The following is a 169,746-nucleotide window of genomic DNA, read 5'->3' as shown; positions in this document are numbered from 1 at the left end:
GTCACCGGGAAAACGGCGACCCCCGCCAGCGTCCTGCTGTGATTTTCAAAGGAACCCAACCGACAGGAACCACAGGCCCCTGTCGAGGGGGTATCAACTTCTGGCGTTGATTTTTGGCACGCTGTTGAGTTCTCAAGGAACGGACGCTTCCTTCGAGACCCTTTCACCGGTCTCTCCGGGCGCTTCCCTTCGTTGTGCTCCAGACTCTATCAGAGTCTTTCGCGCTTTGTCTTTCCGGGCGGTTGGCCGCCCGTTCCGACGAGTGAAACTTTAGCGGATCCTCGCCGCCCGGTTCAAATCGAGCCGGGATTCGCCGCTCATTCCGGAATTCAGGCACGGGAAAGCAAGCAGGTGCGCGACGGCGTCGTGCATCTGCTGGGTTCCAGCGAATGAATCTCGGAATGGTTGTCCGGGGACCGGCCGCGGAGACGCCGCGTCCGTTGCTCACGCCGAGACAACTCGAAGAACAGTACGCATCGCCGGGGGGCAAGTCAAGTGTCCAGGTGGGGCGGCTAGTCGAGGTCGCTGAGGCGGCCGCCGGCGTCCGGCTGGTCGGCCTCCACCCGGACCAGCATCCGGGTGAGCATGGCCGCGAGGGTGCCGCGCTCCTCGTTGGTGAGGTCCTGGACGACGTCGGCCTCGAAGACGGCGGCCATGCGCATCGCCTCCAGCCACTTGCCGCGGCCCTCGGCGGTCAGCTCGATGTTCACGCGCACGCGGTTGTTCTCGTCCCGGGCGCGGGTGACCAGGCCGTCGGCGACCATCCGGTCGACGCGGTGGGTCATGGCGGCGGGGGTGAGGCCCAGGCGCTTGGCGAGGTCGCCGGGGCCGAGGCGGTAGGGCCTGCCGACGAGGACCAGGGCCTTGAGGACCTCCCACTCGGCGTTGGTGATGCCGAGGGCGGTGAGCTGGCGGCCGTAGGCCACGTTCATGCGGCGGTTCAGGCGGGAGAGGGCGGAGACGATCGTCTCCACCTGGGGGTCCACCTCGGGGAACTCGCGCTGGTAGATGGCGACCTGCTCGTCGATGTCGGGCTCGGCCGGCACCACCGGACCTGTCGGGTCGGCGGAGGGTGAGGTCATGGGCGCGAGTATGCCACGGGACTCGTTCGAGCTTAAGTCTACGGGCGTGTAGAGTTTAGAGGTGAAGTTTAGGTCTGAAGTGTTTAGCTCTGTGGGAAGAGGTGGGGAGTGATCCGGCTGGAGGGGGCGCTGCGCCGTGTGCAGGTCGGCAACGCGCTGGGGGCGTTCGGCAACGGGTTCACCGTGCCGTTCCTGTTCGTCTACGTCTCCGATGTGCGGGGCATCGGGGCCGGCACCGCGGGGGCGGTGTTCTCGGCGGTGGCCGTCTCCGCGCTGGCGGTGCTGCCGTTCGTGGGGCGGGCCATCGACCGGCGGGGGCCGCGTCCGGTGCTGCTCGCGGGGGCGGTGGCGGCGGCGCTCGGCGCGTTCGGGTTCGGCATGGCGACGACCGCGCCGCTGGTGCTGCTCGCCGCCGTGCTGATCGGCGCCGGGATGGCGGTGATCCAGCCCGCGCTGGCCACGCTGATCGTGTGGTGCTCCACCAGCGCGACCCGCTCGCGGGCGTTCGCCACGCAGTTCTTCCTCAACAACCTGGGGCTCGGCGTCGGCGGGCTGCTGGGCGGGCTGATCGTGGACACCTCGCGGCCGGAGACGTTCACCCTGCTGTTCTCGATCGACGCGGCGATGTTCCTGGTGCTGGGCGCGGTCGCGGGGACGGTGCGGCTGCCGGGCGGGGCCCGGCTGAGCGGGCCCGCCCCCTCGGCCTCGCCCGGCGGGGGCTGGCGGGCGCTGGCCGGGGACCGGGCCATGGTGTGGGTGTGCGTGCTGGGCGCGGTGCTGTTCTTCACCTGCTACGGGCAGTTCGAGTCGGGGCTCGCGGCGTTCGCCACCGAGGTCACCCGGATCTCGCCGGCGATGCTGGGCGTGGCGCTGGCCGCGAACACCGCCGCGATCGTGGTGGCGCAGTTCCTGGTGCTGCGGCCGGTGGAGCGGGCCAGGCGCAGCCGGGTGATCGCCGCCGTCGGGGCCGTGTGGGCCGTGGCGTGGGTGCTGGCCGGGGTCTCCGGGCTGCTGCACGAGCGGCGCGAGGTGGCGACGCTGGCGCTGATCAGCACATACGCGCTGTTCGGGATCGGCGAGGCGCTGCTGTCGCCGACGCTGGGGCCGCTGGTCGCCGAGCTGGCGCCCGCCTCGATGCTGGGCCAGTACAACGCGGCGTTCGCGCTGGTGAAGCAACTGGCGCTGGCGGTGGGGCCCGCGGTGGGCGGGGCGCTGGCGGGTGCCGCGCTGTTCGGCCCCTACATCGTCGGGCTGGTGGGGTGCTCGGTGCTGGTGACGGTGCTCGGGCTCGGGCTCGCGCGGCGGCTCACGGCGCGGCAGGACAACGCGGCGCCGGTGGAGCCGGTGGACGTGGCCGCCGGGCGGGTGGCGGCCGCGGTGTGAGGGAGCGGCCCCGCCCCCGGGGAGGTGGGGCCGCCCGGCTCAGCGCTGGGGCAGGGCGAACTCGCACCAGACGGCCTTGCCGCCGTCCGGGGTGCGGCGGCAGCCCCAGTTCGAGGCGATGGTCGCCACGATGGAGATGCCGCGGCCCTTCTCGTCGGCCGGTTCCGCGCGGACCCGGCGGGGCAGGTGCTCGTCCCCGTCGGTGACCTCGATGATCAGCCGGCGGTCGGTGCGGCGCAGGCGCAGCCGCATCGGCGGGGTGCCGTGCTGGAGGGAGTTGGCGACCAGTTCGCTGGCGGCCAGGACGCCCAGGTCGCGCAGCTCGTCGGTGAACCGCCAGCTCGCCAGCACGCCGGAGGCGAAGGCGCGGGCGCGCGGGGCGGCCTCGACTCCGCCCAGCAGGTCGAGGGAGGCGTTGCGGAACAGCTCGGCGTCGGCGCCCTCGCGGGCGGGCAACTGGAGGACGAGCACCGCCACGTCGTCGTCGTGGTCGGCGCTGATGCCCAGCGCCCGCAGCAGGCGGTTGCAGATGACCTGGGGCGGCCCGGTGGCGCCGGCGAGCGCGTCGGTGAGGGCGCCGAGTCCGTCGTCCAGGTCCTGGCCGCGGCGCTCGACCAGGCCGTCGGTGTAGAGGACGGCGGTGGCGCCGGGGCCGAGGGCGATGGATCCCGAGGTGTGCTGCCAGCCGCCGGTGCCCAGGGGCGGGCCGGACTCCTCCAGGCCGCGGCGCGCCGTGCCGTCGGCGTCGCGGATGAGGACGGGCAGGTGCCCGGCGGAGGCGTAGACCAGGCGGGACTCGTTCGGGTCGTGGACGGCGTAGACGCAGGTGGCGATCTGGTTGGGGTCGATCTCGGCGGCGAGGCCGTCCAGCAGTTGCAGGACCTCGTGCGGCGGCAGGTCGAGGCGGGCGTAGGCGCGGACGGCGGTGCGCAACTGGCCCATGACGGCGGCGGCGCGCACCCCGCGGCCCATGACGTCGCCGATGACCAGGGCGGTGCGGCCGCCGCCGAGGGTGATGACGTCGTACCAGTCGCCGCCGACCGCGGTGTCGGCGCCGCCGGGCTGGTAGATGGCGGCGACGCGCAGGTCGTCGGGCTGCTCGAGCTCCTCCGGGAGCAGGCTGCGCTGGAGGGTGACGGCGGCCTCGCGGTGGCGGCGCTCGCTCTCCCGCAGCCGGTCGGCGGCCTGCACCTGGTCGGTGACGTCGGCTCCGAAGACCAGGACGCCGCGGACGTCGGCGGCGCGGCCCCCGGCGGGGCCCCGGCGGCGCAGCAGGCCGCGGCGGGCGGGCGGCTCGGCAGGCGGCTCGGCGGGCTCGGGCTCGGGCGCGTCGCCGTCGAGGGGGACGGGCGGCAGGGGGACGTCGGCGAGGGCGTCACCGGGGTGCTGGCCGGGGCGGATCGGGGTGCAGACGAAGGTGAAGTAGCCGTGGCGCGGCTCGGCCCCCTCCCGGTCGGGGCGCCTGCCGGGCTGGTCGGCGCCGGGGCCGCGGGGCGCGGCGTAGGTGACGCGGCGGGCCTTGACCGTGCGGGGCCTGCCGCTTCGGTAGACCTGGTCCATCAGCGGGAGCAGGCCGAGCTCCGCCAGCTCGGGGAGGGCGTCGCGGGCCGGGGCGCCGGTGCCGCGGGGGCCGAAGACCTCGGCGTACGCCCCGTTGACGTAGCCGACGCGGTGGGCGGGGCCGTAGGTGACCGCGATGAGGGCCGGGACCTGGCCCAGTACGTCGTGGACGGAGACGCCGTCGGCGGGGTGCGGCCCGCGGGCGCCCTGCTCGCCCCGGGCCGCCGGCACGCCGGACGGTGCCGTTCGCTGGTCGGTGCGGGACGCCGCGGCGCCGCGGCGCTGTGTTCCGGGGAGCCGGGCGCTCCAACGCGTGAGGTTCAAACGTCCGATTCCTCGCGATTGTCACTCTGTGCAGGTACGGGTGCGCGCATGGTCACGTACTCAGTGTGGCCGATCGCTCCGACACCCGGCACAACTGGGGTGTCGCGGGCGGGTCGGCCCGGCGGGGGTCGGTGTGGGGACGGTTCAGGGGGTCGAAGGGTTGTTCGGCGGTGGGGTGGGGGTGCCGCCCGCGGCGGTCTCGAACTCGGCGCGGGGGTGCTCCAGCGAGCCCAGCGACACGATCTCCCGCTTGAAGAGCCCGGCCAGGGTCCACTCGGCCAGGATGCGCGCCTTGCGGTTCCAGGTGGGCACCCGGCTCAGGTGGTACGTCCGGTGGGTGAACCAGGCCGGCCAGCCGGTGAACTTGCGGCCGTAGATGTGCGCCACGCCCTTGTGCAGGCCGAGAGTGGCCACCGAGCCCGCGTAGGAGTGACGGTACTCCCTGGGCGCCTCGCCGCGCAGACGGGCGATGACGTTGTCGCCCAGGACCCGCGCCTGGCGCACGGCGTGCTGCGCGTTGGGGGCGCAGAGCTCGCCGGGTCTGGTGAGGTCGGGCACGGCGGCGGCGTCGCCCGCGCCCCAGGCGTCCTCGACGCCCTCGACCTGGAGGGTGGCGGTGGATCTGAGCCGTCCGCGCCCGTCCAGCGGCAGCCCGGTGGCGGCGAGCACCGGGTGGGCCTTGACGCCCGCGGTCCACACCAGGGTGCGGCTGGTGAGGCGGTCGCCGTCGTCGAGGGCGACGACGCGGTTCTCGCAGGACGTCAGGCGGGTCTCCAGCCGCACGTCGACGCCGCGCCGCCGCAGCTCGCTGAGGGCGTAGCGGCCCATCTCGGTGCCCACCTCGGGCAGGATGCGGTCGCTGGCCTCGACCAGTACCCAGCGCATGTCCTCAGGGGAGACGTTGTGGTAGTACCGGGAGGCGTAGCGGGCCATGTCCTCCAGCTCGCCGAGGGCCTCCACGCCGGCGAAGCCGCCGCCGACGAAGACGAAGGTGAGCGCCGCGTCGCGCACGTCCGCGTCCCGGGTGGAGGAGGCGATGTCCATCTGCTCGAGCACGTGGTTGCGCAGCCCGATGGCCTCCTCGACCGTCTTGAAGCCGATGCCGTGCTCGGCGAGCCCGGGGACGGGCAGGGTGCGCGAGACGGAGCCGGGCGCGAGCACCAGCACGTCGTAGGGCACCTCCACGGGCCCCGAGCCGTCCTCCTCGCTGGCGAGCGTGGAGACGGTGGCCACCCGCCCGGCGTGGTCCACCCCGCGCACCTCGCCGATGATCAGCTCGCACCGGGGCAGGACGCGACGCAGGGGCACCACGACGTGCCGCGGGGAGATGGCCCCGGCGGCCGCCTCGGGGAGGAACGGCTGGTAGGTCATGTAGGGCTGCGGTTCGACCACCACGATGTGCGCCTCGCCGCGCCTGAGCTTCCGCTGGAGGCGCAACGCGGTGTACATCCCGACGTAGCCGCCGCCGACGACGAGGATGCGTGCGGGTTGTTCCACTGTTCCATGACGCCCTGCCAGACAGACGTTTGTCTACAGGTCTCGCGGAACTGCGGTCGGCGGCGGTGGCCGGCCCGGGGCGCTCCGGGCGGCGGAGCGGCAGGTCACGGGCGTGGTGGCGGCCGTGGCTGCGGTGCCGGGGCGGGCCCGTGTGGGTGTAGTCCGTTCGGGGGGCGTGGCGGAGCGCGCGGCCGTGGTGCCTGATTTCCCGCGCGCCCTTTGGGCACGTATATGCCCCGCCCTCTTCTTTCTCGTCCAGTGCTGAACTATGTTCGTACCCCGGTCGGTGGCGCGCCAAGAGCCCATCGACATACGGGGTGGGGAGTCTCCGGGGGGAGACTGCATTTTCGGGGGCAGTATGCGAATTTCGGACCCTCAATGGCAGACAGCAGTGGTGGCAGCTGCTTCGGTCGCGGGTGGCGGACAGGGGAGCGGGCGCGCGACGCCCCTCCGGGTGGATGCCCAACGCAATCTGGAGCACGTTCTGCGTGCCGCTAGAGAGGTCTTCGGCGAGCTGGGCTACGGCGCGCCGATGGAAGATGTGGCGCGAAGGGCGAGGGTCGGTGTGGGCACCGTCTACCGGCGCTTTCCCAGCAAGGACGTACTGGTACGGCGGATAGCCGAGGAGGAGACGGCGCGGCTGACCGAGCAGGCCCGCGCCGCGCTGGTGCAGGAGGAGGACCCGTGGGCGGCGCTCACGCGGTTCCTCAGGTACGCGGTGGGCTCGGGCGCGGGCAGGTTGCTGCCCCCGCAGGTGCTGCGTGCCGGTTCCGCGGGCGAGGTGGCGGCGGGTCCGCCGGCCTCCGCGGCCGCGGGGCTGATGCCGCAGCAGCGGCAGGACTCGCCCGGTGAGGTGCCGCAGGCGCCGCCCGAGCCGTCCTGCGGCGCGGCCGAGCTGCTCGACGTGGTCGGGCAGATGGTGGAGCGGGCCCGCGGTCAGGGCCTGCTGCGGCCGGACGTGACCGTCGCGGACGTCCTGCTGGTCATCGCGACGGCGGCGCCCTCGCTTCCGGACGCGGCGCAGCAGGCCGCGGCGTCGGCGCGGGTGCTGGAGATCCTGCTCGACGGGCTGCGGGCGCGGACGCACCGGGCGGACTCCGGTCCGCTGCTGGCGCAGTCGGTGACGTAGCGCGGCGAGCCGGGCGGTGAGCCCTCCCCCGGTCGGTGGCGCCACGGCGCCGCCGGCCGGGGGTTCGCCGTGCCGTCGGGCGGGTGCGCGGCGCCGGACGGCCGGTCAGGCGGCGTCGAGGGCGGCCAGGTCCCGTTCGGCCAGGGCGAGCGCCTCCCGCCGGTCCAGTGCCGCGCCCTCCGCGAGCGCCCGCTCCAGGGCGTCGCGGCCCAGCGCGGCCTCGGCGGCGGCCCGCACCGCTTCGGCGTCCCTGGCCTCGGGGGCCGGTCTGGGCAGCCCGGCGCGCAGCGCCGTCGCCGCGCCCAGCAGGCGGGCGCCGGTGCCGGGGCGGCCGGACGCGGCGCACGCCAGCGCCGCCCACTCCAGCACCGCGGCGTACAGGCGCTCGTCGCAGCGCTTGCGCTGGGCGACGCGCAGGCCCGCGCAGCACTCGGCCAAGCCCCGCGCCGGGTCGCCCTCGGCCACCCGGATCCGGCCCGACAGGCCGTGCGCGGCCACGTGGAAGATCGGTGGCGGGGTGCCGCGGCCCAGGTCCCGGCGGGCGGCGTCGGCGAGCCGCCGGGCCAGGGCGGTCTCGCCCCGGTACAGCGCCACACAGGCGCGCACCTGGCGGGCGTAGTTGCGCGGGTCCCAGGCCCCGCACCGCTCGGCGTACCCCTCGGCGAGCAGCGCGGTCTTCTCCGCGGCCGCCACGTCCCCGCGGCGCAGCGCCACGTCGGCGAGCCGGGCGGTGAGCAGGGCCCGCTCCTGGGCGGCGCCCAGCCGCTCGGCGATGCCGACGGCCTCCGTCAGGCTCTCCGCGGCCGCCGCCCAGTTCCCGCGCGCCGCGTCGATGTCGGCGCGCGCCCCGAGCAACTGGGCCCGGGACCACAGGTCGCCGACGCCTTCCAGCAGCGCCTCGGCCTCCGCCAGGTCGCGGGCGCCGCGCTCCAGGCCGCCGTGCCCGTCGGTGAGGATGGCGCACCGGAACATCACCGCCATGGCCAGCTCCCAGCGGCCGCCGTGGCGGCGGCAGTTGGCGACCAGGCGGTCCAGGGCCGCGATGTCGAAGCGCTCGGCGAGGAAGAACCCGGTGAACGGCCACACCAGGCCGGGCATCCGGGCGGACTGCGGGCCTGGCCGGTCGTAGGCCGCGACCAGGGTGCGGGCCAGCGCGCGCAGGGACAGGCCGGCGCGCTCCGCCTCGGTGGGCGCCTCCATGGCGGTGAACAGCAGGAACAGCCAGGCGTCCAGGCGCGGCCAGTACAGCGGGGCGTCCGGTTCCGCGGGCGGTGGGCCGGGGGCGTCCCGCGCGGCGGACAGGGCGGTGGTCTCCAGCAGCCAGGCCACGGCCTCGTCCCGGTAGCCGCGCAGCGTCCAGAACCACGCCATGCCGTTCACCAGCGTCAGCGCCGCCTCCTCGGCGCGGGCGTCCAGGCAGCGGCGCAGGGCCGCGCGCACGTTGTCGTGCTCCGCCTCCAGGCGGGCGATCCAGCGCAACTGGCCGGGGCCGCGCAGTCGCGGGTCGGCGGTGCGCACCAGGTCGAGGACGTGGGCGGTGTGGCGGCGCGCGGTGCGCTCGGCGTCGGCGCGGTCCTCGGCGGCGCGCTCGGCGGCGTAGCTGTGGATGGTCTCCAGCATCCGGTAGCGGACGCCGTCCTCGGGCACCTCGCGGGGCTGCTCGGCGACGAGCAGGGACTTGTCGACGAGCGCGCCGAGCAGGTCCAGGACGTCCGCGCGGTCGATGTCCTCGCCCGCGCAGACGGCCTCGGCCGCGGCGAGGTGGCAGCCGCCGGAGAAGACGGACAGGCGGCGAAGCAGGGTGCGCTCGGGCGCGGTGAGCAGGTCCCAGCTCCAGTCCACCACGGCGCGCAGGGTCTGCTGGCGGGGCAGGGCGGTGCGGTGGCCGCCGGTGAGCAGGCGGAACCGGTCGTCGAGGCGGTCGGCGATCTGGCGCGGGGTCAGCACCCGCAGCCGGGCCGCGGCGAGCTCGATGGCCAGCGGCAGGCCGTCCAGGCGGCGGCAGATCTCGGCGACGGCCGCCGTGTCCCGCTCGGGGTCGTGCGCGGGGCGCGCGGCGCGGGCGCGCTCGGTGAACAGGCGCCGCGCCGTGGCCTGGGGCAGCGGCTCGACAGGGCGCACGGCCTCGCCCGGCACGCCCAGGGGTTCGCGGCTGGTGGCCAGGACGGTGACGCCGGGGCAGGCGGCCAGCAGCGTCTCCACCAGGCGGGCGGCGGCCGCGACCAGGTGCTCGCAGTTGTCCACGACCAGCAGCAGGCGGCGGTTGGCGCAGTGCTCGACCAGGCGGGCGGTGGTGTCGGCGGCCTCGGCGGGGCGGGGCTCGCGCGGCGAGGAGGTGTACAGGGCGGTGGAGCGGCCGCCGAGGGCGCTCAGGACGGCGCCGGGCACGGCGGCCGGGTGGTCGAGGGGGGCCAGCTCGGCGATCCAGGCGCCGTCGGGAAAGCGTTCCGCGGCGGCGCGGGCGGCCTCCTCCGCGAGGCGGGTCTTGCCGGAGCCGCCGGCCCCGGTGAGGGTGACCAGGCGGGTGTGCGGGAGGTCGTCGGCGAGGGCGGCCAGTTCGGTTTCGCGGCCGACGAAGCTGGTCAGGCGGGCCCTGAGGTTGCCGGCGCGGGGGCGGGGCGGGTCGGGCGGCGAGGCGGTGGCGAGCAGGTCGCGGTGCAGGGCGCGCAGGTCCGGGCCGGGGTCGGCGCCGAGGCGCTCGGCGAGGGTGCGGCGGGCGTCCTCGTAGGCGGCCAGGGCGTCGGCGCCGCGGCCGCAGGCGTGCAGGGCGCGGATCAGCAGGGCACGCAGCGGCTCGTGCAGGGGGTGCTCGGCGACCAGCTCCTCCAGTCGGGGCAGCGCCTCGGTGTGCCGGCCCAGGGCCAGGGCTGCCTCGGCGCGGCGGTGCAGGGCGGTCAGGCGCAGCGCGTCGGGGCGGGCGGCGGCGCGGGCGCGGTCCGGGAGGTCGGCGAGGGCGGGGCCGCGCCACAGCTCGAGCGCCTCGTCGAGCAGCCGCAGCGCCGCGGCGGGGTCGCCGCCGGCCAGGGCGCGGCCGCCGTCGCGGGTGAGCCGCTCGAAGGCGTACAGGTCGACGTCGTCCGGCCGGGCGTGCAGCCGGTAGCCGCCGGGGTCCGCGGTGAGGGCGTCGGCGCCGAGGGCGCGGCGCAGCCGGGAGACCAGGGCCTGGAGGGCGCCGGCCGGGTCCCGCGGCGGGTCGTCGCCCCAGATGTCGTCGACGAGGGTGTCCGCGGGGACGGCGCGGCCGGGGCGCAGGGCGAGCGCGGTGAGCAGGGCGCGCAGGCGGGCGCCGCCGAGGGGGACGGCCGTGCCGTCGGCGGCGCGGGCCTGGGCCGCCCCGAGGATCAGATACCGCACCGGTCCATTGTGGGCGAGGCGGCGCGGCGGGGTGCGGGGGCGCTCACAGGGGTTGGCGGCGCACTCCCGCGACGGCGCGCTGCCTGGGGGCGTCGGCGCCGGTCCAGCAGGAGCCGCGGCGGGCCAGCAGGCGCTCCAGCCACACCTCGGTGGCGACGATCTGCGCGAGGCCGTCCAGCGGCAGCGGGGCGCCGTTCGCCGCCTGGGTGAGGGCGTCGCGCACGACGTGGGACTCGATCAGGCCCGCGTCGGCGAGCAGGGGCCGCTGGAACATGTCCATCAGGCCGTCCACGGCGGTGCGCAGGCCCGCGCGCTGGGCGGTGGCGGTGGAGGCGTGGTTGGTCGCGCCCCAGCCGTCGGGCAGCTCGCGTATGCCGGAGCCGGCGAGGACGGCGCGCAGGACGGCGGCGCGGGCGCCGGGCTGTACCCGCAGCGGCTCGGGCAGGTCGGCGCAGGCCCGCACCACCTGGTTGTCGAGGAACGGCGCGTGCAGCCGCTGGCCCTGGACCTCGGCGGCCTGCTCGAAGACGCGGTGGTCGGCGGCCTGCCGGTGCAGGGCGGCGCGGGCGCGGCGGGCGCCGGGGCGCTCGACCGGGCCGGGGCCGCGGGCCGCCTCGGACAGCCGCCCCGACACCTCCGCCAGGGCCTCGCCGGTGAGCCAGCGGGCGGCGGGCCCGGGGCGGCACCAACTGAGCGCCTCCAGGGACGCCTCCAGGGCGGGCCCGATCTCGCGGGGCTCGGCGAAGCCGCGTTCCAGCAGCCGCCGCGCGGCCTCGCGCACGCCGTCCTGGTAGGGGGTGCGGGCCAGGCGCCGGGCGGCGCGGTACACGGAGAACGGTATGAGGGCGGAGCGGGCCGAGCCGCCGTCGGCGCGGGCCAGCGCGGCGGCCGGGCGCAGCATGGAGCGGCGGCGCCGGTCGAGCAGCAGGTCGGCGAGGCGGGCCGGGTGGGCGTCGAGGACCTGCCGGGCGCCGTATCCGACGAGGTGGTCGGTGCCGCCCGCGGCCAGGCGGCGGCGGACGCGGCCGGTGATGACGAGGCACGGGCCCGGCTCGTCGGTGAGGGGCCCGTGGTCGAGGTCGGCGTACGGCAGCGCCTCGGCGCCGCCGGGCACCACGATGTGCCGCAGTCTGGGGTCGGCCGCCATGCGCCGGGCGCGCTCCAGTTCGGCCTCGCGGTCCTGGACGGCGCCGGTGGACATGTCGTTGAAGGTGACGGCGAGCAGCCGCTCGCCCGCGGCGGACAGCGCGCCGGGTATGCCGGGGGCGCCGGGCAGTCCCGCGGCGAGCAGGGCGAGCGTCGCGGAGGCGCTGCCGCCGGAGAGGTCGGCGCCGATGCCCGGGGTGGGGCCGAGGTCGGCCATGGGCACCGAGCGGGGGGCGCTGAGGCGGGCGCGCACCGACTCCACCAGGGCGTCCCTGATCGCCTCGACGGCCTCGTCGACCGAGCGCGGGGTGGAGCCGCCCGCGAGGGAGGCGGCGGGCTCGTACCCGGCGATCTGCGGCGCGCCCTCGCGCAGCACCAGGGCGCGGCCGGGGGGGACGCGGCGCACCCCGACGTACGGGGTGCCGTCCAGCAGGGCCTCGGGCGAGTCGGGGCAGGCAAGGAGGGCGGCGAGGTAGGTGACGTCGAGCCCGGCCTCGACCAGGTCCGCGAGCGGCAGGGCCGCCGTGGCGTACGCCGTCCCGCCCGACCACGGGGTGTGGAACACCGGGCGTGCGCCAGCCAGGTCGCCGAGGACGGTGATCCGGCGGCCCTGCTGGACGACGGCGGTGTAGCTGCCCGGCCAGGTGGTGAGATGCCGCAGCGCACCGCCCCTGGCGGTGTGCAGGCCGAGGCGGAGTTCGGAGTCGGTGGCGCGGCAGCGGCCGAGAATCGCAAGGCGTACGGGGGCGACCCGGCTCGCCTTGCGCGCGCCGTTGTGCGCCGGCTTGTGGGGTTCCGCCTCGATCACCCGGATCTCGTCGGGCCGCCAGTCCCCCACGGCCCACAGGGGGTCGGGCCCGTCCCACAGCAACTGCGCGCCGACCGGGCGGACCGAGTGGCCGGGGACCGGACCGAGGCTCGGGGCGGCCCCGCTCCACCCCACCAACCACCGCATGCCGCCTCCACAGGCCGTGGACAACCGGAGCCCGACCTGCCCGGACCGCCGGTGACGTCTTCGAACATGGTGCCAGAGGGCGGGCGCAAAGGGCGGTAGTTGGGCCGTGTGGTGGCACATGCCAAGTGGAGGACCGGCCTTCGAACGGGCCGTCCCCTGCGCGGCCCGGGGTCGTGCTCGCGGGCCGGCGAGCCTGCGCGGCCGGGTGGGGCCGCGCGGGGTGTCGATCGTGTGCGCTCCTTCGCGGAGGCGCGTCTTCCCGCTGGTGGAGAGGGACTTGACGGCCCGTGGGCCGCGTCCCGCCCGCTTCCGGCGGCGGTTGCGGGGGCCGGGCGCGCCGGGGTGCCGCCGCCCGGTGGCGCGCCGGTGCCGCGGCTCGCCGCCGCGCGGAGCGCCGCTCGACTCCGGCTCGGCCGGAGCCGGGCCGCCCGGCGTGGCGCCCGCCCGCCCGCGGGACGGCGGCGCACGGACCGCGTCCCCCGGGCGACTTCCTGGCAGAACTGTCTTGGCGCGGCGGTGAATTCGCGCCATCGTTGTCAAGGGACATGCCCGGCTTTTCAGGAGCGCAGCCGGGCGGGCCACAGTCCGGGGAGCGTCCGCACGCCCCCCGGACCGGTCCCGCCGCCCGCGGGGATTGTGACGGCGGTGTCCCCCGGCCCGCCGCGCCGCCCGCCAGGCGCGGACCTCACGGCAGGCCGACCCACGCGTACAGGGAAGCGCTCCCCGACGGGCCACGGCAGAGCGCACACACGGGCGCACGAGCACATGACGGGAGCACGCGCATGCGGCCAGCCTCGCCACGAGGCATGAGATCTCGCCATACGGAACACTGGCTCTTAACGGTCGGGATGTGGCGAACTACGCTGGGTGGAACCCGAGCACGGTTTTTCCCGGCACCCCGGTTCCGCGCTCTCGAGGACACCGGCCGCGCGGACCCGCGGCCGGCAGGGCGGGGCCGTCACGGGGCCGGGGCCAGCCGGGATGGCGGCATGGGCGCCGAGGGGGTGGCTGGGCAGATGGCTGGGCAGGGTGGATCCGCGTGCCACCGCCGCGGCTCGTTCACGTGCGCTGCCGGTGCTCGGCGCCGGAAGCGGTTCGAGGAGTCGTCATGAACAAAGGCGCGCGTGGGCCGAACGAGAAACTCGGGGCCATGCTGGCCCTGGCCGGAATCAGCAACGCCGGGCTCGCCCGCCGGGTCAACGACCTTGGCGCGCAAAGAGGCTTGACACTCCGCTACGACAAGACGTCGGTGGCCCGCTGGGTCACCAAGGGCATGATCCCGCAGGGCGCCGCCCCCCACCTGATCGCGGCGGCCATCGGCGCCAAGCTCGGCCGTCCCGTCCCGCTGCACGAGATCGGCCTGGCGGACGCCGACCCGGCGCCCGAGGTGGGCCTGGAGTTCCCGCGCGGCGTCGGGGAGGCGGTGCGCAGCGCCACCGACCTGTGGCGGCTGGACCTGGCCGGGCGGCGCGACTTCCTGGCGGGCTCGTTCGCGGTGACCGCGTACGCCATCCCGGCCTCCCGCTGGCTGATCAGCCCGGCCGACGGCTCCGTGGCCCGCCGCGGCGCGGACCAGGCCTCCCGGCGCGTGGGCCACAGCGACGTGCGCAAGCTGCGGGAGGCCGCCGAGGACGCGCGGCGCTGGGACAGCAAGTACGGCGGCGGCGACTGGCGTTCGGGCATGGTGCCCGAGTGCCTGCGGGTCGAGGCGGCGCCGCTGCTGCTCGGCTCGTACAGCGACGAGGTGGGGCGCTCGCTGTTCGGCGCCACCGCGGAGCTGACCCGGCTGGCCGGCTGGATGGCGTTCGACACCGGGCAGCAGGAGGCGGCGCAGCGGTACTACATCCAGGCGCTGCGGCTGTCGCGGGCGGCGGCCGACGTGCCGCTCGGCGGGTACGTGCTGGCGTCGATGAGCCTCCAGGCGACCTACCGGGGCTTCGCCGACGAGGGCATCGACCTGGCGCAGGCCGCGATCGAGCGCAACCGGGGCCTGGCCACCTCGCGGACCATGAGCTTCTTCCACCTGGTGGAGGCGCGGGCGCACGCCAAGGCCGGGGACGCGGCGGCCTGCGGCACGGCGATAGGCCGGGCCGAGACCCACCTGGAGCGCTCCCGCTCCGGCGACCAGGACCCGTCCTGGCTGGCGTTCTACTCCTACGACCGGCTCGCCGCCGACGCGGCCGAGTGCTACCGGGACCTGCGGATGCCCACGCAGGTGCGGCGGTTCACCGAGAAGGCGCTGGCCAACCCGACGGAGGAGTTCCGCCGCTCGCACGGCCTGCGCCTGGTGGTGTCCGCGGTGGCCGAACTGGAGTCCGGCAACCTGGACGCGGCCTGCGCGGTCGGCACCCGGGCGCTGGAGGTGGCGGGCCGGATCAGCTCCGCGCGCACCCAGGAGTACGTCCGCGACCTGCTGCACCGCCTGGAGCCGTACAGCAACGAGCCGCGGGTGATGGAGCTGCGGGAGCGGGCCAGGCCGCTGCTCGTGGCGGCGCCCGCCTGAGGGTTCCTCCCGCCCGCCCGGGTCCGCCGCCCGGGACCGCCTCCCCTCCCGGCACCGGGCCGGGGCCCGCCCGGCGCCGGGCGGGCCCCGGCCCGATGTCGGTGGTGGGCGTCAGGATGGGTAGGGAGAGTGCCGGGGGACGGGCGAGAAGTGGGGTGAGCCGGTGGGGTACGGCTACGACGTGCTGGTGGTCGGCGGCGGCATCGTCGGCCTGGCGACGGCCCATGCGATCACCAGGGCCGCGCCCGGCACCTCCGTCGCCGTGCTGGAGAAGGAGGACGCGCCCGCGCTCCACCAGACGGGGCGGAACAGCGGGGTGATCCACAGCGGGATCTACTACCGCCCCGGCTCGTTCAAGGCCCGGTTCGCGGTGCGGGGCGCGGCCCGGATGGTGGAGTTCTGCGCCGAGCACAACATCCCGCACCAGGTCACGGGCAAGCTGATCGTGGCCACCGAGCGGGCCGAGCTGCCCCGGCTGCACGCCCTGGTGCAGCGCGGCCGGGAGAACGGGATCCCGGTGCGGGAGCTGGGGCCCGCGCAGATCGCCGAGTACGAGCCGCATGTGCGTGGGCTCGCCGCGATCCACGTCGGCACCACGGGGATCTGCGACTTCGCGGCCGTCGCCCGGACGTTGGCCGCGCTCGCCGAGCTGGGCGGGGCCGAGCTGCGGTACGGGACGGAGGTGCGGGAGATCGCCCGCCTGGGGCAGGGCGTGGTGGTGCAGACGACCGCGGGCGAGCTGCGCGGGCGGGTGCTGGTGAACTGCGCGGGGCTGCACTGCGACCGGGTGGCGCGGATGGCGGGGGACGAGCCGGGGATGCGGGTGGTGCCGTTCCGCGGGGAGTACTGGGAGCTGGCCGAGCACGCCCGCCACCTGGTGCGGGGCCTGGTGTACCCGGTACCGGACCCGGCGTTCCCCTTCCTCGGGGTGCACCTGACCAGGGACGTGCACGGCGGGGTGCACGCCGGGCCGAACGCGGTGCCCGCGCTGTCCCGGGAGGGCTACACCCGGCTGCGGGCGAGTCCGCGGGACGTGGCCGACCTGCTGGCGTTCCCCGGGGCGTGGCGGATCGCCCGCCGGCACTGGCGGCACGAGGTGGGCGAGCTGCGCCGCTCGGTGTCGAAGCGGGCGTTCGTGGACGAGGTGCGGCGGCTGCTGCCCGAGGTGGGCCCGAATGACCTGGTGGCGGCGCCGGCCGGGGTGCGGGCGCAGGGGGTGCTGCCGGACGGCACGCTGGTGGACGACTTCCTGTTCGCGGGCTCGGGTCCGTTCGTGCACGTGCTGAACGCGCCGTCGCCCGCCGCCACGGCGTCGCTGCCCATCGGGGAGGAGGTGGCCCGCCGGGCGCTGGCCGCGCTGGCGGAGGCGCGGGTGGCTTGAGGGGGTGCTTTGCGGGGGTGGGTGTGTGACCTGGGGGGCGGTTGTGTGAGGTGAGGGGGCTGCGGTGACGGGGGGATTCGAACGGCGGGTACGGGTGCCGTGGTCGGAAGACCGGGGGCCGTGGGACGGAGGGCGTGGAGGCGGGGTCGTGAGGGCGGGGGTCCCGGGCGGGGCCGGGACGCCGGGAGCGGGCGGGGAGGGCCACCGTAAAATTGCCGCATCGTGACTTACTCCCCCGCACCCGAGTGCCCCTCCGCCCCCCAGCAGAGCCCCGCGACCGCGGAGGGCTCGGTTCCGGCCACCCCGGAGCGGCCCGCCGCCGGCGCCCCGGCCGTATCCGCGGGGCCCGGGCTGCCCGCGGAGCCCGCGGCCGGTCCCGGCGGGCTCGTCCCCGAGCAGCGGATCCGCAGCTTCCACCCGCGCCGGGGCCGGATCACCACCGCGCAGGCGGACGCGCGGGAGCGGCTGTGGCCGGTGTACGGGCTGGAGGCCGACGGGCGCCCGCTGGACCTGGGGGCGCTGTTCGGCGACCCGGGGCTCCCCGTGGTGCTGGAGATCGGCTTCGGCATGGGCGAGGCGACGGCGGCCATGGCGCAGGCGGACCCCGGGACGGGCATCCTGGGCTGCGACGTGCACACACCCGGGCAGGGCAACCTGCTGCACCTGGTGGAGAAGGCGGGCCTGCGCAACGTCCGGGTGGTGAACGGGGACGCCGTGGTGCTGCTGCGGGACATGCTGGCGCCGGGCCGGCTGGCGGGGCTGCGGGTGTTCTTCCCCGACCCGTGGCCGAAGAAGCGGCACCACAAGCGGCGCCTGATCCAGCCGGAGTTCGTGCGCCTGGCCGTCTCCCGGCTCGCTCCGGGCGCGGTGGTGCACTGCGCCACGGACTGGGAGCCGTACGCGGAGCAGATGCTCCAGGTGCTCGGCGCCGAGCCCGCGCTGCGGAACCTGCACGCCGATTACGCGCCCCGGCCCGCGTCCCGGCCGCTGACCAAGTTCGAGCGCCAGGGGTTGCGCAAGGGCCACGTGGTGCGCGACCTGCTGTTCGAGCGCCGCTGAACCGATCGGGACCGCGGCGGGCGGCCCGCGCCGGCCGCCGGCACGTTGTCCCGTACTCCCCGCGCCCGTGCCTCCGTTCCCCCTAAGGTCTTTGACGTGAACCCGCAACCGCTGGCACCGGACGAGGACGACGGTGGCGGGCAGCAGGGCCCGCCAGCGTCGCCGGAGGCCCGGCCGCCCGGCGGGGCGTCACCGACGTTTCCCCGGCCTCTGGCGTCACAGGAGACGCGCACGGCACTCCCGGGCCCGTCCGCCCCGGCCCCGGCGGCCCGCCCCCGCCGCTTCCGCCGGCCGGGTCCGGCGCTGCGCATGGGCGCGGTGACGGCCGTGCTCGCGCTGTGCGGCGTCGCCATCCTGGCGCTGGTGCAGCGGTCGGTGGGCACCGAGGGCTTTCTCGCCGGGATCGCGCTGTCGGTGCTGCCGGTGCCGCTGCTGGTGGGCGCGTTCCTGTGGGTGGACCGGGTGGAGCCGGAGCCTCGCCGCAACCTGCTGTTCGCGTTCGGCTGGGGCTCGTGCGCGGCCACCCTGATAGCCATCTTCGCCAACGGGTGGCTGACCGACTGGCTGGTCACCGTCAACCCCGGCGACTCCGAGACGCTGAGCCTGACGGTGGTGGCCCCCGTGGTGGAGGAGATCACCAAGGGGGTGGCGATCTGGCTGCTGTTCCTGTTCCGGCGGCAGGACTTCGACGGGATCGTGGACGGGGTGGTCATAGCCGGGCTCACGGCGACCGGCTTCGCGTTCACCGAGAACATCCTCTACCTGGGGACGGCGTTCGGCGAGGACATGGCGTTCGGCAACGAGACGCTGGGCGGCGCCACCGTCACCACGTTCTTCATGCGGGTGATCGTCTCCCCGTTCGCGCACCCCCTGTTCACCTGCATGACCGGCCTCGGGTTCGCGCTGGCGTCGCGCTCGCGCTCGCCGTGGCCGCGGCGGCTCGCCCCGGTCGGCGGGCTGCTGACCGCGATGCTGCTGCACGGGGTGTGGAACGGCTCGTCGGTGCTGGGCACCACCGGCTTCGTGCTCGTCTACGGCATGTTCATGGTGCCGGTGTTCGGGCTGATGGTGTGGCTGGCGGTGTGGTCCCGCAACAACGAGCTGAAGACGGTGGGGCGGCAGTTGCCGGTGTACGCCGCGGCGGGCTGGATATCCGCGGCCGAGCCGGCGGCCCTGGCCTCGATGAAGGGCCGCAAACTGGCCTGCGACCTGGCCCGGGCGGCGGGCGGCGAGGCCGCGGCGCGGGTGATGCGCGAGTACCTGGGCTTCGCGACGTCGCTGGCGTTCCTGCGGGCGCGGGCGGAGCGGCGCGGCACGTCGGCGGACTTCGGCGCCCGGGAGCGGGCGCTGCTCGACCAGTTGTGGCACCGCAGGGCGGCCGTGCAGCCCGCGCTGGCGCAGGCGGCGTTCACCGTCACCCGCCCGATACCCCCGCCGCCCGGGTGGGGCCCGCAGCCGGGGTGGGAGGCGCGGCACCCCCGGCCCGTCGCGCCCGGGTACGCCCACGGGGCCGGGTACGGGCACCCGGCCCACGGCTGGGCGCCCCCGGTCCAGGGCTGGGCGGCGCCCGCGCACCCCCCGCCGTGGCCCGCGCCCCCGGCCGGCCCGCTGCCCCACCCCCGCCCCGCGTGGGGCGGGCCCGCGGCGCGCGGCGGGGAACGGGGCGGGCGTCACCGCTGAGACGTCACCGCTAAGACACCACCGCCGAAACGCAACCGCTGAGACGCCACCGCCGAGGCGCCCCGTTCACGGCCCGCGCAGCCCCGTCATCTCCATGTCGTCAGGCGGCTCGGGCTCCGCCAGTCCGGGCAGCAGCCACTCGTGGAACGGCGCGAGCCCCGCCAGCACCAGGAACGCCACCCCCGTCACCCTGGCCACAACAGGCCCGTGCCGCCACAGCTTCTCCAGGAAGACGACCGCCGCGAGCCCCGCCATGGCGGCCACGTTCATCACCCCCAGCGGGACCAGCAGCACCATCAGCGCCCAGCAGCAGCCGACGCAGTACGCCCCGTGGTGCAGCCCCACCCGCGGATCCCGCGCCCGGGGCCGGAAGGCGGCGTACCGCAGCAGGTGCGTCATCGGCGACCGGCAGTGGCGCAGGCAGACGTTCTTCAGCGGGCCGAGCTGGTGCAGCCCGGCCAGCGCGAACACCGTGACGGCGATCCACCTCCCGGCGCCCGGGTGCTCGTCGACGAGTCCGCCGGTCAGGGCCAGCGCCGCGTAGGCGAGCAGCCCGAACGCCGTCCAGGCCAGCAGATAGCCGCCCAGGAATCCGGCGGTCCGCCCCGCCCGCGCGGCCCCGCGGGAGGTCCGTCTGATCGACCCGGCCCAGGTCACGGCCACGGGCGCCACCGAGGGCAGCATCATCGCCGCCGTCATCGTCACCCACAGCGCCAGGAACGGCGGCAGCCCGAGGCCCATCGTGCCGGGCCCGCCGCCCATGTCCCCCGCCTGCCGGGCCGTGGCCACCCAGGCGAGGGCGGCCAGCGCCACGGCGAGCGGCCAGCCCAGGACCAGGTCGCGGCGGAGCTCCCCGCCGCCGGTCCTGTGGTACGACGGCGCCCGGCCCCGCTCGGGTCCGCCGGCGGCCGTGGGTGCCCTCGGCCGCGTCCGCGGGGACGGCGGAACCGCCCTGGTCCGGCCGCCCCGCCGCGCTCCCGCGCCACGCCTGGCGGGTACGGCCGGCCCCGGGCGGTGACCGTGAACGCTCCACGTCATGGCTGCTCCCGTGCACGGCGGGCGCGAGCCCCGGGTCCTGGGGCGGGCGACGGGGCCCGCGGCGGGGGACGGGTGGGCGCGCGCGGCCGGAGGGGGAGCGCGGCGATGCGCCCCGGGCGCGGCCCGACCCGCCACACCCGGACACCGCCGCCCCCGCGCATGCCGGTGGCCGCGTCCCCCGCCCGCGCCGCGCGCGCCACCCCTCGTCCTTTTTGCTGCGGTTTTCGACGCTATGCCGCCAACTCCGGCCTGTAAAGACCCATCAGGGCCCGCCCTCGCGGCGGCGCCCGGCGGGCGCGGCTCACTCTCCGTCCGGCCCGCTCCAGTCGAACGGGAAGTGCTTGCTCGACCTGCCGCTGCGGTCCCAGGCGAACCCGAACGCGTCCGCGCGGTTCAGCGCCGCCCGCCCCCAGGTGGCGACCTGCCCGGGGCCGACCTCCGAGCCGGGCGCGTCGTGCACGCGCACCCGCGCGCCCCGCCGGGTGGTGGGGCCGGTCAGCGCCTCCACCCTGGCGGTGACGCGCCCCGGGATCTCCACGCTCCAGCTCTCCAGGTCCGCGCCGACCTCCACCGTGATCGGGGCCGTCTCCACCCCGCGCATCCGCGCCCCGAACATCTCGCCGAACCGCTGCGGCCAGCCGCCCGCCGCGCCGCCGAAGACCGCGCCCAGCGCGGCCCGCTGGGCGTCGTCGGCGCGCGCGTCCAGGAAGACGGCCGCGTACGCGTCGGAGTGCTCGCCCGCCCAGACGTTCCCGGTGAACGACGCGAGCATGACGACGTTCAGCCCGTCGAGCCGGACGTCTCCGTAGTGCCCCTCGCGGATGTGCCACACCAGCACGCCGTCGCAGTCACCCTCCGTCGGGGGCTGCGCGAACGTGCAGGGGCAGGGTATGGCGCACTTGCAGGCGTCGAACCAGTCGCCGACCAGGTGCCAGGGCGGAACGCGGGGCTGCTCCGCCGTCCCGGTGGCCTCGGTGACCTCGGTCATTCCTCTCGCCCTCCCTCGGCTCGCGGAAGTGGCGAGGTCGGCCCCGGGCCCGGCCTCGAACCCGAGGCGGCCTCCTCTCCACCCTGCGCCTCACCCGGTGCCGAAGGGAACCCCCCGATTCACCGCGGCCACCCAGCCCGGCAGCTCGGCGAGCCCGCTGAGGCACACGTCCGCGCCCCCGTCGTCCGCCGCGTTCACGAACGCCCACGGTCCCCGCCGCACCAGCGCCGTGCGCAGCCCGGCCGCCCTGGCCGGGACGACGTCCCGCTCCACCCGGTCCCCCACGTACAGGATCTCGCCGGCCGCGCAGGGCGCCTCCTCCACCACGCGGGCGAAGAACGCCGGATCCGGCTTGGACACCCCCCACTGCCCGCTGACGCCGACGAGGTCCACCGGCAGCCCGAAGGACGCCAGCTCACCGGCGGCCCACGGCGGCTGGTTGCCCGCGATCCCCACCCACAGCCCGGCCGCGCGCAGCGCCGCGAGGCACTCCCGCGCGTCCGGGTACAGGTCCCGCGCCTCGATCCGGTACCGCACCCCGGCCTCGGCCCGCCGCTGCTCCTCCACCGCCAGGTCGAACCCCGGCCGGAAGACCTCGAACGCCTGCTCGTAGCCCTGCCCGCGCGCGAGCGCCGCCCCGAACACCGCGGAGAAGGTGTGCCGGGGCACGCCGAGCCAGTCGGCCCAGGCCCCGAAGATCTCCGTCTCGTCGACGAGCGTCTCGCCCACGTCGAACACCACCGCTTCGATCATGCGTTCACCGTACGGATCGCTCGGGTCACCCTCACCCCATTTCCACCGGCTGTCCCGATGGCTCCGCGACCTCGCAGCTCCGTACGTTCGCCGCATGCCCACCACGACCCGTACGGCCGGCCTCGCCCTGGCCGCGTCCGCCCTCCTGCCCGCCCTGCTCGCCGCCCCCGCCGTCGCGGCCCCCACCCCGGGCGGGCACCTCACCTGGCGGCCCTGCCCCGCCGCCACCCACCCGGAGCTGCACGCCGCGGGCGCCCGGTGCACCCGGGTCACCGTCCCCCTGGACCACGCGGACCCCGGAGGCCGCACCATCCGGATCGCCGTCTCCCGCATCCCGGCGCAGGACCCCGCCCGCCGCCGCGGCATCCTGCTGGCCAACCCCGGCGGCCCGGGCGGGCCCGGCCTCGACCACCCCGGGACGCTGCGCCCCGCCCTCGGGGACGTCGCCGACCGCTACGACCTGATCGGCTTCGACCCGCGCTTCGTCGGCGAGAGCACCCCCGTGACCTGCGCCCCCGCGGGCACGCCCGCGCCGGTGCCGCCGACCACCACCCCGAGGGAGAGCTTCGAGCGCACCGTGGCCTCCGCCCGGGACACCGCCCGGCGCTGCTTCGGCCACGCGGACAACGCGTCCCTGCTGCCCCACGCCTCCACCCGCGACGTGGCCCGCGACATGGACGCGATCCGGGCCGCGCTGGGCGAGCGGAAGCTGTCGTACTACGGCGTGTCGTACGGCGCGGACCTGGGCGCCGTCTACACCCAGCTCTTCCCCCACCGCGCCGACCGCTTCGTCCTGGACAGCTCCACCGACCCGTCGGCCACCCAGTACGAGCTGTTCCGGCAGGCCGGACCGCACGCCGAGGCGGGCCTCGACGAGTGGGCGGCGTGGACCGCGCGGCACGCGGGGACGTACCGGCTCGGCACCACCGCCCGCCAGGTCCGCGAGGCCGTCGAACGCCTCGCCCGCCGCACCGACCACCGCCCCATCCGCCTCGGCGGGTACACGATCGACCGGACGGCCCTCACCCTCGTCCTGCGCCAGTTGGTCCAGCACGAGGAGAACGACGACGCCCTGGCCCGGGCCGTCCGCAACCTCACCGACGCGGCGGCCGGCGAACCCGTCCGGCCCGAACCCGAACTGGACGGCTTCCTCGCCCTGCTCCACTCCCCCGACGCCGACCGGTTCTTCGCCGTCCCGGCCTTCACCATGTGCGCCGACGGCGGCTGGCCCGCGGGCGGCTGGCCGGCCGACCCCGAGACCTACTGGCGCGCCATCCGGGCCGACCGCCGCACCCAGCCCGTCTTCGGCCCCCTCGCCGCCGCCATCTCCCCCTGCCCGTTCTGGCCGGCGCCCCCTCGGGAGCCCGGCACCGCCATCGGCAACGACGTCCCGCTGCTGATGCTCCAGGCACTCCGCGACAACAACACCCCGCACCCCGGCGGCCTGGCCCTCCACCACCGCCTGACCGGCTCCCGCCTGATCACCGCCGACATCCGCTCCCACGGCGTGTACGCCCGCGCCCTGGACGGCCACCGCCCGGTCCCGTGCGCCGACGAGGCGGTGAACCGGTGGCTGCGGGACGGGGTGCTGCCGGTGGGGGACTACACCGTTGGGGCTGCGTCTCCGAGCAGCGGGGCGACCTCGTCCAGCACGACGCGGTCCTGCGGGAGCCAGTCGACGTCGTCCAGTTCGTCCACCGCGAGCCACCGCAGTGCATCATGATCCTGAAGCGGGCGGGGCTCCCCGTCGGCCAGCTCCGCGACCCAGAATCGCAGCACCAGCCCTGCCCGCAGCACCGACTCCCCTCCGAGCCGCTTCCCCACCCTGACCCCGACCCCCAGTTCCTCCCGCAACTCCCTGGCCAGGGCGTCCTCCGGCCGCTCCCCGGGCTCCACCTTCCCGCCGGGAAACTCCCACCGCCCGGCCGTCTCGGGCGGCGCACTGCGCCGCGCGGCGAGCAGCCGCCCGTTCCTGATCACAGCACCACCCACGACGACCTGCGGCTCCGGCATGGCACCCACCCTAACCGGCCGGTCCGTTTGGCGTGCTGCCCACCGAGGTCGTCCCGGCCGCCGACGGTGAGCCGATCAGCCTGAACCTGGGCATGGCGGCCGTGGGGCCGCCCGGGTCGGACACTTTTCGCTGCCGGTGACGAAACCGTCTCTGCGACGTCTGTTGCATGCCCACCTCGGGGAAATCGTCGGGCTCGGTACACCGATATCCCGCGGTCAGCGAGCAGGCAGCATCTGCCGATCGGGACAAGCCCGAAAGCTCCGTCTTCGAAGGGCATCGGACGTCGTCCTGTCCACCGGTCGGTCCCGGTTTGCCCACGGCCGCGCCGCCGGCAGGTGCTGTACCTCGACTTCGGGAGTGATCACCGCAACTGGCAATGCCACCCGGTGGGCATCGAGAATGGCGCCGTGGAGCCATTGGACACAACACCCAAAGTGCGTGCTCGCATGAGCCGGCAGAAGTCTCGGGACACACAGGTGGAGCTTGCCTTGCGAAGCGCGCTTCACGCGGCCGGGCTGCGTTATCGGGTTCATCGGCGTCCGGTGAAGGGGGTGAGGCGCGAGGCCGACATCGTCTTCACGTCGGCTCGGGTCGCGGTCTTCGTGGACGGGTGCTTCTGGCACGGCTGCCCGGAGCACGCAACGTGGCCGCAGAACAATGCTGCGTTCTGGCGGACCAAGATCGAAGGCAATCGGACGCGGGATCGCGACACCGACGCCCGTTTCGCCGAGGCCGGATGGCTCGCCGTGCGGGTGTGGGAACACGAAGCGGTCGAGGCCGCCGCTGTTCGGATACGCGAGATCGTGGAGAGTCGGCGGGCAAAGAGATGACCAACCGCCTGAATACGGCGGTGGGCGAATCGTGTGCCTGATCCACACCACCGCCGTATCCGATCAAAGCACGAAGTATCCCGGCACCGCTCCCGTGGGGCTTCCGACGAGAAGAGCCCGGTCAAGGAAACAGTTGTTCCACTCGCAACTGGTCTCCGGGAGGAGGACGCAAGCGTGGCAGGCGGCCAGATTCACGCTGTCGACACCGCGGGCCTCGGATTCCGCGCACAGGGGGTCGTTCGAGCACCACGATGCACGAAGCAGCGCGGAGCGAAGTGTGTGGGCCAGGCGCTCGGGCTCTCCTTGGGCCACGATGCCGCCGAGGCTGCCCGCCGAGTCGCTGGTCGCCGTGTAGATCAGGACGCCCGCCATGTCGTCACCCGCGTAGAGGCGCTCCCTCAATGCCGCCGCCGGGTAGCCACCGTCCAGACTCCACTCATTGATCAGGACGTGGGCCAAGGCGTGGAGCAACAGGAACCGGGGGGAGACCGGGGAGGTCAACGGCGGGCCGTTGCGGGCCGCGTCCGTCTCGGTGCGCTCGCGGAGCAGTCGGAGGTGGTTGTTGCGGATGCGTTCGCTGCGTGCGATCACCTCCGGCCGGGACTCCCAGCCGCGCAACCTGTCCTCGTCGAGCCGGAGAAAGACCCCTTCGCCGATGACCTCGATCGCCGGCAGCCAGTCGATGTCGGGGGACGAAGTCAGGGCGGCGCGGCGCTTCTTCGAGTCGGCCTCCGTCGGCAGGGCTCCTCTGGAGAAGGAGGCGAGGGCGCGAACCTCGCGTAGCCGCTTCACCAGCATGCTGCTCCGGACACCGAGCTCTCGGACAGGGGTGAGGTCTCCGGCGGGTTCCTCGCAGACGAAGGGCTGCCATTCGGAGGTGTACTCCTCCGGATGTTCGCGCGTGAGGCTCGTGTACTCCTCGCGGCGAAGGGAGCTGTGTGTCCGGATCTCGGGAACGTCCTCCTCGGTTCGGGTGTCCGACTCCTCCACGGCACGGGCGAGCGCGATCACCTCGGCGACGGAGGCACCGAGGGTCTTCAGGTCCCTCGCCGGTCCGGGTTGACGTTGGAAGAACCAGCGAATGGTCTCCTCCGAGGCCCCGATGAGCCGGTGTTTCTCGAGCAGTTTGTGCAATCCTTCGCCCCAGGGCGGGATCGACAGGGCACTGGCCATGATCGGGTGCCAGGCGGAGGAAGAGCCTCGCTGCATCGCACGAGGATGTTGGGTGCAGGTCTCGTTGGGAGCGTTCTTCAACCAAGGACGGCGCCCTTCACAGCGGATGCCGAGGTTCCTGAGTGCCGTCGGCCGGAAGGCCCCCTCCATGGAGACCTCCGGAACGCCACAGCCACAGCTCACGATGACGGAGCGGAGCGACGCCGTGTTGCCGCTGGTCCGCAGCGACAGCTCCCCTCCACAGGGGCCGGAGGGACGGTCCTTGCCACGGTGGACCCACTTCCAGTAGGGGAAGTCATCGATATGACCGTTGTCGCATACGAGAACAAAGCGCGATGGGATGAGATCTTCTTCGCACTCCAGGCAACGGGCCTTGCCCGAGAGGGAGTTGAACTTGAAGAAAGGACGCAGAGCCTTGCAACCCGGGCACGAGTAGTACTCGGGGAAGCGTCGGACGCGCACGCCGTCGGTACCCCGGTCCGGGTCCGGAGCCGGTGGCGTCCGAAAGGACTTGACCCCCAGGAGGTGAGCGAGCCGCCGCTCGTGAATCTCGGACGCCTCACTGATGTCCCAGGAATCGAGGTCGGCGACCATGAACGACTCGTTGTCGACGGCGATCATGGCACCGACGCCGTAGGTGGTGACGAGCTGCGAACGACGCACCGCGCCGAGCTTGCGGGGGCGCGGCCGGATGGGAGCGCCGGCACCTCGGCGACGGCGCGGTGGCGGGGGAGGTGTCATGTCAGCGCTCCTGCCGAGTGTTGTCGAGGAAGAGAGTGGCCTGCGCGTCGACGTCACGCAGGCTCCAGAGCGTGTCCCAGCCCGCGGTGTCCTCGGACTCCTCGTCGAGGTCACCGAAGCCTCTGAGCAGAGCGGGCATGCGCGTGCCGCGCCTGGCCTCGTACACCAGTTGCGGGTGCACCTCCGCCTCCGCCCGCCACCACTCGATGATCTCGTCGATGCGGTGGGCGGTCGCTTTTCGCTCCGCGCTGTCGACGGATCCGACCCGGTCGAGGATGAGCGGACGCACGACGGAACGGATCTCGTCCGCGAAGCCCTCGACCTCGGCGGCAGCCCTGTTGTCGGTGGCAGCCGGTATCAGTAGCCGGGTGAGCGCGACGATCACCGCGTGGAGCCCGCGATCGCGGGCTCGCGCCGAGAACGGGGTGACGCTCGTCGACTCGACCTCACGGTAGAGGGCGGAGTGAAAGCGGAGGAAGTTCTCGTAATGGGAGCGGTCCCGGGACCGGGCCGCGTTGAACATCACGGCGACGAGACCGGGGTGGCGTCGACCGACACGGCTCGTGGCCTGGATGTACTCGGCGGTCGTCTGCGGCTGACCCATCACTGCCATGAGGCCGAGACGGTCGATGTCGACGCCCACGGAGATCATGTTCGTCGCCAGCAGGATGTCCAGCACATCCGGGTCGGGAAGCGCACGCTCGAGCTGCTTCAGGTGCCGGGGGATGTCGCTGGAGTCGGCCCGGCTGCTGAGCTCGATGTGAGCGATGGTCGTGCGGGTCGGCTTCGCGCCGGCGCGCTTCGCGAGCATCCCGAGCCGATCCTGGACGTCGTCGAGGACCTGGAGCTCGGCGGCGGACAACAGACGAAGACTGTTGAAGTACCCGACCAACGTCCAATAAGCGTCCCGCACCTGCGGGTCCGCCTCCGCTCGTGCGGCGGCGTCCAGCAGTGCCGCATATGTGCGGACGAGAAGCGTGGCCTGGCTCGTGCTCGGAGTGAGCAGGCCGACATAGCGGCGTGAGCCCTTGGTGTCGGGCGGGGCCTCCACGGCGAACCAGGAGTCCCGGGCATCGAGGCCGGCGGGCGGGAATTGGGCCACGCGTCGGTTGAACAATGCTCCGACCTGGTCGGACGCACGTCGGATGGTCGCCGTGGAGGCCACGACCTTGGGTCGGTCGGACAGGACGTCGACGGCCGTCTCGTACAGCCCTGTCAGGGTGCCGAGCGGTCCCGAGATCAGGTGCAGCTCGTCCTGCACGATCAGCTCGGGCGGTTTGACGCCATCACCCCGATCCAGGTTGAAAAGAGCGCCCGTCGCAGAACGCCACGGCAGAGAGGCGAACTTGTCGACGGTCGCGATGATCAGAGTCGGGTGCGCCTCGTACACCGCTTCGTCCACCAGGTGCACCGGAAGCCCGAGGTCCGTGCCGAAGGCGCACCCGGTGTTCGGGCAGCGCACGAGCATCCGGCACTCTTCCTCGCGGACCTCGTAGTCGCCCACGTTCAGCCCCTCGCCGCACCAGGGGCAGGTGTGAAGTTGGACCGGGTTCTCCTTGGTCAGGGATTTGGTGGGAGTCTTGCGCAGCTCGTCCAGACGCTCCCGGGCACGCTCCAGTCGGTTCGGGGTCGCAGACGTGCCGACCCACATGCCGATGGACACGGGGTCGGTCCCGAGTTCGCCGCTTCGTTCACGACGGATGCATTCCATGGCGCAGATCAGGGCCGTGGCACGTTCGAACTGCTGGAGGGTGAGCAGACGAAGGGTGTACCGCATGAGGACCGTGACACCGGCTCCGTTCTCCCCGTCCCGCAGCCGCCGGTGGAAGGCGGTGAACGCGATGAGCCCGAGGTACGCCTCGGTCTTGCCACCGCCGGTCGGAAACCACAGCAGGTCCGCGATGCCCCGGTCCTCGTGATCCGGGTCCACGATGCCTTCCAGGCAGAGCAACAAGAAGGCGATCTGAAAGGGGCGCCAACGACCACTCGTCGGGTCCGGGACGCCCTCGCGCCCGCCCTTGATCCAGGCTGTGCGGGCCCGTTGATCCGCCATCGCACGGTTCGCCAGGCGAAACGCCTCGAAGATCGCGGGTCGGTCGGTGTCCGCCAACAGGGCGACACCCCGCCGCATCCGGGCGAGTGCCGCCCGACACGACTCGATCTGTTGCCGGGCCACAGACTCGTGCTCGGTGCCGGCGAGCCCCGCGGCCTCGGCGGCGCGGGCGCCGATCCACTCCTCGTACCCGTCGAGCAGCCGACTCAGCACCTCCACGGCCTCGTGGCGCGACGCGCGCCAAAGGCCGTGCATACCCAGTGCCGCGTCGTCGATCTCCGGATTGGAGTCCGTCAACAGCACCTCGTGAGTGGGGAGGAACTCGGTGCGGACAGACGGGACCGAAGCCCGCTCGGGCATCGGGGAGCGGACGGGTGGTGCCTCCCAGTCCCAGGCGACGGAGCAACCGTGGCCGGTCGCGAAGTGCGGGGCGTGGCGGTACAGAAGTCTGTTCAGGGCCTGTTCGTCGTCGACCGTGCCCGGGCCGCCCACGCGCTCGACGAACGGACGCGCGCCCTCGGGGCCGGAGATCTCCAGCTCCGGCTGGAAGAAACAGTAGGCGTCCTGCAAGTCGTACTCACCGACGCGGAAGGTGTTGACCAAGGTCATGGTCACCGTCACGGTCCCGTCGTCGGCGGCGGGGCGGACCAGCACCCGTAGCTCGAGCCCCTTCCGCAACGTGTCCTTGTGGACGCCGGCGGAGGTGACGTCGATCGACACCGACTCACACGCGATCGGCACCCGGCGCCACCGCTCCTTCTGCTGCTCGGTGCTGCGAGCCTCGCCGCGCCTTGCCTCCACGGGACGGCCGTCCTCGTCCTCGGGAAGGTAGAGCGCGGCCCGTGCCGTCGCCCGGACGGTGTGCGCCACCCCTGGGTCGACCGCGAAGGTCAGTCCCATGGACGAAGGCTTGCGGCGGTTGGCCAGGGTCACACCCAGGTCGGTGGTGTCCTGCTCGATGTCGTCCCCGCTGACGACGTCGGGAGGTGTGTCCGCATCCGCGCCCTCCTCGTTGCCCGGACCGGCGAGCCCCTCCGACTGCGGGAAGAGGACACCGATGGGGTACGCGGTGACGGGTGCGTCGGTGGCGAGGATCTCCTCCTCCCCGCCCTGCGGACCCAGGAGGTCGGCTCGCAGGGTCGCACGCAGATCCCTGCGGAGCCTGTAGTGCGCGGTGTGTGGTGACACGGTCACGAGTGGGGGTGTCCTTCCGGGACGCTCTTTGCGTGGGACCAGTCGAAGCGGCCGAGCCCGCACAGGCGCGGGGCGAACCAGACCCCCCGATCACCCATGCCATGACGTTCGGTGAGGGTGGGGTCGCCGACGACGGCCTCCAACGTGTCCACGCGCAGACCGAGAATCCGGTAGGGCCACTGCTCGACTCGATAGGCCCGGGACTGCTGCAACAGCAGGTACAGGTCGCTGCGGAACCGCTTCGAGACAACACCGATCGGTCGGCCGTCATGGAAGATCCCGTACGGCGGGGTCTCATCCGAGCCGGGCAGGTCGTGAAGGCGCCGCAGTTCCACCTCGTCGCCGGAGCGGACGGACCCCAGCAGCAGCTTCTCGACCTCGATGGGGTCCGCCACCGACTCCCCCGCACCGGGAGGCGCCTCGTGGCAGACGTCCCACTCGGAGGCCTCCAGTCCCTTCCGCACCCACCGCTCACGACCGCCGACGTACCACCGACCCGTCGAGAGGAGGCGGCGATCGGCCTTGCGCAGCATCCAGGTCTCGGGACGGGTGAGGCGATAGATGTCATCGCGGGCACGGGTCATGGCCACATAGAGCAGCCGCGCCTCAGCGGGGGGATCCTCGGCCCGTCCGCGGCGAGCCGACAACGCCTCGGGCTCGACGATGAGCACCCGGTCGAACTCCAGGCCCTTGGCCCGGTGCACGGTGGACACGACGACCCGGTGCGCCGGGGGCACGGTCAGTTCGTCGGGCACCCCCGCCTCGGCGACGACCCGACGCAGCGCCTCCAGATCCAGTTGGTTGCGCGCGCCGGGGGCCACCCGCCGCAGGGCACGCCAGGCGCGGGCGGGCTCGGCGTCGACCGACATGGGCAGTTCCGAGACGACCTCGGCGAAGCGGTCCTCGGTCATTGCCGCGGCACCGGTCGCGCGCAGGAGTCCGCCGATCCACGCCGGTACGGGACGTGTCCGGAGCGAGCGCTGGATGTGGTGTGGCACCTCATGGCTGTGCAGCCGCTCGGACATCGCCAGTACTTGGCCGTTGTCACGACACAGGATCGCGGTGGTCCCCTCGTAGTGGCGGAGCGAATCGCTCACGAACGGCTCGCTCAGCTCACCGAACCTCGGCGTTTCGAGCAGGTGCGCCCGAAGCTCCGTGTGGATCGCCGCGGCAGCGACGTCGGCCTTCGCTTGATCCGAGGGCAACTCCTGGAGTCGCACGCCGTACGGCAGCGCGACACGTGCCTCGGGGGTGCGGGCCCGAAAATTGTCGGTGAGGGACACCTCGATCAGGTCGTCTCCGAAGGAGAGACGCACCCATTCGAGGAAACGATTCGCTTCCCGAGTTCGCTCGCCGGGCTCGGACACCTGGAAACCGTAGATCGACTGGGCGGCGTCACCGACGACCGTGAAGCCGCAGTTGTCGGCGAACCGATCGAGCACTGCCTCGACCAGCTCACGCCGCCCGCCCACGAGGTCCTGTCCCTCATCGATGATCACATGGGCCGGAATGCCCTGCTCCAGCGTCTCGATCACGCCCGCCTCGATGGCCTCGGTGGCACGAACGATGCGTTCGTCGAACGTGCGGCCTGGCACGTCGGCCCGGTCGGGATACTGCCGGCGCAGCAGGCACGAGGCCCAACTGTCGAAGGTTTGGGCGCGGACCCGACGGGCGGCTCCGGCCAGACGGTCCACCCGGCCGCGAAGCTCTCGGACCGCTGCCCGTGAGAAGCTCAACACGAGGATTTCGGCTGCCTCCAGCTCCTCCACCCCGGTCAGGTGCTCGATCCGGTACGCGAGGGTGGTGGTCTTGCCGGCGCCCGCGCCGGCCGTGACCAACATGCGAGCATCCCAAGGCTGTGCCACGACGCGCTGCTGATCCGGGGTGAGCCGGAGCCCCACCCCATCGGTGATGGTCACCGCTGTCCCTTCCGCCAGAGGTACTCGAAGTCGGTGAACGCGAGTTCCTTGTGGTGATTCGTGATGTTGTCGCGAACGTCGAGAATCAGGCAGGACTCCTTGCCGCCGTTGCGGGGACCGCGCAGGCCGCGCCCGATCATCTGCTGGTAGCTGTTCGCGCTGTAGACCGGCCGAGCGATGACCACCGCGCGGGTCGCGGGCGCGTCGAACCCCTGGGAGAGCACCCCGTAGTTCGTGATGACCCGTACGGCACCCCGCCGGAACGCGTCCACCCGCTGACGACGCTCCGACGCCGGAGTCGCGGAGTCGATGGCGGCGGCACGAATGCCCAGGTCGCCGAGCTTCGCGGCCAGGAACTTGGCGTGCTGGACCGAGGTCGCGAACACGAGCACCGGCCAGTCATCCGGCAGGCCGGCGATCTCCTCCACAAGAAGCTTGTTGCGGGCCTCGTTCTCGGCGAGACGCTGCTCGGCGCCCTTCGGGAGGAAGCCGCTGAACTCCTCCATCATCGCCAGCTCGTCGGCGTTCAGTTGCAGCTCCGCACCCGGCAGCTCCCGATGCTCCACCCGAGCGAGCACCCCCAGCGCCTGAAGGGCGGCAATCGGCTCGTCCGTGAAGATTCCCTCGTCCAGGCGGCGGTCACCGAAGCGCTGGACGAGGCGACGGGTCAGGTCCGTGTCGTTCCTGAAGGGCGTCGCCGTCATGCCGACCAGATGCCGGGACGTCTCCCGGTGCGTCAGTCCCAGTTGCTCCAGGATCTGCGTGTACTGGGGGGAGATGGCGACGTGTGCCTCGTCGACGAAGACGGAGGAAGCCTGCCTCAGCCACGCGTACTCGTCCGTGTGAAGGCACATCCGCAGCTTGGCGTCGGTCGCCACGACGAGGTGGGGGCGCCCGGTGACAGGCGTCGCGGAGTTGGTGTGCCACAGTCGATCGATCACCAGCGACTGCTCCGGCCCGACCTTCTCCCAGACGAACTTCCAGGACTGAACGGCCTGCTCACACAGCTCGTTGGTCTGGGCGATCCAGAGAATCGGCCCCTGTGGGGTGCCCGAGTCACGGATCCACCGGATCACGCCCTCGGAGACGACACGTGTCTTGCCCGCGCCGGTGGGCAGGCTGAGCATCGCCCGCTGGGCGCTGCCCCGGCGCAGCAGGTCGGTGAGACGGCCGGCGAGCTGCTCCTGGTAGGCGTGGAGGGCGGGGAACTCCCTGGGGCCCTCCACCTCCTCCCGCATCGGCGGCGAGGGCAGCCGCGCTCCGGCGAACGCGTCGGGGAAACCCAGGTCGGTGACGAACTTCAGGGCGGCGGAGCCCCCGTCGAAGCGTGTCGGGGCGTTCGGGAACCGCGCCGCGATGTCCTTGGCGTGCACCCGCAGGATGCCGTCGTCGTGCGCGTTGTACGCCATTTCCGCCAGCCGACGGGCACCCGGTTCGTGTCCCGTCTCGGAGACCTCGCTGTCCACGAGGCCCGTGGGCAAGCCGGCCCGCAGATCGTCGGCGCCGACGAGCAGGGCGATTTTGTCGATCACGCCGGTGGCGCGCCGAATTTCGTTCAGACGGGCCTGGAAGGCGGCGTCCTCCTGTTGCCGCCGGTGGACCTCTATCAGCGATCGACACCCCTTGGCGCCGAGCCCCCAGCCGAACTCGCGATCCGCGAGGACGAGCGTCTCTTCGAAGGAGGCGCCGTCGGGCACCAGGACGGTGTTCTCCTGCCGGGCGCTGCCCAGGGCAGTGGTGGTGGTGCCCTGCGGTGTGCGTATCACCTTCTCCAGTTCACTGCATCGCTGGAGGAGCAGACCGGTCGCCTTGGCCCCCAGCCGTTGCCGCAGCGGCGGGTACTCGTCCGTCAGCGGCAGCGCCGGACCGCTGGGGACGGCCCGCACCCGCTTCTCGATCACCTCGGCGACACGGCGCATGCCCCACTGCCGGATCATGTACTCGGCCTGCTCGAGGTCCTCCTCCGAGGCGACCAGCAGCGCCGGGTGCTCCGCGCGGATCAGCTCCTCGTACTCGTCCCTGCTCACGGCCACCGCGATGTCGCTGTCGGGTCGCAGCTCCCAGCGCTCGCCGACCCGGCAGCGCACGACCTCCTCACGAGCGACGAGTTCCTCGGCCACCCGTATCAGCAGCGCGTAGGTGCTGCCCACGTACGCGTCGTCCGTGCTCTCCTTGACCGCTTGCAGCAGCCGGGCCCAACGGGTGGGCTCGACTTCCTCCGTTCTCGTGGGCAACCCCAGGCGCCGGGCCTTCTCCGGGCTGATCTCCGCCACCGGGAGCACGTTGGCGTACACGGAGAGCTGGGGTCCCACCGCGTCCCTGACGGGGACCAGCCCCTGGGAGGTGTTCACCGTGCCGTGGGCCCGCAGGAGCCATCGGATGGGGGACGGCACCGCCTTGCGGGTGCTGACCGTGCGCCCGATCTGGCGTGTCCAGTTCTCGACCAGCCCCTCCTCGGGGAGGGTGGCCAGGAACTCCGCTTTGCCCTCGTCGGACAACCGCTCGAACAGGTGGAGAGGACCGGCGACCGGCGCCCCCTCCAACTTGACGGTCTGGACCTGGACCCTGTTGGCCCGGGCATCGAGCTGTGCCACGTACGCCTCGTGCATGGCCCGGTGATAGGCGGGGAACCAGCTCTCGTTCTCCGGCCGGTGGCCGCGGGTCGGGCGGTCGGTCATGCCCAGCTCGCGCAACACGGCCAGGTCGTCGGTGTGGAATCGGATGTCGACGGTCAGCGTCTTGTCGCGCGTCCCGTCGGAGGGGACGACCGGTCCGGGCAGCAGGCAGTCCTCGAGTGACCGGAACGGCCCGGCGACCGTCTTGACCCGCAGCGTCGTGGTGATGTCCCGCACCCGCGCGCGAATCGCGGGCACCTGAACGGGTCCCCCGGCACTGCGCAGCAGCTCCCAGAACCGAGTCCACGACTCCGGGGTGTATCCGCGGAAACCCTGGTCGAGCACGCTCTCGAACCGTCCCTGGGAGTCTGCGCAGTGGATGCCGATCCGCTCCAGGTGAGGAAGCATCGTCGGGTCGTCGGAGATCCTCTGGTCGACGTAGACGAGGTCGTCGCGCAGGCCGTCCTCGACGGAGCGCCGGAACACTCGGCCGGCCACCGGAGCGACGAACCCGTGCTCCTCGGTCAGCACGATCTCCGCCTTGCGGGCCTCCGCCGCGAGAGCCTCGCGCACGGGGTCACCGTCTGCCAGGTCATGGGCGAGCAGGCGGGCCAGTACGCGGATCGCCGCGGCCGACGCCTCGGCGGTGCCGTCCTCGACCAAGGCCTCCAGCCAGGCCCGGATGGTCTCGGTCTCCTTCGCCGCGGCGTCGAGGATGTGCTTCATCTTGCCGCGTCGCAGGGGTACGGCCTCCACGGAGTGGTGGACCCAGTTGCGGGGCCGCCCAGGGTAGGCGGCCCACAGCGCCAACGACTCCTTGGTGAGCTTCTCCGGATGGATGCGCAGCTCACTCGGTGCTCGGAGAGCACCATCCTGATCGGGCAGTGAGGGCCGCACCGCGGACAGCTTCCAGACCCGGTCGGTCAGGTATGAGCAGGCCCAGTTGGGGGACTCCTTGGACCGTCCCGGCAGCAGCGGCAGGTAGGCGGCCGGGTCCTCGGGGACCACGAGTTCCGGCAGGGAGTCCACGATCAGTTCGGCCGCCACCCGCAGGAGCTCCCCGTTCAGCTCGCTGCTGTCGAGCAGGTTCTGCCGGTCCTCGTTCGTCTTCCAGGCCGCGTTCAGCGCACCGCTGAGCGTGGTGGGGTACTTGGTCGGGAAGAAGGACCAGAAGGTGCCGCGCTCGTTCGGCACCTGGCGCAGTCCCTGTCCCTGCTCCCCGTCGACGACGGTGTACTCCGGGACCGCCCACGAGACGTCGATGGTCACCCGGTCGTGCAGCTCACCGGCGCCCCTCCTGGATTCGTCACTGACCTGATGGGCGTGGGTGAAGACGCGGTACCGCTCCGAGCGGGCCTTCGCACCGGCCCGCGACTCGTGGATCGTGTGGAACACGCCGTCGTGGTCGACGGTGATCTCACGCCTGACGAACGGCATCCGACGGCGGTCCTCGAGCAGCACCGTCCCCACATGGTGGGAGAACAACTGGAACTGGTGCGGGAACTCCCGTCCGGAGGCATCCTGCCTGGGCTTGGCCGACTGCTGGATGTCCTCGCCGAGACGCTCGGCGGCCCCCGGCAGCAGCGGCAACCGGACGACCGTGGTCGCCCACTCCAACATCTGGTTCAGGAGAGTGTCCTGGGCGCGCTCACGCACCACGTCCAACGGACGCGCAAGGCGCAGCACCGGTGTGTCGCCAACGGAGTCGAGCGGCGGCATTCCCCTCCGTGCCCGCCCTTCGTTGACGGCCTTCAGGATCTCCTCCGCGGCCCAGTCCGCGTCGAAGCCGAATGCCTCGGCTCGGCCGAAGAACTGCGGCGTCCGCGTCACCGACAGCACCGACTTGACGCCGACGCCGAAGCGTCCGATCTGCCCACCCCGCTTGCGCGACACACCCATGCGCAGGATGGTGTCCGCACCCTCGTCCGTGATGGGCAAGCCCTCGTTGGCGCAGTACAGGTGCTCCTCCGTGAGGACCACGTGGATGCGTCCCCCCTGGTGGTCGGGATGGCGGAGCTCGTCGGCCGCGTTCTGCACCAGCTCGAAGATCTGGCGATCACCGTAGCCACCCTGATGGATGCGGCGCTCCCCGTTGGCGTCCTCCTCTACGCGGTCGGGGTTGAAGGCGTACGTGCCGAGGGCCAACTCGGTCAGCTCGGCGACTTTCCTCAGGACGGACTTGTCCTCGGAAGACCTGTTCACGGGAGTGCTTTGCTCCTTGTGGGCTGGCAGCGGGTGTGGAGGGACACCCACCGGCTTCGGTTGCGGCGGTGGCGCGAGGACGGCGCCGCGCGCGGGCCGGGCACCGTGAAGACCTGAAGAGGCAGGGACTCGAATCAAGACGCAGCCCGGTGCGTGACCGGTTTCACGGTGACGGTCGCCGGTGCACAGGGTGCGCAGCAGGTTTCAGAGACAGTCGAACGGCAGCCCCCGGAAGCATGACAAGTGGACTCGCACCGGCCCAACACCCGCTTGGGTCACGCTAGTTGGCGTCGGTTCCCCCACCGGTGCCGGTTGACGGTACTCGCCGTGGGGCGTGATGTCCAAGCGACCCCGACGAGGATCACGTGACCGTATGCACCCACATGTTGATCGAAAGTGATCACTCCTGATGGGATCGACAGCGATACGGATAGCCGACACCCTTGGCGTACAACGTTCTTTGACAAGGGAGGGGAACGTCAAATGCCGCTGGTAGTCTGATCTCCGGAGCTCTCAGGGAGGGCCGGCAGACCCACGAAGGGCGTCACGCGACCATGACGGAAGAACAGACGGAGGCGTTCGGTCCTTGGTTGGGCCGGCAACTGCGGCGGGCCCACATGTCACAGGCCCAACTCGCCCAGCGACTGGGGCTGACCCGCGCCGCGGTGTCCGCATGGATCACCGGACGCGCCGAGCCGCGGGAGGAGACCAAGCGGGCCATCGCCCGGGTTCTGGGCACCGACGCGGCCTCGATTCACAACCGTACCGCCGACGTGCCGACCGGCCGCTCTCCCGAGTGGCACCACCGCCACGCACACGCCGACGGGGGTCGCGAGTACGGGAACGCGGCGGCCTTCGCCTTCGAGGCCGACCTTGCCGTCCTGGCCAGGGAGGCCACCCAGAACTCACTCGACGAGCGCGTGGACCCCGCCAGGCCGGTCAGGGTGCGCTACACCCTGCACGAGCTCGACGGTGAGCACCTCGACCCCTTCCTGAAGGCTCTGCGGTGGGAGGAGTTGCGGCCCCACTACGACTCCGCCGCCTCCGCCGAGCAGAAGGTCTCCCGGAGCCTGCGCGCCGCCTTGGACGACCTGGACGAGAGCAGGTCACTGCTCCTGCTCAGAGTGGACGATCACAACGCCGCGGGCCTCACCGGACCCGAGTACGAGGACGGTCGGTTCGCCGCCGTGGTGCGCCGGCAGCTCGACAGCCACAAGCAGACCGGGGGAAGGGCGGGCGGATCCTACGGACTCGGCAAGGCCACCCTGTGGGCCACCAGTCGCTTCGGTCTCGTACTGATCAATTCGACCCTCTCCACGCCCCACGAGGGACGTACCTCGCCCCGGCTCATCGGCCGACTGGACCTGCCGTGGCACGAAGTCGGCGGGAAGGCCTTCGCGGGCCCCGCCTGGTTCGGCGAGCCTGACACCGAACCGGATCACGCCGGTGTCTCACGCTCCTGGTGGGCCGACGAGCGGACCGTTCGCGACCTGCACCTGGAGCGGCCGACCGACGATCCCGGCACATCGTTTCTCGTCGTCGGCGCGCACGACGCCTCCGGGGACACCGAAACCCTCCAGGAGATGCACGACAAGCTGGTGCGGTCACTGGCCGACGGGTTCTGGGCCGCGATGATCGGCGGGCAGGGCAAGGAGCCTCTGCTGGAAGCAAGGGTCGTCACCATGCGCAACGGCAGTGTCCTCATCCCCGAGCAACGCGTGGACCCCCATGCCCACCACGCGGCGCCGGCCAGGGCCCTCCAGGCGTACCTGGACGGCGAGACCGTCGACGCGCTGGTCTCCGGGGAGCAGGTCGCTCGTGCCGATGTGCCCCTCCTCGTGCCGCCACTCAGGGGCGCGGGCCGTGTACCGCAGGAGGGACGGGAGCACCGCGCCGTTCTTCTGCTCACTCCGGCGGACGACAACGACCGGCGGATCAACCATGTGATCTGCATGCGGGGCAATCGCATGACGATCATCGAGAGGAGGCCACGCGATCTCCCCCTGGGGGCCGTCCCGTTCCAGGCGGTCCTGCTGGCGGGTTACGCCACCGGGCGCCAGGGCGAGGACGTCGAACTCGCGGAGCGCTTCCTCCGCGCCTCGGAGCCTCCCGAGCACAACAAATGGGACCGCACCGAAGAACTCACCACGATGTACGCACGCGGCGCGTTGTCCCGTCTCCGTGAATTCCACGCCGAGATCGACAAAGCCGTGCGCGGGCTGGTGGGCCGCCGGGATGCGCCCCGACAAGACGCACCCGCGGTCCTGCGGGAACTGCTCAGGCTGGACGGGGCAGGCACCGCTCGGCGCGTCCAGGGCAATCCGCGGGTGCACGGCATCCAGGCCCGTGTCGAGGACGGCGGCGCCTGGCACGTGACAGTCGACCTCAGACTGCCCGACGCCGACGATCCGTGGCTGCTCACACCACGCGCGAAATTCGACGTCCGCTCCGGAGGGCGTCCCGGAGTCGAATGGGAATTGCTGACCGCATCCGAGAACTGCCGCGTCGACAACGGGAACATCATCATCGAACCGGGGGTGCGATCGGCCGTTTTCGTCGGCGTGACCGATCCCTCCACCCACCCGGTGAAAGGCGCCTTTTCTCGTCTGATCGTGGACGTCCAGAAAGCGCGCGGAGGTGAGCAATGAAACCCGCTTTCCCCTACCCGACCCTCTTCGGCGACATCGCCTTGGAGGTCATGGCCGTCACCGTGGACGGGGCGGAGCTGCCGTACTCGAACATCTCCAAGTCCGAACGCACGGTCGCCCTGCACCGCGCCGGCCGGGAGAAGTGGGACATGGCCACCCTCCGTCTGAAGGCGACACTGCCCGAACGGGAGATCGCCGAAGGTCCTTGGTCCGACCTCGCGTGCCTTGCGGTGCTCTCCGAGAAGGCGACGAACGCCCGCGTCACCGCCCGACTCGCCCCCGACGGGGACGGCCATCTGCGCGGGAGCATCGAAGTGCACAGGGACCTCCACCTCAGTCGGGCCACGCTCTCCCTGACATTGGTGGGCACCGTCGGTGGCGTGGTCGGACGCGTCATCGGCGCGACCAAGGAGAACTGGTACGTCGACCTCAAACTCGACACGCCCGTACGGCACCGTGAGGTCGAGATCGTCCGGACCGACTTCCGGGAAGGCCCTTACGAATGGCTGAGGCCCTTCAAGGAATCCCCGTGGATCGTCGATACCACCGGAGACATACCGACCGTCTATCTCAACGTCACGGCTGTCGAAGGGTTGACGGAAGTCCTCGACGGAACGGGAGGGACCACCGCGGAGAAGCTCCTTCGGGAGACGACTGCCGGACAGATCGCACAGGACGCCTGGATCGCCATGTTCCACAGCGCCATCAGCGACCTCGAACTCGACGAGGACGGCACACCGGTCATGCCCACCGGCTGGCGCGAATCCGTGCTGCGCATGATGTTGCCGGACGTCCTACCGGGTCGACAGTTGACCGACGCCCTGTACGAAATCGACAAACGTCGCGTCGACGGATTCGGATGGTCCGAACTGCAAACCGGGATTCATCACGCCGCAGGCAGACGCAGTCGACTCACCAGGAGACTGACCAGTGCCGTGCGCTCCGTCGAACATGCCGAAAGCGACTGAGATGGCTCGCCTCATGGACATCCCGCATGCGCTCGGGCTCCTGCCCAACGCCGCCGTCACCAAATATCTCGGCCGCAGCGTGCAAAGCGGCCAGGAATCACCGCCACAGGTCGCCCTGCGGAAGATGACCACTCATCTTCCCGACACCGAGGCCCGCCGGCGCACCGCCCCCGTGCGTGAGTTGATCGACGAGGCGATGCGGCGTCACCAGGACGACCGGGTCGGTGCCGACGCCTGGCTCGCCCCCCGCCTGCACGCGACCGTGCGCCTGACCCGAGCGGAAGCGGCGGACGATCGGCTGTGGAATCACCTGGCCATGCTCGTGGCGCCCGACTACGTCGTGTGGCGCCACCGAAGCCCCTCCGAGGGCGTCGCCCCTGCCTCACGCTTCAGCGGTCCTCACTACACTCAGGCCTTCTCCCGCCTGTGGTGGGCGGCGGAACTCTTCCGCAACGGCGCGGACTACCGGCCGGTGGAGACCGCGTGTCGCCTACAGGACGTCCTCAACACCACACTGCGCCTGGACGTCGTCGACCACCGGCCCACGGCTCTGGCCATCGTCCGGGTGGTGCGACGGCTCCTTGACGAAGGAGTGTCCAAGCCCGGTGACCGGGTGAACGCTCTCTCGGCCGCGGTGAACACGGCGGGCAGCACGCTGGTGTACGACGCACTCGCTCCCGACACGCCTTACGACCAAGAGGCCCTCCGCGACTGGATCGACGAGTCCGCCGACATGCCCCCTGTGCCCTGGGACCGCCTTCCGGACGGGCCCCAGGAGGGTGCGATCCCCGATCAGACGGTGGAGAGCCTGGTGAAGCTTTTCGAGGCGCTGCTCGCCGAGGCTCCCCTCCGGCGACGGTCGCCCGGACCGCAGACCGAGGCGTCGTGAGAGCCGGCCCCCGCACCCTTGTTCCGGGTCGTCTTCCGCGTCACCGAGTGTCGGGATCGGCCAATTGCCTGGGCGCGAGAGGGTGGCTCTTCCGTGTGTCCTCCCACCTGCCGTCGACCGCGGCGTCAAGCGCCTCCGAGTCAACGCTCCGGCCAAGTGCCGCCGCCAACACATGAGCGGCCAGCCGCGGCGGAATGGCGTTGCCGATTTGCTGGGCTCGATCGCCTCCCCTCCACGGGTAGTCCATGGGGAAGGTCTGCAACCGCCCTGCCTCCGGGAGGCTGAATCGGCCCAGGTCTTCGCCACCGGGAGACTTCAGGACGTTGCGGGAGACCTTGCCCGTCACTGTGGCGGACGGTTCGTCCCATCGGCGGCGGCCGCGAGCCTTCGGGTCACCACCAGTCCCGTAGTTGGAGACCACCACGAACTCGTCCGACCGCCCGAGAGCCTCGCCCATCGTCACCCACGGGCGCACCGGTAGACCCTGCCCGGGCAGTGCGTTGGAGTCCTCCTTCAGACGCGGGACACCCTTCCGATAGCGCTGATGCGTCGGCTGGGGCAGTACGACCTCTCGGTTCCGGTTGGCGATGAGGATGGCTCGACGGCGAGTTTGCGGTACCCCGAACTCCTCCGTGTGAAGGATGCCGCAGTCGGCCTTGTATCCGATGGCCTCGAGAGCCTCCTTCATGGCGCGCCAGACGGGCAGAACTGCCGGCACCTGCTCCAATACGATCGCTTCGTACGGATGGCCGTCCTTGTGTGCCCCGAGAGCCCATTTCAGCGGTTGGAGCACCAGCCCTGTGCGCTCGTCCTTGAGGTCCTTGAGGGCCTCTCGGACGTCCTCCCCGGCTGCCATGCGCTTCACGAAGCCGAGAACCTGATCCAGCGCACGCCGCCCGGCACCGGATCCGGCCACCGTGTACGTCTGACACGGCGGGCCGCCTGCGAGGATCCTGGCACCGGCGAAAGCACCGTGGTCGCTGTCCCTCACGTCTTTCTGTTCGGTGTGGAGACGGGCCGCTTCGCGCGTGGCGCACGCGTTCCGGTCCCACTCGACCCCTACGACGGAGATCCCCAGCCAGTGCGCCGCCACATCGAGTCCACCCGGCCCCGCGAAGAGGTCCACCATCTGCACAGGCTGGGACTCTTGAGGTCGAGCGGTGGTCATGGGCCGGGAGTTTATCGGGCGTCCGGTGCCGCCATCACCCGCAGGCGTCAACGCGCTTCCAGCGCCGCTCGTATGGCCATGCCGAGAGCGTGCCCCACCGGCGGCGGCGAGGCGTGCCCCACCTGTCGGTAGCGGGCCGTCTTGCGCCCCGCGAACCGCCAGTCCTGGGGGAACCCCTGGAGAAGCGCCGCCTGCTCCACCGTCAAGGGCATCATTCCGGCGCGCCCCAGAGACGGATCCCAGTGGAAGTCCGGCCCGGGCACCTCGTCGGCCACCGTCGCCCCGTCCACTCCCATCCTCGCCCAGGCCCTCTTGGAGCCGGTCGGGCCGAGATCGGCCCCTCCACGCTCCCAGGAGCCACCCACCAGGGTCGGAGCAATCCTGTCGGCCTGGGCGGCCCACTCGGAGGCCTGTGCCCAGCCGCGAGCCGCCATCGACTCGACCAGAGCCTCTCCCACCGTGATCGGAAGCTCCATGGTGCGCGGGGGGATCTCGAAGGACTCGACCGCGCCTTCCTTGAAGGCGACCAGGATCCCTTGCGCACGGTCCTGCGGCACCTGGTAGTCGGCCGCGTTCAGCACGAACCACCGACATCCGTAGCCGAGGTGCTCGAGCTCGACCGCGATGAACTCGCGGATCGGCGCGTAGGCATCCTTGGTCACCAGGTCGGGAACGTTCTCGATGAGCAGGGCACGCGGCTGCACCGCGTGCATGAGCATGACCGTGGCCTTGAGGATCTCCAGCTCGCGATCGCTTCCGCGGTCGCGGTTGACCGCAGCCGTCGCCTTGACCCGGGGCAGGCCCGCGGAGACCAGGTCCACGTCGTACACCTGCTGGTGATCGACGGGGTCGAAGTCCAGGAGGTCCACCTCCAGGACGTCCCAGTGGGGGCGGTTCAGGCGCAGGGTCTCGCACGCGACGAAGCGGTTGTCGAGGAGGAGGACGGGATCGAAGCCCGCCTGCTCCAGCCCCAGGGCAAGGCCGCCCGCACCGGCGCAGAGCTCCAGGGAGCGGTATCGCCCCTCGGACGACGAAGCTTCCGGAGACGGGGCGACTCCCGTTTCCGTCATGCTCTGCGTTCGCTGCTCCAAGACGCCGCGCCCCACCCTGATCGCACGAATGATCGATACATTCTCTCACGGCGGCCGGTCCGCTTCCCCGACGTTTTCGCGATCATCTCAGGCACGAGGCCGCCACACACCGGACTTCACCGAGCTGCGAGAGGCCACCGATCAGGAGAGAAAAACGAGCCCGCCCGCGGCATGCGGCAGTCGCCGCGAGACGCACGTGCTTCGCGTGCGGCCGGCGCGCGCCGTCACCTCACGGCCACACCAAGCAATACAACTGATGCCCACCCTCATAGCAACGGCGGGCGAAGTCCTGCCATTCGTGGAGCATCTTGTAGATCACGAAGGCGTCCCGGGGGCCGCGGCGGTCGGGGACCGTGGACCAGATGAAGGCGGCGGCGCCCAGTTCCTCCTCCTTGGCCTTGCGGAGGGGGTCGACGACGCTGGCGGGGAGTTTCACCACGGCGTAGTCGGGGTGGAGGACGATCAGTTCCAGGGGAGGCACCTGGGACAGGGGTATGCCCTCGATGCCGGTGAGGACCATGGCGGCCATGGTCTCCGGCTTGACCTTGGTGAACAGGCCGTTGCCGAGTTCGTCCCCGCCCAGTTCCTCACGGCTGTAGGAGGTCGGCACCCGCGCGGCGGCTGCGCCGTCCGGCGCGCCGAAGTACTTGTAGGTCACCCCCACGCGGCCACCCCTGCTTCCACCTTCCGCAGCTCCCTTTCGGGCTCCGTCGCGGTCGGCCGGCCCCTGCCCGGCGGGGCGGCGCCTGTGCGACCTTCCTGTGGGTAGTGCGCGATCAGGTTCCGAGGGGCCGTCGGCGCCCTCGCCTCGTTCGCCATCGCGCTGCATCTGACTACCCGACCATCCGTCGATTCAACCGCGCTACCCGATCATCGTCTCAGATGCTTGTACGAAACGGGGCCCGAAACGCCCGTTCCCCACATCCGAACGAAGCTCTGAGAACATTGCCTGTGTGAGCTATCCGTACGAGGCCCCAGTTTCGCAGACCTTCTTCGAGCGCGCCGCCGCTGTGACACCAGGCGGGGTGAACTCTCCGGTCCGAGCCTTCCGCGCCGTGGGCGGTACGCCCCGGTTCATGGTGTCCGGGGAGGGTCCGTACCTGACCGACGCGGACGGGCGGACGTATGTCGATCTCGTGTGCTCCTGGGGGCCGATGCTCCTGGGCCACCGGCACCCCGAGGTCACCGCCGCCGTGCAGGAGGCCGTCGCCCGCGGCACCTCCTTCGGCACGCCCGGTGAGGGCGAGGTGGCGCTCGCCGAGGAGATCGTGGCCCGGGTGGAGCCCGTGGAGCGGGTGCGCCTGGTCTCGTCCGGGACCGAGGCCACCATGTCGGCGATCCGGCTGGCGCGCGGCTTCACCGGGCGGGCGAAGGTGATCAAGTTCGCCGGGTGCTACCACGGGCACGTGGACGCGCTGCTCGCCTCGGCCGGGTCCGGGGTGGCCACGTTCGCGCTGCCGGACAGCCCGGGGGTGACCGGGGCGCAGGCGGGCGACACGATCGTGCTGCCATACAACGACCTGGCGGCGGTGCGCGAGGCGTTCGCCGCGCACCCGCGGGAGATCGCCTGCGTGATCACCGAGGCGGCGGCCGGGAACATGGGCGTGGTGCCGCCGCAGCCCGGGTTCAACCAGGGGCTGGCCGACCTGTGCCGGGAGCACGGGGCGCTGTTCGTCTCCGACGAGGTGATGACCGGGTTCCGCGTGTCCCGGGCGGGCTGGTACGGCATCGAGGGCGTCCGGCCCGACCTGATGACGTTCGGGAAGGTCATGGGCGGCGGGTTCCCCGCGGCGGCCTTCGGCGGACGGGCCGACGTGATGGAGCACCTGGCGCCCGCCGGGCCCGTGTACCAGGCCGGGACGCTGTCGGGGAACCCCGTGGCCACGGCGGCGGGCCTGGCGCAACTGCGGCTGGCCGACGACGCGGTGTACGCGGCCGTGGACCGGGTGGCCGCCGAGGTGGCGGGGCTGGTGGGCGAGGCGCTCACCAAGGAGGGCGTGGCGCACCGGGTGCAGACGGCGGGGAACATGTTCTCGGTGTTCTTCACTGAGGCTCCCGTGACGAACTTCGCCGAGGCCCGGGCGCAGGAGGCGTACCGTTTCACCGGGTTCTTCCACTCGATGCTGTCGCAGGGCGTGTACCTGCCGCCCTCGGCGTTCGAGTCGTGGTTCGTCTCCGCGGCGCACGACGCGGAGGCGGTCGAGCGGATCGCCGCGGCGCTGCCCGCGGCGGCCCGCGCCGCGGCGGCGGCGGTGGCGGCCGAGTGACACCCGTCCCCGGTCATGGGTGACCATGCGGGGTGGGGCGCACGGCCGGCCGGCCCGGCCGTGCGCGCCGTTTTCCAGTAGGCAGGACCTGAGCATCAAGGAGAAGCCCGGGTGAGTGGCAACGAGATCACCGTCGTCCATCTGATGCGGCACGGCGAGGTGGAGAACCCCACCGGGGTGCTGTACGGGCGGCTGCCGGGCTACCACCTGTCCGAGCTGGGCCGGAAGATGGCCGACCGCGTCGCGGAGCACCTGGCGGACCGGGACATCACCCACGTGGTGGCGTCCCCGCTGGAGCGCGCCCAGGAGACCGCGCAGCCGATCGCGGCCGAGCACGGCCTGGAGGTGGCCTCGGACGAGCGGCTGCTGGAGGCGGAGAACGTCTTCCAGGGCAAGACGTTCGGGGTCGGCGACGGGTCGCTGCGCAAGCCGTCGCACTGGCGGCACCTCACCAACCCCTTCCGTCCCTCCTGGGGCGAGCCGTACATCGAGCAGGTGGTGCGGATGATGGCGGCGCTGAACGCGGCCCGGGACGCCGCGCGGGGGCACGAGGCGGTGTGCGTCAGCCACCAGTTGCCGATCTGGGTGACGCGCTGCTTCACCGAGCGGCGCAGGCTGTGGCACGACCCCCGCAAGCGGCAGTGCTCGCTGGCCAGCCTGACCACGTTCACCTACGAGGGCGACCGGATAGTCTCCGTGGGCTACAGCGAGCCGGCGCGTGAGCTGCTCCCGGCCCACCTGCTGCCCGGGGCGGGCAGGAAGGGCGGGAGCTCCGGCCGGAGCTTCGGGGCGTAGCCGGGGCGTACCGCGGCGTCCGCCCGGCGGCGCGGGGGCCGCGGGCGGACGCGACGGCGGCGGGACGACGGTGACAGGGGCGGCGGGGCCGCCCGGCCCGCGCCCGGGGCTCAGCCCTTGACGCAGACCACCTGCTTCAGCTTCGCCACGACCTCCACCAGGTCCTGCTGCTGCTCGATGACCTTCTCTATCTTCTTGTAGGCGCCCGGGATCTCGTCCACCACGCCGGAGTCCTTGCGGCACTCCACGCCCTCGGTCTGCTCCGCCAGGTCCCGCGTCGTGAACCGCTTGCGGGCCGCGTTGCGGCTCATCCTGCGGCCCGCGCCGTGGGACGCGGAGTTGAACGACGCCTCGTTGCCCAGGCCCCGCACGATGTAGGAGCCGGTGCCCATGGACCCGGGGATGATGCCCAGGTCCCCCGAGCCGGCGCGGATGGCGCCCTTGCGGGTGACCAGCATGTCCACGCCGCCGTACCGCTCCTCGGCGACGTAGTTGTGGTGGCAACTGATCGTCTCCTCGAAGGTGACCTTCGCCTTGCGGAACTCGCGCCGCACCACGTCCTGGAACAGCGCCATCATGATCGCGCGGTTCAGCTTGGCGTACTCCTGCGCCCAGAACAGGTCCGAGCGGTACGCCGCCATCTGCGGGGTCTGCGCGACGAACACCGCCAGGTCGCGGTCGACCAGGCCCTGGTTGTGCGGCAGGCGCTGCGCGACCCCGATGTGGTGCTCGGCGAGCTCCTTGCCGATGTTGCGCGACCCCGAGTGCAGCATCAGCCACACCGAACCGGTCTCGTCCAGGCAGAACTCGATGAAGTGGTTCCCGGAGCCGAGCGTCCCCATCTGCGCGAGCGCCCTCTCCCGCCGCAGGCGCACCGCCTCGGCGAGGGAGTCGAACCGCGCCCAGAAGCCGTCCCACTGCGCGGTGGGGAAGCCGTGCAGTCGCGACGGGTCCACCGGGTCGCGGTGCATGCCGCGGCCGACGGGGATGGCCCGCTCGATCGCCGAGCGCAGCCGGGACAGGTCGTCGGGCAGGTCGCGGGCCGTGAGCGAGGTCTTCACCGCGCTCATCCCGCAGCCGATGTCCACGCCGACCGCGGCCGGGCAGACGGCGTCGCGCATGGCGATGACGGAGCCGACGGTCGCGCCCTTGCCGTAGTGCACGTCGGGCATCACGGCCAGGCCGCTGATCCACGGCAGCGAGGACACGTTGCGCAGTTGCTGCATCGCCTGGTCCTCGACCGTCGCGGGGTCGGCCCACATGCGGATCGGGATGTTGATGCCGGGAACTTCGGTGTACGTCATGGGTGGGGCCTCCTGAGCACCACGAGGAAAAGGTGAAGAAAGCGTCAGGGAACGCGGAAGGGCGCGGGGCAAAAGCGACAGAAGGGGAGTCAGGTCGCGCTGCGGGCCCCGGAGAGGCGGACGCATCGGCCTCTGCGATAGACAATGAAGGTCAACGTCCCCCTCCTTCCTCGTTGGTCGAACAGGTGGCGGGATCCATAGAGCCATGGTTCGCACGGGGTGGGCAATGGGTTTTCCCGGTGAGGAGCGGCGCATGACCCTGCTGGCGACGCGAGTTGGCCGTGCGGCGGCCGTTCCGGCCCTCGCCGGGCTGCTGCTCGCCGCGGTCGGCTGCACCGGCTCGTCCGGCGACGCCGGCGACGGCACCCGCACCCGCGCGGCCAGCGCCGGGGAGTCCGCCACGCCGCTGCCGCCGGGGAAGTTCCGGGTGCTGCCGGAGCCGTGCGGGGCGGTGTCCAACGCCACCCTGCGCCTGCTGATGCCCGCCAGCGCGGAGCAGGACCGGCAGCAGGGCCAGGACGCCGGCACCGACAACGACGACGCCCTGGACCTGGCCGGCGGCGACCCGGCCGAGGGCAGGCCCACGCTCACCTTCGACACCGACCGGCGGGCCGGGTGCGAGTGGAGCTGGGGCGGCGACGGCCTGGCGGGCAGCCGCTCGCTGCGCATCGACCTCACCCGGGTGGTCTCCTACGACTCCGGGGTCAGCGACGAGGAGCAGGCCGAGGAGGACTACCTGGCGAGCGCCTCGGCGGCCCATGTGCCCATGGGTGGCGCCGTCGCGCCGTCCTCCTCCGCGGAGGTGTCCCAGGACGGCTCGTCCGACACCTCGCCCCGGCTGGTGGGCGGCATAGGCGACGAGGCGTTCATGGCCGAGCGGGCGGCCTCCGACGACTCCGCGCCGCACCGGGAGATCCGGCTGGTGTTCCGCAAGGACAACGTCATCGTCACCGTGGACTACCAGCAGTGGCCCGCCGAGGGTGACGAGCTGCCCGCCAGCGGTGAGCTCCAGCGCAGCGCCCATCTGGTCGCCCAGGACCTGGCGGGCCGGCTGAGCGACGGCTGACGGCCGTGAGCCCCGCCACGGGGCGGCCGGTGCGGGGCCTGGGCGCCTGCCCGCCCGCGTATTGTGGCGAACCATGCAACGCATAGCCGAAGCTCTCGCCCGCGCCCTCGCCGTGGCCGTTGTGCCGGTGCTCGTCGTCGGCTGCTCCGGGTCGTCGGACTCCGGCGGCTCCGGCTCCTCGGGAGACGCGGACAACGCCGCCAGCGCCAGCACCGCCCCGCCGTCGCCGTCCGCCTCGTCCCCGAGCCCGGAGCCCGCGCGGTTCACCAAGCTGCCGGACCCGTGCGAGGCGCTGAGCGCGGACACGGTGGAGGACCTGGTGCCCGAGGTGAAGGACGCCTCGGGTGACGCCGCGAAGACCTCGGACCGCAACGCCCGCGGCGGGTGTAGCTGGAACGGGCTGGACGGCTTCCAGTACCGCTGGCTGGACGTGGCCTACCAGCGCTCCGACACCTCCCCGGGCGCCGGGAGCGCCGAGGACCGGGCCGAGAAGGCGTACCAGAAGCTCAAGGCGGCCTCCGCCGCGCCCGACGGCCTGGCCAAGGGCGAGGACCCGGCCATCCGCCAGGCGAACCTGGGCGACGAGTCGCAGTTGGTGAGCGCCGAGGTCACCAAGGACGGCGAGGGCTACCGCGATGTGACGGTGGTGGTCCGCACGTCCAACGTGGTGCTGACGGTGTCCTACGACGGCGCCGGGTTCGAGGGCGAGGAGGAGCCGTCCGCCAAGAAGATGGAGGACGGCGCGCTGCGGGCCGCCAAGGAGGCCCTGGCCAAGGTGAAGTGACCGGCAAAGGTCAAGCGACCGGCTGGGAGGAAGTCACCCGGCCGGGGTGACCCGGACCCGGGCGGGTTGACGCACGGTCATCTCCCGATAGCCGTCCGTTTCACGTGAAACGGACGGCTACACGGACGGCGACCGGGGTCCACCGGGCCCATGAAATGCCCGACCGCCGCGGGGCGCGGCCCCACGGCGGTCGGGTCGGGTCGGGTCGAGGAGAAGCCTGCGGCCGGTTACGCGTCGCGCAGCCAGCCGGCCACCTCGGTGGCCCAGTAGGTGAGGATGATGCCCGCTCCCGCGCGGCGGATGGAGGTCAGCGTCTCCATGATCACGCGGTCCCGCTCCAGCCAGCCGTTGGCGGCGGCCGCCTCGACCATCGCGTACTCCCCGGAGATCTGGTACGCCGCCACCGGCACGTCGCTGGCGTCGGCGACCTGCCGCAGGATGTCCAAATAGGCCAGGGCGGGCTTGACCATCACCATGTCGGCGCCCTCCGCCAGGTCGAGGGCGAGCTCGCGCATCGCCTCGCGGGCGTTGGCGCCGTCCTGCTGGTAGGTCTTGCGGTCGCCGGTGAGCGAGGAGTTCACCGCCTCGCGGAACGGGCCGTAGAACGCGGAGGCGTACTTGGCCGTGTACGCCAGCACCGCCACGTCCTGGTGGCCCGCGGCGTCCAGGGCCCGCCGGACGACGCCGACCTGCCCGTCCATCATGCCGCTCGGCCCGACGACGTGGACGCCCGCGTCGGCCTGCACCACCGCCATCTCGGCGTAGCGCTCCAGCGTGGCGTCGTTGTCCACCCGCCCGGCCTCGTCCAGCACGCCGCAGTGGCCGTGGTCGGTGTACTCGTCCAGGCACAGGTCGGACATCACCACGGCGGCGTCGCCGACCTCGGACACCACGTCGCGGATGGCCCGCTGGAGGATGCCGTCGGGGTCGGTGCCCGCCGAGCCCACCGCGTCCTTGTGCTCCGGCAGCCCGAACAGCATCAGCCCGCCCACGCCCGCGGCCACGGCCTCGGCGGCGGCCTTGCGCAGCGTGTCGGGGGTGTGCTGGACGACGCCGGGCATCGAGGACACCGGGACGGGCTCGGCGATGCCCTCCCGCACGAACAGCGGCAGCACCAGCTCCGCCGGGTGCAGCCGGGTCTCGGCGACCATGCGGCGCATGGCGGGGGTGGTGCGCAGCCGCCGCGGCCGGATGCCGGGGAAGCCGCCCGGGGACGGTTCGAAGCGCGTGCTCATCCGCGGGCCCTCCTACGGGATCCGGGGCGTCGTTCACTGGGGCGGGTGACCGGCTCGCCCGCGGCCAGCGCGGCGTCGCGGCGGGCCGCGCCGAAGTCGGCGAGGGCCTCGGCGAGGGCGTGCACGGACGGCTCGGGCGAGAGCACGTCCACCCGCAGCCCGTGCTCCTCCGCGGTCTTGGCGGTGGCCGGGCCGATACAGGCGATCACGGTGACGTTGTGCGGCTTGCCGGCGATGCCGACGAGGTTGCGCACCGTGGAGGACGAGGTGAACAGCACCGCGTCGAACCCGCCGCCCTTGATCGCCTCGCGGGTCGCGGCGGGCGGCGGCGAGGCGCGCACCGTCCGGTAGGCGGTGACGTCGTCCACCTCCCAGCCGAGCTCGATCAGGCCCGCCACCAGGGTCTCGGTGGCGATGTCGGCGCGCGGCAGGAAGACGCGGTCGATCGGGTCGAACACCGGGTCGTACGGCGGCCAGTCCTCCAGCAGCCCGGCCGCGGACTGCTCGCCGCTGGGCACCAGGTCCGGCTTCACACCGAACTCCACCAGCGCCTTCGCGGTCTGCTCGCCCACGGCGGCCACCTTGATCCCGGCGAACGCGCGCGCGTCGAGCCCGTACTCCTCGAACTTCTCCCGCACCGCCTTGACCGCGTTGACCGAGGTGAAGGCGATCCACTCGTAGCGCCCGGTGACCAGGCCCTTGACCGCGCGCTCCATCTGCTGGGGGGTGCGCGGGGGTTCAACGGCGATGGTGGGAACCTCGTGCGGCACGGCACCATAGGAGCGGAGCTGGTCCGACAGCGAGGCCGCCTGCTCCTTCGTCCTGGGCACGAGGACCTTCCAGCCGAACAGCGGCTTGGTCTCGAACCAGGAGAGCTGCTCGCGCTGCCCGGTCTGCTCGCCCACCACGGCTATCGCGGGCTGCCCGGGCTCGGCCGCGGGCAGCGCCTTGGTGGCCTTCAGCTCGGCGGCGATCGTGGACAGCGTCGCGCTCCAGGTGCGCTGGCGGGTGGTGGTCCCGGCGACGGTGACGGTGAGCGGGGTGTCCGGCTTGCGCCCGGAGGCGATCAGCTCGGCGGCGGCCGCCGCGACGGTCTCCAGGGTGGTGCTCACCACGAGGGTGGCGTCACTGCCGCCGACCTCGCTCCAGCACCGCTCGGAGGCGGTCTCGGCGTCCACGAAGCGGACGCCGGCGCCGGTGGCCGGACGCAGCGGGATGCCCGCGTAGGCGGGGACACCGACGGCGTTGGCGACACCCGGCACCACCTCGAACGGGATGCCGGCCGCGGCGCAGGCCAGCATCTCCTCCGCGGCGCGCCCGTCGAGCCCCGGGTCGCCCGCGACGGCGCGGACCACGCGCTTGCCGCCCTTCGCCGAGGTGGCGACGAGCTTGGACAGCTCCGTGGCGGTGGGGAACTCCACGACGTCGGCGTGGGAGCCGGTGTGGGGGCGCACGGCGTCGAGGACGGCCGGGTCCGCGATGAGGACGTCGGCGCCGGTGAGCGCCTCGACCGCGCGCAGGGTCAGCAGGCCGGGGTCCCCGGGCCCGGCACCGAGGAAGGTGACGTGTCCGAGTGTCCGTCGCCCGCGCAGACCGCTGGGCTGGGGACGGCCGTGGGATTCGGGCTGGGCGGTGGTGGGGCTCAAAGTGCTCGCTCCCCCATCAGACCGGCTGCTCCCCTGGCGAGCATCGCGGCGGCGAGCTCACGGCCGAGGGCCGCGGCGGCGTCGCCCGACGCGGGGACAGTTCCGGTGGCGGACATCTGCACCAGCGAGCTGCCGTCGGCGAGGCCGACGACACCGCGCAGGCGCAGCTCGGTGACAGGCCCGTCGGCCCCGGTGCCGCGCTGCCCGCCCGCGGCGGGCGGCGCCACGGCGTCGGCCAGCGCGCCCACGGGGGCGGAGCAGCCGGCCTCCAGGGCGGCGAGCAGGGAGCGCTCCGCCGTGACGGCGGCCCGCGTGAGCGGGTCGTCGAGCACGGCGAGCGCGGCGATCAGCTCCGCGTCGGAGGCGGAGCACTCGATCGCCAGGGCCCCCTGGCCGGGGGCGGGCAGTACCACGTCGGTGTCCAGCACCTCGGCGGCGTCGTCCAGGCGGCCGAGCCGGGCGAGCCCGGCGCGGGCCAGGACCACGGCGTCGAGCTCACCGGAGCGCACATAGCCGATCCGGGTGTCGACGTTGCCGCGGATGGGCACCGTGGCGATCTCGGCGCCGTGGGCCAGCGCCCACGCGTTGAGCTGGGCCATCCGGCGCGGCGAGCCCGTGCCGACGCGGGCGCCGCGGGGCAGCTCGGCGAGCTTGCGGCCGTCGCGGGAGACCAGCACGTCGCGCGGGTCCTCCCGGCGGGGCACGGCCGCGAGGACCAGGCCGTCGGCGGGGGCGGTCGGCAGGTCCTTCAGGGAGTGCACCGCGAAGTCGATCCTGCCCTCCAGCAGGGCGTCGCGCAGTGCCGAGACGAACACGCCGGTGCCGCCGATGGTCGCCAGGTGCTCGCGGGAGGTGTCGCCGTAGGTGGTGATCTCCACGAGTTCCACGGGCCGGCCGGTCGCTGCGCTCACCGCCTCGGCGACCTGTCCGGACTGGGCCATCGCCAGCGCGCTGCGCCGGGTGCCCAGTTTGAGTGTGCTGTTGCTCATACCCGCCCTCGATTCGGGTCCCCGGTGTCGGCCCTGCTGATGGCGGTGACCGCCTGCGGGTCGAGGTCGAACAGTTCGCGCAGCGCGTCGGCGTACCCGGCGCCGCCGGGCTCGCCCGCCAGTTGCTTGACGCGCACGGTCGGCGCGTGCAGGAGCTTGTCCACCACGCGCCGCACGGTCTGGGTGATCTCCGCCCGGGCCTTGTCGTCCAGGCCGGGCAGCCGTCCGTCGAGCCGGGCCAGCTCGCTGCTGACCACGTCGGCCGCCATGGTGCGCAGGGCGACCACGGTCGGTGTGATGCGGGCGGCGCGCTGGGCGGCGCCGAACGCCTCGACCTCAGCGGAGACGATCCTGCGGGCCGAGTCCACGTCACCGGCGCCGGCCGCGGTGGACTCCTCGCCGGCCAGCAGCTCCAGGTCCACCAGGTGGGTGCCGGGCAGGCCGTGCACGGCGGCGTCCACGTCGCGGGGCATGGCCAGGTCGAGCAGCGCCAGCGGGCCGCCGCCGTCCCGCTCCGCCACGGCGGCGGCGACCGTGTCGCGGGTCAGCACCAGGCCGGTGGCGCCGGTGCAGGAGACGACGAGGTCGGTGCGGGCGAGCTCCCGGGGGACGTCCCCGAACGGCACGGCGCGCCCGCCCAGGCTCGCGGCCAGGCGCTCGGCGCGCTCCCGGGTGCGGTTGGCGATCACCAGCTCGGCGACCCCGGCGCGGGCCAGCGTGGTCGCGGCGAGCGAGCTCATCGAGCCGGCGCCGACGACCAGGGCGCGCAGGCCCGCCAGCTCCCCGACGACGCCGGCGAGCTGCTCCAGGCCGAAGGTGACCAGGGACTGCCCGGCCTTGTCGATGCCCGTCTCGCTGTGGGCGCGCTTGCCCACCCGCAGGCCCTGCTGGAACAGGTCGTTCAGGGCGCGGCCCGCGCTGTGCAGCTCCTGGGCGAGCCCGAGCGCCTCCTTGAGCTGCCCGAGGATCTGGCCCTCGCCGACGACCATGGAGTCCAGGCCGCACGCCACCGAGAACAGGTGGTGGACGGCGCGGTCCTCGTAGTGGACGTACAGGTGGGGGGTGAGCTCCTCCAGGCCGACGCCGCTGTGCTGGGACAGCAGCGTGGACAGCTCGGCCACCCCGGCGTGGAACTTCTCCACGTCGGCGTACAGCTCGACGCGGTTGCACGTGGACAGCAGCACGGCCTCGGTGACGGGCTCCGCCGCCAGCGCGTCCTGGAGCAGCTTGCCGCGCGCGTCGCCGGTCATGGCGGCGCGCTCCAGCACGCTCACGGGCGCTGAGCGGTGGCTGAGGCCGACGACGAGCAGGCTCATGCCGGCATCACGGCGGGGACGTCCCCGTCAGGGCCGGAGGACCGGCCGGTCTTCTTGGCGACGGCGGCCTTCACCGCCGCCTTGGCCGCCTTGGCGGGGCCCGCGATGGGGCCGGCCTTGTCGCCCGCGTCGCCGTCCGCCGCGCCCGCGCGCTCGGCGGCCGCGGCGACCGCGTCCTCGCCGGACTTGCGCTGCTCGTGGAAGGCCAGGATCTGGAGCTCTATGGACAGGTCGACCTTGCGCACGTCCACGCCGTCCGGGACGGACAGCACGGTGGGGGCGAAGTTCAGGATGCTGGTGACCCCGGCGGCGACCAGCCGGTCGCACACCTCCTGCGCCGCGCCCGCGGGGGTCGCGATGACGCCGATGGACACCTGGTTCTCCCGGATGATCGTTTCCAGTTCGTCGGTGTGCCTGATGGGCAGACCGGCGGTGATCCTTCCGGTCAGGGCCGGGTCCGCGTCGATGAGGGCGGCCACCCGGAAACCGCGCGACGCGAAGCCCCCGTAGTTGGCGAGGGCATGGCCAAGGTTTCCGATTCCGACGATGACGACCGGCCAGTCCTGGGTCAACCCCAGTTCCCTGGAGATCTGGTAGACGAGGTACTCGACGTCGTAGCCGACACCGCGGGTGCCGTACGAGCCGAGGTACGAGAAGTCCTTGCGGAGCTTGGCGGAGTTCACTCCGGCCGCCGCGGCGAGTTCCTCGGACGAGACGGTGGGTACGGATCGCTCCGACAGGGCGGTGAGCGCCCGTAGGTACAGCGGAAGGCGGGCCACCGTCGCCTCCGGGATTCCTCGGCTCCGGCTCGCCGGTCGGTGTGTACGGCCAGTTGCCACGATGCTCCTGCGGGTAGAGCTGGGCTGCGGGCGGCCGGTGTCCCTGGGGCCGTCCTGTGCACTGAAGGCTATGCCTTTGTGAACGCGTGCACAAAGATGGTGTCCGCTTTGTCCGAGGGAAGTGACGGGCATCACGCACCCCCTTTCGGCCGTGCGGGCACCATTCCCCCGGGCCGCGCGTTCCCTCCGAAACCCCACGTGGCGGCGCGGCGCACGGTGCGCGGCGCCCCCTGCGAGACCAGAGACGGCCATTGCAGCGCGGCCGCCTCGAGGAGTGCATGACTCCACGCGACCGGGCGACCCCGGCCGGAGCAGCCGGACAGCAGTTCGGCGCAGTGCCGCAGCAGCGCGGCGGTGGCGCGGGCGTCCCCGAGCGCGGTGTGCTCGGCGAAGCGGGGCAGCCCCGCGGCGGCGCAGCAGGCGCGCAGCGACAGGCCGTCCAGGGCGGGCAGGTGGTCGGCGGCGAGCCGCATCGTGCACAGGGTGGGGACGGCGGGCAGGGCCACGCCGACCCGGGCGTACTCGCCGACCAGGAAGCCCAGGTCGCAGGCGACGTGGTGGCCGACGAGCACCCGCCCGCGCAGCAGCCCGAGCAGATGCGCCGCGATCTCGGCGAACCGCGGGGCGCCGCCGACGTCGCCGGTCCCTATGCCGTGGATGTGGGTGGGGCCGACGGGCCCCCTGGGGTCGACCAGGGTGGCGAACTCCGCCTCGGGGCGGCACCGGTCGTCCAGCAGCACGACGGCGACCTCGAGCACGCGGTGCCGCCGGGGGCTGGGCCCCGTCGCCTCGAGGTCGACCACGGCGTAGCCCGCGCCCCCGGCCCCGGACGACTCGTGGCACCAGCCGGAGAGCACGTGCTCACACTCCTCACCGTGCCCCCCGGACGACAAAACTCCTGAATGGTATACGAACAATTATTCAAAGGTGAATACCACGACATGCCCGCGGCTTTCCCGGCCCGCGGCGGGGCTCGGGCGACGGGGAGGAGGCCGGGCGGTGAACGGGCGGCGCGGGCCCGGGGCACGGGGGGCCGGCGCGCCCGCGACACCTCCGGGAAAGGGCTGGCGCCACGGTGGCCGATACGGGTTTGCTGGCCGCGTGAGCGACTTGCTTGAACGCCTGGAGCGGTACTACGACGCGGTGCCGCGCGCCGCGGCGCGGGCGGAGGACATCGGCCCGCTGGTGCTGTTCGTGCGCGAGGGCGCCGGCTGGCCCTACTACGCCAGGCCGCGCCCGGACGCCGCGGGACCGGTGACCGCGGGCGACATCGCGGCGGTGCGGCTGCGGCAGCGGGCGCTGGGGCTGCCCGAGGCGTTCGAGTGGGTGGAGGAGACCGCCCCGTCCATGGCCGCCGCGGCCCGCGGGGCGGGGCTCGCCGTCCATCTGCACCCGCTGCTGGTGCTGGACCGGGACGCCTTCGCCCCGGTCCCCGCGCCCGCCCCGTTCCGGGTGCGCCGCGTCACCGCGGACGACACGGGGCTGCCCGCGGCGCAGGCCGTGGCCGCGGTGGCGTTCGCGCACCGGGGCACCCTGCCGGGGGCGGCCGGGGAGCGGGAGCGCGACCTGGCGGCGCTCGGCCTGCCGCCGGGATCGGTGGACGCCCTGCGGGAGCGGCTGCGCTCGGGCCGCACCGTGATGTACGCCGCGCACGGCCCGCAGGGACCGGTGGCCGTGGGCAGCCACCAGCAGGTGGGGGACGTCAGCGAGGTGGTGGGCGTGGGCACGCTGCCCGCCGCGCGGCGCGAGGGCCTGGCTGCCGCGGTCACCTCGGCCCTCGCCGGGGACGCCCTGGCGCGCGGCGCCGGTCTGGTGTTCCTCTCGGCGGACGGGGAGGCGGTGGCCCGCGTCTACGCCCGCCTGGGCTTCCGCAGGGCCGCCACGGCCGGCATCGCCGACTGAGGGCCGCCGCCGGGCGGGAGGGCTCGCCGCCGGGCCGGGGCGGCCCGGTCCGTGTGCGCCGGTGACCGCTCTCAGCCGCCCAGGGCCCGCCGCAGGCGCCGCTCGTCCACCCGCCAGAAGTCGTGCTGCTTTCCGTCCACCAGGGTGACCGGAATCTGCTCCCAGTACTTGCGGTGGAGTTCCTCGTCCTTGGTGATGTCGAGTTCCTCCCAGGGCACTCCCAGTTCCCCGGTCACCTTCTCCACGACCGCGCGGGCCTGGTCGCACAGATGGCAGTCCGGTTTTCCGATGAGCGTCACGGTGTGGTCGGAAGGGCTCTTGGCCCGGCGCAGGAAGGGTGTCACGGAATCGATTGTGCAATGCCCGCCGAACGCGGCGCCGGGCGATCGGCCGACACGGGGAGTTCACGGCTTCGCACCCGGGCGTCACCGGCATGGGGACGGTGACTGGTTATGCTCGCGAGTATGGCCGTGCTGCGAAGGCTCACTCCACGCAAATGGTCCGTCAGCGCACGGACCAGACTGGCGGGCGAGGCCGCCGCCGAGGCCGCGCGCGCCACCGCGCGGGAGGGCGGCGAGGCCGCCGCGCGCCGGGAGGAGGCCGAACGCCGGGAGGACGCCGCCCCCGAGGAGCGGTTCCCGGTCGCGGGCGACCCGCGGGCCGCCGCGTTCTTCGACCTCGACAACACGGTGATGCAGGGCGCGGCGATATTCCACCTGGGCCGCGGCCTGTACAAGCGCGACTTCTTCCACAAGCGCGACCTGCTGCGCTTCGCCTGGCAGCAGACGTGGTTCCGGCTCGCCGGGTCCGAGGACCCCGAGCACATCCAGGACGCCCGCGACAGCGCGCTGTCGATCATCAAGGGGCACCGCGTCGAGGAGCTCATGGCCATCGGCGAGGAGATCTACGACGAGTACATGGCCGGCCGGATCTGGCCGGGCACCCGCGCGCTGGCCCAGGCCCACCTGGACGCCGGGCAGCGGGTGTGGCTGGTGACGGCCGCCCCCGTGGAGACCGCCTCCATCATCGCCCGCCGGATGGGCCTGACCGGGGCGCTCGGCACCGTCTCGGAGACGATCGACGGGGTGTACACCGGCCGCCTGGTCGGCTCGATGCTGCACGGGCCCGCCAAGGCGGAGGCGGTGCGGGCGCTGGCCAGGGCCGAGGGCCTGGACCTGTCGCGCTGCGCCGCCTACAGCGACTCGGCCAACGACATACCCATGCTCTCCCTGGTCGGCCACCCGTACGCGATCAACCCGGACTCGGCGCTGCGCCGCCACGCCAGGGAGCACGGCTGGCGGCTGCGCGACTACCGGACGGGCCGTAAGGCGGCGAAGATCGGCATCCCCGCCGCGGCCGGGGTCGGCGCGGTCGCGGGCGGCGCCGCCGCGGCGGTGGCCCTGCGCGACCGCCGCCGCCGCTGAGCGGACGCCCGGACGGAGGTCCGCTGGCCCCGCGAGGGCGGAGCCGGCGGCGCCGGGCCTGCGGCACGGGCTCGGTGTCCGGGGACGGGGCACGAAGTCCGGGAGCGGCGCGGAACGGCGCGTGGCAATTGCCGGACGGGACAGAGGTGGTACGCACCGGCGCGCGTTGTTCGTTCGCACTCATTCCGCGCGCCGGGCGCGCCGTTTCCCCTCGATTCGCCCGCAACCCCAAAATCGACCGGACTCGTACATGAAGTGGTCAGATCCCAGCGGACATCTGATACTTGACCCGCCGCCAATGCATAACTGTCCGAGCGGAACCGGCGAATTCGGCAACTCGGTGTAGTGTCGCCTGTACGAAGCGTTATTCTCCTCTGACGCACGCCGGTACCCACGCGTCCCTACGACGGGTGAACGGTCCCGTACTGCACGTGATGGAAGTTCTGCCTCTGGGAGTCCCGTGTACCCACACGTCGGGGTTGACGCCTCAGGTTTGGCTGCGCTGCGCGCACTGGTGTACCACCGCCTGTGCCAGCTCGTCCCCGCGTTCGCCGAACCCGCCTTCGCCCCCGCACCTGTCCCCGCACCCATCTCCGCAGGCCCCGTCTACGCCATGGCCAACCCGGCCGTGGGCGTCGCGACCCGCACCCGCACCTCCTCCGCGCGGGAGCGCGGCGCCGGGCACCCGTCCCGGCGCCCCGGCGCGGAGGGCGACAGCCACCGGATGATGGGCCTCGTGGAGCGCGCCCAGCAGGGCGAGGCCGAGGCCTTCGGCGAGCTGTACGACCACTACTCCGAGACGGTCTACCGGTACATCTACTACCGCGTCGGCGGCCGGGCGACCGCGGAGGACCTCACCAGCGAGACCTTCCTGCGCGCCCTGCGCCGCATCGGCACCTTCACCTGGCAGGGCCGCGACTTCGGCGCCTGGCTGGTCACGATCGCGCGCAACCTGGTGGCGGACCACTTCAAGTCCAGCCGGTTCCGCCTGGAGGTCACCACCGGGGAGATGCTCGACGCGAACGAGGTCGAGCCGAGCCCGGAGGACTCGGTGCTGGAGCGGCTGTCGAACGACGCGCTGCTCCAGGCCGTCCGCAGGCTCAACCCGCAGCAGCAGGAGTGCGTGACGCTGCGGTTCCTCCAGGGCCTCTCGGTGGCGGAGACGGCCCGGGTGATGGGCAAGAACGAGGGCGCGATCAAGACCCTCCAGTACCGCGCGGTCAGGACCCTGGCCAGACTGCTGCCCGACGACGCCCGCTGAGCGCCGCGCCGCCCGGGGGGCGGCGCCGCGAGGGCCGGTCCGAATGGTCCACCCGCACGGTCCACCCACGCCGCGGACCACGCTCGCGGACCGCGGCGCGCCCGCAAGGGCCGGCCGGAGGGCGGAAGAGGGACGAACGGGCATTCCGGTCACATCATCATGCCTGCGTAACCCGAGTGGCACGCTGCTCGTTTCAAGCGGTGGAAGCCCCGCACGGGCCCGTGGTCCATCGCTGTCCGAGCCCTGACTCCGAGCCCCGGCCGAGCCACCCGAACCGTTGGATCCACCGCTGAACCAACCGTGCGCGCGGAATCGCCGTATCACTCGAACGAGTGGCGTAGCAGTGACTGTGCAACCCTTCGGCCGTATGCGGGTGTCGAAGGCGTGAACGAGAGAGGAGGTGCCGCCCGTGGTCGCCAACGCGACAACGCACCGGCGGGCGAACGCCTTCGCCCAAGCCTTGGACGCCCAGGCGCAGGACGACCGGGCCGCGGACGCCCCGGCGCGCGACACCCGCCCCGACGGGGCCGGGGAGCGCGACGCCGAGGCCCCGGGCGCTCCGGAGCCGCCGGACTCCCCCGGCCCGCGGTCCCGGACCCGCGCCGCGCGGGCCGCGCAGGACAGGGCCGCACAGGACGGGGCCGCGGGGGAAGGAACCGCTCAGAACGGGGCCGCGGGGGACGGCGGGGCCCGCCGGTCCGGCGGCGCCGAGGAGCCGTCCGGCCGCAGCGACCGCAGGCGGGGCGCCCGCCCCGCCCAGGGTGCCGACGCCCTCCAGGAGCGCATGCTGACCGTTGCGCGGGCCCTGTCCGACCTTCCCTCGCCCAGCCTCGACCCGGACATCAAGGCGGCGCAGCGGGCCCGCCTGGTGGCCGCGGCCCAGGAGGCGGCGGGCGGCGCTCCCGCGGCGGGCTCGGGCGTGCCCGAGCCCCGCGACGGCCGGCGGCCCCACGGCCAGCTCGCCGGTTCCGCCGCCCGGCTCGGCAGGCTGCGGCCCAGGTCCCGCTGGGGCCGCGGGCTCGCCGTCAGCGGCCTGGCCGTCGGGGTGGCCGCGGGCGGGCTCAGCGGCGCCGCGGTGGCCAGCTCCGACGCGCTGCCGGGCGACACCCTCTACGGCCTCAAGCGCAGCATGGAGGATCTCCGCCTGACCATGGCGGACGACGACACCGACCGCGGCGAGGTCTACCTCGACATGGCCTCCACCCGGCTGAAGGAGGCCCGCCGCCTGATGGACCGGGCCAAGTCCGGCCCCCTGGACGAGGACCAGCTCGGCGACGTCCGCCGCGCCCTGTCCGGCATGCACGACGAGGCCGCCCGCGGGCACGACCTGCTCAGCCGCGCCTACCAGCAGGGCGGCTCGCTCCAGCCGATCGAGAAGCTGGCCTCGTTCTCCGACACCCAGCGCCGCCACTGGTCCGAGCTGAGCCCGCTGCTGCCCGAGCAACTCTCCCAGATCAGGGACAACGTCTCCTCGGTGCTCGACGCCATAGAGCAGGACGTCATCCCGCTGCGCGCGCTGCTGCCCGTCCAGCCGCGCCAGGAGGCCACCGTCGAGGGCGGCGGCACGCCCGCGGTGAACGGCCGCGAGACGGCCCGCGGAAAGCGCTCCGGGCCGTCCGCGCCGGCCCCCAGCACCGCCCCCGCGGACCGCAGCACGCCGCCGCGCGTGGAGAGCGAGCGCCAGTCCAGCCCGCCGCTCGGCGAGAAGCCGGAGGAGGGCCTGCTCGGCGGCCTCGGGCTGCCGATCGGTGAGGGCCCGCCGAAGCCGAGCGGCAGCACCTCCCCGCCGGAGCGGGAGCGGGAGCGGGCCCCGGAGGGGGAGATCACCCTGCCCCCGCTGCTGCCCGACCTGCTGCCGGATCTCGGCCTGGGCGGCGGCAGGACGGACGGCTGACGACCCCGCCGGGACACACCGCGCGGGGGCCTGCCCTCGCAGACCGGGGGCGGCCCCCGCGCGTGGTCGGCAGAGCAGCGGTGGTCAGAAGAACACCGACCGCCGCTGCACCAGCAGCCGGTACAGGGTGTGCTGGATGGTCTCGCGGACCTGGTCGGTCAGGTTGAACACCAGCATCGGGTCCTCGGCGGCCTCCGGCGGGTGGTCGGCCGTCGGGATCGGCTCGCCGAACTCGATGGTCCACTTCGTCGGCAGCGGCACCGCGCCCAGCGGCCCGAGCCACGGGAAGAACGGCGTCACCGGGAAGTACGGGAACCCGAACAGGCGGGCCAGGGTGCGGGAGTTGGCGATCATCGGGTAGATCTCCTCGGCTCCGACGATCGAGCACGGCACGATCGGCACGCCGGTGCGCAGCGCCGTCGAGACGAACCCGCCCCGGCCGAACCGCTGGAGCTTGTACCGCTCGGAGAACGGCTTGCCGAGCCCCTTGAAGCCCTCCGGCATCACCCCGACGACCTCGCCCCGCTCCAGCAGCCGCTGGGCGTCCTCCGCGCAGGCGAGGGTGTGCCCGGCCTTGCGGGCGAGCTCGTTGACGACCGGCAGCACGAACACCAGGTCGGCGGCGAGCAGCCGCAGGTGACGGCCGTTGGGGTGGTGGTCGTGGACGGCGACCTGGGTCATCAGCGCGTCCAGCGGCAGGGTCCCGGAGTGGTTGGCGACGACGAGCGCGCCCCCGGTGTCGGGGATGTTCTCGATGCCGCGCACCTCCACCCGGAAGTAGTCGTTGAACAGCGGCCGCATGACCGACATCAGCACCTGGTCGGTCAGTTCCGGATCGAAACCGAACTCGTCCACCTCGTAGTCGCCGGTGATCCTGCGGCGCAGGAAGGCGAGCCCGGAGGCGATGCGCCGCTCCCACGACCCGCCGAGCAGCCGGTCCGCGGCCTCGGCGAGCGCGCCGGTGAGGGCCTCGGCGAACGCGTCGGCCAGCGCCCCCGCGCCGACGCCCGCCGGGTCGCCGTCCGCGCCGGGCCCGGCCTGGTACGGCGGCGCGCCCGGCCCGCCCTGCTCCGGCGGGGCGACGTGCGGCAGCGGCAGCGGCGTCGGCGGGGTGACGCCGTCCGGCCCGGCGGGCCGCGGCCGCGCTGGGGCGGGGCGCGCCGCCGAGCCGCGTGAGGCGCCGGCCGCCCGTCGTCCGCGGCCGTCCTCGTCGAACGGGATGACCTTCGCGTCAGCCATGTCGGGTGTACTCCTTGCGGGCGATCGCGGGCGGCAGGAGGTCGGCGAGCCGGTCCACGGCCCCGGCCAGGCGCTCGGGCGGCAGCAGGCCGGGGCCGCGGCCGCGGGCGAAGTCGCCGAAGGCCTCCGCCGTGCTGTAGCGGGGGGTGAAGCCGAGGGTCTCGCGCATCTGGGTGGTGTCCACGACCCTGCCGTGCGTCAGCAGGCGGATCTGCTCCGGCGAGAAGTCGGTGAAGCGCACGGCGCGCATGAACTGGCCGAGTCCGGTGATGGCGGGCAGCAGCACGGGCACGGTGGGCCGCCCCAGGCGCCTGGCGCACTGGGACAGCAGCAGCACGCCGTCCCCGGCGATGTTGAAGGTGCCCGCGTTGAACGTGCCGCGGCGCGGCTGGAGGCAGCACAGGCGCAGCACGTCCACCACGTCGTCCTCGTGCACGAACTGGAGCCTGGGGTCGTAGCCGATGACGGTGGGCAGGACGGGCAGGCAGAAGTAGTCGGCGAGCGGGGTGCCGCCGGCCGCGCCGAGGATGTTGGCGAAGCGCAGCACGGTGACGGCGACGTCGGGGCGGCGGCGGGCGAAGCCGCGCACATAGCCCTCGACCTCGCAGGCGTCCTTGGCGAACCCGCCGGTCGGCAGCGCCTTGGGCAGCATGGTCTCGCTGAAGACGGCCGGGTCGCGGGGCGCGGAGCCGTAGACGCTGGTGGTGGACTTCACCACCAGGCGGCGCACGGCCGGCGACTTCTGGCACGCACCGAGCAACTGCATGGTGCCGATGACGTTGGTCTCCTTCACCGCCGCGCGGCCACCGGAGCTCAGCGGGGTGCCGCTGACGTCCATGTGGACGACCGTGTCGGCGCCGGTCTCGGCGAGCACCTTGGCGATCAGCGGGTGCCTGATGTCCGCGCGCACGAACTCGGCGCGGCCCAGGGAGTGCTCCGGCGTCACCACGTCCACGCCGACCACCCGGTCGATGTCCGGCTCGCGCTGGATGTGGCGGATGAACCGCCCGCTCAGATGCCGTGCGGCTCCGGTGACGAGTACGACCGATCCCATCCGCGCCCCTTCCTGGCGGTGCCGCTGCCCCCGGACGGCACCGTACCGGCTCCCGGCCGCGACACGCCGGTGCCGCCGCCCGGTGCGCCTACCCACGGCCGGGCCGGCGTCACCCGGGGTTGGCGGGGAGTTTCCCGGGATGCGGTGGGATGGGGGCGGAAGGCGGCGGCCTGCGGCTGGGGCGGGAAACGCCACCGCCCGCCACTCGGGGCCACCGGAGCGGTGGACCGAGTGACGGGCGGCCGGCCTGAAGAAGCCTCGCCCCGCCGCGGCGGGTGCGGTCCCTGCGGGTGCGGAACCGCGGTCTGCCCCGCGGCGCCGCCTACTTCTTGTTGCGACGCTGCACGCGCGTGCGCTTGAGCAGCTTGCGGTGCTTCTTCTTGGCCATACGCTTGCGGCGCTTCTTGATGACAGAGCCCACGAATACCCTCGCTCACTGAATCACCCCGCACCCGCGGGGATACGTTCCGGATCCACTGGGTTGCGGCGCCGGATCACTCGGTGCGGGGCGTCCGAGCCCACACGACCTACGTCGGCTTAGCCTACCCGCCCCGAATGCTCCGGCGTTAACGAGGGCCCTGATGCCGCGGTTAAGCCGTGTCCGCCCCCACATAGGACTCGCGGAGGTAGTCGTGCACTGCCTGTTCTGGGACCCGGAAGGAACGCCCCACCCGGATCGCGGGCAGATGACCGCTGTGCACCAATCGGTACACGGTCATCTTGGACACTCGCATCACCGTCGCCACTTCGGCGACGGTCAGAAAGACGACCTCGTTCAGAGGCCTCTGGTCAGAAGCCATGAGACACCGAACCTTTCGCACGTGACGGGCACCGGCTTCCCCTCCGGTGACTCCTGCACGCACGTGCGCTTGCTCCCAGAGTAGATGCAGGTGGTACTAGTGGGGAAGAGGAGCCACGTTCGGCTGCCTACTGTGACAGACACGCTCGATTGAGTACATAACGAGTAAGCGGTCGGTAGTAGTCGGATCGCACAGCGTCATCAAGCGGGACGGTCACCGCGATACGGCCCTCGGCCTCACCGACGAACAGCGCCGGGTCGTTGGTGTCGCCGAGCCCCACCGTGTCAATACCCAACTGACCTGCGCCGCAGACCCAGCCGTGGTCGCCGACCACCAGTTCGGGCAGCGGCTCGCCGCTCTCCGCCAGGGCTCCGAGGGCGGCGCGCACGGGAAGCGGCGAGTGGGTGTGCGCCGGTGGCGCCGCGCCGGTGGGGCGCGCTACGGCAACGCGCACCAATGCAACAGCTCGTACGTAGTCGAGTACATGCGCCAGTACGCCGAAACGCGTCGCCATGTGGACGGTGCGGCCCCTGGCGGGGGTGAGCACCGGGCAGCCCGCGGCGGCGAGGCCGGCGGCGAGGGCCGCGTAGAAGCCGAGCAGGCGCTCCGGGTGGCCGGTGCCGAACAGGACGGGCTCCCGCCCGGCGGCGGCCCTGGCGAGGCGCGCGGCGAAGGCGTCGAGGGCGGCGAGGGTGCGCTCCGGGTCGATCGTGTCCGGGCCCCTGAGGTACTCCGGGTCGGGTGAGACCCCGCACCTGGCCGCCATCAGGCGCAGCACCGCCGCCTCGTCCCAGGGGCGGACCGGGTCGAGGCCGAAGAGGACCCGGGGGTCCCGGGCGGCGAGCAGGCGGTAGCTGCGGAGGCTCCGCTCGCGCGGGGTGGCGACCTGGCCGGCGATGCGGGTGGCGAGGAGGTGCTCCCGGAGCCGTTCGCGACTGGGCACGGGGGCATTCTGGCGGGCGGAATGGGGGGTTCGTGGGGGGTTGGGGAAATTGGCGGGAGTGGATGCGGTGAGTGGGCGCGCCTAGAGGTGGTCCGCCGGGGTCAGGGCAGGAGGCCGTGGAGGGGGAAGGTGGCGCGGCGGGTGGCGAGGATGGACTGGTCCAGGCGGTCGGCCGGGTCGTAGCCGCCGTCCTCGAAGGAGCGGACGTGCGGGGTGCGGCCGTCCGTCATGCGCTGGGGCGCGGACATGCGGGTGCGGCGGTAGACCTCCTGCCGCCACTCCTGCGGGGTCTCGGTCAGCGGGTCGATCGGCGCTCCCGCCGCGATGGCCACCAGGTGGGCCCAGCTTCGCGGCACGACGTCCACCACGGCGTACCCGCCGCCGCCGAGGGCGACCCAGCGGCCCTGCGCGTGCTCGTGGGCCAGGTCGTGGCAGGCCGCGGCGACCGCCCGCTGCGCGTCGAGGCTGACCGCGAGGTGGGCCAGCGGGTCCTCGGCGTGGGTGTCGGCGCCGTGCTGGGTGACCAGCACCTGCGGGCGGAACGCGGCGAGCAGCTCGGGCACCACCGCGTGGAAGGCGCGCAGCCAGCCGTCGTCGCCGGTGCCCGCGGGCAGCGCCACGTTGACGGCCGAGCCCTCCGCGTCGGGCCCGCCGGTCTCCTCGGGCCAGCCGGTCTGCGGGAACAGGGTGCGGGGGTGCTCGTGCAGGGAGATCGTCAGCACCCTGGGGTCGTTCCAGAAGGCGTGCTGCACGCCGTCGCCGTGGTGGACGTCGACGTCCACGTAGGCCACCCGCTCCGCGCCGGCCTCCAGCAGGCGGGCGACGGCCAGGGCGGCGTCGTTGTAGACGCAGAACCCGGCGGCCCGGTCCGGCATGGCGTGGTGCAGCCCGCCGGCGAAGTTCACCGCGTGCGGATGGGTGCCCCGCCAGACCGTCTCGGCCGCGGCCACGGAGAGCCCGGCGATCAGCGCGGACACCTGGTGCATCCCGGGGAACGCCGGGTCGTCCACCGTGCCCAGGCCCCGGTGCCGGTCGGCGTGGTCGGGGTCGGCCGAGGCGGCGCGCACCGCCTCGATGTAGGCGGCGTCGTGGACCAGCCGGAGCGTGGAGTCGCCCGCGGCGGGCGCCGTGCGGACGTCCACCGCGGAGCCTAGGCCGAAGGACTCCACCAGGCGCATGGTCAGGGCCAGGCGGACGGGGTCCATCGGATGGCCGGGCCCGAAGTCGTACCCGGTCACGGCCTCGTCCCACATCAGCTTCGCGCCGCACGTCATGGGGCCACGGTATCGGGCGGCCCGCGCGCGGGCGGGGCGGGCGGCGCTCAGGCCAGCAGGCCCGGCAGGTCCTCCGGGTCGGTGAACAGGGCGGTGGCCCTCGCCAGGCGTCGCGCCGGGGTGACCGCCGCGTACCCGTACACGTCCATCCCCGCCGCGACGGCCGCGTCCACCCCGAGGGGGCTGTCCTCCACCACCGCGCAGCCCGCCGGGTCGGCGCCCATGGCGCGGGCCGCGTGCAGGAACAGGTCGGGGGCGGGCTTGCCGCGGGCCACGTCCTGGGCGCTGAAGATCCGCTCCTCGGGGAAGTGCGCGGCGATCCCGGCCAGGCGCAGCGAGGCCCGGATGCGGGGGTGGGCGGAGGAGGACGCCAGGCAGTACGGCACCCCGTCGGCGTCGAGCTTCTCCAGCACCCGGGGCATGCCGGCGACGGGGCGCAGCCCGGTCTCGAACGCGGCCACGGTGCGGGCGAGCAGCTCGGCCTCGAAGCCGCCGGGGAGGGCACGCCCGGAGCGCTCGCCGACGACTTCCCTGATCCGGGACACGGAAGAGCCCAGGAAGTCCCGCAGGGACTCCTCGTGGCTGGTGGGGTGGCCGAGCTCGGTGAGGTACGCCGCCAGCACCCGGTTGGCGATCGGCTCGCTGTCCACCAGCACACCGTCGTTGTCGAAAATGATCAGGTCGTAGCGCATCCGGTCACTGTAGGGCGCGCTTCGCGGTGGGAGTGCGCCCGCGCACGTGGGGGAACCGTGGACGCCCTACTCGGCGCGCGCCGTGCGCGGCAGGATGACGGCCATGGCTGATACGACCGTCTTCCACGACCTGTCCTCGTTCGTGGCCCTGCCGAGACCGGCCGGGCTCGCGCTGTCCCCGGACGGCGCCCGGCTGGTCACCGGCGCGGCGGAGCTGTCGGCCGACGGCACCCGCCTGGTGCCCGCGCTGTGGGAGGTGGATCCCTCGGGCCGGCGGGAGGCCGTGCGGCTCACCCGCTCCGAGCAGGGTGAGACGGCGCCCGCGTTCCTGCCGGACGGCTCGCTGCTGTTCCTCTCCGCCAGGCCCGACCCCGGGCGGCAGGGGGAGCGCGCGGGCGCGGGTGGGAGGGCGCTGTGGCGGCTGCCCCCGCGCGGGGAGGCGCTGCCGGTGCTGGCGCGGGCGGGCGGAGTCGCCGGGTACGCGGTGGCGCGGGACTCCGGGCACGTCGCGTTCGCGGCGTCGCTGATGCCCGGCGCGCAGGACGACGAGGACGACGCCGAGCGGCGGGCGGCCCGGGAGAAGGCGAAGGTGTCGGCGATCCTGCACGAGGCGGGCCCGGTGCGGTACTGGGACGCCGACCTCGGGCCCGGGGTGCCGCACGTGTTCGTCACGCACCCGCAGGCGGCCGGGGAGCCCGTGGACGCCGGGGAGCGCGGCCAGATAGCCGAGGGCATCGCGGTCTCGCCCGACGGGGCGCACGTCGCCTACACGGCGTTCACCGGACGGCTGCCGGAGGACCAGGGCACCGCGGTGGTGGTGGCCGACGCCGCGACCGGCGAGCGGCTGCGGGTGCTGGCCTCGCCCGACCACGACTTCAGCGAGCCCGCGTTCACCGCCGACGGCCGCGCCGTGGTGTGCGTGCGCAGCACCCGGCCGACCTGGGAGGCGTCCGGGGACGTCACCCTGTGGCGGCTCGACCTGGACGGCGACCCGGGCGGGCGGGACCTCACCCCGGGCTTCGGCCAGTGGCCCGGGTCGCCGGTGCCCTGCCCCGGCGGGGACGTGCTGTTCACCGCGGACGAGCTCGGCCACCGGCCCGTGTTCCGGGTCGCGCCCGACGGCGCCGTCACCCGGCTCACCGCGTCCGGCGCCTACGGCGACGTGGTGGTCTCCCCGGACGGGGCGGCGGTGTACGCGCTGCGCTCCACCGTGGACTGCCCGCCGGTGCCGGTGCGCCTGAGCGCGTACGAGGCCGACCAGGAGCCGGTGCCGCTGAAGGCCCCCGGCGGTCCGGTCGCGCTGCCCGGCTCGCTCACCGAGGTGCACGCCACCGCGGACGACGGGGCGGACCTGCGCGGCTGGCTGGTGCTGCCCGACGGCGCGGCGCGGGACCGGCCGGCGCCGCTGCTGGTGTTCGTGCACGGCGGCCCGCAGACGAGCTGGAACTCCTGGCACTGGCGGTGGAACCCGTGGCCGGCCGCCGCCCGCGGCTACGCGGTGCTGCTGCCCGACCCGGCGCTGTCCACCGGCTACGGGCAGCGCCACCACCAGCGGGGCTGGAGCGGGTGGGGGCAGCAGCCGTACCGGGACCTGATGGCGCTCACCGACGCGGCGCAGGCCAGGCCGGACATCGACGGCTCGCGCTCCGGGCTGCTCGGCGGGTCGTACGGCGGGTACATGGCCAACTGGGTGGCGGGGCAGACCGACCGGTTCCGGGCGATCGTCTCCCACGCCAGCCTGTGGAACCTCAGCGGCTTCGCCGGGGACACCGACACACCGGGCGCCTTCGTCCGGATCTTCGGGGATCCGCTGGAGCGGCGGGAGAGGTACGAGGAGAACTCACCGCACCTGCACGCCAGGAAGATCACCACACCGATGCTGGTGATCCACGGGGCGCGGGACTACCGGGTGCCGGTCGGGGAGGCCATCGCGCTGTGGAACGACCTGCTGCGGTTCGAGGTCCCGGCGATGTACCTGTACTTCCCGGACGAGCACCACTGGGTGCTGTCCCCGAACAACGCGCGGATCTGGTACTCGACGGTGCTGAACTTCCTGGACCACCACGTGCTGGGGAGGCAGTGGCAGCGGCCGGAACTGCTGTGAGGCCGGAGCCGCCGTGAGGGGCGCGGGTCGGCCGGGGGCCGGCCGGGTGGGCCGGCCCCCGGCGGGGCGGGCGCGGGTGGGGGTCACCCGTTGCCGGAGGCCAGTTCGCGGCTGCGGTCCCTGGCGGCTTCCAGGGCGTCCAGGAGGGCGGCGCGGACGCCGTGCTTCTCCAGTTCGCGGATGGCGTTGATGGTGGTGCCCGCCGGGGAGGTGACGGCCTCGCGGAGCCTGACCGGGTGCTCGCCCGAGTCGCGCAGCATCACCGCGGCGCCGATCGCGGCCTGCACGATCAGGTCGTGGGCCTGGGCGCGGGGCAGGCCCAGCAGGATGCCCGCGTCCGTCATGGCCTCGACGAGGTAGTAGAAGTACGCCGGGCCCGAGCCGGACAGCGCGGTGGCCGCGTCCTGCTGGGACTCCGGCACGCGCAGGGACTTGCCGACCGCGTTGAAGATCTCCTCGGTGTGCGCCAGGTGCTCCTCGGTGGCGTGGGCGCCGCCCGACACCACGCTCATCGCCTCGTCCACCAGCGCCGGGGTGTTGGTCATCACCCGCACCACCGGGGTGCCCTCCGGCAGCCGCGACTCCAGCCAGGCCGTGGTGATGCCGGCCGCGCCGGAGATCACCAGCCGCCCGGAGGGGACGTGCGGGGCCAGCTCGTCCAGCAGCGCCGCCATGTCCTGGGGCTTGACGGTGAGGATCAGCGTGTCGGCGCTCTTGGCCGCCTCCGCGTTCGTCACCGCCTCCACGCCGTGGCGCTCGCGCAGCTCCCGCGCCCGCTCCGGCCGCCGCGCGGTGACCATCAGGCGGTCCGGGGCGAAGCCGCCCCGGAGCATGCCGGACAGCAGCGCTTCGCCGATCTTGCCCGTCCCGAGTACCGCCACCCGCTGGGTCATGCCCGACTCACCCCTTGCTAGCCACTGAACGCAGGAAGAACGCCATGTTGGCAGGACGCTCGGCCAGCCGGCGCACGAAATACCCGTACCACTGGTCGCCATAGGGCACGTAGACCCGCACCCGCTCCCCGGCTGAGGCCAGCCTGAGCTGCTCGTCCGGCCGGACGCCGTACAGCATCTGGAGCTCGTACCGTCCCGGCGCGCGCCCCGCGCGCACGGCGAGGACCCGGGCGAGCTCCACCAGGCGCGGGTCGTGGGTGGCCACCATCGGGTAGCCACCGCCGGACATGAGGATCCCCAGGCAGCGCACATAGGCCAGGTCCACCTCGCGGCGGCCGCGGTGGGCGACGGAGCGCGGCTCGTCGTAGGCGCCCTTGCACAGCCGCACCCGGGCGCCGGCGGCGGCCAGGTCCCGGCAGTCGGCCTCGGTGCGGCGCAGGTACGCCTGGACGGCGACGCCCAGCCACGGGAAGTCGCGGCGCAGCTCGCGGGCCGTGGCCAGGGTGGCGTCGGTGGTGGTGTGGTCCTCCATGTCCAGGGTCACCGTGGTCCCGGCGGCGCGGGCGGCCGCGCACACGGCGTGGGCGTGCTCGCGGGCGACGCGGTCGCCGTCGCGGGGCAGGGCGGCGCCGACGGCGGAGAGCTTGACGGAGACCTCGGCGGTGTCGGCCAGGCCCTGGTCGGCGAGGCGGGCGAGCAGCGCGGTGTAGGCGTCGCGGACGCGCCGGGCCGCGGCCGGGTCGGTGGTGCCCTCGCCGAGCAGGTCCAGGGAGACGGTCAGGCCCCGGGCGGCGAGGCGGGCGGCGACGGCGAGGGCCTCGTCCGGCCCGTCCCCGGCGACATACCGGCTCACCAGGGCACGCGCCACGGGGCCGCTCCGCACCAGCCGCCGCGGCGGGGCGGTGCGGGACGCGGCGAGCACGGCCCGGCGGAACAGCACGCGGGGTCCTTTCCGGTGCGGGCGGGGCGGCGGCGCGCCCCGCGGGTCCCGCTCCACAGCGTAGAGCCCCCGCCCCCGGGCCGGGCCGGGGGCGGGGGCCGGTGGGGCCGGGCGGTCAGGGGCGGGCGTGGACGGGGGCCCGCTCCTCGCCCCGCCCGGCGGGGGGCCGCTGCCCGAGCCGCCGGTACAGCGCGCCCGGCCACCACATGGCCCGGCCGATGTCCAGGGACAGCGCGGGCACCAGGACCGTGCGGACGACGAAGGTGTCGAGCAGCACGCCGATCCCGACCAGCACGCCCATCTCCGCCATCGTCACCAGCGGCAGCGTCACGAAGATGGCGAAGGTGGCCGCGAGCACCACGCCCGCGCTGGTGATCACCCCGCCGGTGGTGGTCAGGCCGGTGAGCACGCCCCGGTCGTGGCCGAGCCGGACGACCTCCTCGCGCACCCGGGTCATCAGGAAGATGTTGTAGTCGATGCCGAGCGCGACCAGGAAGACGAAGCCGAGCAGCGGCAGCGAGTGGTCGATGCCGCCCCAGTCGAAGACGTGCTCGAACAGCAGGTTGCTGGCGCCGAGGGCGCCGAAGAAGGACACCACCACGGTGGCGAGCAGCACCAGCGGGGCGACCAGGGCGCGCAGCAGCGCGATCAGCACCAGCAGCACCACGGCCAGCACCACCGGGATGACCAGCGTGTTGTCGCTCTCGGCGGCGCGCTCGGTGTCCAGGTCGCTCGCGGTGGGCCCGCCGACGGCGGCGTCCGCGCCGCCGAGCGCGCGCAGGTTCTCCCGCAGGGCGTCCACGGTCCGCTCGGCGGCCGCGCTGTCGGGGGCGTCGGCGAGGACCACCGGCAGGTGGACCAGCCCGCGGTCGCGGGTGTACTCGGCCTCGCCGACCCCGGCGACACCCGGCGTGTCCGCGGCGGCGCGCCGCACCCGCTCCTCGGCGTCCGCCGCCGCGACCACGTCCGCCGGGGCGGAGGCGCCGCCCGGGTAGTGGTCCTCGATCAGGCGCTGGCCGGTGACGGAGTCGGGCGTGTCGGTGAACATCTCGGCGTCGGTCAGGCCCATGCCGATGCCGGTGGCGCCCAGGGCGAGCGCGCCGGTGAGGACGGCGGCGCCGACCCAGGAGCGGCGCGGGCGGGCGGAGACGGCCCGCCCGGCGCGGGCCCACACGGTGTGCTCGGCGTGCCGCGCCTCGCCCTGGCGCGGCACGAACGGCCAGAACACCCACCGCCCCGCGGCCACCAGCAGGGCGGGCAGCACGGTGACCATGGCCAGGAACCCGCACAGCACCCCGGCGGCGCCCACCCAGCCGAGGCTGCGGGAGGAGTTGAGGTCGGCGAGCAGCAGGCACAGCAGGCCGACCGCGATGGTGCAGGCGGAGGCGAGCACGGCGGGCCCGCTGCGGCGCAGCGCCACCCGCATGGCCAGGTGCCGGTCGGCGTGCCGGGTCAGCTCCTCGCGGTAGCGGGCGATGAGCAGCAGCGCGTAGTCGGTGCCGACGCCGAAGACCAGCACCATGAGGATGCCGCCGCTCTGGCCGTCCACCGGCAGGTCGGCGTACCTGCCGCCGAGGTAGGTGACGGCCTGCGCGAGCACCGCCGCGAAGCCGACGGCGATCAGCGGGAACAGCCACAGCACGGGGCTGCGGTAGATGATCAGCAGCAGGACGGTGACGACGGCGGCGGAGGCCAGCATCAGGGTGCCGTCGAGGTCGCCGAAGACCGCGACCTGGTCGGTGAGCGAGCCCGCGGGCCCGGCGACCTTCACCTCAAGGCCGGGCGGGGCGTTGGCCTCGACAATGTCGCGGATCTGCTCCACCCGGTCGGTCAGGTCGTCCTCCTCCATGGACAGGGGGACGGTGACCAGCAGCGCCGCGCCGTCGTCGGAGGGCGCCACGGGCGGCGCCTCACCGCCGTGCGCCAGCTCGGCGACGGCGGCGCGGTCCTCCTCCGCCTTGGCCCGGTCCTGCGCGGTGAGCCCTCCGTCGCGGGCGTAGACGACTGCGGCGGGGGTGAGCTCGTCGGTGCGGAACCGTTCGAGCAGGTCGTTGACGCGCGCCGACTCGGCGTTCTTCGGCAGGAAGGCGTTGGCCGAGTTCTCCTCGACGTCGCCGACCTTCCCGGCGAGCGGGCCGAGCGCGACGGCGGCGACCAGCCAGGCGGCGAGGACGAGCCATTTGGCCCGCCTGCCTCCCGGGGCGCTGAGCAGCCGCTTGAACCAGGGCAGCATCGGATGGTCTCCTTGCGGTGGGAGTGCGGTCATTGCCGACCGCGCACACCGGCCCGGCCGCGGCCTCACGGTTTCGCAGGCCATCGCCGCGGCAGGGCGTTCGGGTGCGCGGGTGTTCCGTGCTCCGAAGGGGCCGGTCCGCCGAGTTGGCGCTCGGCGGGGCCGGTCCCCTTCTCGTCCTCCCCGCGGTTCGCGGGCCGCGGGAGGGCGGGCTCACTCGATCTCGCGCATCATCTTCTCCATCGAGGCGAGGGCGGTCCTGGCCTGCGTCAGCTCCTCCGCGGTGCGGCGCTGGAGCTCGACGGAGTCCTCGAGCAGCTCGGCGTACTTGGCGGCGAGGCGCTTGTACTCGTCCTCGCGCGCGGCGAGCAACCTCGCCCGCCAGGTGGCGGCGATCTGCCAGACGATCACGATCATCAGCAGGAAAACCCCGGCGGCTCCGACCGGCCCCGCGGGGTCCGACGCCAGAAGCGTCTCCGGCTCCCCGTTCACTTCCTCACACCCTCGTCCTCGCTCACGGTCCGGTCCCCGTCCCGTTCCTCGTCGCCGAGCGTCCGCGCCGCCTGGGCCACGCTCTGCGGGGTGAGCTGCACCACGAACGGCGCGACCTCGTAGAACTTCATGGCCTTGCCCCCTTCCGAGAGCTCCAGCGTGCCGACGATCAGCCCGGCCGCCTCCAGTCGCTGGAGGTGCATGTGCAGCAGCGGCCGGCTCAGGCCGATCTCACGGGCGAGACGGCTGACGTAGTTCCGCCCCTCGACCAGCGCGGCGACGATGCGCAGCCGGTGGGGGTTGCCGAGTGCGGCCATCACCTTCAGCAGGTCGTCGCCGGTGGGGGCCGAGAGATCAGGCATCGCGACCTCTTTCATGTGTAAGGAAAGGCTGACACATGGGCGAGTGATGTGTCAAAGAAAGCTGACACATGACAGGAGGCGGTGAGAGGGCGGCGGGGAGGGGCGCCGGTCCGCAGAACGCGGCAGGGGCGGACCGGGGACGCCGGATGGCGTCCGCCGGTCCGCCCCTGGGGCGCGGTCGGCGCGGCGGGGCGCGGGTCCCGCCGCCGGGTCAGTGTCCGGAGGCGGGCCGCTCCGCGGGTCCGGGTGTCAGCACCGCTTGGCGACGTACCCGTCGCTGCCGGTGTTGACGTAGCAGTCGGGGACGTAGCGGTTGGTGCCGATGCGGTCCCAGATGGTGGAGGTGCCGTAGGGACCCGACACCGAGGGGCCGGGCGTCTGGCAGTAGATGGTCACGAGCGTGCCCGGCCCCAGGGACCCGTCCGGCTGGTTGAAGTTGGGCGCCTTGTACACGGGCGTCCGCTTCTCGTACGTCGTCCGGTAGCTCGCCGTCGCGAGCAGGCCGGCGGCGGCCTCCTCGACGACCTCGGCGGCTTCCTCGATGACCTCGGCGGCCTCCTCGGTCACCTCGACCGGAACCTCGGCCACGGGCTCGCGCACGTTTTCGATGGACACAGGGTCCCCCCGTTCAACTAGTACTACTTTCTCCCCGGCGGGGAGAGTAGCAAGCGTTTCGAGATCACCTGAACCGTTTTCGGCTTTCCTTCTCCCGACATTCACAGGGATCCGCGTGACCGAATGACAGCCCACACGGGACACGCAGGCCGCGGGACGGCGGTTGCACCACCGCGCCTCCCGGCCGCACCGGGCACGGCGGGGACGCCCCGCCGAACGGGGACCCGCCCGGCCGCCCCGGCGGAGGGCCCTCGCCGCCGCTCGCCCCCGACCTCGGACGTTGTGTCAGCGAAGGTGCCGCGGACGAGGAAGCGGGGGGTGAGTCGTCGTCAACGGGTACTGGTGTTCCCTACGCTGGTGCCCGGGACTCGCAGTCGGGGGGACGGGAGCAGCCAGTGGAGGACGACGAGCCGCCGTTCGTGGGGGATTACACGCTGGACTCCCGCCTCGGTTCCGGGGGGATGGGCGTGGTGTACCTGGCGCACTCCCCTTCGGGGCGCCAGGTGGCGGTCAAGGTGGTGCACAAGCACCTCGCGGCCGACCCGGAGTTCCGGGCCCGCTTCCAGCAGGAGGTGGCGGCGGCCCGCCGGGTCAGCGGGGCGTTCACCGCGCCCGTGCTCGACGCCGACGCGGACGCGGTACGGCCGTGGATGGCCACGCTGTACGTGCCGGGGATGACGCTCGCCGAGCGGGTGAAGAAGGAGGGGCCGCTGCGCGGGGAGGAGCTGTGGCAGCTCGCCACCGGGCTCTCCGAGGCGCTGCGCGACATCCACCGCGCCGGAGTGGTGCACCGCGATCTGAAGCCGGGCAACGTGCTGCTGGCCGAGGACGGCCCGAAGGTCATCGACTTCGGCATCTCCCGGCCGCACGACAGCGCGCTGCGCACCGAGACCGGCAAGGTCATAGGCACGCCGCCGTTCATGGCGCCGGAGCAGTTCCGCGCCCCGCGCGAGGTCGGCACGGCCGCGGACGTCTTCGCGTTCGGCTGCCTGCTCGCGCACGCGGCGCAGGGGCGCGGTCCGTTCGACTCCGACAGTCCCTACATCGTCGCGTACCAGGTGGTGCACGACGAGCCGAACCTGGACGAGGTGCCCGACGAGCTGCGCCCGCTGGTGCGCCGCTGTCTGGCCAAGGACCCGGCCGAGCGGCCGGAGGCGGGGGAGCTGATGAGGGCGCTGCGTCAGGCGCGCGGGCCGGGGGAGCCGACGGTGCCGTTCTCGGAGGGCGGCGCGGCCAGGACGCCGGCGCTCGGCGGGCCGGGGCGGGACGAGCCGGGGCCCGTGCAGGCCGGGGACGGGGACGGCGGGCCGGGCGCGGCGGCCGCGGGCGCGGGGCGCCGCAGGTGGCGCAGGCCCTCGCTGATCGGGGTGCTGGTCGCGGCGGTGCTCGCGGCGGGCGGCTACGTCGGGGCGCAGGAGCTGGGCTCGTCCGGGCCGTCGGGGCGGCCCCCGGTGGGGCAGACGGCCGGGGCGTCCAACGAGGCGTGGGAGGACGTGTGGGAGACCCGCGTCGGCAGACCCCCGAGCGGCCCGGACGAGGGCCGGGTGCACGCGGCGAAGTGCGTGCCCACCGCCGAGGCGCTGTACTGCGCGGGCACCGGCGTGGCGGCGTCGCGGATCGACGCCGCCGACGGGCGGGTGTGGTGGAAGGAGCGGGCCCCCTGGGCGGACCGGTGGGTGCAGGCGCCCGGGTTCGCGGGCGGCCTGGTGCAGATGCCGGAGCCCGGCGAGGCCCTGCGGGCGCTCGACCCGGAGAGCGGCCGGGAGCGCTGGAGCGTCCCGCTGTCGGGGGCGAGCTGCTGCTGGTACGCCGGGGACACGGTGCTGCTGCTGGACCAGGGGCGGGCCACGGTGCGGGCGCTGGACGGGGCGCGGGGGACGGTGCGCTGGGAGAAGCGTTTCACCGGGCACCCGGACCCGCGGCTGGTGACCCTGGGGAACCGGCTGTTCCTGGTGGACCCGGACCCCGAGCACAACGCCTGGACGCGGGTGAGCGAGGTCCGGCCGGACACGGGCCGGACGCTGTGGCAGCGCCGGTTCTCCGGTGTCGTCCACCCGGCCGCGGTGTCCGGCGGGACGCTGTACCTGCTGGAGGACCGCCCCACCACCACGGACACCCACGCCGTGCTGCGGTACGAACCGGACAGCGGCGCCACGGTCCGCACCGCCCTGCCGTACCCGGCCGCCGACGCCGGGGCGACAGCGGCCGGCGGCACCGTCTACCTGCTCGACGCCACGGGCATGCTGATGGCCGTGGACACCCGGGCCCGTGCGGTGCGGTGGGAGCTGGAGACGGCGGTGAACAACCCCTCTCCCCCGGTCGCCGCAGGGGAGAGGGTGTACCTGTCCAGCCCCAACGGGCAACTGCTGTCGGTGGACGCCCGGCGCGGGGTGCTGCTGAAGCAGACCCAGCCGCGCTTCGACCGCGACCTGCGGGGCACGCTGGAGGTGCCGGTGCCGATCGTGACGCGGGAGCGGATCTACGCGTTCACCCCGCGCGGGTCGGTGTTCTCCGTCGCGGTGCGGGACATGGGGAAGTAGACGCGGCGGGGGCCGGGCACCCGGCCCGGCCCCCGCCGTCGTCCTCGGCGCGTCGGCTCGCGCCGTCCGGCTCAGCTCTCGTCGTCCAGCTTGGACAGGTCCCGCACCGCGCCCTTGTCCGCGGAGGTGGCCAGCAGGGCGTAGGCCCGCAGGGCGGCGGAGACCTTGCGGTCCCGGGCGGCCGGGCGGTGGCCGCCGAGGCGGGCCAGCAGGTCGGCGCGGCGGGCCGCCAGCTCCTCGTCGGGGACCTTCAGCTCGATGGCGCGGTTGGGGATGTCGATGCGGATCAGGTCGCCGTCCCGCACCAGCGCGATCGTGCCGCCGGACGCCGCCTCCGGCGAGACATGGCCGATGGACAGGCCCGAGGTGCCGCCGGAGAAGCGGCCGTCGGTGATCAGCGCGCACTTCTTGCCCAGGCCGCGGCCCTTGAGGAACGCCGTCGGGTACAGCATCTCCTGCATGCCGGGGCCGCCCCTGGGGCCCTCGTAGCGGACGACGACGACGTCGCCCTCCTTGACCCGCTTGCCCAGGATGGCCTCGACCGCCTCCTCCTGGGACTCCACCACCACGGCCGGGCCCTCGAAGGTCCAGATGGACTCGTCCACGCCCGCGGTCTTCACCACGCAGCCGTCCTCGGCGAGGTTGCCGCGCAGCACCGCGAGGCCGCCGTCGGCGGTGTAGGCGTGGGCGGTGTCGCGGATGCAGCCCGCGGCGGCGTCGGTGTCCAGGGACTCCCACCGCTCGGACTGCGAGAAGGCGGTGGCGGAGCGGACGCAGCCGGGCGCGGCGTGGAACAGCTCGACCGCCTCGGGCGAGGGGGAGCCGCCGCGGACGTCCCAGTTCTTCAGCCAGTCGGCGAGGGACGGCGAGTGGACGCTGTGCACGTCCTCGTGGAGCAGCCCGCCGCGGTGCAGCTCGCCGAGGATCGCGGGGATGCCGCCGGCGCGGTGCACGTCCTCCATGTAGTAGCGGTCGGTGTTCGGCGCCACCTTGCACAGGCACGGCACCCGGCGGGAGACCGCGTCGATGTCGGCCATGGTGAAGTCGATGCCGGCCTCGCTGGCCGCGGCCAGCAGGTGCAGCACGGTGTTGGTGGAGCCGCCCATGGCGACGTCCAGCGCCATCGCGTTCTCGAACGCGGCGCGGGAGGCGATGGCGCGGGGCAGCGCGGTGGCGTCGTCCTGGTCGTAGTAGCGCCGGGTGAGCTCGACGGCGGTGCGGCCGGCCTCCTCGTACAGCGCCTTGCGAGCGGTGTGCGTGGCGAGCACGGAGCCGTTGCCGGGCAGGCCCAGGCCCAGGGCCTCGACCAGGCAGTTCATCGAGTTGGCGGTGAACATGCCGGAGCAGGAGCCGCAGGTGGGGCAGGCGTTCTCCTCGATCCGCAGCACGTCCTCGTCCGAGACGGTCTCGTCGACGGCGTCGGACATGGCGTTGACCAGGTCGAGCCTGCGGACCGTGCCGTCCACCAGGGTGGCCCGGCCGGCCTCCATCGGGCCGCCGGAGACGAAGACGGTGGGGATGTTCAGCCGCAGCGCGGCCATCAGCATGCCCGGGGTGATCTTGTCGCAGTTGGAGACGCAGACCAGGGCGTCGGCGCAGTGGGCCTCGACCATGTACTCGACGGAGTCGGCGATCAGGTCGCGGGACGGCAGGGAGTAGAGCATGCCGCCGTGGCCCATGGCGATGCCGTCGTCCACCGCGATCGTGTTGAACTCGCGGGGGATGCCGCCGGCGGCCTTGATGGCCGCGGAGACGATCCGGCCGACCGGCTGGAGGTGGGTGTGGCCGGGGACGAACTCGGTGAAGCTGTTGGCCACGGCGACGATCGGCTTGCCGAAGTCCTCCCGGTCCACGCCCGCGGCGCGCAGGAGCGCGCGGGCTCCTGCCATGTTCCGACCGTGAGTGACCGTACGTGACCGCAAGCTGGGCACTTGTCGCTCCCCACTCCCGCTGTTTCCCGAAACCGCCAGTATCCGTCGAGCGTACGCCGCCTCGGGCGGGAGTGAGGGGGATGTCCGCTTTTTGGGATCGGTGTCTCAGGGCGGGTGGTGTGGCGGGTTCCTCCGGAGGCCGGGGGGCTCCGCCCCCTGGACCCCCGCCGGGGCTGCGCCCGGGGCCCCGAGGGGCGGGGCCCGGTGGGCGCGGGCGGGGTCAGGTGCCCGGGTGGCGGGTGGCGGCGGTGAGGTGGAGGCGGGTGAAGGCCAGGGCCTCGGCGAGGTCGGCCTCGCGCTCGGCCGCGGACAGGGCGCGTCTGGTGTTGACCTCGATGACGACGTGCCCGGAGAAGCCCGTCGCCGCCAGGCCCCCCAGCAGCTCGGCGCACGGCTGCGAGCCCCGGCCGGGCACCAGGTGCTCGTCCTTCGCCGAGCCGTTGCCGTCGGCGAGATGGACGTGCGCCAGGCGCTCGCCCATCCGCTCCACCATGCGCAGCGCGTCCGAGCGGGACGTCGCCGTGTGGGAGAGGTCCACGGTGAAGTGCCGGTAGTCGTCCTCGGTGGGGTCCCACGCCGGGGCGTAGGCCAGCATCTCGCGGTCCCGGTAGCGCCACGGGTACATGTTCTCCACGGCGAACCGGACGTCCGTCTCGTCCGCCATCCGCCACACCCCGCGCACGAACTCCCGCGCGTAGGAGCGCTGCCACCGGAACGGCGGGTGCACCACCACGGTGGACGCGCCGAGCCGCTCCGCCGCCGCCTTCGCCCGCTGGAGCTTCGTCCACGGGTCGGTGGACCACACCCGCTGCGTGATCAGCAGACAGGGCGCGTGCACGGCGAGGACGGGGATGCCGTGGTACTCCGACAGGCGCCGCAGGGCCTCCACGTCCTGGCTGACCGGGTCCGTCCACACCATGACCTCGACGCCGTCGTAGCCGAGGCGGGCCGCGATCTCGAACGCGGCCGAGGTGGACTCCGGATACACCGAGGCCGTGGACAGCCCCACCTTCGCCTCCGGCGCCCGCGCGGCGTGCCGGGCGCCGCGGTGCGCCGTATGCTCCGCTGGTTCAGCCACGGATCACAGGGTACGGGGCGCCGTCTCGCGCCGCCCACCACACCCGGTGGAGGACGGGCCGCCCGGGGCGCGCCGCTACGGCTCCGGCGTGCCCGGGGCGCCGGTGGCCAACTGGTCGAGGCGGCGCAGGATGACGCCCTCGCGCAGCGCCCACGGGCAGATCTCCAGCTCGGAGACGTCGAACAGGTCCATCGCCGCGTCGGCGACCAGCGCCCCGGCGAGCAACTGCCGGGCGCGGCCCTCGGAGACCCCGGGCAACTGCGCCCGCTCCCGCGCGCTCATCGCGGCCAGCCGGGGCAGCCACTGCGCCAGCGCCTTGGCGGTGAGAGTGCGCGGCACGAAGGGCCCCTCGGCCGAGCGGGCGGCGCCCGCGATCCTGGCGAGCTGCTTGAAGGTCTTGGAGGTGGCCACCGCCCGGTCCGCGCGCCCCCTGCGGCTGAACTCGCCGACGGTGCGCGCGACGGCCGCCCGCACCTCCTTGCGCAGCACCCGCACGTCCTCGGGCGGCGGCGGGTCGCCGTGCAGCCGGGCCTGGGTGAGGCGGCCCGCGCCGAGGGGCAGGGACACGGCCGCGTCCGGGTCCTCGTCGATCCCGCAGGCGATCTCCAGCGAGCCGCCGCCGATGTCGAACAGCAGCAGCCGACCGGCCGACCAGCCGAACCAGCGCCGCGCGGCGAGGAAGGTCAGCCGCGCCTCCTCCTCGCCGGACAGCACCCGCAGCCGCACCCCGGTCTCCCGCTCGACCAGGGCGATCACCGCCTCGCCGTTGGCGGCGTCGCGGACCGCCGAGGTGGCGAACGGCAGGATCTCCTCCGCGCCCTTGTCCTCGGCGATCCGCAGCGCCGTGCGGACCGTCTCGACCAGCCTGGTGACGCCGCCCTCGCCTATCGCCCCGTCCGGGCCGAGCAGCTCGGCGAGCCTGAGCTCCGCCTTGTGCGAGTAGGCGGGCAGCGGGCGCGCACCGACGTGCGCGTCCACCACGAGCAGGTGGACCGTGTTCGATCCCACGTCCAGGACTCCGAGGCGCATGCCGTGCACGCTAGCGCCCCGCCGGCTGACGCGCGGAACGCGGCCGGGCGCCGCAACCGCGGTCCACCCGCTTACCCTGGGCCGTGTGGCACAGCTAGAGCGGCAAGCGAGCGCCCCGTCCGGCGACGAGACGGGCCTGGACTTCGCCCGCGCATGGGTGGAGTTCCCCGATCCCGCGGACGAGGAACAGGTCTTCCGCTGCGACCTGACCTGGCTCACGTCCCGGTGGACCTGCGTGTTCGGCAGCGGCTGCCAGGGCATCGTGGCCGGGCGGGCGTCCGACGGCTGCTGCTCGCTCGGCGCGCACTTCAGCGACGAGGACGACGAGGAGCGGGTGCTCAAGCACGCCTCGCGGCTGACCCCGGAAACCTGGCAGTACCACCGGGTGGGCGCGGACGAGGGGATCGTCGAGGAGAACGAGGACGGGGAGCGGCAGACCCGGCTCGTGGACGGCGCCTGCCTCTTCCTCAACCGGCCCGGCTTCCCCGGCGGGGCCGGGTGCGCGCTGCACACGCTCGCGCTGCGGGAGGGCCGCGAGCCGCTGGAGACCAAGCCGGACGTGTGCTGGCAACTGCCGATCCGCCGCACCTTCGACTGGGTGGACCGGCCCGACGACACCCGGGTGCTGGTGGTGAGCATCGGCGAGTACGACCGGCGCGGCTGGGGCCCCGGCGGGCACGACCTGCACTGGTGGTGCACCTCGGCGACCTCGGCGCACGGGGCGGGCGAGCCGGTGTACCTGTCCTACCGGCCGGAGCTGACCGAGCTGATGGGGGACGCCGGGTACCGGGAGCTGGCGCGACTGTGCGAGGAGCGCCTCGCCGCGGGCCCCGCCTCGGTGGCGCCGCACCCCGCGGACCCGCGCTGAGGGTCCTGCGCCCGGGGGGCGGCGCCCGTCGTGTGACGGTCACCCCGCGGCCGCCGACTCCGTCTCCTCCTCGGTGCGGGCCGGGGTTCCCGAGCGCTCGGCCGGGGGCGGGGCGGGCTCGCTCGGCTGCGGCGACGAGGGCGAGGACGACGGCGGGGGCGCGCCCCTGCCCCGCACCGGGACGGCCTGCCCGCCGGGCTCGAGGTACACGTACGCCTCCCACGCGCCGTGCGGCTGGCGGTCCCCGTCCGCCGACGCGGTGACGGCGGTGGCCGCGCCCGGCGCCAGCTCCCCCGCGGTCTGGCTGAGCACCAGCCACGACGCGGACGGCGAGGCCCGCCAGGCGAGCGGGGTGCCGCCGGTGTTGCGCAGGGTGACCCGGGTGCTCCCCTCCCCCGCGGTGTGCGCGACGGTCAGCCGCCCGGGCGCGGGCCGCTGCGACGAGGGGCCGGACCCCGCGCCGCCCGGTGCGGACGCGGCGGCGGAGGAACCGGAGGGCGAGCCGCTGCGGCTCGCCGACGCCCGGGGTTCGCGCGCCTGCCGGGACGGGGCCGCCGTGGCGCTGCCCGCCTGGTGCCGGGCCGGGGCCTGCCCGGGGTGGTGGCGGTGCCGGGGGTGGGCGGCGCCCCCGCCCTCGGGTTCGTCGTCGGACGCGGACACCGGCGGGTCGTGGGCCGTCGCCTCGTGGCCGCCGCGGTAGGCCGGCCACAGCGCCACCACCGGCACGGCCACGGCGGCGGCCACCACGGTCGCGGCCAGGGCGCGCTGCCGCAGCCTGCCGCCGCCGCGCGGTCGCGGCGGGACGGGGAAGCCGTGCCGGTCGAGCCGGAGCACCAGCGCCCCACGCCCGCGTGCGCCCCCGCCGTCGCGCCGGGTGCCGCCGGCGGGCGCCACCATCGCGCGGAAGACCGCGGCCCGGGGCGCGGGGACGATCGCCAGCACCTCCGAGCAGCCGCTGAGCGGCCAGGGGCCGACGGCCCGCAACCGCTCCGCGGTGGCCAGGCAGCGCGGGCAGCCCTCGGCGTGCGACACCAGCTCGCCGCGCAGCACGGTGCCGAGCAGCTCGCGCGGAGCGCCCGCGAGCCGGGCGAGGCCGGGGCACTCGCGGCGGTCCGCCACCGCGAGCGCGCTGGTGGTGCGCTCCACCTCGCGGGCGGCGCGGGCCAGCAGCGCGCGGGCGTGCGCCGGGTCGAGGGCGAGGACCGCGGCGACCTCGCGGGGGTGCAGCCCGTGCCGGACGGCGAGCTCCAGGGCCTCGCGCTGGTCGGCGGGGAGCCCCGCGGCCTCGGGCCAGGCCAGGGCGTCGAGCTCGGCCAGGCGGCGGGCGTGGCCCCGCGGGGCGAGGTGCCGCGGGGCCACGTGCCGCGCCCCGGCCGCGGTGCCGTCGCGGAGCGGGGCGGTGGGCGGGAGGGCGGCGGCGTGCGCGGGCGGCGGGTGGAGCCGCCGGAGGCAGGCGTGGCGCGCCAGCGCGTACAGCCAGGCGCGCAGCAGCGCGGGGTCGCGCAGCCGCGCGTGGTGGCGCTCGGCGAAGGCGAGCGCGTCGCCGAGCGCCGCTGTGGCCGTGTCGTGCTCCCCCATCACCGAAAGGCAGTAGGTGAACAGCCCGTTGAGCCAGGGCTCGTAGCCGATCGGGGACCGGGGCGGGGCGCCGGTGCGGACCGGCGACGCGGGGGCGGCGTGCCGGGGCGCGGGGCGCCGCGGGGCGGCGGGCGCGGCGGCCGGGGGCGGGGAGCCGGGGTGCTCGGGCGCGGGGTGCTTGGGGGCCGCGTGCTTGGCGGCCGTGCGCCTGGGTGCGGCGGGCTCGGGGGCGGGGTGCTCGGGGGTGGTGCGCTCCGGAGTGACGGGCTCGGGGGCGGGGTGCTCGGGGGTGGTGCGGGGTTCGGGGACGGACGGTTCTGGGGCCTTCGGCGGGCCGGCGTGGGCTCCGCGCCGTGCCCGCGCGCCCTTCGCCCTGGCGTGGCGCCCGCGGTGGTCCGGCCGCCTGGGGCCCTGGGCGGGGCCGGGGGGAGGGGTATCCGAGTCGGACCTGTTCATCATCCCGGCGACGCTAGGGGCACGGCATGGCACCTTTCAGCCCGAGACGCTCGTATTACTACGCGCGGGGGACAAATGTCGGATACACATGCGAATTTCCTCACTCGGACGAGTGGAGGTTCGGGCCAATGGCGGCAGCCCCGGCGGAGGCTGCGGCAAGGTCCCCGCCCCGCGGCCCCGCCGGAGCCCCCTCCGGGCGGTGCCGCGGCGGCCCCGGGCTGTCGGTGGCGCCCGCTACCGTGAGGCGCATGGCTTCGCGCACCGCTCGCACCACCGGCCGGGACCGGCCGTCCTACCGCTGCACCGAGTGCGGCTGGACCACCTCCAAGTGGCTCGGCCGCTGCCCGGAGTGCCAGGCGTGGGGCACGGTCGAGGAGTACGGCGCCGCGCCGGTGCGCACCACGGCCCCGGGCCGGGTCACCACGCCCGCCCGCCCCATCGGCCAGGTGGACGGCACGACGGCCACCGCCCGCCCCACCGGCGTCGACGAGCTGGACCGGGTGCTCGGCGGCGGCCTGGTGCCCGGCGCGGTGGTGCTGCTCGCCGGCGAGCCCGGCGTCGGCAAGTCCACCCTGCTGCTGGACGTGGCCGCCAAGTCCGCGGCCCCGCGCACCCCCACGCTGTACGTCACCGGCGAGGAGTCCGCGAGCCAGGTGCGGCTGCGCGCGGACCGGATCGGCGCGCTCAACGACCACCTGTACCTGGCGGCGGAGACGGACCTGTCCGCCGTGCTCGGCCACCTGGACGACGTCAAGCCCGCCCTGCTGGTGCTGGACTCGGTGCAGACGGTGGCCTCCCCCGAGATCGACGGCGCGCCCGGCGGCATGGCCCAGGTGCGCGAGGTGGCGGGCGCGCTGATCCGGGCGTCCAAGGAGCGCGGCATGTCCACGCTGCTGGTGGGCCACGTCACCAAGGACGGCGCGATCGCCGGCCCCCGCCTGCTGGAGCACCTGGTCGACGTGGTGCTGCACTTCGAGGGCGACCGGCACGCCAGGCTGCGCCTGATCCGCGGGGTGAAGAACCGCTACGGCGCCACCGACGAGGTGGGCTGCTTCGAGCTGCACGACGAGGGCATCACGGGCCTGGCCGACCCCAGCGGCCTGTTCCTCACCCGGCGGGCCAGGCCCGTGCCCGGCACCTGCCTGACCGTCACGCTGGAGGGCCGCCGCCCCCTGGTGGCCGAGGTGCAGGCCCTCACGGTGGACTCGCAGATCCCCGCGCCCCGGCGCACCACCTCGGGCCTGGAGTCGCCGCGGGTGTCCATGGTGCTGGCGGTGCTGGAGGAGCGCGGGAAGATCAACATCGGCAAGCGCGACATCTACACCGCCACCGTCGGCGGGGTGAAGCTCTCCGAGCCGTCCGCGGACCTGGCGATGGCGCTCGCGGTGGCCAGCGCCGCGGTGGACACGCCCCTGCCGGAGAACCTGGTGGCGATCGGCGAGGTGGGCCTCGCCGGGGAGGTGCGGCGGGTCACCGGGGTGCAGCGCAGGCTCGCCGAGGCGGCCCGTCTCGGCTTCACCCGGGCCCTGGTGCCGCCCGACTCGGGCAAGGTCCCCGCGGGCATGACGGTGACCGAAGTGTCCGACATAGGAGAGGCGCTGAGCGCCTTGCCGCGAAGGCCCCGGCGTGCTGAGGGCTCCCAACGGTAAACTTTGCCCAGGTCTCGCGTGCCCTGGGCGAACCCGCCCGGCAGCGAGGACCCGGCGGACCGGCCGCGGCCCGTCGGCCGGGACAGCGTTGGTCCGGTGGGACGGTGCTGTCTGGCTTCGTCGCGTTGCCGCCCCGCGGCACCGCGGACCCCGACGTGCGACCGACCGGAGGAGTGCAGTGGCAGCCAACGACCGGGCCGAGCGGAGCCCCGGCGCTGAGAGCCTGGTGCGCGCCTCGCTGAGCGCGGTGGCCCCGGGCACCGAGCTGCGCGACGGGCTGGAGCGCGTACTGCGGGGCAACACCGGCGGCCTGATCGTGCTCGGCTTCGACAAGACCGTCGAGTCGCTGTGCTCCGGCGGCTTCGTGCTGGACGTGGAGTTCTCCGCGACCCGGCTGCGCGAGCTGTGCAAGCTGGACGGCGCCGTGGTGCTCGACAAGGACATCACCAAGATCGTCCGGGCCGGGGTGCAGCTCGTGCCCGACCACACCATCCCCACCCGGGAGACCGGCACCCGCCACCGCACCGCGGAGCGGGTCAGCCGCCAGACCGGGCTGCCCGTGGTGTCGGTGAGCCAGTCGATGCGGCTGATCGCCCTGTACGTGGGCGCCCAGCGCCGGGTGCTGGAGGACTCCGCGGCGATCCTGTCCCGCGCCAACCAGGCGCTGGCCACCCTGGAGCGCTACAAGATGCGCCTGGACGAGGTGGCGGGCACCCTCTCCGCGCTGGAGATCGAGGACCTGGTCACCGTGCGGGACGTCACCGCGGTCGCGCAGCGGCTGGAGATGGTGCGCCGGATCGCCGCCGAGATCGCCGAGTACGTCGTCGAGCTCGGCACGGACGGGCGGCTGCTCTCCCTCCAGTTGGACGAGCTGATCGCGGGCGTGGAGCCGGAGCGGGAGCTGGTCGCCCGCGACTACGTGCCCGAACGGTCCGTCAAGCGCGGCCGGGGCGTCCAGGAGGTGCTGGCCGACCTCGACGGCCTGGCCCAGTCCGAGCTGCTGGAGCTGCCGGTGGTGGCGCGGGCGCTCGGCTACACCGGCTCGCCCGAGGCGCTGGACTCCGCGGTCAGCCCGCGCGGCTACCGGCTGCTGGCCAAGGTGCCCCGGCTGCCCACGGTGGTGATCGAGCGTCTGGTGGAGCACTTCGGCGGCCTCCAGAAGCTGCTCGCCGCCAGCGTGGACGACCTCCAGACGGTGGAGGGCGTCGGCGAGGCCAGGGCACGCTCAGTGCGGGAGGGGCTGTCGCGCCTGGCGGAGTCGTCCATCCTGGAGCGCTACGTCTGAACCCCGGCCTCCGGCCGGGCGGGGGTCGGGGCTCGGGTCCGTTCCTCAGGAGGCCGGGCCGGCCCCCTGCTTCCCGCAGGGGGCCGGCCCGGTGTCCGCTTCCCGGTTCCGCGGGAGCGCTCGGCTCCGCGGGACCGCTCAGCTCCGCAGGACGAACGACGCCGGGACGCTGCCCAGGCCGGGGACGGTGACCTCGGCGACGTACTGGCCGTCCTCGACCGCCGCGGCGGAGACCGTGGCGCACTGCGGGGCGCTGCGTTCGCGGTCCCAGGTGTACTCGCGGGTCGCCTTGCCCTTCGCGGGGACCCGCACCAGGTGGGAGGCGCGGCCGGACGGGCAGTCGTCGGACGCCCACACGTGCCGGTCCTCGCCGTCGGTGACGGTGAGCACCGCCGACACCGCGGACAGGTCCGCCTTGCAGGCGGCGGAGCCGTTGTTGGTGAGGGTCAGCACGAACGTCGGGCGCTCGGTGGCGCCGTAGGTGTTCTTGGCGCTGCGCAGGGCGAGGACGACGTTGTTCGCGGCGCAGTCCGGCAGCGAGGCCGCGGCCTGCCGGTTGCCCGCGCCGCCCGTCCCGGCGCCGCCGGAGCCGTCCGCGCCGTCGTCGCCGTTGGCGCCGTCGTCACCCCCGGCGCCGTCCGAGGAGCCGCCCGAGCCGCCGGTCCCGCCGCCGTCGCCGGCCCCGCCGCCACCGGGGGAGGCGGAGTCGCTGGGACGGCCGCCGGGCCGCTCGGTTATGGCGCCGGAGTCCGTGGGCCCCGGTGTGGGGTTGATGGACTCCGCGGGCGTTCGCCCGTCGGATCCCCCGGCGCCGGCCTTCTTGTTGCCCGAATCACCCGAGTTGAGGGACACGACCGCCCAGGCGATCAACGCAATGACCAGCAGCAGCAGACAGAGCACAACTGCCCTGCGGCGCCAGTAGATAGACGAGGGCAGTGGTCCGACCGGGTGGCGCATTGAGTCCACGCGCAAACTCTACGAGAGATCAACGGTGCTGCCGCGCAGCACCCGCCGACGAACCGCGCGTGTTTACTGATCATCAGTTCGCAAGTGGTACCAGAGCACAGATTTCGGACCGGGGCCGCGGCCGTGTCAGGATCGTGGGGCCATGACCGCTGCCGCCGCACCCTCCCGCCCCACCGCGCCCGAGACCGCCGCCCTGCACGAGCGGGTCCTCGCGTGGTACGACGAGCACGCCCGCGACCTGCCCTGGCGCCGCCCCGACGCCTCGCCCTGGGGGGTGATGGTCAGCGAGTTCATGCTCCAGCAGACCCCGGTGGCCCGGGTGCTGCCCGTCTGGGAGGCGTGGCTGGCGCGCTGGCCGGAGCCCGCCGCGCTGGCCGCCCAGCCACCGGGCGAGGCCGTCCGCGCCTGGGGCCGGCTCGGCTACCCCCGGCGTGCCCTGCGGCTGCACGCCGCGGCGACCGCGGTGGTCGAGCGGCACGGCGGGACGGTGCCGGACGACCACGCCGAGCTGCTGGCGCTGCCCGGCGTCGGCGAGTACACCGCGGCGGCCGTGGCCTCGTTCGCGTTCCGGCAGCGGCACGCGGTGCTGGACACCAATGTGCGCCGGGTGCTGGCCCGCGCCGTGACCGGCGTGCAGTACCCGCCGAACGCCACCACGGCCGCCGAGCGCCGTCTGGCGAGCGGGCTGCTGCCCGCGGCCGACGAGGTCGCGGCGCGCTGGGCCGTCGCCGTGATGGAGCTCGGCGCGCTGGTGTGCACGGCGCGCACGCCGGGGTGCGGGCGCTGCCCGATAGCCGACCGGTGCGCCTGGCGCCTGGCCGGCCGTCCCCCGCACGACGGACCGCCGCGGCGCGGCCAGACCTACGCGGGCACCGACCGGCAGGTGCGGGGCAGGCTCCTCGCGGTGCTGCGGGACACCGAGGGCGAGGTCTCCCAGGCGGCGCTGGACGCGGTGTGGGACGACCCGGTGCAGCGCGCCAGGGCCCTGGACGGCCTGGTCGCCGACGGCCTGGTGGAGCCGGTCGCGCCGGGCGTGTACCGGCTGCCGGGCGCGCCCGGCAGGGACTGAGCCCGCCCGCCCACGCTGGGTAGCCGGACCGGGACAGCCCCGTTACACAACCGTGCGTTTACCGACGGTGGGCCGTGCGCTTCCAGTGACAGGCCGGGGACAGCCGGTCCGTAGCGTCTCCCCCAGTCGTTGCGCGAGGCGCCCCGCCGGGGCCGCCTCACGCGGGAGGGGGAGGTTCCATGGACACGGCCATCAGGGAGACGTCGACCGCGCCCGGGTTCGAGGAGTACGTGCGGGCCCGGCAGGAGGTCCTGCTGCGCACCGCCCGCAGGCTCACCGCCAACTCCGCGGACGCGCAGGACCTGCTCCAGACCGCGCTCGCCCGCACGTTCCCCTTCTGGGAGGGCATAGCCGACAAGCGGCACGCCGACGCCTATGTGCGCCGGGTGCTGGTGAACACGCGCACCAGTTGGTGGCGGGCCCGCAGGCTGGAGGAGTACCCCACCGAGGAGCTGCCCGAGACGCCGATGGACGACGGCGCCGACCACCGCGCCGACCGGGCGCTGATGCTGCGCGCCCTGGCGGTGCTGACCCGGCAGCAGCGCGGCGTGGTGGTGCTGCGCTACTACGAGGGCCTGAGCACCGCCGAGACCGCCGCGGCGCTCGGCATATCCACCGGCACGGTCAAGAGCACCCTGCACCGGGCGCTGGGGCGGCTGCGCGCCGAGCTGGAGCGGCTGGACCGCCCGGCGGCGGAGCAGCCCGCGGTCGCGCCGGGCCGGGTGGCGCCGGGCCGGGTGGCGGCGGTCCGGGTGGCGGCGGTCCGGGTGGCGGGGGCTCGGGTGGCAGGGGCTCGCGTGGCGCAGGCTCGGGTCGCGGGCGCCCGGGTCGCGGGACGTGCGCCGGTGCGTGGTGGCGCCGCCGCGCCCGCCGTGCGCCCCATCCGTCCCTCCCGCGCCCCGGTGACGGCGCGGCGCGCGGCCTGACCGGGCCCGACCCCTCCCCGCGCCGCCCGCCCGGGCCGGTGGCGGGGACCCGCGGGCGTGCGGCCCTCCCGGTTCGAGAGGATCGTCCCAGCCCGGTGCGGGCGAGGACGCAAGGACCCACGGGAGGCGGAAACACCAGCATGGCCGAGACCCACGTGCTCTTCGTCGAGGACGACGACGTCATCCGCGAGGCCACCCAGCTCGCCCTGGAACGCGACGGCTTCCGCGTCACCGCGGTCGCCGACGGGCTCGCCGGACTGGAGGCGTTCCGGCGCGGCCACCCCGACATCGCGCTGCTCGACGTCATGGTGCCCGGGCTCGACGGGGTGAGCCTGTGCCGCCGGATCAGGGACGAGAGCACCGTGCCCGTGATCATGCTGTCCGCCCGCGCCGAGTCCATCGACGTCGTGCTCGGTCTCGAGGCCGGGGCCGACGACTACGTCACCAAGCCGTTCGACGGCGCGGTGCTCGTCGCCCGCATCCGGGCGGTGCTGCGCCGCTTCGGGCACGCCGCGGACGCCGCGGGCGCCGACTCGGGGCCGCTGCGGTTCGGGGACCTGGAGGTGGACCCGGACGGCATGGAGGTGCGCCGCGACGGCGCGCCCGTGGCGCTCACGCCCACCGAGATGCGGCTGCTGCTCCAGTTCGCCTCCGCCCCCGGCAGCGTGCTCAGCCGCGACCACCTGCTGGAGAAGGTGTGGGACTACGGGTGGGGCGGGGACACCCGCGTGGTGGACGTCCATGTGCAGCGGCTGCGCGGCAAGATCGGCCAGGACCGGATCGAGACGGTGCGCGGCTTCGGCTACAAGCTGAAGGTCTGACCGGGTGGCCCTCCGCCGCGCCGGGCTGCGCTGGAAGCTGAGCGCGGCCATCGCCCTGGTCTCTGCGCTGGTGGCGCTCTCCCTGGGCCTGCTGGTGCGGGACGCCGCCCGCGGCGCGCTGCTCGAGGGCTCCCGGGACGCGCAGGCCGAACGGCTCGAGGTCGCCGTGCGCGCCTACGCCGACGGCGGGCGGCCCGCCCTCGGCGCCCGGCTCGACGACCCGGCGCTGCCCGCGCCGCTGCGCCGGGCGGTGGCCCGCGGCGACCGGGCCACCTATGTGGAGCGGCGCGGCGGGCGGTCCGCGCGGGTGTGGGCGGCGGCGGCCGTGGACGGCGGGGTGCTGTCGCTGCGCGGCGGGTCCGACGGCCGGGACCGGGCGCTGCGGCGACTTGACCGCGCGCTGTGCGCCGGGTCGGCGGCGGTCGTGGCCGGCGGCACCGCGCTGGGCGTCCTCATCGGCTGGTACCTGTCCCGGCGGCCGCGCAAGGCGGCCGCCGCCGCCCGGGAGCTGGCCCGCGGGGACACCCGGGTGCGGGTGCGGGACGCGATCGGGCGGGGCGCCCGCGACGAGACCGGTGAGCTGGCGCACGCCGTGGATGCGCTCGCCGACGCGCTCCAGGAGCGCCTCGCGGCCGAGCGGCGGGTCACCGCCGACATCGCGCACGAGCTGCGCACCCCCGTCACCGGCCTGGTCACCGCCGCCGAGCTGCTGCCGCCGGGACGCCCCACCGAGCTGGTGCGCGACCGGGCGCGGGTGCTGCGCGCGCTCGTGGAGGACGTGCTCGAGGTGGCGCGGCCCGACGGGGCGGCCGAGCGGGCCGAGCTCCAGCAGGTGCCGCTGGGGGCGTTCGTCCGCGGCGCGGTGGCGCGGGCCCACCCGCAGGCCGGGGTCCTGGTGGCGGAGGAGGCCAGGGTGTGGACCGACCCGCGGCGCCTGGAGCGGATCCTGGGCAACCTGCTGGCCAACGCGCTGCGCCACGGCCGCCCGCCGGTGGAGGTGACCGTGCGGGGCCCGGTGCTGCGGGTGCGCGACCACGGGCCCGGGTTCCCCGGGCCGCTGCTGGCCGAGGGGCCGAGCCGGTTCCGCACCGGGACCGGCGACCACCGCGGCGGCGGGCACGGGCTCGGGCTGACGATCGCGCTGGGGCAGGCCCGGGTGCTCGGCGCCGGGCTCACCCTGCGCAACGCCGAGGACGGCGGCGCGGTGGCGGTGGTGCGGCTGCCCGGCACGCACGAGCCTCCGCCGCGCCGGGAGGCGGCGCGGCGGAGGCCGGTGGGCGATGGGCGGGGCGACGGGCGGGAGGGTCAGACCCCGACGCCGTGGCGGCGCAGGAACGACAGCGGCTCGACGGCCGAGCCGTAGGACGCGGTGGTGCGGATCTCGAAGTGCAGGTGCGGCCCGGTGGAGTTGCCGGTGTTGCCGGAGCGGCCCATCTCCTGGTTCACGCCCACGTGCTGGCCGGGGGCGACGGCGATCCGGGACAGGTGCGCGTACTGGCTGTACAGGCCGTTGGCGTGCCGGACGACGATGTTGTTGCCGTAGGCGCCGCCCCAGCCGGCCGTCACCACCACGCCGGCGTGCACGGCGCGCACCGGGGTGCCGGTGGGCACGGCGAAGTCCTGCCCGGAGTGCTTCGCGGACCAGCGGGCGCCGGACTGCGCGTAGCCCGCGCTGAGGCTGTAGCCGTTGACGGGGCGGGTCCAGCCGCTGGAGGAGACCTGGGCGGGGCGGGAGCGGGAGACGGCCTGCGTCACGGCCCGCTTCTTCACGGCCGCCTTGGCCGCCGCGGCCTTCTTCGCGTCCTCGGCCTTCCTGGCCTCCTCGGCCCTGCGGGCGTCCTCCGCCTTCCTGGCCTCCTCGGCCCGGCGCGCGGCCTGCGCGGCCTGCGCGGCCTTGCGGGCCTCGTCGGCCTCGCGGGCCTGCTCGGCCTTGCGGGCCGCCTCCGCCCGCGCGGCCTCGCGCTGCTCGGCCCGCTCGTGCTGGGCCCGCTCGGCGGAGGCCGTGTGCTCCTTGTGGTCCACCGACGCGACAGCCGCCACGGGTACGACCGCCAGTCCGACCGCCGCGCACGCCGACGCCGCGGTGAGTCGGACGCGGGCACGGGAGGTCAGGGCGGCGCGGGCCGTCTCGAGGGTTTTGCGCATAGGGGGTTAGCACCTTAACGACTGGGGGATGGCGTGGGACACGCCGGAACGAAACAGGGCAACGCGGTACAAGCCGCAGCGCCTGAACCTTTGTAGCCGCCGGGTCGGGCCCGGCCAAGAGGGGCATTTCCTAGGCCGGATAGTGGAATAACCACCGACCCGCCCGGCCCGGCGAACCCTCCGGGCCTTCGCGCGAACGTTCGACCCGAGGCGGGCTTCTATTCCTGGTAGTAGGCCCACCCCCGCCCGTGACACAGCTCACCGCGGAGGGGGCGGGAGCGGGGCCGACGGCCGGTGGGCCGCCGGGTGGGGAACAGCTCCGGCGAGAGCCGGAAGGCCGCGGTGGGCGGGCGGCCGGGCAGCCGGGCCCGGGACACCGGGGTGGTGGGGTGCCGGGCAGCCGGGCCGTCACGGCTCTGGGCCGCCGTCGCGGGGAGGGTCTGGGCGCCACAGGGCGGGCGACGTTCCCGCCCGCCTCCCCCACCGACGCCCCCGGTCGCCGATGCCTCGCCCTCCTCCCCCCCCCGACACCCCCGCCCCCGACACCCCGCCCACGGCGCCTCCGCCCCCTCCCCGTCGTTGGCGATTTGTCCCAGGTTGGTGGACTCTGGGAGCAGCGACTTCGGGTACGCCTCCGTGACGGAGGAGGGGCTGATGGCAGAGCGAGTGTTCCGTGACCGGAGGGAGGCGGGCCGGCTGCTCGCCGGGCACCTGGACCGGTACCGCCGCCGGCCCGACGTGCTGGTCCTCGGCCTGCCGCGGGGCGGGGTGCCGGTGGCGTTCGAGGTGGCCTCGGCCCTCGGCGCGCCGCTGGACGTCTTCCTCGTCCGCAAGCTCGGCGTCCCCCGCCACGAGGAGCTGGCCATGGGGGCGCTGGCCAGCGGCGGGGTGGTGGTGCTCAACGAGGACGTCGTCCAGGGGCTGGGGATCCCGCCCGGCACCGTGGAGCGGGTGGCCGAGCAGGAGGGCCGCGAGCTGCTGCGCCGGGAGCACGTCTACCGGGAGGGCCGCCCGCTGCCCGCCGTCGAGGGCCGGACCGTGCTCCTGGTGGACGACGGCCTGGCGACGGGCGCCAGCATGCGCGCCGCGGTGCAGGCGCTGGCGCGGCTCGGCCCGGCCCGGATCGTCGTCGCCGTGCCGACGGCCCCCGAGTCGGCCGCGGACGACCTGGAGGGGCAGGCCGACGAGGTGGTGTGCGCGATGACGCCGTCGCCCTTCGTCGCCGTCGGCGGGTCGTACTGGGACTTTACCCAGACCACCGACGCGGAGGTCCGCGAACTGCTGCGGGCCGCGGCCCGGGCGCGCCCGGTGCCCACGGCCCCCGACCCGCCCTCGTCGGCCGCGGCGCCCGCCCCGCCGCGGCGCACCGGCCGCGCCCCCGGCCCCGACCCGCGGGCCGTCGTGCACGCCGAGGCGCTGCCCGCGCGGGGCGGCGTGCCGTCCGACGAGGCCCTGTTCGCCCTGGTCGGCGACGCCAGGTTCGTGCTGATCGGGGAGGCGTCCCACGGCACCGAGGAGTTCTACGCGGCCCGGGCGCACATGACCCGGCGGCTGATCGAGGAGAAGGGCTTCACGGCCGTGGCCGTCGAAGGCGACTGGCCGGACGCCTACCGGGTCAACCGCCATGTGCGGGGCGGCGGCGGCGACGCGGGCCCCGAGGAGGCGCTGCGCGGCTTCACCCGCTTCCCGGCGTGGATGTGGCGCAACACGGTGGTGCTGGACTTCGTCCGCTGGCTGCGCGAGCACAACGAGCGGATCGCCGCGCCCGCGGAGCGGACCGGCTTCTACGGCCTCGACCTGTACAGCCTGCACCGCTCGGTCGCCGAGGTCGTGGCCTACCTGGACCGGGTGGACCCGCGGGCCGCGGCCCGGGCGCGGGCCCGCTACGCCTGCCTGGACCACTACGGCGCCGACGAGGACCCGCACGGTTACGGCCGCTCGGCCGCGTTCGGGGCGGGCGACGCCTGCGAGCGGGAGATGATCGAGCAACTGGTGGAGCTGCGCCGCGGCGCGCACGCGCACGCCCGGCGGGACGGGCTGCTCGCCGAGGACGAGCGGTTCGACGCGGAGCAGAACGCGCGCACCGTCCAGGACGCCGCCGAGTACTACCGGGCGATGTTCAGCCTGGAGGAGTCCACCTGGAACCTGCGCGACCGGCACATGGCCGACACCCTGCTGTCGCTGAGCACCCACCTGGGGCGGCTGCGCGGCGACGAGCTGTCGGCGAAGGTCGTGGTGTGGGCGCACAACTCGCACCTCGGCGACGCCCGCGCCACCGAGCCCGCCGCCCGCGGCGAGCTGAACCTGGGGCAGATCGTGCGGGAGCGCCACGGCGGCGACTGCCGCCTGATCGGCTTCTCCACCTACTCCGGCACCGTGACCGCGGCCGACAACTGGGACGCCCCCGCGGACCGCAAACGGGTGCGGCCCGCGCTGGACGACAGCGTGGAGAAGCTGCTCCACGAGGTGGGCCGCGGCGACTTCTGGCTGCCGTTCCCGTTCGCGCCGCGCTCCGCCGCCGCGCTGCGCCCCTCCCGCCTGGAGCGCGCGATCGGCGTGGTGTACCGGCCGCGCACGGAGCGGCTGAGCCACTACTTCCACGCCCGGGTGTCCGACCAGTTCGACGCGCTGGTGCACGTGGACCACACCCGGGCGCTTCAGCCGCTGGAGCGCTCGGCGGGCTGGGAGCGCGGCGAGCTGCCGGAGACCTACCCGTCCGCGGTCTGACGACCGCCCCCGACCCTGTCCGCCCTCCCGCTACCGCCGGTGGTGATGACGATGCCCGTCCTCCAGCAGAGCCTGCGTGTGCCCGTGCCCGGCGCGGTGCTCGACGCCGACGTCACCGTGCCCGACGGCGCGCCCGGCGCGGTGCTGTTCGCGCACGGCAGCGGCAGCAGCCGCCACAGCCCCCGCAACCGCTACGTGGCCGCCGAGCTGAACGCCGCCGGGCTCGCCACCGTCCTGGCCGACCTGCTCACCCGCGGGGAGGAGGAGGTGGACGGGCGCACCGGGCAACTGCGCTTCGACATCAACCTGCTGGCGCAGCGGGTGGCGGCGCTGACCGACTGGCTGGTGCAGCACCAGCCGTCCGCCCGCCGCGGGCTCGGCCTGTTCGGCGCCAGCACCGGGGCCGCGGCGGCCCTGGTGGCGGCGGCCAAGCGACCGGACACCGTCCGCACGGTGGTCTCCCGCGGCGGCCGCGCCGACCTGGCCCGGGACTTCCTGCCGCTGGTGGACTGCCCGACCCTGCTGATCGTCGGGGAGCGGGACGAGACCGTGATCGACCTCAACCGCCGGGCGATGCGCCGTCTGGCGGCCCGGGAGCAGCGCCTGGAGATCATCCCGGGCGCCTCGCACCTGTTCGAGGAGCCGGGCGCGCTGGAGCACGTCGCCAGGCTGGCCAAGGGGTGGTTCGCGGGGCATCTGCGTCCGGTGCCGTCCTGACCGGCCGGGCCACGGGGGGTTCAGTCCGCGGGGCGGCCGAGGAAGCGGAGCAGCTCGGCGGTCAGCTCGGCGGGCGCGTCCTCCTGCACCAGGTGGCCCGCCCCCTCGAGCACCCGCAGTCGCGCGTCCGGGAGCAGCTTCACCAGTTCCTCGCCGCGCTCCACCGGTATCCAGGAGTCCGCGCCGCCCCAGCACACCGTCACCGGCAGCCCGACGTCGCCGTACCGGCCCTGGATGTCGTCGGTGTACCGCTGGTCGTTCTGGGCGATCTGCCGGTAGAACGCGGGCTGGCCCTCCGCGCCGAGCCACGGCTCCACCAGCCGGTCCAGCACCTCCTCCCGCAGCCCGACGGCGCTGGCCGAGCCGATGTACTCGCGCACCAGCGCCCGGTGCAGCGCGCCGGGCAACCGCTCGAAGACCTCGGCGCTCTCCTGGACCAGCCGGAAGAACGACGACCCCCACGGCGCCACCGCCACCGGGTCGACCAGCGCCAGCCGCGCGTACCGCGCCCCGTGCAGCAGTCGCGCCCGCAGCGCCACCGCCCCGCCGAAGTCGTGCGCCACGACGGACGGCGCCTCCAGGCCCCAGTGGTCGAGCAGCTCCACGAACACCCTGCCCTGCGCGGCCAGCGACACGTCCTGCCCGGTGCGCTTCTCCGACGCGCCGTACCCCGGCATGTCCCACACGAACACCCGGAACCGCCGGGCCAGCGCCCGGGCCACGCCCCGCCACACGTACGAGGAGAACGGCGTGCCGTGCAGCAGCACCACGGGCTCCCCCGCCTCCCCCAGACGCTCCCACCGCACCTGCCCGCAGGCGCTGGCGAAGCTCCGCCCCAACCGCCACTCCTCGGCCATCCGCGTCCTCCTCATCGGCTCGCTCCGGGACGCGGGGCGCCCTACCCCGGCACCATGGGGCCCATGCCCCCTCTCCCGCACCCTCACCCGATCCCCACCGGCCGTCTCACCCTGCTTCCCCTGCGCCCCGGCCACGCGCGGGAGATGACGGCCGTGCTGGCCGACCCGGACCTGTACGTCTTCACCGGCGGCGCCCCGCCCACGGAGGACTTCCTGCGCGCCCGCTACGAGCGCTGGGACGCGGGCTCCGGCGACCCGGCCACGGCCTGGCTGAACTGGGTGATCCACCTGCGCGAGGAGGACCGGCTCGCGGGCACCGTCCAGGCGACCGTCACCCCGGAGGCGGCGGAGGTCGCCTGGGTGGTCGGCGCCCCGTGGCAGGGGCGCGGCATCGCCAAGGAGGCGGCGCGGGCGCTGGTGGCGTGGCTGGGCGCGCAGGGGGTGCGCACGGTCGTGGCGCACATCCGCCCCGACCACCTCGCGTCGTCGGCGGTCGCCGCGGCGGCCGGGCTCTCCCCCACCGGCGAACACCAGGACGGCGAGGTCAGGTGGCGGGGACCGGCGCCGGGGCGGGGGAGCCTCCTCTAGCCTGCTGCCAGGCCATCAGCTTCACCTGGGGGGAACGTGGAACCTGGCGCTCTGGGCATCACCGTCCGGCTGGCCTCGTCCGTGGCGGCGCCGCTGGTGCGGAAGCTGTTCGCCCAGCCGGGCCGCGGGGCGGGCCTGGTGGACCGGCCGGTGCGGATATCCGGCCTGGTGGCGTGGCGCGGGGAGCACCGCAGCCTGTCGGAGAAGGACGTCCGCAAGCTCGTGGCGGAGCTGGTGCGGCGGGCGGCGGACGTGCCCACGGGCGAGGATACGGCGCTGGTCGACGCCCTCACCACGACGCTGCTGGCGCTCGGCCGGATCGAGATGGACGATGTGCAGGCCGTGCGGCTGGGCCACCGGGCGTTCGCCCGGCTGCTGCGGCAGCACGTCCCGGCCGACGTCGACCGGGACCTGAGCGCCGACGGCAGCGCCCGGTACGTGGCGCTGCTCGAACTGAGCTGCCTGCACGTCCTGCACTTCTTCACCCAGCGGTCCACGTTCGTCGCCCGGACGCTGGTGGAGCAGAGCAGGCAGCTCGGGGACGTGGTGGAGAAGCTGGACCTGCTGCTGGAGCGACTGCCGCACCCCTCCGTCAAGGACGCCGCGTTCGAACGCCGCTACCACCAGTACGTCGCCCGGAAGCACGGCACACTGACGATCTTCGGCCTCGACCTGCGGTCCCAGGCGCAGTGGCCGCTGGACTCGGCGTATCTGAGCCTGGAGGCCGCGCCCGCGGAGGAGTGGCGGGAGCCGCCCGGCATGCCGCAGGCCGGTCCCGGGCCGCAGCGGGCCGACCGGGCGCTCGCCGGGCGGCGGCGGGTGCTGCTGCGCGGGGTCGCCGGGTCGGGGAAGACCACGCTGGTGCAGTGGCTGGCGGTGTCGGCGGCGCGGCAGGACGTCACGACGTGCCTGCCGCACCTGCTGGGAAAGGTGCCGTTCGTGCTGCCGCTGCGGACGGTGGTGCGGCGGGGCGAGCTGCCGGACCCCGCCGGGTTCCTGCGCTCCACCGGCAACCCGCTGGACGGGGCCCAGCCGGAGGGGTGGGCGGACCGGGTGCTGGCGGCCGGGCGGGGGCTGCTGCTGGTGGACGGCATCGACGAGATCCCCGAGCGGGAGCGGGAGCGCACCCGGGCCTGGCTGCGGGACCTGCTGATCGCCTACCCGGACAACCTGTGGCTGGTCACCTCCCGGCCCGCCGCGGTCGGGGACGGCTGGCTGGCCGGGGAGGACTTCACCGAGCTCACCCTCAGCCCGATGACCCGGGCGGAGGTCACCACGTTCGTGGAGCGCTGGCACAACGCGGCCCGGTCCACGGCCGCGGACGAGGAGGAGCGGGCGCGGCTCGACGACTTCCAGGGGCGGCTGCTGGAGACCCTGCACCGCAAGCAGGACCTGTCCCGGCTGGCGACGAACCCGCTGATGTGCGGCCTGATCTGCGCCCTGCACCGGGAGCGGCGCGCCCATCTCCCCCGGGGCCGCAAGGAGCTGTACGACGCGGCCCTGTCGATGCTGCTGGCCCGCCGGGACGTGGAGCGGGACATCGGCAACCCGGACGGGATCTGGGTCTCCGAGGAGGCGCAGGTCCAGTTGCTCCAGCGGCTGGCGTACTGGCTGATCCGCAACGGCCAGGCGGAGCTGGAGCACGACCTGGCGGTGGAGCTGATCGCGGACGCGCTGCCGTCGATGCCCGCCGTCGCCGAGCAGGGGGACGCGGCGGCGGTCCTGCGGCACCTGCTGGTGCGCAGCGGCATGTTGCTGCGGCCCACCCCGGACTCCGTGGTGTTCGTGCACCGCACCTTCCAGGACTTCCTCGGCGGGAAGGCCGCCGTGGAGGCGCGGGACTTCGACCTCATGGCGCGGAACGCCCACGACGACCAGTGGGAGGACGTCATCCGCATGGCGGTCGCGCACGCGCGGCCGGACGAGCGGGCCCGGCTGCTGAAGAAGATCGTCACCCGCGGGGACAAGGTGAAGTCCCACCGCACCCGGCTGCACCTGCTGGCCATGGCCTGCCTGGAGCACGCCACCGAGCTGGACCCGGCGGTGCGGCGGGCGGTGGAGGAGCGGGCGGCGGCGCTGATCCCGCCGGGGAGCACCGAGGAGGCGGGCGCGCTGGCCGCCGCGGGAAGCGTCGTCCTGGAGCTGCTGCCCGGCCCGGACGGCCTGTCCGACGAGCAGGCGTGGGCCACCGTGGTCGCCGCCTCCACGATCCGCTCGGACGCCGCCGTGCCCGTGCTCGCCCGGTTCCGCTCGCACCCAGCGCTGCTGGTGCGCAGCCAGCTCGCCTGGGCGTGGCACCGCTACGACACCGGCCTGTACGGGCGGGAGGTCATCGCGGGCCTCGACCCCGAGGGCCTGTACTTCGTGGCCAAGTCCGCCGAGGAGCTGCGCGTCCTGCACGGCCTGGGCCCGCGCCCCCTGATGCGGGTGCACGGCTCGTTCCCGGACGAGGTCCTGCGGGAGAACCTGCACGTCGAGCAGCTCACCGGGCTGTACCTGTACGACAACGGCGCCCTGCGCGCGTTCGACTGGCTGGGCGCCGCCACGAGGCTCGGCGAACTGGGCCTCATCCGGTGCACCGCGGCGGAGAGCCTGGCGCCCGTGGTCCCGACGGGACTCACTCGGCTGCACCTGCACGACAACCACCCGCGGGTGCTGACGGCGCTGCCCGCGTTCACCTCGCTCACCACGCTGTGGATCGGGCAGCCGCTCCCGGGCGGCGACCTGCTCGCCGCGCTGCCGCGGGACGCCCCGCTGCGCGAGCTGCTCTTCGGCAACGGCGCCCTCATGCGGACCGGTCTTCGCGGCATCACCCACTGGGCCACGCTCGAATGTCTCGCCGTGGCGCCCGAGGCCGGTGAGCCGACCCCCGCCGACTGGGCCGAGCTGACCGACCTGCCGAAACTGACCACCCTGTCGGTCGACCCGGTGGCGCTGCGCACCGCCGAGGAGCCGCTGCCCACCGTCCGCACCGTGCGCCTGTACGGCTCCGAGGCGGACGCCGCCGATCACCTCGACCACGTCCGGCGGATCCTGCCCGACGCCGCCGTGGAGTTCTGAGGTCCTCCGGCAACGCGAAAGCCCCGGCCCGCGTCTCCGCGGGCCGGGGCCCTCACCTGGTGTCCGTCGACCGGATCCGGTGCCTACTCCTTCGACAGGTTCGGCCCGGAGTCGGCCGCCTCGACCGGCGGGGTGTCCGGCAGGGCCGCCTTCTCCTCGCCGAGGAAGGTGAACTTCGCCGACTCGCCCTCGCCCTCGGTGTCCACCACCACGATGTGGCCGGGGCGCAGCTCGCCGAAGAGGATCTTCTCGGAGAGCTGGTCCTCGATCTCGCGCTGGATGGTGCGGCGCAGCGGGCGGGCGCCCAGGACCGGGTCGTAGCCGCGCTTGGCGAGCAACTGCTTGGCCGCGGGCCGCAGCTCCAGGCCCATGTCGCGGTCCTTGAGGCGCTCGTCGACCTTGGCGGCCATCAGGTCCACGATCCGGATGATGTCTTCCTCGGACAACTGGTGGAAGACGACGATGTCGTCCACACGGTTGAGGAACTCGGGCCGGAAGTGCTGCTTGAGCTCCTCGCCGACCTTGGCCTTCATCCGCTCGTACCCGGTCTTGACGTCGCCCGCGGCGGCGAAGCCGAGGTTGAAGCCCTTGGAGATGTCCCGGGTGCCGAGGTTGGTGGTCATGATGATGACCGTGTTCTTGAAGTCGACGACCCGGCCCTGGCTGTCGGTGAGACGGCCGTCCTCCAGGATCTGGAGCAGGGAGTTGAAGATGTCCGGGTGCGCCTTCTCGACCTCGTCGAACAGGACCACCGAGAACGGCTTGCGGCGCACCTTCTCGGTGAGCTGGCCGCCCTCCTCGTAGCCCACGTAGCCGGGGGGCGAGCCGAAGAGCCGGGAGACGGTGTGCTTCTCCGAGAACTCCGACATGTCGAGCTGGATCAGCGCGTCCTCGTCGCCGAAGAGGAACTCGGCGAGGGTCTTGCTGAGCTCGGTCTTACCCACACCGGACGGGCCGGCGAAGATGAACGAGCCACCGGGGCGCTTGGGGTCCTTCAGGCCAGCCCGGGTGCGCCGGATGGCCTGCGACAGCGCCCGGATCGCGTCCTTCTGGCCGATGACGCGCTTGTGGAGCTCGTCCTCCATGCGGAGCAGCCGCGAGGACTCCTCCTCGGTGAGCTTGAAGACGGGGATGCCGGTCGCGGTCGCGAGGACCTCGGCGATCAGCTCCTCGTCCACCTCGGCGACGACGTCCATGTCGCCGGCCTTCCACTCCTTCTCCCGCTTGGCCTTCGCGGCGAGGAGCTGCTTCTCCTTGTCGCGCAGGGACGCGGCCTTCTCGAAGTCCTGCGAGTCGATCGCGGACTCCTTCTCCCGGCGCACGTCGGCGATCTTCTCGTCGAACTCGCGCAGGTCCGGCGGAGCGGTCATGCGGCGGATGCGCATCCGGGAGCCGGCCTCGTCGATGAGGTCGATGGCCTTGTCCGGCAGGAAGCGGTCGGAGATGTAGCGGTCGGCCAGGGTCGCGGCGGCCACCAGGGCGGCGTCCGTGATGGACACGCGGTGGTGCGCCTCGTAGCGGTCGCGCAGGCCCTTGAGGATCTCGATGGTGTGCGGGAGCGACGGCTCGGCGACCTGGATGGGCTGGAAGCGGCGCTCCAGCGCGGCGTCCTTCTCCAGGTGCTTGCGGTACTCGTCGAGAGTGGTCGCGCCGATGGTCTGGAGCTCGCCGCGGGCCAGCATCGGCTTGAGGATGCTGGCGGCGTCGATCGCGCCCTCGGCGGCGCCCGCGCCCACCAGGGTGTGCAGCTCGTCGATGAACAGGATGATGTCGCCGCGGGTGCGGATCTCCTTGAGCACCTTCTTCAGGCGCTCCTCGAAGTCACCGCGGTAGCGGGACCCGGCCACCAGGGCGCCGAGGTCCAGCGTGTAGAGCTGCTTGTCCTTCAGCGTCTCGGGCACCTCGCCCTTGACGATGGCCTGGGCGAGCCCCTCCACGACGGCGGTCTTGCCGACGCCGGGTTCACCGATGAGAACGGGGTTGTTCTTCGTACGGCGGGAGAGGACCTGCATGACCCGCTCGATCTCCTTCTCGCGCCCGATCACCGGGTCGAGCTTGGACTCACGAGCGGCCTGGGTCAGATTGCGGCCGAACTGGTCGAGCACGAGGGAGGTCGAGGGCGTGCCCTCGGCCGGGCCGCCCGCGGTGGCGGCCTCCTTGCCCTGGTAACCGGAGAGCAACTGGATGACCTGCTGCCGCACCCGGTTCAGATCGGCGCCCAGCTTCACGAGGACCTGGGCGGCCACGCCCTCGCCCTCGCGGATCAGGCCGAGCAGGATGTGCTCGGTGCCGATGTAGTTGTGGCCGAGCTGAAGGGCCTCGCGGAGGGAGAGCTCCAGGACCTTCTTGGCACGGGGGGTGAAGGGGATGTGGCCCGAAGGGGCCTGCTGCCCCTGGCCGATGATCTCCTCCACCTGCTGGCGGACCGCCTCGAGCGAAATCCCGAGGCTCTCCAGGGCCTTCGCAGCGACACCCTCACCCTCGTGGATCAGGCCCAGGAGGATGTGCTCAGTACCGATGTAGTTGTGGTTGAGCATCCGGGCCTCTTCTTGGGCCAGGACGACAACCCGCCGCGCGCGGTCGGTGAACCTCTCGAACATCGTTTATCGCTCCTCAGAGCGGTCGGGCAGATCGGGGACGGTCCCCTCCCTGTCCTTCCGCATGCTAGTCCCGGGGAAGGGACAGCTCACTTCAACCGTCGACTCCTGCCCGGGGGCTTGAGCCCGCGACAGCCGACAACAGCTCCAACCCGATCCTCCGAGACGATGTTCCCGCAGGCCAGACAGATGCACTTCTTTGTAGTACGCCCGTGGCGAACGCTCGTCCCGATACGCCGACTGCTAACCGACTCTTACCCGCCCAGCGTGGCGAACCATGCGGCGCGAACGGACCGTATCCGCTACTGGCGAACAACGGTGCGCCCTTGCCGTATTCCGGCGCGCTACCACGCTGGGCGAGGGACCGGCAACCCGGAGTGGCCGCTTGTCACCTTCCGTGTCCTGCCCCCGGGGGATCGCGTTCCCAGGGCATGACAGGAGTAACGACGACAACGCCGGCCGCGGCGGTTTCCTTCCCCGGGCGCGTGGAGCCGGGGCGGGCGGACGCGGAGGCGGTCGCCGCCTGGTACCGGGAGCTGCTGGGCTGGCCCGCCACCGTCCGCGCCGTGGGCCCCGCGGCCACCTGGAGACCCGCCGGCACCGGGAGCACCACCGGGGGCGTGGAGGAGGACGGCGGAGGTGCGGCGGGTGGCGGGTGCACGGAAGGAGGGGAGTGCGGGGTTCGGGGGGTTCGCGCGGTACGTGTGGAATTGCTCACAGGGGTGTGCTTCGACGCCTTGGACGTGCCGCTGGCGGCGGGGCTCGCCGTGCTGGGCAGGCTCGGCGGGGCCGGGACGGGCCCGGTCGCGGCCGGGGAGGGCCGGGTGTGGTTCCTCGCCGCCCCGGGGAGCGCCGAGGAGCTGCCCGGGCTGCTGGACTGGCTGGACTGGGGCGGGATCGCGCTCGACCTGGTGGCGCGGGGGACGGGCGGGCGCCTGCCCGCGCCGGCCCCGCCCGACGCGGCGCACCGCCTTCCCGTCCCCGCGCCGCGCGTCCCCGCCTCCCGGCCCCGGGAGGCCGCCGACCGGGCGCTGCCGGTGTGGGTGCGGCCTCCCCGGCCGGGTCAGGAGGCCGTCCTGCCCGCGGCGGGGCTGCCGGGCGCGCGGCGCACCGGGTCCCCCGATCTGGTGCGCCTGGTCGCGGCGGCCGCCGACGCGTGCCACCGGGCCCGGCTGTTCCCCGCGCCGCCGCGGAGACGGTCCTCCGATCAGGCGTGCGCCTTCTCGTAGGCCTCGCGGATGCTGGCGGGCACGCGCCCGCGGTCGTTGACCTCGTAGCCGTTCTCCTTCGCCCAGGCACGGATCTTGGCCGTGTCCTGGCTGGACCCGCCGCCGCCCGAGGCTCCGCGCCCGCCGCGGCCGCGGCCGCGCCCGGCCCGGCCGCCGGTCTTGCGGCCGCTGTCCACGTACGGGGAGAGCAGCTTGCGCAGCTTGTCCGCATTCTCCGTGGTGAGATCAATCTCGTACGAAACACCGTCGAGAGCGAACGTCACCGTCTCGTCCGCCTCGCCGCCGTCGAGGTCGTCCACTAGAAGGACCTGAACCTTCTGTGCCACCGGCTTCCCTTTCCTCCAAAACGGATTACCTGGGAAAAGGAAACCGCCTTTCGCGGGAAAACTCAAACCCCTGGGCGGGATCCGTCGGGAGCAAGCGGGATGCAAGGGGGACATACCCGCTCCCCGGCAAGGCCCCACTTCCCCTCCCGCACTCGCCCGCCTCTCGCCACGGCCCTCAGAGCTGGAGTAGCATCCGGCTGTTGCCCAAGGTGTTCGGCTTCACTCGTTCGAGGTCCAGGAACTCGGCCACACCCTCGTCATAGGAACGCAGCAGCTCGGCGTACACATCCCCGTCCACCGGGGTCTCGCCGATCTCCACGAAGCCGTGCTTCGAGAAGAACTCCACTTCGAAGGTCAGACAGAAAATTCGGCGAACGCCGAGCCAGCGGGCCGTCGCCACAAGCTTGTCGAGAAGGCGGTGGCCGACCCGCTGGCCGCGGTGCGCGGGGTCCACGGCCAGGGTGCGCACCTCCGCGAGGTCCTCCCACATCACGTGGAGGGCGCCGCAGCCGACGACCTCCCCGTCGAGGTCCCGTTCGGCGACCCAGAACTCCTGGACGTCTTCGTAAAGGGTGACGGTGGGCTTGTCGAGGAGGATGCGGTCCTTGGAGTAGCGGTCCACGAGGCGGCGCACGGCGGGGACATCGCCGGTCCTGGCTCGCCGGATGGTGATTTCCATGCGGCGACGCTATCGCTCCGGACGGCCGTGGAGTTCGGCGGGATCCGCGGCGGCCCGGGCCCGCGGGCCCGTGGCGGGGTCGGCGGCGGGCACAACTCGCAATGCGTCCCGCAGGGCCTCGAGCTGTTCCGGCGACATCATGCCGAAGAAGTGGACGAGGGCGGCGGCGGGGTTGTCGCTGGTTGCCCAGGCGTCGTTCATCAGGGCGGCGACGTACGCCTCGCGCGTGGAAACCGCCTCATACCGATAGGCGCGGCCTTCCCGTTCCCTGCGGAGCCAGCCCTTGTGATGGAGGTTGTCCATTACCGTCATCACGGTCGTGTAGGCGATGCTCCGGGTGCGCTGAAGATCTTCGAGCACTTCACGAACCGTGACCGGACGGTTCCACTCCCATACCCGCGTCATCACCGCGTCTTCCAGCGCACCGAGCCGCCGGGCCATGGCGATCGCCTCCTCACGGAATTCTCGGGCCGGATCCGAAATGTGGCGATTGCAACCTTTTCTGCCCCGAATAATGACAAACCCTCGGGAGGATGGCCACCGGTGAGGCCGGGCGTGTCGGGCCGGGACGCGCCGGGAGCGCGGCCGGGCTGCGGCAGGGGCGCCGCCGACGGGCCGTGGAGCGCGCACGGCCCCCGGCGGACCGGTCTCGGGGACCTGGGCCGCCGGGGGCCGTCGCGGGCGCGGAACGGGCCGCTGGGGCCGCTAGGGGCGCTGGGCCTGCTGCTCGGCCTGGGCCGCCAGGGCGGCGTCCACGGCCGCGTCCTCCTTGGTCCGGTTGGTTCCGCCCTGGCTCTTGAGAATGGTGCGGATGACGAGGGTGAACGCCACGGCCATCACGGCGGGCGGGATCAGGGCGGCCAGGTAGTCCACGGCTCTAGGCTCCTTCGGGCTTGACGAGCGGGAAAAGCACCGTCTCACGGATGTTCTTGCCGGTGAGCAGCATGATGAGCCGGTCCACGCCGAGGCCCATGCCCCCCGTGGGCGGCATGCCGTACTCCAGGGCGCGCAGGAAGTCCTCGTCCAACTGCATCGCCTCGGGGTCGCCGCCCGCGGCCAGCAGGGACTGGGCGGTCAGGCGGGCCCGCTGCTCCAGCGGGTCGATCAGCTCGGAGTAGGCGGTGGCCAGCTCCGTGCCGAAGATCATCAGGTCCCACTTCTCGGCGACGCCCGGCACGCTGCGGTGGGCGCGGGTGAGCGGGGAGACCTCCACCGGGTAGTCCTTGATGAAGGTCGGCTCGACGGCGCTCTCCTCCAGCAGCCGCTCCACCATCTCCAGCACGATCTGCCCGTGGCCCCAGCCCGGCTCATGGGGCACGCCTGCCGCGTCGGCGAGCTTGCGCAGCTCCTCCACGCCGGTCTGCGGGGTGACCTCGGTGCCCAGGCGCTCGGAGATGCCGCCGTAGACGGTGATCTCGCGCCAGGGCTCGGCCAGGTCCACCTCGCGCACGTTGCCCTCGGCGTCGGTGCCGCGGATGACGGTGGTGCCGAGCGCGTCCCTGGCGGCGTTGATCACCAGGGCGCGGGTCAGCTCCGCCTGGGTGTGGTAGTCGCCGTACGCCTCGTAGGACTCCAGGGCGGTGAACTCCGGGTTGTGGGTGGCGTCCGCGCCCTCGTTGCGGAAGTTCCGGTTGATCTCGAAGACCTTCTCGGCGCCGCCCACCATCAGCCGCTTGAGGTACAGCTCGGTGGCGATGCGCAGGTACAGGTCGATGTCGTACGCGTTGATGTGCGTGACGAACGGCCTGGCGTTGGCGCCGCCGTGCACCGGCTGGAGCATCGGCGTCTCGACCTCGAGGTAGCCGCGCTCCTCGTAGGTGGTGCGCAGCGAGCGCAGCACCCGGGTGCGCAGGTGCAGGATCTCCCGCATCTCCGGGTTGACGATCAGGTCCACGTACCGCTGGCGGACCCGCGCCTCCGGGTCGGTGAGGCCCTTGTGCTTGTCCGGCAGCGGGCGCAGGCACTTGGCGGTGAGCTCCCAGCGGTCCACCAGCACGGACAGCTCGCCGCGCCTGGAGGTGATCACCTCGCCCTCGACGCCGACGTGGTCGCCGAGGTCGATGTCCCGCTTCCACTCGGTGAGGCGCTCCTCGCCGAGCTTGTCCAGGGAGAGCATGACCTGGAGGTCGCCGGTGCCGTCCCGCAGGGTGGCGAAGCAGAGTTTGCCGCCGTGCCGGCTCAGCACGACCCGTCCGGTGACGCCCGCCCGCTCGCCGGTGGCGGTGTCGGGGGGCAGGTCGGGGTGCTTGGCCCGCAGATCCGCGAGGGTGGTGGTGCGCGGGAAGCCGACCGGGTACGGGTCGACGCCCGCGGCCCGGAGGCGGTCCAGCTTCTCGCGCCGGATCCGCATCTGCTCCGGAAGGTCGTCGGCAGCGGGGGCGGTGGTCTGCTCTGTCACGCGCACAAGGGTAACGAGGCGCGGCGGCCGGGAGCGAAGGCGTCACCCGGCGGGACGGCGCCACGACCGGCGCCGGCGCGGCTCCCCCGCCCACGCCGCCGCCCGGGGCGGTCAGTCGGCGGAGCGCTCCGGGGCGGGGCCGTCCGGGTCGCCGGGGCCGCTCCCCCCGGGCGGCTCCGGCGGCGGGGCGGGGGTCTCCCGCTCGCCGGGGGCGGGCTGCTCCGGGGGGCGCCGCGGGCCCGGGTCCGGGGTCTGCTTCTCCGGCTCCTGCCTGGCGGGCGCCGGGGGCCGGGCCGGGGCGGGCTCGGGCCTGCGGCGCGGGGGCCAGATCTCGGCGGGGGTGGGGGTGCGGTGCCGGGGGCCCTGGGGGTCGGGGGACGGCGCGGACGGGCGCGGCCGGCCCCGCTCGTCCTGGCCGCCGCGCCTGCGCTCGTCCCCCTGGTCCTGCTCGCCGGCCGCCCGCGGCACCAGCACCTCGAGCGCCCTGGACCCGCCGATGCCGCCGAGCAGCCGGGCCGCGGGGACGGGGACCGGGGCGGGCCCGCGCCGCCGGGGCGGGCTCAGCCTGGCCCGCACCTCGCGTTCGGCCAGCAACTGGCAGCGGGCCAGCAGCGCGGTGCGCCGGGCGCGCTCCTCCGGGCCGCAGGGCAGGGCGCGCAGGGAGCGCAGCGCCGCCAGGTCGTCGGGCACGGGCAGGTAGCCGCCGTCCAGCGCCTCGCCGAGCCGCTCCAGGTAGCCGGCCGCGGTGCCGGGCAGGGCGGCGCGGTAGCGGCGCAGGTCGGCGAGCATGAAGGCGCGCTGGCGGCCGCCCTCGCGCACCGCCTCCTCCAGGGCCTCGGCGAGCCGTACGTACTCCTGGATCCCCTCCGCCCAGTCGGGGCCGCGCACCGGGTGGGCGGGCGTGGTCAGCCGGTCGGCGTCGCCGGGCCGGGCGTCGGGGTCCGGGTCGTCCGGCGCGGCGTGGCGGGGAGCGAATGTCGGTGTCGGGTGGAGGGCCTCTGCGAGGGCACGCCGGACCACGCGCAGCTCATCCGCGCTGAACGCCATGCCGCCTCGGGACCCGTGTGGCGTGGGCATGGATGGGACTGTACGTCAAATCGTGACAAATCTCTCTTACAGGGCATGGCGTGCCGGGGGGCCGTGTGGGCCGGTCGGGGGAAGGGAGAGGGGGGCCGGGGCGCCGGCCCCGGTGGTCCGGTGGCGCCCCGGCGCGGGCTTCAGCGGGCGGGACCCGCGGCCCGGCGCCTCACGAGTGGGAGACGTTGCGCTCGTACACCAGGCGCAGCCCGATCAGCGTCAGCCAGGGCTCGTGGACGTCGATGACCGACGCCTCGCCCAGCACCAGCGGCGCCAGGCCGCCCGTGGCGATGACGGTGACCTCCTCCGGGGTCGGCGACAGCTCGGCGGCCATCCGCCGGACCAGGCCGTCCACCTGGCCCGCGAACCCGTAGAGGATGCCCGACTGCATGGCCTCGACCGTGTTCTTGCCGATGACGCTGCGGGGGCGGGCCAGCTCGATCTTGCGGAGCTGGGCGCCGCGCGCGCCGAGCGCGTCCACGGAGATCTCGATGCCGGGGGCGATGGCCCCGCCCGCGTACTCGCCGCGGGCGCTGACGGCGTCGAAGGTGGTGGCGGTGCCGAAGTCCACCACGATGCAGGGCCCGCCGTACAGGTGGATGCCGGCGAGGGCGTTGATGACCCGGTCGGCGCCGACCTCCTTGGGGTTGTCCATGAGCACCGGCACCCCCGTCTTGATGCCGGGCTCCACCAGGATCGCCGGGACGTCGCCGTAGTAGCGGCGGGTCACCTCGCGCAGCTCGTGCAGGACGGAGGGGACGGTGGAGCAGATGGAGATGCCGTCGATGCCGTCGCCCAGCTCGTCGCCGAGCAGCGGGTGCATGCCCATCAGGCCCTGGAGCAGGACGGCCAGTTCGTCGGCGGTGCGGCGGGCGTCGGTGGAGATCCGCCAGTGCTCGACGATGTCCTCACCGTCGAACAGGCCGAGGACGGTGTGGGTGTTGCCTACGTCGATGGTCAGCAGCATGGGTGAAGGGCTCTCCGGTCAAGCCTGCGGGCGCGGGGCCCGCCCTGGGGTGGCAGGTGGGGAGACGGGCGGGTGTCGCCCACGTCGATGGTCAGCATGGGGCGGTTGCCTTCCGGTCGAGCCTGCGGGGCGGGCCGTCGCGGTGTGCCCGGGTCTACTCCGGGCGCAGGTCCAGGCCGATGTCCAGGATCGGGGAGGAGTGGGTGAGGGCGCCCACCGCCAGGTAGTCCACCCCGGCCTGCGCGTACGCGCGGGCGTTGTCCAGGGTGAGGCGGCCGCTGGACTCCAGCGCGGCGCGGCCCGCGACGAGCTCGACGGCCTCGCGGGTCTGCTCGGGGGTGAAGTTGTCCAGCAGGATCAGGTCCGCGCCCTCGGCGAGCACCGGCGGGATCTGGTCCAGGCGGTCCACCTCGACCTCCACCGGCACGTCGGGGAACGCCTCGCGCACCGCGCGGAACGCCTCGGCGACACCGCCGGCGGCGATCACGTGGTTGTCCTTGACCAGGGCCGCGTCCGCCAGGGACATGCGGTGGTTGACGCCGCCGCCGCAGCGCACCGCGTACTTCTCCAGGGCGCGCAGCCCCGGCGTGGTCTTGCGGGTGTCGCGGACCCGGGCGCCGGTGCCCTCCAGGGCGTCGGCCCAGGCCCGGGTGGCGGTGGCGATGCCGGACAGCCGGCACAGCAGGTTCAGCGCGCTGCGCTCGGCGGTGAGCAGGTCGCGGGTGCGGGCCCGCACCGAGAGCAGCACCTCGCCGGGGGCGACGCGGGCGCCGTCCTCGACGTGCCGCTCCACCTCGAACCCGTCCTCGCACACCACGGAGAGCACCGCCTCGGCGATCCGCAGCCCGGCCACCGTCCCGGCCTCGCGGGCGGTGAAGTCGCCGGTGCTCACGGCGTCCTCGGGGACGGTGGCGACGCTGGTGACGTCCACGCCCTCGTCGAGGTCCTCCACGACGGCCAGGTGGGCGATGTCCTCCACCTGCATCGGGTCCAGGCCCGCGTCCTCCAGTTGCCCGGCGAGGTCGGGGTCGAGGCCGCACTCCGCGACGGAGGTGATCTCCAGGCCCTCGCAGCCGCAGTCGTCGCCGCAGCCTTCGGGCTCCGCCAGGGACAGGTCGTCGGTGGCGCGGTGGGGGCTGGTCACGGTTGCTCCTTGGCGGTGGCGGCGGCGGGTCCGCCGGCCGGACGGGGGGTGGACGACGTTACCGGGGGGAACGCCGGGGAGTCGGTGGTCCCCAGGGACAGCTCCCCGTCGGGGGTGAGCCGGGTGACCAGGTGGCGGCGCCAGCGGGTGTCGTCCCGCTCGGGCCGGTCCTCGCGCCAGTGGCAGCCGCGGGTCTCCTCGCGCGCCGCCGCCGCGGCCACCAGGGCCCGGGCGACCAGCAGCAGGTTGGCGGTCTCCCAGGTCTCCACGCACGGCTGCGCCGACTTGCCGTCGCGGGCCAGTTGCTCGGCGGCGTCGGCGGCGATACGGGCCAAGGCGGCCGCCGCGCCCGCCAGGCTCCCGGCGCTGCGCACCACCCCGGCGCCCGTGGTCATGATCCGCTGGATCTCGTAGCGGGCGGCGGCCTCGGGCAGCGCGCCGGTACTGCCCGCGTGCGGCACCGGCTCCCCGGCCCGCCGCGGCCCGCCGCCGCTGATGTCCGCGGCGATGCGCTCGGCGAACACCAGCCCCTCCAGCAGCGAGTTCGACGCCAGGCGGTTGGCGCCGTGCACGCCGGTGCAGGCGACCTCGCCGCAGGCGTACAGGCCGGGCACCGAGGTGCGGCCGCGCAGGTCGGTGCGGACGCCGCCGCTGGCGTAGTGGGCGGCGGGCGCCACCGGGACCGGCTCGGTGACCGGGTCGATGCCGTGGGACCGGCAGGCGGCCAGGATGGTGGGGAAGCGCTCGCGCCACATCGCCTCGCCGAAGTGCCGCGCGTCCAGGTACATGTGCGCGGTGCCGGTGGCGATCATGCGGCGGGTGATGCCCTTGGCGACGATGTCCCGCGGCGCCAGCTCGGCCAGCTCGTGCTGCCCGACCATGAACCGCTCGCCGTCCGCGTCCACCAGGTGGGCGCCCTCGCCGCGCACCGCCTCGGACACCAGCGGCTGCTGGCCCTCGGCGTCCGGGCCGAGGAACAGCACGGTGGGGTGGAACTGGACGAACTCCAGGTCGGAGATCTCCGCCCCGGCGCGCAGCGCCAGCGCCACGCCGTCGCCGGTGGACACCGCCGGGTTGGTGGTGGCGGAGAACACCTGGCCCATGCCGCCGGTGGCCAGCACCACCGCGGGGGCGTGCACGGCCCCGACGCCGTCGCGCTGCCCCTCCCCCATCACGTGCAGGGTCACGCCCGCGGCGCGGCCCTCCGCGTCGGTGAGCAGGTCGAGGACCAGGGCGTGCTCGATGGTCTCGATGCCCGCGGCGCGCACCGCCGCCACCAGGGCGCGGGAGATCTCGGCGCCGGTGGCGTCCCCGCCGGCGTGGGCTATCCGGCGGCGGTGGTGGCCGCCCTCCCGGGTGAGCAGGATCTCGCCGTCCGCGCCGGTGTCGAAGGCCGCGCCGGTGGCGATCAGGCGGCGCACCGCGTCCGGGCCCTCGGTGACCAGGGCGCGCACCGCCTCCTCGTCGCACAGCCCCGCGCCCGCCACCAGGGTGTCGTCCAGGTGCTGCGCCGGGGTGTCGCCTTCGCCGAGGGCCGCGGCTATGCCGCCCTGCGCCCAGCGGGTGGAGCCGTCGTCGAGCAGCGCCTTGGTGACGACGATGACCTTGGCGCCGGAGGCGGCGCAGCGCAGCGCGGCGGTGAGGCCGGCGACGCCGGAGCCCACCACGACCACGTCGGAGCGGGCGGCCCAGCCGGGGGCCGGTGCGGGCAGCCGGGTGGCCGCGGAGGGGAGGGTGTCAGGCATCGTGCCGCCCGAGGTCGAGGGGGAGGTTGTCGATGAGGCGGGTGCCGCCGCACCTGGCGGCGACGGCGAGGACCGCGGGCCCGGTGTGGTCCTCGCCGGCCTCGGTGAAGTCCCGCGGGTCCACCAGGGCCAGGTAGTCGGGCGCGAGCACGCCGCCGGACTCGGCGGCGGCCCGCTCCAGGACCGCCCGCGCCGCGCGGAGCGCCGCCCCCGGGCCGTGGGCCGCGGCGTCGCGGCCGGCGAACAGGGCGCGGGACAGGGCCAGGGCGGTGCGCCGCTCGTGCGGGGACAGGTAGCGGTTGCGGCTGGACAGGGCCAGGCCGTCGGGTTCCCGGACGGTGGGCACGGCGGCGATCTCGACGGGGAAGTTCAGGTCGGCGGCCATGCGCCGGATCAGCGCGAGCTGCTGGGCGTCCTTCTGGCCGAAGAACGCCACGTCGGGCCGGGTGAGGTGGAGCAGCTTGGCGACGACGGTGAGCATCCCGTCGAAGTGGCCCGGCCGGGACGCGCCCTCCAGCCGCCGCCCCATCTCCCCCGCGGCGACCGTCACCCGCGGCCGGCCGCCCGGGTAGACCTCGGCGACGGACGGCGCGAAGACCACGTCGGCCCCGGCGGCGCCCGCCACCTTCAGGTCCGCGTCCAGGGTGCGGGGATAGCGGTCCAGGTCCTCGCCCGGGCCGAACTGGAGGGGGTTGACGAAGACGGTGACGACGACCAGGCCGCCGTCGCCCGCCCGCTCCCGCGCGGCCCGGACCAGCGCGGCGTGGCCCTCGTGCAGGGCGCCCATGGTCATCACCACGGCCACCGGGCCCGGCGAGCCGGAGCCGGCCGCGGCCAGCTCCGCGGCGGTGCGCACCAGCGTCGGTTCCACTACTGCCTCCCGTCGTCGGCCAGGACGTCCAGCAGGTCCTGCGCCTGTTCCGCCTTGAGCATGCCGCCGGCCAACGCCCGGTCCGCGGTGGCCCTGGCCAGCGCCAGATAGGAGGCCAGCGCCTGCGGCGAGGTGCGGCGCAGCTCGGCGAGGTGCGCGGCCACGGTGCCCGCGTCGCCGCGCGCCACCGGGCCGGTGAGCGCGGCGTCGCCCGAGCGCAGGGCGTTGTCCAGGGCGGCGGACAGCAGGGGCCCGAGCATCCGGTCGGGGGCGGCGACACCCGCGGCCGCCAGCAGCTCCAACGACTGGGCGACCAGGGTGACCAGGTGGTTCGCGCCGTTGGCCAGCGCCGCGTGGTACAGCGGCCTGGCCTCCTCCTCGATCCACTCCGGCTCGCCGCCCATCTCCACCACCAGCGCCTCCGCGGCCAGCCGCAACTGCGGCGGCGCGGTGACGCCGAAGGAGCAGCCCGCCAGCCTGGCCACGTCGATCCGGGTGCCGGTGAACGTCATGGCCGGGTGCAGCGCGAGCGGCAGCGCCCCCGCCCGCAGGGCCGGCTGGAGCACGCCGACACCGAACCGCCCGGAGGTGTGCACCACCAACTGGCCCGGCCGGACGGCCCCCGTGGCGGCCAGCCCCGAGACCAGGTCCGGCAGGGCGTCGTCGGGCACGGTGAGCAGCACCAGATCGGCGCGGGCCAGCACCTGGGCCGGCTCGATCAGGGGAACGCCCGGCAGCAGCGCGGCGGCGCGCTCCCGGGAGGCGTCGGAGACTCCCGACGCCGCGACGGGGCGGTGCCCCGCGAGCGCGAGGGCCGCGGCGAGCACGGGCCCCACCCGGCCCGTGCCGACCACGCCGACGGTGAGCCGCGCGGGACGCTCGCCGGGTCCGGCGGGCGGCCCCTGCCGACCGGGGGATGCGTTCACTGCTGGTTGCCTGGCCTTCCGTTCCAGTCCGCCGCGGGTACCGGACGTTACGCCCCCCATCGTAAGTGGGGCGGGGCGGGCCGTGTCGGGGGACGGGTGGGGTGGGGGTCGGGGACGGGAGGGGGACGGGGGCGGAGGGCGGAACGGGAATGTGGGACGGGGCGGAGAGCGGAGACGGCGGCGGGGGCGGGGCGGAGAGGGCAGACGAGGGACGAGGGCGGGAGAGGGGAGACGGAGGGCGGAGAGGGCGAGAGGCGTACGAGGAGGCGCGCCCCGGGACGTCACGCTTCCCCCACCCCGGACAGGGCCCCGCCCCCGGAGCACGATCACCTTGCCCGACCCCGGACCGGCGACGACCAGCCCGCCCCGGGGTACCACTGCGTGGCAGGCCCACCCACGGGGTGGTGGGCGGGGCGACGGGCGGGCGGGCCTTTACGCCCCTCCCGCCCGCACCAGTCCGGTCTCGTACGCGAGGACGACCGCCTGCACCCGGTCGCGCAGGCCGAGCTTGGTGAGGATGCGGCCGACGTGGGTCTTCACGGTGGCCTCGGAGACGAACAGCTCCTTGGCTATCTCGCCGTTGGACAGCCCTTGGGCGACGAGCAGCAGCACTTCGCGCTCCCGCTCGGTGAGCCGCTCCAGTTCGCCGTTCTTGGGTTCGGTGGTGCTGGGGAGCATGGGCGCGAACCGGTCGATGAGGCGCCGGGTGGTGGTGGGCGCGACGACCGCGTCGCCGGAGTGGACGGAGCGGATGGCGGCGAGCAGCTCGCCCGAGGGCACGTCCTTGAGCAGGAAGCCGCTGGCCCCGGCCTTGAGCGCGGAGAACGCGTACTCGTCGAGGTCGAAGGTGGTGAGGATGAGCACCTTGGCCCGGCGTTCGTCGTCGGGGGTGCCGGGTGCGCTCCTGGCGCCGCCGCAGATGCGCCGGGTGGCCTCGACCCCGTCCATCCGGGGCATGCGCACGTCCATCAGGACGACGTCGACCGCGGTGGCGCGGAGCTTGTCGACGGCCTCGGCGCCGTCCCCGGCCTCGGCGACCACCTCCATGTCGGGCTGGGCCTGGAGGATCATGCGGAAGCCGGTGCGGAGGAGGACCTGGTCGTCGACGAGCATCACCCGGATGGGGGACGCGGGGGTGGGTGAGGTGGACATGGGGCTCCTGTCGGGCGGGTGGGGCGGGGGCGGTGCCGGGGGTGGGGGCGGTGCCGGGGGTGGGGCGGGGGTCAGCGGACGGCCTTCAGCGGCAGCACGGCGCTGACCCGGAAGCCGCCTCCGGGGCGCGGTCCCGCGTCCAGGGTGCCGCCGACCATGCCGATGCGCTCGCGCATGCCGATCAGGCCGTGGCCGAGGCCGTCGGCGCCGCCCGAGGCGAGCAGTTCGCGGTCGGCGCCCCTGCCGTCGTCCTCGATGAGCATGTCGAGGTCGCTGTCGCGGTAGGTGAGGCGGACGAGCGCCTTGGCGTTGGGGCCGCCGTGCTTGCGGGTGTTGGTCAGCGCCTCCTGGACGATGCGGTAAGCGGTGAGCTCGACGCCCTTGGGCAGGGGCCGCGGCGAGCCGTCCACCTGGAGGCTGACGGGCAGGCCGGCGCCGCGGCACTGCTCGACGAGGTCGGAGAGCTGGTCCACGCCGGGCTGCGGCACGTACTCGCCGCCCTCGGACTCGCCGGAGCGCAGCACGCCGAGCAGCCGCCGCATCTCGGCCAGCGCCTGGCGGCCGGTGGTGGAGATGGTCTCCAGGGCCTGCTTGGCCTGGTCGGGGGCGGCGTCCAGGACGTAGGCGGCGCCGTCGGCCTGGACGATCATCACGGAGACGTTGTGCGCCACGACGTCGTGCAGTTCGCGCGCTATGCGGGCGCGCTCGGCGGCGACGGCGACCTTGGCCTGCGCCTCGCGCTCCCGTTCCAGGCGGGCGGCGCGCTCCTCCAGCTCCGCGTAGTAGGCGCGGCGGGTGCGCAGGGAGTCGCCGAGCACCCAGGCCAGGGCGAACGGGATGGTCATCACCACGGTCTGGAAGATCCCCGCGGCGAGGGACACCTCGTAGCCCTGCTCCTCCGCGTCGAACCCCCACCGCAGGACGGCGATGGTGGCGGCGCTGAGCCCGCCGGCGAGCGCCAGCCGGGAGGCCCAGTTCGGCCCGGTGTAGGCCACGGTGTAGATGATGACCAGCATCGCGAAGTTGCCCGGGAAGGGGAACGGCTCGATGTCGAGCACCAGTTCCGCGACGCCGATACCGAATGTGAGCAGCAGCATCTTCTCCGGCTGGCGGCGGCGCAGCGCCACCACCACCGAGCAGGCGACCGCCACGGGGAGGAACGCCCACATGGAGAATTCCTGCGTTCCGGCCTCGCCCCCGCCGATGCCGTAGAGGGCGGACATGCCGAGCAGGAGGACGGCCCAGAAGCCGTCCACCCCGGTCGGGTGCTCGCGCAGGAAGGTGTAGAGACGTTGCACGTAACCCAGCGTAGGGATGCCGGTGCCGGTGCGGGGTCACTCCCGAGGTCGATCCCGCCTACTCCCGTGGGTGGAGGGGCGCCGGAGGTACGGTGACCGGGCGATGGAGGAATCGAGGGAATCCCTGGTGGGCCGCGGGGACACGGGTGGCGCGACCAACTGGCGGGCGGCGGCCGAGCGGGCGCTGTACGGGCCCGGCGGGTTCTTCACCTCCCGTCCCGAGGGCCCCGCCGGGCACTTCCGCACCTCGGTGCACGCCTCGCCGCTGTTCGCCGGGGCGGTGGCCGAGCTGGTGCGCAGGGTGGACGAGGCGCTGGGCGGGCCGCGGGAGCTGGCCGTGGTGGACGTGGGCGCCGGGCGCGGCGAGCTGGCGGCGGGGCTGCTGGCCGCGCTGGCCGGCCCCGGGGACCCGTACGGGGTGGCGGGGCGGCTGCGCGTGGTCGCGGTGGAGCGGGCGGCCAGGCCCGCCGGGCTGGACCCGCGGATCGAGTGGTCCGGCGACCTGCCGGAGGGCGTCACCGGGCTGGTCTTCGCCAACGAGTGGCTGGACAACGTCCCCGTGGACGTCGCCGAGGCGGACGACGCCGGCGTGCCCCGGCTGGTGCTGGTCGCGCCGGACGGGACGGAGCGGCTCGGCGGGCCGCCGCGCGGGGCGGACCTGGCGTGGCTGGAGCGCTGGTGGCCGCCGCTCGCCCCGGGGGAGCGCGCGGAGCTGGGCGCGCCCCGGGACGCGGCCTGGGCCGGTGCGGTGGGGGCGCTGCGGCGCGGTCTCGCCGTCGCGGTGGACTACGCCCACCGGCGCGAGGACAGGCCGCCGCTGGGCACCCTGACCGGCTACCGCGCGGGACGGCAGGTGCCGCCCGTGCCGGACGGCTCCTGCGACCTCACCGCGCATGTGGCGCTGGACGCGTGCGCCGCCGCCGCGGCGCCGCGGGCCACGGGGACGGCGCTGCTGACGCAGGCGCGGGCGCTGCGCGCGCTGGGCGTGCGCGGCACCCGCCCGCCGCTGGCGCTGGCCGCCTCCGACCCGGCCGGGTACGTCCGGGCGCTGGCCGCGGCGGGCGAGGCGGCCGAGCTGACCGCGGCGGGCGGCCTCGGCTCGTTCACCTGGCTGCTCCAGTCGGTGGGCATCCCGGTGCCGCTGGCGCCGGGCTCCGACGGCGGCTAGTCGGCGCTCACCCGCTCCGTGGCGGGGAAGGCGAACCGGGGTTCGCCGCCCGACCACCACACGCCGATGGCGAACGCCGCCGTGGCCTCCAGGTACGCCGCGCGGTCCAGGCCGCCGCAGGGCAGGGAGGTGCAGCCGAGCGAGGCGACCAGGGCGGCGGCCGTCCGGAGCGCGCCCGGGTCGTCGCCGCACAGCGGCACGGCCAGCGGGGTGCCCTGGAAGGCCGGGTCCGGCACCGTCCAGACGCTGACATGGCACAGGTTGAACGCCTTGACCACGTGCGCGCCCGGCGCGGCGTCCGCGATCCGCCGGGCGGCGGAGGCCGCGCCGCCGAGCGCGAGCCGGGGGCCGTCGTCGCCGGGCACCAGCGGGTTGGTGCAGTCGATCAGGGTCCGCCCGGCCAGGGCCGCCGCGAGCCGCCCCGCCACGCCGGGCGCCGCGTCCGCGGGGACGGCCGCGAGGACGGCCTCGCCGTGCGCCGCCGCGTCCGCGAGGGTGCCGTGCCCGGCGCCGCCGATCCCGGCGGCCACCGCCCGCGCCGCCGCCGGGTCCCGGCCGCCGACGAACACCTCGTGCCCGGCGCGCGCCCACGCGCCGCCGAGCGCCGAGGCCATCCCGCCCGTGCCGAGGATGCCGATGCGCATCGCCATGCTCCCTCCCCCGGACCGGCAGCGGCCCGGCGTCGTCCTACGCCGCCCCGGGCGGGGCGCCGACGGGACGACGCTAGGCGCGCCGACGCACACCGCGCGGTGTGCGTCGGGCCGGGCAGGATGGGGCCATGGACGAGCCGCTCGCACCGGACACCGGGCCCCCGGACACCTCCCCCCTGGACGCCGTGCCCCTCGGCGCCGTACCTCCGGGGGCCGTGCCGCAGCAGGCCGGATTCACCTCGGACTGCCGGGCGCGCGTGGCGTTCGAGGTGCTGGCGGGCCGCTGGGACAGCGTGGTGGTGTTCACGCTCGGCGAGAGCGGCCCGATGCGGCCGCGGGCGCTGCTCGCCCGGATCGGCGGGATCAGCCCGAAGGTGCTGAACGAGGCGCTGCGCCGCCTGGAGCGCAACGGCCTGGTGGAGCGCCGCGCCTACGCCGAGGCGCCGCCGCGCGTGGACTACGCGCTGACCGGGGCGGGCACCGCGCTGCTCGGACCGATGCGGGCGATGGGCGCCTGGGCGGCGCGGTACGCCGACGACGTGCTGGCCGCGCAGGAGCGGTTCCCCGGCCGTTCGCGCACCGGCTAACCGGTCATCCACCGCTCGGGTCCGGCGGTGCGGCGGCCGGTGCGGGAGCGGTCGGCCTGCTCGGCGACGACGCGCGCCGCCTCGTCCGCGTCCCGGTGCGCCGCGGTGAGCGAGCCGCCCGCGGCGATGTCCAGGTGCACGCAGGCCAGGCCGAGCGCGCGCTGCCAGGGGCCCTGGGTCCGGCGCACGCTCTGCACCTTGGCGTGCGGCACCACCCGCACGGTGCGGGTCAGCAGCCCCTGCCGCACCACGAACACCCGCGCGTCCGCCCCGTACGCCAGCGTCCTGCGCCACACCGGGGCGCGCCACCGCGCCCTGCGGGGCACCGGCAGCAGCGGCACCCCGGTGATGTCCACGCCGGGCCAGATCCGCGCCACCGTGGCGAGCGCCACCTCGCGCGGGGCGACGGGCAGCAGCACGTCGTTGCCCCCGCCCGCCACGGCCAGGCGCACGCGCACCCAGTCGCGGCGCCGCCACGGCAGCGGCTGCTCGAACGCCAGGGCCTGCACCCGCCCCGGCGGCACCGTCTCGTGCCTGCGGTCCAGCAGCCCGTGGTCGATCCGCAGCCCGTCCGGGGACTGCGCCACCGTCCAGCCGTACTCGGCGGCGTACCGGCCCACCGTGGCCCTGCCCGCCATCAGCAGCCCGGGCAGCGCCACGAGCGCCGCCACCCACGCGCCGGTGAGCAGCGCCGGGACCAGCGCGAGCACCAGCGCGCCCGCGACCGCCCACCAGGTGGCGGGCCGCAGCAGCAGGGCGACCGCCAGGGCGCCGGGCGGCACCCGCACCAGCTCGTGCTGCGGCGCCTCCCCGCTGTCCGGGGCCACGCCCGCGGCCCTGGCCAGCAGCTCGGCGCGGAGCGCCCGCGCGTCCCGCTCCGTCAGGTAGGCCAGCTCGTCCTTGCCGCCCGCCAGGTCGAGCCGCAGCGTGGCGACGCCGATGAGCCTGCCGATCAGCGGCCGGTCCAGGTCCACGGCCTGGAGGCGGTCGATGCGCAGGTGCTTGGTGCGGCGGACGAGCACGCCGGTGTCCACGCGCAGCTCCACGTCGTCCACCCGGTAGCGGGTGAACCACCAGGAGACGAAGCCGTAGGCGAACGCCACCGCCACCAGGGCCGCCACCACCGCGGGCCCCTGCCACCCGCCGAGCGCGCCGCCGAGCCGCCCGGCCTGCCCGGGGTTCTGGAGCAGGACCGCCGCGACGGCGGCCAGCACGGCCCAGGCCCGCCGCCACGGGGTCACCGGGTGCAGCCGCCGGAACTCGGGTCCTTCGCCCACGGTCACGACCTCACGACCTCACCGTCGGCGCCGCGCCGCGCCAGCCGGGGCGGCACCGCGGCCCGCGGCGCCCCGCCGCCCGGTCACAGCCCCGCCGACCGGGCCTCGCCCAGCTCGGTCAGCCGGTCCCGCAGCCGCGCCGCCTCGGCGGGCAGCAGGCCTGGTATGCGGGCGTCGGTGGCCGCGGCGGCCGTGTGCAGCCTCAGGGTGGCCAGGCCGAAGCGCCGCTCCAGCGGCCCGGAGACCACCTCGACCAACTGCATCCGGCCGTACGGCACCACGGTGAGGGTGCGCCACACCACGCCGCGGGTGATCATCAGGTCGTCGTCCCGCTCCGCGTAGCCCCACGAGCGCCAGTTCCTGGCCAGCGCCCACCACCCCCACGCCGCGGCGGCGGCCGGGAGCAGCGCGGGCGCCGCCCAGGCCGGGGAGGCCAGCAGCCACCCGGCCGCGCCCACCGCCGCCGTCACCGGTGCCGCGGCGGCCAGCAGCACCAGGCGGCGCATCCGCAGCAGTCCCCCGGGCAACCCGGCCCAGTCCGGGGCCGTGGGCGCGAACGCGGAGTCCATGCCGTCACCCTACGGCGCGGGTGCGGCGGCGCGCCGCCGGGCCGCCGCGCACCGGCCGCCGGGCGGGGCCGCGGCGCGCCTGTCGCGGGCACTCGTCGTGGGCCCTCGTCGCGGGGCCTCGTCGCGGGGCCTCGTCGCGGGGCCTCGTCGTGGGGCCCGGGGGGCCGCCCGGTGAGGGTCCCGGTGGCAGACTTGGGCCCATGACGGAGACCACGCTCGGCATCGGCGGGGCGGCCGATTCCACCGACATGGTGCTGAACATCGGCCCCCAGCACCCCTCCACCCACGGCGTGCTGCGGCTGCGCCTGGTGCTGGACGGCGAGCGGATCGTCTCCGCGGAGCCGGTGATCGGCTACATGCACCGCGGCGCGGAGAAGCTGTTCGAGGCCCGCGACTACCGGCAGATCATCGTGCTGGCCAACCGCCACGACTGGCTGTCGGCGTTCTCCAACGAGCTCGGCGTGGTCCTCGCCGTGGAGCGGATGCTCGGCATGGAGGTGCCCGAGCGCGCCGTGTGGGCCAGGACGCTGCTGGCCGAGCTGAACCGGGTGCTCAACCACCTGATGTTCCTCGGCTCCTACCCGCTGGAGCTGGGCGGGATCACGCCGATCTTCTACGCGTTCACCGAGCGGGAGAAGCTCCAGCACCTGATGGAGGAGGCCTCCGGCGGCCGGATGCACTACATGTACAACCGGGTCGGCGGGCTGAAGGAGGACCTGCCCGCCGGGTGGACGGCGCGCGCCCGCGCCACCGTCGCCGAGGTCCGCGCCGGGATGGGACGCCTGGACGACCTGGTGCTCGGCAACGAGATCTTCCGGGGCCGCACCCGCGGGGTGGGGTACCTCTCGCCGGAGGTGGTGCACGCCTACGGGGTGAGCGGCCCGATCGCGCGCGGCTCCGGGGTGGACTTCGACCTGCGCCGCGACGAGCCGTACCTGGGGTACGGGGAGCTCGGCGGCGTGCTGCGGGTGGTCACCCGCACCGAGGGCGACTGCCTGGCCAGGTTCGAGTGCCTGCTGGAGCAGGCGCACAACTCCCTGGACCTCGCCGACGCCTGCCTGGACCGGCTCGCCGGGCTGCCGCCGGGGCCGGTCAACCAGCGCCTGCCCAAGGTGCTCAAGGCGCCGGAGGGCCACACCTATGCCTGGACGGAGAACCCGCTCGGCGTGAACGGGTACTACCTGGTCTCCAAGGGCGACAAGACCCCGTGGCGGCTGAAGCTGCGCTCGGCGTCGTTCAACAACGTGCAGGCGCTGGTGGAGCTGCTGCCCGGCACGCTGGTGGCGGACATGGTGGCGATCCTGGGCTCGATGTTCTTCGTGGTGGGGGACGTCGACAAGTAGTCGGCCGGTGGGAACGGCACCGGGGGCGGGCCCGTGCGGGCCCGCCCCCGGTTCGTTCCGCGGCGCGCGGCCGCCCGTGCGCTAGGACAGCGCCCGCAGCTCCCGCACGTCGATCGTCTCGGTCTCGTCGTGCTCGGTGAGGTCGATCACGTCCGCGTCGTCGTGGGCCAGCTCGGCGCCGATGACGTCCGCGAGGTCCTCGTGCTCCGCGGCCTCGCCCGCGGCGGCGGCCGCCGTGCGCTTGGTGCCGAAGAAGTCGAAGCCGGGCTCGGGGCGCCGGGGTGCGGTCCGGAGCTGCGGGGGCAGCACCGCGACGGCGGCGCCGGGGTGGGCGGGGGCGCGCTCGTGAGCGGGGCTCGCGGCGTCGGGGCGCTCCTCGGGGGCGGCCTCGGCGGCGGGGGCCGGGTTCTCGGTGTCGGCGGGGGCTTCGGCGGTGACCGGGGCGTCCACGGGCCGGTCCGCCTCGCGCTCGTCCGCCTCCCGGCCGCCGTCGGCGGTGATCGGCTCGGGCGCCCGGGATGCCTCGGGTGCCTCGGCGGGGCTCTCGGGCGGGCGCCCAGCGCCGCGTCCCAGCGCCTCCAGGGCCGCGTTGGCCCTCAGGAAGAGCGACGGGCTGAGGGCGGGGGCGGGCCCGGGCTCGGCCGCGACCCTGGCGCTCTCCAGGGCGGCGGCCCGCTCGGCCTCCGCGGTGGCGTAGCGGCGCAGCAGGGAGGCGTGCTCGCCGCGCAGCCTGGCCAGCTCGGAGCGCTTGGCGTTGAGCTTGCGCCCGAGCGCGGTGGCGCGGTCCCTGGTCTCCTCCAGCTCCTGCTCGAGCTCGGCGATCCGGTCCTCGGTGTGCCACTCGTCCCGCAGCCGGGCCGAGCGCAGCCTGCTGATCTCCTTCTCGGCGGCGCGGTCCCGCCTCCGCAGCAGGACCGCGCCCGCGCACGCGGCGACGGCCGCCGCCGCGATCAGCACGCGGAGCACCAGCGCGTCATCGCTGAGCCAGGCGCCGCCGGCGCAGGCGGTCGCCAGAACTGCCGCCGACAGCGGGGGAAGGAACCTGCGCAACCGCGATGAGTTGCGGTGTCGTCCACGTGGCATGGCCTGAAACTTAGCGTGCGAAACCGGGCCGTGGGGGACGGCAGGCCGATTTCCCGGAGGACATTACAAAAAGTTTTCGATTACCTACGTCAGGTGATGGATCGGCGTCCTGTCGTGTTCCTCCCGGGTCGGCTTCCAGCCACGGCCGGAACGTGTCCGACGGCGGGGGCCGGGCGCCCGGCGGCGGCCCGGCCCCCGGCCCGGCGTCAGATCAGGCCCTTCTCCTTCAGGTAGTCCCTGGCCACGTCGGCGGGCTTGGCGCGCTCGCCGTCCACCCGCCGGTTCAGCTCGGTGAGGTCCTCGGTGGTCAGCACGGCGGTGAGCTTGTCGAGGGCCTCGGCGACGCCCGCGTCACCGGCGTCCTCGGCGTTGACCACCGGCACCACGTTGTCCGCGTTCTGGAGCTTCTTGTCGTCCTCCAGCAGCACCAGGCCGAACTGCTCCAGGGTGGCGTCCGTGGTCGTGGTGAGCACCATCTGGTCGGTGCCGTTCTTGACGGCCTGCTTGGCCGCGACCGTGCCCACGCCCTTGGGGTCGACCTCGGTGACGTCGATGCCGTACGTCTTCTCCAGGCCCGGCTCGCAGAACGGCCGCTCGGGGCACTCGTCACCCGCCGCCAGCTTGACCTTCAGCTTGGCGGCGCCCAGGTCGGACAGCGTCTTGAGGTTGTGCTCCGCGGCGAAGTCCTTGGAGACGGCGAAGGCGTTCTGGTCCACGGCCTTGCCCGGCTCGAGGACCTTCAGGCCGCGCTTGCCCGCGAGCTCGCGCAGCTTCGTCACCGTGGCGTCCACGTCGGGCGAGGCGACGGGCGCGGCGTCGGCGCCGTTGACCTTGCGGTTGAGGAACTCGGCGAAGGTGGCGGCGTACTCGGGCACCACGTCGATGGCGCCCTTCTCCAGCTCCGGCTCGTACAGCTCGCGCTTGGCCCGCTTGGTGGAGGTGGAGTAGCCCGCCTTCTCCAGCACCTGCGCGTACAGCTCGGCGAGCACCGCGCCCTCGGTGAAGTCGCCCGCGCCGACCACCAGGGAGCCCTTGCCCCCGTCGCCGCCGTCCCCGGAGCCGCCCTTCTCCTCCAGGCTGTCGCCGTCGCCGCAGCCGGCGAGGACGAGGGTGAGGGCGGCGCCCGCGGCGGCCAGCGCCACGCCGCGCCGCGTCCGGCGCCCCCGGCCGGAAATCATTGTGATCATCTTTTGGTCACCATCCATTGCAGTCACAACGTCCTACGAATTGAGAGCGTGTCAGGGGTTGAGGCGGCCGGAGAAGCCGCATCCGTCACACGATCGGAAGATCAGCGGAACAGCCGGTGCGGGGCGGAGGGAAAAGCGGAATCCCGCGCACCGCAACCCCGGGGCCGGACAATCCGCCGCCTGGGAATGCACGGCGGGAGAATCCGCGGCGGGCCGGAGATCCGCACCCCGCGGGACGGCGGGCCGGGCGACCGCGGTCCGGGAATCCCGGGGACGCCGATCCGGGACATCGGGCACCGGGGCGCGCGCCCTGCCGCCGCGTGGGCCGGGCGTCCGCCCCCGGCCACGCGTCCGCCCCCGGCCGGGCGGCGCCGGGGGCCGCCGGTGCCGTCCGGTCCCGTTCCCGGGTGCGCGGCGTGTGCCGGGTCATGCGGGGACGTCGGTGGGTGTGGTGACCGGGGCGGCGCGGCGCCGCGCGGTGGCCCCGCCGCGGCGGCCGGTGGGGCCCAGCAGCCGCTGGAGCAGCACGAACACGCCCTCCACCAGCATCGCCAGCACCGCCACCAGCACCGCCCCGGCCACCACCTGACCGGTGTCCTGCCGGGCGAAGCCCGCGGTGATGATCCGGCCGAGGCCGCCGCCCCCGGGCAGCGCCGCCAGCGTGGCCGTGGCCACGACCTGCACGGACGCCGACCGCACACCCGTCATCACCAGCGGCAGGGCCAGCGGGAGCTCCACCCGCCACAGCACCTGCCCGCCCGTCATGCCCATGCCGCGGGCGGCCTGGACCACGTCCCGGTCCACCTCGCGCACCCCGACGTAGGCGTTGGTCAGCAGCGGCGGCACCGCGAACAGCACCAGCGCCACGACGGTCGGCCAGTCCCCGTGCGTGCCCAGCGGGCTGAGCAGCAGCAGGACCAGCACCGCGAACGTGGGCACGGCCCGGCCCACGTTGGAGATGTTCACCGCGAGCGCGCCGCCCCGGCCGATGTGGCCGAGCAGCAGCGCCAGCGGCAGCGCCAGGGCGCAGGAGATGAGCAGGCAGACGACGGTGAGGTACAGGTGCTCGCCGAGGCGGTGCCACACCCCGGAGGTGCCCGTCCAGTTGGCGCCCGCGGTCAGCCACTCCCAGGCGTCGGGCAGCGCGTTCACGCCCGCACCACCTCCCGCTCCGCGGCTCCGGCCGGTTCCGGCCCGGCCCGCCCGGCTCCGCGCCGGGGCCGGGCGCGCCGCCCGCCGCCCGCCCGCGTCCACGGGGTGAGCAGCCGCTGCACGCCGAGCAGCACCAGGTCGGCGGCCACGGCCAGGGCCACGCACAGCGCGGACGCGGTGAGCACCTGGGCCTTGAACAGGCTCTCCATGCCCTGGTAGATGAGGTTCCCGAGCCCGCCGTGGCCGACGATGGCGCCCACGGTGGCCAGCGAGACCGTGGAGACGGTGGCGATGCGCACCCCCGCCATGATCGTGGGCAGCGCGAGCCGCAGCTCCACGCCGAGCAGCAGCCGCACCGGCCCGTAGCCCATGCCCCGGGCCGCCTCCCTGACGTCCTCGGGGACGCCGCGCAGCCCGGCGAGGATGTTGCGCACCAGGATCGTCAGCGAGTACAGGACCAGGCCGGTGACCACCACCGACTCCGACAGGCCGTAGACCGGCAGCAGCAGGGAGAACATCGCCAGCGACGGGATCGTGTACAGCACCGTGGTCAGGCCGAGCACGGGCCCGGCCGCGGCGCGCCAGCGGCGGGCGGCCAGGGCCAGCGGGAACGCCAGCAGCAGCCCGATCAGCACCGAGACCGCGGTGAGCTCCACGTGCTGCGCGGTGGCGTCGATCAGCTCCTCACGGCGACTGCGCAGATACTCGCCGCAGATCCACTCGTTGGTGGCCAGGCAGTCGCCGGGGGCGGCCAGGGAGTGGTCGGCGCCGGCGGTGGGCGCCTGGCCGGAGACGTCGGACAGCAGGGTGCCAGGGAACACGCGGCTCTCCCTTCCCCCGTGCGGCCGCGAATACGCGTTCTTGGCCGAGACTAACGTGCGGCACCGACAAAGGCTCGAGGCGGCGGGGCAGCGCGGCTCGGGTCGGGAGTGCGGCGCGGCGTTCGGGGTACGGTCGTCGCAGCCCGGCCCTGCCCTGCCGGGCGCAGCCGCACCTGTGTGGGGAACGATGATCCGGTTCGAGCACGTGACCAAGCGTTATCCGGACGGCACCACGGCCGTGGACGACCTCTCCTTCGAGGTCGGCGAGGGCGAGCTCGTCACCCTCGTGGGCCCGTCCGGCTGTGGCAAGACCACCACCATGAAGATGGTCAACCGGCTGGTCGAGCCGACCTCCGGCAGGATTCTGCTGGACGGCGAGGACATCTCGACCGTCGATCCGGTGCGGCTTCGGCGCCGTATCGGCTACGTCATCCAGCAGGTCGGGCTCTTCCCGCACAAGACCGTGCTGGACAACACCGCGACCGTGCCCGCGCTGCTCGGCTGGAAACGGTCGAAGGCCAGGGCGAGGGCCGCCGAGCTGCTGGACCTGGTGGGCCTGGACCCGTCGGTGTTCGGCGACCGCTACCCCGACCAGCTCTCCGGCGGGCAGCGCCAGCGGGTGGGCGTGGCCAGGGCGCTGGCCGCGGACCCGCCGGTGCTGCTGATGGACGAGCCGTTCGGCGCCGTGGACCCGGTGGTGCGCGAACGCCTCCAGAGCGAGTTCCTGCGGCTCCAGGCCGCCGTGCGCAAGACCGTGCTGTTCGTCACCCACGACATCGAGGAGGCGGTGCGGCTCGGCGACCGGATCGCCGTGTACGGCCACGGCCGGATCGAGCAGTACGACTCCCCCGCGCTGGTGCTCGGTGCCCCCGCCAGCCCCTATGTCGCCGACTTCGTGGGCGCCGACCGCGGGCTCAAGCGCCTGTCGGTCACCCGGATCGAGACCGGCGACCTCGAAGCGCCCCCCGTGGTCCGCCTGGACGACGCCGCGTCCGCCGCGGCCCGCCGGATGAGCGCCGAGGACGCCCGCTGGGCCGTGGTGCTCGACGACGGCGGGGGGCTGCACGGCTGGGTGTCCGTCACCGCCCTGGAGGCGGGCGGCAGCGTGCGCGACCACGCCCGCAGGATGGAGGCGTGGCTGCCGGTCGGGGCCACGCTGAAGCAGGCGTTCAGCGTGATGCTCCAGCACGACGCGGGCTGGATCGCGGTGCTGGACGACGACCGCTTCCTCGGCGTCCTCACCCCGGCCCGGCTGCACGAGGCCCTGCGCCGCTCGATCGACGCCGACAGCGAGGGCGTGGCGAGGTCCGAGGTGGAGTTCGAGTCGATCCCGACGGCGTAGGGGGCGGGGCCGGGGCCCGGCGCGCCCCGTCGCCGCGTCAGGCGGGGGCCGCCGGCGACTGCGGGCCGCCCTGGTCGTCGGTGTCGTCGGGCAGTTTGCACACATGCTCCAGCCACAGCGCGGCCGCTATCACCGCGATGCCCGCCGCGACCGAAAGGCCCGCGTACACGGCCTGGTCGCGGCGGGCGGGCACCTCGAGCTTGGTCAGCAGGAAGGCGCCCACCCCGCCGTAGGCCCCGGCGACGAGCGCGGCGACCAGGGCGCTGGCCTGGCCGAAGACCACCGAGCGGGCCGCGAGCAGCGGGTCCACGCCCTTGGCTCCTGGCTGCCGCTCGCGCTGGGCCTTGAGCCTGGCGCGCAGGGAGTACGCCGTGGCGGCCAGCACGGCCGCGATGAGGAAGAGCACGATCGGCGCCGCCACCGGCACCCCGGGCAGGGTGCCGAAGGTGTCCCACAGGCCCGCCGCCCCCCAGGACAGGATTCCGGCGACGAGCGCGAGCCCGGCCAGCACTCTCACCCGAAGCTGCTTCACCGCGCTGGGGCTCCTCCCGCGACACCCGCGTCACGCACGCTGCCCGTGACGCCTGCTGGACCTTTGGGACCCGACCCTACTCGGGCAGGTGCAGCGCGATGTCGTCGCGGGGTACCACGGTGTCGCGCCCCACGTCCTTGAGCAGCTCGGCGACGGACCCCCGGCCGGGCAGCTCCGCCTCCGGGTCCACGTCCGACCACGGCGCGAGGACGAACGCCCGCTCGTGGGCGCGGGGGTGGGGCAGGGTGAGCGCGGGGTCGTCGCAGACCACGTCCTGGTAGGTGACGATGTCCACGTCGATGGTGCGCGGTCCCCAGCGCTCCCTGCGCTCGCGCTGGAACGCCTCCTCGATGGCGGCGGCCCGCTCCAGCAGGGAGGACGGGGGCAGGGTGGTGCGCACCAGGACGACGGCGTTGAAGTAGTTCGGCTGGTCCGCCACGCCCCAGGGCTCGGTCTCGTACACCGGCGAGACGGCCTTGACCCGCACGCCCGGGGTGTCCTCCAGGGCGTCCACGGCGCCCTGGAGGGCCGCGAGGCGGTTGCCCAGGTTGCTGCCGAGGGACAGCACGGCGCTCCTGGGGTTGCTGAGGGTGGTGTCGGCGGCGTCCACCTGCTCCTCGACGAAGGCGGGCACGGGCTGGGTGGTCGGGTCGGAACTCATGCTCGCCTCCGCGTGATGGTGATCGTCACGTCGTCGAACGGGACGGTGATGGGGGCCTGCGGCTTGTGCACGGTCACCTCCGCCTCCAGGACGGTGTCGTGCTTCAGGCACGTCTGCGCGATGCGCTCGGCCAGGGTCTCGATGAGCCGCACCGGCTCGCCCCGGACGACCGCCACGACCTCCTCGGCGACGATCCCGTAGTGGACCGTCCGCTCCAGGTCGTCCTCCGCCGCGGCGGGCCGGGTGTCGAGTCCGAGCACCACGTCCACCACGAAGTCCTGCCCTTCGGCGCGTTCCTCGGGGAACACCCCGTGGTGCCCGCGCGCCTTGAGGCCGCGCAGCGCGACACGGTCCACCGAAACCTCCTGCTGACCTGTTCCTCCGGACGGACGCGAACGACCGGCGGACATCACCCGCCCATCGCCCCACGTTCGACCGTACCTGTACGCAAGGGGGAGCACTGGCCAGAGATCAGCCAGCGAAATATGAACGTACCGGACAATACCGCCGTAACGCCTGAGTGGCGGCACACCGCGTCGCGCCGCCTCCTTACCCACCCCGTGGGCCTTCCACGCCCTGATCCCCGGCACATGGCGGGAAGGTGCCGACCCCGCGGCGGGCCGCTCCGCCGCGCCCGGCCCGGGGGCGAGAACGCGCCAACCGGCCTTCCAGGCGCGCTCACCCGGCGCTGCGGGGTCGCTCGGCGCCGGCGCGGCGCCCGCCCGAGCGGGGCACTACGCCGCCTCGGGCTCCTCGTCCTCGTCGTCTCCGCCGGTGAGCACCGGGGAGCCGTGGTGCGCCCACAGCCGCCAGCCGCCCGGTGTGCGGCGGAACACATTGGTGGCCACCACCAACTGGCCGAGCAGCGGGCCCGTGGAGCCGTCCTCCTCGGCGGGGCCGCCGCTGAGGATGTTCTCCGTGCAGGTCACCATCGCGGTGTCCCCGTGCACGGCGACCTCGACATCGGTGAGGAAGAACTGGATGTACTCGGTGTTCGCCATGATGAGGGCGAAGGAGCGCAGCACCTCGGCCCGGCCGCGCAGCACCGGCCAGCCCGGGTGGACGCAGGAGACGTCGCCCTCCAGCCACACCGCGGCCATCCGGTCCAGGTCGCCGCTCTCCATGGCGTCGTAGAAGCCGGTGTTGGCGGCCTCCACCTGCTCGATGTCCACGGCGCTCAAGCGGCACCCTCCAGCGCCCGCGCCACCCGCACCGCGTCCGCGGTCGGCCGCACCTCGTGCACCCGCACCGCCCAGGCGCCGTCCCTGGCCGCGATCGCGGACACGGCCGCCGTGGCCGCGTCCCGCTCCCGGGCGGGCGGCACGGCGCCGCCGCCGGCCAGCACCCGGCCGAGGAAACGCTTCCGCGACGCGGCGACCAGCACCGGGCGGCCCAGCTCCGCCCGCAGCCTGGGCAGGGCGGCCAGCAGCGCCAGGTCGTGCTCGGCGTTCTTGGCGAAGCCCAGGCCCGGGTCCACGATCACCCGCTCCGGGTCCACGCCCCCGTCCACCACCGCGTCCAGCCGCTCCCGCAGCTCCGCGAGGACCTCGCCGACCACGTCGGTGTACACGGCGCGGGTGTTCATGTCCACGCTCTGGCCGCGCCAGTGCATGACGACGAACGGGACGCGGGCCGCGGCCACCATCGGCACCATCGCGGGGTCGGCCCGGCCGCCGCTGACATCGTTGACGATCACGGCCCCGGCGGTGAGCGCCTGCTCGGCGACCCGCGCCCGCATCGTGTCCACGCTGACCCGCACCCCGGCGTCGGCCAGGGCGCGCACCACCGGGACGACCCGGCGCAGCTCCTCGTCCTCGTCCACGCGCAGGGCGCCCGGGCGGGTGGACTCGCCGCCCACGTCGACCAGGTCGGCGCCCGCCGCGCGCAGGTCGAGCCCGCGCGTGACGGCCTTCTCCGTGTCGAACCACTGCCCGCCGTCGGAGAAGGAGTCGGGCGTGACGTTGACCACGCCCATCACCGCACACCGGTCGTATCCGGCCAACCCGGCCACCCGGCCGCGCAACGTGTCCATGCGCTCCAGAGTATGCGCCCCACCGAACCCTCGGGGGCGGCGGCCCGTGGCGTGGAGGGGCTTCCTCCGAAGGCCAGGGGGCTCCGCCCCGGCCCCCTGTGGGCGGGAAGGGGGTCCGGGCCCCGCCCCGCTCCCGGGGCCCCGCCCCGGGCTCGTCAGCGGCTCAGTATCAGGCTCATCGCCTCGGACCGTGTCGCCGCGTCGCGGAGTTGGCCGCGGACGGCGGAGGTGGTGGTCTTCGCGCCGGGCTTCCTTATGCCGCGCAGCGACATGCACATGTGCTCGCACTCGATGACGACGATGACGCCCCGCGCCTCGAGGATCTGCATCAGGGAGTCGGCCACCTGGGTGGTCAGCCGCTCCTGGACCTGGGGGCGCCGCGCGTAGACGTCCACCAGGCGGGCCAGTTTCGACAGGCCGGTGATCTTGCCGCTCTCGGCGGGGATGTAGCCGACGTGCGCCACGCCGTGGAACGGCAGCAGGTGGTGCTCGCACACCGAGAACACCTCGATGTCCTTCACCAGCACCATCTCGTCGTGGCCGAGGTCGAAGGTGGTGGTGAGCACGTCCCGCGGCTCCTGCCACAGGCCCGCGAACATCTCCCGGTAGGCGCGGGCCACCCGGGCCGGGGTGTCCCTCAGCCCCTCGCGGTCCGGGTCCTCGCCCACCGCGACCAGCAGCTCCCGCACCGCGTTCTGCGCGCGCTTCTCGTCGAATTCGCCGATGGCCCCGAGGGAGCCGTCCAGGGTCACCGGGTCGGTCATGTGTGCCTCTTCCTCGTACGGAGACGTATCTCGGCGCCGCCTTCCGCCCCGTCCACCCGGCGGCCGCCGACAGGATGGGCGTAAAACGGACGCCGCACCCCCCAGGCTAGAACCCGGGGGGTGCGGCGTACATTCCAGGTCCGCGCGGAGCGCGGCGGGGCTCAGCCCTCCTCGGGCCGCTCCTCGGTGCCGCCCGGCAACTGCACCGTGTCCGCGGGACGGCCGCCGTTGGTGCCGGTCGACACGCCGTTGGCGAGCGCCAGCTCCTTCGGGGAGAGCACCGGCGGCCGGGTGGACGGCGTGCGGTGCGCGGAGCCCGTCCACGCCGGACGCGGCGGGCGCTTGACGATCGGCTTGAAGATCTCGGCGAGCTGCTCCTTGTTCAGGGTCTCCTTCTCCAGGAGCTCCATCACCAGGTTGTCCAGCACGTCGCGGTTCTCGACCAGGATCTCCCAGGCCTCGTTGTGCGCCGTGTCGATGAGCTTCTTGACCTCCTCGTCCACCAGCGCGGCGACCTCTTCCGAGTAGTCGCGCTGGTGAGCCATCTCACGGCCGAGGAACGGCTCGGAGTTGTCCTGCCCGAACTTGATCGCGCCCAGCCGCTCGGTCATGCCGTACTGGGTGACCATGGCCCGCGCGGTCGCGGTGGCCTTCTCGATGTCGTTGGCCGCACCCGTGGTGGGGTCGTGGAAGACGAGCTCCTCCGCGGCGCGCCCGCCCAGCATGTAGGCCAACTGGTCGAGCATCTCGTTGCGCGTGGTGGAGTACTTGTCCTCGTCCGGCAGGACCATGGTGTAGCCCAGCGCCCGGCCGCGGGAGAGGATCGTCACCTTGTGCACCGGGTCGCTGCTCGGCGACGCGGCGGCCACCAGGGCGTGCCCGCCCTCGTGGTACGCGGTGATCTTCTTCTCCTTCTCGCTCATGATCCGGGTCCGCTTCTGCGGTCCGGCCACGACGCGGTCGATCGCCTCGTCGAGGGTCTGGTTGTCGACCAGCTTCTTGTCCGAGCGCGCGGTGAGCAGCGCGGCCTCGTTGAGGACGTTGCTCAGGTCGGCGCCGGTGAAGCCCGGGGTGCGGCGGGCGACGGCCGCCAGGTCCACGTCGGGGGCGATGGGCTTGCCCTTCTGGTGGACCTTGAGGATGGCCAGGCGGCCCTGGAGGTCGGGGCGCTCCACCGCGATCTGCCGGTCGAAGCGGCCCGGGCGCAGCAGCGCCGGGTCCAGGATGTCGGGCCGGTTGGTGGCGGCGATGAGGATCACGCCGCCCTTGACGTCGAAGCCGTCCATCTCCACGAGCAACTGGTTCAGGGTCTGCTCGCGCTCGTCGTGGCCGCCGCCGAGGCCCGCGCCGCGGTGCCGGCCGACGGCGTCGATCTCGTCGACGAAGACGATCGCGGGGGCGTTCTGCTTGGCCTGCTCGAACAGGTCGCGCACCCGGGAGGCACCGACACCGACGAACATCTCCACGAAGTCCGAGCCGGAGATGGAGTAGAACGGCACGCCCGCCTCGCCGGCGACGGCGCGCGCCAGCAGGGTCTTGCCGGTGCCGGGCGGGCCGTACAGCAGCACACCCTTGGGGATCTTGGCGCCGACGGCCTGGAACTTGGCCGGCTCCTGGAGGAACTCCTTGATCTCGTGGAGTTCCTCGACGGCCTCGTCGGCCCCCGCCACGTCGGCGAACGTCGTCTTCGGGGTGTCCTTGGTGATGAGCTTCGCCTTGGACTTGCCGAAGTTCATCACCCGCGATCCGCCGCCCTGCATCTGGTTCATCAGGAACAGGAAGACGATCACGATGAGGACGAACGGGAGCAGGGACAGCAGGATGCCCACGAAGGGGTTCTGCTTCGACGGCTTGACCGTGTACGAGTCCGGGATCTTGCCCTCGTCGTACTTGTCCTGGAGCTCGTTGGCGAGCTGGGCGCCCTGGTCACCGATGTAGGAGGCCTTGAGCTTGCTGCTGCCCTTGATCTTCTCGCCGTCCTTGAGCTGGATCTTGACGGCGTGCTCGTCGCCGGTGCTCAGCTCGGCTGATTTGACCTTGTCGTCAGCGATCGCCTTGACGACCTCGCCCGTATCCACCGTCTTGTAGCCGCCCGAGCTCTGGACGACCTGCATCAACACGAACACAGCGAGGACGGCCAGCACGATCCACATGACCGGCCCACGGAAGTAGCGCTTCACGTCCATCCATGCGGGGCGACATTCCGCCCCGTCCCTCCTGCCAGATTGAGTGGGCTCCCGGCTGCTCGGACCGCGGCCGGACCCGGGAGCACCAGTGATTTGTCGGACGGTACCTCAGCCATTGTCACCTGAAGCGGGCGCGACCGTTAGCGAACGCGTCTTCCCCCTGCTCCAACGTGGGGAAACGGCACTGTGTTCCCAAATGACCGCCCGAAATGACCGACGGATGGGGCACCCGGCGGCCCCGGACCCGGGGGCCCGGCGCCGCCCGGCGGCGGTGGCGGGCGGCTCAGCCGCCGTACACCTGCGGGGCCAGGGTGCCCACGAACGGCAGGTTGCGGTACTTCTCGGCGTAGTCCAGGCCGTAGCCGACCACGAACTCGTTGGGGATGTCGAAGCCCACGTACTTCACGTCGATGTCAACCTTGGCCGCCTCGGGCTTGCGCAGCAGGGTACACACGGCCAGCGAGGCCGGGCCCCGCGAGCCCAGGTTGGTCAGCAGCCAGGACAGGGTCAGGCCGGAGTCGATGATGTCCTCGACCACCAGCACGTCGCGGCCGGCGATGTCGGTGTCCAGGTCCTTGAGGATGCGCACCACGCCGGAGGACTTGGTGCCCGAGCCGTACGAGGACACCGCCATCCAGTCCATGGTCACCGAGGTGGACAGGGCCCGGGCCAGGTCGGCCATCACCATCACGGCGCCCTTGAGGACGCCGACGATGAGCAGGTCGCGGCCGGCGTAGTCCCGGTCGATCTCCCGGGCGAGCTCGGCCACCTTGGCGTCGATCTCTTCCTTGGTGATGAGCACCGACTTCAGGTCGCTGCCCATGTCCTTTACGTCCACCCGCGCTACTTCCTACAAGGTCGGATCCGGTGTCGGCTGCCGGGCGCCGGCCGGCCTGCCGGCGCCGCCCGCGGCGTCGAGGCCGTCGGCGGTGCCGGCGCCGCGGCGCCGAAAGAACAGCCTGCCACACCGCCGGTCCGCCTCGATCCCTCCGGGCAGGTGCAGGGGCCCCTGCCCGCGCCAGCCGGTGATCAGCCGGTCCACCTCCTCGATGTGCTGGGCGAACAGGGAGCCCGCCGGGCTGCCCGCGGCGACGGCGGCCCGGCGCAGCACCCTGCGGCGCACGGCGGGCGGCAGCTCCCGCAGGCGGGCGGCGTCCAGGCCGCCGTCGGCGTCGCGCACCTCGGACTCGGCGCGGGAGGCCCAGCAGTCCAGCGCGTCCGCGTCGTCGCGGGAGAGCTGGGCGGTGCGGGCCAGGGCCTGCACGACGCCCTTGCCGAGGGACTTCTCCAGCACCGGCAGGGCCTCGTGGCGGACCCGGGAGCGGGTGTAGGCGGGGTCGCGGTTGTGCGGGTCGTCCCACACGGGCAGGCCCTGGGCCAGGCACGCCTGGCGGGTGGTGTCCCGGTCCAGGTGCAGGAAGGGGCGGCGGTAGCGGCCGTTGACCGCGGGCATGCCCGACAGGGAGCGGGTGCCCGAGCCGCGGGCGAGGCCGAGCAGGACGGTCTCGGCCTGGTCGTCGCGGGTGTGGCCGAGGAGCACGGCGGCGGCGGCGTGGCGCCGTACGGCCCCGTCCAGGGCCGCGTAGCGGGCGTCGCGGGCGGCGGCCTCGGGCCCGCCCTGGACGCCGACGGTGACGGGGATGGCCTCGACCGGGTCCAGGCCCATCCGGCGCAGCCGGTCGGCGACCTCGGCGGCGCGCTCGGCCGAGCCCTCCTGGAGGCCGTGGTCGATGGTGGCGGCCCCGGGCCGGATGCCGAGCTTGGGGGCCTCGAAAGCGAGGGCGGAGGCGAGCGCCATGGAGTCGGCGCCGCCGCTGCACGCCACCAGCACCAGCGGCGGGGAGCCGGCGTCCTCGGGGAGGTCGCGCAGCACCTCGCCCAGGACCCGGCGGACCGCCAGGCGTATCGCGGCCACCGCTGGATGGGGACCCATGTTGATCAACTCCTTAGGAGCCGCCGGGCCCGGCGCGCGCTGCGGCGCGCTCGGGCCGGCGGACGCGACTGCGGCGAGTCCGGTGGGCGGGCGGAGTCCGTAGCGGCGCGGGGGTCAGGGCCCGGCGCGGTCCGCCAGTGGGCTCCTCGGTCGATCGTGGCAGAAGTCGGGCGATACCCGAGCATCGCACGCGGACCCGGCGATCACGCTCCCTCGGATGGGTGACTGCGGGGTTGACCTGCGGCACGCGAGGTGGTCACGACGCGTGCGCGCGCGCCTACTTTGAGTGTACGCGCGCCACCCATTTGTCCGGGTTGGCGATCTCCTGGCGGGTGGGCAGGGTATTCGGCGACGTCCACACCCGGTTGAAGCCGTCCATCCCGACCTGCTTGACAACCGCCCGCACGAAGCGCTCGCCGTCCTTGTACTGGCGCAGCTTCGCGTCCAGGCCGAGCAGGCGGCGCAGCAACTGGTCCAGACGGCCCGCGCCCTGCTGGCGGCGGCGCTGGAACTTCTCGCGGATCTCGGCGACGGACGGCACCACCTCGGGGCCCACGCCGTCCATGACGTAGTCGGCGTGCCCCTCCAGCAGCGACATCACCGCGGTCAGCCGGGCGAGGATCTCGCGCTGCGCCGGGGTCTGCACGATCTCCAGGACGCTGCGCCCGCCCTCGGGCCGGTCCACGTCCTGGTCGCCCTCGCCGTCCCCGCCGGAGGCGCCGGTGAAGGACTGCGCGGCCTGGCGGACGCGCTCCAGCAGCGTGCCCGGGTCCATCTCCGTCTCGGCGAGGAAGGACTGGATCTCACCCTCGATGTGGTCCCGCAGCCAGGGCACGGCGCTGAACTGGGTGCGGTGGGTCTCCTCGTGCAGGCACACCCACAGCCGGAAGTCGTGCGGGTCCACGTCCAGCTCCCGCTCGACGTGGACGATGTTCGGGGCGACGAGCAGCAGCCGCCCCTGGCGGGGCGCGCCCGGCCCCGCGTTCTCCGGCCCCGCGGGCAGGTCGTGGCTGGCGCGCGCGAACGTCTCGTACTGGCCCAGGACCCGGGAGGCCAGGAACGACAGCAGCATGCCGACCTCGACGCCCGTGACCTTGCCGCCGACGGCGCTGAGCACGGCGCCTCCCGGCACGTTCGCCCTGCGGTCGGCCATCTTGTCGAACAGCGGCCGCAGCACCTCCCGGAACCCGGCCACGTTCGCCCTGATCCAGCCGGGGCGGTCCACGATCAGGACGGGGGTGCCGCCCAGCTCGGGCGCGCCCTCGGGGGGCGCCATCGAGGTGAACGCGCGGACGTGCCGCTCGGAGGCCTCGGCGTGCCGCCGCAGTTCGGACACCACCGCCCTCGCCTCGTCCCGGCTCACCTCGGGTCCCGGCCGCACCAGTCTGGTCGCGGTCGCAACCGCGAGGTTCCAATCGACCATCTCCGCTCCACCGCTCGTCATAGCCCTCACCGTACGTCCCCGGAGCGCGCCTCGGGGACCCTTACCCGGCACGATCAGCGGCAACCGCATCCCGCGACGGCCGCGGCGAGCCGGTCCAGGGCGGCCGTGGCACGGTCCGGGACGGTCGTTCCGCGGGCGGCGAACGCGAACGCCAGCAGCCTGCCGTCGGCGTCCACGGCGGTGCCCGCCAGGGTGTTCACACCGGTGAGAGTGCCCGTCTTGGCGCGGACGACACCCGCGGCGCCGCGCACGGCGGGCTCGCCCGCGGCGGAGTAGCGGCCGGTGAGGGTGCCGGTGAACCCGGCGACGGGCAGGCCCGTCAGGACGGGGCGCAGAGCGGGTCTGCCGGGCGAGGAGGCCAGGGCGAGCAGCGCGGTGAGGGTGCGGCCGGGGACAGCGTCGGCGCGGTCCAGGCCACTGCCGTCGGCGAACCGGGCGCCGTCCACGGGCACCCCCGCCTCGCGCAGCACGGCGGCGACGGCCCGGCCCGCGCCGTCGAAGCTCGCGGGCTCGCCCCTGGCGATCGCCACCTGGCGGGCCAGGGCCTCGGCGAGGTCGTTGTCGCTGGCGGTGAGCATGTGCTCGACCAGTCGGCCCAGCGGCTGGGAGCGCACCTCGGCGATCCGGCCCTCGAAGGAGGTGCCCGCCCGGCCCGGGGCGGGGTCGCCGTCCACCGCCACGCCCTCGCGCTCCAGCAGGGCGGCGAAGGAGGCGGCGGCGGCCGCGGCCGGGTCGGGGACGCGCGGGGCGTGGCCGCGGCTGGCGGGGTCGGCCCTGCCCTCGTCGGCCATGAGCGCGGTGACGCGGGCGATGTTCTCGTTCCCCGCGCCTATCGGGTGCTGGTCGGGGCCGGTGTAGCGGGAGGTGTCGTAGCGCAGGCGCACCTGCCGGGTCCCGCGGTCCTTCAGCGCCCCGGCGGTGGTGCGGGCCAACTGCCGCAGGCTCGCCGGGCCGTCCGGGCCCGCCACCGCGTCCGGGCGGGCGGTCAGGGTGGGGTCGCCGCCGCCGACCAGGACTATCTCGCCCGCGTCGCCGCCCCGGACGACGGTGGTGGGTATGCGGTGCTCGGGGCCGAGCTCCTCCAGGGCGGCCACCGCGGTGGCGATCTTGATGGTGGACGCGGGCACCGACGGTTCGTCCGCCCTGAACCCGTACAGCAACTGCCCGGTGGCCGCGTCCGCGACCGCGGCCGACTGCCAGGTGCCCAGGTCGGCCGAGTCCAGCAGGGGCCGCAGCGCCCGCTCCAGGCCGGTGCCCGAGGGCAGCGGAGCGGCGCCGCCCGAGGCGCCGAGCGCGGAGAGGACCTCCGGGGCGGGCCCCGGCCTGGCGGCGGGCCTGCGCGGGCCCGCGGCCGGGCGGGGAGCGTCCGCGGCGGGACGGTCCCTGGCGGCGGCGAACGCCCGCTCCGAGGCCCGGCGGCCGCCCTCCCACGGCCCGGCCGCGCCCACCGCGACCCCCGCCACGGCCAGGCCCGCCACCGCGGACCACGCCGTCACCCGCCACGTTCCGGTCACCACCACCGAGCAGCCCCTTTCCCGCGGGCGCGCGGTCCGGCCGTCCCCGCGGTGCCGGCGCGCCCCGATGTGTGAGGGCCACTCAATCAAGCCCCGCGGCCGGGTGCGACCGCGGGGCCGAGGGGGTACCGCCGGGCGGGTCAGCGGGCGCGGCGTCCGGGTGAAGCGCCGGTCCCGCGCGCCCTACGCCGTGCCGCGCTCCCCCGCCGGACGCCCCCCGCCCGCCCCGCCCGCCCCGCGGCCCCGCGCCGCGCCCGCCCCGCCGCCCCAGCGGGGCACCCCCGTGTGGGTGCCCGCCGCCCCGCCCTCCTCGGCCAGCGCGCGGATCAGCTCCGCCGACTGCGCCGCGTCCAGCGCCAGTGTCCGCAGGTGGTCGAACGCCTCCCGGTAGCGCACGATCTCCGGGGGCTTCTCCAGGAACAGCGCGCCCACCAGGTTCTCGGTGAACACCACGTCCAGCGAGGGGTCGGGGCCGCCGATGAGGATGAAGCTGGTCAGCGCGGTGCTGTGCGCCCCGGCGGCCAGCGGCAGCACCTGGATGGTGACGTGCGGCCGCTCGGACAGGTCCACCAGGTGGGCCAGTTGCCGCCGCATGACCTCGGGACCGCCGACGGGCCGGTGCAGCACCGATTCGTCCAGCACCGCCCACAGCGCCACCGGGTCGGGCCGCCGCAGCACCTCCTGCCGCCGCATCCTGGCCTCCACCCGCCGCTCGATCACGTCGCCCGGCGGCGGCACCGGCTCGGCCAGGCCCGCCGCCAGGGCGTACTCGCGGGTCTGGAGCAGGCCGGGGATGTGCGCGTTGGCGAAGTACTCCAGCCGGGACGCCTCGTTCTCCAGGGCCAGGTAGGTGGTGAGCGACGGGTGGAAGTCGTCGGCCGCCGACAGCCACCAGCCGCGCGCCTTGGAGGTGCGGGCCAGCTCCTTCAGCTCCAGGCGCTGCTCGTCGTCGGTGCCGTAGACGCGGCACAACTGGTCCACCACGATCCAGCGGACCGGGCCCTCGCTGCTCTCGTAGCGGCTGATCGTCGCCTTCGACACCCCGGCGCGCTCGCCCGCCTCCTCCATGGTCAGGCCGGTGGCCTCGCGCAGGGCCCGCAGCCTCATCCCGAGCCGCCGTCGCCGCATGGTCGGACCCACTGCCACGTGTCCGTCCCCCTCCCGAAGTGGTGTCGTCTCCCGCCCGCTCCGGCGTCCCACCGGGCGGCCGGGCGTTCCCCCGCATGTAAGTGCCCTTCGCGGGGCTCCACCGGGAAAGATCCCGTCGTTACCCCGGACGAGTGATGTGGAAGCGGAATCATCCGAAAACCGTCCGGGGCCCCGCTCCCCTGCGCCCCCGTGCGCGCCCTCGGCGGCGCCGCTTGCACCTCACGTGGCGTGAGGACCGACGCTGGTGTGTGTCAGGCAGCGACCGGAGGAACAGGAGCCGCCCATGTCCGCCGCGGGCCACTCCGTCGGCGAGGTCGCGCGGATCGCGAAGGTGACCGTGCGCACCCTGCACCACTACGACGAGATCGGGCTGCTCCGGCCGAGCACGCGCAGCACCAGCGGGCACCGCCGCTACAGCGACGGCGACCTCACCCGGCTCCAGCAGATCCGGTACTACCGCGAGCTCGGCTTCTCCCTGGACGAGGTCGCCGCCATCCTCGACGACCCCGGCGCGGACCCCATGGTCCACCTGCGGCGGCAGCACGGGCTGCTGCTGGAGCGCGCCGAGCGGCTCACCCGGATGGCGGCGGCCGTGGCACAAGCGATGGAGGCACACAGAATGGGCATCGACCTCACCCCCGAGGAGCGCTTCGAGGTCTTCGGCGAGGACGACCCGGAGCGGTACGCCGAGGAGGCCGAGCGGCGCTGGGGCGGCACCGAGGCGTACGCGGAGTCGCGGCGCAGGGCCGCGGGCAGGACCAAGGAGGACTGGATCGCGCTCAAGCGGGATTGGGAAGAGGCGGAGCGGCACCTGGCCGCGCTGCTCGGGCAGGGCGTGCCCGCGGACGACCCGCGGGCCATGGACGCGGCCGAGGAGCTGCGCCTCCAGATCGAGCGCCACCACTACCCGTGCCCGCACGGCACCCACCGGGCGATGGCCGCGCTGTACGTGGAGGACGAGCGGTTCACAGCCCACTACGAGCGGATCGCCCCCGGCCTGGCCCGGTACACCTACGAGGCGGTGTGCGCCAACGCGGACCGGCACGCGGAGGGGTGATCCCGGGGGGCTGAACCCGGGGGCCGGGCGGAGGGCGGACGCGGGGCCCGGGCACGGGGCCGGACGGCGGGGAGGGCGGGGCCGGGCGGCCGTACGGCGGGGAACCGGGAACCTCCGGCGGAACGTCCCCGTTGGTACCTTGGCCCCAGTGCACCTTCCGCACCCCCACGCCTCCGTGCGCGCGCCACACCCCCGCGCCCCTCCCTCGCAGGAGCTCCGACCCGTGACGAACCTCGCCCTCGGGCCCAGTTGGCTGGATCCCGATTACCTGATCTCCACCTTCGGGCTCATCGGGATCCTGGTCATCGTCTTCTCCGAGTCGGGGCTGCTGATCGGGTTCTTCCTGCCGGGCGACTCGCTGCTGTTCACCACGGGCCTGCTGGTGGCGGACGGGGAGCACCTGCACCAGCCGCTGTGGCTGGTGTGCCTGCTGGTGGTGCTGGCGGCGATCGCGGGCGACCAGGTCGGCTACCTGTTCGGGCGCAAGGTGGGGCCCTCGCTGTTCCGGCGCCCCGACTCCCGGCTGTTCAAGCAGGAGAACGTGGAGAAGGCGCACGACTTCTTCGAGCGGCACGGGCCCCGGTCGATCGTGCTGGCGCGGTTCGTGCCGATCGTGCGGACGTTCACGCCGATCGTGGCGGGCGTGAGCCGGATGAGCTACCGCAAGTTCGTCGTCTACAACGTCATCGGCGGCTGCCTGTGGGGCGCCGGAGTGGTGGTCCTCGGCTACTTCCTCGGGCAGATCGACTTCGTCGAGAAGAACATCGAGCTGATCCTCATCGCCATCGTGGGCATCTCGGTCATCCCGATCGTGTTCGAGTTCCTGCGGGCCAGGAAGCAGGGCAAGCAGGGCGCCGGGTCCGCCGCCGCGCCCGCCGCGCCCGGCGCGCCCGCCGTGGCCGAGGACGGCGGCGACCGGCCCGCGGCCGCCCAGCGCCAGCAGCGGGGCAGGCACCGGGCGGGCTCGCGGTAGGACGGCGGGACGGCTCAGCGGCGGGACGGCCGGGACGGCTCAGCGGCGGGCCCGCGCGAAGTGGCGGGCCACGGCGTGGAAGGACTGCTTGGGCTCCCAGTGCCAGGTGTCCGGGGAGTCCCTGATCACCCGCACCAGGTTGTAGCTCACCATGTCCAGGTCGTGGCGCGGGCTCGGGGACCAGGGGGTGTCCGGGTCGGCGAAGTTGTACACCAGCATCGCGTACAGCCGCGCCGCCTCGAACACCTCCAGTTGGCGCGCCAGGTACCGGGCCTGGGTCTCCTCGCTGCGGACCAGGCCCTCGGCGACCTCCGGCGGCGTCTTCGACCAGTCCACCTGGTACCAGCCCATGCCGCCCTGGTCCGGCGCGCCCTCGTAGGTGCAGGTGCCGAACTCGGTGACCGCCACCGGCCGTCCCCAGCGCCGGTACGCCGCGAGGTCGCGGAGGTGGTCGGCGGGGTCGCGGTGGTACGTGTAGTAGTTGACGCTGACGATGTCGAACAGGCTCCAGTCCACCTCCTCCTCGTGCGCCGCGCCGTAGGTCAGCGCGCCGCCGAACACCGACCTGCCGACGGCGGCGGCGCGGGCGGTGAAGCGGGCCTGCTCGCGGACCATGTGCTCGGGGTCGAAGTTCCCGTTCAGGACGTTCTCGATCCGCTCCAGGACGTCGTCGCCCGGGACGATGCCCGGCACGAACAGCACGAACTCGCAGCCGACGCTGAGGTGCACCCGCGCGCCCTGCCGCCGCATCCGCTCGGCGTGGCGCCCGGTCTCCGCCAGGTGCTCCAGGATCTCCTCCTCCGGGCGGTCCCCAAGGCGCGGCTGGAGCCACACGTGCAGCCCCCGCTCCGCGGCCTCATCGGCGGTGGCCGCGAGCCGGTCGACGCCGTCGCCGAACACCGACACCGAGGTGGCGTGCAGGTCCTCGGCGACGGCCCGGACGTCCTCGCGCATGCGGGCGGCGCTCCAGTGCTCGCCCACCTGGTAGCACACGCCCCGGTGCACGGGCCCGCGCCGGGGCCGGGCCTCGGCGCTCCCCGCGCCCAGCAGCACCCCCGCTCCCACGGCCCCGGCGCCCGCCAGGAACCCGGCGCGGCTGATCCCCCTGCGTGTCATCGTGCCTCCCCTGATCACTCGGGCTCCGAGTGTGCGCGGCCCAGGGCCGGGGAGGCGTCGGCGGAAGGGCTCGGGGTGGGCGACGGAGGTAGGCGACGGGCGGGGGAGGGGGCTACTTCGGTCGCGGGGGCGGGTTCGTAGGGGGCGGGGGCGGGGCGTCGGTGGGGCGGGTGGGCGGTGGGCGTGGGGCGGCGCGGGGGCGTTCGCGGCCGCCCGGGGGTGTGGGGCCGGGGCGCGCCGGGCACCCGTGCGGTCCGGTGGAGGAGGGGTGGGGCGACCCCGGGTCCGCCGTCGCCGGGGCGGGTCGGGCATCGTGGAGCGGGTAGGTGGCGTGATCGCGGGGAGGTGAGGGGACGAGGTGGCGGAGCAGCACGCGTACCCGCAGGACGGCGGGGACGAGGAGCGGTCGGCGTTCACCCCGCCACTCGGGGTGCCCCTGCCGCCGTCCCCGCAGCCCGGGCGGTCCGCGTTCACCCCGCCGGGCGGGGTGCCCCCGGCCCCCGCGGACGGGTTCTGGCAGGACCGGATGCGCACCCTGCTGCGCACCAAGCAGGCCGCCGAGCGGGCCACCCCCGAGCAGAGCACCCTGGGCGAGAACGCCCCCTCGGTGCCCCGGGTGCTGGACCTCACCCTGCGCCTGGGCGAGCTGCTGCTCGCGGGCGGCGAGGGCGCGGAGGACGTCGAGGCGGCGATGTACGCGGTGGCGCACGCCTACGGCCTGGACCGCTGCGAGCCGAACGTCACCTTCACCCTGCTGTCGATGTCCTACCAGGCGTCCCTGGTGGACGCGCCGGTCACCGCCAGCCGCGTGGTGCGGCGGCGCGGCACCGACTACACCCGGCTGGCCGCCGTGCACGGCCTGGTGAACGCCGTCGTCAACGAGAACCTGAGCCTGGAGGAGGCGTACCGGCGCCTGGCGGACATCCGCCGCAACCGGCACCCGTACCCGGGCTGGCTGCTGTCCCTGGCCGGAGGGGTGCTGGCGGGCGCGGCGAGCGTGCTGGTGGGCGGCGGGCCCACCGTGTTCTTCTCCGCGCTGGTCGCCGCCGCGCTCGGCGACCGCCTGGCCTGGCTGCTGGCCGGGCGCGGGCTGCCGGAGTTCTACCAGTTCGTGGCCGCCGCCATGCCCGCGGCGGCGGCCGGGGTGATCCTCCAGTTGTCCGGGGCGGACGTGCGGGAGTCCGCGGTGATCACCGGCGGGCTGTTCGCGCTGCTGCCGGGCAGGCCGCTGGTCGCGGCGGTGCAGGACGGGCTGACCGGCTTCTACATCACCGCCTCCGCCCGCCTGCTGGAGGTCGTCTACCTGGTGGTGGGCATCGTGTGCGGGGTGCTGCTGGTGCTCTACGTGGGCGTGAGCTTCGGCGCCGAGCTCAGGCCCGAGCAGGCGCTGGTGACGGTGGAGCGGCCCGCGGTGCAGTTGCTCGCGGCGATGGCGCTGACGCTGGCGTTCGCGGTGCTGCTCCAGACGGAGCGGCACGCCCTGCCGGTGGTCACCCTGAACGGGGCGGTGGCCTGGGCGGTGTACGGGGCGCTGCACGACCAGGCGGGGGTGTCGCCGGTGCTGGCGACGCTGGTGGCGGCCGGTCTGGTGGGCCTGTTCGGGCAACTGCTGGCCAGGTACAGGTACGCGTCGGTGCTGCCGTACGTCACGGCCGCGGTGGGGCCGCTGCTGCCGGGCAGCGCGATCTACCTGGGGCTGCTGTCGTTCGCGCAGGGGAACGCGGACCCGGGGTGGGGGCAGCTCAGCAAGGCGGCGGCGCTGGCGCTGGCCATCGCGGTGGGGGTGCACCTCGGCGGGGAGATGGCGCGGCTGTTCCTGCGGGTGCCCGGGGAGGGCGACCCGTCCCGGCGGCGGGCGGCGAAGCGGACGCGCGGGTTCTAGGCGGGCGGACTCCCAGCCGAGGAGAAACGTTTCCTTCCGTCTCGCCCGGCCGGTCTCCCCCGGCGGTCCCGGCCGCCGCGGGCGGCCCCGGCCCCGCGGGTTCCGCGGGTTCTGTGGGTTCCGCGCGGTGGCGGCGCATCCGGCCGCGGCTCACGGCCGCGGGGTGCGCCGCCCTTCTTCTCGCGCCGCCGTGCCGTCCCGGCCCGGCTCGGTCCGACTCGGCCCGGTCCGGCCCCGGGAGGCTCAGTGGGCCTCAGTGGGCCTGCCCGGACTCCTTCAGGCGCTTGATCGAGTTCTCGATCTCGGCCTCGGCCTCGGCGCGGCCCACCCAGGAGGCGCCCTCCACGGACTTGCCGGGCTCCAGGTCCTTGTAGACCTCGAAGAAGTGCTGGATCTCCAGCCGGTCGAACTCGGCGACGTGGTGGATGTCCCGCAGGTGCTCCATCCGCGGGTCGGCGGCGGGCACGCACAGCACCTTGTCGTCGCCGCCCGCCTCGTCCGTCATCCGGAACATGCCGATGGCGCGGCACCTGACCAGGACTCCGGGGAACGTCGGTTCCTCGAGGAGCACCAGCGCGTCGAGCGGGTCACCGTCCTCACCGAGGGTGTGCTCGATGAACCCGTAGTCCGCCGGGTAGCGGGTCGAGGTGAAGAGCATGCGGTCGAGGCGGATGCGGCCGGTCTCGTGGTCCACCTCGTACTTGTTGCGCGAGCCCTTCGGGATCTCGATCGTGACGTCGAACTCCACTGCTCCTCCAAGATCGATTACGCATGTGAGGTGATAAGTGTTACAGATCCGACGCCCGTGTCACTCCGCCGGGTGCCGCTCGCACCGGACGGCGGAAGCGGGTCCCGCGGGGCCCGCACCGGGGCGGCGCCGGGTCCGGGTACCCCCGGGGAACGCGGTTAGCGTGCCCTCTTCGTTGTACGCGGCATCACTCCGCGCGACACCTGCCGCCCACCGCGCCGCGGGCTAGCCGGGGGTGCCCGCGCCGGGCCGGGTCGAGGGCTCCCGAGGGGCGGCCACCAGCGCGTCGAGGCCGCTGAGCAGCGCCGGGAGGGCGGGGCCGCGGCCCACCGGGTGGATCTGCCCGGGCTCGTCGTCCAGCAGCACGAACGCGATGTCGTCCACCCGGGCCACCACGCTCCACCCGGGCCCGTCCGCCCGCAGCGTGGGCACGCCGTCCTCGGCGAGGGCCCCGCGGACGCGGCCGGGCGGCGGCGGGTCGGCGAGGTAGCCCTCCAGCGAGGACAGCACGCGGCGCACTCCGGTGTGGGGAGCGTCACTGCGTTCGACGAAGGTGATCTCCCGCTCGACCTGGCCTCGGTAGTCGCTCCAGCGGCGCGCGATCTCGTCGGCGCCCAGCCTGCGCTGCGCCGGGCCCCAGGCGGTGACGTCGGGCAGGCCGAGCGGGGGGACGTCCGCGTCCTGCGGGTCGTGCGGCTCGGGCAGCCCCGGGGTGGCGACGGCCAGCGGCAGCGGCCAGCCGGGCAGCTCGGCGGCCACGGCCCGCGGCGGCGGGGCGAGGTCGTACTCGAGACCGCAGTCCCAGGCGGCGATGGCGCAGGCCACCAGGGCGGTGTCGGTGACGGCGACGGTCCACCTGGCCCCGGCGGAGTCCTGGCCGAACAGCAGGCCGTAGCCCTCGAAGTCGGGGGCGAGGCCGAGGGCGGCGCACGCCTGCGGGTAGTCGTCCCCGAACACCCCGGGGTACTGGGCCGGGGTGAGCATCACCGCGGTCAGCACGTGAAAGGTGTCCTCTTCGGTGCCGCTGCCGCCCATGGCCGACCTCCCGGGGCTCGTCCGGTGACGGGCGTCCGCACGGCGCCCCGCTCGCCGCCGCGCGGCGCGCGGGCCCGGCGGCGTCGGGCGCCGGGCCCGCCGTGTCCGTGGCGCGAACCCTACTCATCGGTAGCCGAGGTTGGCCAGAGGGCGGCGGCCCAGCGGTTCAGCGGCGCCAGGGCAGGTCGGCACCGCCGCGGCGGTCGCCGGGGAGCAGGCCGTCGGCGATGGCCCGGGAGATCTCGCCGAGTTGGCGCACCTGCTCCGGGGTGAGCCGGTCGAACACGGCCCGCCGCACGGCCTCGACATGCCCGGGAGCCGCCTTCTCCAGCACGGCGTACCCGCGGTCGGTCAGGACGGCGAGCTGCCCGCGCCGGTCGGACGGGCAGTCCTCGCGGCGCACCCATCCGGCGTCCTCCAGGCGGGAGACGGCGTGGGAGAGGCGGCTGCGGGTGATCTTCGTCCGCTCGGCCAGCTCGGTCATGCGCATGCTGCGGCCGGGGGCCTCGCTGAGGTTGACCAGCAGTTCGTAGGTCAGGTGCGGGATCGCGGAGTCGCGCTGCAACTGGCGGTCCAGGTGGTCCTCGAGCAGGGCCCGGGCGCTGAGGTAGGCGCGCCAGACGTACTGCTCCTCGTCGGTGAGCCAACGGGGCTCCGCACCGGGGTCTGTCGTGGGCACCCCATGAGATTAGGACAGTCGTGCGGAAAAGCCGCCGCCGCGGGGGCCCGCCGCGGGTGCGCCCGCGGCGGGGCCGGTGGGTCAGTGGTCGGTGCGGTGGTGGTCGGTGCGGTGGTGGCCGGGCGGGCTCACCCGCGGGCGTTCCTGGCCAGCGCCAGGGCGTACTCGGGCCACCACTGGCCCGCCGGGGGGCCGCCCCGGCACTCGCCGTCGGAGTCGCCGGGCCGCTTGACCCACAGGTAGGCGTCCACCAGCGGATCGCCGGTCCTGGTGGTCGGCGGGGCGCCGAGCGCCCGGCCCGGCGGGTTGCACCAGCTCTCGCGGCGCCCGGCGCCCCGCAGCGGGCCGTTGCCGTTGCGGCTGGTGTCGATCACGAAGTGGGCGCCGTCCAGCGCCCGGGACAGGCGGCGGCCGTAGGCGCGGTTCGACTCGGTGGAGTGGAAGTTGGAGACGTTCAGCGCGAAGCCGTCCGCGTGGGCGACCCCGGCCCGGCGCAGCGCCGCCACCAGCACGGAGGTGTCCGCGATCCAACTGGAGTTGCCCGCGTCCAGGTAGACCCGGGTGCCGGGCAGGGCGGCCAGCGTCTTCGCGGCGTGGGTGAGCAGGGCGTACCGCTCCTCGTGCAGGGCGCTGGGGGTGCAGCCGTCCACCAGGTGCGGCACGGCGTCCGGCTCCAGGATCACGTAGGCGCGCCGGTTCCCGATGCCGTCGGCCACGGCGTCGATCCACTCGCGGTAGGCGGCGGCGTTCCTCGCCCCGCCGGTGGAGTACAGGCCGCAGTCGCGGTGCGGGATGTTGTAGGCCACCAGGACGGCGGTGCGGCCCTGGCCCGCGGCCGCGGTGGTCACCCGCTCGGCGTGCGCCCGGGCGCGGGCCGGGGTGTCGCCGAGCCACTCGGCGACGGGGCGCTCGGAGATCCGGCGCAGCAGCGCGGCCTCCGCGGCACGGCCCCGGCGCTCCCACACGTGGACCTGGCGGGCGGCGCGGCTGTCGGGGTTGACCCAGAACGGGGAGCCGGACGGGGCGGCGGGCGCCGTGGCGCGGGGGGCCGTGCTCCCGGAGTCGGCCGCGCCGGGACCGGCGGACGCCGCGGGGTTGGCGGACTCGGCGGGTTCGGCGGGCCTCGGGGTGGCGGCGCGGGGGGCGGCGGTGCGCGGGGTGGCGGCTGGACCCGCGGGGCCGGGCGGGGGTGGCGCCGGGACGGGCGCGGAGGAGCAGCCGAGCGCGACCGCCAGGGTGGCGGCGGCGGCGAGTGCGCGGACGCGCATGCTTCCTTCCTCCGGGCTGAGGCGGCGCTGAGACGGCGGAGACAGGGAAGGTGTCCCGGCAATCCTGACATACCGGGCAGCCCGGATCGGGGAGCCGGGACGCGCGCGCCGGGGCGGCGCGGGGACGTCCGGGCATGATGAGAGCCCCGGCGCGGCGGGGGGGATTGGGCCGGGGCTCTCCTTCCCCGTCCGGGGGGGAGGACGGGGGATGGGGGGGTCATCGCTTCGGCTGCCCTCACTCCGACGGGTGAAACGCCCTCGCTCGGAAAAACTCGCGCCGAAGTACTCGCTGCCGCAAGAAGCGGACGCAGGGCGTCCGCCGGGTAGCGGGGGCGGGGAGGTGAAGGGGCGGGGAGGCGAGGCGGCGGGGAGCGGGGGCGAGGCGCCGGGGAGCCGAAGCGGCAGAGAACGGGCCGGAGAGCCGAAGCGCGGAGCCGAAGGCGGGGAAGTCCAGCGGGGCGCCCGGACGGGAGCCCGAGACAGAGAACCGAGGCTGCGGGGAACCCAGGCAGGAGCCGGGGCGGGCAGCCCAAGCGGGGAAGCCGAAGGAGCAGCTCCGACCCGGAGACCGGCAACGGCAGGCAGCCGGGGCGGGGAGCCCGGCTTGGTGGGCGCTGCCCGCTCGCGGGAGTCGGCGTGCCCGTCCGCGCGGAGCCCGCCCTCCCCGCCCACTCCCGGAAGCGGCCCCCGGCCCGGGCGGCGCCACGGCGCCACCCGTCCGGCGGCGCGGCGGGACGGTGCCCCCGGTCCGGGGCGCGTCGGGGACGCGCCCCGGACCGCCCGGCGGGGACGTGCCCCCGCCGGGCGCGGTTGGGCTAACCGGCCGGGTGCAGGCGGACCGGCAGGGAGCGGTGGCCGTTGGAGATGAAGGAGTCGACCGGGAGGAGGTCCTCCTCGGGGGCGGCCAGGGCCAGGTCGGGGAAGCGCTCGAACAGCGCGGGCAGGGCGACGGCCGCCTCCATGCGGCCAAGCGGCGCGCCCAGGCAGTAGTGGACGCCGTGCCCGAAGGCCAGGTGTTCCTTGTTGATCCGGGTGATGTCGAACATGTGCGCGTCCGCGCCGTGCACGCCCGGGTCGCGGCCCGCCGCCGCGTAGCCCGCCAGGATCGCCTCGCCCTTCCTGATCGTCACGCCGCCCAGCTCGATGTCCTCCACCGCGTACCGCAGCGGCAGGCTGGCGACGGGCGCCTGGTTGCGCAGCGTCTCCTCGATGACGTCGCTCCAGTTGGCCCGCCCCGAGCGGACCAGCGCCAACTGGTCGGGGTGGGTCAGCATGGCGTGGATGGCGTTGTCGAGCAGGTTGACCGTGGTCTCGTGCCCGGCGCCGAGCAGCAGCACGAGGGTGTCGAGCAGCTCGGCCTCGGTCAGCCGGGAGCCGTCGCCCTCCTCCCGGGCGGCGATCAGGGCGGTGGTCAGGTCGTCGCCGGGGGTCTCCCGCTTGATCGCGACCAGCTCGCCGAAGATCTGGTACATCTCGGTGTAGATCGCGGTGACCTCCTCCGGGCTGGCGGAGGTGTGGAAGATGCCGTCCACCACCCGGCGCAGGCCCTCGCGCTGGTGGTCGGGCACGCCGGTGAGCTCGCAGATCACCTGGATGGGCAGCGGGTAGCAGTACGCCTCGCGCACGTCCACGACCTCGCCCGGCGGCACCTCGGCGAGCCGGTCGAGCAGCTCGGCGGTGATCTGCTCGATGCGGGGGCGCAGCGCGTTGGTGCGGCGCGCGGTGAACGCGGACGCGACCAGGGAGCGCAGCCGCTTGTGGTTCGCGCCGTACGCGGTGAACATGTTGGTCACCGAGACCCAGGTGTACAGCGGCCAGTCCGGCCGTATCTCACCGTTGATCCAGCGCGGCCAGTGCTGGTGGGCGTCCTTGGACACTCTGGGGTCGGTGAGCAGCTCCTTCAGCAGCGCGTGGTCGGTTACCGCCCACGCCACCACCTGGCCAGGGAGCTCCACCAGCGCCGCCGGTCCGCGCTCGCGGATCCGCTCGGCCTCTCCGTGGATGTCGGCGCCGGTGGGGTCGATCCTGATGGGCTCGACTGCGGGGCCGGGCTCTCCGGGGCCCGGGACGGACTCTGCGCTGAGGGTGCGTTCCATCTGCTGGTGTCTCCAAGGGTGTCGTCGGATCGACGTGCCTCGTCGTACCCGCGGTTCTCGTCGGGTTCGACCGGAACAGGGGGGAAACGCACCGGCAGTGCCGCCAGCGCGCGGTGGAACGGGCCGGGCCGCCAGGTGAGGCTCTCCACCGGCACCGCGAGCTCCACCTCGGGCAGCCGGTCGAGCAGCTTCTCGATGGCGACGGCGGCGATCAGCCGGGCGTGGCTCTGCGCCGGGCAGGCGTGCGGGCCCGCGCTCCAGGCCAGGTGGGCGCGGTTGCCCGAGCGGTGGTCGGAGGCCAGCGACGGGTCGTTGTTGGCCGCGGCGAAGCTGACCACCACCGGGTCGCCCTCGCGCAGCCGCACCCCGGCGAAGTCCACGTCCCGCAGCGGGAAGTGCACGCCGTAGTTGGCCATCGGCGGGTCGGTCCAGAGCACTTCGTCGAGCGCGTCCTCCACCGGCATGCTGCCGCCGGAGAGGCTGCCCGCGAACCGCTCGTCGGCCAGCAGCAGGCGCAGCCCGTTGGCGATGAGGTTCTGCTGCGGCTCGGTGCCCGCGCCCATCAGCAGCACCAGGGTGTGGATCATCTCCTCGTCGGACAGGCCGGCGGGGTGGGCCATCAGCCAGCTCGTGACGTCGGCGCCGGGCCGGCCGCGCTTGAGCCGGACCAGCTCGATCATGGTGGTGGTCAGCTCGGCGTTGGCCTTCTCCGCGTCCACGCCGTCGAAGATCCCGGCCATGCCGCGCACCAGGCGGTCGCCGAACTCCGGCGGCGAACCGAACAACTGGTTGAACACGAACAGCGGCAGCGCCCTGGCGTAGTCGTGCAGCAGGTCGGCCTTGCCGGTCTCGCAGAACTGGTCGATCAGCGCGTCGGAGCTGCGCTCGACGTAGCCGCGCAGGGCGATCGGGTCCACCCGGTCCAGGCTGTCGGTGATGGCGCCGCGCAGCCTGCGGTGCTCCTCGCCGTGCGTGAACAGCGCGTTGGGCCGCCACGCCATCATCGGCAGGGCCGGGTTGTCCGGCGCGATCCGCCCCTCCCTCAGGTCCCGCCAGGCCCGGGAGTCCTTGCTGAACGTCTCCGGGCTGCGCAGCACGTCGAGCGCCGCGTCGTAGCCGGTGACCAGGGTGGCCGGCACGCCGGGGTACAGCTCGACGGGCGCGAGGGGGCCCTGGGCGCGCAGCTTGGCGTACACGGCGGACGGGTCGGTGGCGAAGTCCTCCCCGTACAGGGGGACGGGGACGGCGCCCGCGTGGGCGGGGCAGCCCGGCGGAGGGGTGGCGCCGGAGTGGGGGGATGAGCTCACACGTGCTCCTGGACGATGGGGGAGGTGCGGGAGAGCAGGTACTGCACGAGGGCGATCAGCGCCTGCACCGAGGTGGTGTGGTCGCGGGCGTCGCAGGTCACCAGCGGTGTCTCGGGGAGCAGATCCAGCGCCTCGCGGATCTCCTCCTCCGGGTGGGCGGGCGCGCCGTCGAAGTGGTTGACCGCCACCGCGTACGGCAGGCCGTACTCCTCCAGCAGCCCCATCACCTCGAACGACTGCTCGAGGCGACGGGTGTCGGCGAGGACCAGCGCGCCGAGGGCGCCGCGGGTCATGTCCTGCCACAGCCGGGCGAAGCGCTGCTGGCCGGGGGCGCCGAACAGGTACAGCACGAGGCTGTCGCTGAGGGTGAGGCGGCCGAAGTCCATGGCGACGGTGGTGGTCGTCTTGTCCTTGATGCCGGCCAGGTCGTCGACGAGCGCGCCGGCCTGCGTCATCGTCTCCTCGGTCCGCAGCGGTTTGATCTCGGACAGGGTGCCGACGAACGTCGTCTTGCCCACCGCGAAGTGCCCGACGACGAGCAGCTTCACCGCGGTCCGGACCGACTCGCGCAGGTACCTGTCAGAGGCGAGCGCGGAGTCCATCGAGCACCTCCTGGAGGATTTGGGCGTCGGGGAGTTCAGCCTTGGGGATGGGCGCCCGGGTGACGATGTGGCCGCTGTCCACGAGGTCGCCGAGCAGGACCTTGGTGACGCTGACCGGGAGCTGGAGGTGCCCGGCGACCTCGGCGACCGACAGGGCGCCGGGCATGCACAGCTCCACCAGGCGGCGCTTCTCCGGCGACAGGCCGGCGAGCGGCCGGTCCCTGGCGCCGATCACCAGCGTGACCAGGTCGAAGGTGTTGCGGGTCGGGTGGGAGCGCCCGTCGGTCACGACGTACGGGCGCACCAGACCCTTCTCGCGCCTGGCGGGCGGGGTCATGCGATGCTGCCGCTGCCCTGCCGCGGCGGGCTGGTCAGTTCCCGGCCCAGTCGGTCCACCAGCTTGTGCATGCGGTAGGTGACCGCCTCCATGTCCACCTCCACGTCCGCGGACACCGCGAGGTAGGCGCCCTCGCCGGCGGCCACCAGGAAGACGTAGCCGGTGTCGAACTCCACCAGGGTCTGCCGCCACGGCGTGGTCTCGTGGCCGCAGAACTCGGCGGTGCTGCGGCTGATGGACTGGAGGCCGGACAGCGCGGCGGCCTGGCGGTCGGCCTCGTCGCGGGATATGTGCGCCGAGTGCGCCCGCAGCATGCCGTCGGCGGACAGCAGGATGGCGTGCCGGGCGTGGGGCACCTTCAGCACCTCGTCCAGCATCCAGCCCAGGTCGTTCGTCATGTGATCGATCACTACGGGTTCCCTTCGTGGTCGTCGGTGGTGGCGCGGCCGGACCGGGTGCCTCGGGCGAACGCCCCCATGCGCTGGGCGAACTCCTCGGCCGACCGGTCCCGGGTGAGGGCCGGCTCCGCCGGCGGGGTGATGACGGGTTCGTGGACCTGGGCCGCGGGCCTGCGGCGGCGGCGCTTGGGCAGCCCGCCGGGCGTGGAGCCGACGACCTGGTCCTCGGCGAACCGCTCGCCGCCCGGCAGGTCCGCCACGGCGCGGGCCACCGGGGTCCGCCCCACCGGGAGGGCGGCGCTCTCGGGCGTCATCTCCGGCAGGGACGGCGGCACCGGGGCCGGCTCGACGGGTGCCCTGGTGGTGGCGGCGGGCGCGGCGCCGTTCTCCTCGGCGGCCAGGTGGGTGAGCAGCGTGCTCGGCAGGAACACCACCGCCCGCACGCCGCCGTACGGGGAGCGGGTGTCCACCGAGACCCGGAAGCCGTACCGGGCGGCGAGCACGCCGATCACCGGGAAGCCGAACTGCGGCGGGTCGCCGAGCCGGGTGACGTCCAGGGAGGTCTGGCCGGTGAGGATGCGGGTGGCGCGCTCCATCTCGGGGACGTCCATGCCGACGCCGGCGTCGTCGATGACGATGCAGGCACCGTTGTGCGCGGGCTGGAGGTTGACCTCCACGGTGGTGTTCGGCTGGGAGTGCCGGGCCGCGTTGTCCAGCAGCTCGGCGACCGCGAGCACCACCGGCTCCACGGCCCGGCTGACCACGGCCAGGTCGACCTGGGTGCGGATCTGGACGCGGCGGTAGTCGCGGACCCGGGACTTGGCGCCGCGCACCACGTCGGTCAGCGACGAGGCGGCGCGCTGCCGTCCCGGCCAGGAGCCGCAGAGCACGGCGATGGCCTGGGCGCGGCGGCCGAACTGGGAGTTGGCGTGGTCGATCTCCAGCAGGTCGCGCAGCACGTCCGGGTTGTCGTGCCGCTCCTGCATCTCGGAGATGGACAACTGCTGCTCGTTCGCCAGCCCCTGGAGCGCGCGCATGGACGCCTTCAGCGCGGCCTTCGCCGACTGGTCGGCGCGGGACTGGGCCCGCTCCACCGCGCCGGCGAACAGGTCCATGACGGCCTGGAGGCTCTGCGCGAACCCGGTGCCGGACAGGCGCTGGTCCCGCAGCCCCGGCACCAGTACCGGCTGGTGCGGCGCGTCGGCGAGGGCCGGGAGCCGCACGGTGGCGAGGTGGCGCGCCTCCTCGTCGCGGGCGCGGATCCTGCCCTCGAGGGTGGCGTTCTCGTCGCGCAGTCGTGCGGTGATGACGCGCTGCCGGATCAGCAGCACCGCGATGACGAGCGCGAGCGCGGCCAGGCACCAGAACAACGCCGCCGGTATGTCTGTTCTCATCGGATCCTCGGGGAGCAGGGTGAGGTCGGGTCGAAACGCTGTCGGGGACTGGTACCACAACTGATTCCGCTTCGGGAGTCCCTGATCGGGTGAGGCCCGCGGCCGGGAAGCCACGGCCCGGAGGCGGAAAACGCCGATCATCCTAGCGATTACTGGTAAGGACCACTCAGTTGATCGGTATACGTGGCCGGTTCGTGAGCGTGACGCTCAACTCATCCGCCCCGCGGGGGGATTCCGCTTACCCCCGTTCGGGGGGAGCTCCGTGTCCGCCGCCCCGCCGGGCGGCGGCCGGCGGCCGGTTCGCGCGGCACCGGGTCGGTCAGTCCGGGCTGAGCGCCCAGCCGTCGGGGGTGAACAGGGCCGCGTCGCGGGGGCGTTCGCCGTCCAGCAGGACCCCGCCCCGGGCGTCGTGGACGCGGACGGCGTCCACGTACACGCCGCGGCCGACGCCCGCCCAGCCGTTCGCCGTGGTGTACCGCCAGCGCACCGCGGTCGTGCCCTCGGGCAGCGCCGCCCGCGCCAGCGCCCAGCGGCGTCCGCCGAACCCGCGCACGGTGCCGTCGGTGCGCCGGGTGGCGCGGCCCGCGGTCAGCCCGAACGGGACCGGGCGCCACGACGTGCCGTCCGCCGACGCCTCGAACGCGGCCTCGTCGTCGCCGTCCTCGGTGTCGTACCACAGCCAGAACCGGGCCTGGGCCGCCCCGGCCGGCACCGGCAGGGCCAGCGTGGCCGTGGTGCCCGCGGCCGTGCCGGAGAACCAGGCGGTGCGCCCGCGGCGGGGCCGCACCGCGACCGCCCGGCCCAGCGCGGTGGCCACGGCCCGGCGGGCGGGGTTGTTGGAGCCCCAGTCCCGGGTGGGGTGCACCCGGGTGGCCAGCAGGACGGCGATGGAGCGGGAGAGCGGGTCGATCACCAGCGACGTCCCGGTGTAGCCGGTGTGCCCGGCGGTGACCGGGGAGGACAGCGGGCCCATGTACCAGTGCTGGTTCAGCTCGAAGCCCAAGCCGTGGGAGTCGCCGGGGAAGGCGGTGTTGTGGTCGGTGAGCATCGCGCGCACCGAGTCCTCGGTGAGGATCCGGGCGCGGCCGTACCTGCCGCCGTTGAGCACCGCCTGGGCCAGCACGGCCAGGTCGCGCGCGGTGGAGAACACCCCGGCGTGGCCCGCGACGCCGCCCAGCGACCAGGCGTTCTCGTCGTGCACGCTGCCGCGGATCATGCCGCGCGGGGGGCTGGTCCACGTCATGTACTCGGTCGCGGCGATCCTGGGGAGCAGCTCGGCGGGCGGGGTGAAGCCGGTGTCCGCCATGCGCAGCGGGCCGGTGATGTCGTCGGCCACCACCCGGTCCAGGCGCCGGCCGGTGACGTTCTCCACGACCCGGCCGAGCGCGATCAGGTTCAGGTCGGAGTACAGGTAGCGGGTGCCGGGCGCGGCCTGCGGCGCGGCGGCGAACGCGGCGCGGAAGCGCTCGTCGGGGGTGGGCCAGTCCCGGTACAGCGGCAGCCAGGCGGGCAGGCCGGAGGTGTGGGTGAGCAACTGCCGGATCGTGATCGCTTCCTTGCCGTTCTCGGCGAACTCCGGCAGGTAGCGGACCACGGGGGCATCGAGCTCGATCCGGCCGCGCTCCATCTGCTGCACCACCGTGATCGAGGTGAACAGCTTGGTGACCGACGCCAGATCGAAGACGGTGTCGCGGCGGACCGGGACCCACTCCTCGGGCGGCAGCTCCACGGCCCGCTTGGTCGCCGCGTCGTAGCCGGAGTAGCGCACCGCGTGGCCGACCGCCTCGTGCACCGCGATCACGCCGTCCCTGGCCGCGAGCACCACGGCGCCCGCGTACTGCGGGTGGGTCGGCGAGGGCGCCAGGTACTGCGCCGTGTGGGCGGCGATGCGCTCGACGTGCTCCGGGAGCAGGCCCGCGTCCCGGGCGGAGCCGGGGCGCAGGGTGACGCCCGGGGTGAAGCGCAGGTCCTGGGGGGTGACGGTGGGCGGGCCCGGGTCGGGGTCCGCGGCGGGGGAGCCGGTGCTCGCGGCGGCGGGCCGCGCGCCCGGGGCGAGCGCGAGGGCGGGCAGGGGGGCGAGCCCGTACCGGAGCGCCTGCCGCCTGCCGAGCCGGGGTCCGCCGCCGCCCGGCCGCGGTCCCTGCTCGCGCGTCCAGCGTCTGACGTGGCCGGTCATGAACCGCACTCCTCCTGGTAGGGGCCCGCGCCGCGCCGAGGCGGTGCCGCTGATCCCTGCCTGCGTCGGCGCCGTTCGGGCTGACACCGAAGCGTGACCGAACGGGATCGTTCCGTCAACGCCGGGCCGCCGAGGGCGCCCGCTGTTCCCCTGTTCGGCAGCGGCCCTCACGGCTTCTCCGCCACTTCTCCCCGCTTCCTTCCCCTCCCCTCACCCGGCTCCCCACCTTCCGGCCGCCCCCACCGCGCCCCGGCGCCGTTGATCCGCCCCGGCCGTTTACCCGCCCGCTCTCGTGACAGAAGCTAAAAAGAATGGCCGAGTTCGATCGCTGCTCTTCCGGTCCCGGACGCCGTGTCGCCGTCGTGTCGTGAACTTCCGCGCGCCCCGGTATCCGTTCCCGTCGCCGGGGTAGTGATCACGTTTGCGACTGCCCTCCGACCGCCCCCTACCTCAACCCGATCAAACCTGTTCGTTTTCGTTCGACTCACGTCGAGTAGGGGACTGATGCAACCGATGACACCTCACAACCCCACACCTCGCCCCGCGGAACCCTCCGCCACCCGGCCGCGCCCCACCACGGGCCCGCACACTCCGGCGGTGGATCCGGCGTGATGCAGGCTCTGCTCGACCGGGTCGGCCTCGGCGCACTGCCCGCCGGGCTGGCCAGATCACGCCATGATCCGGTGGTGGTCCAGACGCTGCGGGCCACGGCCGGGGCGGTGCTCGCGTTCGTCGTGGCGCGCTGGCTGACGGGCTACTCCGCCCCCCTGCTGGCGCCGCTGACCGCGCTGCTCGTGGTGCAGGTCAGCCTGTACGCCACGCTGACCTCCGGGATACGCCGGATCAACAGCGTCATCGCGGGCGTGCTCATCGCGGCCCTGTTCAGCCAACTGGTGGACCTGGACTGGTGGAGCCTCGGCCTGCTCATCCTGCTCTCGCTGGTGCTCGGGCACCTGGTGCGGGTGGACGAGTTCGTGCCCGAGGTGGCGATCAGCGCCATGCTGGTGCTGGGCGTCTCCCATGTCGCGCAGACCGCCTGGGGCCGGGTGTGGGAGACGCTGATCGGCGCCGCCACGGGGATGCTGTTCAACGCCCTGTTCGTGCCGCCCGTCCTGGTCCGGCCCGCCGGGGAGGCCATCACCGACCTGGCCGGGCGGATGCGGGAGCTGCTGCTGCGGGTCGGGCGGGAGCTGCACGGGGAGGTCCCGCCGGACCGGTCCGGGGCGTGGCTGCGCGAGGCCCGCACCCTCGACCAGGACATCGTGCGGGTGGACGCCGCGCTGTCCACCGCGGAGGACACGCTGCGCTGCAACCCGCGGGTGCGCGAGGGCGTGCTCACCCGGATCGTCCTGCGCAGCGGCCTGGACACCCTGGAGATCTCCGCGGTGGTGCTGCGCACCCTGTGCCGGTCGCTGACCGACCTGTCCCAGGGGCGGCGCGGCGAGCGGCTGTACCCGCCGGACGTCGCGGAGGGGCTGGAGCGGCTGCTCACCCATCTGGCGGACGCGGTGCACAGCTTCGCCCACCTGATCACCGCCCAGGTCAGCGCGAACGCGGAGCAGGCCGAGGAGGAGCTGACCCGGGCGCTGGCCGCGGCCAGGGAGGACCGCAGGGCGATCGCCGCCCTGCTGCTCGCCGAGTCCGAGCGGCAGCCCGACCGGTGGCAGTTGCACGGGGCGCTGCTGGCCAACATCGACCGGCTGATGAGCGAGCTGGACGTGGAGAAGCGCTCGGCCTGGCTGGAGGAGGAGCTGGACCGCTACTCCGAGCGGCGCCGCCCCCGCACCCCCCTCGACCGCTTCGGGATGCGGGTGCGCACCGTCTGCGGCAAGCCCTGGCGGCGCTGACCGGGCGACCCGCCGGGCGGGCCGTCACCCGTTTCCCCCGCCCCGGATGCCGGGGGTGCGCGCCCCTGGTTGGGTGGCCGCATGACCGCACCCGCGCGCCGCGCCGGAGGGCCCCGGGCCCCCGCGCCGCCGCCCCGGGTCCTCCGCCTCGCCTCGGTGTTCGAGCCGCTGGACCTCACCCCGGACTGGGTGCGCTTCGACCCCGTCGGCGGCATGCAGAACCACGTCGCCGAGCTCACCCGCTGCCTGGACGGCCTCGGTCTGCGCCAGTACGTGCTCACCTCCCGCCTGGCGGGCCCCGCGGGCCGCTCCCGCCTCGGGGAGCGCGCGGTGGTGGCCCGCACCGGGATCCGCGTCCCCGCCCTGCGCCAACTGTGGGCACCGCCCGCCCTGGTGGCCGCGCTGCGCGCCCGGGGCCCGTTCGACGTGGTGCACGCCCACTCCGGCGAGGACCTGGCCGTCCTCCCCGTCGCCCGCCTGGCCGCCGCCAGGCACCGCTGCCCCCTGGTCGTCACCCTCCATTGCAGCCTGCGCCACACCCTCCGCGACGGCTCACCGCGCACGGCCCTGCTGCGGCTGCTGGGGGGCCGGGTGGAGCGGCGCTCGGTGGCCGCCGCGGACGCCGTCGTCGTCCTCACCCCCACCGCGGCGCGGCACCTGGCGGACGACGGCGTCCCGCCCTCCCGCCTGCACGTCATCCCGTCCGGCTTCTCCCCCGCCCTGTTCGCCGAGGGCCGCCCCGACCCCTTCCCCGGCCTCCCCCGCCCCCGGATCGCCTACATCGGCCGCCTCGCCCCCCAGAAGGGCGTCGCCACCCTCCTCGACGCCCACCGCCACTGCCGCGTCCCCGCCGCCCTGCTCATCGTCGGCGACGGCCCCTGCCGCCCCGCGCTCGAAGCCCGCGCCCGCGGCCGGGCCCACTTCACGGGCTTCCTCCCGCACACCCGCATCCCCGCCGTCCTGGAGCACATCGACGTGCTGGTCCTGCCGAGCGTGTACGAGGAGCTGGGCTCGGTCCTGGTGGAGGCCATGGCCGCGGCCCGCCCCGTCGTCGCGGGCCGCGTGGGCGGCATCCCCGACCTGATCCGGGACGGCGAGAACGGCCTGCTGGCCGACCCGGGCGACCCCCGTTCCTTCGCCGCCGCCATCGACCGCGTCCTGACCCACCCCTCCCTCGCCACCCACCTCGGCGAAACGGCCCACCGCACCGCCCGCCCCTACGCCTGGCCCCGCCTGGCGGAGCGGGTGGCGGGCGTGTACGACGAGGTGATCGCCCGGGCGCGGGGGGCGGGGCGGTGACCGGTCCGCGCCGTCCGCGTGTCGGACCCGGCGGTCAGCGGCCCCCTTCGGCCCGGTCCACCGGGTCCGAGCAGCGGGGGCACCAGTGGCCGTCGCCCTGGAGGTAGGTCCAGCCGAGTTCGGCGGCGCGGGGGGCGCCGGCGGTGGCCCGGTGGGTGATGTGGCCCCACAGGTCGTCCTCCAGGGACGGGCCCGCGTCCTCCACCACGACGTCGAACGTGGTCCGCGTGCCGCACCCCGGCCGGTCGCAGACCAGGTAGAAGCGTATGGGGCCGGGGGCCTTGCCGTCGGTGGCCATGGTCATGGATCAAGTCTCCAGATCCGCTCCGTCCCGCGAAGCCTCTTTGCGCCAACCGAGGCTCGGCCTCCGTGCCGCGCCGGGCCGGTCGGCGGGGCCGCCGCCGCGCGCGCCGCGGGTGCCGTCAGGCCCCCGGGGCGGCCAGGGGCAGGCGGGCGCACTCGCGGCAGGCTCGGGCGGAGGCGGCGAGTTTGGCGTGGGAGGCGAGGGTGAGGGCGCCGGCGAGGAGGCTCAGGGGCCAGTTCGCGGCGAGGAGTGAGGCGGTGGTGAGGGTCAGGGCGCTGACGCCGAGGGCCACGGCCGCGGTGGTGCCGGTCCAGGCGACCAGCAGGGGCAGGCGGCGGGGGGTGGGCAGGCGGCGGGCGAGGGCGCCGGTGGCGGCCAGGCAGGCGGCGGCGAGCAGGGCGGCCCCGGCCGCGGCGCCGCCGAGGTGGGCGGCGGCCAGTTGGGCGACGGGGGGCACGTCGCGGCCCCGGCTGTGGTGGGCGGCGCCCACCAGGTACCAGCAGGCGATGAGGAACGGGACGGTGAGCGCGACGGCCCTGGCGGTCCGCCGGGCCTGAGCGATGGTCAGCTCTTGCTGGAAGCTCGGCGCGACCTCCGCCACCGTCCCGAAGTCCCGCACCGCCCGCCGGGCCGCCCCGTCCCCGGGGTCCCCCTCGTGGGCGAGGTCGGCCGCGGCGTCGGCGAGGCCGTCGCGGACCTCGGCCAGCATCCGGGCCTTGACCCGCTCCGGCCCGTGCAGGGCCGCGTCCAGCGCCGCGACGTGCTCCGCGATGGGGTCGGGGCCGCGGGCGGGCGCCGTCACGTGACTCCTCCAGGGGCCGGGGCCGGGGCCGGGTCGAGGACGGAGCCGATGGCGGTGGTGAAGGCCCGCCAGGCCGTCCGCTCGTCCGCCAGGGTGCGGCGGCCCGCCTCGGTCAGTTCGTAGCAGCGGCGCCGCCGCTCGCCGACGGACTGCCAGGTGCTGTGGAGCAGGCCGAGCCGCTCCAGCCGGTTCAGCGCCGGGTACATCGTGCCCGTGCGCAGCTCCAGGGCTCCTCCGCTGCGCTGCTGGACGGCGGTGATGATCGCGTAACCGTGCAGTGGGCCCGATTCCAGGACGGACAGCAGCAGACCGTCCAGGTGCCCTCGCACCGCATCTCCCTTCATGGCAGCAGCGTACATGGGGCTCGTAGACGTCCTATACATTGGTTACCAACGTGTTGGTGCCCTACTGCACCAGCGAGGCGAAACAGGGGGTCGTGGTGACCAAGTTCCTGCTGTCCGTGCACGTCCTGGCGGCGATCCTGGCGATCGGGCCGGTGGCGGTGGCCGCCTCGGCGTTCCCGCGCTACGCCCGCCAACCCCCGGACGCGGCGGGCGGGCGGGCCGCCGGGACCGCCGCCTTCCTGCACGGCATCTGCCGCCGGTACACCGTCGTCGGGGTGGCCGTGCCCGTCTTCGGCCTGGCCACCGGGGCGCAGATGGGGGTGCTCACCGACGCGTGGCTGATCGCGTCGATCCTGCTGACGACGGCCGCCGCGGCCCTGCTGGCGATGGCCGTGCTGCCGGGGCAGCGGCGGATGCTGGCGACCGCGGGCGGCGGGGAGGGCGCCGCCGGGGCGGATGGCGCCGCCGAGGCGGACGAGGCCGGGGCGCGGGCGGCGGCGGCGCGGCTCGCCGGGCTCACCGGGGTGTTCAACCTGCTGTGGGCGGTCGTCGTCGTGCTGATGATCGTCCGGCCCGGCTCCACCACGGGGGCGTGACCCGGTGCGCGCCCTGCGGTTCGCCGCCGCCACCGAGGCGGTCTCGCTGGCGGTGCTGCTGCTCAACCTGGTCACGGTGCACGCGGAGCCGGTCTCGACGCTGTGCGGGCCCGTGCACGGCACCGCCTATCTCGCCGTCATCGCCCTCACCTGGACCACCCCGGCCACCGCCGCGACCCGCACCCGGTGGCAGGCCGCCGTCCCGGGGATCGGCGGGCTGCTCGTCCTGCGGCGGACCGACGCCGGCGGACGGGACGGCGGCGGCGGACGGGACGGCGGCGACGTCCCCGGAACCCGGAGCGGCCGCCGTCCGACCGTTTGAACGACCCCGCACACCCGACGGCCCACCCCCAAGGAGCGAGCGACATGGACAGACGGCACCTGCTGCGCACCGGCGCCGCCGCCACCGCCGGCCTCGGCATCGGCGCGGCCTCCACCGCCCCGGCGTCCGCCGCGGGACGGGACCGCGACGCGCCGCTGCGCGTGCACACCGTCCTGTTCGACGGCGTGGAGGAGCAGGACTTCGCCGGGCCGGTGGAAGTCTTCGGCATCGCCGGGCACCGGCACCGGATCACGCAGACGTTCGTCACCGCCGAAGGCCCCCGGACCGTGACCACCTCCTCCGGCATGGAGATCGTGGTGCGCGCCCCCTGGTCGCCCCGGTCCGCCGACGTGCTCGTGGTGCCCGGCGGCGGCTACCGGGGCGAGGGGCCCGGCGTGGCCGCGGAGATCCGTCGCGGCGTCCTGCCCCGGGCGCTGGCCGCCGCCGAGCGCCCCGGGCTCGTCCTGGCGGCGGTGTGCACCGGGACGATGCTGCTGGCTGCCGCGGGCGTCACCGCGGGGCGGCCGTGCACCACGCACCACGCCGCGAAGGCGGACCTGGCGGCCCGGGGAGCCGAGGTCGTCGGCGGACGGGTCGTGGACGACGGCGACCTGGTCACCTGCGGCGGCGTCACCTCGGGCCTGGACCTGGCCCTGTGGCTCGTCGAACGCCTCCACGGCCCGGCCACCGCCCTGTTCACCGAGGAGGTGCTGGAGTACGAGCGCCGCGGCACGGTCCACCGCACCCGCTGAGCGCCCGGCCGCCCCGTGGTCTCAGTGGTCCGTGGGAAAGGCGTTGATGCCGGTGCGGGCGGCCGACAGGGTCCACAGGCGGGCGGCTTCGGTGGGGTCCGCGGCGTGGGGGCGGACGCCGGTGGGGGTGGCGCCGGGGGTGGGGGCGGCGGGCTCGGCGATGTCGCAGTCCTCGCAGTACAGGCCGCCGAGGCCGGCCAGGCGGGGGGAGGTGGCCGCCCAGACCTGGGTGGCCGCGCCCTGCTCGCAGGACTTGAAGCCGGGGCCGGTCGCGTTGCCGTCGGCGTCGATCCAGCCCCGCTCGACGAGTTCGTCGCGGAGCGGGGAGTTCTGGAGGGAGGACAGGACGACGCCGGGGTTGGCGGAGAAGGCCCGCACGCCCCGGTCGCGGGCGAGCGTGTCGAGGTGGGCGGCGAACAGCGCGTTGGCGGTCTTGGCCTGCGCGTACGCCAGCCACTTGTCGTAGCCGGTGCGGAAGTCCACGTCGTCCCAGCGCACGCCGGTGTGGTGGTGGGCGCCCGAGGAGACGGTGACGACGCGCGCCCCGCCCGCCTCGACGGCCGGCCACAACAGGTTGACCAGCGCGAAGTGGCCGAGGTGGTCGACGGCGAACTGCGCCTCCCAGCCGGGGCCCACCCGGGTCGGCGGGCACGGCAGGAGCGCGGCGTTGGCGATGACGATGTCCAGGGTGCGGCCGGTGGCGAGGAAGCGCTCGGCGAACGCGCGGACGCTGCCGAGGTCGGCCAGGTCCAGCGCGTCCACCTCCACCCCGGCGAGGCCGGCCAGGGCGTCCCGGGCCGCGTCCGGCCTGCGGGCGGGCACCACCACACGGGCGCCCGCGCCGGCGAGGGCCCGCACCGTGGCCAGGCCGATCCCGGAGTAGCCCCCGGTGACCAGGGCGAGGCAGCCGGACAGGTCGATGCCGTGCAGCACCTCCTCGGCGGTGGACTCACCGCCGAACCCGGATCCGATCCTGCGCTGTGCGGTGTCCATGGTGGCTCCTCGGTGGCGACGTGACGGTGCGACGGTGTGACGGTGCGGCGAGGCGACGATGTGACGGCCCGGCGACGCGGCAATTCGGCGATGCGGCGAGCCGCGTCGTCGGGGAGGGGCGCGCCGGTCGGGCCGCCCGGCGCCCAGCCTGCCCGACCGCCCCTCGCGCGGCACATGATCGGCCCTCGCCGGACGGCGGGCGCCCGGCGGTCAGGCCACCACCGGGTCCTCGTCCCCCATCGCGTCCCCGATGCCGAGCGACGCCACCGCCGCCTGGGCGCGTTCGACGTGGGCGCGGCCGGCCTCCTGGAACTCCTCGGTGCGGACCTGGCGGCGGATGTGCTCCTCGACCGCCTCGCGGATCACCGCGTTGGCGGTGGAGTTCCGCACGGCGGCGAAGGCGTGCACGCGCTGGAGCAGCCCCTCGGGGAAGCGGACGGAGACGACGAGGTGCCGCTCCTCGTCCTCGGCGCGGGCCTGGGGGCGGTGGTCGTCGATCACGGGGTCTCCTTCGGCGGGGCCTTTGGTTCTCGCTTCGTGAGGCGGCGGCTACGGCAGGTCATCCCTTGGGGACCACAGTCCTACCAGGAACTCAACTTCCAGGAAACGGGCAGGTAGTTGGCGCGTTCGGGGTGGGTACTGTTGTCCGTCATCGGTGGCGGGGGACGCGTGACCGAAGGCGAGCCATCAAGGAGGATGAGCGTGCCCAGGTTGGACGATCGGCCATGCCCGGAAGCGGTGGCGATGGCCCGGGTGGGTGCCGCGTCCGTCTGGAGCTCGCTGCGCGACGTCCACACCGAGCTGTACCAGGACGAGGACGTCGAGGACACCCTGCACCGCATCCCCATGCCCACCACGGGCCGGGGCCGCGTCGAGTTATTGGCCAAGGACTACGCGTCGCCCGCGGACACCCGTCCGCCCGCCGGGGTGCCCAGGGCCGCCGCCCAGTGGTGGCAGAACGTGCAGCACGCCCGGGACACCCTGTTCGCCGACGCCGAGCACGCGCTGCGCCCGCACGTGCCGGGGCTGAAGGTGGTCGGGGCGCTGGGGGACGGCAGGAGCCGGCTGGCGCAGGTGCAGCGGTGCCGTGAGGAGAAGCGTTCCTTCCTTTCCCTGTCGATCAGCGGTTCGCTGCGGAACTTCCTGGTCACGGGGGCCGGGGACACCCTGGCGGTGTCGATCCTGGTGTGGCTGCCCGGCGGGCCGCTCGCGGCGGCCGTGGTGACCGCGAACTCGGCGCTGGCCGCCGACTGCGGCAGCGCGTACCGGCTGCGGCCGGCGTACGCGGAGTGGGAGCGCATCACCGAGGACACCAGCCGCCAGCCCGCCGACACCGGGCACGTGGTGCTGCCCGTGGAGATGCGCTCCTCGGACGCGTGGCTGCGCGGGGTGTTCCACGACATCCACTACTCGCGGCTGACCAGCGCGACCATCACCGACGCCCTGCTGAGCCACAGCGTGCCGGTCGCGGTGAGCAGCTCGTCCGCGCCGCTGGACTCCGCCCTGCCGCTGGTCGCCGCCGCCCACGGCTTCACCGTCCGCCCGCTCGCCCCGGAGCGCTCCCCCGCCTGGGCGCCCTGGGAGGCGGCCGCCCGCGTCCTGCGCGCCCTGACCGAGGGCACCCCCCTGCCCGAGCTGATCATCAGCCGCGACCAGTTGACGGCGGGCAGCCTGGCCCGGGTCCTCCAGTTGCGGCCGTGAGCGGGGAAGCGCCGGCGCGGGAGCGCGCCGGGCCGCCCGGGGCTGCCCGGGCGGCCCGCCGCGCCACGCGTGGGGATCGCCGGAGCTACGCGTAGAACTCCGGGCGGTCCTTCATGTCCACGGGCACCACGCGGCCCGTGTCCAGGGACTCCACCGTCGCGCGGGTGATCACCGTGGCGGCGTAGCCGTCCCAGGCGGAGGGTCCGGTGGTGCGGCCCGCCGCGACGGAGGCGACCCACTCCTGGAACTCCACGTCGAAGGCGGCGCCGAAGCGCTCCTTCCAGTCCTGGACCACGGCCGTGCGGGACTCGCCGCCGGTGCGGACCAGGGCGCGGGCCGGGTCGGGGAGGCGGGCCAGGCCGGTCTCGCCGACGATCTCGCAGGCGATGTCGTACCCGTACTGGCAGTTGACGAAGACCTCCAGGTCGATCCGGGTCCCGGAGGCCGTCTCGAACAGCATGAACTGGGGGTCCCTCAGCCCCGCGGGGCCGCGGCCGGTGGAGCGGGGCACGATCACCTGGGTGGTGACGATCTCGTCGTCCAGCAGCCACCGCAGCACGTCGATCTCGTGCACGGCCGTGTCCAGCGCCGCCATCTCGGTGGTGTACCACGGCGGCGAGCCCGCGTTGCGGTGCGCGCAGTGCACCAGCAGCGCCGGGCCGATCGCGCCGCCCTCCACGATCCGCTTCAGCTCGCGGTACCCGGCGTCGTACCGCCGCATGAACCCCACCTGCACCAGCCGGCTGCCGTGCGCCATCTCGGCCTCGACGATGCGCAGGCAGTCCTCCGGGTCGGTGGCCAGCGGCTTCTCGCAGAAGACGGGCTTGCCCGCGGCGACGGCGTTCAGCACGTGCTCGGCGTGCGTCGGCCCCCACGAGGTGACGACCACCGCGTCCACCTCCGGGTCGGCGACCACCTTGGCCCCGGTGGCCAGCGCCCGCGCCCCCGAGTCCGCGGCGACCCGGGCGGCGAGGGCGGCGTCGATGTCGGTGACGGCGACGACCCGCGCGCCGTAGGTGACCTCGGTCAGCCGCCGGATGTGGTCCCGGCCGATCATGCCGGTCCCGATGACTCCCACACGGACGGTCACGAGCGGGCCCCCCTCTCGCGAGCAACGCCCCGGGTGCCGCCGGTGCCGCGGGTGACCCGGGAGGCCGGGCGGGTGGTGCCGGACAGGCCGCACGAGGCCAGGTACTCGCGGGTGCGGCGGGCGATCGGCAGGGGGACGTCCGGCGCGCACGGGTACAGGTCCTGCTCGACGATGACGAACACCTCGCCGTCCAGCGCGGACAGCTCCGCCACCACGGCGGCCGGGTCGGGCACCCCGGCGGGCGGCGAGACGCACACCCCCCGCCGCACGGCCTCCCCGAAGGAGAGGTCCTCCGCGGCGACCTGGGCGATGATCTCCGGGTCCATCTGCTTGATGTGGACGTACTCCACCCGGTCGCCGCAGCGCCGGATCAGGTCCACCGCGTCGCCGCCGCCGTAGGCGACGTGGCCGGTGTCCAGGCACAGGTTGGCGTACCGCGGGTCGGTGGCGTCCAGGAAGCGCTCGATCTCGGGCTGCGTCTGGATGTGGCTGTCCGCGTGGGGGTGCACGCACAGCCGCACGTCGTACTCCTCCAGCAGGATCCGGCCGAGGCCGTCGGCGACGCCGGCCATGGCCCGCCACTGCCCGGCGTCCAGGGTGGGGCTCTCGGTGAAGGCGCCGGTCCTCTCGTCCCGGTACATCGCCGGTATGGCCACCAGGTGGTGGGCGCCGGCGGCCGCGGTCAGCTCGGCGACCCTCCGGACGGTGGCGAGGGTCTGCTCCCACAGGTCGGGCCGGTGCAGGGCGGCGAAGGCGGTGCCGCCGGAGACGCGCAGGCCGCGGGAGCCGATCTCCTCGGCCAGTCGCCGCGGGTCCGTGGGCAGGTAGCCGAACG

The 169,746-nt window shown here is 74.4% G+C and carries 141 protein-coding genes and 1 pseudogene (1 of these 142 running past the window's edge); 46 read left to right on the top strand and 96 right to left on the bottom strand.

The window, feature by feature from the left end; all coding sequences use genetic code 11:
- Positions 1-512: 512 nt before the first annotated feature.
- Complete coding sequence (locus ACYVO2_RS02045) at positions 513-1,082, bottom strand: MarR family winged helix-turn-helix transcriptional regulator (RefSeq protein WP_461005745.1); 570 nt, start codon at positions 1,080-1,082, stop codon at positions 513-515.
- A 117-nt stretch (positions 1,083-1,199) separates the two neighbouring features.
- On the opposite strand from ACYVO2_RS02045, the gene ACYVO2_RS02040 reads away from it, so the two are divergent.
- Positions 1,200-2,465: an MFS transporter gene (locus ACYVO2_RS02040; protein ID WP_461005778.1), complete on the top strand. Its 1,266-nt coding sequence runs from the start codon at positions 1,200-1,202 to the stop codon at positions 2,463-2,465.
- Positions 2,466-2,504: 39 nt separating this feature from the next.
- Here ACYVO2_RS02040 and ACYVO2_RS02035 read toward each other — a convergent pair whose 3' ends face one another.
- Both ACYVO2_RS02035 and ACYVO2_RS02030 read right to left on the bottom strand, forming a co-directional pair.
- Positions 2,505-4,349 (bottom strand): ATP-binding SpoIIE family protein phosphatase, encoded by a 1,845-nt coding sequence (locus ACYVO2_RS02035; protein ID WP_461005744.1) that lies wholly within the window; start codon positions 4,347-4,349, stop codon positions 2,505-2,507.
- 144 nt (positions 4,350-4,493) lie between these two features.
- Positions 4,494-5,846: an NAD(P)/FAD-dependent oxidoreductase gene (locus ACYVO2_RS02030; RefSeq protein ID WP_461005743.1), complete on the bottom strand. Its 1,353-nt coding sequence runs from the start codon at positions 5,844-5,846 to the stop codon at positions 4,494-4,496.
- 358 nt (positions 5,847-6,204) lie between these two features.
- Between ACYVO2_RS02030 and ACYVO2_RS02025 the strand changes: the two genes are divergently transcribed.
- Complete coding sequence (locus ACYVO2_RS02025; RefSeq protein ID WP_461005742.1) at positions 6,205-6,975, top strand: TetR/AcrR family transcriptional regulator; 771 nt, start codon at positions 6,205-6,207, stop codon at positions 6,973-6,975.
- A gap of 105 nt (positions 6,976-7,080) precedes the next feature.
- Here the strand turns inward: ACYVO2_RS02025 and ACYVO2_RS02020 are convergent, their stop codons facing one another.
- Positions 7,081-10,329 (bottom strand): BTAD domain-containing putative transcriptional regulator, encoded by a 3,249-nt coding sequence (locus ACYVO2_RS02020; RefSeq protein WP_461005741.1) that lies wholly within the window; start codon positions 10,327-10,329, stop codon positions 7,081-7,083.
- A gap of 43 nt (positions 10,330-10,372) precedes the next feature.
- Positions 10,373-12,430 (bottom strand): asparagine synthase-related protein, encoded by a 2,058-nt coding sequence (locus ACYVO2_RS02015; RefSeq protein ID WP_461005740.1) that lies wholly within the window; start codon positions 12,428-12,430, stop codon positions 10,373-10,375.
- A 1,108-nt stretch (positions 12,431-13,538) separates the two neighbouring features.
- Between ACYVO2_RS02015 and ACYVO2_RS02010 the strand changes: the two genes are divergently transcribed.
- The 4 genes from ACYVO2_RS02010 (at position 13,539) to ACYVO2_RS01995 (ending at position 19,053) form a co-directional block, all read left to right on the top strand.
- Entirely contained in the window at positions 13,539-14,933 is a 1,395-nt protein-coding gene (locus tag ACYVO2_RS02010) for an MFS transporter (RefSeq protein ID WP_461005739.1), read from the top strand.
- A gap of 163 nt (positions 14,934-15,096) precedes the next feature.
- Positions 15,097-16,314, top strand: coding sequence for an L-2-hydroxyglutarate oxidase (gene lhgO / locus ACYVO2_RS02005; protein WP_461005738.1), 1,218 nt, complete (start codon positions 15,097-15,099; stop codon positions 16,312-16,314).
- Between the two features lie 222 nt (positions 16,315-16,536).
- The gene (trmB, locus tag ACYVO2_RS02000; RefSeq protein ID WP_461005737.1) at positions 16,537-17,373 is read left to right on the top strand and encodes a tRNA (guanosine(46)-N7)-methyltransferase TrmB; all 837 of its coding nucleotides are present in this window, start codon (positions 16,537-16,539) and stop codon (positions 17,371-17,373) included.
- Positions 17,374-17,682: 309 nt separating this feature from the next.
- Positions 17,683-19,053, top strand: a complete 1,371-nt coding sequence (locus tag ACYVO2_RS01995; protein ID WP_461005736.1) for a PrsW family intramembrane metalloprotease — start codon at positions 17,683-17,685, stop codon at positions 19,051-19,053.
- Positions 19,054-19,119: 66 nt separating this feature from the next.
- On the opposite strand, the gene ACYVO2_RS01990 is transcribed toward ACYVO2_RS01995, so the two are convergent.
- The 3 genes from ACYVO2_RS01990 to ACYVO2_RS01980 form a co-directional block, all read right to left on the bottom strand.
- The gene (locus ACYVO2_RS01990; protein WP_461005735.1) at positions 19,120-19,866 is read right to left on the bottom strand and encodes a DUF2182 domain-containing protein; all 747 of its coding nucleotides are present in this window, start codon (positions 19,864-19,866) and stop codon (positions 19,120-19,122) included.
- Positions 19,867-20,392: 526 nt separating this feature from the next.
- Positions 20,393-21,079, bottom strand: coding sequence for a DUF1326 domain-containing protein (locus ACYVO2_RS01985; RefSeq protein ID WP_461005734.1), 687 nt, complete (start codon positions 21,077-21,079; stop codon positions 20,393-20,395).
- A gap of 90 nt (positions 21,080-21,169) precedes the next feature.
- Positions 21,170-21,832, bottom strand: a complete 663-nt coding sequence (locus tag ACYVO2_RS01980) for an HAD family hydrolase (RefSeq protein ID WP_461005733.1) — start codon at positions 21,830-21,832, stop codon at positions 21,170-21,172.
- Positions 21,833-21,926: 94 nt separating this feature from the next.
- On the opposite strand from ACYVO2_RS01980, the pseudogene ACYVO2_RS01975 reads away from it, so the two are divergent.
- A pseudogene (locus ACYVO2_RS01975) lies at positions 21,927-23,450 on the top strand (alpha/beta hydrolase); the annotation flags it as partial.
- Here ACYVO2_RS01975 and ACYVO2_RS01970 read toward each other — a convergent pair.
- A complete protein-coding gene (locus ACYVO2_RS01970; RefSeq protein ID WP_461005732.1) occupies positions 23,435-23,845 on the bottom strand; it encodes a (deoxy)nucleoside triphosphate pyrophosphohydrolase in 411 nt (136 codons plus the stop codon). The pseudogene ACYVO2_RS01975 and the gene ACYVO2_RS01970 sit on opposite strands and share 16 nt — an antisense overlap.
- A 447-nt stretch (positions 23,846-24,292) precedes the next feature.
- On the opposite strand from ACYVO2_RS01970, the gene ACYVO2_RS01965 reads away from it, so the two are divergent.
- Positions 24,293-24,676 carry a very short patch repair endonuclease gene (locus ACYVO2_RS01965; RefSeq protein WP_461005731.1) on the top strand — a complete coding sequence of 128 codons (384 nt, stop codon included), beginning with the start codon at positions 24,293-24,295 and terminating at the stop codon, positions 24,674-24,676.
- Positions 24,677-24,739: 63 nt separating this feature from the next.
- Here the strand turns inward: ACYVO2_RS01965 and drmB are convergent, their stop codons facing one another.
- Genes drmB through ACYVO2_RS01945 form a run of 4 tightly spaced genes read right to left on the bottom strand, consistent with a single transcriptional unit; the run spans position 24,740 to position 36,573 of the window.
- Positions 24,740-26,590, bottom strand: a complete 1,851-nt coding sequence (gene drmB, locus ACYVO2_RS01960) for a DrmB family protein (protein WP_461005730.1) — start codon at positions 26,588-26,590, stop codon at positions 24,740-24,742.
- Position 26,591: 1 nt separating this feature from the next.
- Positions 26,592-29,837 carry a helicase-related protein gene (locus ACYVO2_RS01955; protein ID WP_461005729.1) on the bottom strand — a complete coding sequence of 1,082 codons (3,246 nt, stop codon included), beginning with the start codon at positions 29,835-29,837 and terminating at the stop codon, positions 26,592-26,594.
- Positions 29,834-31,756, bottom strand: coding sequence for a UvrD-helicase domain-containing protein (locus ACYVO2_RS01950; RefSeq protein ID WP_461005728.1), 1,923 nt, complete (start codon positions 31,754-31,756; stop codon positions 29,834-29,836). The genes ACYVO2_RS01955 and ACYVO2_RS01950 overlap by 4 nt, the downstream gene beginning before the upstream one ends.
- Positions 31,753-36,573: a DEAD/DEAH box helicase gene (locus ACYVO2_RS01945; protein WP_461005727.1), complete on the bottom strand. Its 4,821-nt coding sequence runs from the start codon at positions 36,571-36,573 to the stop codon at positions 31,753-31,755. The genes ACYVO2_RS01950 and ACYVO2_RS01945 overlap by 4 nt, the downstream gene beginning before the upstream one ends.
- 554 nt (positions 36,574-37,127) lie before the next feature.
- Between ACYVO2_RS01945 and ACYVO2_RS01940 the strand changes: the two genes are divergently transcribed.
- From ACYVO2_RS01940 to ACYVO2_RS01930, 3 genes are read left to right on the top strand one after another with little or no spacing between them, the layout of a single operon-like run.
- Positions 37,128-39,221 (top strand): helix-turn-helix transcriptional regulator, encoded by a 2,094-nt coding sequence (locus ACYVO2_RS01940; RefSeq protein ID WP_461005726.1) that lies wholly within the window; start codon positions 37,128-37,130, stop codon positions 39,219-39,221.
- Entirely contained in the window at positions 39,218-40,189 is a 972-nt protein-coding gene (locus ACYVO2_RS01935; RefSeq protein WP_461005725.1) for a hypothetical protein, read from the top strand. Before ACYVO2_RS01940 ends, ACYVO2_RS01935 begins: the two co-directional genes overlap by 4 nt.
- Positions 40,190-40,202: 13 nt before the next feature.
- A complete protein-coding gene (locus tag ACYVO2_RS01930; RefSeq protein ID WP_461005724.1) occupies positions 40,203-41,078 on the top strand; it encodes a DUF6339 family protein in 876 nt (291 codons plus the stop codon).
- 40 nt (positions 41,079-41,118) lie between these two features.
- On the opposite strand, the gene ACYVO2_RS01925 is transcribed toward ACYVO2_RS01930, so the two are convergent.
- From ACYVO2_RS01925 to ACYVO2_RS01915, 3 genes are all read right to left on the bottom strand, one after another.
- A complete protein-coding gene (locus tag ACYVO2_RS01925; RefSeq protein WP_461005723.1) occupies positions 41,119-42,207 on the bottom strand; it encodes a DNA cytosine methyltransferase in 1,089 nt (362 codons plus the stop codon).
- A gap of 86 nt (positions 42,208-42,293) precedes the next feature.
- Positions 42,294-43,316 (bottom strand): DNA cytosine methyltransferase, encoded by a 1,023-nt coding sequence (locus ACYVO2_RS01920; protein ID WP_461005777.1) that lies wholly within the window; start codon positions 43,314-43,316, stop codon positions 42,294-42,296.
- A gap of 250 nt (positions 43,317-43,566) precedes the next feature.
- Positions 43,567-44,166: a hypothetical protein gene (locus tag ACYVO2_RS01915; protein WP_461005722.1), complete on the bottom strand. Its 600-nt coding sequence runs from the start codon at positions 44,164-44,166 to the stop codon at positions 43,567-43,569.
- A gap of 115 nt (positions 44,167-44,281) precedes the next feature.
- On the opposite strand from ACYVO2_RS01915, the gene hemL reads away from it, so the two are divergent.
- Together hemL and ACYVO2_RS01905 are read left to right on the top strand one after the other, a co-directional pair.
- A complete protein-coding gene (hemL, locus tag ACYVO2_RS01910; protein ID WP_461005776.1) occupies positions 44,282-45,604 on the top strand; it encodes a glutamate-1-semialdehyde 2,1-aminomutase in 1,323 nt (440 codons plus the stop codon).
- A 144-nt stretch (positions 45,605-45,748) separates the two neighbouring features.
- Entirely contained in the window at positions 45,749-46,399 is a 651-nt protein-coding gene (locus tag ACYVO2_RS01905; protein ID WP_461005775.1) for a histidine phosphatase family protein, read from the top strand.
- A 110-nt stretch (positions 46,400-46,509) separates the two neighbouring features.
- Here the strand turns inward: ACYVO2_RS01905 and ACYVO2_RS01900 are convergent, their stop codons facing one another.
- Complete coding sequence (locus ACYVO2_RS01900; protein ID WP_461005721.1) at positions 46,510-47,703, bottom strand: RtcB family protein; 1,194 nt, start codon at positions 47,701-47,703, stop codon at positions 46,510-46,512.
- A gap of 253 nt (positions 47,704-47,956) precedes the next feature.
- On the opposite strand from ACYVO2_RS01900, the gene ACYVO2_RS01895 reads away from it, so the two are divergent.
- Both ACYVO2_RS01895 and ACYVO2_RS01890 read left to right on the top strand, forming a co-directional pair.
- The gene (locus tag ACYVO2_RS01895; RefSeq protein ID WP_461005720.1) at positions 47,957-48,769 is read left to right on the top strand and encodes a hypothetical protein; all 813 of its coding nucleotides are present in this window, start codon (positions 47,957-47,959) and stop codon (positions 48,767-48,769) included.
- Between the two features lie 73 nt (positions 48,770-48,842).
- Complete coding sequence (locus tag ACYVO2_RS01890) at positions 48,843-49,553, top strand: DUF3558 family protein (protein WP_461005719.1); 711 nt, start codon at positions 48,843-48,845, stop codon at positions 49,551-49,553.
- A gap of 227 nt (positions 49,554-49,780) precedes the next feature.
- Here ACYVO2_RS01890 and hemB read toward each other — a convergent pair whose 3' ends face one another.
- The 6 genes from hemB to ACYVO2_RS01860 form a co-directional block, all read right to left on the bottom strand.
- Positions 49,781-50,788 carry a porphobilinogen synthase gene (gene hemB, locus ACYVO2_RS01885; RefSeq protein WP_461005718.1) on the bottom strand — a complete coding sequence of 336 codons (1,008 nt, stop codon included), beginning with the start codon at positions 50,786-50,788 and terminating at the stop codon, positions 49,781-49,783.
- Positions 50,785-52,380, bottom strand: coding sequence for a bifunctional uroporphyrinogen-III C-methyltransferase/uroporphyrinogen-III synthase (locus tag ACYVO2_RS01880; RefSeq protein ID WP_461005774.1), 1,596 nt, complete (start codon positions 52,378-52,380; stop codon positions 50,785-50,787). Before ACYVO2_RS01880 ends, hemB begins: the two co-directional genes overlap by 4 nt.
- 50 nt (positions 52,381-52,430) lie before the next feature.
- Entirely contained in the window at positions 52,431-53,423 is a 993-nt protein-coding gene (gene hemC, locus ACYVO2_RS01875) for a hydroxymethylbilane synthase (protein WP_461005717.1), read from the bottom strand.
- Positions 53,420-54,739 carry a glutamyl-tRNA reductase gene (locus ACYVO2_RS01870; protein ID WP_461005716.1) on the bottom strand — a complete coding sequence of 440 codons (1,320 nt, stop codon included), beginning with the start codon at positions 54,737-54,739 and terminating at the stop codon, positions 53,420-53,422. Before ACYVO2_RS01870 ends, hemC begins: the two co-directional genes overlap by 4 nt.
- Positions 54,736-55,578 (bottom strand): redox-sensing transcriptional repressor Rex, encoded by an 843-nt coding sequence (locus tag ACYVO2_RS01865; protein WP_461005715.1) that lies wholly within the window; start codon positions 55,576-55,578, stop codon positions 54,736-54,738. Before ACYVO2_RS01865 ends, ACYVO2_RS01870 begins: the two co-directional genes overlap by 4 nt.
- Positions 55,579-55,709: 131 nt before the next feature.
- Positions 55,710-56,435 (bottom strand): 3'-5' exonuclease, encoded by a 726-nt coding sequence (locus ACYVO2_RS01860; protein WP_461005714.1) that lies wholly within the window; start codon positions 56,433-56,435, stop codon positions 55,710-55,712.
- A gap of 244 nt (positions 56,436-56,679) precedes the next feature.
- Between ACYVO2_RS01860 and ACYVO2_RS01855 the strand changes: the two genes are divergently transcribed.
- Entirely contained in the window at positions 56,680-57,480 is an 801-nt protein-coding gene (locus ACYVO2_RS01855) for a GNAT family N-acetyltransferase (RefSeq protein WP_461005713.1), read from the top strand.
- Positions 57,481-57,551: 71 nt separating this feature from the next.
- Here ACYVO2_RS01855 and ACYVO2_RS01850 read toward each other — a convergent pair whose 3' ends face one another.
- A complete protein-coding gene (locus ACYVO2_RS01850) occupies positions 57,552-57,824 on the bottom strand; it encodes a glutaredoxin family protein (protein WP_461005712.1) in 273 nt (90 codons plus the stop codon).
- 120 nt (positions 57,825-57,944) lie between these two features.
- Here ACYVO2_RS01850 and ACYVO2_RS01845 point away from each other — a divergent pair, with 120 nt between their 5' ends.
- The 3 genes from ACYVO2_RS01845 (at position 57,945) to ACYVO2_RS01835 (ending at position 62,059) form a co-directional block, all read left to right on the top strand.
- Positions 57,945-58,904 carry an HAD family hydrolase gene (locus tag ACYVO2_RS01845; RefSeq protein WP_461005711.1) on the top strand — a complete coding sequence of 320 codons (960 nt, stop codon included), beginning with the start codon at positions 57,945-57,947 and terminating at the stop codon, positions 58,902-58,904.
- A 460-nt stretch (positions 58,905-59,364) separates the two neighbouring features.
- Positions 59,365-60,165: an ECF subfamily RNA polymerase sigma factor, BldN family gene (locus ACYVO2_RS01840; RefSeq protein WP_461005710.1), complete on the top strand. Its 801-nt coding sequence runs from the start codon at positions 59,365-59,367 to the stop codon at positions 60,163-60,165.
- A gap of 409 nt (positions 60,166-60,574) precedes the next feature.
- The gene (locus tag ACYVO2_RS01835; protein ID WP_461005709.1) at positions 60,575-62,059 is read left to right on the top strand and encodes a DUF5667 domain-containing protein; all 1,485 of its coding nucleotides are present in this window, start codon (positions 60,575-60,577) and stop codon (positions 62,057-62,059) included.
- An 84-nt stretch (positions 62,060-62,143) separates the two neighbouring features.
- On the opposite strand, the gene ACYVO2_RS01830 is transcribed toward ACYVO2_RS01835, so the two are convergent.
- From ACYVO2_RS01830 to ACYVO2_RS01800, 7 genes are all read right to left on the bottom strand, one after another.
- The gene (locus ACYVO2_RS01830) at positions 62,144-63,298 is read right to left on the bottom strand and encodes a lysophospholipid acyltransferase family protein (protein ID WP_461005708.1); all 1,155 of its coding nucleotides are present in this window, start codon (positions 63,296-63,298) and stop codon (positions 62,144-62,146) included.
- Positions 63,291-64,352, bottom strand: a complete 1,062-nt coding sequence (locus ACYVO2_RS01825; protein WP_461005707.1) for an NAD-dependent epimerase/dehydratase family protein — start codon at positions 64,350-64,352, stop codon at positions 63,291-63,293. The genes ACYVO2_RS01830 and ACYVO2_RS01825 overlap by 8 nt, the downstream gene beginning before the upstream one ends.
- 322 nt (positions 64,353-64,674) lie before the next feature.
- Entirely contained in the window at positions 64,675-64,773 is a 99-nt protein-coding gene (locus ACYVO2_RS01820; RefSeq protein WP_003948845.1) for a 30S ribosomal protein bS22, read from the bottom strand.
- Between the two features lie 169 nt (positions 64,774-64,942).
- Positions 64,943-65,152, bottom strand: a complete 210-nt coding sequence (locus ACYVO2_RS01815) for a helix-turn-helix domain-containing protein (RefSeq protein WP_461005706.1) — start codon at positions 65,150-65,152, stop codon at positions 64,943-64,945.
- Positions 65,153-65,279: 127 nt separating this feature from the next.
- Entirely contained in the window at positions 65,280-66,095 is an 816-nt protein-coding gene (locus ACYVO2_RS01810) for a phosphatase (protein WP_461005705.1), read from the bottom strand.
- A 101-nt stretch (positions 66,096-66,196) separates the two neighbouring features.
- A complete protein-coding gene (locus tag ACYVO2_RS01805; RefSeq protein WP_461005704.1) occupies positions 66,197-67,369 on the bottom strand; it encodes an acetoin utilization protein AcuC in 1,173 nt (390 codons plus the stop codon).
- Between the two features lie 47 nt (positions 67,370-67,416).
- Positions 67,417-68,061, bottom strand: a complete 645-nt coding sequence (locus tag ACYVO2_RS01800) for an HAD family hydrolase (RefSeq protein WP_461005703.1) — start codon at positions 68,059-68,061, stop codon at positions 67,417-67,419.
- Between the two features lie 103 nt (positions 68,062-68,164).
- Here ACYVO2_RS01800 and ACYVO2_RS01795 point away from each other — a divergent pair, with 103 nt between their 5' ends.
- Positions 68,165-70,165: a S9 family peptidase gene (locus ACYVO2_RS01795; protein WP_461005702.1), complete on the top strand. Its 2,001-nt coding sequence runs from the start codon at positions 68,165-68,167 to the stop codon at positions 70,163-70,165.
- 83 nt (positions 70,166-70,248) lie between these two features.
- On the opposite strand, the gene proC is transcribed toward ACYVO2_RS01795, so the two are convergent.
- The 6 genes from proC to ACYVO2_RS01765 all read right to left on the bottom strand — a co-directional run bounded on the left by proC (position 70,249) and on the right by ACYVO2_RS01765 (position 75,700).
- Positions 70,249-71,058, bottom strand: a complete 810-nt coding sequence (proC, locus tag ACYVO2_RS01790; protein WP_461005701.1) for a pyrroline-5-carboxylate reductase — start codon at positions 71,056-71,058, stop codon at positions 70,249-70,251.
- Between the two features lie 7 nt (positions 71,059-71,065).
- The gene (locus tag ACYVO2_RS01785) at positions 71,066-71,995 is read right to left on the bottom strand and encodes a proline dehydrogenase family protein (protein WP_461005773.1); all 930 of its coding nucleotides are present in this window, start codon (positions 71,993-71,995) and stop codon (positions 71,066-71,068) included.
- 118 nt (positions 71,996-72,113) lie between these two features.
- The gene (locus ACYVO2_RS01780) at positions 72,114-74,231 is read right to left on the bottom strand and encodes an MMPL family transporter (protein WP_461005700.1); all 2,118 of its coding nucleotides are present in this window, start codon (positions 74,229-74,231) and stop codon (positions 72,114-72,116) included.
- 213 nt (positions 74,232-74,444) lie between these two features.
- Entirely contained in the window at positions 74,445-74,648 is a 204-nt protein-coding gene (locus ACYVO2_RS01775; RefSeq protein WP_461005772.1) for a hypothetical protein, read from the bottom strand.
- Between the two features lie 71 nt (positions 74,649-74,719).
- Entirely contained in the window at positions 74,720-75,085 is a 366-nt protein-coding gene (locus ACYVO2_RS01770) for an ArsR/SmtB family transcription factor (RefSeq protein ID WP_461005699.1), read from the bottom strand.
- Between the two features lie 249 nt (positions 75,086-75,334).
- Positions 75,335-75,700, bottom strand: coding sequence for an SH3 domain-containing protein (locus tag ACYVO2_RS01765; RefSeq protein WP_461005698.1), 366 nt, complete (start codon positions 75,698-75,700; stop codon positions 75,335-75,337).
- Between the two features lie 461 nt (positions 75,701-76,161).
- On the opposite strand from ACYVO2_RS01765, the gene ACYVO2_RS01760 reads away from it, so the two are divergent.
- Positions 76,162-78,240: a protein kinase domain-containing protein gene (locus ACYVO2_RS01760; protein WP_461005771.1), complete on the top strand. Its 2,079-nt coding sequence runs from the start codon at positions 76,162-76,164 to the stop codon at positions 78,238-78,240.
- Between the two features lie 71 nt (positions 78,241-78,311).
- Here ACYVO2_RS01760 and ilvD read toward each other — a convergent pair whose 3' ends face one another.
- The 3 genes from ilvD to ACYVO2_RS01745 all read right to left on the bottom strand — a co-directional run bounded on the left by ilvD (position 78,312) and on the right by ACYVO2_RS01745 (position 82,278).
- Positions 78,312-80,171 carry a dihydroxy-acid dehydratase gene (ilvD, locus tag ACYVO2_RS01755; RefSeq protein WP_461005697.1) on the bottom strand — a complete coding sequence of 620 codons (1,860 nt, stop codon included), beginning with the start codon at positions 80,169-80,171 and terminating at the stop codon, positions 78,312-78,314.
- A 220-nt stretch (positions 80,172-80,391) separates the two neighbouring features.
- Complete coding sequence (locus ACYVO2_RS01750; protein ID WP_461005696.1) at positions 80,392-81,249, bottom strand: sugar phosphate isomerase/epimerase family protein; 858 nt, start codon at positions 81,247-81,249, stop codon at positions 80,392-80,394.
- A gap of 75 nt (positions 81,250-81,324) precedes the next feature.
- Positions 81,325-82,278, bottom strand: coding sequence for a Ppx/GppA family phosphatase (locus ACYVO2_RS01745; protein ID WP_461005695.1), 954 nt, complete (start codon positions 82,276-82,278; stop codon positions 81,325-81,327).
- Here ACYVO2_RS01745 and ACYVO2_RS01740 point away from each other — a divergent pair.
- Positions 82,277-83,146 carry a hypothetical protein gene (locus tag ACYVO2_RS01740; RefSeq protein ID WP_461005694.1) on the top strand — a complete coding sequence of 290 codons (870 nt, stop codon included), beginning with the start codon at positions 82,277-82,279 and terminating at the stop codon, positions 83,144-83,146. The two genes, ACYVO2_RS01745 and ACYVO2_RS01740, sit on opposite strands and share 2 nt — an antisense overlap.
- 39 nt (positions 83,147-83,185) lie before the next feature.
- Here ACYVO2_RS01740 and ACYVO2_RS01735 read toward each other — a convergent pair whose 3' ends face one another.
- On the bottom strand, positions 83,186-85,183 hold the full coding sequence (locus ACYVO2_RS01735; protein ID WP_461005693.1) for a BACON domain-containing protein: 1,998 nt from the start codon (positions 85,181-85,183) through the stop codon (positions 83,186-83,188).
- 245 nt (positions 85,184-85,428) lie between these two features.
- Here ACYVO2_RS01735 and radA point away from each other — a divergent pair, with 245 nt between their 5' ends.
- Together radA and disA are read left to right on the top strand one after the other, a co-directional pair.
- Positions 85,429-86,829 (top strand): DNA repair protein RadA, encoded by a 1,401-nt coding sequence (gene radA, locus ACYVO2_RS01730; RefSeq protein ID WP_461005692.1) that lies wholly within the window; start codon positions 85,429-85,431, stop codon positions 86,827-86,829.
- 178 nt (positions 86,830-87,007) lie between these two features.
- Positions 87,008-88,114, top strand: a complete 1,107-nt coding sequence (gene disA / locus ACYVO2_RS01725; protein ID WP_461005691.1) for a DNA integrity scanning diadenylate cyclase DisA — start codon at positions 87,008-87,010, stop codon at positions 88,112-88,114.
- A 138-nt stretch (positions 88,115-88,252) separates the two neighbouring features.
- On the opposite strand, the gene ACYVO2_RS01720 is transcribed toward disA, so the two are convergent.
- Complete coding sequence (locus ACYVO2_RS01720) at positions 88,253-89,071, bottom strand: hypothetical protein (RefSeq protein ID WP_461005770.1); 819 nt, start codon at positions 89,069-89,071, stop codon at positions 88,253-88,255.
- A 151-nt stretch (positions 89,072-89,222) separates the two neighbouring features.
- On the opposite strand from ACYVO2_RS01720, the gene ACYVO2_RS01715 reads away from it, so the two are divergent.
- From ACYVO2_RS01715 to ACYVO2_RS01700, 4 genes are all read left to right on the top strand, one after another.
- Positions 89,223-90,149, top strand: coding sequence for an HhH-GPD family protein (locus ACYVO2_RS01715; RefSeq protein WP_461005690.1), 927 nt, complete (start codon positions 89,223-89,225; stop codon positions 90,147-90,149).
- 179 nt (positions 90,150-90,328) lie between these two features.
- Positions 90,329-91,075, top strand: coding sequence for a SigE family RNA polymerase sigma factor (locus tag ACYVO2_RS01710; RefSeq protein ID WP_461005689.1), 747 nt, complete (start codon positions 90,329-90,331; stop codon positions 91,073-91,075).
- Positions 91,076-91,215: 140 nt separating this feature from the next.
- The gene (gene cseB / locus ACYVO2_RS01705; protein WP_461005688.1) at positions 91,216-91,896 is read left to right on the top strand and encodes a two-component system response regulator CseB; all 681 of its coding nucleotides are present in this window, start codon (positions 91,216-91,218) and stop codon (positions 91,894-91,896) included.
- A 4-nt stretch (positions 91,897-91,900) separates the two neighbouring features.
- Positions 91,901-93,259 (top strand): sensor histidine kinase, encoded by a 1,359-nt coding sequence (locus tag ACYVO2_RS01700; protein ID WP_461005687.1) that lies wholly within the window; start codon positions 91,901-91,903, stop codon positions 93,257-93,259.
- Here the strand turns inward: ACYVO2_RS01700 and ACYVO2_RS01695 are convergent.
- On the bottom strand, positions 93,202-94,041 hold the full coding sequence (locus ACYVO2_RS01695) for a M23 family metallopeptidase (protein ID WP_461005686.1): 840 nt from the start codon (positions 94,039-94,041) through the stop codon (positions 93,202-93,204). The two genes, ACYVO2_RS01700 and ACYVO2_RS01695, sit on opposite strands and share 58 nt — an antisense overlap.
- Positions 94,042-94,695: 654 nt before the next feature.
- On the opposite strand from ACYVO2_RS01695, the gene ACYVO2_RS01690 reads away from it, so the two are divergent.
- Together ACYVO2_RS01690 and ACYVO2_RS01685 are read left to right on the top strand one after the other, a co-directional pair.
- Positions 94,696-96,768, top strand: a complete 2,073-nt coding sequence (locus ACYVO2_RS01690) for an erythromycin esterase family protein (protein WP_461005685.1) — start codon at positions 94,696-94,698, stop codon at positions 96,766-96,768.
- Between the two features lie 51 nt (positions 96,769-96,819).
- Positions 96,820-97,485: a dienelactone hydrolase family protein gene (locus ACYVO2_RS01685; protein WP_461005769.1), complete on the top strand. Its 666-nt coding sequence runs from the start codon at positions 96,820-96,822 to the stop codon at positions 97,483-97,485.
- 20 nt (positions 97,486-97,505) lie between these two features.
- On the opposite strand, the gene ACYVO2_RS01680 is transcribed toward ACYVO2_RS01685, so the two are convergent.
- Complete coding sequence (locus ACYVO2_RS01680; protein ID WP_461005684.1) at positions 97,506-98,342, bottom strand: alpha/beta fold hydrolase; 837 nt, start codon at positions 98,340-98,342, stop codon at positions 97,506-97,508.
- A gap of 63 nt (positions 98,343-98,405) precedes the next feature.
- On the opposite strand from ACYVO2_RS01680, the gene ACYVO2_RS01675 reads away from it, so the two are divergent.
- Both ACYVO2_RS01675 and ACYVO2_RS01670 read left to right on the top strand, forming a co-directional pair.
- The gene (locus ACYVO2_RS01675; RefSeq protein WP_461005683.1) at positions 98,406-98,930 is read left to right on the top strand and encodes a GNAT family N-acetyltransferase; all 525 of its coding nucleotides are present in this window, start codon (positions 98,406-98,408) and stop codon (positions 98,928-98,930) included.
- 36 nt (positions 98,931-98,966) lie between these two features.
- Positions 98,967-101,990: an NACHT domain-containing protein gene (locus ACYVO2_RS01670; protein ID WP_461005682.1), complete on the top strand. Its 3,024-nt coding sequence runs from the start codon at positions 98,967-98,969 to the stop codon at positions 101,988-101,990.
- Positions 101,991-102,073: 83 nt separating this feature from the next.
- Here the strand turns inward: ACYVO2_RS01670 and ACYVO2_RS01665 are convergent, their stop codons facing one another.
- Complete coding sequence (locus tag ACYVO2_RS01665; RefSeq protein ID WP_461005681.1) at positions 102,074-104,590, bottom strand: ATP-dependent Clp protease ATP-binding subunit; 2,517 nt, start codon at positions 104,588-104,590, stop codon at positions 102,074-102,076.
- A gap of 701 nt (positions 104,591-105,291) precedes the next feature.
- Between ACYVO2_RS01665 and ACYVO2_RS01660 the strand changes: the two genes are divergently transcribed.
- Positions 105,292-105,816 carry an SCO3374 family protein gene (locus ACYVO2_RS01660; protein WP_461005680.1) on the top strand — a complete coding sequence of 175 codons (525 nt, stop codon included), beginning with the start codon at positions 105,292-105,294 and terminating at the stop codon, positions 105,814-105,816.
- Here ACYVO2_RS01660 and ACYVO2_RS01655 read toward each other — a convergent pair.
- The 13 genes from ACYVO2_RS01655 to ACYVO2_RS01595 all read right to left on the bottom strand — a co-directional run bounded on the left by ACYVO2_RS01655 (position 105,795) and on the right by ACYVO2_RS01595 (position 118,399).
- A complete protein-coding gene (locus ACYVO2_RS01655; protein ID WP_461005679.1) occupies positions 105,795-106,142 on the bottom strand; it encodes a histone-like nucleoid-structuring protein Lsr2 in 348 nt (115 codons plus the stop codon). The two genes, ACYVO2_RS01660 and ACYVO2_RS01655, sit on opposite strands and share 22 nt — an antisense overlap.
- Before the next feature lie 175 nt (positions 106,143-106,317).
- Positions 106,318-106,821, bottom strand: a complete 504-nt coding sequence (locus ACYVO2_RS01650; protein ID WP_461005678.1) for an amino-acid N-acetyltransferase — start codon at positions 106,819-106,821, stop codon at positions 106,318-106,320.
- Positions 106,822-106,830: 9 nt separating this feature from the next.
- Positions 106,831-107,262, bottom strand: coding sequence for a BlaI/MecI/CopY family transcriptional regulator (locus ACYVO2_RS01645; RefSeq protein WP_461005677.1), 432 nt, complete (start codon positions 107,260-107,262; stop codon positions 106,831-106,833).
- Between the two features lie 264 nt (positions 107,263-107,526).
- Positions 107,527-107,694 carry a hypothetical protein gene (locus tag ACYVO2_RS01640; protein ID WP_461005676.1) on the bottom strand — a complete coding sequence of 56 codons (168 nt, stop codon included), beginning with the start codon at positions 107,692-107,694 and terminating at the stop codon, positions 107,527-107,529.
- 4 nt (positions 107,695-107,698) lie between these two features.
- Entirely contained in the window at positions 107,699-109,219 is a 1,521-nt protein-coding gene (gene lysX, locus ACYVO2_RS01635) for a bifunctional lysylphosphatidylglycerol synthetase/lysine--tRNA ligase LysX (protein WP_461005675.1), read from the bottom strand.
- Between the two features lie 111 nt (positions 109,220-109,330).
- On the bottom strand, positions 109,331-110,296 hold the full coding sequence (locus tag ACYVO2_RS01630; protein ID WP_461005674.1) for a hypothetical protein: 966 nt from the start codon (positions 110,294-110,296) through the stop codon (positions 109,331-109,333).
- Between the two features lie 169 nt (positions 110,297-110,465).
- On the bottom strand, positions 110,466-111,263 hold the full coding sequence (locus ACYVO2_RS01625; RefSeq protein WP_461005673.1) for a type III pantothenate kinase: 798 nt from the start codon (positions 111,261-111,263) through the stop codon (positions 110,466-110,468).
- A gap of 154 nt (positions 111,264-111,417) precedes the next feature.
- Positions 111,418-112,407, bottom strand: a complete 990-nt coding sequence (gene nadC / locus ACYVO2_RS01620) for a carboxylating nicotinate-nucleotide diphosphorylase (RefSeq protein ID WP_461005672.1) — start codon at positions 112,405-112,407, stop codon at positions 111,418-111,420.
- Positions 112,404-114,152, bottom strand: coding sequence for an L-aspartate oxidase (locus ACYVO2_RS01615; RefSeq protein WP_461005671.1), 1,749 nt, complete (start codon positions 114,150-114,152; stop codon positions 112,404-112,406). The genes nadC and ACYVO2_RS01615 overlap by 4 nt, the downstream gene beginning before the upstream one ends.
- The gene (panC, locus tag ACYVO2_RS01610) at positions 114,145-115,023 is read right to left on the bottom strand and encodes a pantoate--beta-alanine ligase (protein ID WP_461005670.1); all 879 of its coding nucleotides are present in this window, start codon (positions 115,021-115,023) and stop codon (positions 114,145-114,147) included. The genes ACYVO2_RS01615 and panC overlap by 8 nt, the downstream gene beginning before the upstream one ends.
- Positions 115,023-115,949 carry a Rossmann-like and DUF2520 domain-containing protein gene (locus ACYVO2_RS01605; protein ID WP_461005669.1) on the bottom strand — a complete coding sequence of 309 codons (927 nt, stop codon included), beginning with the start codon at positions 115,947-115,949 and terminating at the stop codon, positions 115,023-115,025. Before ACYVO2_RS01605 ends, panC begins: the two co-directional genes overlap by 1 nt.
- 432 nt (positions 115,950-116,381) lie before the next feature.
- Complete coding sequence (locus tag ACYVO2_RS01600; RefSeq protein WP_461005668.1) at positions 116,382-117,101, bottom strand: response regulator; 720 nt, start codon at positions 117,099-117,101, stop codon at positions 116,382-116,384.
- Positions 117,102-117,172: 71 nt separating this feature from the next.
- Positions 117,173-118,399, bottom strand: coding sequence for a sensor histidine kinase (locus ACYVO2_RS01595; protein ID WP_461005667.1), 1,227 nt, complete (start codon positions 118,397-118,399; stop codon positions 117,173-117,175).
- Between the two features lie 103 nt (positions 118,400-118,502).
- Here ACYVO2_RS01595 and ACYVO2_RS01590 point away from each other — a divergent pair, with 103 nt between their 5' ends.
- Complete coding sequence (locus ACYVO2_RS01590) at positions 118,503-119,567, top strand: SAM-dependent methyltransferase (RefSeq protein WP_461005666.1); 1,065 nt, start codon at positions 118,503-118,505, stop codon at positions 119,565-119,567.
- On the opposite strand, the gene ACYVO2_RS01585 is transcribed toward ACYVO2_RS01590, so the two are convergent.
- Positions 119,564-120,217, bottom strand: coding sequence for an NADPH-dependent F420 reductase (locus ACYVO2_RS01585; protein ID WP_461005665.1), 654 nt, complete (start codon positions 120,215-120,217; stop codon positions 119,564-119,566). The genes ACYVO2_RS01590 and ACYVO2_RS01585 overlap by 4 nt on opposite strands.
- Positions 120,218-120,345: 128 nt before the next feature.
- Here ACYVO2_RS01585 and ACYVO2_RS01580 point away from each other — a divergent pair, with 128 nt between their 5' ends.
- On the top strand, positions 120,346-120,804 hold the full coding sequence (locus ACYVO2_RS01580) for a winged helix-turn-helix transcriptional regulator (protein ID WP_461005664.1): 459 nt from the start codon (positions 120,346-120,348) through the stop codon (positions 120,802-120,804).
- Here the strand turns inward: ACYVO2_RS01580 and ACYVO2_RS01575 are convergent.
- On the bottom strand, positions 120,801-122,081 hold the full coding sequence (locus tag ACYVO2_RS01575; RefSeq protein ID WP_461005663.1) for a PH domain-containing protein: 1,281 nt from the start codon (positions 122,079-122,081) through the stop codon (positions 120,801-120,803). The genes ACYVO2_RS01580 and ACYVO2_RS01575 overlap by 4 nt on opposite strands.
- Positions 122,082-122,164: 83 nt before the next feature.
- A complete protein-coding gene (locus ACYVO2_RS01570) occupies positions 122,165-122,650 on the bottom strand; it encodes a PH domain-containing protein (RefSeq protein ID WP_461005662.1) in 486 nt (161 codons plus the stop codon).
- 200 nt (positions 122,651-122,850) lie between these two features.
- Here ACYVO2_RS01570 and ACYVO2_RS01565 point away from each other — a divergent pair, with 200 nt between their 5' ends.
- Positions 122,851-123,993, top strand: coding sequence for an NADH-quinone oxidoreductase subunit D (locus ACYVO2_RS01565; RefSeq protein WP_461005661.1), 1,143 nt, complete (start codon positions 122,851-122,853; stop codon positions 123,991-123,993).
- An 81-nt stretch (positions 123,994-124,074) separates the two neighbouring features.
- Here the strand turns inward: ACYVO2_RS01565 and ACYVO2_RS01560 are convergent, their stop codons facing one another.
- The 4 genes from ACYVO2_RS01560 to ACYVO2_RS01545 all read right to left on the bottom strand — a co-directional run bounded on the left by ACYVO2_RS01560 (position 124,075) and on the right by ACYVO2_RS01545 (position 128,170).
- Positions 124,075-125,076: a cell division protein ZapB gene (locus tag ACYVO2_RS01560; protein WP_461005660.1), complete on the bottom strand. Its 1,002-nt coding sequence runs from the start codon at positions 125,074-125,076 to the stop codon at positions 124,075-124,077.
- 206 nt (positions 125,077-125,282) lie between these two features.
- The gene (locus ACYVO2_RS01555; RefSeq protein ID WP_461005768.1) at positions 125,283-126,254 is read right to left on the bottom strand and encodes an ABC transporter substrate-binding protein; all 972 of its coding nucleotides are present in this window, start codon (positions 126,252-126,254) and stop codon (positions 125,283-125,285) included.
- Between the two features lie 435 nt (positions 126,255-126,689).
- Positions 126,690-127,415: an ABC transporter permease gene (locus tag ACYVO2_RS01550; protein ID WP_461005659.1), complete on the bottom strand. Its 726-nt coding sequence runs from the start codon at positions 127,413-127,415 to the stop codon at positions 126,690-126,692.
- On the bottom strand, positions 127,412-128,170 hold the full coding sequence (locus ACYVO2_RS01545; RefSeq protein WP_461005767.1) for an ABC transporter permease: 759 nt from the start codon (positions 128,168-128,170) through the stop codon (positions 127,412-127,414). The genes ACYVO2_RS01550 and ACYVO2_RS01545 overlap by 4 nt, the downstream gene beginning before the upstream one ends.
- A gap of 253 nt (positions 128,171-128,423) precedes the next feature.
- Between ACYVO2_RS01545 and ACYVO2_RS01540 the strand changes: the two genes are divergently transcribed.
- Positions 128,424-129,578 carry a betaine/proline/choline family ABC transporter ATP-binding protein gene (locus ACYVO2_RS01540; protein WP_461005658.1) on the top strand — a complete coding sequence of 385 codons (1,155 nt, stop codon included), beginning with the start codon at positions 128,424-128,426 and terminating at the stop codon, positions 129,576-129,578.
- Positions 129,579-129,615: 37 nt separating this feature from the next.
- Here the strand turns inward: ACYVO2_RS01540 and ACYVO2_RS01535 are convergent, their stop codons facing one another.
- The 12 genes from ACYVO2_RS01535 to ACYVO2_RS01480 all read right to left on the bottom strand — a co-directional run bounded on the left by ACYVO2_RS01535 (position 129,616) and on the right by ACYVO2_RS01480 (position 141,751).
- Positions 129,616-130,110, bottom strand: coding sequence for a DUF3180 domain-containing protein (locus ACYVO2_RS01535; RefSeq protein ID WP_461005657.1), 495 nt, complete (start codon positions 130,108-130,110; stop codon positions 129,616-129,618).
- Positions 130,111-130,186: 76 nt separating this feature from the next.
- A complete protein-coding gene (folK, locus tag ACYVO2_RS01530) occupies positions 130,187-130,771 on the bottom strand; it encodes a 2-amino-4-hydroxy-6-hydroxymethyldihydropteridine diphosphokinase (RefSeq protein ID WP_461005656.1) in 585 nt (194 codons plus the stop codon).
- Positions 130,768-131,127: a dihydroneopterin aldolase gene (gene folB, locus ACYVO2_RS01525; RefSeq protein WP_461005655.1), complete on the bottom strand. Its 360-nt coding sequence runs from the start codon at positions 131,125-131,127 to the stop codon at positions 130,768-130,770. The genes folK and folB overlap by 4 nt, the downstream gene beginning before the upstream one ends.
- Positions 131,128-131,505: 378 nt before the next feature.
- The gene (locus ACYVO2_RS01520) at positions 131,506-131,952 is read right to left on the bottom strand and encodes a nuclear transport factor 2 family protein (protein WP_461005654.1); all 447 of its coding nucleotides are present in this window, start codon (positions 131,950-131,952) and stop codon (positions 131,506-131,508) included.
- A complete protein-coding gene (folP, locus tag ACYVO2_RS01515; protein WP_461005653.1) occupies positions 131,949-132,803 on the bottom strand; it encodes a dihydropteroate synthase in 855 nt (284 codons plus the stop codon). The genes ACYVO2_RS01520 and folP overlap by 4 nt, the downstream gene beginning before the upstream one ends.
- Positions 132,804-132,958: 155 nt before the next feature.
- Entirely contained in the window at positions 132,959-133,567 is a 609-nt protein-coding gene (gene folE, locus ACYVO2_RS01510; RefSeq protein WP_461005652.1) for a GTP cyclohydrolase I FolE, read from the bottom strand.
- A gap of 161 nt (positions 133,568-133,728) precedes the next feature.
- On the bottom strand, positions 133,729-135,753 hold the full coding sequence (gene ftsH / locus ACYVO2_RS01505; protein WP_461005651.1) for an ATP-dependent zinc metalloprotease FtsH: 2,025 nt from the start codon (positions 135,751-135,753) through the stop codon (positions 133,729-133,731).
- A 283-nt stretch (positions 135,754-136,036) separates the two neighbouring features.
- Positions 136,037-136,576 carry a hypoxanthine phosphoribosyltransferase gene (hpt, locus tag ACYVO2_RS01500; RefSeq protein WP_461005766.1) on the bottom strand — a complete coding sequence of 180 codons (540 nt, stop codon included), beginning with the start codon at positions 136,574-136,576 and terminating at the stop codon, positions 136,037-136,039.
- A 27-nt stretch (positions 136,577-136,603) separates the two neighbouring features.
- Positions 136,604-137,686, bottom strand: coding sequence for a tRNA lysidine(34) synthetase TilS (gene tilS / locus ACYVO2_RS01495; protein WP_461005650.1), 1,083 nt, complete (start codon positions 137,684-137,686; stop codon positions 136,604-136,606).
- Positions 137,687-137,963: 277 nt separating this feature from the next.
- On the bottom strand, positions 137,964-139,130 hold the full coding sequence (locus ACYVO2_RS01490; protein ID WP_461005649.1) for a zinc-dependent metalloprotease: 1,167 nt from the start codon (positions 139,128-139,130) through the stop codon (positions 137,964-137,966).
- Between the two features lie 53 nt (positions 139,131-139,183).
- A complete protein-coding gene (gene dacB / locus ACYVO2_RS01485) occupies positions 139,184-140,650 on the bottom strand; it encodes a D-alanyl-D-alanine carboxypeptidase/D-alanyl-D-alanine endopeptidase (RefSeq protein ID WP_461005648.1) in 1,467 nt (488 codons plus the stop codon).
- 177 nt (positions 140,651-140,827) lie between these two features.
- Positions 140,828-141,751: a helix-turn-helix domain-containing protein gene (locus ACYVO2_RS01480; protein WP_461005647.1), complete on the bottom strand. Its 924-nt coding sequence runs from the start codon at positions 141,749-141,751 to the stop codon at positions 140,828-140,830.
- 325 nt (positions 141,752-142,076) lie between these two features.
- On the opposite strand from ACYVO2_RS01480, the gene ACYVO2_RS01475 reads away from it, so the two are divergent.
- Both ACYVO2_RS01475 and ACYVO2_RS01470 read left to right on the top strand, forming a co-directional pair.
- Positions 142,077-142,850: a MerR family transcriptional regulator gene (locus tag ACYVO2_RS01475; protein WP_461005646.1), complete on the top strand. Its 774-nt coding sequence runs from the start codon at positions 142,077-142,079 to the stop codon at positions 142,848-142,850.
- Positions 142,851-143,073: 223 nt separating this feature from the next.
- A complete protein-coding gene (locus ACYVO2_RS01470) occupies positions 143,074-143,823 on the top strand; it encodes a DedA family protein (protein ID WP_461005645.1) in 750 nt (249 codons plus the stop codon).
- 39 nt (positions 143,824-143,862) lie between these two features.
- Here ACYVO2_RS01470 and ACYVO2_RS01465 read toward each other — a convergent pair whose 3' ends face one another.
- Positions 143,863-144,939 (bottom strand): abortive phage infection protein, encoded by a 1,077-nt coding sequence (locus ACYVO2_RS01465; RefSeq protein WP_461005644.1) that lies wholly within the window; start codon positions 144,937-144,939, stop codon positions 143,863-143,865.
- 358 nt (positions 144,940-145,297) lie between these two features.
- Here ACYVO2_RS01465 and ACYVO2_RS01460 point away from each other — a divergent pair, with 358 nt between their 5' ends.
- Positions 145,298-146,821 carry a threonine/serine exporter family protein gene (locus ACYVO2_RS01460; protein ID WP_461005643.1) on the top strand — a complete coding sequence of 508 codons (1,524 nt, stop codon included), beginning with the start codon at positions 145,298-145,300 and terminating at the stop codon, positions 146,819-146,821.
- A 253-nt stretch (positions 146,822-147,074) separates the two neighbouring features.
- Here the strand turns inward: ACYVO2_RS01460 and ACYVO2_RS01455 are convergent, their stop codons facing one another.
- From ACYVO2_RS01455 to ACYVO2_RS01405, 11 genes are all read right to left on the bottom strand, one after another.
- Positions 147,075-147,569 (bottom strand): inorganic diphosphatase, encoded by a 495-nt coding sequence (locus ACYVO2_RS01455; RefSeq protein WP_461005642.1) that lies wholly within the window; start codon positions 147,567-147,569, stop codon positions 147,075-147,077.
- Positions 147,570-147,794: 225 nt separating this feature from the next.
- Positions 147,795-148,604, bottom strand: coding sequence for a hypothetical protein (locus ACYVO2_RS01450; protein WP_461005641.1), 810 nt, complete (start codon positions 148,602-148,604; stop codon positions 147,795-147,797).
- A 166-nt stretch (positions 148,605-148,770) separates the two neighbouring features.
- On the bottom strand, positions 148,771-149,283 hold the full coding sequence (locus tag ACYVO2_RS01445; protein ID WP_461005640.1) for a MarR family winged helix-turn-helix transcriptional regulator: 513 nt from the start codon (positions 149,281-149,283) through the stop codon (positions 148,771-148,773).
- A 128-nt stretch (positions 149,284-149,411) separates the two neighbouring features.
- Positions 149,412-150,551: a glycoside hydrolase family 6 protein gene (locus tag ACYVO2_RS01440; RefSeq protein ID WP_461005639.1), complete on the bottom strand. Its 1,140-nt coding sequence runs from the start codon at positions 150,549-150,551 to the stop codon at positions 149,412-149,414.
- Between the two features lie 815 nt (positions 150,552-151,366).
- Positions 151,367-152,506: a cytochrome P450 family protein gene (locus ACYVO2_RS01435; protein ID WP_461005638.1), complete on the bottom strand. Its 1,140-nt coding sequence runs from the start codon at positions 152,504-152,506 to the stop codon at positions 151,367-151,369.
- A complete protein-coding gene (locus ACYVO2_RS01430; RefSeq protein ID WP_461005637.1) occupies positions 152,470-153,954 on the bottom strand; it encodes a cytochrome P450 in 1,485 nt (494 codons plus the stop codon). The genes ACYVO2_RS01435 and ACYVO2_RS01430 overlap by 37 nt, the downstream gene beginning before the upstream one ends.
- Positions 153,951-154,556, bottom strand: coding sequence for a GTP-binding protein (locus ACYVO2_RS01425; protein WP_461005636.1), 606 nt, complete (start codon positions 154,554-154,556; stop codon positions 153,951-153,953). Before ACYVO2_RS01425 ends, ACYVO2_RS01430 begins: the two co-directional genes overlap by 4 nt.
- Complete coding sequence (locus tag ACYVO2_RS01420) at positions 154,534-154,893, bottom strand: DUF742 domain-containing protein (protein WP_461005635.1); 360 nt, start codon at positions 154,891-154,893, stop codon at positions 154,534-154,536. Before ACYVO2_RS01420 ends, ACYVO2_RS01425 begins: the two co-directional genes overlap by 23 nt.
- Positions 154,890-155,303 carry a roadblock/LC7 domain-containing protein gene (locus ACYVO2_RS01415; protein ID WP_461005634.1) on the bottom strand — a complete coding sequence of 138 codons (414 nt, stop codon included), beginning with the start codon at positions 155,301-155,303 and terminating at the stop codon, positions 154,890-154,892. Before ACYVO2_RS01415 ends, ACYVO2_RS01420 begins: the two co-directional genes overlap by 4 nt.
- Positions 155,303-156,685 carry an ATP-binding protein gene (locus ACYVO2_RS01410; protein ID WP_461005633.1) on the bottom strand — a complete coding sequence of 461 codons (1,383 nt, stop codon included), beginning with the start codon at positions 156,683-156,685 and terminating at the stop codon, positions 155,303-155,305. The genes ACYVO2_RS01415 and ACYVO2_RS01410 overlap by 1 nt, the downstream gene beginning before the upstream one ends.
- Positions 156,686-157,004: 319 nt before the next feature.
- Entirely contained in the window at positions 157,005-158,861 is a 1,857-nt protein-coding gene (locus ACYVO2_RS01405; RefSeq protein WP_461005632.1) for a serine hydrolase domain-containing protein, read from the bottom strand.
- Between the two features lie 611 nt (positions 158,862-159,472).
- On the opposite strand from ACYVO2_RS01405, the gene ACYVO2_RS01400 reads away from it, so the two are divergent.
- Together ACYVO2_RS01400 and ACYVO2_RS01395 are read left to right on the top strand one after the other, a co-directional pair.
- Entirely contained in the window at positions 159,473-160,708 is a 1,236-nt protein-coding gene (locus ACYVO2_RS01400) for an FUSC family protein (protein WP_461005765.1), read from the top strand.
- Positions 160,709-160,789: 81 nt separating this feature from the next.
- Positions 160,790-162,007 (top strand): glycosyltransferase family 4 protein, encoded by a 1,218-nt coding sequence (locus ACYVO2_RS01395; RefSeq protein ID WP_461005631.1) that lies wholly within the window; start codon positions 160,790-160,792, stop codon positions 162,005-162,007.
- Positions 162,008-162,041: 34 nt separating this feature from the next.
- Here ACYVO2_RS01395 and ACYVO2_RS01390 read toward each other — a convergent pair whose 3' ends face one another.
- The 3 genes from ACYVO2_RS01390 to ACYVO2_RS01380 all read right to left on the bottom strand — a co-directional run bounded on the left by ACYVO2_RS01390 (position 162,042) and on the right by ACYVO2_RS01380 (position 163,457).
- Positions 162,042-162,311, bottom strand: coding sequence for a hypothetical protein (locus ACYVO2_RS01390; RefSeq protein ID WP_461005630.1), 270 nt, complete (start codon positions 162,309-162,311; stop codon positions 162,042-162,044).
- Positions 162,312-162,429: 118 nt separating this feature from the next.
- Entirely contained in the window at positions 162,430-163,113 is a 684-nt protein-coding gene (locus ACYVO2_RS01385) for a permease prefix domain 1-containing protein (RefSeq protein ID WP_461005629.1), read from the bottom strand.
- Entirely contained in the window at positions 163,110-163,457 is a 348-nt protein-coding gene (locus tag ACYVO2_RS01380; RefSeq protein ID WP_461005628.1) for a helix-turn-helix transcriptional regulator, read from the bottom strand. Before ACYVO2_RS01380 ends, ACYVO2_RS01385 begins: the two co-directional genes overlap by 4 nt.
- A 95-nt stretch (positions 163,458-163,552) precedes the next feature.
- Here ACYVO2_RS01380 and ACYVO2_RS01375 point away from each other — a divergent pair, with 95 nt between their 5' ends.
- Genes ACYVO2_RS01375 through ACYVO2_RS01365 form a run of 3 tightly spaced genes read left to right on the top strand, consistent with a single transcriptional unit; the run spans position 163,553 to position 165,127 of the window.
- Positions 163,553-164,053 carry a hypothetical protein gene (locus tag ACYVO2_RS01375; RefSeq protein ID WP_461005764.1) on the top strand — a complete coding sequence of 167 codons (501 nt, stop codon included), beginning with the start codon at positions 163,553-163,555 and terminating at the stop codon, positions 164,051-164,053.
- Between the two features lie 4 nt (positions 164,054-164,057).
- Positions 164,058-164,375, top strand: a complete 318-nt coding sequence (locus tag ACYVO2_RS01370) for a DUF3817 domain-containing protein (RefSeq protein ID WP_461005627.1) — start codon at positions 164,058-164,060, stop codon at positions 164,373-164,375.
- Positions 164,376-164,419: 44 nt separating this feature from the next.
- Positions 164,420-165,127 carry a DJ-1/PfpI family protein gene (locus tag ACYVO2_RS01365; protein WP_461005626.1) on the top strand — a complete coding sequence of 236 codons (708 nt, stop codon included), beginning with the start codon at positions 164,420-164,422 and terminating at the stop codon, positions 165,125-165,127.
- A 21-nt stretch (positions 165,128-165,148) separates the two neighbouring features.
- Here ACYVO2_RS01365 and ACYVO2_RS01360 read toward each other — a convergent pair whose 3' ends face one another.
- On the bottom strand, positions 165,149-166,120 hold the full coding sequence (locus tag ACYVO2_RS01360; protein ID WP_461005625.1) for an SDR family NAD(P)-dependent oxidoreductase: 972 nt from the start codon (positions 166,118-166,120) through the stop codon (positions 165,149-165,151).
- A 210-nt stretch (positions 166,121-166,330) separates the two neighbouring features.
- On the bottom strand, positions 166,331-166,621 hold the full coding sequence (locus ACYVO2_RS01355; protein WP_461005624.1) for a hypothetical protein: 291 nt from the start codon (positions 166,619-166,621) through the stop codon (positions 166,331-166,333).
- A gap of 201 nt (positions 166,622-166,822) precedes the next feature.
- On the opposite strand from ACYVO2_RS01355, the gene ACYVO2_RS01350 reads away from it, so the two are divergent.
- A complete protein-coding gene (locus ACYVO2_RS01350; protein WP_461005623.1) occupies positions 166,823-167,821 on the top strand; it encodes a hypothetical protein in 999 nt (332 codons plus the stop codon).
- Positions 167,822-167,906: 85 nt separating this feature from the next.
- On the opposite strand, the gene ACYVO2_RS01345 is transcribed toward ACYVO2_RS01350, so the two are convergent.
- A complete protein-coding gene (locus ACYVO2_RS01345) occupies positions 167,907-168,911 on the bottom strand; it encodes a Gfo/Idh/MocA family protein (protein ID WP_461005622.1) in 1,005 nt (334 codons plus the stop codon).
- Positions 168,908-169,746, bottom strand: the 3' portion of a protein-coding gene (locus tag ACYVO2_RS01340; protein ID WP_461005621.1) for a TIM barrel protein. 184 nt of this gene lie beyond the right edge of the window; the window shows 839 of its 1,023 coding nt (coding positions 185-1,023); the start codon falls outside the window, past its right edge; its stop codon occupies positions 168,908-168,910. Before ACYVO2_RS01340 ends, ACYVO2_RS01345 begins: the two co-directional genes overlap by 4 nt.

This window comes from Streptomyces capparidis, from assembly GCF_054782095.1.
This window is presented reverse-complemented; position numbering and strand designations above follow the sequence as displayed.

Coding starts and splice junctions, on each gene's coding strand:
- ACYVO2_RS01805 (WP_461005704.1), bottom strand. CDS start 67,369: ATGACGTGCGGCGCGAAGCTGATGTGGGACGAGGCCGTGACCGGGTAC.
- ACYVO2_RS01940 (WP_461005726.1), top strand. CDS start 37,128: ATGACGGAAGAACAGACGGAGGCGTTCGGTCCTTGGTTGGGCCGGCAA.
- ACYVO2_RS01970 (WP_461005732.1), bottom strand. CDS start 23,845: ATGCCGGAGCCGCAGGTCGTCGTGGGTGGTGCTGTGATCAGGAACGGG.
- ACYVO2_RS01450 (WP_461005641.1), bottom strand. CDS start 148,604: ATGGGCGGCAGCGGCACCGAAGAGGACACCTTTCACGTGCTGACCGCG.
- ACYVO2_RS01400 (WP_461005765.1), top strand. CDS start 159,473: ATGCAGGCTCTGCTCGACCGGGTCGGCCTCGGCGCACTGCCCGCCGGG.
- ACYVO2_RS01540 (WP_461005658.1), top strand. CDS start 128,424: ATGATCCGGTTCGAGCACGTGACCAAGCGTTATCCGGACGGCACCACG.
- ACYVO2_RS01600 (WP_461005668.1), bottom strand. CDS start 117,101: ATGTCCACCTCACCCACCCCCGCGTCCCCCATCCGGGTGATGCTCGTC.
- ACYVO2_RS01380 (WP_461005628.1), bottom strand. CDS start 163,457: ATGAAGGGAGATGCGGTGCGAGGGCACCTGGACGGTCTGCTGCTGTCC.
- ACYVO2_RS01930 (WP_461005724.1), top strand. CDS start 40,203: ATGGACATCCCGCATGCGCTCGGGCTCCTGCCCAACGCCGCCGTCACC.
- ACYVO2_RS01390 (WP_461005630.1), bottom strand. CDS start 162,311: ATGACCATGGCCACCGACGGCAAGGCCCCCGGCCCCATACGCTTCTAC.
- ACYVO2_RS01980 (WP_461005733.1), bottom strand. CDS start 21,832: ATGATCGAAGCGGTGGTGTTCGACGTGGGCGAGACGCTCGTCGACGAG.
- ACYVO2_RS02010 (WP_461005739.1), top strand. CDS start 13,539: ATGAACAAAGGCGCGCGTGGGCCGAACGAGAAACTCGGGGCCATGCTG.
- ACYVO2_RS01675 (WP_461005683.1), top strand. CDS start 98,406: ATGCCCCCTCTCCCGCACCCTCACCCGATCCCCACCGGCCGTCTCACC.
- hpt (WP_461005766.1), bottom strand. CDS start 136,576: ATGGGCAGCGACCTGAAGTCGGTGCTCATCACCAAGGAAGAGATCGAC.
- ACYVO2_RS01405 (WP_461005632.1), bottom strand. CDS start 158,861: ATGACCGGCCACGTCAGACGCTGGACGCGCGAGCAGGGACCGCGGCCG.
- ACYVO2_RS01830 (WP_461005708.1), bottom strand. CDS start 63,298: ATGGCTGACGCGAAGGTCATCCCGTTCGACGAGGACGGCCGCGGACGA.
- ACYVO2_RS01680 (WP_461005684.1), bottom strand. CDS start 98,342: ATGGCCGAGGAGTGGCGGTTGGGGCGGAGCTTCGCCAGCGCCTGCGGG.
- ACYVO2_RS01555 (WP_461005768.1), bottom strand. CDS start 126,254: ATGATTTCCGGCCGGGGGCGCCGGACGCGGCGCGGCGTGGCGCTGGCC.
- ACYVO2_RS01490 (WP_461005649.1), bottom strand. CDS start 139,130: ATGACGAGCGGTGGAGCGGAGATGGTCGATTGGAACCTCGCGGTTGCG.
- ACYVO2_RS01745 (WP_461005695.1), bottom strand. CDS start 82,278: ATGCGCCTCGGAGTCCTGGACGTGGGATCGAACACGGTCCACCTGCTC.
- ACYVO2_RS01650 (WP_461005678.1), bottom strand. CDS start 106,821: ATGGAAATCACCATCCGGCGAGCCAGGACCGGCGATGTCCCCGCCGTG.
- ACYVO2_RS01360 (WP_461005625.1), bottom strand. CDS start 166,120: ATGGACACCGCACAGCGCAGGATCGGATCCGGGTTCGGCGGTGAGTCC.
- ACYVO2_RS01760 (WP_461005771.1), top strand. CDS start 76,162: ATGGGCGTGGTGTACCTGGCGCACTCCCCTTCGGGGCGCCAGGTGGCG.
- ACYVO2_RS01800 (WP_461005703.1), bottom strand. CDS start 68,061: ATGCGCTACGACCTGATCATTTTCGACAACGACGGTGTGCTGGTGGAC.
- hemB (WP_461005718.1), bottom strand. CDS start 50,788: ATGAGCACGCGCTTCGAACCGTCCCCGGGCGGCTTCCCCGGCATCCGG.
- ACYVO2_RS02045 (WP_461005745.1), bottom strand. CDS start 1,082: ATGACCTCACCCTCCGCCGACCCGACAGGTCCGGTGGTGCCGGCCGAG.
- ACYVO2_RS01825 (WP_461005707.1), bottom strand. CDS start 64,352: ATGGGATCGGTCGTACTCGTCACCGGAGCCGCACGGCATCTGAGCGGG.
- ACYVO2_RS01425 (WP_461005636.1), bottom strand. CDS start 154,556: ATGGACTCCGCGCTCGCCTCTGACAGGTACCTGCGCGAGTCGGTCCGG.
- ACYVO2_RS01920 (WP_461005777.1), bottom strand. CDS start 43,316: ATGACGGAAACGGGAGTCGCCCCGTCTCCGGAAGCTTCGTCGTCCGAG.
- tilS (WP_461005650.1), bottom strand. CDS start 137,686: ATGGGTCCCCATCCAGCGGTGGCCGCGATACGCCTGGCGGTCCGCCGG.
- drmB (WP_461005730.1), bottom strand. CDS start 26,590: ATGACACCTCCCCCGCCACCGCGCCGTCGCCGAGGTGCCGGCGCTCCC.
- ACYVO2_RS01775 (WP_461005772.1), bottom strand. CDS start 74,648: ATGATCGTGATCGTCTGGCAGATCGCCGCCACCTGGCGGGCGAGGTTG.
- ACYVO2_RS01780 (WP_461005700.1), bottom strand. CDS start 74,231: ATGCTGCCCTGGTTCAAGCGGCTGCTCAGCGCCCCGGGAGGCAGGCGG.
- folK (WP_461005656.1), bottom strand. CDS start 130,771: ATGAGTTCCGACCCGACCACCCAGCCCGTGCCCGCCTTCGTCGAGGAG.
- ACYVO2_RS01590 (WP_461005666.1), top strand. CDS start 118,503: ATGGAGGAATCGAGGGAATCCCTGGTGGGCCGCGGGGACACGGGTGGC.
- ACYVO2_RS01915 (WP_461005722.1), bottom strand. CDS start 44,166: ATGCAGCGCGATGGCGAACGAGGCGAGGGCGCCGACGGCCCCTCGGAA.
- ACYVO2_RS01710 (WP_461005689.1), top strand. CDS start 90,329: ATGGACACGGCCATCAGGGAGACGTCGACCGCGCCCGGGTTCGAGGAG.
- ACYVO2_RS01410 (WP_461005633.1), bottom strand. CDS start 156,685: ATGAGAACAGACATACCGGCGGCGTTGTTCTGGTGCCTGGCCGCGCTC.
- ACYVO2_RS01365 (WP_461005626.1), top strand. CDS start 164,420: ATGGACAGACGGCACCTGCTGCGCACCGGCGCCGCCGCCACCGCCGGC.
- ACYVO2_RS01665 (WP_461005681.1), bottom strand. CDS start 104,590: ATGTTCGAGAGGTTCACCGACCGCGCGCGGCGGGTTGTCGTCCTGGCC.
- ACYVO2_RS01420 (WP_461005635.1), bottom strand. CDS start 154,893: ATGACCCCGCCCGCCAGGCGCGAGAAGGGTCTGGTGCGCCCGTACGTC.
- folE (WP_461005652.1), bottom strand. CDS start 133,567: ATGACCGACCCGGTGACCCTGGACGGCTCCCTCGGGGCCATCGGCGAA.
- ACYVO2_RS01965 (WP_461005731.1), top strand. CDS start 24,293: ATGAGCCGGCAGAAGTCTCGGGACACACAGGTGGAGCTTGCCTTGCGA.
- ACYVO2_RS01480 (WP_461005647.1), bottom strand. CDS start 141,751: ATGAGGCTGCGGGCCCTGCGCGAGGCCACCGGCCTGACCATGGAGGAG.
- ACYVO2_RS01440 (WP_461005639.1), bottom strand. CDS start 150,551: ATGCGCGTCCGCGCACTCGCCGCCGCCGCCACCCTGGCGGTCGCGCTC.
- ACYVO2_RS01570 (WP_461005662.1), bottom strand. CDS start 122,650: ATGGACTCCGCGTTCGCGCCCACGGCCCCGGACTGGGCCGGGTTGCCC.
- ACYVO2_RS01995 (WP_461005736.1), top strand. CDS start 17,683: ATGGGCGCGGTGACGGCCGTGCTCGCGCTGTGCGGCGTCGCCATCCTG.
- ACYVO2_RS01475 (WP_461005646.1), top strand. CDS start 142,077: ATGTCCGCCGCGGGCCACTCCGTCGGCGAGGTCGCGCGGATCGCGAAG.
- ACYVO2_RS01565 (WP_461005661.1), top strand. CDS start 122,851: ATGACGGAGACCACGCTCGGCATCGGCGGGGCGGCCGATTCCACCGAC.
- proC (WP_461005701.1), bottom strand. CDS start 71,058: ATGACCCAGCGGGTGGCGGTACTCGGGACGGGCAAGATCGGCGAAGCG.
- ACYVO2_RS01695 (WP_461005686.1), bottom strand. CDS start 94,041: ATGCGCAAAACCCTCGAGACGGCCCGCGCCGCCCTGACCTCCCGTGCC.
- ACYVO2_RS01935 (WP_461005725.1), top strand. CDS start 39,218: ATGAAACCCGCTTTCCCCTACCCGACCCTCTTCGGCGACATCGCCTTG.
- radA (WP_461005692.1), top strand. CDS start 85,429: ATGGCTTCGCGCACCGCTCGCACCACCGGCCGGGACCGGCCGTCCTAC.
- ACYVO2_RS01900 (WP_461005721.1), bottom strand. CDS start 47,703: ATGACGTACACCGAAGTTCCCGGCATCAACATCCCGATCCGCATGTGG.
- ACYVO2_RS01630 (WP_461005674.1), bottom strand. CDS start 110,296: ATGCCCACGCCACACGGGTCCCGAGGCGGCATGGCGTTCAGCGCGGAT.
- ACYVO2_RS01645 (WP_461005677.1), bottom strand. CDS start 107,262: ATGGCCCGGCGGCTCGGTGCGCTGGAAGACGCGGTGATGACGCGGGTA.
- ACYVO2_RS01615 (WP_461005671.1), bottom strand. CDS start 114,152: ATGCCTGACACCCTCCCCTCCGCGGCCACCCGGCTGCCCGCACCGGCC.
- ACYVO2_RS01895 (WP_461005720.1), top strand. CDS start 47,957: ATGACCCTGCTGGCGACGCGAGTTGGCCGTGCGGCGGCCGTTCCGGCC.
- ACYVO2_RS01720 (WP_461005770.1), bottom strand. CDS start 89,071: ATGCGCCACCCGGTCGGACCACTGCCCTCGTCTATCTACTGGCGCCGC.
- ACYVO2_RS02015 (WP_461005740.1), bottom strand. CDS start 12,430: ATGCGGTGGTTGGTGGGGTGGAGCGGGGCCGCCCCGAGCCTCGGTCCG.
- ACYVO2_RS01740 (WP_461005694.1), top strand. CDS start 82,277: ATGCCGTGCACGCTAGCGCCCCGCCGGCTGACGCGCGGAACGCGGCCG.
- ACYVO2_RS01690 (WP_461005685.1), top strand. CDS start 94,696: ATGGCAGAGCGAGTGTTCCGTGACCGGAGGGAGGCGGGCCGGCTGCTC.
- ACYVO2_RS02025 (WP_461005742.1), top strand. CDS start 6,205: ATGCGAATTTCGGACCCTCAATGGCAGACAGCAGTGGTGGCAGCTGCT.
- ACYVO2_RS01395 (WP_461005631.1), top strand. CDS start 160,790: ATGACCGCACCCGCGCGCCGCGCCGGAGGGCCCCGGGCCCCCGCGCCG.
- ACYVO2_RS01715 (WP_461005690.1), top strand. CDS start 89,223: ATGACCGCTGCCGCCGCACCCTCCCGCCCCACCGCGCCCGAGACCGCC.
- cseB (WP_461005688.1), top strand. CDS start 91,216: ATGGCCGAGACCCACGTGCTCTTCGTCGAGGACGACGACGTCATCCGC.
- ACYVO2_RS01735 (WP_461005693.1), bottom strand. CDS start 85,183: ATGATGAACAGGTCCGACTCGGATACCCCTCCCCCCGGCCCCGCCCAG.
- ACYVO2_RS01870 (WP_461005716.1), bottom strand. CDS start 54,739: ATGAGCCTGCTCGTCGTCGGCCTCAGCCACCGCTCAGCGCCCGTGAGC.
- folP (WP_461005653.1), bottom strand. CDS start 132,803: ATGGACACGTTGCGCGGCCGGGTGGCCGGGTTGGCCGGATACGACCGG.
- ACYVO2_RS01585 (WP_461005665.1), bottom strand. CDS start 120,217: ATGGCGATGCGCATCGGCATCCTCGGCACGGGCGGGATGGCCTCGGCG.
- ACYVO2_RS01925 (WP_461005723.1), bottom strand. CDS start 42,207: ATGGTGGACCTCTTCGCGGGGCCGGGTGGACTCGATGTGGCGGCGCAC.
- ACYVO2_RS01890 (WP_461005719.1), top strand. CDS start 48,843: ATGCAACGCATAGCCGAAGCTCTCGCCCGCGCCCTCGCCGTGGCCGTT.
- ACYVO2_RS01770 (WP_461005699.1), bottom strand. CDS start 75,085: ATGCCTGATCTCTCGGCCCCCACCGGCGACGACCTGCTGAAGGTGATG.
- ACYVO2_RS01625 (WP_461005673.1), bottom strand. CDS start 111,263: ATGCTGCTGACCATCGACGTAGGCAACACCCACACCGTCCTCGGCCTG.
- ACYVO2_RS01815 (WP_461005706.1), bottom strand. CDS start 65,152: ATGGCTTCTGACCAGAGGCCTCTGAACGAGGTCGTCTTTCTGACCGTC.
- hemC (WP_461005717.1), bottom strand. CDS start 53,423: ATGAGCAACAGCACACTCAAACTGGGCACCCGGCGCAGCGCGCTGGCG.
- ACYVO2_RS01465 (WP_461005644.1), bottom strand. CDS start 144,939: ATGACACGCAGGGGGATCAGCCGCGCCGGGTTCCTGGCGGGCGCCGGG.
- ACYVO2_RS01685 (WP_461005769.1), top strand. CDS start 96,820: ATGCCCGTCCTCCAGCAGAGCCTGCGTGTGCCCGTGCCCGGCGCGGTG.
- ACYVO2_RS01845 (WP_461005711.1), top strand. CDS start 57,945: ATGGCCGTGCTGCGAAGGCTCACTCCACGCAAATGGTCCGTCAGCGCA.
- ftsH (WP_461005651.1), bottom strand. CDS start 135,753: ATGGACGTGAAGCGCTACTTCCGTGGGCCGGTCATGTGGATCGTGCTG.
- ACYVO2_RS01580 (WP_461005664.1), top strand. CDS start 120,346: ATGGACGAGCCGCTCGCACCGGACACCGGGCCCCCGGACACCTCCCCC.
- ACYVO2_RS01795 (WP_461005702.1), top strand. CDS start 68,165: ATGGCTGATACGACCGTCTTCCACGACCTGTCCTCGTTCGTGGCCCTG.
- ACYVO2_RS01560 (WP_461005660.1), bottom strand. CDS start 125,076: ATGCCACGTGGACGACACCGCAACTCATCGCGGTTGCGCAGGTTCCTT.
- ACYVO2_RS01905 (WP_461005775.1), top strand. CDS start 45,749: ATGCGGCACGGCGAGGTGGAGAACCCCACCGGGGTGCTGTACGGGCGG.
- ACYVO2_RS01985 (WP_461005734.1), bottom strand. CDS start 21,079: ATGACCGAGGTCACCGAGGCCACCGGGACGGCGGAGCAGCCCCGCGTT.